Below are 230,686 nucleotides of genomic sequence, written 5' to 3'. Positions count from 1 at the left end.
ACGAAATCACCGGTGGTCGTGTTCACCTGGCCGCCCCCCATTTTTCGGACCAGCAACCCGTTGCCCGCCTCCCGCAGGATCTCGTCCGGCGCATCCTTCCCCGCGGCGATAAAGGTATTGGCCATCCGGGGTATCGGCCGGTGCTGGTACGACTCCCGCCGCCCGTGCCCGTTGGACTCCCGCCCGCTCTTTTTGGCCGACAGCCGGTCAAAGAGATAATCTTCGAGCACGCCTTCCCGGATCAGGGTCACCGACCGGGCCGGCACCCCCTCGTCGTCGAACGCATACGACCCGTACCGGTCCGGAAGCGTCGCGTCATCAACCACCGTAACCGCGGGCGCGGCCACCTCCCGGCCTTCTTGGCCCCCGTAAACCGAAAGCCCCTTCTGGACCAGGTCGGCCTCCAGCCCATGACCACAAGCTTCGTGCACCATGGTCCCACCCGCCGTCCCGGACAGGACCACCGGCATGCGGCCGGACGGGGCCGGTTCGGCGCTCAAAAGCGCTTTTGCTCGTTCAGCGGCCGTGGCCCCCATCCGCCGGGGGTCGTGACTGTCGAAAAACTCAAAACCCACAATCCCCGCCCCGGCCTCGGCACCCGTCTGGATGACGCCGTTGCCGGCGGCCACCGCCTGAACCACGAACCGGGTACGGACGCGCCGGCCCTCCACGTGGGTGCCGGTGGTGTTGGCGATCACCACCTCCTGAACCAGGTCCCCATACCCGGCCATTACTTGTTTGATGCGTTCGGTGTCGACCGCCCGGGCGCTCTGGTCCGCCGCCCGCACCATTTCCGCCTTCCGTTCGGCGGCGACGTCCCCGGGCTGCTCCCGCACCGGAAAGGTCAGCTCCGGCCTGACGCTGGTCAAGTCCACCGTCACGTCCTTCTGTCCGTTCCCGAGGGCTTGCGCCGCAATGCGCGCCGCCCGCAGCAGGCCCTCCCGGTCCAGTTCGTTCGTGTACGCGTAGACCGTGGCGTCCCCCGACCACACCCGCACCCCGGCGCCCGCCTCGGTGCCCGACTGCGTCCGTTCGACCTTGCCGTCTTCCAAGCCAACGGCGCTGACTTGCCTGGACTCCACGAAGATGTCCGCGAAATCACCCCCGCGAGACACGGCCACGGCCAGCGCTTCTTTCAATAAGTCCTTGTCGACCAAGAACAAAAAACCCCCCGACAATTGAGAATGATTGCCCACCAATAGTCTTTGCCGTTCCAAGCGCCAATATTATCGCTTTCCAGTTTACAGCATCCGGCCGGACACGTCCAACACCTGCCATGCGACACCAGGACTGACGCATGATCTTTATAACGAGAGCCATATCAAGGTTTCCAGGGACTGGTGCGCGAGATAGTTTCCCCCCGCTATTGCGGCTATTCTTCGTGCATCAGTCCTGCGCCGGAGCGGCCTGTTTTAGTTCTTACTTGACTCCCGTTTCAGGAAGCGCAAAAGGCGGCCGGTTCACGGCGAAGGGCTCCTGAGGGCCGTGGTCGGCATCGGCCGCCAAAACCGACGGTTCAAACGGATTGTGCCGCGGCACACTTTCCCCGGCACCAAAGTCACCGGCGCGAGCGGGGTTATTCTCTGAATACAGTACCTCACCGCTGAGGAGACCGTCCGGGCCTTTGGCGGCGCGAGCGGGGTTATTCTCTGAATACAGTACCAGCAGGAAGTCAGCCCACACCCGCCCGTGTTCCGGTTCTCGCTCCCCACGGATGGCGAACTCGCGGATTTCTGCCGGGTTCGAGAGACTCCGGAGCAGTTCCATAAAGGTCGCCACCTCCGAAAAGCGGCCCCGCACCCCGATCTCAACGGGAAATTGCCGCAGGTGTTCACTTTGGAGCACCTCCCGGGGCTGAAAGTTCACAACGTCCACCCCGGCGGCGGCCGCCTTGAACCCGATTTCAGCCATCATCTTTCCGTCGGTGACGTCGGCCGAAAACCGTCCCCGCAAGCGGCCGAGTTCCGCCTCGGTCTTCTCAAGCGCGGCCCGGTGGACCGCCTCCGCGGCCAGGACCTCCCCGGCCGCCGCCAACTCGCGTTCCAAGCCCCGGATGTCGCGCCGGGTTTCCAAAAACCGGGTCGACTGCGGTGTGAACACGTACACCACAAAAAACACGGCCGCCAAAGCCGCACCCCACCGGATCCCCCTTTTCCGGGCCCACTCACTCAAACGCAGCCACACGGCCGTTCCCCGCCAATCTCACATCGACTGCAAACACCAGCACACCGTCTTTGCCTTCTCTTACGCTCTGCAGTTCGGCCCCCGAAAAGCAGGGCCGCCGCTGCAGGCCGTGGAGAAACCGCCCCACCGAGGCCAGTGTGCCGGCCGCACCCTCAATCCGCACCACCACCGCCACCGGGGGTTCTTCACCCGCACCGCCACCGGCACCACCATCGGGGTTTCCTCCGGGGTTTCGTTCCTCTTCCCCGGGGACAAGGGGATGATGCACCGCCGGGGGTGGTGCTGCCAGTTCGGGGTTTGGTTCCTCTTCCCCGGGGACAAGGTGCAAGGAGGTCAGCCAAATATCCGCCGGCAGAACGCCGGTCACCTGGCCCAGCAAGTCCGCCCATTCTCCGCCGTGGTTTGCCGCTTCCCGCCAGGCCTGGAGCCTGGACTCCGCCCGCTCTCTCTCCGCGCGCAGCTCCAGGACCGCATGAACCTCGGGTTCGAGGAGCGCGAGGGCGGCACGATGCCGCTCCAGTTCCAGCCCGGACGCGTAAGCCGCCAGCAGGAACAGCGCGTAACCAGCCACGAGGAGCAGGGCGGCTGCCCGCCCAGCCGTGCTCCAAGCCCCGGCCGGCCGGCGTACATTGGCGGAGTCCCGGACTTCGGAGGTCAGCAGATTGACTCTGGGCATCAGCGCACCATCTCCCACAGCGCCAGCCCCGCCGCCACCGCGAACTTCGGGTCGAACGCCGCTTCCTGGGCACCGGGAAACGAAACCGGTGCCCGGCCGGTATCGACCGGGAGCGACAATTGCCCGGCGAGGTAGCCGGTCACGCCGTCTTTCCGGCTGCCGCCCCCGGAAACAATGAGCCGTTCCACGCGGCGTCCCCGGTTCCGGCTCTGATACCATTCCAGGGAGCGCCTGATATTGGGCAGGAGGTGGGCGCCAAAAGCCCCCGCGGCGTACTCCGGCCCGGTTTCCCGCCATGAGGCCCCGCCGCGGCGCTGGACCTCCCGGTTTTCGCCCGGTTCGCAGTCCGCCGCGGGGCCGGTCCCCGAAAGGGAATACAAAGCCCCGGACAAGTTGCCGGCGCCGCCCGGCAGGGAACGAGAACCACAATAAGAACCGTCTTGAACTATCACCAGTTCCGTGTGGTTGGCCCCAATATCCAGCAGCGCCACCGTTTCGGGCCCAATCTTCTCCGGTTGGAAGCCGAAAAACAACCGCCACAGGGCCAGGCACTGCAAATCCACGGCGCTCAACTCCCGCCCCGCCTCCCGGAAGAGGGCGGCGTAGTCCCGGACCAACTTCCGGGGTGCTCCCACCAGGAGGACGTGAAGCCGGGTCGTCCCCTCCGTCACCACTTCCCCCAGGTTTACGTGCCGAATGACCAACTGATCCAGGGGCACGGGGATGTGCCGCTCCGCTTCCCACTGTACGGCGGTCTCAAGCTCCCTTTCCGGCATTGCGGGCAGCAGAATGTTCCGGGTGATCACCCGCCCGCCGCCGATCGCGGTTACCAACCCGTCCGCGCCCTCAACCGCGCCGGCGGCTTGCAGGGCCTCCTCGAGGGCTGCGGCCGTCTCCGGCCGGTTCGGCCCGTCCGGTTCGGCGCCGGCCGGGCTGGGAACCGCCGCCCACCCCAGCACCGCCGGACGGCTGCCGTTGTGCGCCATCCGAACCACCTTGATCTCGTGGGTGCCCAGGTCCACGCCGGTGCATACTCGGTTTGCTCGGGCCCCAAACCGGAAAGCTTTCCAGAACCGCGCCATGTCCCGTGTTTACTGCTCCTTTCAAGACAACCATGCCGCTCTAGCGGCTCGGCTTTCTAAAGACGATCCCCGCGGGGTTTTCTTCTTTCAAGACAACCATGCCACTCTAGCGGCACCATCGGAAGGATGAAAACGGCCCTCCCGTTGAATACTTTTTCTGCGGCCGGCGATGAGGTCGTGCAACCTTGGCGCTTCGAGTCCGATTGCCAGACGTTTAACGGAGGTCAAGGCTTTTAGCCGCCGACCCAGGATTCAAGCCTTGGCCGCGTGCGCACCGCCTCCCTTGGCGGAACGTTCGCCGGGACCGGGGCGGTGTCGCAACTGATGCGGACCGCGGGCGCCGGCGGCGCGTCCCGGCCCGCTGCCGCCAAGCTGCGGGCCACGACCCCGCCCCGCAACGCCACGTTGCCGGCCGGGCTGAAGCTGCCCTGCGCCAGGATCAGTGCGTCCACCACGGCGTTTTCCGCCAGGACGGCCGCATCCCCGCCGGTGCCAGCCCGGCCGCCGAGCGCAATCAGCGTAAGCAGGCCGACATCGCCGCCGGCACGCACCAGGTCGCCGGTGATTCGAATGTCGCCGCCTGCCACCAGGGTGGCCCGGTGGTGATACACCCCGGCGATGGTGATCGTCCCTTCCACGAAGTAGATGCCGTGCCCGGCCAGGGTCGAAATGTGCCGATCGTCCTCCCCGGAATCGCCGATGGTGAGGTCGCCTGCAAATACCTCGGTGGCGTGCCTGCCCAGCCACTCCTCATCCACGGTGGGGAACCGGGGAATACCGGAAAAGCGTTCCTCCACCCGCCCCTGAATCCGGGCCTTGCCGCCGGGTTCCACCCGCCCCGAAACGCAAGCGTCGGCCGCAACGTAGCCGCCAACCTCCACGGCCAGGTCGCCGTCGATGAGCAGGTGCCCTTTTCCCGCAGGGCTCTCGATGTAGAGCTCTCCGGAAACCGCCACCCGCCGGATTTCAGCGTCCGGCAAAATGGAGAAGCCGCTGAACAGGTCGGTGTTGGAGGCAAGGACGACCGTGAGCGCAACCTGCTGTTCGGCCTCCCGCCAGGCGCCGGTGGCCGTGATCTGCACCCGGCGGCCGAAACCCGGTTGGGTGGGGGCGTCCGCAACCCGGACCCGCACAATCGTCCCCGCCGGCTCTCCGCCACTCGACAGGTAAGGCGCGGCCAGTTCGAGACCCGCGGGATCGCGCCATTCCGGCTCCCGCGCCAGCCTCAGCAACGCCCGTTCCGCTCCGGCTTCCGCCGCGAAATAGGCCCTGGTGCGCCACTCCTGCATCATGGATATCCGCTTCAGGCCCGAAGCCAAGGCGACGCCCGCCGTGCCGGCAACCAGCAGAACCGCCAGGATAAGCACCACAAACAGTAAGGCTTGTCCGCCGTCCCTCCGCAAAAAGACGCCCACCCCCGTCGCGCTCCGCCCTGCGGCAAAGCTCAGTCCACCACCCGCATTTGGAACCTGCCGGTCGCCTCCGCCTCTACCGGCCTCCCTCCGTAATCCCTTTCCGCCCGCAGGGTTACCAGCACCAATCCCCGGTCCCCCAGCCCGTTTCCGGTTTCCAGATCAATCTCGACGCCCACGATGTGGTGGGCAATGGGCTGGGGAACAGCCGAACCAACCTGGCGCCGCAGCACGTTTCTGGTATCGCCGGTACCCGTTGGCGCCCAAGAGTAACGAATGCTCTCTGTTTCCCAGGGTATTGCTCTCCGGGGCACGGCCAATTCGAAGAGGTCAGCCGCCGTATTGGGCTGGATCCGGGCCGGGGGCCCGGTCAGCCAGTTCAAAGTGCGGGCGTTCCGGAGGTCGGACCCCAGGGTGTTCAGGGAAACCCGCACGTGGTCCTCCAGGTCGGCGGCTGTTTGGGCGCGCTGGAGATAAACGACCGCCCGGCCGTACAGCCCCAGAACCGCAACCATCACCAGCGCCAGCAGCAGGGCCGCAACCAGCGCTTCCACGAGCGTCACGCCGCGGTCACAGGCCGGAAACCGCCTTCGGACCGTCGGCCGCCCCGCCCGGAAGCGCACCCTGCGATTGTTTTCGAGTAGACACCCTTGCCGCTCTAGCGGCACCATCGGCAGAATGAAAATACCCCTCACCCTAACCCTCTCCCAGAGGGAGAGGGGATTTTCAGAGTAGCAGGCGCGCGCAGGCCGGCAACGACACCCTCTCAAGTGGCAGCTCACCGGGGTCCGCGCTCCAGGGTCAGCGAGACGGACTTCACGCTTTCCCCCGCCGGATAGAAAACCGTCACCGTAACCACCTTGAGGCCGCCGCGTTCGCCCACTTCCACCACCACCCGGTCGTCAACCCTTTCTCCAGGCGGAACAATATCTTCATAAGGCCGGGCTTTGTACGCCTCCAACAGCGATTCCGCCGCCCGCAGGGCCTCCACATGATGGCGGGCCTCAGACTGGAGTTGGGCGCTGACCATCAGCAGGCTTGAAACCGCAACGCCCGCCAGACCCAGGATAAACGCCGCCAGCAGGACCTCCAGCAGGGTCAAGCCGGCCTGACGGCGGTGGAGCCCCCGTTCACTCCGCCGCCGATACATCACTGACCCGCACCCGGCCGCTTTTGCTCACAATCACGTACCGTCTCTCCCCGGTCACCCGGTTTTTGAGCGTTACCGTCCCGTTCCAATTGGGCTCCCCGTGGGCGTTAAACCGCAGGACGCTACCCGACGCTCCGAAACCGGCGTGTTCCAGGTCCACCGGCCCGGGCAGCGGTACCCTTTGCCTTGCAGTCAGGCTGTCGAACCGTTTGACGTGGTACCGGTCCGCGGCAGTGAAGAACTGGATCTCGTAGCTGGTGTTTTCCATCCGGGCCAGCTCCCGGGTCTCCCGCAGATCGGCGACCATGCGCCGCGCCGCGCTCTCGGACTGGTACCGGGCGATGACCTTGACGAAACCCGGCACCGTCAGCCCCAGCAGCACGACGGCGATAACCATCACCACCACCAGTTCCACCAGGGTGAAACCCGCTCGAGGTCTTACCCGCGGCCTCACCGCCACCCGCCTCACCGCCACCGGTTCCTAAGACCGGCTCGGCACGGGACCGGCCAAATCGTAGCTCGCGGGCTTAGGCCCCGTACCCGGCGGGTGGGCGTCCGTCACGAAGAAAAATACGCCGGGAGCACCGGAATTGTCTTGGGTGTAGACGATATAGCGCGTCCCGGAGGTGGCGTAGTGGTAAGGGTTGCCCCACGCATTCCCGAGCCCCGCCGGACCGCCCCAGTTGAGGCCGCCGTCATTCATCACCCTCCGCACGGTGCCGGGCTGGTCGCTGACACTCGCCGCCGGCAGGCGGCCCGCCTCCGCGAAATGGAGTTCCACCACCGTCTTCATAGACTGCAATTCGGCCAATACCACGCTCGTCCGCGCCCGGTCGGTGTGTCCGACAAACCGGGGCAGAGCGATGACGGTGATGATGCCGAGAATGATTATCACCAGCAGGACTTCCACGAGGGTGAAACCGCGCCGTCCGGACGCGGCGCTCCGGAGCAGGCTTGTTATCGCCATGACCAATCCTCTTTGCTGTTTTTTTACTGGATGCTGGAAATCACATCTAGAAGCGGCAGCAGGACCGCCATGATGACGAGACCGACTACTCCCCCCACCACCAGGATCAGGACCGGTTCCAGCGTGGAGGAGAGCCTGGAAACAGTCTGGTCGACTTCGTGCTCGTAGTAGACCGCCACCTTTTCCAACAGGGTGTCCCAGGCGCCGGTTTCCTCCCCCACGGCCATCATCTGCGTGACCATAACCGGGAACTGCCGGCTTTGCTCGAGCCGGCCCGCGATCCCGTCCCCACGGCCGATACCGGCCGCCGCCTCCTCAACCGCCCGGGCCACCCCGGCGTTGCCCACCGTTTTGGCCACCACGTCCATGGCCTGTAGAATCGGCACCCCGCTGCGGGTGAGGCCGGCGAACGTCCGGCAAAACCGCGCGGCAATGATGTTTCTGATCAGACGGCCAAAGATGGGCATCCGCAGGAGAAGGCGGTCCCGGAACTCCCGGCCCCGGGGTGTATCCACCACGCGCCTCAGGCCGGCCGCCAGGACCGCCAGGCTCCCGAAAACCAGGTACCAGTATTGGTTGGCCGCCCGGCTGACCGTCAGCACACTCTCGGTTACGGGCGGCAGCGGCATTCCGGTCTGCATCAAAAAGCCCGCCATTGTCGGAATCACAAAAGTCGTGAGCACCCCCACCGCTAAAGCGGCGATGCTCAATACAATCAGCGGATAGGTCAGAACCGAGCGCATCTTTTCACGGAACAGATGTTCCCTCTCGTAGTGTATGGACAGCCGCTCCAGCACGGCGTGAAGATGGCCTCCCAATTCCCCGGCCTCCACCAGACTGGTGAAAACGGGCGGGAAAACACCGGGGTGACGCCGGAACGCTCCCGTCAGGGAAGAACCGCGTTCGACGGCCGCGGCCACCTCTTCGAGCGCCTCGCGCAAAACACGGTTGCGGGAGGCGGAGCCCAAAAACCGGAGCGCCCTTAATACCGGCACACCGGCGTCGAGCAACGCGGCTGACTGCCGGGAAAACAGGGCCAGTTCCCGGGCCGGCACCTTCGCCCGCGTGAACCGAAACGCCCGGACCGCATCCCTTTTTTTTCCGGAAGCGACTTTCAAGTCGACCACAATGAACTCCCTGGCCCATAGGGAGGCCGCCGCGGCGGCTGTGTCCTCCGCTTCCACGTAACCGGTCAGGCGGCGTCCCTGGCGGTCACGCGCCCGGTAGGCGAATACCAGGAGAATAACCCCCTTTTTGAGGAAGTCGGAAACCACTTTGCCTTATTTGGCACAATATTCTATCCCAGGACCTGGTTTCCTGCCGAACAATCGGCAAATGTTGGGCATTGGGCAAAAAAAGGTTGGATCCGAGGTTTATGTGGCGTGGGATCTCTAGCGGTGGTATGGCGGTGTGCGCGAAAGGCCGCGCCTAATCGGCGTAAGCTACCCGCAGAATCTCAGGGCCTGGGTGTCGATGCTGTGCTGGTGCTCCCCCGCGCCTAATCGGCGTAGGCTACCCGCACAATTTCGCTTACGGTGGTGATTCCGCGGCGCACTTTTTCCAGGCCGTCATCCTTCATTAGAATTAACCCCTCCCGGACGGCCTGGCTTTCGAGGTCCTCCTCGCCGGCACGCTCACACACCATCTGCCGGAGGACGGCCGACATGGGCAACACCTCGCCGATGGCGGTTCGGCCGCGGTACCCCGTCCGGCTGCAATGGGTGCAGCCGCTCCCCCGTTGCAGGGTTACAAATTCTTCGGCAGTGTGTCCCTTAAAGCTCTCCAGTACGTCCGGGGCCGCGCGGTAGCTCTCGCGGCAGCGGGGGCAGATTACCCTTGCCAGGCGTTGCGCCACCACGCCCATCACGCTGGAGGCGACCAGAAAGGGCTCAATGCCGATGTCCACCAGCCGGGACAAAGAGCCGACGGCCGTCTTGGTATGCAGGGTGGAAAGCACGAGATGTCCGGTGGTGGCCGCGCGTACCGCGATTTGTGCCGTTTCCGCGTCTCTGATTTCGCCCACCATAACGATGTCGGGATCCTGGCGCAGAATGGACCGCAGCCCGCGCGCAAAAGTCAGCCCGGCCCGGGGGTTGATGGGGATCTGGTTGACCCCCGGCAGAATGTACTCCACCGGGTCCTCGATCGTGATTACGTTCAGCGATGGGGAGTTCATTTCATTCAGGATGGCGTACAACGTGGTGGTCTTCCCGCTCCCGGTGGGGCCGGTGATCAGCACCATCCCGTACGGGTGGCGGAGTATCCGGTCCAGGCGCAGGCGATTAACGGCGGAAAAGCCCAGCTCATCCACCGACGTGATCATCCCGGCCTTGTCCAAAACCCGGATGACCACCTTTTCGCCGAACACGGTCGGCATTGTGGACACCCGGAAGTCTATTTCCCGGCCGCGGTACCGGACTTGAAAGCGGCCGTCCTGCGGCACGCGTTTCTCGGCGATGTCGAGCCGCGCCATTATCTTCAGCCGTGAAACCAACGGGTGACGGAACTTCGGCGGCAAAACGGTAAGGTCGCGCAGCAGGCCGTCGACCCGGTACCGTACGCGGACCTGTTCTTCAAGGTGCTCCACGTGCAGGTCGCTGGCCGCATCACGTATCGCCTGCATAATGACCGAATTGACCACCCGGACGACCGGCGCTTCGTCATCCATCGGTTCCCCCGGATTGAGGCTCACCACTTCGGAGCGCACCACCTCGACGTCGACCTGCGCCCCGACGGATTCCTCCAGTTCGGGGAACCCCACATACTTTCTAATGACCAAATCCAACTCGGATTCCGGCGCCAGCACCGGATCAATCTCACACCCCGAAACCAAGCGCAGGTCGTCAACGGCGGTCACGTTCACGGGGTCCGACATCGCCACCCGCAGCCGATTGCCGTCCCGGTGCAGCGCCACCGCTTTGTGACGGCGGATGAGCTTTTCCGGCACACTCCGGACGAGCTCCGGGTCAATCGGCAGGCCGTCAAGATAAACGTGCGGTATGGCCAACTGACCGGCGAGCGCCTCGACCAGGGCATGCTCACTAACGTAGCCCAGGTGCACCAGCACCCGGCCCAGGCGCTCCCCGGTGGTCCTTTGAATATCCAGGGCTTCCTCCAGGGCTTGGGCAGTGATCACCCGCTTCTCAAGCAAGATTTCCCCGAGGAGTCTCCGGCCGGCCTCCGTCCTCACGGGCTATCCCCCTCACGGGACAACACGCGCCGCAGCAGGGTGTGCGGCAGGTCCGCATAAAACCCCACGCGGCCGATCGACTCGGGCAGCACGAACACTACCCGCCCGTCCCGCGTCTTCTTGTCACGCTGCATGGAGTCCCATACTGCTTCGAAAGACAGGCTCTCCGGAATGTCCGCCGGCAGCCCGGCCCGGCGGACGAGCCGTTCGATGCGCCCGTACGACGCCTGGTCCAACAGTCCAAGGAACACCGAGAGCTTTGCGGCGGCCACCATGCCCACGGCTACCGCCTCTCCGTGCACGTAGGCCCGGTAACCGCTTAAGGCCTCCAGGGCGTGCCCGAAAGTATGGCCGTAGTTCAAGGCCCGGCGCCGGCCCTGCTCGGTCTCGTCGGCCTCGACCACCCGGGCCTTGATCCGGCAGGACATCTCCACCGCATACGTCAGTGCTTGGGTCTCCCCTTCCAGGAGCCGTTCCAGGTTGTCCTCGAGCCAGCCGAAAAAACCGGCGTCACTGATCACCCCGTACTTGATCACTTCCGCGATCCCGGCCCGCAACTCCCGCGAGGGGAGAGTGCGCAGGGTGCCCACGTCGGCCAGCACCAGCACCGGCTGGTAGAAAGCCCCGATAATGTTCTTTCCGCGGGGGTGATTCACGGCCACCTTGCCGCCCACGCTGCTGTCCACCTGGGCCAGCAGCGTGGTCGGCACCTGGACGAAAGCCACCCCGCGCATGTAAGTCGCCGCCACGAAACCGCCGATATCTCCGACCACGCCGCCCCCCAGGGCGACCACGGCGGAGCTCCGGTCGAGCCCGGCCTCAAACGCCCGGTCGTACAAACGGGCCGCGGTCTCGAGCGTCTTGTGCTCCTCCCCGTCCGGAATCTCCGCCAGGTGCACCGCCAGTCCCGCCTCGGCGAGGCTAAAGCGGACCTCGCGCCCCCACAGGTTCCAGACCGTGGGATTGGTCACCACCAGCACCCGCCCGCCGGTGATCCGCTTTCGGATTTCGCCGCCCAGGCCGGGTAAAAGCCCTTCACCGAGGAATATCGGGTAACTCCGGGACTCCCCCAGATTGACCGTCACTTCCCGCCTCAAGGTACCCCCGCTCCTTCAAAAAGCCCATAATCAGGCCCACCGTTTTCGGCAGGCTGTGCTTGCCTGTGTCCACCGTGAATTCCGCCGCACCGTAAGCGTGCGCCCGTGCCTCCAGGAGTTCCCGGACGCGGGCCTGGACGTCGCCCCGCAGCAGCGGACGGCTTTGTTTGCGCCTGACCCGCTGGTAAATCACTTCGGGGTCGGCCGAAAGGCCGATGAGTACGCCGCCTTTCCGTAAATCGGCCACGTTCTCCGGGTTCAGCACGATGCCGCCTCCGGTGGCCACGACCAGCCCCCGGGGCACGGCCAGCTTCCGGCAAAGGAGCGCCTCTTCCGAACGAAACCTGGTTTCCCCGTCTTCGATGAAGATCCGGCGTACGGGCTTGCCGATCAGCCGTTCGATTTCGGCGTCGGTATCCAGAAAGGGCCGGTGCAGAATCCGGGCCAGGCGCCGGCCCACCGCGCTCTTGCCGGTGCCCATGAAACCGATCAGGACCACGTTGCGCAAGCGGCCAACCTCCCCCGATAAATGAATTTATAAGCGGGTTTTTTCGGGGACCGTCATCCCCCCGCCGGGGTTGGGCGGATACTTTCCAGGTAGCGGCGGTGGTTGTCCAGGAGTTCGGTCATACTGTCTCCCCCGAACTTCTCCAGGCAGGCGCGCGCCAGTTCGAAGGCCAGCACCGCCTCCCCGATGACACAGGCGGCGGGCACCGCACAGATGTCGGAACGTTCAAAGGCTGCCTCGGAAGGCGCCAGAGAAACCAGGTCCACGCTCTTCAGCGGCCGGCGCAGGGTGGGGATCGGCTTCATCGCCACCCGCACCACCACCGGCTCCCCGTTGGTGACCCCGCCCTCAATGCCGCCGGCCCGGTTGGTGGCGCGGTAAAACCCCTTCCCGCCGTCGTGGAAGATCTCGTCCTGCACCTCTGAACCCCGCCGGGCCGCGCCTTCAAACCCGGCGCCGATCTCCACGCCCTTCACGGCCTGGATGCTCATCAGCGCCCCGGCCAGCCGCCCGTCCAGGCGCCGGTCCCACTGGACGTACGACCCGAGACCCGGCGGCACCCCAAGAGCGTGCAGTTCGAACACGCCGCCCAGTGAGTCCCCGTCGTCCCGCGCCCGGTCGATCTCCTCCACCATACTTAAGCCCGCGTAGGGGTCCGGGCACATCACCCTGGACTCGGCGATCCGGGCCCGCAGGGCGTCCAGCGGCACGTCCGGAATATGGGCCTGCACCCGGCCGATCCGCACCACCAGGCCCAGGATTTCGACCCCCAACTCCTCCAGCAGGCGCCGGGCGAGGCCGCCGGCGGCCACCCGCGCCGCCGTTTCGCGCGCGCTGGCCCGCTCCAGCACGTTGCGCACGTCTTGGTGCCCGTATTTAAGCGCCCCCGCCAGGTCGGCGTGCCCCGGCCGGGGGCGGGTCACCACCCGGTCGCCGGTGTCCGCCTCCGGGCCGGGCGCCATGGTCTCGGCCCAGTTCGCCCAGTCGCGGTTTTCGATCTGCAGGCAGACCGGACTCCCCAGAGTGAGCCCGCCCCGGACGCCGGACAGAATCCGCACCCGGTCCTGTTCGATCGTCATCCGCTTACCCCGGCCGTAACCTCCTTGGCGGCGGACCAGTTGCCGGTCCAAATAGCCGGCCTCCACGGCGAGTCCGGCCGGCAGTCCCTCCACAATAGCGGTCAGAGCCGGCCCGTGCGACTCCCCGGCCGTAAGATAACGCAGCAAGGGAGAAACACCCCGCTTTCTATAATTACCCAAGACAGGCCTCCAGGGCCTGTTTCATTACCCCGATCGGCGCTTCCCGGCCGGTCCAGAGCTCGAAGGCCGCGGCACCCTGGTGAAGGAGCATTCCGGCCCCGCCGGCGGTCCGGGCCCCGGCTTGACGCGCCATCCTCAAAAAGGCGGTCTCGGACGGGTTGTACACCAGGTCGTACGCCAGATGATTGGCGGACATCCATTCCGGCGGGACGGGCGGACCGTCCTCCGGGCGCGGGGACATCCCCAGGGAGGTGGTCTGCACGACCAGCCCCGCCCGCGCAAAGGCCGACCGCGCTTCGCGGCTTTGCTTCTCCAGCGCCTCCCAGCTCAAGGCCTCCGCCCGCTCGCCACCCCGCTCCCGCACCAGCGCGGCAAGTTGTTGCGCACGGTCCGCACTCCGGTTGAAAACAACGACCTCTTTGGCGCCCTCCATGGCCAGGCTGAGCGCCACGGCGCGCGCCGCCCCTCCCGCGCCCAGGACCACGGCCGCCTCTCCCCGGGCGTCGTACCCGGCCTCCCGGAGCGCACGCAGAAAACCGGTCCCGTCGGTGTTGTGGCCGACCAGGCGGCCGTCGCGGTGCACGATGGTGTTCACGGCCCCGAGCAGGCGGGCCTCCGGGACGACCTCGTCCAGAAAGGAGGTCACCCGTTCCTTGTGCGGCACAGTCACGTTCGCCCCTGGCATGTCCAGGGCCGCCACCGCCGCCACCGCCGCCACCAGCCGCTCGGGCGGCACCGCGGCGGCCAAATAGACCAGGTTCAGGCCCGCCGCCCGGAAGGCGGCGTTCTGCATCGCGGGCGAATAGCTGTGGTGCACCGGATGACCCAGCAGGACCACCATCCGGGTGCCGGCGTCGACCATGGCGCGGCCTCCTGCTGAAACTTCCACCGCCCGGGCCTCTACCTCCATCGTATTGTCCATGCTAGCGTCGACCATGGCGCGGCCTTTTGCTGAAACCGTGGCGGTTCCAGATGCGGGGCAGCAACAGCTTCTCCAACTGGCGGCTGAAAAGGGTGGTGCCGACAAACTCTTTGCCCGGCAACGGATTGATCAGAATGGTGAAAAGCCCCAGGCGGTTACCGCCCACCACATCCGTGAATATCTGGTCGCCCACCACCGCCGTCTCCCGGCGGGTGAGCCCCATCAGACCGATCGCTTTCAAAAACGGCCGGCGCCGCGGCTTCACCGCCCGAAAGACGGCCGGAATCCCGTGGGACGCCGCCATCCCCTCGGCCTTGCGGGAGCGGCTGTTGGACACGATCGCAATCTTGAAGCCCTGCGCTTTGAGCACCTCAAACCAGTCCAGCACCTCCTGGGGCAGGGCTTTTCCCCCGCGCTCCAGGATGGTGTTGTCCAGGTCGAAAATCAGCCCCCGAATCCCCCGGCGGCGGAGGTATTCGGGGTCGACGTCAAAAATGGTCGGCACATAAAGGTCCGGAAACAAGAGACGGAGCAAGCTCACTTACCTCCAACCGGCGGCCGGACTAAACCCAAGCGGTTCAGCACCGCGCCAGCCAAGCCGCCGACATCCTCCGGATCGTAAACCGGCAGGTCGAATTCCGGCAGGCCCGGACCAACGAGCGCGAACAACCCCTGCGGGTTGCCCGGCCAATTCCGGTCGGACCGGACCAGCACCTTGGGATGGTCCAGATGCTTGTAACCTTCCACGATGAGCAGGTCCAGGCCCCGGAAGTGCGCCGCGACCTCCTCCAGGGACAACTCGGCCGGCAATTCCCGGAACAGGGCCAAGCGGCCGGGCGTGGTCACCATCGCCAGTTCGGCCCCGGCCCGCGAATGCTGCCACGAATCCTTCCCGGACACGTCCATGTCGGCGCCGTGCGGGCAGTGCTTCACCGTACCCACCCGGAAACCCCGCTCCCGGAACTCCCGCACCAGCCGGGTCACCAGCAGGGTCTTGCCGGAATTTGAGGTGCCGACCACACAAAAAAGAGGCGGCCGCCCCGAGACTCCGGTTTCCGGCCGGGAACCGCCCGGTTGGGCGAGTGAGCGCGCCTGACTCAGGTCCTGCGGGTTATTCACATTAAAGAAGATATCCCCCGGCCCCGTCAAGGCCACCAAGTCTTCTTCGACGTAATTTACCCGCAGCCGGGACAATAAATCCATCACCTTCAGGCGGTTTTGCGCCAGGCACTCGCCCACCGTCGGCAGGCAGCCCTTCGTGTAGGCCGCAAACAGTGGTTCCGGGTGCTTTCCGGCCTTGGGCACCGCACAATCCCAGCCCTCGGCCGCCTCGGCCACCACCAGGGCCAGACGGCCGTCGACAAACGGCATATCACATGCCACCACAAAAGTGCAGGGGTGGGCCGCATGGACGAGCGCCGCGTGAATGCCGCTCAGCGGACCCCGCCCCGGGATGAGGTCCGGGTACACGGGCACCCCCAGGCCGGCATAGCCGGCGTCCTCATTGGCGATGATCATTATCTCGCCGAAATGGGGCTTCAGTTCATCCAGCACCCGCTGGATGATCGGCTTGCCGCCCACGTCCAGAAAGGCTTTGGGCGCGCTTATCCGTGAGTTCTTGCCCCCGGCCAGCACGGCCGCGGAATATCGGCCGCGGTTCAAATCACCGTTCCTCCCCGGAGCCTCAGGTTTGTTCTTAATTCTTCGCCGTTTCCAACCGGTCCTCCTGCAAAAACCAGTACCCGGCGTGGCCACGGTGTAGGTTTTTGCCGACAAAACGGTCACGAACCGGCGCCCAACCGCATATCATTTACATGCATCTTTTTCTTGGAGGTGTCGCCATGCTGCCCGCCGTCCTCACCGTCGGCGTAGTGTCGTTGATCAACGGTGTCCTGCTGCTGCTCTCCTACATCACCAACAATTCCTTTCCCCAACCCCTTTCCCGCGAGGAAGAAAAGGAATACGTCCGGCGTATGCTGGCCGGTGACGACTACGCCCGGAACATCCTGACCGAGCGCAACCTGCGTCTGGTGGCCCATATTATGAAAAAATACGACCGCACCGGGGAGGACACGGAAGACCTCATTTCCATCGGCACCATCGGCCTCATCAAGGCCATCAACACCTTTGACCCGCACAAGGGCGCGCGCCTGGCCACCTACGCCGCCCGCTGCATCGAAAACGAAATCCTCATGCACCTGCGCACCGCGAAGAAAACCCGTTCCGAAGTCTCCCTGCAGGACCCCATCGGGGTCGACAAGGAAGGAAACGAAATCACCCTGATCGACATCCTGGGCACCAATCCAGAGGTGGTGGAAGATAAAGTGGAGACCCACTTCGAACAGCGCCGCCTGCTGGACAAGATGCAAAAACTGTCGCGGCGGGAGAAAAAGGTGCTGGCCCTGCGCTTCGGCTTCGTGGACGGCACCCGGCAGACCCAGCAGGAAATCGCCCGGGATTTGGGCATTTCCCGGAGTTACGTATCCCGCATTGAAAAACGGGCGCTCAACAAGCTGGTCAAGGAACTAACGCCCGATCCCGTGCGCTAAAAGACCGAGGTGGTCCTTCCGCAGCACCGCACCAAAGCTCAGCGGCAACACCACCGCCACTGGCAAGACCCCGAAACTCAACAGTCAGCGTATCAGGGTTGAACATATGTGCCCTTAATCAACAATGTGCCCCCGCTTACCAATTCCAGGTAATCGGACTGCCCGAAAAGCTTGTCCTCAGTGCGTCCACTTAGGAACCGAAAGGGTATTGGTCAAAACTCGTACCGGCCCGGCGGACAATATCTTCCTTCAACACAGGGATAATCTGGGCCGGCGTCAGCACCAAGCACATTACAGGTAGAAGCTGGGAATTGCAAAGCTGTGCGCCGCCCCGCCTTCAAGTACACCGGCAAAAAGGACACCGATCACGCGGCCGGCTTCGTTGAACACCGGCGAACCGCTGGCCCCGGGCTGAGCAGCCACCGTAATCTCAAACACTTGGAAGGAACTGCCGTCAAGCTTTGCCTGGTGTATGCCGCTGACCACGCCCGCACCCACTGCACCCGCGGTCCCGGCGGCGGGACCGAAAGCCGCGTAGACCCGTCCGCCGAGTTCGACCGGGTCCGAATGGTCAATGAGTATTCTGGGGATGCCGTGGATGGCGTCCGTGCCGGAATTGACCAGCAGTCGGGCCAAGTCGACTTTGTCCTGTTGTCGGGTGTAGTCCACCCTGAGTTCAGCTCCGTACACCCGCCCGTCCGCGGTGGTGACCGTGATGTCCCGGGCGTTCCACACCACGTGGGCGCACGTAATGACCTGGAATTGCCTGTGGACTCCTCCGGACACCACAAAACCGGTCGCCTCGGTGTTCCCCGCCTTCACGGTGACCACCGCGCCGAGCCACCGGTCAACCGCCTCCCGGCCGGTTTCCCGGCCGCGGCCGATCCCCGCCAGCGTAACCGTTCGGGACTCCGCCTCCCAGGACAGCTCCTGACCGAAAAGGCCCGCTACAAACCGCAGGGGCACGAACATGCACCCCTGGTTGATTATGGCGGGGGCCTCCAATTCAAACGCAAACTCCTGAATGTCCCCGGCCCACAGCCGGTCCTCAACAAAAGCGGCGCGCCGTTCCGGGTAAAGGTACACCGTCTGCCGGCCCTTCTCCACCCGGGCGCACCAACCCGGTTCATTTCCGCTGAAACACCTTTCCCAATGCACCTCCGCCCCCAACGCCTCGCCCAGCGCGCGCAAGGGCACCAGCACCCGGCCGTCTACCATCCGCGCCGGAGGGTCGGGCCGCAGTGCCGTCTGCCCCACCATCACGGTCACCGCCGGCGGGGCCGCCGCCTCGGCCGGCGCGGCCGGGCACAGTACCGCCAGGACCGCCAGCGCCGACACCAAGACCAACGCTCGCCATCTGTTCAGTGTCAAATCCGCCCTGTACCTTCCAGGACTGACGCACGAAAAATACTCACCAACTCTTGTGCTCTGCAATTTCTTGACAAAAACTGCACGATGAGTTTTCCGGCTCCGATCCTCGCAAGCATTGATATACTTACGTTTTTGAAGGCGTGCGCCAGTCCTTTGTAGCTCCCGCGGTGCCGCACAGGGGAATAAGCCCTGCCGCCGGACCGTCCGCCCCGATCTAAGCAGGCTTCATCAGGGCGTACACGGCCACCGGTTCGGCGATGCCGCGCACCGCCACCCGCCCGATTTCAGCAAACTGCCCGCGCAGACCCTCATCCCGCAGTTGTTCGTAGACCCGCACGCTGACAATCATCGGCGTGCCAAGTTCCTTGGTCAAGTTCTCCAATCGCGCCGCAAGGTTGACGTCTCCGCCGATCACCGTGTAGTCCATCCGTTCCGGGCTGCCCACGTTGCCGACGATCACTTCGCCCGCGCTGATGCCGATCCCGATCTTGAACCGCTCCTCCCCGCGGGCCTCCCAGACAGCGTTCAGCTTCTCGAGTTCCTCCATCATTTCGTGCGCCGCTTTCACCGCCCGGTCGGCGTGGTCCTCGTAGGGCACAGGCGCGCCAAACACGGCCATGATCCCGTCCCCGAGGTATTTGTCCAGGGTGCCGCCCTGCCGGAAGATGGCCGCCGTCATCCGGGTCAGGTACTCATTGAGCTTCGCGACGACCTCCTCCGCCGGGTGCGTGTCGCTGTAAGTGGTGAAACCCCGGATGTCGGAAAAAAGAATACTCACCGCGCGCCGCTTGCCGCCCAGTTCCATCAACTCCTGGTTTTGCAAGATCTCCTCCATGACCGCCGGGGAAACGTAGCGCCCGAAAACGGCCCGGGTGCGGCGTTTCTCCAACTCGGCCCGCAGGAAGTTCTCGGTGGTCACCCCGGTGAACATCAGCACCATCAGGATCGCGGGGCCGGCCAGGTTCAGCCAGTAATGCGCCTGAAGCCAGATATGGTAGACCGTGGCGGTGCTTCCGGCGACCAGCAGCAAAAGACAGGCCGTCCCGGCCACCGCGTTCAGGCGGCGGGTGGTGAACGCGACGGCCAGCCCCAGGATGACCAGCACGGAGAGGTTCACCGCCGGCCCGGCCCGGTGAAAGTACGACTCCGTCAGGTACGTCTCAATTGCTCCGGCGTGCAATTCCACCCCTGGTGCGGGCAGCGCGCCCCGTTGCACGATGTTGCTCCTGGTAAACGGCGTGTTGTAGATGTCCTGGGCCAGCGGGGTGGTGGGTCCGACCAACACGATTTTGCCGTCGAAGAACGCGGCCGGCACCCGGCCGTCCAGCACCCCGACGTAACTGATTGTCTCGAAAGTGCCCCCGGGGCCCCAGAAGTTGGTCAATACGTTCACGTGGCGGTCGATGGGGACGGCGATGTCCTCTCCCACCAGCACCCGCCGGTTGACGTTGTCCAGGCGCACATCGGCGGGGTTGAGTCCCCGGGCGGCCATCAGCGTGGCCAGGTGAAACCCGGGCAGGTACATACCGTCACCCAGCGGGTTGACCACCAACACCCGGCGCACCACGTTGTCAAAATCGGTGGGCATATTGATGAATCCGATCCCCGCCGCGCCCTCGATCAGTTCGGGGATCGGAAAGCGCAGGTCCTGGTAGTACTCGCCGTCCTCATCCCGGCGCACCCCCAAGCTGGCGCAGACCAGCACCACCCGCCCGTGTTCGGCGATGGCCCCGCCGAAGGCGGCGTCGACCTCCGCGCCGGTGGGGTAGTCGGACAGAAAGTCGAAGGACACGACCGCGGCGTGGCGCAGATTGGCCAGAAGACCGGCGTGCAGATCCCGAGGAATCGGGTAGCCCAACTCATAGATGGATTCGTCGTCGATGCCGACGATCACCACCTGACCGCTGGGCTCCTGCACCCCCCGCAGGTTGAACCAGCCGTCGTAAATCATGTGCTCAAACCGCTCCCAGGCCCCCGCCAGCGTGAGCGTCACGGCAAGCAGCAAAATCACCAGGGGAACGGCGAGGAACTTCAACCTGGACGCCACCGCATCACGCTCCCACCCGCACCCGGCAACTCGATGTTGAAGTTGAGTTAACCAACACAGCCCTATTCTCCTGCCCGGCCTGCACCCTTTTTGCCATGAATCCTGAAGAGGCACAAAAGAACTCCCCCGGCATCCCGGAGGAGTCCCTTACACCAGCCGCGTTAACAGGTAATGAATCACGATCTGGGTGCCCGGCGCCGTTCCTCAGCCGGTCCGGGATGAAGACGAAATCTTGCTAAGGGGATCAAAAATGCTCGTGGTAGCCGTTGCCTGGCGGTGTCGCGCCCCATCCGGCATCCCCTCCGGCGTCCCCTCTGGCATCCCCTCCGGCATCAGGCGGCGGAGAGGGTCTGCCGGCTTCCACCGTCGTCGCCGCCGTCTTGAGCACGTCGCGGATTTCATCCAGCAAGGTCTTTTCTTCGATTTCATCGATTTCATCCAGCAAGGTCTTTTCTTCGATTTCATCGATTTCATCCAGCAAGATCTTTTCTTCCGGAGACGGCGGCACGCCAGGCGCGGCGGCCCGGTTCTCTTCGGCCACCGTGGCCTGGCGCTCCAGAAACTCCCGGACTTCTAGTTCAATAAAAGCCGCCAACTGTTGCATGGTCATTTCTTCGGGCATTTCCACCACGCCGAGGGAGGCGATCGCCGTAGCGAAGTTCGGCGGGATGTCGACGACGAGGGCGCCGGACATCGCCACCACGTCGCCGGTCAGGTTGGTGATCTCCCCGCGGCCGTCGGGCAGGACGGCGAAGGCCACCGTGCTCCCGCGGACACCGGCCACGCCGAACGGCATGTTCACCTGAACCCGCACGCGTTTCTGCGTCGGCTCTTTCCACCAGGGTACGCCTGCAGGCCGGGTGGGCGTTTGGGAGAGCAGGACCGGCTGGACGGGTCTCTGGTCGCCGGTCTGGATGGTGACCGGGTTAGCCGGCGGAGCAACCCGGTAGCCGTAGCTTTCGGACAGGTAGCTGAAGATCTTCCCGCTCTCGAGGTCCACTTCCAGCCGGTCCACGGCCACGCCCGGCAAGCCGCTGCGCTGTACGTAGGTTAGACCCCGCGCCCCGCTAATCCCGAGGCGGACGCCATCCTGCAAAAGCAAGCCGCTGCCGTCGTCGAACAGGATTTCCGCTCGGCTGCCGGTTCCGGTCCGAATCCAGTCACCCTTGCCGACCGCCTCTTCCCTGTCAATCACCCGGTAATCAGTCTCTCCGGCCCTCTTCAGTTCGACGGTGCCTTTCTTGGGCACCAGCCGCCCGGTAAGGGGCACCTCGCGGGTGTCCGGGCTCAGGGTGACGCCCAGGGCCAGGGCGCGGGCCATCTCCAGGCGGGTAACGGGTTCGTTGGGCGCAAAGCGGTCGGTGTCAAGCCGGGTGACCAGGCCGGCGTCAAGCCCGGCAGCGATGGCATTGGCCCCCCAATGGCCGGGCGGAAGGTCGGCCGGCACGGGCAGGGGCGTTTCCGGCACGCCGACACCGGCCAGCCGCATCACCAGGGCGGCGGCTTGGGCCCGGGTCAGGGCTTCGTTGGGCCGGAAAGTGCCGTCGGGAAAGCCCCTCAGGTAGCCGGCCCGTTCGGCGGCGCCGATGACCTGAAAGGCCCAGTGGCCCGGCGCAACGTCACGGAAGGTAGTGGTGGCGATATCCCCGGCTTCCAGCCCGGCCGCCCGGACCATCAGCGCAGTGGCCTGGGCGCGGGTCAGGGGTTCCGCCGGCCGGAAAGCGCCGTCCGGGAAGCCGGCGACGATCTGCTTGCTTACCAGGTAGTTAACGAATGGCAGGTTGGGCTCGGCGGGATCCACGTCGGCAAAGGGTGAGACTTGTTGGGCCGGTACCGCAGCGTAAGCCGTAGCAAATGAAAACAGCAGCGCCATTAGTAGAACAAACAAAAATCCCAACAATCTTTTCAAGGAATGCACGACGATCACTCCTCCCGAAAGTCCGGACCTTATTAGCTTAGATTATATATAAACAAAATTGGTTGGTTAGGATATTATGCTAAGTGGTTGATTTAGTCCTAATGCTAAAGATTCCTGCAAGTTCTTCAAGTTTTTTTTGGGAAAGGTTTTCCGGCGCCCCACACAGCAGGACATGCTTGTTTTTCTATGGAAAAATATATAGACGCTTAGACGCTTCCCCGAAAAATACAAAGTCTCGTTGTCGGGCAATTTTCATCGTATGTGGTACCGCACGCGGTATGGTTGTTCAAGAGTAAAATAGGGAGAACATAGTGATGAACTTGTTTGGATGGCTACTGGTCGGGCACCTGGTGGGAGACTTTCTCCTGCAAACCCGCTGGATGGCCGAGAAAAAAGCCCGGGAGTGGCCCCCGCTGCTGGCCCACTGTTTCGTCTACACGGCCGTGGTCGCACTGTTGGCGCTCCCCGCGGGCGGGCTCTCTCCGGTCGCCGTCGGCCTGGTGTTTTTCAGCCACATCCTGCTGGATCGACGCAACCTGACGGATCTATGGGCAAAAAGCATTACCGGAACACCGGACAGCCAGTGGCTGAAAACCATGATCGATCAGTCCTGGCATATCGTCATCCTGGCCGTGGCGACCTTGCTTTAGCAGTCCGGTTTGGTTTTCGGCATCAACCCGGCCTGTTGTCCGCAGCGGCGGTCGCCGGGCCGCACTATTCCAGCCCATACTCCTTCTTGATCGCCCGGACAAACGCTTGCGCCACCTCCGGGTCAAACTGGGCGCCGGCACAGCGGTCGATCTCCTCCAGGGCCTTTGAAAAGCTCGCGCCCTTGCGGTAGGGGCGGTCGGTGGTAATGGCGTCGAAAGCGTCCGCGGCGGCGATGAGCCGGGCGAACAAAGGGATTTCCCCGCCCTTCAGTCCCCGGGGGTAACCGCCTCCGTCATGCCGCTCCTGGTGGCACAGCGCCCCCTCGTACATCTTCCCGGCCAGGTGCGCGGGCTTTACGCCGGCCAGGATGCGGGCCCCGATTTCGGTGTGGCTCTTCATAATCTGCCACTTCTCCTGGTCCAGGGGCCCCTCCTGCAGAAGTACGGCGTCCCGGATACCGATCTTCCCGACGTCGTGCAGGAGCGCCACCCGCTCCAGCATCTCCAGATCCGCCGCATTCAGTCCCATCTCCCGGGCGGCCAGCACTGAGTACCGGCTGACCCGCTCCGAATGGCCGCGGGTATACTGATCGCGGGCGTCCAAAGCGGACGCCAGAACTCTGATCAGACTGTTCAGCAACTGGTTCTGCCAAGTGTACAGGCGGCTGTTCTCGAGAGCAATGGCGGCCTGCCCGGCAAAGGCCATGGCAATCTCCTGGTCGTACGGACTAAACTGCCGTTGGCCCCGCTTGTTGACCAGTTGCAGACAACCGATCACTTCCCGGCGCGCGCGCAGGGGGATGCACAGCAGGGACACGGTGGCAAATCCGGTGGCCTGGTCGAACCTCTTGGCCCAGGCCGGATCCCGGCGCACGTCCTCCACCAGCCGCGGCTTGTTATCGGCCACCACCTGCCCGGCCATTCCCTCCCCGGGCTCCAGGCGGAGCCCCTTGAGGGCGTCGGCCTTGGGCCCCCGCGCCACCACCGGCACCAGAAAACCATCATCCTCCACCAGCCAGAGGGTGCCGGCCTCCGCCTCCACCACTTCAATGGCTTTCTCCAGCACCAGGTCCAGCAGCCTGTCCAGTTCCAGTTGGGAATTAAGCAAAAGGCTCGTTTCCAGGATTACCCGCCAGTGTTGTTCCGGGATTTGAACTCGCCTGTCCATTAACGCCCCAGCCTCTCCATTTGTTGCCTGCCGCCAGAACCCGGTGTTTGTTCTTGATTCTTCGCCGTTTTCGCCTTGTTTCCAGAGACGCCGCGGGCGCCGCAACCGGTTACTCTTCCATCATCTTCCGGAGGCTTTCCGGGTCGGCCGCCCGGTTGAGCGCCTCCTGCCGGCTGATCAAGTTGTTCTGATAGAGTGTGCGCAGGCTCATATCCAGCGTTTGCATGCCGTACTTCGCTCCGGTCTGAATCTGGTTGCTAATCTGGTGGGTCTTGCCCTCGCGGATCAGGTTGCGTATCGCGGGCGTGCCCACCATTATTTCCACCGCCGCCACCCGTCCCGGTTTATCGCTGCGGGGGATGAGCTGCTGCGCCACTACGCCCTGGATCGCACCGGCCAGTTGCACCCGGATCTGCCGCTGCTGATGCGGGGGGAAGACGTCGATGATCCGGTCTACGGTCTGGGCGGCGCCGGCGGTGTGCAGGGTGGCCAAAACCAGATGGCCGGTCTCGGCCGCCGTCAGGGCGATCCCAACCGTCTCCGGGTCGCGCATCTCGCCCACCAGGATGACGTCGGGGTCCTCGCGCAAGGCGGCGTGCAGAGCGTCGGCGAAGGAGCCGGTATCCAGCCCGATCTCCCTCTGGTTCACCCGGCATTGCTTGTGCCCGTGGATGAACTCGATCGGGTCTTCCAGGGTGATGATGTGCTCGTGCCGCTCACCATTGACCAGGTCGATCATCGAAGCCAGGGTCGTTGACTTGCCGCTCCCGGCCGGACCGGTCACCAGGACCAGCCCCCGGGGCCGGCGGGACAGATCGGCCAGAATCTCCGGCAGGCCGAGTTCGGTGAACGAAAGGATCCGGGAGTTGATCAGGCGGATGGCCAACGCCACGCTGCCCTTTTGCTTGTAGGCGTTCACCCGGAAGCGCCCCATGCCCTCGATGGTGTACGCAAAGTCCAAATCCCCGGCTCGGAGAAAATCATCGTACCGCTCCGGAGCGATGAGTTGCCGGGCCAGCCGGTCGGTATCGGCCGGAGTCAGGGCCCGCACGTACGAAGGGTCGATCTCCGGCCGCCCCTGCCATTCCGGAGCATCAAGCGGCAGGAGCGCGCCGTGCAGGCGGAAGGCCGGCGGGCTGTCCACCGTCAGGTGCACGTCCGAGGCCCCGAGCTTGCAGGCCTGCCTCAGGATTTCGTCGATCCGCATTCAGCGCCCTGCTTTCATTTCATTAATAAGGCGGCATTTACTTTTTCCGCCGTTTCCTTTCCGGCGGCCCTAACGCCACAAACCAAAATACCAGTTGATTATCTCCCTTCCCCACAGCACGGCCAGGATGCCTCCCAACGCCAGGTACGGCCCGAACGGTACCGGGTCCTTCCGGCCCTTCCGGCCGGTGGCCAGGAGCAACACCGCCGCCGCGCCCCCGGCCAAAAAGGCCAGAAACAGCGCCGCGGCCACGCTGGCGGGACCCAGGTAGAGCCCCATCAGCGCCGCGAGTTTGACGTCGCCGCCGCCCATGCCCCCCCGGGACACCACCGCGATGGCCAACATCAAAAGGCCCGCTCCGAAAAGAGCGGCCACGCCCCACAGCAGAGAGGTCCAGGACTGGAGCGCCACCAGCGGCAACCCCAAAACCAGACCGGCCAGAATCAGCCGGTTCGGAATGATCCGGTGGCGGAGGTCGATCACCGCGGCCACGATCAGCACCGAGATGAGCGCCCAGGCGGCCGGCGTCGCCCAACCGGCGCCGAACCGCAGCCAGGCCAGGACAAACAACAAACCGGCGGCGAACTCCACCAACGGGTACTGCCACGAAAAAGGCGCCCCGCACCGGCGGCAACGCCCCCGCAAGTACAGGAAGCTGAACACCGGCACCAGATCGATGAAGCCCAGTTTCGCCCCGCAGGAGACACACCGCGACGGCGGAAACACCACCGATTCCCCGGCCGGGAGGCGGTGGATGCAGACGTTCAAAAAGCTGCCCACAATGGTTCCCAGGACGAAGATCAGAAGGCTCTCCAGAATCACCCGCACCCCCACTTTTCGGTTTAAACCCAAGAGCGCCGAAACACAAAAGCAACATGTTCAGTATAGATATTCCAGAAATCATGTGCAATATTGTCGACCATACGGCAAGACATTTAGTTGCACCCCAAAATCCGGGAGGGAAATTCAAATATTGTGTCGAATGCCCTTTATATTCAAACGAGTGGGGCGGCGTACCAAGGTTTATACTCTCTTTAGTTTCGGCGTTCCACGGCCGATACAGGTAGGGAGAAGAAAGGGTTTGGCGTGGCCGAGAACAAACTTGAAGTCAACGTGGAACAGACCGGCAGCAGCAAGACCGGGTTTTTCAGACGCCGCCTGCGGGCGGTTGCGGCGGCGGGCAGCGCTTTTGTGAAACGGACCGCCGACAGGACCGGGTTCTTTAATCGCCGCCTGCGGATCGTCGCGGCGGCGGGTGTCGTGCTGGTGGTCATCGCCGCGGGCACGGTAGCGTACGCCATCCGGAAGCCCGATGCCGCCAACGTCCCCAACCCCCAGGCCCCACCCGCAACCGGCACGGACAAAGCCGGGCAGGCATACGAAGTATTGCCAGAGACCAAGAGGCCGCTGGACCCGCCACCGGAAGAGACTTCCGAGCGCAAACCGATCAAAGATCCGTTTGCGGCCCCCCTGGAACTGGTCGGCGTCATCCTGGGCGGCCGCGGGGGCGACCTGGCCATCATCGAGGCCGGCGGAGCCGCCTACGTGGTGTCCGAAGGCGATCTGGTGCAAAGCGTCTGGACCGTTGCCGAGATCGGCCCCGGCACCGTCCTGCTCACCAGCGGCGAGCAGGAGTTGATGCTTTCGTTGGCCGGAAGGCGCTAAAGGAGGCGAGGGGCCGCTTGAGAGGCGCAGTACCTGCAAGCCCGAAAGACCGTTTCTTTAAATCGCCGGCCCGCTTTATTAAATCGCTGGCCCGCTTCCTGGTCCTCGTGCTGTTGCTGGCCGGCGGGCCGCACCCGGCGGCGGGAAGCGGGAACCCGGACCAGGCGGACCCACTAACGCGGGTACCCCGGGATAAAACGATGGCCATCACCGACACCGGCTCCGTCGCCAACCCGGGCGGCGCACCCACCATCACCCTGGACGTGCGGCGGGCGGACCTCCGGGACGTCTTATCCGCACTGGCCATCAAGATGGGCGTCAGTATGGTCCTGGTGGAGGAGGCCGCGGAGCCGGTCACTTTCTCGGCTAAAGACACAACCCCAAGCCAGGCCTTCGAGCTTATTCTTCAGACCCGGGGACTGTCGTACCTGCGCGAGGGGAACATCATCGTCATTGCCAAGCCGGACGCTTTACAGAAGGACTTCTTTAATCAGATGATCCTGACCCGGTTCAATTTGCTTTTTATCACCACGGATCACGTGAAGCCCCTGATCCAGGAGCTGGGCATTCCCCTCTCCAGCATCTCCGTAGGCACCAACCCGCAGGTGCTCTGGGCTCAGGGTACCCCGCAGGCCCTGCACAAGCTGCGGGAACTGTTGCAGGCGGTCGACCGGCTGGAAAATGTATCCTCTCTGCAATACCGGACCCTCACGGCCACGCAGGTGTCGCCCACCAGGCTGCAGGAACTCCTGAGTGAGGCCGGGGTGGACATTCCCCAGTCCGTGGCGCTGGGCAACCGGCTATTGGTCTTTGACCGCGCCCTGCACAACCGTTGGGGCCAGGTGGAAGCTCTGGCCGGAGCGCTCGACACTCTGGACGCCCGGGAACGGACAGTGTTCGTGTACCAGCTCAAGAACATCTCGGCTGCGGACGCGGTTTCTCGCTTGGCGGCGTTCGGCTTTGAAGGCGTGGCCACCCAAACCTTCAACTACCCGGAGATCAGCCAGGAAATCCTGGTGATCTGCCCCCCCCACTTGCAGAACCAAGTGCGCAGCGCGCTGGCCGGCATGGACGGCACGCGCCTTAAGGTGCGGGTACCGGTGGCTTCGACTACAGGCGTCCACGCCCACGAGGCGGCGAACGCCAGGCGACACCTGCTCAGCGAGCTCACCGGCGTGCCGATCGGGAGTTTTCACATCTCCCGCAACCTTTCGGGAGACCCGGCTAACCCCCACTATGTGCTGTGGGTGGAGGAATCGCCGGAGAAAATCCGGCAGATCGAGGAGTTGGTCGGCAAGTTCTAGATCCGGCGATCAAGACCACCTCCCGGTACTTGATGATCCGACAGTGGTAAAGAAGATCGTATCCGTTTTCCCGGCCCGCCCGGTATCGGTTCGCATTGGAAGGGGGACAGTCTCCCGGGGACTCGAAGAGAACTCGACCCTCAGGAATATCGTAGCGGACATCGGGGCCGGATCGTGTTACAGGCGGGGCGTTTTGGCGTAGGTTGGCGTGCGTGGCCCGGACGATGAACACGGGCTTGGGCTCGGAGTTGTTACAGGCGGGGCGTTTTGGCGTAGGCCAGCGTGCAGCCGGGCGCGGCGGCCACGCTGGTATTTAGAAGCAACACCTGGGATTTAATTTCATAGGACTGCTCTCCATCGGTCCCCGCAATTCTAAAAAGCAGCAGGCGGTCCCTCCCTTCGAACTCCAGCGCTGTAATTACGCCCTCGGTCTTAAAAACAGTCTCTCCCGTGCTGTCGATGCGCTTGATCCGGTACCGGCCTGAAGCAACCGGCTCCAAAATCAAATAGTTATATCCCGCCGCAAGGAGATCGCTCCTGGGAACGGTATCGTTACTGATGATAACCGCATGTGCGGGGCGCAATTCTCTCGTAATTACGCCGGCGGCCGTCCGCACGTCCCGCTGCAGGTTGGACCGCAACTCCCCGACGACAAAAGATCTGTAGCCGTAGTCAAAGAATAAATACCCCACTCCCAGCACCGTGCCTAAGAGCGCAAGCGCAACCACGAGTTCCACCAGGGTCAGCCCGCGTCGGTCGCGCAACAGATTAATGACCGCCACCCCTTTCACCCGCGTGCTCCGCCTATTCCGTCGACACAAAGGTGACCAGCGAAACCGTTCGTTCCCCGTCATCGTACCGTACCGTAATGCCTGTTCCGGGAACGGTTATGGTATTCGTGATTTCTCCGGGAAAAACCAAGGAGAAATCGGCGGGCTCGGTGGTGATATCGACGTGTTCCTGGCTGTATTCGTGGCCACTAAGTACAGTTTCCATTCCCTCTTGGGCCGTATACTGAGCCTTCGAACGGTGCCCGCCGGCGAAGATTCCGGAGAAACCGGCACCGAACAGCAGCGTAAAAGAAGCAATGATTATGGACAGGATCGAGAGAGCCACCAACACTTCAATAAGGGTGAAACCTCCCGTCCGCCACAACGGTGGCCGCCTACCATTGCCGTTCATTGCCAATACCCCCTTTGGTAGCCGGTTACCAAGGGCCCGTCTTCGGTTATCGGCAGTCCTGTTTCGTCTATTTCCCCGTAGGTGAGCCTTGCCTTGTTCTTTAACTCAATGCTTTTTGCCACTACGGCGCCGTTGATTGAAGCGGTGTTTTTCATTTCCATGTCCACGCCTGGAGCATAAATCGCTCCGTAGAAGCAAGTGGCGTTTTTTAACTCTACGTCCCGGCTCACAAACATGATCAACCGGCTGGGGTCGCCTGCTTCGTTAATGGCCGAGTTGTTCAGGCCCTCAAACTCATCGACGTAGAGCAAAAGCCTGCTATTTCCCCGCACGGTGAGCCGACCTTGATTCTTAATTTCCAGCTCGCCGACCCGAACGCGCAGGTCGCCGCCACCGGTTCCGGTATCGAAGATCAGCTCTCCGTTCCCCTCCACTTTAATCTCATTGTAATGGCCGGGAGCGTTGATCACCACAGTCCTGTTCCTCACTTCTACATCGCCTTTTCCTGGCAAGTCGTCCGGAAACGGCGGCAAAGCGGGGGTGCGGTCTATTCTGAAAATTTGTCCTGTGATAGAACCTTGGTTTTTAATAACCACCGTGCCCTCGGGCCTGATCTCCACATCACCGTCTACCCTGGCCTCATTTTCCAAAGTGATGCTCGTGGCGACAAATACCGCACTGCCGAAGATGGGTCGCGCCCCGGTTATCTCCTGCAGTGTCAGTCCGGCAGTAACCTGCACCTCGTTTACGGTGGCCACCGACCGGATGATAATCTCGGAGCGGGCGTCCGGGTTACGGTAGACATCGACCACCAGCGTCCCGCCGCCGAATTCCTTGGGGGGGGCCGAAGTACTCCCGATCAGCCGACCTCCGTCATTAACCGGATTTACCATCCAGGCGGCCGTCGCGTCGGCACCCGAGCGGGCAAGGTAGTAAGCCCTCATCTCGTTCTCGGCCCGCGCCACTTGCACGGCGTCGGCGGTGCTGTACTGCCACAAGGCGGTACCCAGCAGAGACAGGACCAGCAGCACCATCAACGCCACCGGGAGAGCCGCTCCTTTTTCACTGCGCAACACGAGCACTGGCAGTCCCCCTCAAAAACATTTTACCGGGCCGCCGCACCTATAATAAGGCCAAGATAACACCCTTCTTGGGGAATCCGGTTTCGGACTATTAACATTATACCAACCACAACCAATATCCGCACCGGGCGGGAAGCGGCGAAGCGGCACTTAACTTGTCCACTTATTTTCCGGGCCCGCGAACCGGGTTTGCGTGGCCGGGTTCAAATCATCCTGTGGCCCGGACTTGTCCAAGCCATCCGGCCTGCCTGCGTCCGCGGGCGGCTCGGTTTATTCATCCGCATGCGTTCGGATAGCCATGTCCCTAATATAATCGGGTAAAAAGCGGCGGGGCTTTACAAGGAGAGCCGACCTCGGAAGGGTTCAAACGGCAAGAGGGTTTACAGGGTAGAGCCGGGGGGCGCACATAATGTCGCCCCCCACCCAAACCGCGCCCGGCCTTGCTGCTTTTCGGTACCGGCCCCGTTTAATCCCCGTGAAATCCATCGTGACGGCTGGTCGTCGCTTAAGCGCCGATGTACGATGCGCATGGAGGAGGGTCTCTGTCCCTATTCTCGGAGAAACAAGTTGAGGCCCGGCGCCAGAGCAACTGTACCGGCGCAATACTGAAGCCTTCGACTTGAACGTCATGCTTCTACACGATGTCACCAGGCAACGCCCCGGGAACTCCAAGACTCTACAGGGTATGACCTTCTTTAGGGCCGTGACGCCGCTACCAAGTAATCGGTAAGAAGCCGTTGGCGTCGGTTAATGCAGCGTGTGTTCCAAATGTGTTTAAAGGAATGTTGACCGCCGCCCGGTAGGGATCAGCAGCCGTGCCTGCTCCGATCACTTTGTACTCCGTGACCCCGGCCGGTCCGGTGGGCCACGACCGAAGATGGCGGTCTGCTACTAGGCTGGTGGGCGTTGGCGCAACGCGGGGGTTCATGAGCAAATGCACCGTAATGGCGCCGTCAATGATTCTCAAGTTAGCCTCTACCGCGTTCCGATTCGCCCTGTCCGTCGCATTGTTATACACCGGCACCGCGATCGCCACCAAAACGCCGATGATCGCCACGACCACCATCAGCTCCACCAGCGTGAAGCCCCGCTGGTCCTTCTTCAGCGACTTGGCGAATTTGTAGAACATCAAACTTTCACCTCCTTTCCCGCCGGTTGGAGGGGCGGCCCGGGTCGGGGCCCACCCCCTAAGACAAATTATATCGGTAATTCACCTTTTTTGAATACCCCGGGGAGAAATATTTTCCACGGCTACACGACGACGCGCAGCACCTCCTCCAGCGCGGTGATGCCGTCTTGCACCTTGCGGAGGCCGTCCCGGCGGAAGGTGACCATGCCTTGCGCTATGGCGGCCTCCTTGATTTCCTGCGCCGAACGGCGTTCGAGGGTGAGGTGGCGGATGGTGTCGCTCATGCGCAACAGCTCGTACACGCCGGCGCGGCCGCGGTAGCCGGTGTGGCTGCAGCGCAGGCAACCCACCGGCCGGTGAAGGACGGCGCTCTTTGCTCCTTCCGGCAGGGGGAAATCCGGCACGCTGGCCAACAGTTCGTCACGCCCCAGTTCGTAGGTTTGCGCGCAATGCTTACAAAGCAACCGCACCAGGCGCTGGGCCGCCACGGCCACCAGGGAGGAGGCGGTCAGGAAAGGTTCGATGCCCATGTCGCCCAGGCGGGTGATCGTCCCGGCGGCGTCATTGGTGTGCAGGGTGGACAACACCAGGTGGCCGGTGAGGGCCGACTCCACGGCGATGCGCGCCGTTTCCCGGTCGCGGATCTCGCCCACCATGACGATGTCGGGGTCGTTGCGCAGAATGGACCGCAGCCCCGCGGCAAAAGTAAGCCCCGCCCGGAGATTGATCTGGATCTGGTTGACGCCCTCCAGCCGGTATTCGACCGGGTCTTCCACCGTGACGATATGCTTTTCCGGGCTGTTCAGGGCGGCGAGCGTCGCGTACAGCGTGGTGCTCTTGCCGCTTCCCGTGGGCCCGGTGACCAGGATGAAACCGTAGGGGCGACCGATCGCCTCCCGGTATTCGGCCAGGACGGGCGGCGGGAAACCCAGTTGCGAAAGCGTTATCGGACCGGCGGTCCGCTGGAGCAGGCGCAGGGTCAGTTTCTCTCCGTGCACGGCCGGCAACGAGGCCACCCGAACGTCAACCGTTTTTCCTTCCGTTTTGAGGGTGATCCGGCCGTCCTGGGGAAGGCGGCGCTCGGCGATGTCCATGTTGGCCATGACCTTGATGCGGGAGACCAGCGACGGGTGCAGACGGCGGGGCGGGTGCATGACGTCGTGCAGCACTCCGTCGATGCGAAACCGGATCCGGAGGGTCTTCTCCTGGGCTTCGATGTGCACGTCGCTGGCGCCGGCCCGCACCGCCTGCGTGAAAATCAGGTTGGCCAATTGCACCGCCGGCTTTTCACTCGCTTCGTCCGGGGCCACAGCGACTTCTTCCACCGAGTCCTCTTGGGCGGCGGCGGCCGCCTCCACGCCGACCCCGGCCCGGTCGTAGTTCTGAAGCGCCGCTTCCAGCTCGTTGTCGGCCACGACGACCGGTTGAATTTCGTGCCCGGTCAGGAGGCGCAGATCATCGATGGCGATAATATCGGTGGGCCGCCTCATCGCCACCAGCAGGCGACCCTTGTCGAACCCAAGGGGGAGCGCGCCGTAACGGCGGGCGGTTTCGGCCGAGATCAGGCTCATGGCGGCACCGTCGATGACGTGCGCTTCCAGGGGAAGAAAAGGCACACCGGCCTGCCTGGCAACCATGCGGGCGATGTCCTCCTCGGTGCAATACCCAAGCTCCACCAGCGCCTCTCCCAAGAGCCCCTTGCCGCCCGGCTTCAAATTCTGGTGCCGCAAGGCCTCCTCCAGCTGGGCCGGAGTGATTACCCCGGCTTCCACCAAGTAATTTCCAAGGTTCTGCTTACCCAACTTAAGCATTTAAACACCTCCACCCTGCCCTGTGAATCGCCGGGGTACCCACGTTAGTGGGTCCCACCGACTATGTGGAGCACCCACGTTAGTGGGTCCGCCGGGGCACCCACGTTAGGCGTGGGTCGGCGGCGCTTGACGCCGACCGCCTAACGGCGATGAAAGGCACTGGCCTGAATTTCGACCCTGATCCGGGCCGCAGCCGCTTCCCCTGTCCGGACGCTGATTCCGTCCACCCGGACCGCGCGCTCGCCGGACCCGAGTTCATCCAAGAAGGATAAAAGCCCATGGTAGCTCCCCTCGAACGTAATCGTCAGCGGCATCTCGGTGTATTCCTCACCCGGCTTCCGGGACCCGAAACGAACCTGTAGGCCGTGCGCCCCGGAGCGGTACGCCGCGTTTTGAAGATGGCCCAAAAGCGCGCCCTCGCCCGGAGGCACCGGAACGGCCCGCTGGCCGGCCGCCAAGCGCGCTTCCCAGAGCGGGAGTTCGGCCAGGAGTTCCTGCTTAGTACGGAGTTCGGCCCGGAGGCGGGCGATGGCCGCCTGTTCGGCGGCAAGCGCCGCCCGTGCCTCGCGGATGGCACTCACTTGGAGGTAGACCAGTGAAACCATGACCGCACACGCTACCGCACCCAAAACGATGGCGAGCGCCGTGCGGCTAGACGGCACCGGCACGACCGATCACTCCCTCCGGCGGCCGGTAGGGCGCACCGGGCTGCAACATCGCCTTAATTTCAAAATAAATGATCTTATCTTCCGCCTCCCCCTCCGCACCGACGAACTGGCAGAATACGCCGGCCAAACCGGGCACCTGCCGGACGCCGTCCAACCACTCGGCCACCAGGGCGTGGCTTTTGGCCGCACCCCGCATGGTCAGCTCGGAGCCCGCACCCAAATTCACCCCCGACTCTTCGGTCTCCGGCCCGGGCGCGGGGGGCGCGGGGGGCGCGGGAGGGAGCTCAACGGGCAAGGGGCTGCCGGGCGAGGCTTGCGCCATTTCATCCCCTGGTTCGTATACCAAGGTTAGGTCGGTAAGCCAAACCCCCTCGGGGAGGTGCAAGCCGAAACCGCTCAGGATGGCGGCCCAGTCCGGAGGGGTGCCCATAGCCTTTTTTAATAGCTTATCGGTCTGCTCGACCTGTTGCTGGAGGCTGATATATTGTTGGTAGGCGGGCAGGGAGTGCTCCAGCGCCTCCCGCTCGGACAAGAGGAGGCGGAGTTGGACTTGCGCCTGCCAAGTGACGGCGAACAACACCAGGTAAACCACCAGGAATAACGCCGACACGACGGTACCGCCCAGAAATAGCGCCCTCGACTTCCGGCGCGCTTCCTGCCGGGCCCTGATCTCGGGAGGGAGCAGGCTGATGTTTTTCAAGCGCTTTTATCCCTCCAATCCACGCCGCGCTAGGCCGATGCCGACCGCGAAATCCACCGCCGGCTCGATCTTTACACCCGGCCCGCGGGGCTTGAGGCCCTTGAGCGGATCCAGGATCATCACCCCAACACCAAGGTTTTCCTCCAACATCCGGAGCAAACCCGGCACCCGGGCGCCCCGCCCGCTGAGAATGACCGTCTCCACCGCTTTCGCCCCGGGTTGCGCCTGGTAGTAACCTACCAGGGAGCGGATTTCGGCTTCCAGGCTCCCGACCCAACTCCGGAGCACCTCCGCCGGCCGGTGATCGGTGAACATGGGTACCCCGTGGCCGGTGGTTCCGCACAGCTCGCTGAGGCCGACCGAAACGATACGGGCCAGCCTGGGCACACCCCCGGCCACAATCAGCACGGTGCTTAAATAGTCGGCCAGATGCAACAGCATTACCGCTGATGCCTTTTCCCCGCGCGACGGGAGCAGCCGCAAGAGGGCCAGGGAAGCCACGTCGATGTCCCGAGGCGTCAGGCGGGCCGCGGCCAGCGCGGCGAGATAACCGTCCACCATTTCCCGCCGTGCGGCCACCAGCAATACCTCCAGGAACGACGGCCCCGTCCCCGGTTTCTCGCCGATTACGGCGAAGTCCCACACCACGGTGTCCAGGGCGACCGGCAGATACTCGGGCGCCTGGTAACGGATCACATTCGGCAGTTTATCCCGCGGCACCTTGGGAAGGGTGGCGAACCGCACCAGGACATCCTGATTGACCACGCCCAGGACCACCTCCCGGGCGCCTATACCGGCGCTCACCCACAAGTCGGCCAGCGCCCGGCCGACCGTTTCCGGCTGGGCAACGGCGCCGTCGACCACCGCGCCCGCAGGCAGGGCGACCCGGCCCCAGGCCGCCAGGGTGGGGGCGTTAGCCCGGCCCCGCAGTTCAACCGCCCGGGCCTCGCCCGCGTCCAATTCCAAACCCACCGCCCGGTCCGATACTCCAAGAAGGCCCATGCCGGTCAATCACAACCCTTCCTTAGGCCCGGCTCCCGCCCGCGCGAGCGGGATTTCCCGCGCGCTTAATTCCCCCCCGCGCCAAGAACGGCGATAAAAATGGGCAGGTACAGGGAGATCACCATGACGGCCACGATGATGCCGACGAAGATGAGCATCAGCGGCTCCAGCATGGCGGTCAATCCTTTCGTCATGGTCGCCACCTCCGCCTCGAAAAACTCCGCGACACGGCTCAGCAAGGCGGGCAGGGCGCCTGTTTCTTCACCCACGACCACCATGTCGATGACCATGGGCGGAAAAATCCCGCTCTCCTCCAGTGGGCCCGCCAGGCTCTTGCCCTCCTCGATCTTCAAACCGGCGGCGGCCACGGCCTCGGCCACCTGAGTGCTCCCGGCGGCCGGGCCGGCGGTCTCCAACGCCTGGAGCACCGGGATGCCTCCCGCCAGCAGGGTAGAAAAAGTGCGGGCGAACCGGGCCACCACCGCCCGGTGGAAAAGCGGACCGAATACCGGGATCCGGAACCGCACCCGTTCCCAGGCGCGGCCGCCCGCCGGGCTGCGCACGAAAAAGCGCAAGCCCAAGCCCAACCCCCCCGCCACGAAAAGCCACACGTACCATTGGTGACGCAGGGAATCCGACAGGGCCACGATCACCCTGGTGGGCGCCGGCAGGGTAACACCCGCCGGAAAGAAACCGACGAACACGGGGACGATGAAAAACAACATCGCCAGCATAACCAGGACGGCAAAGCTCATGACGGTGATCGGATAAAAGGTGGCGGAGCGTAAGTTGTCACGCAGGTTTTTGTCCCGCTCCAACTGGTCCGAAAGACGTGTAAGCACCTCGTTCAGAGAGCCGCCGATCTCACCCGCCCGGATCATGCTCACATAGAGATCGCCGAAGATCTTGGGGTAGGCGCTTAAGGCTTCAGAGAAGCTTACGCCCCCTTCCACGTTCCTGGCCACATCGTTCACCGCCGCCTGCAAGGCGGTGTTTCTAGTCTGCCGGCCCACCGAAAACAGGCTCCGGGTCAGAGGAATGCCGGCGTCCAGCATGGCCGCCAGTTGTCTGCTCAAAAGCGTTACTTCCCCCAGGCCGACCTTCGCGGAGCGTGGTTTGACGAGACTTTGGACGAGCGACGGGCGCTTCTCCTTGATCTCCACCACCACGTAGCCCAGTCGGCGCAATTGTTCGGCGGCCAGCGCCTCGTGTTCGGCCTCCACCTGCCCGCTGGTCATGCCTCCCGAGCCGTCGATTGCCTGGTATGCGTACTGTCCCACTTCCGACCGTCACATCCCGTTATCATCTTATCCGCCGGTTAATCAATTAAAGAAAAGAGCTACTCCCACCGCCCCCGGGGCGGCTGCTTCGCTCCCGGGGGAGCGCCGAAGGAACCAAAACTGCTTTTCTGAATCAGCCGCTCCACCTCGGCCCGGTCGACGCAGCGCTCCAAGGCCAGCTCGCGGGTGATTTTCCCGGCGGCATACAGTTCGGCCAGCGCTTGGTCCATGGTCTGCATGCCGACCTGCCGGCCGGTCTGGATCACGGTGTACAACTGGTGTTCCTTGCCTTCCCGGATCAGCGCGCGCACCGCCGAGGACGCCAGCATCACTTCGGCGGCGGCTACCCGGCCGCCGCCGTCCGCCGTGGGTACCAACTGCTGGGCGATCACCCCCTGCAGGGAGTCGGCCAACTGTTGGCGTATCTGCTCGCGCTGGTGTTCCTGGAACACGTCCACGATGCGGTGCACCGCCAGGATCGCCGTCTGGGTGTGCAGGGTGGAGAAAACCAGGTGGCCCGTTTCGGCCGCCGTCAGCGCAATGGCGATGCTCTCCAGGTCACGCATCTCCCCGATGAGGATGACGTCCGGGTCGGCCCGGAGCACGTGCCGCAAGGCGTTGGCGAAGGAAAGGGTGTCGGCGCCCACCTCCCGCTGCCGGATAATCGACCGGTTGTGCCGGTGCAGGAACTCGATCGGGTCCTCAACGGTGACGATGTTCACCTGCCGCTCCTTGTTGATCAGGTCGATCATGGCAGCCAGCGTGGTGGATTTGCCGCTCCCGGTCGGCCCGGTGACCAGGACCAGGCCCCGGGGCAGATAGCAGAGGTTTTTTACGGCCGGAGGCAGGTTCAATTGCTCAAGGGTAGGCGCCTTGTAGGGCACCACCCGCAGCACCGCGGAATAGCTCCCCCGCTGGCGCATGATGTTCCCGCGGAACCGGCTCACCCCGGCCACGGAATAGGAAAAGTCCAACTCCCATTTCTCCTCGAGTATGGCGCGGTAGAACGAATCCAGCCGGGACAGGACCACTTGCTCTATGTCGGACGGCTTCAGCGGGGGATAATCCAGGGGGACCAGCTCGCCGTGAATCCGGACCACCGGCGGTGAACCGACCGTCAGGTGTAAATCCGAACCCTGCCGCTCAACGGTGATTTTCAGGAGGGTGTCAAAATCAACAAGGTATTCCTTTTCCTCCTGACTGTCCATTGTCCTTCATACACTCCCGCTCGGCAGGTTTTCATGGGTCGCTCGGCCGGGTTCAACCAGAGGGTTTCTGGGCTGTCTTTTTTTCTACAGCATTCATGATAAATCTTCATTATATTACCACGCATTACGGCATATGGCAAGGCGTTCCCGGCGCCTACCATACCAAGCGCATCACAATCGGTTAAGATGTGTCCCGACTAATGCCTCCACCTTCAAGATTTTCCGGCTTCCCGTCGTGCCGGTTCACAAAAACGACTCGGGTTGCCCCGACGGGGGGAGACGCTCCAGCACCGTGGCCAGTTCGGCGGGCAGGGGCGCCTCGAACACCAGGGCCTCCCCGGTGCGCGGGTGGCGGAACCCGAGGGTGCCGGCGTGCAGGAACTGCCCCGCCAGGCCGAGTTCCGGGCGGGCGCGCCCATATTTTAAGTCCCCGACCAGCGGGTGCCCCAAGTGCGCCATGTGTACGCGGATCTGGTGGGTGCGCCCGGTGTCCAGGGTCAGTTCGAGGAGGGCGAACTTTTTGAAGTGCTTGAGCACCCGGTAGTGGGTGCGGGCGGCCCGGCCGTGGCGGGGGTTGACCGCCATCCGTTGGCGGTCTTGGGGGTGGCGCCCGATCGGGGCGTCCACCGTGCCCGCATCAAGCCTGGGCCGGCCGTGGACCAGGGCGGTGTACCGGCGGAGCACCGTGCGGTGCTTCAACTGGTCGGCCAGGGCCAGGTGGGCGTGGTCGTTCTTGGCCACCATCAGCAGCCCGGACGTGTCCCGGTCCAGGCGGTGCACGATTCCCGGGCGGAGCAGGCCGTTGATGCCGGAGAGGTCCCGGCAGTGGTGCAAGAGCGCGTTCACCAGCGTCCCGGAGTAATGACCCACAGCGGGGTGGACCACCAGACCCCGCCGCTTGTTCACCACCAGCACGTCCGAATCCTCAAAGCACACGTCCAGGGGAATGTCTTCCGGCGCGATGGCGGGCACTTCCGGGTCCGGCACCTCAAGTTCCACGCGGTCGCCCGCCCGAACCCGGTGACCGGCCCGCACCGGGCGGCCGTTCACGGTGACCATCCGGGCCGCGATGAGCTTTTGAATGCGGGCGCGGCTGAGTTCCGGGTTCTGTCCGGCCAGAAACACGTCCAGGCGGGCCTGCTCGTCCTCCGTCTCCACCGTGTAGCGGTTAAGGGTGGCCATTTCGCTCCCCCCGGGCGTTCCGTTCCCCCCGCAGCACCTGCACCCCCAACAACACCGCCCCGGCCGTGATCGCTATGTCGGCCGGGTTGAACACCGGCCAAAAGCCGAAGTCGATGAAGTCCAGCACCCGGCCGTACCGCAGGCGGTCGGCCAGGTTGCCCAGGGCCCCGCCGAACAGCAGGGCGACCGGCAAAGCGTACCCGGCCCGGATGATTTGCGGCAGGCAAGCCAGGACGGCCGTCACCGCCAAAAGGGTGACCGCGAGCACCAACAGCGGTTGGCCGCCGAAGATCCCGAACGCGCCCCCGGGGTTGTAGACGTGAGTCAGCCGCAGCCAGGCACCGACCAACTCCACGTCCCGCCCCGGCTCGATCGTCCTTTGCACCAGCGCCTTGGCGCCCTGATCCAGCGCGAACACCACCGCCGCCACGGCCCAGAATGTGCGCACCGCCATCCCCCTTGTAAATTAAGGTTGACCCTGCCCTGAAAATCCCCTCTCCCTCTGGGAGAGGGTCAGGGTGAGGGGTATTTTCAGGGGTTTGCCCGCCACCCCGACCCATGCTATAATGTTGCATGTTTACGGTCTTTGCACCGTACTGCGGGAGTGGATGGGTCCTGGTGGGCCTCCTGGTCTTCAAAACCAGTCGCGGGGTGAGAAACCCCGGGTGGGTTCGATTCCCACGCACTCCCGCCAAAGAAGCATCAAGACCCGTCGGTTCTAACGCCGGCGGGTTTATTGTTCCGCAAGTCCCGGCTCGTCCCTTAAGTTTCCATAATAATCGGCAGGATCATCGGGCGCCGCCCGGTGCGTTCGTACAGGAACTTGCCCAGGGCGTCGCGCACCTCCGACTTGATGGCCGACCACTCCCCGACGCCGCGCCCCGTGCAGCCGTCAAGCGTGCTGCGCACCCGCTCCCGGGCGTCTTCCATCAGTTCCTCGGACTCGCGCACATACACGAAGCCGCGCGACACGATGTCCGGCCCCGCGACCACCTGTTTCGTTTCCTGGTCGATGGTCACCACCACGATCAGGATCCCGTCCTGGCCGAGCTGCTTGCGGTCGCGCAGCACAATGTTCCCGACGTCGCCGATGCCCAGGCCGTCCACCAGTATCCGGCCCGAGGACACCTTCCCGGCGATCCGGCCTTTTTTGCGGGTGAACTCGAGGATGTTGCCGTTTTCCGCCACGAAGACGTTCTCCGGCCGCACGCCCATTTCCCGGGCCAGTTCGGCGTGTTTCACCAGCATCCGGTACTCCCCGTGCACCGGCACGAAGAACTTGGGCTGCACCAGTTTCAGCATCAGCTTCAGTTCCTCGGCGCTGGCGTGCCCGGAAACGTGAGTTCCGGAAACTCGTTCGTGAATCACGGTCGCCCCGCGCTTATACAGGTGGTTGATGATCCGGGACACCAGTTTCTCGTTCCCCGGGATCGGGGTGGCCGAGATGATGATGGTGTCCCCCGGCAGGATTTCCACCTGGCGGTGATCGCCCAGGGCCATCCGGGTCAGCGCCGACATCGGCTCACCCTGGCTCCCGGTGGTCAGGAGCACCACCTGGCTACGGGGCAGGCGGTTGGCCTCCTCCAGGTTGACGAGCGTCCCCGCGGGAATGTCCAGGTGGCCCAATTCATAGGCGATGTTGACCACGTTCACCATGCTTCTGCCGGCCACGGCCACCTTGCGCCGGTGCTTGTGCGCCGCGTAGACGGCCTGTTGCAGCCGGTGCACATTGGAGGCGAACGTGGCGACGATGATCCGCTCCTTGGAAACCCCGAAGACTTCGTCAAAGGTCGCCCCGACCACCCGTTCCGACAGGGTGTAGCCGGGGCGTTCCACGTTGGTGCTGTCCGAGAGCATGACCAGGACGCCTTGTTCGCCCAGACGCGCGAACCGGCGCAGGTCGATGACTTCCCCGTCCACCGGGGTGTAGTCGATCTTGAAGTCGCCCGTGTGGAGCACGGTTCCGATCGGGGTGTGCAAAGCGATGCCCACCGCGTCCGGCACGCTGTGCGAAACCCGGATGAACTCCGCGGAAAAACAGCCGATGTGCACGGTCTCCCGCGGATTGATCACCACCATTTTTATCTCTTCATTGAAAACGTGTTCCTTAAACTTTGCCTCCAGGAGACCCAGGGTGAGCTTGGTGCCAAACACAGGGACATTGATCTGCTTCAGTACGTACGGCAGCGCGCCGATATGGTCCTCGTGCCCGTGGGTGAGCAGAATCCCCCGTACCTGTTCCCTGTTGTCCAAAAGATACTGGATGTCGGGAATGACGATGTCGATTCCCAACATCTCCTCCTCCGGAAACATCAGGCCGCAGTCGATGACCAGGATGTCTTCGCCGTAGCGGACGGCCATGATGTTCTTGCCGATTTCCCCCAGGCCTCCGAGAGGTATGATTTGCAGCTTGGTCTCTTGCGGCAAACGTACACCTCCCTGTTACTGAGACCACTGGTGTGAGTTCACGTTCAACCTACAGTAGTTGCGCCTCCCTGAGCAGGTCGCACAGCTTCTCTTTTTCCTGCTCCGTCGCTTCGACCAGGGGCAGCCGCGGCGGGCCGACGTTCAGTCCCACCATCGCCAGCGCCGCCTTTACCGGCACCGGGTTGGTGGTCATGAAAAGCCCCTTGATCAACGGAAACAGGCTGCCGTGCAGTTTGGCGGCCAGCGTGATGTTCCCGGACGTAAAGGCGTTGATCATCTCCTGAATCTTCTTCCCCACCAGGTGCGCCGCCACGCTCACCACGCCCTTGCCCCCGACGGCCAGCAGCGGCAACGTCATGGAATCGTCCCCGCTGTAGAGGTGGAAATAGTCCGGCAGCACCCGGCGCAGTTCGGTGGCCTGGTCCATGTTGCCGCCGGCCTCCTTGACCGCCACCACGTTCTTGACCTCCGCCAGCCGGGCGCAGGTCTGGGGCAGCAGGTTGACCGCCGTCCGGCCGGGGATGTTGTAGACCATGACCGGCAGGTTGGTGCTTTCGGCCACCGCTTTGAAGTGCTGATAAAGCCCCTCCTGCGACGGTTTGTTGTAGTAGGGGCAAACCAGCATCACCCCGTCCACGCCCAGTTTCTCGGCCGCCTGGGTCAGCGCGATGCTGTCGGTCGTGGAATAGCTCCCGGTGCCGGCCACCACGGCGGCACGGCCCCCCACCTCGTCGACCACCGTCCGGAAGAGTTCCAGCTTTTCCGCTTTGGAGAGGGTCGGCGCTTCCCCGGTGGTGCCGGACACCACCAGCCCGTCCGAACCCGTGTCCACCAGGTGCCGGGCAAGTTTTTTGGCCATCGGCAGGTTCAGCTCCCGGTTCTTGTCAAACGGCGTAACCATCGCCGTGAGCACCCGCCCGAAGTCCGTCACGTTTTCACCTTCCTAAATTAGTTTTACAGCAGGCCGTATTCGACCAGCAGTTCGGCGATCTGGACCGCGTTCGTGGCCGCGCCCTTGCGCAACTGGTCGGCGGCGACAAACATGTTGATGCCGTTGTCCACGGTGGGGTCCTGCCGAATGCGGCCGACAAACACCTCGTCCTTTTCGGTCACGTCAAGAGGCATCGGGTACAGTTTCTGCTCCGGCTCGTCCACCACCACCACCCCGGGGGCGCGGGACAAGAGTTCCCTGACCTCCCGGGCGCTCACGAAACGCTCGGTCTCGACGTTGATCGACTCCGAGTGGCTACGGAACACCGGCACCCGGACGGTGGTCGCGGTGATCCGCATGTCCGGGGCGTGTAGGATTTTCCTGGTCTCCCGGACCAGCTTCCACTCTTCTTTGGTGTAGTCCAGGTCCTGAAAGACGTCGATGTGCGGGATCAGGTTGAACGCGATCCGGTGCGCGAAAACCCGGGGCGGGTAGGTTTGACCATCCAGCACCGCCCGGGTCTGGGCGGCCAGTTCGTCAACGGCGGCTGATCCGGCGCCGGATACCGCCTGGTAGGTGGAGACCACCACCCGCCGGATCCCGGCGGCGTCGTGCAGCGGCTTCAAAGGCACGACCATGATGATGGTCGAGCAGTTCGGATTGGCGATAATCCCGTTGTGCCAGCGGACATCCTCGGGGTTGACCTCCGGGACCACCAGGGGCACCGCGGGGTCCAGCCTGAAGGCGCTCGAATTGTCGATGACCACCGCGCCCGCCTTGCGGGCCGCCCCGGCGTATTCGGCGCCGGCCGCCCCTCCGGCAAAAAGCGCGATGTCCATCCCTTCAAAGGACGATTCCCGGGTCTCCTCGACCGTGAGTTCCTCACCGCCGAAAGCGACCTTTTTCCCCGCGGAGCGCGACGTGGCGCAAAGCCGCAGCTTATGCAACCCAAACCGCCGCAACGCCAGCACTTTCAGGATTTCCTGTCCCACCGCACCGGTGGCTCCAACCACACAAACGTTATACCCCGCCAAACAAACAAACCCCCTGTTCTTTTCCATCCGAAGGTGACGATGATCGGCTGCAACTTTGGCCTTAGAGTACCTGGAACGCGGCCTGTCAATCTTTTCTAGCCGAAGGTGACGATGATCGGCTGCAACTGACGCCCTTGAAGCGCCTCAATGATGGTCGCCCCAAGCAGGTCCATCTTCGCGATCAGCGAGTTCGGCTTGTGCTGCGGGCTGTCCTGCCCGAAGGGCACCATATATACATTCCGCGTGTTCAACAGCGTCCCGATGTTCCGCGCGTTCAAGCCCAGCCCGTCATTGGTGGAAATGGCGACGACCACCGGACGCATGTTCCGCAGCTGGGCTTTGGCCGCCATCAACACCGGCCCGTCCGTAATCCCGTTGGCGAGTTTCGCCACCGAGTTGCCCGTGCACGGAGCAAGCACGACCACGTCAAACAGCTTCTGGGGACCGATCGGTTCAACCTCGACGATGTTGGTGAACACCTTCTTCCCAGTGACCAGGCTCAGCCTGCCCATCCACTGTTTAGCGGCCCCGTACCGCGTATCAGTGGTGGCGGTTTCCCGGGACATGATCGGGTAGATCTCGGCCCCTTCCTTGACGAATTGTTCGATTTGCCGCACCACCGGTTCCAGGGTGCAAAACGACGCGGTAAGCGCGAAGCCGATCTTAACTCCCTTGAGCTGCATCAGCCAGCACCCCCCTATGTACAGAAGTCCCTTGGAGGATGGTGCCGTGCAGCAACCGCTGGATAGTCCGGGCGATAATCCGGCCGGCTGAGGCGGGCGCGACTTTGCCGGGCAGGTTCGGCGCCAGGCAGGCGTTCAAACCCAACGCGCGGGCCGCGGTGAAGTCGGTTCCGCCCGGCGCCGAAGCCAGGTCGATGATGCAGGCCTCCGGGTTGACGGCCTTTAAAAGCTTCTTGTCAAGGATCGGAGCCGGAACCGTATTGAAAATGAGGTCCGCCAGAGCGAGTTGGTCGGCCAGCCGTTCCGGGACCACCGTGGCCAAACCCATTTCGCAGGCCCTGGCCAAGGCCGCCGGATTGCGGGCCATCACCGTGGTCTTCGCGCCGAGGGCGTTCACCGTTCTGGCCAGCGTCATTCCCAGGTTGCCGAAGCCCAAAACCACCACCTGAGAACCGTGAATCGTAAACGGCGTCTTCTCCATGGCCAGTTGGACGGCTCCCTCGGCGGAGGGGATCGAGTTCAGGATGGCGAATTCCTGAAACTCAACCAACTCGATCATCCGGAGCCCCAACTCCGCCGCCAACCGGGTCAGGTACTCCTTGGCCAAAACCGCGAAGATCGGTACTTGGGCACCGACGTTCTCAAGCATCTCCCTGGTTATGACCGGCGCTTCCCCCGTTACGGTGTGCAGGCGACCATCCCGGTCCAGACCGGGCAAGGGCACGACAAGCACATCGATGTCCACCAGGATCTCATTCGGATCGTTGCAGGCCAAAACCTCCGGCGCGTTTTCCAAAACGGGGAGGCCATAAGCCCTCACCCGGGCGCCCATGGCCGCGAATTCCTGAACAATGTAGACTCCCCGCCCGTCGCCGCCCAGCACACCAATTCTCAAACCCACCAGCGGCTGCATCTTTGCACCTCCCCTTGGTTGCTAGCCAATATATGACCAGCAGCCGGGAGAGGTGCCTGTCACGGGCCGGGGTGGCGGCGGCCGGGGTGGCGGCGCTTACTCAAAGATCAGGTTTTCCAGTCCGACCACCAGTTCGCGGAGTCCGACCACCCGGCGCACCGCCAACAGCACCCCCGGCATGAACGACTCCCGGGAAATCGAATCATGCCTGATCGACAGGGTTTGACCCAGACCGCCGAAAATCACTTCCTGGTGCGCCACCAGCCCCGGCAGGCGGACACTGTGAATGCGGATGCCGCCGTCGTAGCTCCCGCCCCGGACACCGTCAAGCTTCAAGACCTTGGTTGCCGAAGGCTGCCGGTACCCGCCGCGGGCGCTGCTGATCATTTCGGCCGTCTTGATGGCGGTGCCGGACGGGGCGTCCGCCTTCTGGTCGTGGTGCAGTTCGATAATCTCCACCGCCGGCATGAACTTCGCCGTCATTTCCGCGAACTTCATCATCAGGACGGCCCCAACGGCGAAATTGGGGGCCACGAATCCGCCCACACCCGTTTCGGCGCAAAGCCGACGCAACTCCGCCAGGTCTTCGCTGCTCATTCCGGTGGTGCCGATCACCGGATGCACCCCGGCCCGGATCGCGGTCCGGGCGTTCGCGGCCACGGCCGTGGGCGCGGTGAAGTCGACCATTACCCGGGGTTTGGCCTCCTTGAGCATTTCCTCCAGGTCGCCGCTCACGGTGACCCCCAGCGGGTCCAGCCCGGCCAGGACCCCCGCGTCGGCACCAAGGCCGTGCGGGTCGGCGGCGCCGACCAGTTTCAACCCGTCTTCCCTCGCCAGGGCCCGCACAACTTCCCGTCCCATTCTTCCGGCGGCACCGCAAACGGCTACTCGAACGATGGTACCCACACCTTTCCGGAAATGTTTTCTGCATATTTGGAATTAAACAAGTATTATAACACGGCTTGTCCGGGTGTCAAGCCGCTCCAGGACGTAAAAACGGCCTCCGGGCCCGGCAGAGCGCGAAAAGTGCCCCCCAAAACGTGGCGGGAGCTGTTTTGCACCGCGCAGGTGCGGGTGCCGCAGCAGGGCTTTTATTCCCGGACTTCCCGCAGGACCACGATCCGCTCCCGTTCCCGGCTGAGGTTGGGCAGCCGGTAGTCGGCCGACGGGTAGCCGCTGGAGTCGGAGAGGTGATAGTAACGGCTTGGGCCGGGGTACTTGAAGCGTACCCGGTAGACCCGGACGTCCCGGGGGTCTCCCTCTTTCAATTCACACACCCTCTTTTGCGTGCCGCCAGCTTTGATCTCGTCCACGGTCATGATCTCGGTCTTGACTTTCAATCCACACACCCTCTTTTGCGTGCCGCCAGCCCTGGTGCAGGATGCTCACGTTGATGCGGCCGTCCGGACAGTCCTGCCGCTCGGCAACGCCGTGGAAAACGAAGGCGTCTTGTCCGGCCACGGACTCCACCAGTCCGCCCACCACCTCAAAATCGCTGCGCGTGCCCCGGATGATGTCCGCCGGATTGAACGGCTGATTCAGGAGCAGTTCCTGTTCGTAGTGTTCGTACAGAGACCAGAGCAGGTTTTCCAGGTCGGGGTCGGGGTACGTGATCGCCAGGCCGATTTCGGTGGACGCCTCCCGGCGGGGGATCATGTGGTTGTGGGCGTACAGCTTTTCGGTCAAGCTGTCGACGATGTGCCGGACCTGCTCCGCCGGCGGGGGGGCCCGGCGCAGAGCGAGCAGCTTTTGGGCCAGGGACCGGACCAGCAGATAGTTGCGGTGCACATTCCCGAGGGCCAAAGGGTGGATCTTTTCGGCCAGCAAAAGGAAAGTCCGGCGGCGGTCTTCGTCGTTGGACATCCCCGCCATTTCGCGGGCCAGGGCCAAGAAGGAATAGACATCCTCGACGTTGACCGGAATCCTGGCGTTGGGGTTGACCGGGTCCTTGGGGTTGAAGGCGCTGACCACGCTGGGGTCGATGGGTCCCAACTCACCCATGGTGCCCATGACCACTTCGTCCGCCCCCAGGCAGATCAAGGTGCCCGCACTGTAAGCCCGGTATGGGACCAGGACCGAGAAGTCCGGCGCCCACTCCCGGATCAGGTGCGCCAGGCGCCACGGGGTGAGCACGTCGCCGCCACGGCTGTACAAAAAGAGGTCCAGCCGTTTGCATGTTGGCAGCAGCCGCAGGTGACGGTGAAACACCGGCAAAACGTCCGGGGCGATCCGGGTGCTCACGTTTTCCCGGTCACCGGTGATATAGGCGATCACTTGCGACCCGCGCTTGCGGGCGATCTCCGCCATCAGGGAGCGCCTGGCGGCATAATTCATGCCTTAAAAACCTCGCCCGTCCTTGAAAATTGCCCCACAAAAGGTACCCCCCCTCCTCCCGAAAAAGGGGGACAGTCCCCCTTTTTTGAGTGACCCAAGGGGTCAGGAATGCTTTTTCCCTTAAACCCCTTTTCCCCGGTCCCCGGTCCTCTAAGTCTCTAGTATGGTCCGCGCAAGGGCGATTTAATATCGCCGCCAAAAGGAACCCCCGCGGAAGCGGTGGCGGGAGCGCTAGACGCTGGAACGGCCGAAACGGGACACGGACTGGTTGTTCGCCAGCTCGACGATCACCACCTCGGTCCCGATTTTGCGGACCGCCTCCCAAGGTATGGTCAATTGCTGCCGTTCCGACCACATACTGACGATATTGCTGCGCCGCGGCAGGATGATGGCGTGCACGTGCCCGGAATCGGCATCAATGGTTAGATCGGACTCCCCGATCACCCCCAGGCGGGCGCCGTTAAAGATATTCACCACCTCTTTGCCCATCAGTTCGGTCAGGCGCATGCCTAAACCTCCTTCCCCCGACTCCGGAACATTCTCAGAAACACCGCCCACAGCCGTACCGCAAACGGCTGCGCGATGGCCAGTCCAATGGCGAACGCGGCCAACGGTTCGACCTCAATCCCGCCCAGCTTGATCTTGTTCGGCAGGCTCACCTCGAGAAAAGTGAACAGCATGATCAGCGAGAGATATATCCCGCCGGCTATGCCCACGAGTTGAAAAACGGCTTCCGATAACGGGGTGGCCCGGGGTTCCAACTCCCAGGACTTGTGGCTCCGGAACCGGGAGGCCCGCAACCTGATTCGCTCCCGCACCGAAAAAAAAACCAGTGCCAACATCAGCAGGAATAACAGGGTCGCCGTGATCATCCGTCCCACCCCCTAACATTCTTATGGGACGGGTCCGGCCGATATGACCAGGCATGGTGGACAACGCATAGCTATTTCCCGGTTGAGCCGAAACCGCCGGCTCCCCTCACCGTCTCCGCCAATTCATAGACGTACTCCACCTCCGCCACGGCGATCGGAACGCACACCAATTGCGCGATCCGGTCCCCGGGGTTCAGCGTGAAGGGTTCGGTGCCGTGATTGACAATGGGGCAGATGATCTCTCCCGTGTAGTCGGCGTCGATGACCCCGACGCTGTTGGCCAGGGTGATGCCGTGCTTCGCCGCCAGGCCGCTGCGCCCGAACACCAGCCCGACCAGGTTGCGGGACGGAAGCTGGACCGCGATGCCCGTTGGAATCTGGGCCCGTTCTCCGGGGGCGATGGTCAGGGGGGCGTCGAGGGCGGCACAGAGGTCGAGTCCGGCCGAACCGGATGTGGCGTAGGCCGGTTGGGGCCAGGACCGTCCGATGAGAGGGTTCAGCTTCTTGACGCGCAGTACGATCCGGGCGTCTTCGTCCATGGTCGCCCTCAACCGAGCCGCGAGAGCGCCGACGGCCAGGCGCCGTCTTCCTGCCACGGGCCGATGGAAGCCAGGGAGAGTTTGTCCCGCCGGAAAATCTGGTCACACACGGCGGCGATTTGTTCGGTTTTTACCCGGGCCAGTTCGGCCACGATCTCCTCCGGTGTCTGCACGCGGCCGAGATACAGCTGCGACTTCCCGAGGCGGCTCATCCGGGCGTTGACGCTCTCCAGGCTCAAGAGAAAACTGCCCTTGAGCTGTTCCTTGGTTCTGGCCATCTCTTCCTCAGTCACCCCGCCGTTGCGGAGGTCGTTCACCTCATCCAGGATGATATCCAGCACGGTGCCGATGTTATCCCGGCTCAGTCCCGCGTAAATCCCAAAAAGCCCGGTGTCCCGGTAGGAACTGTGATAGGAATAAACATTATAGGCCAGGCCAAGCTGCTCGCGCACCTTCTGGAACAGGCGCGAACTCATCCCCCCGCCGAGCAAGGTGTTCAACACCTGCAGCACGTAGATGTGCTCGTCGTCCAGGCGCAGGCCCTGGGAGCCGATGCACAGGTGCACCTGTTCGGTGTCTTTGTCCCGGCATTCCACCCTCTGGCTGGGGTGCGGCGCGGTCAGCGCCCGCGGCGGACCCTCGGGGGGCAGGTCACGGAAAATGCGGGCCAAGAGTTCGGCCACTCGTTCGTGCTTTACGTTTCCGGCCACCGCGATGACATACCGCCCTTGGCGGTAGTGACGGTCATAATAGTCCAGCAGATCGGCCCGGGAAAGGTTTTGAATCACCGCGGCGCTGCCGATGACCGGTCGGCCGAGCGCATGCGTGTTCCAGAGCGCCTTGGCGAGGATGTCGTGGACCAGTTCGTCGGGGGTGTCCTCGTACATCTTGATCTCTTCCACTATGACGTTGCGTTCCCGCTCCACGTCTTCCGGCGCAAATCGCGCTTGAAAGAGCATGTCCGTCAGCACGTCGACCGCCAGGTCGAGGTGCTCGTCCAGCACCCGGGCGTAGTAGCAGGTGTACTCCTTTGTGGTGAAGGCGTTCAACTGGCCGCCGACGCGGTCCAGGGCTTCGGCGATGTCCTTCGCCGAGCGCTTCTCGGTGCCCTTGAACAGCATGTGCTCAATGAAGTGGCAAACTCCGGTCGCCGAATCCGTTTCGTCGCGGGACCCGGCGTCCACCCAGAACCCGACCGCCGCCGACCGGACGTGCGGGATCTCCTCGGTGAGGATGCACACGCCGTTGTCGAGCATCACCTTATTGATCATCTAATCTTTAAACCTCCAAAACTGACGCATTGTCTGCTTTATTCGCCCCGATGCTGGAAACTCCTTCCCGGTGGACATGTCTCCCGATGCTCCCGAAAAAGGGTAAAAAGGGGGACTGTCCCCCTTTTTGTCTTCGCCCAACAACCGGCCAACGGTTACGAGCCGGTAACCGTCCTTCTCCAATTCGGTGATGATCACCGGCAGCGCCTTCGTGGTGGATTCCAGCGGGTGCATCAGCACAATCGCCCCCGGGTGCACCCGGTTCACCACCCGGCCGATGATCGTATCAGCGTTGCGGAACTTCCAGTCCACGGTGTCCACGCTCCAAAGGACCGTTCGGTAGCCGGCCTGCTCGGCCGCCTGGAGCACCGCCGGGCCGTGTTCCCCATAGGGCGGCGCGAACAATGTGGTGCGCTGCGCGATGATTCCCCGGATCACGGCCTCGGCCTTCCGGATGTCCTGCAAGTTCTGTCCCAACGACAGCATGTCGGGATGGGGATGCCCGAACCCGTGGTTGCCGATCTCGTGGCCCTCCGCCGCCATCCGGCGCACCAGGTCCGGAAATTTGCCGGCCCACCGCCCGGTGACAAAAAAGGTGAGCTTTGTATCGTGCTGCCGGCAAATGTCCAAGATCGCGGGGAGGCACTCCTCTCCCCAATCCACGTTTACCGCCAGCGCCGCCACCTTGGAGTCATCCGGGCCATGCCTGAAAGGCTCCGGCCCGGCGACCGGAACGCCGGGCGTCCATCGCCACCAGAACCCGCCCACGGCCAGACAGAGAACTGACGTCAAGATTATCAGTTTGGCACGCAACATCCCCACCCCCATTCAAGAGTATGCGCGGGGGTAAGGATACTGACCCGGAAAACAAGCAGGCCCCTTTGGGCCCGTAGCGCAAACACCGGTAAAAGAAGATCCGGTTCGAGGATCGGCAGATTGAGGTATCATTCCGATCCCGGCTCCTGGTCCCTCATTCCGAATTCAAGACCCCGGCCTTCTCCGGGTTCAGGTTCCGGCTTCTGATCCTGGTTTCTTGCCCTTCATTCTGGATTCTGAATTCTGGATTCTGAATTCTGGTTCCCCCTGGCTTATCTCCGGGAAAACCGCGAACGCGGACGCCGGTCCGCCGCCCGGTCGTCACCCGCAAAGGCCGGCCGGTCGCCTTCCCCGACGCCACCGGCAGGGGGCTCCATGGCTTCTCTCTTTGACAGTTTCAGGCGGCCCTGGTTGTCGAAACCGATGGCCTTTACCAGAATTTGGTCCCCCTCCCGAACGACGTCTTCCACTTTGCGCACCCGGTTATGGGCCAACTGCGAGATGTGGACCAGTCCGTCTTTGCCGGGCAGCCCGAGCACCCCGGGGATAACCTCCACGAAGCACCCGAATTCCATTATTTTTACCACGCGGCCGAGGTACACCTCGCCCACCTTGACTTCGGCGGTGATCGTCTTGATGATGTCCAGGGCCTTTTTGCCGCCCTCCGGCTCCGGAGCGGTGATGTACACCCGCCCGTCGTCTTCCACGTCGATGTCCACCCCGGTGGTCTCCGAAATCTTCCTGATGATCTTGCCGCCCGGACCGATGATGTCCCGTATCTTCTCCGGATCAATGGCGGTGTGGATGATCCGCGGCGCCCGCGGGGAAATCTCCGGCCTGGGTCCGGGGAGCACCTCCTTGTACCGGTCCAGGATGTAAAGCCGCGCGTCCCGCGCCTGCGCCATAGCCTGGGCGAGTATTTGCGGGGTGATCCCGGCGATCTTGATGTCCATCTGGAGGGCGGTGATCCCGCCTTCGGTGCCGGCCACCTTGAAGTCCATGTCCCCCAAGTGGTCCTCCGTGCCCTGAATATCGGTCAGGACGGCAACCTCGTCGCCCTCCTTGACCAAGCCCATCGCGATGCCCGCCACCGGGGCCTTGATCGGCACCCCCGCGTCCATCAGGGCCAGGCAACTGCCGCAGACACTGGCCATGGACGTCGACCCGTTGGAACTAAGCACCTCGGACACGATGCGTATGGTGTACGGGAAGGCCTCCTCTCCCGGCAGAACCGCCTCCAGGGCCCGCCCCGCCAGGGCGCCGTGGCCGATCTCCCGGCGGCCCGCCGAGCGGATGGGGCGCGCCTCCCCGGTTGAGAAATGGGGGAAGTTGTAGTGATGCATAAACCGCCTGGTTTCCTGGGTGTCCAGCCCGTCGAGGATCTGCTCGTCCCGCACGGCACCAAGGGTAATCGCCGAAAGCACCTGGGTCTGACCGCGCTGGAAAAGGCCGGAACCATGGGCGCGCGGCAGGACGTCCACCTCCACGCTGATGTCCCTGATTTCGTCGAAGGCGCGGCCGTCGAGCCGTACCTTGTCTTTTAGCACCAACTCCCGCACGGCTTCTTTCTCCAGCTTGTCGACCAGGCTTTTCAGGCGTTGTTCCGCCTCCGGAAAGTCGGCCAGAGCGGCATTGACGATTTCGGCCTTGGCCGCTTCCAGGTGCCGGTCGGCGGATTTCTTGTCCAGCCGTTCATCCTTGCAGTGGTGCACGGCGGCCCGCATCTTTTCGTATCCAACGGTCCGCACTGCCGCGACCAGTTCCGGCTCCGGTTCGCCGGCCGGCACCTCAATCTTCGGGTGGGCCCAACCCAGGGGTTCAACCTGGGCCCGGACCTCGGCGACCCATTCCGCAATCCGCCTGATTTCGGCGTGCGCTTTGGTGAGCGCATCCACCATTACTTCCTCGGAAACCTCATTTGCGCCGGCCTCCACCATGTTGATCGCTTCCCGGGTTCCCGCGACGGTCAGGTGCAGATCGGACTTTTGGTCCTCCTCGAGCGTGGGGTTGACCACCAACTGCCCGTCAACCATCCCCATGATCACCGCCCCCACCGGGCCGGCGAACGGGATGTCCGAAAGAGTCAGCGCCACCGACGCGCCCAGGATCGCGGTGATCGCCGGCGAGCAATCCTGGTCCACCGACATCACCAGCGCCACCACGTGCACGTCCTGGGTGAAGTTCCCCGGGAAGAGCGGCCTGATGGACCGGTCGACCAGCCGCGCCGCAAGAATGGCTTTTTCACCGGGGCGTCCTTCACGCTTCATGAAGCTCCCGGGAATCCGCCCCACGGCATAGTGACGCTCTTCGTAGTCCACGGTCAGCGGGAAAAAGTCCAGACCTTCCCGGAGCGCCTCCCGGGTGGCCGCCACCAGTACGACCGTCTCCCCGTAGCGGGCCAGAACGGCGGCGGAAGCCTGCCCGGCCACACGCCCGATGTCCACGCTGAATGTCCGGCCGCCGATTTCAATTGCTTTGGTAATATAATCTTGCTCAGCCATGAATCTGCCTTATCCTCCTAACAATCATATTTATTGCAGCCGGTTGACACCCAGAAACGGCAAGAAGCAGGGGATGGTTCCCCTACTTCCGTAGTCCAAGTTCCTGGATGAGCTTCCGGTAGCGGTCCGGATCGCGATCCCGCAGGTAATTCAACAGCGCCCGGCGTTGTCCGACCATCTTCAGGAGCCCCCGCCGGGAATGGAAGTCTTTACGGTGCGTCTTCAGGTGTTCGGTGAGCAGATTGATCCGCTCGGTAAGAATCGCCACCTGTACTTCGGGGGAACCGGTGTCGTTCTCGTGCAGCTTGAACTTGTCGATTATGGGTTGCTTCCGGTCCACACTCAGGGTCATTGTAAAAACTACCTCCATATTGTAATTAAGTAATCGCCGTCGGCCAAGCCCGACGCCGGAGTCTCGCCGGGCCTAGCCGACAGTTCATCCTACTTGCCGATCACCGTAACCACCAAGCGCCTGCCGGGGAGGTCTTTGGCCACGATATCAAAGACGCGTCCCGATTTGGCAATGAAACCTCTGAAGCGCGTAGCCGCAGGAATGTAACCGGGAATTCCGGATGCCGCCTCAATGATGTCGTTGATGGAGATGTCCTCCTGGCGCCTCTGGTTCAGCCTTTTCCGGGCGTGTTCCGTAATTACTACCGGCATGCCTGCTTCCCTTAACCTTAGGTTTCCTTTTCCGCCAGGAACGCATACAGCGCATCCGAAAAAGCGCACATTTTGGCTTCCTCGGCACTCTCGCCGACTCCCGAGGCCCGGTAGAGAGCTTCGAGTTCGTCCTTAAGACGCTGAAAATCATCACTAAGACAGATAACGGCGATCTGGTCAAGCCATTTCTTTATTTCGTCTTCGGACACGTCGTACTTCGGAAACCCCACTCTTCCCCCCACCTTTTGCGCTCCGCCTTATTCTAGCATAACCACCGGCACGATGTAAACGTGCATAATTGTGGAGGCCAAAAGGGGGTGTTCGTGGTCACTCACCAGTCCGGGCCTCCCGGACGTCGGCCTCGATTTGGCGGATAAGTTCCGCGGGGGAACCGAACTTCTGTTCCCCCCGCAGATACCGTTCGAAAAAGACCCGCATCGACTTACCGTACAGATTGTCGGCAACGTCAAAAAGGTGGACCTCCAGGTTCCGGCGGGACTCGGCCCCGGTGAACGTCGGCCGGCAACCGATGTTCGCCACCCCGGAGTGCCTTTGCCCGCCTATTTGCGCCTTGACGGCGTAGACTCCGTTGGCCGGGATCAGGATGTCCGGGCTGGTCTCCAGGTTGGCCGTCGGAAATCCCAGCTTGCGGCCGCGACCGTCTCCGGAAACCACCGTGCCGTCGACGAAAGGAGCAAAGCCGAGAAACCGCCGGGCCTCCTCCACCCGCCCCCGGGATAACAGTTCGCGGATCTTGGTACTGCTCACCACTTCCCCGGCAACCTCAACCGGTTCGACCACGTTGGTTTCGAAGCCGTAGGCCGGCGACCGCTCCTTCAGCGTCTCCGGGGTGCCCCGCCCGCGGTGTCCGAACGTATAGTTGTAGCCGACAAACACACTGACGACTCCCAACTCGCTGTAGAGCACATCCCGGATGAACTCCTCCGGCGCCAACCGGGCGAATTCCAGGGTGAACGGAATTCGCAGGAGCAGCCGGACCCCAAGTCCGGCCATGATTTCTTCCTTGGATTCCTGGGTCAGCAGCAGGGGAGGAGCGTGCTCGGGGCGCAGCACCGACACCGGATGGGGATGAAAAGTGAAAATGCCGGGTACGCCGCCCAACCGGCGCCCCCTTTCCACCAGCCTCAAAATGAGTTCCTGGTGCCCGAGATGCACCCCGTCAAAGTTACCCAGGCCGATCACCAAACGAGGGTAATGGTAGCGCAGGTTCTTGAAATTAGTCCTTAAGTCCAACTCCCCGCTCCCCTTCCGCTCCCTAGTCCGCCCGTATTCCCTAGGCTGTGCCCCGCACCCAAACCGGCTGAAAGGCCGCCGGCTCCCGCGCGCCTCCCGCCGCGACCGGCTTGGCCACGGCCAGAAGCCCGGTTTCGTCCCGCAGGCGCACATACCCGTTCACCTCTTGCGGGCCGGGGCCTGCGGCGATTCCGGGAGGATAGACGGCTCTCCCGGAGAGAACGGCCCGTGACGCTCCGGCCTGAACGAGCACCGCCGGCAGATGGCTCAGGGCGGTTTCCACCCCGACCAACTCTCCGGAGGGCGATTCCCGGATTTCCTCCAGCGTCCGTGCCGCCACAATGGAAAACGGACCTACCGCCGACCGCACCAGGAAAGACATGTAGGCCCCGCACCCCAACCGGGCCCCGATGTCCGCGCACAGGGTGCGGATATAGGTACCCTTGCTGCAGGATACGTCAATGAGCACCCGCGGGTGCGCACTGCGCTCAAACCGGGTCTGCACCAGCCGGAGGCGGTGGATCACGACCGGGCGCGCTTCACGCGGCACTTCCACCCCGCGGCGCGCCAATTCATACAACTTCTGGCCCTTTATCTTGCGCGCCGAGGTCATCGGGGGCACCTGCAGCCCCGGGCCGGCAAACCCGGCGAGCACCTCTTCCAGGCGATTCGGGTCCAGACCGTCTGGAAGGGGCTCGACCCGTTGAACATCCCCTTGAGCATCCCCGGTCCCGGTGGTGATCCCCAGGACGAGTTCGGCGCGGTAGACTTTGTCGTCCGCAATATACTGCGCGATCCGGGTCGCCCGGCCCACGCAGACAACCAGCACCCCGGCAGCCAGCGGGTCCAGCGTGCCGGTATGGCCGACCTTCCCGAGCCCCAGTCTCTTCCTCAAGAAGGCGACCACGTCGTGGGAGGTCATCCCGGGAGGTTTGAGAACATTAAGGACTCCTTCCATCCAACGCCTCCGCGACCACCTTTTCCGTAGCGCCCAATACCAGCCGCTCGGCCTCCGCCAGTTCACCGGCCAACCGGCAGCCGGCGGCCCGGGGATGCCCGCCGCCGCCGAAGACCGCGGCCAGCGCCGCCACGTCCACGGCCCGCTTGGACCGGAAACCGACCTTGATCTGACCCTCGGGCAGTTCCCGGAACAAAATCCCGACTTCCACCCCGCTGATCCTGCGGGCGTAGTTGATCAGGTCCTCGACATCCGCCTCTTCTCCGGATTCCGCCTCCATGGCCCTGGTCAGCTTCAGCCAGGCGATCCGCCCGCCGGCGCTCAAAGCCAGCGTGCCCAGTACCCGGTGCAGCAGCCTGATGGCGGCCAGAGGTTTTTCGTCGAAAATGCGCGTGTTGACGGCCGCCGCATCCAGTCCCATCTCGATCAAGCGGGCGATACGCCGGTGCGTTCCCGCCGTAGTGTTCTCGTACCGGAAAGAACCGGTGTCCGTGGCGATCGCCACGTACAAGCAGACCGAAACCTCCGGGCTTATTTCCACCCCGAGGGGTTCGGCCAGATCGAACACGATTTCGCCGACGGCCGCCGCCGCCGGGTCGATATGGTTTAAGTCTCCATACCGGCCGGTCGATATGTGGTGGTCGATATTGACCACCCGGAGTCCGGGGCGGGACAGAAGGGGCTTGATATCCGTTCCGAGACGCTCGGGACTCGAACAATCCAGCGTCACCAGGCAGTCGTAGTCAGCGTCCGGGACGGTGCCGACGCGGATTTGCGCCACACCGGGCAAGAAGCGGTACATCGGTGGAATCGGGTCCTGACTGACCATCCGCACCTTTTTCCCCAGTTGTTCCAACATCAGCCCCAGCGCCAAGGTCGAACCGACGCTGTCGCCGTCCGGCAGGACGTGACCAGCCAGAACCGGCCTTACCGCCCGCTTGAGTTCCGCGGCGACGGCCGCCAGGCTTTTGTTACCCATCTTGCTGACCAGGCTGCCCCTTTCCGATGTCCTTGATCATTTGGAGGATCCGGGTCCCCTCCTGAATCGACGGGTCGTGAACGAAACTCACTTCGGGTGTGTACCTGAGCCGGATCCGCTTCCCAAGTTCGGTCCGGATGAACCCCTGGGCACGGCGGAGAACCTTCAGGGAAGCATCCCGGTCTTCGTTGCTCCCCAGCACGCTCACGAACACTTTGGCATAGCGCAGGTCCGAAGAGACTTCCACCACGGTGACGGTCACGAAACCGAGGCGCGGATCCTTCATCTCACGCAACAAGTCTGAAATTTCTTTCTTGATCTCCTCAGCCAGCCGTTCCGGCCTGAAAGCCATCAGTTCACCTCCCGCGCAGCGACAAGGCTACAGCTCACGCTGGATCTCTTCCGTCGTGTGGAACTCCAGTTGGTCACCTTCCTGGACGTCGTTGAACTTCTCCAGGGTCAGACCGCATTCGTAGCCCTGCACCACCTCGCGCACATCGTCTTTGAACCGTTTCAGGGAAGAAAGCCGTCCGTCGTGCACGACCTTGCCGTCGCGGATCACCCGAACGCCCGCGTCCCGCGTGATTTTGCCTTCCAGAACGTAGCAGCCGGCGATCGTCCCCACCCGGGAGACTTTAAAGATCTGGCGCACCTCCGCGTGCCCCAGAATCACTTCCCGGTAGGTCGGCTCAAGGAGCCCGCTCAAAGCGGCCTTCACATCGTCCAGTGCCTCGTAGATCACCTGGTACAGGCGGATGTCCACCTGTTCTTTCTCGGCCGCCTTCCGGGCGTTTACATCGGGCCGCACGTTGAAACCGATAATGATCGCGCCTGCCAGCGCGGCCAGGTTCACGTCGCTTTCGGTGACGGCGCCGACGCCCTGGTGAATCAATTGGACCTTGACTTCTTCGGTGCTCAATCGTTGCAGGGACCCGACCATGGCCTCCGCCGAGCCCTGCACGTCCGCCTTGACGATCAGCGGCAGTTCCTTTACGGTTCCTTCCTGAATACGCCTGAATACGTCCTCCAGGGAAATCCGTCCCGAGACCTTATGTTCCTGCTGCCGCTTCCGCTCCTGACGCTTCATGGCGATCTGCCGCGCGACCTTCTCCTCGGGCACCTCATAAAAACGCTCCCCGGCCTGCGGCACCTCGGAAAAGCCCAGGACTTCCACCGGCGCGGACGGACCCGCTTTTTTCACCCGCCGACCCTTGTGGTCAATCATGGCGCGCACACGGCAGAAAGCGTTGCCGGCCACCAGAGAATCGCCGACCTCCACCGTTCCGTTCTCTACCAGCACCGTGACCACCGGTCCACGCCCCTTGTCAAGCTGGGACTCGATCACCGTGCCCCTGGCGCTTCTGAACGGATTGGCTTTGAGTTCATTCACCTCGGCCACCAGGAGGATCATCTCCAGCAGTTCTTCAAGGCCGGTTTTCTGCAGTGCCGATACCGGAACGCAAATGGTGTCGCCGCCCCATTCCTCGGCGACCAGGCCGTATTCGGTAAGCTGCTGCTTGACTTTCTCCGGATTGGCGTCCGGCTTGTCGATCTTGTTGATCGCCACAATGATCGGCACCCCGGCCGCTTTGGCGTGATTTATGGCCTCCACCGTCTGGGGCTTCACCCCGTCGTCGGCCGCCACCACCAGAATAGCCACGTCCGTAATCCGGGCTCCGCGGGCCCGCATCGCCGTGAAGGCTTCGTGACCCGGGGTGTCCAGAAAGGTGATCCGCTTTTGCTGGTGCTTGACCTGGTAAGCTCCGATGTGCTGGGTGATGCCGCCGGCTTCGGTCGCCGTTACGTTGGCGTCCCGGATGGCGTCCAGAAGCGAGGTCTTGCCGTGGTCGACGTGACCCAGTATGGTGACCACCGGCGGCCGGGATTGCAGCTTCTCCGGCTCTTCCTCTTCCGGTTCCAGTTCCAGCAGTTCCTCCAGATCGAGTTGACGCTCCTTGACCTCCACCCGGAAGCCCATTTCTTCGGCCACCACCACCGCGGTCTCCACATCGATCTCCTGATTGATCGTGGCCATGCTCCCCAGAAACATAAGTTGCTTAATAATCTCCGCCGATTTGACGCCCATTCTCTCGGCCAGATCTTTCACCGTCAGGCCGCCGGTAAGCACGACCGGCTTCCGTTCCGACGGCGGAACCTGACGCGGCCCGCGCTGCCTTTCCTTTGGGCGGGCACGGAACCGGCTTTCTTTGTCGGCCACATTCTTGTCCCAGTGCGTCCGGCGGTCTTTCTCCTTCTTGTCGGCAAACCGCTGTTGCCCCACGCTCTTGTCGGGCTTCGCCGCTTCCAGTTCCGCGGGAGGCTTGGGGATCGCCTTGCTTGGAATCCCCCGGGCCAGGGGCCTTGCGGCGCCGGGACCGGGATGTGGTGTTCCCGCGCCGGCCTGCCCGGGACGACCCCGGTGCTGCGGCGGTCTTCCGGGAACGGGCGGCCTGGCACCCTGAGCCGGGCGGGGCGGTCCCGGATAACGTCCAGCCGCCGGCGCCTGCGGACGGGGCGCTCCGCCTCCCGCGTGCGGAGGCCGCGGGGCGCCGGGCTGAGGCCGTCCCGCGTACGACGGACGAGCACCGGACCCGGAAGGCGGCGGACGCCGCTCCGGCGCCGGACGCGGCGGCAGCGGCCGCGCCGGGCGGTGCCGTTCCGGTTGAGGCGCCGGTGCCGCCGGACGCGGCGCCGGACGCGCCTCCCGGGGCGGGGCTTCCACAACCGGTTTTTCCGGCGGCGCGGGGGGCGGTGCCTTGGCCTCTTCTCCGGAGGCGGGAGGCAGAATTGTCGGCACCCGGAACGGCCGTTCAATCAAACGCTTGTCCGGCGGGCGCTGTGGCACTTTGTCCACCAGCCCGGGGCCGTACTGGCTCAGTTTGACACCCCGGGAACGCGGTTGTCCGGCCGGCCCGGCCCGCTCCTCCGGTGCGGCCGTGCCGACCTTGGATTTGTCACCCTTCTTGCCCGGGTTCAGGTGCTCCCGCAGGCGCACAATGTCCTCCGGGTCCAGGGTGCTCATATGTGATTTGACCGCGACACCCAGGTCCGTTAAAACCTTGAGCAACTCCTTGCTCCCCATGTTAATCTCTTTGGCCACTTCGTGGACCCTTTTTTTCGTCAAGTAATCACCTCCACTGATCACGGCTCCTATACTGAACCGTCCTCCGTGCTTTCCAGTAAATCCAACACGCGCCGGGCCAGATTGTCTTCGAGGAGGGCCAGCACTGCTCTCGGAGACTTGCCCACGGCAATCCCGAGTTCGCCCTTGGTGCCGAACTCCACGCACGGGACCGCGTAGCGCGCGGATAGGGCGACAAAATCCCGCCGCGTCGCCGGTGCCGCGTCCCGGGCCACAATCACCAGCCGCGCCTGGTGTCTTTCCAACTTGGCCCGCACCCCCTCATCGCCGGAGACCACGTTGCGGGAGCGCTGACCGAGACCCAACAGTTTATACACCGCCTGCACGTCGCTCTATCTCCCTCCGGAGCTCCTGAATGGTTTCCGATGGAACCCCTGTTTTCAGGGCCTTTTCCAACCTCCTCGTCCCAACGGCCTGCTCGACACACAACTCTTTGCCGCACACGTAGGCGCCCCGTCCCGGGCGCTTTCCGGTCGGATCTATCTCAACGGTGCCCGCCGGGGTGCGCACCACCCTGATCAGCTCCCTTTTGGGACGCATCTCCCGGCAACCCAGGCACATGCGTAACGGCACCTTTTTGGGGGGCATTCCAAGACCTCCCGGAGTCGTAGAATCGGGCCACCCGCGTCAGCCAAAATCATACCTGTTCGTAGCCCTGTTGCTCCAAGTATTCACGGTAAATCTCAGCCATCTGCGCTTCGCTTTTGATGTCGATTTTCCAGCCGGTCAGCTTGGCGGCCAGCCGGGCGTTTTGCCCTTCCTTCCCAATGGCCAGCGACAATTGGTAGTCAGGCACGATCACCCGGGCGATTTTTTCCTCCTCCCACACCTCCACCGCGATCACCTTGGCCGGGCTCAACGAACTGGACACGAACTTCGAGGAGTCGGGGCTCCATTTCACCACGTCAATTTTCTCACCGTTCAACTCCTGGACGATCGCCTGTACCCGGGCACCCTTCGGGCCGACACAAGCCCCAACGGGATCGATACTCTCATCATTGGAATAGACGGCGATCTTGGACCGGATTCCGGCCTCCCGCGCCACCGCCTTCAGTTCCACCAGACCCTGGTGCAACTCCGGAACCTCAATCTCAAACAGCCGTTTCAGAAGGCCGGGATGAGTCCGGGAAACCAGGATCAACGGCCCCTTGGTGGTCTTTTTAACTTCCACAATATACGTCTTCAGGCGCTGACCAGGCCGGTAGTTCTCTCTCGGTATCTGTTCCGCCGGGGAGAGCACAGCTTCGGCTTTCCCCAGTTCGATGTACACGTTGCGTTGCTCGAGGCGCTGTACCACACCGGTGACGATGTCGCCCTCGCGACCGGCGAATTCCTCGAACACCAAGTTTCGCTCCGCTTCCCGGATGCGCTGCACTACCACTTGCTTTGCCGTTTGGGCGGCAATACGTCCAAAATTGCGGGGCGTGATTTCGGATTCGATCGTGTCATTCAGCTGGTAGCCCGGGTCAATAACCCTGGCCTCCTCAAGAGAAATCTGATCCTGGGGGTCTTGCGCCTCCTGAACGACGGTCCGCCTGGTATACACCTTGCAGTCTCCGGTGTAGCGGTCGATCTGCACCCGAGCGTTGTGTGAAGTCCCAAAATTGCGGCGGTAGGCGGACAAAAGCGCGGCCTCGATCGCCTCAAGGAGCACTTCCACACTGATGCTGCGCTCTTTTTCCAGATCGCGCAAAGCCGTCAGAAACTCGCTATTCATTTGTTAGTAACCTCCTAGATTCCAACCCTAAAATTCTACCGCCAACCTGGCTCTGGCAATCTGATTCCACGGAATGGTCGCCGTTTCGTGCTCGCCGATAAGGACTGTAACGCCGTTTTCCCCGCTGTCCATCAACCGGCCGGAGAACTTTTTCCGTCCGTTCAGGGGCGCATAGGTGTGGATCAGTACCAGGCGCCCATTGAACCGTGCGAAATCCTCGCGCCGTTTCAACGGGCGCTCGAGGCCGGGCGAAGAAACCTCCAGCACGTAAGAATGGGGAATGAAATCGGCATCGTCCAGGACCCGGTCCAATTCCCTTGATACGGCCTCACAATCGTCCAAACTGATCCCGCCGGGTTTGTCCAGAAAAACCCTCAGATACCGCCGGCCACCCTCGCCGGCGTATTGGACCTCGACCAGTTCCAGTCCTTTGCTTTCGGCTACCGGACGGGCCATTTCCTCAACCCGCCCGGCAATGTCATTTGCCGCCACGTTACTTGCACCTCCGGCGACCGAAGTTTTTACTAACGCGAAGGAGTGGGACGGAACCCACTCCTTCGAAAACACAGTGCGGGGGGAAAACAAAAACACCGGATCAAGTATAACACAAAGGCAAACGCCTCACAAGGATCTCCAGCGCATTTTTAGCGCATTTCGGCTTCAATGGGGTTCGGGCGCCTGTTCCGGCTTCTATTTCTTCAACAGGGCGTTGATCTTCTCCACCACGACGCCGCGAGGGGTGAAGCCGACCTCTTGGTCGACCACCTGGCCGTCCCTGAAGAACAGCAAGGTGGGAATTCCCTTGATTCCAAACCGCGCGGTCAAAGCCTGATTCTGGTCGACGTTCACCTTGCCGACCTTGACCTGGCCCACAAACTCCGCCGCCACCTGCTGAATCACCGGGGCCATGCTGCGGCAAGGTCCGCACCACTCGGCCCAAAAATCCACCACCACGGGCTGTTCGCTTCTGGTCACCTCGGTCTCGAACGTTTTCTCATTGATTTCCACTATCATTCCCGAACCTTCCCTTCAACATTGTTTTGGAGAACAACCTGTTCCCCAATTCATCAGATTCTTCACCCGCCGCCCATAATACCGCCGGAACCGCATTTGTCCCGGGATGGTTTCCGGCCAAACAAGCTGAAGGGGGAAACGATCTGCCCGACATTCTTGCTCCGGCAACGCGGGCAACCGACCCCGTCTTTCTCCGACAACTGGATCAGCACGGTAAACTGATGCCCGCAATTACGACACCTGAAGTCATAGATCGGCACGAAACGCTACACCTCCCCCTCAGTGCACGGCACCTCTCTGTCGGCTGCCTTATTATTGTATTATAAACGCCATTTCCAGGCAATATTTATCGTTCATCATTTTTGGGGAAATCGCCGTCATCAACCATTTTATTCACCCGGCCCGGCGAAAGCAAACCGCCGCCCGAAGGTGAATGCTCTGACGCCAGGATTTGCGCCGCGATCTCCCGGAACACCGGAGCGGCACTTTGACCACCGCTGCCGCCCCCGCGCACGAACACGGTGATTGCGTAGCGGGGCTTGTCCGCCGGCACATAGCCGGAAAACCAGGCGTTGCTGTTTCCCTCCCCGGTTTGTGCCGTTCCGGTCTTCCCGGCGCTTCCCCATCCGGGTACGCGGGCGGCCTCACCGAGTTCCCCGGCGGTCACCGACTTCAAAAGGGCCTCCATCGCCCGCGCGGTACCGGCCGTCATTATGCGCTCCGGCGCTCCCGGCTCAAACACCCGTACCACTTCATTCCGCCGCCGGACTTCGGACACCAGCCGCGGGGGACGGTACACACCGTCACCGCCCACCGCCGCCACCAAAGCGGTGATTTGCAGCGGGCTCACCAGAACCGGTCCCTGGCCGATCCCCGCGTTAACCAAGTTGTAGGGCCGGCTGATGAGGTCAAAATCCTGGCGCTGGTCAGGTGGGAAAGGAAATCCGATCACCGCCTGCCGGTCCAGCTTAAAGCGGCGGGCGTATTCCGCGACCTTGCCGCTGCCCAACTGCAGCGCCAAACGGGCAAACGCGGGGTTGCAGGAGACCGCGAAGGCCTCTGTTAAACCGACCGCGCCGTGGCCCTCGGCCGACCAGCACCGTACCAGCCGTTCCTCGTGCCCGCCGCACGCAAACGTCGTGTCCAGAGTCACCAACCCCTCCTCCAGGGCCGCGGCCGCCACGACTATCTTGAATATGGAGCCCGGCTGGTACAGGGCCAACGCCTGGTTGTTGAACACGTCGGCCACTCCGGAACCCAAGGACTCGCCCACCCGGTCCGGGTGGTACTGGGGCCGTGAAGCCAGGGCCAGAATATCCCCGGTGGCGGTATCCAGGACCACTACCGCCCCCGCCTGGATTCTCCGGTCCATGACCTCCTCTACGATTTCCTGCACGGCCAGATCCAGCGTCAACCTTACATCATGCCGCCCGTCATTCCCCTTGCGAGCCTCGACGACCAACCCCAGACCCGGCAAAGGCAGACCGCGGGCGTCAACAAAGCTGCGCACCACCGCTGCCGGGTGCCCGCCGGCCAGCTCGGACTCATAGTAGAGTTCGATTCCCGACTTGCCGAAGAGCCGGCCGGGTTCGGCCGCCACTTTGGACGTCGCGGGCGAAGATGGGCCCAAGTGACCCAGAATGTGCGTCGCCACCGGGCGTTCGCCGTACCTGAAGGCCACCGGCAGCACACCGACCCCCGGCCAACTCCGGGCCAGGACAGCCTCCTCCTGGACCCGGGACAGCGGATACGGCAACACGCCGGGGGAATCCAGGTGCATCCGCACCTCGCCGGCATCCGCACCCAGAATTGCCGCCAATTCGGCCGCCAACCCCTCCCGTTCCGGAAGAAGGTGCGGAATTACAATGATCCGGGCCGCGGCGTGCCGACCCGTCAAGTCAAGCAGATTCCGGTCCAGGATCGCCCCGCGGGCCATCGGCTCCAGTGAAACCTGGACCGCGGTCTGGCTGAGCTTGGCCGCCCTGAAAACGGCATGCTGAGTGATTTGCACCTCCCCGAGCTTCCAAACCAGCAGCACCAAAGCGGCGGTCAAAGCTACGAAAACCCAGCCCGCGCGCCTCCGGCGCACTTGCTCCAACGGTCTTCATTCCCCTTCCCAAATCTTGTTCCCGCAGGCAGGCCAAAAAGATGCCATCTCCTGAGTGGCCGGCGGGAACTCAGCGCGGTACTCAAGCTGTTCCCGCCAGGCAGGGTAAAAAGATGTCATATACCTTTTCACCCTGCACGAAAGCTCCAGGACGGCAACGCACAAGGTGGCCGGAAAAAAGGGGGACAATCCCCCTTTTCTACCGACTTCGGGTGCCACCGCCCAAAAAGGGGGACAGTCCCCCTTTTTTGCCCCGGGAACTAGCTAGTCTGGGAATAGCCTTGCCCGGAAACCGGGTTTTTATGCCGGAATGCCCACCGGGGGATTCCGGGTGTGAGCATCCGGCACGGAAGCTGACGACGCACAATTAGTGACGCAAAAAACCAGGTACGATCGACTTCGGCAGCCACCGTGATCCTGGTTCTTAGTTTTTCCTAATTCCAGCTTCTGGATTCTGAATCCCGACTCCTGAATTCTCAATCCTGACTCCCGGCTTCTGGATTCTGGATTCTGGATTCTGAATTCTCTATATTACGGCAGATACCGTCTCTTATTGGCGTTATGTTCGGCCAGGGTGCGGGAAAAGGCGTGGGTGCCGTCTGGTTTGGCCACGTAGTAGAGATAGCCGTGTTCCTCGGGGTCCACCGCGGCCGCCAGGGAGTCCCGGCCCGGGCTGGCGATGGGACCCGGGGGGAGGCCGTAAAACCGGTAGGTATTGTAGGGAGAGTCAACCTCCAGATCACGGTACAAAACGACCCGGCGGTCAAAGTCACCCAACGCGTAAATGACGGTGGCGTCAACCTGCAGGGGCATATTCAGCCTGAGCCGGTTATGAAGCACTCCGGAAATCACCCGGCGCTCTTCGGCCACGCGTGCCTCCCGCTCAATCAGGGAGGCCAGAGTCACCGCTTCGTGGAGATTAAGACCGCAGGCCGCGGCCCGTCGCTCCAGATCCAGGCTCACGATTTCCTGCTCGAAACGAGCGAGCAGCAAATCAAGAATCCGTTCTTCGCCGGTCCCGCTGGAAATGTGATAGGTGTCGGGAAACAGATAACCCTCCAGAGACCGTGCCGCCTCCGGCAGGCCGGATGAAAGCGGGTGAGCCGCCGCTTTCTCATCCAAGACCCGCACGAAGACGCCGGCGTCCACGAAACCGCGGTCCGCCAGCAAAATGGCCGTCTGCTCCAGGGTCAGCCCCTCCGGAACGGTGAACGCCACCAGCCTGGCCCGGCCCTGGGCCAGAATTTCAATGATCTCCGGGGTGGACTGAGACGGGGAAAGCTCATATTCGCCCGCCTTCAGGTTCGCATCCAATTGCTGGAACCGGGCATATAGGCGGAAAGCGGCGGCATTCCGAACCAGGCCCTGGTCGGCGAGGAGGGCGCCGATCTGACCGGTGCTTGCCCGGGCTGGGATCTCGACCACCACCGTACCCGCTTCCTGGTCGGAAACCGGCGCCAGCACCGACTGAACAGCAATCCAGGCGGCACCGATCAGAAGAGCGGCCCCCCCCAGGAGGCCCAGAATGATGTACGGAGCACGGTCGACGAGTGTCTGCCGGAACGTCAAGGCCGGTACCTCCCCGGGTTGCTTGCTTTATTGTTGGTTGATTATCGCAAAAGCCTGACCGGCACCTCTGGTGAGCGCGGCGGGTTGCTTACTTTATTGTTAGTTGATTATAGCAGTCCGAGCAACCAAAGGAAATACAGGCCCCTCCCTCCGACCCCCGTTCACCGGTCGAAATCCGGCACCCCCTTCTCCCGGCATCGCCAACCTGTTCGCCGCCGGAGACGGAGTAGGCGTTCACCGGCCGAAAATCCGGAGTACAACTGCCTGCTAAAATTGCATATAACGGTTGACAGGGCACCCCCCTTCTCCCGGCTAGTTCCGCCGCAGCGCCTCAGTGTCACCCAACAACAAGAGCGGTTCGGAGAAACGCTTGGTGATCTCGTCGGCCACCAGGTCGAGGTGGACACCATGAACGGCCACTACCGGGATGATCGGTTTATAGCGGTAGAACCGCTGCAAGAGCTTTATGGTCGTCGTCGCTTCACTGCGGGGGGTCACGTCAATCTTGGTTACCACCACGATGTCGGCCTCCTCAAGCAGCACGTTCCCGGGCTCCATCAGGATTTCGCTTTTCAGCCCGGCCGGGACGACGCTGACCAGGATGTCCGCCAGTTGACGGCTCTCCTGCGCCCGGTAGCCGTCGTTGATTCCCACCGACTCAACGAGGACCACGTCCGGTATGGCACAGACCGCCGGAATGTCACGCTGTGAGATGTTGCCCAGCTCCAGGACCGAGCGTACCTTGTTCAGCTCGTCCAGTGCTTTGCGGGCGTGCAGGATCAGTTGGTTCCGTTCCTTGATCAGCGCCACGCTGGACCTGATCGCCCGCTCGATGTCTTCGGCCACGTCGGAGCCCGGGTCCGGAACGGCTATGGTCACGTAGACGGGGTCGATGCCCTTGAAGAGGTACGGCTTTTCATCCTGAACCCCCGACCCCACGGCGAGCGGCTGGTATCCGCGCTGCTTGAGCTTGGTGTACACCTCTCCCAGAACCGTGGATTTGCCCGAGTCATTCCGGCCGCAGAACACGATTTTGTGCACCGCTTTTCCCTCCCTTGAGACTCCCGTAATCTCTGCTCATCTATATGCAGGGAGGGCCGCCGGTATAATTGGCAGTGGTTTGGCAATTGAAAAGCGGCGGTTTGCACCGCCGCCCTGACCGCGAAGCACGCCATTTAGCGATACAGGCAGGTATAGTTGAAAAGCGGCGGTTTGCACACCGCCGCCGTCCTGCTCACATCTCACCCGGCGATTCGGGCTTTTCCTGCGGGGGCATCACCGGCGGCGACAACGGATCGCCGGCGCCTGGAATCCCGTTCGGGGCCTCATCTTCCGGAGGGATAACCAAGGCCGGAACCGGCTCCCGGGTTCCCACCGCGATGATTTCGGGCACTGGATGATAGAAGCTTGCGGGCAGCAATTCCTTTTGGATTTCCCCGTCACGCCAAACCCAACGCTCGGCCTTGGCCCGGTACCCGCGCAAACCCGCCTGTTTGACGACCTGCTTACCCTTCTCCAAGTTCGCGTCATTTTCGAAGGTGACCCGTGGTTCCAGTGTTTCGGTAATCCAGCTTTTGATCTCCACCCGCGGATGATTTCGCTGATCGCCGAAGATCTTTACCGAAACCCGCCCGTTGGCCGCCGCCGTCTTAAGACAGAGGTAGCCGGCGGTGTTATTCCGGAACCTGAAGTCGATCGCCTCGTACACCACAGTAGCGTCCCTGCCGATCGGGACGTAGGTCACCGGCAGGGAGTGGTTTTTGCGTTCCAGCACTTCCAGGTTGGCCAGTACGACCGCGTTGTACAGGGTGGACGACACCTGGCAGACCCCTCCGCCGATACCCTCTTGGAACTGGTTTTCGATGATCACCGGCGCGGTCCGGTACCCCGCCTCACTGCTGCGGGGACCAACAATCCGGTTGAACGACACGATCTCTCCCGGGGGTATCAGCAGGTTGTTGAGGGCGCCGGCCGCCACGCTGATGTTGTAAGACCGGTTCGCGATTGCGGGATCGTATCCGGTCCCGAACTCGGCCAGCAGCCCGGTGAGGTTCATGGCTTCCACGTCGCTGGTGGTGTACCCCGGCGCCACGTGCACCAGAGGGACGCCAACCGGGGCGGGACGCCCGGTTTCCAGCTGCTGGATGATGCGTTCCTTCAACCGGCCGTGGTCCACCTGGTAGCCGTCCTGGTGCGGGATAATATGTACGGTGTCGTCGTCAGCGATATGGTATCCGGCGTCCACCGGCGGCCGGGTGATTTCGGCGGTGATTTCCCCGATCACCGTGGTGAACCGGGGTTCCTCGAGACTGACGGATAGGCTGAGCTTCAACCCGTTGCGGCTGATTTCACCGCGCTCCAGCCACTGGGACACAAAAAAACCGGAGCGTCCGGCTTCAAGCGCTTCGTCGGCAATCTTTTCTCCTTCAACGGCCAACCCCAGGTCGCCCAGCTCAACCCGCCAAGACCTGCTCCCGTGCACCAGGGTGAGCGGGGTTTGCCGGAGTTTCTTTTCAAGTCCGGCCACCGCCTCGAGGCACTCAGCCCGGTTAAGTCCCCCGAGGTCGAGCCCGTCTGCCGACACCCCCGGAAACACGGTCTGTGACCGGCCCTCCACGGCGACAATGCCCCAGAATGTCCCCGTGACGGTCAACAGGAGCGCGGCCAGGCCCGAAACGACCAACAACAATAGGCGGCGCCCGGTCACGGTCCTATCCCCCTAGTGCTCGGTACCAACTTTCTCCTGCCAGGCGTCGGCAACCTTTTCCCACTCGTCGTCTTCGATTTCAACCAGGATCTCGTTTCCTTCGTCGTCCTCCGTAAACTTGAAGATCACCACTTCGTCTTCCTGTTCCTCATCGTCAACGGGCACAAGGATGGCGTACTCCGTGCCGTCCACCTCCAGGATGTCCAGGACGGTGAATTCGTGTTCCTCACCCTCTTCGTCAATCAGGGTAATGACGTCTTCCGATGTCGTGGTCAAATTCTGTTCACTCCTTCACCAAATTATGAGTATTTTATTTGGCCGCGGCCAAGAACGTCAAGAGTCCCCGCCCGATTTCCGGGAGTGGAGATAAGAATTCAGGATCAGCGCCGCCGCAAGTTTGTCCACCACCCGGCGGCGCCGGCGGCGGCCCATGTCGGCGCTGATCAGTAGTCTCTCCACCTCCACGGTTGTTAACCGTTCGTCCCAGGTGACCACGGGCACCGCCGACCGCAGCCGGAGTTTGTCCAGAAAAGACAACACCTTCTCGCCCTGGGGTCCGACTTCCCCCGAGAGCGTTTTCGGCAGCCCCGCCACCACCCGCTCCACCCCGTACTGGTCGATGATCTCGACAATGCGGCCGAGATCCTTGTCCGGCGAGGTCCGCTCCAATACTTCCAGGGGGTAAGCCAGAACCGCGTCTTCATCGGTCAAGGCCACCCCGATCCTCCGGTCACCGATATCGAGTCCCATCAGGCGCACGGCTAAATCACCTTTATGGCAAATTGCGGACAGACCGAGGCACAATACCCGCAAAGATCGCATAGTTCCCGGCGGGCCGCAGCCCGGCCGTCATCCTTGACATATAGTGCCCCGGCCGAGCACCGCCGCACACATTCCCCGCAGGCGAGACACCAGTGCTCCACCAAAAGGCGGCGCGGCCGGCGCCCTACAATCCGCCGCAGCCCGTCCGGGACCACCTGGCCGGAAAAGAGGCGCACGTTGCACTCAACTTCCAGGGTGGTCTGCATGCCCACCGCCACGGAGTCCAAGTCCCGGATGCCGATGGCGAACTTTAAGGCGGCTTCGGCGTCTGCCAACAGGTGCCCGCCGCCCAGGACCTTCATGCCGTACAAGCCCTTGCCGTTTTGGGCCGCCGTCCGGATGGCCCGCAGCATCGCCCCGGTGTCCCCGTCGCGGATCCCGATACCGAGCCGGTTGATGACCGGGTGAATCACCTGGACGTTCGGGTCGGCGGTGGCGGCTTCCACCCCGGCCACGTGGTGGGTGGAAATGCCCACCGCGCGCACCAAGCCCTTCTGCCGGGCTTGGGCCAGGTATTCAAGCGCCTCGCGGTGTCCCCGCAGGGTGAGTGCCGATTCTTGCTCGTGCAGCAAAAAAACGTCGATGTGGTCCCGCTTCAGGGCACGCAGGGCCAGCACGAGGCTCTTTTCCATCTGGTCCCGCCGGTGGGCGTAGCTCTTGGTGGCGACCAGAACGCCGTCTCCCAGGCCCTCGATGGCGCTGCGGATCTGGTCGTAGTTCTGGTACAGTTCAGCCGTATCAATGAAGTTGACGCCGCGGTCAAAGGCCCGGCGCATCACCCTGGCGGCTTCCGGGACCGGGAGGCCGGCCTGCAACGGGCTCAGCGTGAGGGAACCGAAGCAAAGCCGTGAAACCTTGAGTCCGGTGCGCCCCAGTTGACGATACTCCATCGTCCCCGGTCCGGACCGCACAAGCTGAAGCCCCCCTCGAAAATAGAATCTTGATGATATTTTCGTTCCCGCATGAGCAACGATAGATCGTCGTGAAGGACTACTCCCCGACAGGGCTTTGACGCGCCAGGTAGCTTTTGACCAACTCCTCCAACAACTCGTCCCGTTCGAGACGCCGGATCAGGTTTCGAGCGTTCCGGTGACTGGTGATGTAGGAAGGATCGCCGGACAACAGATACCCGACAATCTGGTTGATGGGGTTGTAGCCCTTGTCTTTCAAGGCCTGATGCACGACCAAGAGGATTTCGTAGGCCGCATTGATCTCTTCCGCCTTCCGCTCAAACCGGACCGTCCGGTCCGGGAATTCGGGGTGCGTCACCTTTGAACCCTCCCGTTTACGAAACTTGTCGGTCATGTTCTCCACGCGGCAAGGATTTCCTCTTTGAACCCGTCCCTGCTCCGAAAACACCGAGCGGCGGTTTAGGTGATTTTCATCCTAAGTGGTGCCGCGTGCGGCATGGCTTGTCTAAAAGCAGCCTCGGGAGCGGTGTGCATTGCCGCGGCATTAGCTGGGGTCACTGGGGTCACCGTGGTCCGGGCCAAGGGATGCCGGATCAACCTGGGCCGAACCGTCGTCCACCCGGCGCAGAACCATTTGGCGCGCCTTTTCCAGGGCCTCCGCCAGCTTCTCGGGATGCTTGCCGCCGGCCTGGGCCATTTCGGGCCGGCCGCCGCCGCCGCCTCCGGCCACCGCCGCCGCCTCCTTTATGATCGCCCCGGCATGCAGTCCACGGGACACCAGGTCCCGCGACACGGACGCCACCAGGCTCACCTTGCCGTTCACCGCCGAGCCGAGTACGATCACCGCCGAGCCCAGCCGCTCGCGCAAGAGGTCCAGCATACTGCGCAACTCGGCCATATCGCGCGCCCGGACGCTGGTCGTCAGGATGCGCACTCCTTCGTGGGTGCCCGCCCGGTCCAGGAGTTCCTTGACCTCGTAAATTTGTAAACGGTCCTGCAACTGTTCGTTTTCGCGTTCCAGTTTTTTCTGCTCGTCAAGCAGCCGCTCGACGTGTGCCGCCACTTCGGACACCGGAGCCCGCACCGCCTGAGCGATCCGGTGCAACTGCCGGATTTGGGAATTCAGAAACGTCAACGCTTCGCTGCCGGTAACGGCTTCAAGCCGCCTTAATCCAGCCCCGACACTGCTTTCCGCGGTGATCTTCACCGGCCCGATCTCCGCCGTGGACCGCACGTGAGTGCCGCCGCAAAGTTCCAGCGATATCCGTTCGTCCGCGGCGCTACGGCCGACAACGAGCGATATCCGTTCGTCCGCGGCGCCGCGGCCGGCAACGGCGGTCTCATCGTCAAGGTCGAGGCCCGGGTCGGGGCCCGGGTCGGGGCCCGGCCTCGTTGATGGACTTGCGCCCCCGAGGTTCATCACTGTCCGCGCTGTCCGCAAAGGATCAGGAGCGATCTCCACCACGCGGACCAGGTCCCCGTACTTCTCTCCAAACAGGGCGACCGCCCCCAGTTCCCGGGCCCGGTCGAAGGACACCTGAAAACTCTCCACCTTCATGTTGGAAAGCACGATCTCGTTGATCCGGTGCTCCACTTCGGCGAGTTCCGCCTCTGAAAGCGGCTGCAGGTGGGTAAAGTCAAACCGGAGGCGCTCCGGGGCCACCATGGAGCCGGCCTGGTTGACGTGGGCGCCGAGGACCGCCTTCAGAGTGCGGTGCAAAAGGTGCGTGGCCGTGTGGTTCCGGCAGATTTTCCGGCGTCTGGTGCCGTCCACGAGAATTCGGACGCGCACACCTTCCTCCAGTATGCCTTGCTCCACCGCTACCTCGTGAACGTGGAGCCCTTCCACCGGGGCGAAGGTATCCGTGATCCGGCCCCGGACGTTTTCCCCCTCAATCAAGCCGTGGTCTCCGGCTTGGCCGCCGGACTCGGCGTAGCACGGGGTGGAGTCCACCACCAGGCTGACCAGTTCCCCGGAACCGGCCGCAGGCACGCGTTGCCCGTCGCGGACCAGGGCCGTTACGCCGGCGTCGGCCTCCAACTGCTCGTACCCCACGAACCGCGTCGCGCCGATCTGGTCACGCAGGTTCCGGAAGAAAGTCTCCCGTTCCTCCACGTACCTGGTTTCCTTGCGGCTGGAGCGGGCTTTTTGCTGCTGGGCCTTCAGCGCCGCCTCAAACCCGGCTTCGTCCACCGCCAGGCCCTGTTCGGCAGAGATCTCCCGCGTCAACTCAAGGGGAAAACCGTACGTGTCGTAGAGCTGGAAGGCTGCGGCTCCCTCGAGCGCGGGCCGGTTTTCGGCCCGGGCCTCGGCGATCAGGCGGCCGATGATTTCGTTCCCCTGGGTCAGGGTCTGGCGGAAACGTTCCTCCTCAAAACGAACGACTTTGCGCACACTGTCCCGCGCGGCCGCGAGGTCCGGATAGGCAGCAGCCATCTGTTCGATCACCTTGAGCGCCACCCCTTCCAGGAACGGCTCTTCCCGGCCCAAGAGCAGCGCCTTTCGGACGGCCCGGCGCAACAGGCGGCGAATGACGTAGCCACGGCCCTCGTTGGAGGGCAGCACCCCGTCGGCGACCGCGAAGGTAACGGCCCGGGCGTGGTCGGCAATGACCTTCAGGGCCTCGTCTCCGGCAGTACCGCTGCCGTACCGCACGCCCAGCACTCCGGCCGTGTAGTCGATCAGACCGCGGAACAGGTCGGTGTCAAAGTTGGTATCCACGCCCTGGAGTACGGACGCCACCCGTTCCAGTCCCATCCCGGTGTCAATGCCCGGGCTTTCCAGGGGGGAGTAGGCGTGCGCCTCATTGCGGAAATACTGGATGAACACGAGGTTCCAAATTTCCAGCCAGCGGTCGCAGTCGCAACCCGGACCGCAGGGGTCGTTTTCACATCCGTGCGCCGGTCCGCGGTCGTAGTAGATCTCCGAACAGGGGCCGCAGGGGCCGACACCGATCTCCCAGAAGTTCGTATCCCGGCCCAGGCGTACGATCCGTTCCGCGGGCAGGCCCAGGCCGCGCCAATGATTGAAGGCCTCGTCATCATCCAGGTAAATGGATATCCACAAGTGTTCCGGCTCCAGCCCGAGGTCCCGGGTGACGAATTCCCACGCCCAGGGAATGGCGTGCTCTTTGAAATAGTCGCCGAAGGAGAAGTTGCCGAGCATTTCGAAAAAGGTATGGTGGCGCGCCGTTTTGCCCACCATTTCAATGTCCGGGGTGCGCAGGCACTTTTGGCAGGTCACCGCCCGCCGAAACTCGGGGGTGGCCACACCGGTGAAATACGGCTTAAAAGGCACCATTCCGGCCGACGTCCACAAGAGCGTTGGGTCGTTGCCCGGAATCAGGGACGCGCTCGGAACCACCCGGTGTCCCCGGGCGGCGAAGAACTCCAAAAAGCGCCTGCGGATTTCATTGCTGTTCACTGAGGCAAACCCCCTCGTGGCGCTTCTAAATTATACAAAGAATTGCCAATACGGTCAAGAAAAGAAGCACGGGGGGCGCGGGGGGACGAAGGTGCGGCCGGGCGGGACGACCACCGGGGCGCTGTCGACGGCCGTGGTTTGCCCGTCGCCAAGACGCGGCGGGACGCTATGTTTTGACTTCGTTCAGCAAACGCTTTTGTTGTGCCAGGAAGTATTCCTTTACCGCCTGCCAGGAGATCTCCTTAAGCTTGCTTCCCGTTCGGCGTCATTTTAGAATACTTGAACCTCGATCCGGCAAGTAACCGCCGTTTTTTCTTTCGCCGCCCCACCGGTTCATTGAACATCCTGGAGCATTTTTCCCAGGGAAGCCACCCGCGCGCGCAGATCGGACACATCCTCGGCGATTCGCTTCTGCGCCGAAACAGTAAGGCGGTGTCAACGATTGCTTATCCCTGAGGTTTGCTTTTTTCTCTTGACGGCCTTTCGGCCGGCTGCTACACTGGGAATAAGAACTTCATAGCGTCTTAAGCTCTTATCGAGAGTGGTGGAGGGACTGGCCCGATGAAGCCCGGCAACCAGTCGGTGACTTCGGTCACCGGCCAGGTGCTAATTCCTGCGGGAGATCGATTCTTCTGGGAGATAAGAGGGCCGTCCTTCGTTTTCGGCCTCTTTTCCTCTGGAGAAGAGGTTTTTTCGATTCTCCGGGGAGCAACATTTTTTTGGAGGTGTGTGTCCGGTGAGCACTAAAACCTACGCCGAAATTGCCGCCCGGCTCCGTGAAGGAAAGGCGGTGGTCGTCACCGCGGAAGAGGTGGTGTCCATGGTCCGGGAACAGGGCCTTTCCGAAACGGCCCGCCGGGTGGACGTGGTGACCACGGGTACTTTCGCGCCGATGTGTTCCTCCGGAGTGTACCTGAATTTCGGCCACAGCGCCCCCCGCATCAAGGGGCACCGCGTGTTCCTGAACGACGTGCCGGCGTGCGGCGGCCTGGCCGCCGTGGACACCTTCCTGGGAGCGACCTCCGTTCCCGAGACCGACCCCTTGAACCGGAACCATCCGGGCGAATTCCGTTACGGGGGAGGACACGTCATCCACGACCTGGCCGCCGGAAAGCCGGTCCGGCTGAAAGTGGAGGGCTACGGCACCGACTGCTATCCCAGGCGGGAAATCGAAAGCTGGGTCACCCTGGACGACCTCAACGAGGTCGTACTGTTCAACCCGCGCAACGCCTACCAGAATTACAACGTGGCGGTAAACCTGGGCCCCAGGACGCTTTACACCTACATGGGCGTTTTAAAACCCGACCTGGGCAACGCGCACTATTCAACCAGCGGGCAGTTGAGCCCGCTCCTGAAAGACCCTTACTTCCGGACCATAGGCATCGGCACCCGCATCTTTCTCGGCGGGGGCACCGGCTACGTGGTCTGGAACGGCACCCAGCACTTCCCCGCCGTGCGGGAGGGCCCGGTGGAGGGTTCGCTGTTCGCGGCCGGCGGCACCCTTGCGGTGCTGGGCGACCTGAAACAGATGAGCCCCCGCTGGCTGGTCGGGGCCGGCTTCCTTGGTTACGGGGCCACGCTGGTGGTGGGCATCGGCATCCCGATCCCCATCCTGGATGAAGAGGTGCTGCGCTACGCCGCCCTGGCGGACGAAGAGCTGTACGCGCCGGTCGTGGACTACAACGAGGCCTACCCGCAGCGCCGGCCCGGAAACCTGGGGCTCGTCAGCTACGCCGCGCTCAAGTCCGGCGAGATCGAGGTGCAGGGCCGCAAAGTACCCACCGCGCCACTGTCAAGTTACAGCAAGGCGCTCGAAATCGCCGCTACGCTCAAATATTGGCTTTTGTCCGGGGAATTCCCATTGTCGGAGCCGGTCCGGCTGCTTCCGTCCCCGGAGGCGGGATTGACCGGCAAAGCGCTCGAAATCAAGGGCCCGAAGGAGTGATGACGGTGACTGCGAGAAAAGTGGTCCTGCGTTTCCCGGCTGAAGTAGCCGACAAACCCCTGATTTATTACCTGGTCAAGGACTTCGACCTGATGGTCAACATCCTGAAGGCGAACATAAACCCGCACAAGCAGGGGACGATGATTCTGGAGCTGACCGGAGAAGCCCTCGAAGCGGGGCTCGCCTTCCTGACCGCCCGCGGGGTGGCGGTCCAGCCGCTGAGTGAGGAGATCGTCCGCAGCGAGGAACGGTGCATCAGCTGCGGGGCCTGCACGGCGATTTGCCCGGCCGGAGCGCTGTACGTCGAACGACCTGAAATGACCGTCGCTTTTGACGGACAGAAATGCATTGTCTGCCAACTTTGTACGCGGGCCTGCCCCATACAGGCTATGGAGGTCAAGTTCTAGCTTTGGAGAGGGTTTACCGGCAACGCCTGCACCAGGAGGACCTGACTCACTTCCAGGTCGTGGTGCGCGAAACCGACCTTTTCATCGGGGTCCGGCGTGACCGTTTTGCCCCGGTCCTCGCCCGCGAGGTCGAACGGTACGTCCAGGAGCTGCGGCGCGGGCTCGAGTCCTACATCGCCGGCGATCCCGCCTTCCTGCATGCCATGGAACCCCATCCCGTCCGGAGCGGGGCGCCCCGGCTCGCCGCCGACATGGCGGCGGCGGCGGCGGCGGCCGGAGTCGGGCCCATGGCCGCGGTGGCCGGCGCCATCGCCGACCATGTCGGCCGGTTTCTCGCCCGGTATTCCCGGGATGTGTTCGTGGAAAACGGCGGGGACCTTTTCATCAAGTCCGCGCGCCGGCGTTTGGTCGGCATTTACGCCGGAAACTCCCCCTTGAGCAACCGGATCGGGGTCGAAGTCACCCCCGGAATGACGCCGCTCGGGCTGTGCACGTCCTCGGGCACCATCGGCCACTCCGTCAGTTTCGGCGCGGCGGACGCCGCGACCATCCTGGCCTCCTCGGCGGCGCTGGCCGATGCCGTCGCCACCGCCGCGGCGAACCGGGTCAAGACCCCCGCCGACCTAGCCGGGGCGGTTGAATTCGCCCTTTCGGTCGCGGGCGTCACCGGGGCGCTGGCCATAATGGGAGACAAGCTCGCGGTCAAGGGACAACTGAAGCTCGCGCCGCTTTAGACCGGTAGCGGCGGCAGCGGTTTTCCGGATGGATTCAAGCTTCGACTCGTCGCCTTATCCCAAGGCAAGATTCAGTAGACCAATTCGTTATTGGGATCGAAGTCGACCAGGCTGCCGTCCTCGTTGACGTCGAAAATCCGCACGCCTTCTTTGTCGATTCTGAACTCCACGCAACAATCCCAGCAGTAGTATTGTTCCACGGCCACCTTGCCGGTCGCTCTTCCGCTGCAGATCGGGCAGTGCAAGGCCATTACCCCCTGTGAACCGGTTGAGTCATCCATTTATAGTATGTCCCGGCGCCTGATAATTAGCCTTGGGCGGACTTTTGGCCCGCATTTCGCGACCGGATTTCGCCCACCAACCGTTCGAGAACATCCACGAACCGGTCCACCTCTTCGGTCGTGTTGCCCCGGCCCAGGGTCACCCTGACGGCGCCCAGCGCCAGTTCGTCGGGCACCCCCATCGCCTGCAGGACGTGCGAGGGCGCCCCCGAACCCGCGGCACAAGCTGATGCGGCCGACACCGCCACGCCCTCGGCGTCCAAACCCGCCAGCAGCTCGAAGCCGGCGACCCCGGCAATCAGGAAGTGGGCGTTGTGCGGCACCCTTTGTTCCCGGTGGCCGGTCAACCGCGCCCTGGGCAGCCGGGCCAGCACCTGTTCCACCAACCTCTCCCGCAAAGCCCCGACGCGCGCCGCCTCCGCTTCCAGTTCCCCGGCCGCCAGTTCGGCGGCCATTCCCAGGCCGACGATGCCGGCCACGTTTTCGGTGCCCGGCCGACGCCCCCGCTCCTGGCCCCCGCCGCGGTTCAACGGCCGCCAGTTGGTTCCCTCCCGGAGATACAGGGCGCCCGCGCCCTTGGGCCCGTGTATCTTGTGCGCTGAGATGGACAACAGGTCCACCCCCAGCTCCCGGACATCCACGGGCGTTTTCCCGAAGCCCTGCACGGCGTCGGTGTGGACGAGCGCCCCGGCTGAGCGCGCCAAAGCGGCGATCTCCCGGACCGGCTGAATGGTTCCGACTTCGTTGTTCGCCAGCATGACGCTGACCAGGATGGTGGCCGGCCTCAGGGCCGCCGCCACGTCCCCGGGGTTCACCAGGCCGGAGTCATCCACCGGAATCCAACTGACCTCAAAGCCCTCCCGTTCCAGATCGCGGCCGGTGTCCAGCACCGAGTGGTGTTCAATCCGGGAAGCGACGAGGTGGCGTCCCCGGTCGCGATTGGCGTAGGCCGCCCCCCGCAAAGCCAGGTAGTTGGCTTCCGAACCGCCGCTGGTAAACACGATTTCCCGCGGATCGGCACCCAACCCGCGGGCCACCCGGACCCGGGCCTTTTCCACTGCGTCCCGGGCCTCGCGGCCGAAGGTATGCCTGCTGGAAGGGTTTCCGAATATATTTTTTAGACAGGTGAGCATTTCGTCGACCACCCGCGGATCGGGTGGGGTGGTCGCTCCGTGATCCAGGTATATCCTGCGCAAACTCCGCGCCTCCTCTCCCCTCTTTTGCTAGTGTTTCTCAGGTGGTCACGCTTGATTGGCGCCAGTTTATTCCAGGAAGCAGAAAACCGTGTCCCAACGAACACGGTTATTTCGACGCGCTGACAAAACTCCGGCTTTGCCTAAAAATAAACCCCACGTTGCCGTGACTCCGCTCAAAGTTTCCTGAACCCAATCTCAGAACTGGTGGGTGCCCTCCTGGCTGTTTTTCGCTTCCTCGCGGCGGAGGCCTGCAAGCCGCAGCCAGAGGCCGGGCTCCCAATGCGTCGGTGTTGGCTCAGAACTTCGAGATTGCCACGCACAATGCAGGGTTTATGCTCATATTCTGCTTGCCCGGGTCTTAAACAATACTAGCACACTCGTTCACGTTTGACAAGTGGCGCGGCAGCCCAGACCGTGCCGGAAGCCGCCGGTCACTTGCCGCCGGCCGCCGGTCACTTGCCGCCGGCCGCCCCTTTCGGCTTGCCGATGACGCTTACCCCCAATTCCCGCAGTTGCGCCGGAGCCACGGCGTCAGGGGCGCCGGTCATTAAGTCGGCTCCGCTCTGAGTCTTCGGGAAGGCCATCACGTCGCGGATGGTTTGTTTACCGGCGGCAAGCATGATCAGCCGGTCGAAACCGACCGCGAAGCCACCGTGCGGCGGGGTCCCGTATTCGAAGGCTTCCAGCAGAAAACCGAACTTCTCTTTGGCCTCTCCCGGTTCAAGGCCGATCGCGCTGAAGACCCGCTCCTGGACGTCCCGGCGGTGGATCCGGATGCTGCCTCCGCCGATTTCCACCCCGTTCAACACCAGATCATAAGCACGCGCCCGGACCCGTGCCGGTTGCGAGGTCAACAGAGCGGCGTCCTCCTCAACGGGCGCGGTGAAGGGGTGGTGTACGGCCACAAACCGTTTTTCGTCCTCGTCGTACTCCAGAAGCGGGAAATCATGCACCCAGACAAACTCGTTCCGCGAACGGTCGATGAGTCCCAAACGCTCGGCCAGGTGACGGCGCAGGGCCGAGAGCGCCGCGGCCGCCACCGGTGGGCGGTCGGCTACAAACAGCAAGAGGTCGCCGGGCGCCGCCCCCGTTCGTCGGACCAGGGTCTCCAGTTCGGCGGCGGTGAAGAATTTGGCGATCGGCGACCTGATCCCGTCTTCGCCATACAGCAGATAGGCCAGACCGCGGGCACCGTGCTGCCCGGCGAATCCGGTCAGGTCGTCGAGTTCCTTCCGGCTGAAACCGGCACAACCCGGTACGGCAAACCCCTTCACCCGCCCTCCAGCGGCGGCGGCGGCCTGGAACACCTTGAAACCGCACTCGGCCGCCACGTCCGTGACGTCGCGCAGTTCCATTCCGTAGCGCAGGTCGGGCTTGTCGGTGCCGAACCGGTCCATGGCGTCGGCGCAAGTGATCCGCGGGAAGGGCAGATCCAGTTCAACCCCGGCGACTTCCCGGTAAACCGCCGCCACCATTTCCTCCACCAGGGCAAATACGTCCTCACTGTCCACAAAGGACATCTCCAGGTCGATCTGGGTGAACTCCGGCTGGCGGTCGGCCCGGAGGTCCTCGTCCCGGAAGCAGCGTACAATCTGGAAGTAGCGTTCGCACCCGGAAACCATCAGCAACTGTTTGAAAAGCTGCGGCGATTGGGGCAGTGCGTAGAACTTGCCGGGGTTCAGGCGGCTGGGCACCAGGTAGTCGCGTGCGCCCTCCGGCGTACTCCGGGTTAGAAAAGGTGTCTCAATCTCCCAGAAGCCCCGGGCATCCAAGAAGTCCCGGACCGTTTTCGCCGCCCGGTGCCGCAGTTCCAGGGCCCGCTGCATTTCCGGACGGCGCAGGTCCAAATAGCGGTAGCGCAGGCGCAGGTTTTCGTCCACGTCCACACCGTCTTCAATGTAAAACATGGGCGTACGGGCGCGGTTTAAAATCCGGGTCTCGTTCGCTTCGATCTCGACCTCCCCGGTGCCGAGTTTCGGGTTTTCGGTGCCCTCCGGGCGCCGGCGCACCGTGCCCGCCACGGCCAGCACGAACTCGCCGCGCAAGGTCTGGGCCCGGCGGAAGGATTCCGGGTCCTCGGGGCTGAACACGACCTGCACTATTCCCGAGCGGTCCCGCAAATCGACGAAGACGAGGCCCCCGTGATCCCGCCGGCTGTCCACCCAGCCCATGACGACCACACGCAAGCCTACCTCGTTGCGGGACAGGCTGCCGCAATTGTGAGTGCGTTTGAGTCCCCGCATAATGTCGATTTCCACTGTCCCCACCACCTTTCACTGTCCGCCCGCGTCATGAGCGCAGACGTTCCACGACTTCCCCCAGGGAAACCCGGACTTGCAGACCGGCCCCCATGTCCCTGAGGGTCACCTCACCGGCCTCCAGTTCGTCCTCGCCCACAATGACCACCCAACGTGCTCCCCGCTTGGCGGCATGCTTCATTTGCGCCTTGAGGCTCCGGCCGGTGTATTCGCGGTCGGCGGACACGCCGGCCGCACGCAGCCGGGCCAACAGCACGGTGGCCGTCTCCTCCGTTTCGCCGGCGGTGGCGATGAACACCACCGGGCCTTGAGGCGGTTCCTCGCCGCCGGCCTGTTTTGACACTAAAAGCAGCGTCCGCTCGAGCCCCAGGGCGAAGCCGACGCCGGGCACGGCCGGGCCGCCGATGGCGCCGACCAACCCGTCGTACCGGCCGCCGCCGCCGACGGCGTCCTGGGCGCCGCGCCCGGGCACCAAAATCTCAAACGCGGTCCTGGTGTAATAGTCCAGGCCGCGCACCAGACACGGGTTCAGCCGGAAACTCACTCCAAGGAGCTCCAGGTTTCGCCGCACCCGTTCGAAATGGCCGCCGCAATCCGGGCACAGGTAGTCCACCGGCACGGGGGCCTCCCGCCCGGCGGCACGGCACTGCTCCTCCTTGCAGTCCAGAAGCCGCAGGGGGTTCTTGCCCAGGCGGCTTTTGCAATTGGCACACAGTTCGCCGGCCCGGGGCCCAAAGTGGTCCGCGAGCTTTGCGCGCAGCACCGCCCGGCAACCGGGGCAGCCCACGCTGTTCAAGTGCAGTTCCAGGCCGGCTATGCCCAGCCGCTCGAAGAAGTGCATCGCCAGCGCGATCACCTCGGCGTCGGCGGCCGGATCCGCGGCCCCGAAGATCTCCACCCCAAACTGGTGGAACTGGCGGTATCTCCCGGCCTGGGGCCGGTCATGGCGGAACATCGGCCCGACGTAAAAAAGTTTAACCGGCTGCGGGACGGCGTGCAGGCCGTTTTCCAGGTAGGCCCGGGTCACCGGAGCGGTGCCTTCCGGCCTCAGGGTCAGGCTGCGGCCGCCCTTGTCGGTGAAGGTGTACATCTCTTTCTCCACGATGTCGGTGCCCTCTCCCACGCCGCGCTGGAAAAGCTCCGTGGATTCAAACAGGGGCGTACGGATTTCCCCGTACCCGTAAACCCGGCAAAGGTCCCGGATCACCGCTTCCACCCGCTGCCACCTGGCCGTGGCGTGCGGCAGAAGGTCGCTGGTGCCCCGCGGCCTGGAAATCAGCATTGGCGCTCTTCTCCAATCAAAAACTAAACTGCCGAGATTTTATGCCAGGTGCCGGAACCTGTCAAGACTCGGCCTCGTTTTTCGGGACTGATGCATGAAAAATAGCCGCAACTCGTTATTTTCATCTCGCACCAGTCCCGGAAACCTTAATATGGCTCTCGTTATAAAGGCCATGCGTCAGTCCTGCCGACTTTCGTGCTCGGCCCCGCTTTTCGAACCCTGAATCTGTTCCGGGGAACAGCCGGTCCGGTCGCAGACCAGGCCGATGAAATGGCGCGCCAACCGGCTCTCGTTCGGCAACACCAGTGTGTCCGGCGGGGAGCCGTACTTGCGGAACTTGATGTGGCGCCCTCTTTTGTTCACCCCGTGGTAACCGGCCGCTTTCAGGGCTTTGATCACTCCGGCCGGGAGCACGATCGGCTCCTCGTCCAGGAAAAGGGCGACCGCCTCGCGCAGGTTCTCCAGGCACCCCTCCCGGGTTCCCCCCTGTGCGGATACCCCTAGTTCCACGCAGGTACCCACCAGAAACTCTCCGTCGCCGGTCACCACAACAGTGTACCGCCCCTCGCCGCCCTCCGGCGGTTCGTCGAACATTCTCTCACCCCGCTAAGGGGGACAGTCCCCCTGGGGCCCAAAGGGGACTGTCCCCTTTCGTCCTCGCACAGCCGGCGGAGAACCCCGGCGAAGGCGACATTGCGGAGCGCCGCGAACGGCCGCCGGCGAAGAAGCGGAAAGCCCTGCCGCCGCCGAGGACACCACGAAACACTGACTGTGAACCGGCCGCCACAACTCCTGGAGCACCACCGCCCCGCCTGAACCGGCATCACCTGCGATGGTAATCCGCAGGCGGCGTGCCAGGGCTTCGCGACAAGCCGTGCTGCCGTCGGCGCGGAGCACCGGAGCCGAGACCGGGGTCTCACGCCCACCTCACCAGTCGGTCGTCAGGTACGGGTTTTCCTCTTTCTCGATGCCCATGGTGCTGGCCGACCCGTGACCCGGATAGACCACGGTGTCGTCGGGAAGCGGCATCAACCGGTTTTTCAAGGAAGCGACCAGCGTTTTGAAGTCGCCCCCGGGGAAGTCAGTCCGTCCCACCGCCCCGGCAAACAGTGTGTCACCGGTGAAAAGGAGGCCCTCACCATAGAGGCAGATACTGCCACGGGTGTGCCCCGGGGTGTGCAGGACAGTCAGTCCTACGGTGCCGCACTCTACCCGGTCCCCGTCGCCAAGCAGCCTTTCCGCCGCCGGCAGCGTGAGCGGGGAACCGATGTAAGCGGTAAGATTTCGGTGCGCATCGGAGAGCAGGGGTGCGTCTTCCCGGTGAACGGCCAGGGTGACCCCGGGCACGCGCCGCAGTTCCCCGCAGGCGCCGATGTGGTCGGCGTGCCCATGGGTGAGGACGACCGTTTTCAGCTTGAGCCCGTGTTTGTCCAGGGCCCTGACGATCAACTGGGCCTCCGCCCCGGGATCGATCACCACCGCCTCCCGGGTTTCGGGGCAGCCTAGTATATAGCAATTGGTCTGCAGCGCTCCAACCATAAGGGCGTCAAAAACCAGCCTTCCCACTTCCCGCGTTTCCCCCCTCTAAAAGAGATTCCCGCTGTCCAGACACAGGAGGAGTGTTGCGTGCGAAAAAAAGTCGTTGCTCCCCCTTATTAAAAGAGCTTCCTGCTGTCCAGAAGCAGGGTCACCGGACCGTCGTTAACGATCAGGACCTCCATGTGTTCCTGAAAACGCCCTTGGGCTGTGGGCACACCCAGAGCATCCATCCGCCGCACGAACTCGGCATACAGGAAGGCGGCGCGCTCCGGCGGCGCGGCCGCCGAAAAACCCGGCCGCCGCCCCTTACGGCAGTCCCCGAACAGGGTGAACTGGGACACGGCCAAAACGCCGCCGCCGTTTTCCAACAACGAACGGTTCAGCTTGCCGTTCTCGTCGGCGAAAACCCGCAGGTTGGCGATCCTCTCGGCCAAATAGGCGGCGTCGTCCGGGGTGTCTTCCCGGCCGACTCCCAGAAGGACCACGAAACCGCGGCCGATTTCCCCCACCGTCTCCCCCGCGACGGCCACCGCCCCCCGGGAGACGCGCTGGACCACCGCGCGCACTAGACCACCCGCCTCACTTCGTACACGTCCTTTATCTTGCCGATCTTTTGCCGGAGATAGTCAAATTGCTCCAGGTTCCGAATCTCAACGGTCAGGGCGATCGTCGCCATCTTGCTCTTGTCGCCCCGTGCCGTTACCCAACTGGCGCTGATTTTCATTTCGCTGAGCACATTCATCACGTCGCGCAAAAGCCCCGCCCGGTCCATTCCCGAAACCTCGAGCCGGATCTGGAACGGGATCTCGGTCTTTTCCCAGACCACTTCCACCAAGCGTTCCTGTTCCTTTTCCCGCCACATCCCGATGCTGCGGCAGTCCGCCCGGTGCACGGAAACTCCCCGTCCCCGCGTGATATAGCCCACGATGGCGTCCCCGGGCACCGGGTTGCAGCAGTGGGCCAGACGCACCAACAGGTTGTCGACTCCCAGAACCCGGACCCCCTGGGTGGCCGGAGAACGACGTTTTTCGACGACCACGTCCGGCAGCTCGACTTCCGCGGGCACCGGCCGGAACAGTTCCTTCAAACGCGCGACCAGGGCGTTGGCCGTCACCACGCCCAGCGATACCGCCGCTTGAACGTCCTCGACGGTGTGCAGGTTGTACTTTTTGCCCAGTTCCAACAGGCGGTCGCCGCGCAGGTGCTCCAACTCCAGGCCCTGCTTCCGCGCCTCGCGCTCCAGGGCTTCCCGCCCGCGCTGGACGTTCTCCTCGCGCTGTTCTTTCTTAAACCACTGCCGGATTTTGGTTTTCGCCTGCGGGGTCTTCACCAGGTTCAGCCAGTCGCGGCTGGGGCCCGCCTGTTTGGCCTTGATGATGTCGACGATGTCGCCGGTCTTCAACTGGTAGTTCAACGGCACCAGTCTGCCGTTCACCCGGGCCCCGATGCTCCGGTGACCGAGGTCGGTGTGGATGCGGTAGGCGAAATCCAGCGGAATCGAACCGGCCGGCAACTCCAGTACGTCGCCCACCGGTGTGAAGACGTAGACCGAATCGGCGAACAGGTCGATCTTCAGGGTTTCCATGAACTCGCGGGCGTCGCGCAACTCGTGCTGCCATTCCAGGAGCTGCCTCAGCCAGGCCAGCTTTTCGTCGAACGCGGGGTCGCCGCGGGCCCCGGTTTTGTAGCGCCAGTGCGCCGCGATGCCGTACTCGGCGGTACGGTGCATATCCCTGGTGCGCACCTGGATTTCCAGCACCTCGCCCTCGGGGCCGACCACGGAAGTATGCAGCGATTGGTACATGTTCGATTTGGGCATGGCGATATAGTCCTTGAACCGCCCGGGGACCGGCTTCCAAAGGGTGTGGACCACCCCGAGCGTGGCGTAGCAGTCTTTGACCGACTCCACCAGGATCCGGATGCCGAGGATGTCGAAGATCTCCTCCAGGTCCTTCTCCTGGGCCAACATCTTCTGGTAGATGCTGTACAGGTGTTTGGGCCGGCCCTGGATGTCCGAGTTGATGCCCATGCCGCCCAACTTTTCCTGCAGGATTCCGATTACACTCTCGATGTAACCCTCACGCACGCTGCGGGTCGCACTCAGGCGCCGGGTCAGTTCGCCGTGCCGTTGCGGCTCCCGGAAACGAAAAGCGATGTCCTCCAGCTCGGACTTGATCCGGTAGATGCCCAAGCGGTGGGCCAGAGGAGCGAAGATTTCCAGGGTTTCCTGGGCGATTTCCCGCTGTTTGGGCACCGTGTGGTACTGGAGCGTCCGCAGGTTGTGGAGGCGGTCGGCCAGCTTGATCAGGATCACCCGCACGTCCTTCGCCATCGCCAGGAGCATTTTCCGCAAGTTCTCGGCTTGCTGCTCCTCCTTGGAACGGTAAGCCAGGCGCCTCAGCTTGGTGACCCCGTCGACGAGCAGGGCGACCTCGTCGCCGAACTCCTCCCGGATGACGCACAGTTCGATCCCGGCGTCTTCCACGACGTCATGCAAAAGACCCCCGACCACGCTTTCCAGGTCGAGTTCCAGTTCGGCCAGGATCTGCGCCACTTCCAGCGGGTGAACGATGAAGTCCTCACCGGAAATCCGTTTCTGGTTGTGGTGCGCCTCCTGGGCGAACTCGTACGCCCGCTGAATAAAAGACATGTCCACGCGCGGGTTGTATTGCCGAATCCTCTCCACCAGCGGCTCAATCGGCATGCGGACCATCACCCAAAGAGATTATATCACACTTGAAAAACCGGGCCAGTTCACCGGGGGTCGCCTTTAGGAAGAACTGCTGGCACCCCCAGGCCTCGCGCTTTATCCGGTGCACGCGCCGGAACGTGGGCGCCTGGCTCAGGTGCTTTCGCCCGCCCGGTGCCTTCCGGACTTCCAGCCCCCCGTCAGCCAGGCGGGCGACCAAGCCGAGTTCCTCGAGGATGGTGAGGCCGACCTCCAGCGTGACGGGTGTAAACTCGGGGTGGCCTTGCGCGCGCATCGCGGAAAGGAGTGCGCGGCGGCCGGAGTCCACCCGGAGGTCCAAGGTGGGTAACAGCCGAAAGAGCGACAAAAGACACTTGCGGTTCGGGGCCAGACTGCGGAGATGACGTCGGTTACGGACGTGGTCGTGAACCGAAAAAGCCAGGATCAGTTCCTCCCCGCACCGGGCCAGGGTCTGCCACTCGGACCAATGGTACATCAGGCCGAGCGCCACAACCCGCGCGGGGAAAAGATCACAGCCGTCGGGAGGCACCGCGACCACGATGCCGGCCCCGCCGGACAAAAAACGTTCGCGGGTGCCGCCTTCCGCCGCAAGGGGCGCAGGGGGACAGTCCCCTTGGGGCCTTAGGGGGACTGTCCCCTGGTCCCCTTCCTTGGGGGTCAGCCATTCCACTCCTTCATGCCGCCCGGGAAGGGTCAGGCGCATTTTGGACACGATCTCCGAAACCATTTCGGGATTGGGTACGGCAACCAGCGTCGGGCGCTCCCCGTCCAAAAAACGCCGGGCTGCAGGTCCCCAGAACGGCAGATGCCGCAGGTCGTGTACCCGGCGGAGCCGCCAACCGCCGTCCGGGAGAAGGGAAAAAGGCGTCTGACACCTTTTTGGCATAAGTTCCCCGCCGGCCAGGGCCCGGGTGATGAAGGACGGCGCTACATACCCGCCGGCGACTCCCGCCGGCGACTCCCGGCCGGCCGCGGTTTCGGCGGTCAAGGCCGCAGCCGGTCCCGGCTTCCAGTCCACCATCTTGATTTCGGGCGTCTCTCTTCCGTTCCACCGGTTCATCACCGGCACAAAAGCCAGGTGCACCCGCCTGCACTCCTCCATTTGCACCTGTGCCGGGCCCAGTCCAAAGCCAATACCATACCTCACCGTCCGGCCCTGCTCAAGGACCAGTTTCAAATGTTCGCCCTCCCGCCCGACCTGGCTGCATTTCACGATCCGCATGTCCTCTGCGGCCAACACCGGAGGTTCGTTTTGCGCGCCCCAGGGTTCCAGGGCCTCAATTTCCCGCAAAACCTCCGGGGTAAGCTGATCCAAGGTTACCAGCGCCTCAATCTCTAACTCCGGCCGCGCCGGCTCCGGAAGGTGCCGGGCGTACCGGACCAGGGCTTCGGTGAAGCCGGGGATTGAGGCGGCGGGCAGACTGAAGCCGGCCGCGCCCCGGTGACCGCCAAAGCGGGTCAGCACCTCCCGGCAGGAATTCAGCGCCTCCATCAGGTTCCAGCCCTCTCCGGCCCGGATGGAACCCCGGCCCTCGCCGCCGTCCACCGCGATCAGGGCCACCGGTCTTCCCAGACGCCCGGCCAGGCGGGAAGCGACAATCCCCACCACCCCCGGGTGCCAGCCCTCGCCGCCGAGCACCACCGCCGGGGGCAGTTCCGCCAGTGCGCTCAATTCGGCCAGCGCCGCGGCCGACACTGTCTCCTCCAGGTACTTGCGCCGGTCGTTTAAGTCCGCCAGTTGGGCGGCCAGTACCGGCGCCTCACCGGGTTCGGCCAGGAGGATTTCCACTCCCAGTTCCGGGCGGCCGATGCGACCCGCGGCGTTCAGCAAGGGGGCGATACCGAACGCCACATCACGGACGGACGGTTTTTGGGCAAGTCCGGTGCCCAGGGCGGCGATCCCGGGATTTTCAATCAGTTGCGGCAAACCGTGACGGACCAGCAAGCGGTTTTCACCCCGCAGCGGCATCACGTCGGCCACCGTGCCCAGACAGGCCAGCCCCAGAAAAAATGTTGGCACCTCACCGCCCAGCAAGGCTTGGGCCAACTTGTAGGCCACCCCAACCCCGGCCAGATCCTTGAACGGGTAGTCGCAATCCGGCCGGCGCGGGTTTACCACCGGCACCGGCGGCAGAACACCCTGCGGCTCGTGGTGGTCGGTGACCACCACGCCCAGTCCCAGGGCCAAAGCCCGCTCTATTTCTCGACAAGCGGTGACCCCGCAGTCCACCGTAATGACCAGGCCGACTTCGTCGGCGGCGGCCCGCTCGAGCACCTCGAGATTCAGGCCGTAGCCGTCCGCCCGCCAAGGAATGTGATACTCAACCCGGCCGCCCAGAGTCCGCAGGGCAAACGTCATCAGGGCCACCGCCGTCATCCCGTCCGCGTCGTAGTCTCCGTAGACCAGGATCTTGTCGCCCGCGGCCAATGCCCTTCGAATCAGGTCCACGGCTCTCGTCATGTCGCGCAGCAAATACGGGGACCAAAGGCTACCCAGGTCCCCGTCCAAAAAAATTTGCGCTTCCCTGACGGTGATCATACCCCGGTTGACTAGCAACTGGCCCGTCAATTCCGAAATGCCGCACTCCCGCGCCAGCATCCGGGAAAGCACCGGTTCGGGCTTTTTCAACCGCCATTCCCGATGGTTGTTCATGTCTGCTCCAGGAAATTATTTCTGGACTTGATTATAATTGCCCGGAGGTCGGTTTACAAGCCCGGCCCGCTCCTGAGCCCCGACTATTGGAGCAGGTGCTCTTCCTTCAGATCGATGAATTCCCAGCCCAGCTTGGTCAGGCTGCAGATCTTGCTCTTCCCTTCCGCGGTAACATCCACCAGGCCGAGGGCGTAGAGCTGCATCACGATGTGATCCAGCACCGCCCGTTTCACGCGGGAGGTCAGCGAGAGCTCCTCTTTGTTCATGCGCCCCTGTTCGCCCAGCGCACGTAGCACCCTGGTCGCTTCCGGCGGCAGGCGGTGATCCACCTGCACAAAATACTCGGTCAGCGAAGCCGGCGTACTGATGACCATCCGTTTTTCCTCCTTCAGAATTGTTTTCACTAGTATGCACATTAAGTCCGTCATTAATAACAACTAAATGACTTATTCAGTATTGGCAAAATACTCTTTAAACCGTTAGAATATGGCAGGCGGCGGGACTGATAATCAACCGGACGATGGTTATACTACAAGTCAAGGGTCCGTAGTGGCCGAGCCTAAGATCACCGCCGGATCGAAAGGTTCGGCGGTGATCGAACCGAAGGCCGATGTCAGGTCAAGTGGCTTGGTATCGGCCGGAGGTAAGGGCGGATGGTTTCTCGAAGGGAAATCATTCGTCCGAGGCTAAGACCAAAGTGTTTGCCGACAACTCAGTTTATTCAGAGTATAGGGTTGTTGATGGTCGAGAGGCTGTCGGCAGCTCTTAAAGCAAACACTTTGGTCGAGCAAAGGTCATCACGGGTTCCGCAACGGTCCGTGGTCGCCAAAAGGTGGCCGCAGGCTGTGAAGGGATGCGTGGTGGCCGGAGCGCCGGCCATTACGGGCTCTTATAAATAGAAACCCTTCTCTTTTTTAAAGAGAAGGGTTTCTTGTTTCACACCAAAACGCTTCCCGGACAGACACTTTTAGATGATGATACAGATGAGGCCGCCGCTGCCGTCGTTCACTATTCTTTGCAGTGTCTCCTGCAGCTTTACCTGGGCGTTTTCAGGCATCCGGTGCAGTTTGTTCTGGATACCCTCCCGCACCAGATCGTGCAGGGACTTGCCGAAGATTTCCGAATCCCAGATTTTCTTCGGGTCGTCCTCGAATTCGTTCAGGATATACCGGACCAGTTCCTCGCACTGCTTCTCGGTGCCGATAATCGGGGTGATCTCGGTGGTGATGTCGGCCCGGATCACGTGCAACGACGGAGCACTGGCCTTCAAGCGCACCCCGAAACGGTTGCCCTGGCGGATCAGCTCCGGCTCTTCGAGATTCATCTCGTCCAGCCTCGGTGTGACCACGCCGTAACCGGTGTCCCGTACCTCGTGGAGGGCCGCGGCCACTTTGTCGTATTCCCGCTTGGCCACCGCCAGGTCCCTCGTCAAGCGGAACAGGTCCTGTTCCCCGGCGACCTGGAATCCGGTCTGCTCGGTGATGATTTCGTAGAACAGGTTCGGGCGGGCCTTCACTTCCACCAAGGCCCAACCGGTACCCATGTTCAGGTCCCGCAAGGTGGTTTCGTCTACGAAATCCTGCTGCGCCAGGAGGTCGGTCGCTTCTTGGATGTCCCGGACCCGGTTTACCCGCCGGACGGCCTCCCGGACGGCCGACTCAAACCGCTCGCGCAGCCAATGCAATGAATCCAGTTCTTCCACCCACAGCGGGATATCGACTCTGACTTCGGTCACCGGAAACTCGTACAGGATCTCCTCCAGGATGGTGACCGCGTCGCCCTGGCTCATTTCCAGGCAGTCGAGCGGCAGTACCGGCACGTCGTATTTGGCCTGCAACTCCCCGGCCAGGTGTTGCGTATCCAGGGCGTGCGGTTTGGTGGTGTTCAGGATCACCAAAAAGGGCTTTTTTAACTGCTTCAGCTCGTCAATGACCCGCTCCTCGGCTTCAACGTAGTTTTCCCGCCGGATGTCCGTAATGCTCCCGTCAGTGGTGATTACCAGGCCGATGGTGGAATGATCGGTGATCACCTTGCGCGTGCCGATTTCAGCCGCTTCCATGAACGGGATCGGTTCTTCAAACCACGGCGTCGTCACCATTCTGGGCTCTTCGTCTTCTTCAAAACCCAGGGCTCCCTCCACCCGGTAACCCACGTTGTCGACCAGGCGCACCCGCAATCTGACGTTTTGCCCGACCAGGATCTCCACCGCCTCGTTGGGAACAAACTTGGGTTCGGTGGTCATCACCGTGCGGCCGGCGCCGCTCTGCGGCAGCTCGTCGCGGGCCCGTTCTTTGTCGTAGATGTCCTTGATGTTCGGGATGACCAAAAGTTCCATAAACCTTTTGATGAACGTGGATTTGCCGGTACGCACGCCCCCGACCACCCCGATGTAGATGTCACCCCCGGTACGCTCGGCGATATCACGGAAAATGTCTATTCTTTCCATTCCTTGCTTCCCCCCTTTGAATTTCAAGGTATCCGGCCTTCGTTGTCCAGAGCTTTACTCAACCCTAACGCATCCCCCCCGGGGTGAATCCCATTGGGAAGAATATTTTTCCATAATCGGGCATTAACACTATATATATATGACCGGGGGTGTCCAATATACCGGGAGACCAAACAAAAAATCCCACCCGATTTCCAGGGTGGGATTGCCGCTCTTTTCCGGCCCAAAACCGAGGCTTACGCCTCCAGAAGTTCAATAATCCTCTGCCAGTCGCAGTACTGCTCAATGTTCTCCCGCGCCAGCGCAATCGCCTTTTCGTCACCGGGCCGGATACGCCGGGCCACCGCCGAAAGCCGCTCAATGGTCGTGACGGTGTCGTAGTGGACCAGGATCACCGGCACCCCTTTCTCCTTGGCCCTGGTGATCACATTGAGATGCGGATACAGGCCGCCGGTGAGGATCAGTACCGACGTGCTCGTCTCGAGGGCCGCGAGCGCGTAGTCCGCCCGGTCACCCCCGATGATCACCGCTTTGTTCAGGCCGCGCCGCAGGTGATCCAGAGCGCTGTCGATCGTCATCGCCCCGATGAGCACGTCCTCGACCAAAAGCTCCAGTCTGTCCCCGCCGACTAGAAGCTCGCCGCCCAGGACATCGTGGTATTCGGCCACGGTCGGCGCGTGAATTTCGCGCCGGTGGGGAATCGCCCCGAGCCAGCGGAAACCGGAAGACTCCAGCAAGTTGGCGTACTCCCCCTGGGTCTTCGCCAGCATCGGCCGCGGAATGTTGTTGAAAATGTTCCCCACCAGGTTCAGGCCCTTGCACTGGATGTAGCGGTTATAAAACACCGTCTGGTCGAAATCAAAGTCGTTTCTGATCCGCATGGTGCACAGGATGCCGGCGCCGACCGCGTCGGCGATGCTCACCGCGTCCAGGCCGAAAGTGGCCATCACCCACGGAAAACTGGTACCGTCGATAATCACCGGGTCGTACCGGCCGGCGATCAAGCGGTACGCCGCAAACACCCGGTCCCGGCATTCCTGGGGCTCGCCGTACCCGGACACATAGAAGTTGCCCGCCGTAAGCGGGACTATGGTCTCCAGGTCCTCGGCCATTTTCAGGACCGTTTTCATCAGTACGCCGTCCTCGTCACGCGGGTGCAACACCCCGGCCGTGCTGCCGACAGGCTTGAAATATCCGGGATTAAACCCCTCCTGGCGCAGTTTCAGCACCAGTCCCAGGGCCACCGCCGTTTTTCCGCTTCCGGGGGTACCGATCAAGTACAGGCTCTTCACTGTTCGCCACCTCACGAAATGGTAATTTTCACGTCCAGGGCCTGCGCTCCCGACACATATGCGAACACCGGATTGATGTCCATCTCCGTGATTTCCGGAAAATCAACGACCAACTGGGCCACCCGGGCGACAATACCGGCCAAAGCGCCGATGTCGGCCGGTTTCTGGCCGCGGTAACCGCGCAACAGCGTAAAGGCCTTGGTTTCCATGATCATCTTATCGATCTCCGCCCGGGTAAGCCCATGGGCCAGCCGGAAGGAGACATCCTCCAGCAGGTTCACGTAGATGCCGCCTAGGCCGAACGCGATCAAGGGGCCGAAGTGGACATCCCGGCTCATCCCGATGATGACCTCCGTGCCCTTGGGCGCCATGCGCTGGACCTCGATTCCGTGCGGGATGACATTGGGCAACGAGCGCTGCACGTTGCTCATCACCGCCCAGAAGCCGGCCATCACCTCGCCGGGCGTGTCCAGGCCCATCCGCACTCCCCCGATGTCGGTCTTGTGGATTATTTTCGGCGAAGCCACCTTCAGCACCACCGGGTAACCGATTTCCTCCGCCGCGGCGACCGCCTCCTCGGCCCTGGTCGCCAACCTGGTGGGAGCCACCGGTATGCCGTAGGCCTCAATCACCGCCGCTCCTTCACTGCCCAGGAGCACCAGCCGGTTGTCCTCTTTCACCGCCTGAAAAATCTCCGCCACCCGCTCCCGGTCCACACCCTCGAATTTCGGCAGCGCTTCGGCGGCCGGAGCGTTCCTTAACCGGGCGTACTGGGCCAGCCCCCTCATGGCGCCGATCGCCGTTTCCGGAAAGGTGTAGCACGGTATGTCGGCCGCGCCAAGAATATCGACACCCTCTTTCAGGCTTTCACCGCCCATGTATACTCCGAAGAGGGGCTTCCCGGGAAAACGCCGGGCGACTTCCACTATCGCCCTCGCGGTCTCCGCCGGTTCCGCAGTGGCGGTCGGGCAGACCAGGACGACGGCGGAATCGACGCTCTCGTCCGCCAGCACCTGCTCCAGCGCAAAGCGGTAGCGGTCGGCCCGGGCGTCTCCCAGGACGTCGACCGGATTGTAGATGTTCGCCTCCCGCGGCAATTCCGCCCGCAGCGCTTCCAGGGTCGACCGGTTGAACCGCGCGATGGTCAACCCCTGCCGCTCCGCGCTGTCCGTGGCCACAATCCCGGGGCCGCCGGAGTTCGTCACGATGGCCAACCGGTCCCCCTTCGGAACGGGCTGGTGGGCGAAGGCCGCCGCCAAGTCGAATAGTTCGGCCATTGTCGCCACCCGGATCACCCCGGCTTGGCGAAAGGCGACTTCGTAGGCCAGGTCGGTGCCGACCAGCGCCCCGGTGTGGGAGGAAGCCGCCTGAGCCCCGGCCTGACTGGTTCCGGATTTTAAGACCACAATCGGCTTCTTGCGGCTGACCCGGCTGCACACTTCCAGAAAACGCAGGCCGTCGGCCACGTCCTCGATGTAACCAAGGATAACCTTGGTCGTGGAGTCGTCGGCGACCGCGTTGACAAAATCGGCCTCGTTCAGGTCCGACTTGTTGCCCAGACTGATGAACTTGCTGAAGCCGAGGCCGGTGATCAGGCTCCAATCCAGGATCGCCACCAGCATCGCGCCGCTTTGGGAAATGAAGGTGATTTCCCCCCGGCCCGGAAAGCCGGCGGCAAACGAAGCATTCAGGGGGGTGTGCGTGTCCATTATGCCCACACAATTCGGTCCTACCACCCGCATGCCGTTCTTTTTGGCCGCCGCCGTCAGCTCTTTCTCCCGCTCCAGGCCAAGAGCGCCCGTTTCCTTGAAACCGGCGCTGATCACGACCAGGTGCTTCACCCCGGCACGCCCGCATTCTTCAACGACCGGCAGGACTCCGGCGGCAGGGACGGCGACCACCGCCACCTCGACGGCGCCGGGGACCTTGGTAATCGACGCGTAAGCGGGATAGCCCTCGATTTCCTGCTCCCTCGGGTTGATCGGGATGATCCGCCCGCCATAACCCGAGGCAATGACGTTTTTCAAAATGATATTGCCGATCTTGCCCGGCTTGCCGGAAGCGCCGATAATCGCTATGGAGGCCGGATTGAAAAGAGCGGATAAGTTCTCCAAACCGGTCACCTTCCCGCTTATACTACCAGTAGCCTACACCTGGATCCGACAGTTTATAGCCTTTTCGCTGCCGGCCGCGGCAGTCCTTTTTATGCCAAAAAAAAAGCGCCCGCGGGCGCTCCTAAATTTTTGTGGCAAAGACATGGTTCCCGATGGTCGTGATCACCGGCAGCGTCCTAATCCAGGCGTCATTGGCCAGCTTCGGATTGTAGAAGAACAACGCCCCCTGAGTGGGGTCGATTCCCCTAAGGGCTTGCCTCGCCGCCTGAAACGCCTGTTCGTCGGGTGTGAGGGCGATCGAACCGTCACCGACCGGTGAGAACTGAAAGACGTCGGCGTTTCGCTGGAAGATTACGCTCCGCAAATCTTTAGGAAAGTCGGGGCTGGCCAAGCGGTTCATGATCACCGCTCCGACGGCCACCTGACCGGCAAAACTCTCCCCCCGCGCCTCGGCGTGAATGATCCGCGCCAGGAGCGTCAGTTCCTCGTGGCAAATATTGCCGCGGGTATAGCGGAGAACGTGCTCGGGAATTACCAGCACCTGGTTGGGCACGATCAGGTCTCCCCGCAGGCGGTTGGCGGCGCTCAGCACACCGACCGAAATGCCGTATTGCCGGGAGATGTCGTAGAGTGTGTCCCCGTTTCGCACCGTGTAATAGACGTGCGCCGACGCCGGCGCCGACGCCGGCGAAAACGCGGCCCCCAGTGCCAGAACCAGGATCAGGATGCTTACATATATTGCTCTCATTGTCTCCTCCTTCCGCAAAACGTATTGTGCATTGTCCAATGCACCAGTATGCAGCCATTTAACGGCTGCACAGTTAATTATATCCATGTGGGCGTGCGAAATATAACCGGGGAGGCGTGCGCCGCAAGCCTATGCCGGAGTTTTCAAGGGGAGCTTCCGGGTGGTTTTTGCGGCTCACTTCTATCTGCCGGCGGCCTCTTCGGGATTCAGGCGGCGGGAAATGCGGATGTCGACGTCGGTCAGGAGACGGTAGGGGCGGCACAACTGGAAAAGGCGGGATGTTGTCCGCTCCCCCAGGTATTCCTCCAGGTCTTCCAGGCTCACGTTGGTGGTGACCACCACCGGGAGCTGATGGTTCAGGCGGTGGTTCACCAAAGAATAAAGCTTCTGGCGGCCCCACTCGGTGTAGTGGTGGGCGCCCAGGTCGTCAAGAACCAGGACCGGCACCCACTTCGCCGCCTCCGTCAGCTCCAGCTCGGTGTACCCGGGCCTTTCCAGGTCGTAGGTGGACCGGATCCGGTCCAGGTAGTCCGGAACCACCAGAAAGAGGACTTGAACGTGAGCGTCCAGCAAAGCGTTGGCGATGCAACAAGCAAGAAAGGTCTTCCCCGTACCCACCCGTCCGGTAAACAGAAGCCCATCGGCGGCCGGCCCGGCCTTGGCCTTTTCCACGAAGGTGCGCGCCGCCCTGAGAGCGATTTGAGCCGTCTCGCGGTACGTTCGCCCCCCGTCGGCCTGTTCGGAGGAGTAGTAGTGCAGCCCAAACCGGTCGAAAGTCTGCCGCCGCAAGCTCTGTGTGAGTTGGGCCGCCTTCAGCTGGTGCGAGAGGGCCAGCTCTTGCGCGCACCGGCACGTATGCGCCGCCCCGGCCGCTATGTAAATGCCCCGGTCGCCACAGATGTTGCAGGCCGGCATGTTAAAAGGCTCCTTAGCTCATGTACAGGCCCTTGATGAGTGCCTTTTCCTTCTCCCGGTTGCGGGTTTCGGCGCCCGCTTTCTTGGGTTTGCGCTCGCTCCGGCGCTGCTGGAACTCCTGTTCAAAAGCCGCCACCTGCTCGATGGTCCGCAGGTTGTTCTTGTACCAGGTCAACAGGATGCTGTCGATGTACTTGAAATTGTGCTTGCCGATCAGCACCGCCCGGCGCAGGGCTTCCCGGACCAGGGACGGACCAAGCCCTGAATACCAGCGCGCTACCTGCTCGGCTTCAATCGGGGACAGCGGTCTCCCGAACTCCCCCGCAAACTCGGTGTACAGCCGGCCCAGTTCGCGGTCCGCCAATCCGGCGCCGGTCTTTCCACTCTCCAACAGACTCTGGGTCAGTTCGATCTCGTGCACCTTGCTCCTGGCCCAAGCCTCCGAGAGTCTTTCAAACAAGGGTTCGAAATCGTACCCTTCGGTTACCCTCTGATCACCCTCGCGAAAGTACTGGGTAACGGCAATGACACCTTTCTCCAGCAGGCTCTCCAGGTCGCGCTCCGCCTGGACCTGACCCCCGGACAAAAACTCGCCGAGAACGGCCGCCGGCGGGCACAATTCCTTATCTTCAATCCGCAGGCGCAAAAGGTGCAAAAGGAGCATCATTTCCGACTCGCTCACGCCCATCTGGCGGTACGATCTCAGCAACAGGCTGGGCACGAAGGTTACCCCGTGGATGAAAAGGTCCGTACCGAAAGCCGCCGTAATGTTGCCCTCCCGGTACCGCCTGACCGCCTGGCCGTTACGCTTCGCCATGCCTGTCGCCTCCTGAATTCTATTCTATTCCCGCGTTTCTAGGTTTGTCCAACAGCACCACGTGCCGTCGGCGAAAAGTAGCTGTCTAAGAGCTTTGCGTTTATCTGGTTGCTCTTGCGCTCTGTCCGGTCCGGATGCCGGTTCGGGCCGACGGTACGCGTCGGACCCGACAAAAAAAGAGGTCCCGGAAATACGGTTCCAACCAGGCATGATCGCCTACGGAATGCGGCTTCCCGGGCCGCCTCACCAATCCGGCAACGCCTTTGCGGACGGGACCGGCCCCAACATGCGGCGCAAAGCGGATTTCCGCCAAACCCGAGTCAAGGGCCTGGCGGCAGAAGTCGTCGATGGCGGACAGTGGCGAGATTTTCGGGGGGCTATTCCCAGGTGCGAGTGTCCAGGATATTGCGGTCGGCCTCACTGAAGGTTCCGGTCGGCACTGTTTCCACCCCGCAGGTGAATCTCAGTATTTCCTTGGCCTGCCGGGCTACCGCCGCCGACGCCCCGGCGGCGTCCCGGTCCGGCTCCAGTTCGATCTTCAAGGTAAGAACATCGCGAAAATCCACCCGGCTGATTTGGGCCTGAAGAAACCGGACCCCGGCGCACCGGGACCGCAGTTCTTCGACCTGGTGCGGGTACAGGAAAAGACCCTTCACCTTGACCCCGTCCGCGGTGCGGCCCAAAATGCCGGTCAGCCGCTCGCCCGGCCGACCACAGGGGCAGGCCGCATTCGTCAACGCCCCCAGATCCCCGGTGCCGAAACGAAGCAGGGGGTAGGTGGGCTCCAGCAGTGTGACCACCACCTCGCCGGGCTGTTCGGGCGTGAGCGCCCGACCCGTCTCCGGATCAACCACCTGGACGATAACCCCTTGGGCCAGGTGAAAACCGCTCCGCGCCGGACACTCATAAGCCACACAGCCCAAATCAGCCGTGCCGTATCCCTGGAACACCTCAATGCCGAACTCCTGAGCCAAAATAGAGCGCAACCCCTCCAAAAGTTTTTCGGCGGCCACCCAGGCTTTGCGCAACCGGATATCGCCCCGGCACCCCAGTTCCTGCGCCTTCTTCACCAGTGTGTAGAGGAAAGAAGGCACCCCGATGTAACCGGTGACTCCGGTCTCCCGCATGATTTGGACCTGAAGCTCGGCATTGCCGACACCGGCCGGAATCACGGTGCATCCCAGCCGGCGCAGGGCATTGTCGAACATCATGCCCGCCGGAGTCAGGTGGTACGAAAACGTGTTTAAAACGATATCCCCCTGAGCAAAACCCGCAGCTCGGAGCGCTTGGCCCCAACGCCAGAAGTCGGGGCCGGACCCCTCGGGGTCGTAGATCGGACCCGGGGAAACAAAAATACGCTGCAGTTCGCCTTCCGGCACGGTCAGGAACCCGCCGAAAGGAGGGGCCGACCGTTGCCTTCCGGCCAACTCGCTTTTGCGCAGCAAGGGAACCCGGTCCAAGTCGGCGCGGGACCGGATGTCCTCGGGCCGAAGGCCCGCCGCCGCAAATATCTCCCGCACCGCGGGCGATTTGGCGTAGGCGGCATGCACGAACTTGGGAAGAGAATTCAAGACAACCACCTCTTGCGTCGTTTGTAGTGCTTGACGTCCCGGTAACTTTTGCGCTTGCCGACGTCCGACAGGCCCAGGTAGAACTCGCGGACGTCCTCGTTGTCCACCAGCCGGCCAACCTCGCCCTCCAGCACGATTTTGCCGCCTTCCATGATGTAGCCGTAGTCGGCGATCCCCAGAGCCACGTTCGCGTTTTGTTCGACCACCAGGATGGTGGTCCCTTGTTCCTGGTTGATCCGCTTGATGATCCGGAAAATCTCCTGCACCAAAAGCGGCGCCAACCCCAGAGACGGTTCATCCAGCAGCATCAGGCGGGGGCGCGCCAAGAGGCCACGGCCGATGGCCAGCATCTGCTGTTCGCCCCCCGAAAGATAACCGGCCGTACGGTGTCTTAAGTCGCGCAGCCGGGGGAAGTAATCGTATACCAGTTCGATGTCGGCGCGGATATGCTTGCGGTCGCGGCGGGTGTACGCCCCCGCGATCAGGTTTTCTTCCACGTTTAAGTGCTCGAAGACCCTCCGCCCCTCCATCACCTGAAAAATACCCCTGCGGACGATAATCTCCGGATCCAAGCCGCTGATCCGCGCACCGTCGAACTCGATGAACCCGTCGGTGACCTGACCCTTCTCCGACTTGAGCAGCCCGGAAATCGCCTTCAGGGTCGTGGTTTTGCCCGCCCCGTTACTCCCCAGGAGGGCGACGATTTTCCCCTCGGGGACGGTCAGGGACATCCCCTTCAAGACCAGGATGACGTGGTCGTAGATTACTTCCACGTTGTTCAGCACCAGCAAGGCCACCCCCACCCCTTCGTGAAAAACCCGCGGGACGGTGGGGCTTTCCGCCGTCCCGCGTGCCGTTCGTCTACTTGTAACTGATCCAGTCGGTCAGGTACACCATACCCCCGTCCTGCACTTGGGCCAGCCGGGCGTGGACACTGCCCCGGTGACTCTCGGACGTAAAGGTGACCGGCGCCCCCAAACCGGCGGGGTCGAAGCCGCTTAAGCTTTCCAAACCCTTGCGGATGCCGGGCCCGGTGAAGTCGCCGCCGGAGAGGCGCACGCCTTCGAGCATCACCATGGCGGACATCCAGCCCTGCACGAACTTCTGGTTGACGTCCCCGAAACCTTTGCCCTTGGATTCCAGGTAGGCCTTAATGTCGGCCATGCCGGCCACGTCCTCGCCCGGGAACGCAAACGGCACCACGCCGATGTAGCCGTTCGCCGCGACGCCCGCCAGTTGCACGATCTTTTCGTCGAACGCCCAGTTCAGGCCGATGAACTGCGTTGGGACCTCCAGCTTCCGGGCGTCCTTGAGGACCGTGGCCGCCAGGTTGGAGGTCCCCTGGATGATGGCGAAGTCGGCGCCGTTGTTTTTTAGATTAAGCATCTGCGTGGTGGCGTCGAGCGTGCGCAGGTCAAGCACTTCGTCCCCCACCAGTTCAAACCCCAACTCTTGGGCGAACGACTTGGCGTCTTCCAGGTGCGAGGTCCCGAACGGCGTGTTGTTGTACACGAACGAGAGCTTCGGCGCCCGGGCCTCCGGCCAGTTATCCTTGGCCCACTTCAGCGCAATGCGGGCTTGGTCGGAGTAGCTCGCCGCCAGCACGAAGTTGTACGGGCAGGCTTCGATATCCGTCAGGTACTCGGAATACGAACCGGACAGGTACGGGATCTCGTCTTTGGCCACAAAGCCCTTCAGGGCGTCGGTGTCACCCGTGCCCCAGCCGAGGATGGCGGGCACGCCGGTGCTCTTTACCAGTTTGTTGTATGCCTCCTGGGCCCGCTTGATCTCGTACGCATAGTCGATCGCCTCCAGACGTACCGGATGGCCGTCGAGGCCGCCCTTGCCGTTTAAGTACTTAAAATAGGCTTGGGCGCCGTCATGGAATGGACTGCCCACGTCCCCGGTGGGCCCGGTCAAGTCGATAATTCCCCCGATGACGATTTCCTTTTTGGTTTCCGCCGGAGGCGCACTGCCGCCGCCGCAGCCGCCGGCCAGCAGTGCCGCGGCCAGCAGCAAACAGATCACTGCCAATCCCCGCTTCTTCATTGCTTCCCCCTCCAAAAAAATAGATGACTTCTCTAAAGCCGGCCACCCGGTTTCTCTCGAGCATCCCTCCTCAGTAAGAGTACGGCCACAGCTTAAAATAATCTTTGACCTTCCGCCACATTTTGGCCAAGCCTTCCGGTTCAAAAATCAGGAACAGGATGATCAGCAGGCCGAAGACCGCTTCCTGCATGGCCAGCATGATGTGCGTCAACCCCCCGAGACCGCCGCCGAAGTAGTCCGCGGTCTCCCGGAGGAAAATGGGCAAAAGCGTCATGAAGCAGGCCCCGTAGATGGCGCCCATCACGCTGCCCAATCCGCCGATGATGATCATGGCCAGGAACAGGATCGACACCTTGATCGTGAAGTACTCGGGGCTGATCACCCCCAGGTAGTGTCCCCACAACGCCCCGGCGATCCCGGCGTAGAAGGAACTCACGGCAAACGCGGCGACCTTGTACTTGAACAGGTTGATGCCCATCACCGACGCCGCCAGGTCGCGGTCGCGCACCGCCATGAAAGCGCGCCCCGTTCTGGTACGGAATAGGTTTAGGGCGAACACGACGGCCCCGACGGTGATAGCCAGGATCAGGTAGTAGAAAGTGGTGTCGTCGTTCAGCACCAGGCCGCCGACGGTGGGTGCCGGAAGCACCATCCCCGCGGGCCCGCGGGTGAGAGCCGGCCAGTGAATGATGCCGAATTCGATGATCACCTGGGCGGCCAGCGTGGCAATGGCCAAATAAAGACCTTTCAGCCTCAGCGACGGGATGCCGAACAGGCCCCCGACCAAGGCGGCGGCCAGACCGCCGGCCGGCAGGGCGATCCAGAAGGACCAGCCCAAAGTGGCGGTCATCATGCCGGCTGCGTAGGCGCCCACACCCATGAACGCCCCGTGGCCGATGGAAATCTGGCCGGTGAAACCGACCAGGATGTTGAGCCCGACCGCGCCGATAATGGCGATGCCGATCAGATTGACCACGCTGACGTAGTAAGCGTTGACCATGAACGGCAAAGCCAGGAAGAAGACCAGTACCACCAGCACCTTGAGCTTGGCCCCGGGGTGGTGCAGGATGGCCATGTCCTCCCGGTAGTTCGAGGTAAAGACACCGCAGTCCATTACCAGGGGGTTTCTCATGCGCAAGGCGCGCTACACCCTTTCGATGATTTCCTTGCCGAATAAGCCGTACGGCCTGACCATCAGCACCACCAGGAGCACGACAAACGGCACGACTTCCTTGACGTCGCCCCCAAAGAGCGGGTCCAGGTAGCCTCCGGCGAGACTTTCCAACAGCCCGATGGTGAACCCGCCCACGATCGCTCCGGGCACACTGTCCAGCCCGCCCAGGATCACGACCGGCAGGACCATCAGCCCGATGTAGGCCAGGGACGGGTTCACCCCGTTGATGTTCCCCAACAGGACACCGCCGATGGCCGCCACCACCGCGGCGATCGCCCAGGTGACGGCGATGATCCGCTTGACGCTGATGCCCATGGACTGGGCCGCCGCCTGGTCGTCCGCCGCCGCCCGCATAACGATGCCGGTGCTGGAGTACTTGAAGAACACGGTAAACACGGCCAGCAACACCAGGGCCACGCCCAAGGACCAGAGGTAGACCTGGGAAACCGCCACTTCTCCCAGCCGCACCGGCGCGTCCGGAAAGATCGCCGGGAAGGTGCGGGTCTCGGTGCCCCAGATCATCTGGATGAGGCCGCGCATCAAGAGCGACAGCCCGAGGGTGGCCATAATCACGGAAATAACCCGTTCCCCGATGAACGGCCGCAGCACCAGCCGTTCGACCACCACGCCCAAGAGCACACACATGGTCAGGGTTAGGGCCACGGCCGCCAGGAAAGGCACCTGGTAGAACACCACCAGGCTCAAGGCCACATAGGCCCCCACCAGCAAGAACTCACCCTGGGCGAAGTTGATCACGTCACTCGACTTGTAGATCAGCACAAACCCGAAGGCGACCAGTGCGTAGACCGCACCCACCACCAGGCCGGTGATCAGAATCTGCAGAAAAAACGTCACGCCTTCACCCCCGATTCATTGGCGGTCATCACCTTGAGCGAGGTCTTGATCTTCACCTGCCGGCCGTCCCGGTACTTCACCTCGGTCTCGATCGGAATCTCCCCGGCCCCGCTGTACAGGCCTTCCACCAGCACCCCGTACTTCTCGGAAATGAAACCGCGCCGCACCTTGCGGGTGCGGGTCAACTCCTCGTCGTCGGCGTCCAGTTCCTTGTGCAGCACCACGAATTTCTTAACGCGGACCGCCGCCGGGACGTCCTCGTTTGCCTTGCGCACCTCTTGCGCGAGCAGCTCGAGCACTTGTGCTTTCTGGGTCAGGTCCACGTAAGTGGTGTAGGGAATTTGCCGCCGCTCGGCCCACATCCCGACGTTACCCATCTGGATGTTCAGAAGCGCGACCACGTACGCCCGATCCCGCCCCAGGACCACCGCTTCCTTGATGTACGGGCTGAACTTCATCTTGTTCTCCAGGAACTGCGGCGAGAAAATAGTGCCGTCCGCCAGGCGCATCACGTCCTTCACGCGGTCGATGACCACCAGGTGCCCGTCTTCGTCCAGGTAGCCCGCATCCCCGGAATGGAGCCAGCCGTCCCTGAGGGTCTCGGCGGTGGCCGCGTCGTTTTTATAGTAACCGGCGAATACGCTCGGGCTGCGCGAAACAATCTCGCCGTCCGGACTGATGCGGATCTCGGTCTCCGGGATCGGCCGCCCGACCGTGTTGAATTTGACCTCCCCGTCCCGGTGCGCCACCGATATTCCGGCGATTTCGGTCTGGCCGTAGATTTGCTTCAGGTTGACCCCCAGGGCGTGAAAGAACCGGAACACATCCGGCCCCAGCGCGGCGCCGCCGGTGTAGGCCCGCTTCAGGTTCACCAAACCCAGGTGATCCTTGATGGCGCTGAAAACCAACAACTCGCCCAGCAGGTAGGCGAGTTTGAGGCCGATGCCGGGGCGCACCCCGTGGAACCGGCAGTCGGCCATCCGGTAGCCCGCAAGCATGAACGCCCGCGAGACCAGCCGCTTGAACCGGTCGGCATCGTCCAGCCTCACCTGTACCTTGGACACCATGTCCTCCCAGATGCGGGGCGGGGAGAACATCACGTGCGGACCGATCTCCTTCAGGTTCGCCTGAACCGTTTCGGGTTCTTCGGGATAGTTTACCGTCATTCCCGACCAGAGCGCGGCGGAGATGGACATCATCTGTTCACCCACCCAGGCCAGGGGCAGGAAGGAGAGAAACTCGTCGTCCGACGTGAGCGGATCCACCGACAAAAGGCTCTGCGCCATCCGGAGCAGGTTCGCGTGGGTCAGCACGCTGCCCTTGGGCAGGCCGGTGGTGCCGGAAGTATAGGCGATTATGGCCGTGTCGCCCCCGGTGCCGGCCCGGACCTCCCGGTCGAAATAGCCCGGGTTTTCCCGGCCGAATCTCTCGCCCTCGGCCTCCACCGCCGTGAAGGAAAGCAACAGGGGATCGCGGTAGTTCTTCATACCCTTGGGGTCGTAGTGGATGACTCTTTCGACCTTGGGCATATCTTCTTTGATCTCTAAAAGCTTATCGACTTGTTCCTGGTCCTCGACCACGATTATCCGGGCGTCGCAGTGGTCGATTACGTAGGCGATCTCACGGGGCAGGCTGTCCTGATAGACCCCCACCGCCACCCCGCCCAGCGCCTGGGCACCGAGTTCGGCGTAGACCCATTCCGGACGGTTGTCGCCGATGATCGCCACCTTGTCGCCCCTGGAAAAGCCCAGCGCGGCTAGGCCGAGCGCAAACCGCTCCACGTGGCCCAGATACTCCGCCCAGGTGACCGGCTGCCAGACGCCGAACTCCTTCTCCCTAAGGGCCGCCTTGTGCCGGAACCGGGCCGCGTTGCGTATCAGAAGTTTGGGAAGGGTGTCTTCCAGCATCGAGAACTTCATCCTTTGTGGACTACTGCTTGCCAAGATACGCCCTGATTACCAGGGGATTTTGTTGGACTTCTTCCGGGGTGCCCTCCGCGATTTTACGCCCGAAGTCCAGTACGGCCACCCGGTCCGAAATATCCATGACCACGCCCATGTCGTGCTCGATCAGAATCAGGGTGGTGCCCCACTCCTCGGCGACGTCCAGGATGAAGCGGGCCATGTCTTCCTTTTCTTCCAGGTTCATTCCGGCCATGGGCTCATCCAGCAGCAAAAGCCGTGGTTCCAGAGCCAGGGCCCGGCCCAGCTCGACACGCTTCTGCAGCCCGTAGGCCAGCGTGCCCACCGCCTTGTGCCGGATGCTCTCGATCTCCAGGAAATCGATGATCTCCTCAACCCGTCTGCGGTGCAGTTCTTCTTCGCGCCGGGCCGGGCCCCAAAACAGTCCCCCGCTCAAAAGGCCCGATTTCATGTGGATGTGCCGGCCCAGCATCAGATTCTCGAGCACCGTCATATGTTTGAAAAGCTCTATGTTCTGAAAAGTGCGGCCGATGCCGAGTTCGGCGCGCCGGTGGGGAGCAGTGCCGGTGATGTCCTGTTCTTCGAACAACAGCCGGCCCTCGTGCGGACGGTAGAGGCCGCTGATGCAGTTCAAAAGGCTGGTCTTTCCAGCCCCGTTCGGCCCGATCACGGCCGCAATCTCGCCCGCGTTCACCTCCAGGCAAACCCCGGTAAGAGCCGTGACGCCGCCGAAATGGAGGGTCAAGTACTCAACAATTAGTTGGGACGACACCGGTGGCCTTCATCCCCTCTGCGCCAAACAGGAATAACCTTGTGTTTTTCTGCGGTGCTTCGGGAAAATCCTGCTGCGCAATGAAGATCTTCAACAGCGGCTTGTTTGGCGTCAGAGCAGTTCGGTCCGGTGATGGATGATTTCGAGGCTGGGCTGGGCGGCGATGAAGTTCAGCACTTCCTGAAGCGACTCGTCGACGTGCGCGGTCCGGTTGCCGACCACCGCCACCGCGAGCGCGGCCCGCTGCCAGTGGTCCTGGTGGTCCACCTCGGCCGCCGACACATTGTATCTGTTCCGCAAGCGGGTCAAAAGGCTTTTGAGATGCCTCCGCTTGTCTTTCAGGGAAAGGGCCTCCCCCAGAAACAGCTCCACGGTGAGAATGCCCACGCGCATTTGTTAATTCCTCCGGTGCCGAGTATTATCGCCGCCCAACCAGTCGCATACACTCATGTTATAATAACGCCGATACTGGCTGAAGCACGTGCGCAGGTTGACACCCGTATTCATACACTCATGTTATGATAACGCCGATACCCGAAAGGAGGTCCGGTGATGACGACCCTGGCGCTTCTGGTGGCCCTGCTTTTTTTCCTGGCCGGCCTGGCCGCCATCGTGTTCCCCGTGTTGCCCGGTCCGGTGCTGATCTGGGTGGGCATGCTGGTCTACGGCTTCATGACCGGATTCGAGGGGCTCTCCTGGGTGTTCTTCGCGGGCCAGGGCTTGGCCGTGGCGCTGACCTTCTTCGTGGACTACGCCGCCACCGTCTGGGGCGTGCACCGGTTCGGCGGCTCGCGGGCCGCCGTCTGGGGGGGCGTCGCCGGGGCTTTACTTGGCCTGGTCGTCCTGGGTCCGTTCGGAGTGATCGCCGGGCCCTTCCTCGGAGCATTCGCCGCCGAACTGCTGGCCAGGGGTTCAACCCGGCAGGCCCTGCGTGTCGGAGTCGGCACCCTGATCGGCTTTGTGGGCAGTACGCTCACCAAAATCCTGATTGCCGGGGCCATGCTCCTCTGGTTCTTCGTCACTATTTTCTAAGGGCATGGAAAAGCGCGCCCCCGCTTTCGCCCAGCGGGCCTGGGTGACCAGAGGTTCTTCGTCGCTATTTTCTAAGGGCCTTGGAAAACGCGATCAGGGCCGCACCCAGGGCGCCCACGATCTGCGGCTCCGGCGGAACCCGGATCGGCACTCCGAGGCGGGCCGACAAGGCGCCGACCACGCCCGCGTTTTTGGCCACCCCTCCGGTCATGGTCACCTCCGGCCGCACGCCCACCCGGGCGGCCAGTCCGGCCGTCCGGTCGGCCACCGATTCAAGAAGGCCCCGGGCGATTTCCGCCCGCGGCGCCCCTCGCCCGATCAGGGCCACCACCTCGGACTCCGCGAATACGGTGCACAGGCTGCTGATCTCGGCCGCCCGGCCGGCCTCCCCGGCAAGCGCCGCCAGGTCTTCAACCCGGACCTCCAGGGCCCGCGCCATGACTTCCAGGAAGCGCCCGGTGCCGGCCGCGCACTTGTCGTTCATGGCGAAGTCAATCACGGCCCCCCCGTCCTCGAGCCGGATCACCTTGCTGTCCTGACCGCCGATATCGATCACGGTCCGGGTGGCGGGATAAAGATGCGCGGCCCCCTTGGCGTGGCAGGTGATCTCGGTCACTTGCAGGTCGGCGAAAGGTACGTTCACCCGGCCATAGCCGGTCGCCACGGTGAAAACCACCTCCCGCGGCCCGCACCCCGCCCGTTCGAGCGCCAAGGCCAGGGCTTTTTCGGCCGCCAGGCGGCTGTCGGCGCCGGCGGGCAAAACACTGTGCCCCGCCATCTCCCCGCCGCGCAGCACCACGGCTTCGGCGGATACAGAACCAATGTCTATTCCGGCCACGAACATACGGCAAACCTCATCATCACAGGCTGACCGGCACTCCCGGCCGCCGGTCAACGTAAACGCGCCACCAAAACCTGCCGTTCCTCAAGGCTTTTGATCCGTGGTGGGCCAAACCCGGCCTGCTCCAACCAACCGGTGTACTCTGGGGCGGTCCACACTCCGCCGGACGCGGAGGCGATCAGCATGTTGATCCCCATGTATGCGGACCGGGCACTGATCCCCCGGACGTAGTCCAGGATGGCGATCCGTCCCCCTGGAGTGAGCACTCCCGCCACCCGGGAAAACAGGTCCCGGTTTTCTTCCGGACCGTAAATGTGCGTGATATTGCCCAGAAAGACCACCTCAAACGGTCCCGGCGCCACTCCCTCGTGGAAGTCCCTCGCCACCAGTTTGACGTCCAGACCGGGCGGCACCTTGGAAGCCATCAGTTCGACCACTTCCGGGATATCCTGCACAGTGACGGCAACGCCCCGCCGGGCGAAGGGGACGGCGTAGTTCAACGGCCCGCCGCCCAGGTCCAGGAGGCGCAGCGGCGGGGAGAGGCCCTCCAGGCAGAGGCCGGCCACGGCATCCGCGACCGGGCGGGCGTGCTCCCGCATAGCGTCCATAAAATAGCGGAGCTTTTCGGGACTGCGCTCCTTGCGGGGCGGCCGGCCCGTCCTGATCACTTCCGGCAGCGCCAGCCAGTTCCCCAGCCGGCTGTAGGCGTGCATGAAAGCGAAACCGGTGTAGTGCTCACTCTCCGGTTCGAAGAACATCCGCCGCGCTTCCGGAGTAAGCGCGGCGGCCCCGTTGACGACTTCCAGATACCCCAACTGTATCAGGGCCTCGATCAGACGTTCCACCGCACGGCCGTCTCCTTGGACGGCCTGCGCCACCTCCGCGAACGGAAGCGGGCCGGCGCGCAACGCCTCGATAAGGCCGCATTTGACGGCCGCCCCGGCCAGCAAGAGCTCCTCGGGCAAAACCAACCGGTCCTTGTTCGGCAAGACGCTCACCCCTTGAAGGATAAAGAATTCAGGAGTCAGAATCCAGAATGAAGATCCAAGAAAAGTTGAGGCCGGGTTCTCACCGGCAGCCGAATCACTCTTTTTCCCAGGCTCCACTTCTTACGCTTCCGAATTCCAGCTCCTGGCTTCCGGATTCTGACTCCCCGATTCTGGATTCTGGATTCTGGCTCCTGACTCCTGACTCCTGACTCCTGAATTCTGGATTCTGGATTCTGGATTCCAACTCCTAGCCTTCATCCACCGCCTGGACCGCCGCGTCCTGAAACCAGCCCATGTCCTGCATGAGCGCCAACACCTGTCTTTTCCCCTCCCGGCTGCGGATCGCCTCTCGCGGGCTCCGCCCGCTTAAAGCGGCCCGGGGGACGTCAGGCCAGCCCGGTTCCGAAAAAGCGTCCAGAAAGCCTTCCTCCAGTTCCTCCTGGATTTCATAAGGCAGGTCATCCCCCCCACCAACCAGGCGCTCCAGGAAAAACAGCACCAGTTCCACCTTTTCGGCCGGTTCCCGGGCGTGAGCCAAAACCACATACTCACTCAGGCTGTCGTAGGCCTCTTCGAGACTCCCGTCCTGAAGCAAGAGCATCCCGAGCCCGTACCAGGCCTCGGCATAGTGCTCGTCAACCCCCAAGAGGCGCCGTAGCAGCGATTCCATCAGGGAGAACTTGCGTGCCCGCCCGGCCGCCTGTATTTCCCCCAGCAGGCGCCGCCGTTCCTCTGAAACAACGCTCGGCTCGGGGTCCCGCCGGAGATCGGGTTGGCCCGGACCCCACTTTGAATTGCGTCCGATGAAGACCGTACGGTAGTGCTTCTGATCCACCTGTGCCGCCTCTTTTCGACTTGTGCTCAAAAAACCCTCCCGCTGGGACACTGGGGTGACTGGAACGCGGGAAAAGGACGCAAACTTTTCCAACTTGTGTTCTAAAGAACCCTCCCGCTAGGACGGGGATGGCCGTTTCGGGGGCTTCCTTCTCCGGAGCCGGCGGGTTCTCCTGCTGCGGGCCAAGTTCTTGAACTGGAAGGAGCCGTCCGGCTTTGCGATCCGGACCCTGGTTCTTTTGCTGCAGGTCAAGCCCTTGAACAGTGCCGTGTTCTTCCGTGCACGCAGCCCCGATCGGCCTCCACGCCACACCGCGCGCGGCGGGCTCTACCTGCCGCCCGTACCCGTCTCCGCCCGCACCCGCACCGACGGCGCGTTCGAGCTGCTCTACCTGTCGCCCTTATCCGCCTCCGGCTTGGGACGCCGTTGTTCCCAAAGGTTTTCCAGGTCCACGTTCTGCAAGCCGATCAAGAATCTCTCCCGGAACTTAGGATACCGGGACGCCAGTTCGGTCACCACGGCTTTCATCTCGTCCCGTTTCGTCCGCCCATTGTAGGGACAGGGATTTTTGATCACCGGAAACCCCTTGCCGGCCGCCAGGCCGGACAGGACCCGCTCCGGCAGGTACACCAGGGGCCGGATCAGAGTCAGGCCGGTATCGGTCAGATAGGTGCTCGGCCGGAAGGTCTTCATCTGTCCAGTGAAAACCAAGTTCAAAAGATAGGTTTCGATGACGTCGTCCAGGTGGTGCCCCAGGGCCACCCGGTTCGCCCCCACCGACAAGGCCGCCTGGTTCAATACGCCCGCCCGCAGCTTACCACAGAGCTTGCACGGGTTCATCCCCGCTTTTTCCCCGATGATCGCCGCCACCGGCCGGACGTGGATGTGCAGGGGCACCCCCAGGTGCCGGCAGAATTCCCGGTGCGGCTCAAAATCGACTTCGCCCCACCCGAGATCCAGCATTACGGCTTCCAGGCCGAAACGCAAATGGGAATAGTCCCGCAGGTAGGCCAGAATGTAGAGCAGGGCGGTACTGTCCTTGCCGCCGGAAACCCCCGCCACCACCCGGTCGCCGGACTCAATCATCCGGTAGTCGCCGACCGCTTTCTTCACCCGGGTCAAAAACCATTTTCCGTAATGCTTGGTCTTGTTCACATTCTGCCCTCCGCACCGGCTTCCCACACATTCAAAACCGGGCCGCCCGTTTCCGGCACCGGAAGATCCGGACCCGGCAACGTACACCCGCGAACCGCCGGCGGCCCGGGATGACGGCGTTCGGCGGCCCGCCGCCAAAACGGTATAATGCCCTTCGGCATGGGTATAATAGCCCGAAAATCAGCGCAAACGCAAGGAGGCAGGCCCGTAAGATGAGTGTTCGCGTGGGAATCAACGGGTTCGGACGAATCGGGCGGAACTTTCTACGCATTGTGCACGGACACCCCGACGTTGAGGTGACGGCCGTGAATGATCTGTCCAACCCGGCGACTTTGGCCCACCTTTTGAAATACGATTCCGTCCACGGCATCTTCGGCGTCGATGTCCGGACCACTGAAAGCGGTTTTTGGGTGGACGACCAGGAAATCGCCGTGTACGCTGAACCGGATCCAGCCAAGATTCCTTGGGGAAAACACGGAGTGGACATCGTGGTTGAAGCCACCGGGCGTTTCACGAAAGCGGACGGCGCCGCCAAACACCTGCAGGCCGGTGCCCGGCGGGTCCTGATTTCTGCGCCCGCCAACGGCGAGGACGTAATGATTATCATGGGCGTGAACGAGAAACGTTACGATCCCGCCCGCCATCGGATCATCTCGGCCGGTTCCTGCACCACCAACGGTCTGGCGCCGTTGGTCAAGGTACTCCACGACCGGTATAAGGTGAAACGCGGGTTTATGACCACCGCCCATTCCTACACGAATGACCAGCAGTTGCTTGATCTGGCCCACCGCGACCTGCGGCGGGCGCGGGCGGCCAACCTCTCCATCATTCCGACCACCACCGGCGCCGCCAAGAACGTCGGCGCCGCGATCCCCGAACTGGCGGGAAAACTGACCGGGCTGGCCCTGCGCGTACCCACCCCGGACGTTTCAATCATTGACTTCGTGGCCGAACTGGAGCGGCCCACCACCAAGGAAGAACTGAATGACACCCTGAGGGCGGCCTCCGGCGGGGAAATGGCGGGAATCATGGCGTACAACGAATTGCCGCTGGTGTCCATCGACTACACCGGCAACCCGCACTCCTCCATTGTGGACGGACTCTCGACGTTCGTGATCGAGGGCACCTTCGCCAAGGTCTTGGCCTGGTACGATAATGAATGGGGCTTCTCCAACCGCCTGCTCGACATCATCTTGTACATGCATTTCCTGGAAACGGTGGGCAAGGCCGCCCGGGACAAAGTACGCGAGGAGGCCCGCCGGCGCAGGCCCGTAGACGGCGCTAACCGGCCCGCCCGGGAACGCCCGTAGAGGCACCACGTATTTTGAAATTTGGTCTTGCCAAGCCGTCGGTTTGTCTAGCAACTGTCGAACCCCGGTGGCAGCCCCGTCCGGCGCGCCGCGGCACCGCGCAGAAACGCCAGGACGCTACCGCTGGTCCGCCGCGGGGCGGGGGTATAGACCCGACCGGCACACTATTTCGGGCACGATCTTCTCCCAAGCGACGGCCATGATGTGCACCCCGGCGACGCCTTCAATCTCCCGGAGTGCGGCGATCTGCTCGACGCACAGGGCAACCCCCTCGGCGGCTGGATCAGCCGCTGTCTCCATTCTGGCAACCACCGCGTCGGGAACGTAAACACCGGCCACCGCGTCGCGCATGAACCGGGCCATCCGGGCCGACTTCAACGGGGCGACCCCGGCCAGGATGTGGGCACGCTCGTGCAGGCCACGGGTCCGCACCAGGCCCATGAAGCGCCGGAACCGGTCCAGGTCGTAAACGCACTGGGTCTGGAGAAAGCGCGCCCCCGCCCGGACCTTCTTGTCCAGGCGCCGCACCCGCAACTCCACCGGCTCAGCACAGGGGTTTTCCACCGCACCCACGAAAAACACCGGCGGTTCGCCGTCCACCGGCTCACCGCACTGAAACAACCCCGGGTCGCCCAGGCGGCGCACAACATCCACCATCTGGACCGAATCCAAGTCAAACACCCCCTTGGCACCGGGATGGTTGCCGAACTTCTGGTGATCGCCGGTCAGGCACAGCACGTTCCTGACGCCCAGGCTGTAAGCACCCAGGAGATCACTCTGGACGGCGATCCGGTTGCGGTCGCGAGCGGTCATCTGGACCACCGGTTCCAGGCCCGCAGCCGCCAGATGCACACCGGCGGCGACGCTGGAAAGCCGGACCACCGCGGTCTGGCAGTCGGTGACGTTGGCCGCGTCCACGAAACCCTTCAGCATGGCGGCCTTGGCCGCCAGCCCCCGCACGTCCGCGCCCTTGGGCGGACCCACCTCGCAGGTCACCGCGAACCGCCCGGCTTCAAGCACCCGGGCCAGCCCACTCACGCCGGTCATTCCACCCCGCCCCCTTTCCCGGACCGCCGCGGGCCGGCCTGGGCGCCGGACCAGTCCGGCGGCGGGCCGATCTCGTCCAGGGTCCCGGTGCGCCCCAGCCGCTCCAGCCGTTCCCAGATCAACAGCCAGGCGCAGGGGGTGGCGTTGCCCACCTCGCAAAGCCCGCCGGCGGCGCCCCCGCAGGGGCCGTTCATGATGCCCTTGGCGCAGCGGGTGCGCGGGCAGACGCCCCCGGTCAGGTACAGCACACAGTCCCCGCACAGGCGGCAGCGTTCCTCCCACACCCCGGGCGCCGCCAAGCCCCCGGCGAACCGGGTGTTCACCCCGGGCAGCACCGGCACGCCCGGGTAGTGCTCCGCCAGAAACTGAGCGCCCACACCGCACCCCAGGGTGAGCACCGCTTCGGCGCGGGCCACCGCCGGGGCGAGTTCGGCGACGAATTCAGGCTCACACTGCCGGGTAACCCCGCGCACTTCGGTATCCAGCACTTCGCCCCGCAGGCGGGCGTGCAGGCGCAGGGCGTCCGCCAGCTCTCCCGCTTGGCGCTCCCCGCCCACCCCGCAAACGGCGGTGCACCCGGCACAGGCCGCCACCAGCACCCGCCGGAAGCCCGTGATCATAGCGGCCACCAGGACGAAGGACTTTGCCTCCGTGACGATCATCCGGGCACACCCCCCTTGACGGCGGCGCCTCTGCCCAACCTTGACGGGGGCAGAGCCTTGATCCGCCCCACAAACTCGGCGACGATTTCTCCGAAACGGGTGCCCATGGCGGCCGACAACTGGTACATTTCCAACCGCCCGGGCTCCAGACCCACCTCGGCCAGCCGCTTCTGCAGCCCGGCCACCCGCTCCCGAGCCCGCAGGTTGCCTTCCTTGTAGCGGCATTCGCCGTCCAGGCAGCCCGCGACAAACACCCCGTCGGCGCCCTCCTCGAAGGCACCGAGCACCACGGCGGCCTCGATCGCCCCGGTACAGGGCACTCCTACAACGGCCACCCCGGGATCGTAGGGCACCCGCATGGCCCCCGCCAGGTCGGCGGCGGCATACGCACAATTATAACAGCAGAAGGCGATTATCCTGCGATCAGGGTTCACGCGCCCACCTCCCCCGCACCGCCGGCCAAGCCGGCACGCACTTGCGTCAGCAGTTGCTCCTTACGGTAACCGATTAGGTGAATGGCGGCGTTCGGACACTCGGCCACGCAGATTCCGCAACCCTGGCACTGCACCGGCTCAATCCGGGAGACGTTCCCGGAGACCACCGGCACGTTGAAGGGGCATACGCGGACACAGCCAAGGCAGGCCGTGCATTTCTCGGGCGCCACCCGGGCGTGGACGCCGGGGGCCGTCACCAACCCCCGGCCCAAAACCGTGGCGCACCGCGCCGCCACGGCCCGGCCCTCGAGGAGGCTTTCCACCAAGCCCTTCGGGCCCGCCGCGCCGCCGCACATAAACACCCCGGCCGCGGAGAAGTCCACCGGCCTCAGGGTGGTGTGCGCCTGCAGGAAAAAACCGTCCCGGTCGGCCGGCACTTTGAACAGGTGCGCCAGCGCCCGGCTGTCCGGGGAGGCCTCGGCGGCAGCCGCCAGGACCACCCGGTCCGCGTCGATCCGGAAGTTACAGTCCAGTACCGGGTCGGCCGCCTCCACCGCCACCCTTTCGCCGACGGGACCGACCCGCGGCTCTTGGCCCGGGCGGTAGCGGATGAACACGATCCCCCGGGCCCGGGCCTCGGAGTACAGATCCTCGTCGGTCCCGGTGACGGTGAGGTCCCGGAACAAGATGTAGATCTCACGCTTGGGGTGCGCCGCCTTCATTTCCAGAGCCAGGGCCAGGCTCCGGCGGCAGCAGGACCGGCTGCACCAGGGGCGGCGCGCGTCACGGGAACCGACGCACTGGATGAACACCGTCGTGTCCGCATCCCCGTTCCAGGCTTTGGGCCCTTCCCGCTCCGCCTCCGACAGGGTGACCACCGCCGGGTGTTCTCCGCACAAGTATGAGTCCGGCCGCGATTCCCACGCCCCGGTGGCCAGCACTGCCACGCCGTGGCGGACCACCTGGCCGCCGCGCAGGCGGGTGGAAAAACAGCCGATGTGCCCGTCGGCCGCCACCGGCTCATTCTCGGGATAAAACCGCACCAGCGGGTGCCGGACAACCCGCTCGGCCAAGGGAGAAACCAAGCTGGTTCCGGGACGCCCTCCCCCGTCCACCGCGCGAAAAGCGCCGCCGGGGGTTTTTTGCTTATCCACCAGGTGGACCTCAAATCCCTGGTCCGCCAGTCCCAGCGCGGCCGACAAACCGGACGGACCCGCACCCACCACGAGGGCCGCAGGCATGACCGGCACCGTAACCGGGGGCACCGGTTCCAGCAGGCGCGATTTGGCTACCGCCATGGTCACCAACCGGCAGGCCTTGGCGGTTGCCGCAGGCGGGTCCGGATGCACCCAGGCGCATTGTTCGCGGATATTGGCCATCTCGCACAGCGCCCCGTTCACCCCGGCATCGCGGAGCACGTTTTGGAACAACGGTTTGTGGCTGCGCGGGCTGCAGGCCGCAACCACCAGCCGGTTCAGGCCGTGTTCGCGTACCGTTGCCGCCAGCCGGTCCAGGCTGTCCGGCGCGCAGGCGTGGATCATCTCCAGGGTCAGGGCCACGCCTTCCAGCCGCCCGGACGCCTCCGCCACCGCCGGGACATCGATCGACCCGGCGATGTTGGTGCCGCAACGGCACACTACCACCCCGACCCTGGGGCGTTCTTCACGCACGTCGCGCTCAGGAACCGGCTCATCGTCCCGGACCGCCGCGCCCCGCGCCCCCGCCAACAACGCGCTTGCTTCGGCCGCCGCCGCCCCGGCCTCAATCACGGCCGCCGCGATGTCCTTGGGGCCGGCAAACGCCCCGGCCACAAAGATGCCGGGCCGGGAACTCTCTGTAGTCCCCGGCGCCGCCGGCCGGCAAAAACCATGCCGGTCCAGAGCCACCCCGAGACGCCGGGCAAGAGCCGCCGCTCCGGGGGCGGGCGTGAAGCCGGCGGACAGGACCACCATGTCGAACGCCCGGCGCCCGAAGCCGTCAGGTCCGGCCCACCGCACCTCGAGGCCGCCGCTTTCGCGTTGCTGAACCGTGTCCACCCCGGCGCACCGCAACTCCACCCCTTCCCGCTCGGCCCGCTGCCGGTAACGGTCAAACCCCTTGCCCGGAGTGCGCATTTCTTGATAGAAAACCACTGTCTCCAGGGGGCCGTCCGCCTGCTCCCGCGCCGTGACCGCCCCTTTCAGCGCCGCCATGCAACACACCGTGGAACAGTACTCCCGGCCCAGGGTGCGGTTCCGCGAACCGACGCACTGGATCCAGGCGATGCTCCGCGGCGGCGTGCCGTCGGACGGACGGATCAAACGTCCCCCGAAGGGACCGGCGGCACTAAGGAGACGTTCCAGTTCCAGGTTGGTGACCACGTCCGGCAACACGCGAAAGCCCCAGTTCCTTAACGGTGACGGATCGAACGCCTCGTAGCCGGGGCACAGAATCACGGCTCCGGCCTCCACCTCGAGCGGCTCCTCGGGGGCCCCGAGCAAGATCGCCCCGGTTGGGCAGGTTTGGGCGCACAAGGCGCATTCGATGCAGTGCGCAGGATCGATGGCATAGGCCCGGGGATAGGCCTGGGCGTAGGGTTGGTAGACCGCCTTGCGGGTGCTGAATCCCGTGTTGAAAGCGTCCGGCACTTCCACCGGGCACACGGCGGCACATTCGCCGCAATCCCGGCACGCCTCCACCACCACGCCCCGGGGGAAACGGCGCAGAGAAACGTTGAACCGCCCCGGCGCGCCGCTCACCTTTTCCACCCGGGTGCCCGCGAGCACCGCGACTTTCGGATGCCGGGCGATTCTGGCCAGTTGCGGTGAAAACGAACACAGCGCACACTCGTTAGTTGGGAAGGTTCTGGACAACTGCGGCATCTTGCCGCCCAGGGCCGGCGCCTCGTCCACCAGATAGACCGCAAAACCCCCGTCGGCGAGATCAAGGGCGGCCTGAATTCCCGCAATGCCGCCCCCGATTACCACTACCGCTCCCACCTTGTGGACTGCCAAACGTCACTCACCCCTGGAGGGAAAGAATGCCCGATTCAGGAGTCAGAATTCAGGAGTCAGAATTCTGGATTCTATCTCCTTCTAAACACCTTCAGGAAGGAATCGCAGTAAACTTCCCGGTTCAACAAGATGCTCGCCGTTGCGGCGGCGTCCAGCAAAGCCTCGTCTTCCACGTCCAGAATCGCCGCGTCCAGGCCGGCGGCCATTGCCATCACGAGGAAGGTCCGGTTGATCAGTGGACGCTCACTCATTCGCTGGGAGATGTTGCTTAAGCCCACCACGGTCCTTGGGGGCGGCGTGGCCAGCAATTTCGCCTGGCGGATGGTTTCCAAGACCTCCACGGCGTGGTCCTGGGCTACGTTCACCGGCAACACCAGCGGGTCGATAAAGAGATCCTCCATCGGCAGACCGTGGGCGTCGGCTCCGGCCACCAGTTCCATGGCCAGGGCCAGCCGGTCGGAGGCGTCCTTGGGCACCCCCTGCTGGTTCATAGCCAGACCGATAACCGCGGCGCCGTAGCGCAAAGCCAACGGAAACAGGAGGTCCATACGTTCCTGGTCGGCGCTGGTCGAGTTGATGAGCGCCTTCCCCCGATGCACCCGGAGCCCGGCCTCGATCGCCTCCGGGTTCACCGAATCGAGGCAGCAGGGCAATCCGGTGGCTTCCTGCGCCACCCGGACCAGCCACTCCATGACCGCCGGCTGTTCCCCGGCGTCCACCGCCGGACCGGTACTGAGGTCCAGATAGTGCGCCCCGGCCCCGGCCTGCAGCCGGGCCCGCTCGGCCACCGGTCCGGGCCGCCGCTCCTGGACGGCTTCCCGGATGTCCCGGAACATGCCGTTGATCCGCTCACCGATTAGAATCAAGTTACTGCGCCTCCTTCAGCAACGCGCATCAGGGCGTCGACTTCCCGATTGAAGCGGGCCAGCGACTCGGGGTGCCGGAACACGAAGATGGAGCCGCCGGCCAGAGCCAGCGTCACCGCCGTCACGGTCTCCCACAGCACCGCCCGCCGCAGCTGCTCCCCCCACTCCGCCGCGTCCTCCACCTGGGCCTCCCTGGTCTTCCAGGTCTCCTCGCCCACCAGGCAGATTACCGGCGGGGCCAGCATCCGGTCTCCGGTCAGTGCACCGAGCCGTTTGCGTTCGATGATCGAGTAAGCGTACTCCAGTCCGTACCCCAGGGGACCGATGGACGGGTCCATGGCGATCCGCTCCGGCGGCAGGTTCATCTCGGTGATCAGGATGTTCAGCTGCTTCGCCAGGTTGATATCCAGGGGTGACGTGGCCGCCACGCAGTGCCCGTAGGCCACGCACGCGGCCACCACGGTCTTGTAGTTTTCCACGGTGGCCTGCCCCAGCAGGCAATTCCGCCCTTCCAGGGCCTCCGCCACCACGGGCAGGACCCGGGCGTCTTTCTCCTCCACGGTGGAACCCAGCACAACCAGCGGCACCTCCACCGCCTCGGCCACCCGCCGGGCGGTCTCTGCCGCCGCCTCCGGCCTGGTGTCCAGGTTCTCCGGGTGGGTTCCGGCCAGCCGGAGCAAGACCAGGTCCGCACCCAACTCCACGCACCGGCGCGCCCACGCCGCCGGGTCGCCCAGCACCCCGTCAAACTCCTGACGCAGCACCTCGGGCCAGTCGCCCGGGTCGATGTCCTGCACCTCCAACGCCGTCACCGGCCGGGCCGGCCGCCCCTCGAAATGAATGAACGGCAGGGAGGTGTCGCCGCCCGCCCGCACAATGCGGGGCTCGCGGCCCAGCACCATCTCGCACACCCGCCCTTTCCACCGCTCGCGCACAATCTCTACGGCCATCTGCTTGCTTCTCCTTCTCTTCGGAGCCGGAAGAGCCCCGATTACGCCCGTGCCGATCCCCGGTTCGCATCGTCCGGCCGCCCCAGCACCAAGCGGCGCACGATCTCCCGCACGGCCGCGACCGCCGGGGCGTCGTCCGGCAGCGTCATAAACGGCCGCCCTTCCAGGTCCCACGCCTCCACCGCCGGATCCTGGGGCACCCAGCCGGCCACCTCCAGCCCGGTCGCCGCGACCGGCCCTTCCAATGCCGCGCGCGCCCCGCCGCCGCCCACCCGGTTCACGACCAGGAAAATTCTCTTGATCCCGAGTTCGAGGCTCCCGGCCAGCCGGTGAATCCTCTGGGCCGACCGGAGGCCGCGCACCGTGGCGTCGCTGACCACGAACAGGAGGTCGACCTCCCGCGTGGTGCGGCGGCTCAAGTGCTCCAGGCCGGCCTCGTTGTCCAGCAACAGGAAGGGGTAGTCGCGCGCCTTGCGCTCCATTAAGCCCCGCAGGAGGTTGTTGGCGTAGCAGTAACACCCCGGCCCTTCCGGCCCGCCCATCACCATGAGGTCCACCGCCGGGGACTCAGCCATCACCTGGTGCAGGCGAAAGTCCATGTACTCCGCCTTAGTCATCCCCCCGGGCCGGGAACTCCGGTCGCCGCTCAGTTCCGCCAGCACGTCGGCCACCGTGCCCTCGACCGCGACGCCGAGCGCTTCGGCCAGGTTCGCGTTCGCGTCCGCGTCCACCGCCAGCACCGGGACGTTCCCCGTACTCACCAGCTCTCTGACCACCAACGCCGTGAAGGTGGTCTTGCCCACGCCGCCCTTGCCGGCCACCGCAATCTGCATGCTTCACTCACGCTCCCGTACTGATGGAAAAAGTCCCATATCGGTATGCGGCAAGAAGAGCGCCGCCATATATTCTTCCATAAAGCCAGTGCCCTCACCCAGTTCCAGGTAGGTGACCCGGCGCGCCGTCTCCCCGATTCCGGCCAGACGGCGGCCCGACAGCAGGGCGGCCCGCGCCCCCCGCAGGGAACTGTTCCCGACAAAGGTGTACCGCTCGGGGGCGATGTCGGGCAGCATCCCGACGGCTACGGCCTCAGGCAGATTTAAAAACCGCCCGAACCCGCCGGCGATGTATACCCGGCTGATCTCCCGCTGGTCGAGGTTCACGGCGGCCAGGAGCGTGCGCAGCCCGGCGAACACCGCCGCCTTGGCGCGCAACAGGTTTTGAACGTCCGCCCCGGTCAGCACGAGGTCCCGGCCGTGCGCCGTCTCGCGCGCCCAGGCCAGTACGAACTCAAGCCCCGCCCCGCCGGAAACGCCCCCGCCGGCTTCGCCGCCGCCCCGCCGGAAACGGGGTGTTTCCAAACCCGGTTCAAACTGCCCGGCCCGGTTGATCACCCCGGCCCGCCGCAAGCCCGCCAGGGCCGCGATCAGCCCCGAACCGCACACCCCGGCCGGCGGACCGTCCCCGATGGTCCGGCACACCACTTCAAATCCGCCGGGCGTGACCCCCACCCGTTCGACCGCCCCGGCGACGGCCCGCATCCCGCAGGCGATCCCGCCGCCCTCGAAGGCCGGTCCGGCCGAGCAGGAGCAGCCGACCAGCCAGTCCCCGTCTCCTAAAACCATTTCCCCGTTGGTCCCGATGTCCACGAAAAGCGCCGCCCGCCCGTCCGTGCCGAACCCGGAGGCCGTCAGCCCGCCCGTAATGTCCCCGCCGAGGTAGCTGGCCACGCCGGGCAATACATACACGGGCGCCCGGGGGTGAAGGTCAAGCCCCACGTCTGCCGCGCGGCACGGCGGCCAGAAATTCGCCGCCGGGGTGTACGGCTCCAGCCGGATGTGGGCCGGGTCCACCCCCAGAAAGAGGTGGGCCATCGCGGGGTTGCCCGCGCAAACGGCGGCCCGGACCGCGTCCCGGCCGATCCCGCACCCGCGCCGCAACTCGTCGACGAGGCCGTTCACCGTGTTTATGACCGCCTCCTGGAGCTGACGCCGTCCTCCGGGGTGCTCCCCGGCAAAAACAATCCGGGAGATCACGTCATCCCCATAGGCGGCCTGACGGTTGTAGGTGCCGAGCGTGCCCAGCACCCGGCCGCTCTCCAAGTCGACCAGTTCTGCCGCCACCGTGGTGGTCCCCAGGTCCACCGCCAACCCGTACGCCGGCCCCGCCGCCCGGCCCGCCTCCACCGCCACCACCTCGCGGCCCGGCCCCCCGGCCGTTCCCAAATCCGCCGTCACCGTCCAGTCCCGCGCCCGCAGCACGGCCGGCAGTTCCCGGAGCACGAAAAGGTCCGCCCGGACCTCCTCCCCGCCGGTCTCCCGCGCCAACGCCGAAGCCAGCCGCCCCCAGTCGTCCGTCCCCGCCCCCCGGCTGCCCCCGTCCCCGGGCTCCGGCGGCACAACGTCCGCGATCACCCGGCGCAAAAGAGGGTCGTCCGGCGGCCCGTCCGCTTGCCTGCCAATAGGTACGGCACTTTCCTTGGCCCAAAGCGGTCCGGCGTCCTCGTCCCCGCCGCCGGTCAGCACCAGGTGCTCGTGCAGCCGCGAGGCGTCCGGCACCTCGATCACCACCGGGCCGTCCACCGGGTGGAACCGGCAGGCCCGGAACACAGCCTCGGCCTCGGCGAGCGTCACTCCGTCGGCGTCGCGGACGGCGCCCTCCCGCAACACCGCCAGGCAGCGGCCGCAAGTGCCGTCGCCCCCGCAGGCGCCGCGCAGGGTGATGCCGGCCCGCGCCGCCAGTTCCAGGACCGACTCGCCTTCCCTTATTTCAACTTCCACTTCGTCCGGCAGAAACCGCACCCGTCTTGCACCCCCTCGGCGGGGTCACCATTCTGAGCAACCATCCAGCTCCATGATGGGCAGTGCTTGCCTTGACCACTTGCACCCCCCCCGGCGGGGTCACCCCTATTGGGACCAGTACTCCTTTAAAAAGGCCGGAATCGCCCCGGACTCCCGCGGTCCGACCAGCACTTCCCAACCGGTCGCTTCCCGCAGCTTGCCGCTTAAAACCGCGATCCCCCCGGGGATGATCAGCCGCCGGTGCCGTACGCGCCCGGCGATCCCCGAGGACTCCAGAAAAGTCCCGATCTTCTCGGGGGCCATCTTGCCGGCCGCCCAGGCGGTGAGCACCGAGGTGCCGTCGGTGTCGACCGGCAGGATGTAGGCCGGCACCCGGGCCGCCTCCACGTCGCCGCGCACGCAAAAATAGGTCAGCGAGAAATTGGTGGTCAAAAACACCGGGGCCTCGGGCCCGGGGTTCCCGACCTCGTACACTTTGGCCTCGATGGCGATCGGTTTCTGGGGGTCGGTGTACACGTTCAGCCGCCAGGTGATCAGCGGCAGGAGGTCGGCCGGGTCGGCGGTGTCGAGAAGCACCAGCGCCGCGTACTTCCCGATGTACACGGCGGCGTCCGGCACGGCGTCCGCACCGGCGGCCAGGCAGATGGTCGGAAAGCCGAAGGGGCGGAAACGCTTGTTCACCGCCAAACGCCGGATCTGCGTCTGGTCGGCGAGCACCCGGCCCACCTCCCGGGCGCCGGAGTCCAGCACCAACTGCTTGTGGCCCGCCTGAACCGCCCGCCCGGAGAGTTCGGCCAGCTCGTCCAGGTCCCGGCCCCGCACGGCCAGGGGCAGGTCGTAGCGGCGGGCCAGCGCCACCATCGGCTCCAGGTTCTCCGCGTCGGCGGCGTACAGGAGCGGCTTGCGCGCGTGCGCCGCCTCGAGTGAGCGCGCCGCCGTTTCCGGCCCCGCGCCGAAAAGCACCAAATTGAGCGGCGTGAGCGCGGCCGCCGCGCTCACCGCACGCGCGTAACGCTCCGGGTCGCCGGATTCGCAGCGCACCGCCAGGAGGTCGACCCCGTGAATCTGCCCCAGCCGGTCGAAAAAGAGCCGGTTCACCCGGCCGACCCGCTCCGCCAGGTCGCCGTCTTCCAGGGTGTCCGGGACGATGATCCCGATCCCGGTGGGGTGCACGAACCGCTTGTCGTGCCGGAACAGCACCGTTTCGTTGCCGATCTCCAGGGCGCTTTCACCGGAGCCGATCCGCACCAGAGCCACCGGCGGTTCCGAGGCGGCGCTCAGCGTCTCCCGCGCCTCGGCGCTCACGTGCGGGCAGGCGTCCAGTCCGGCCTTGCCCGAGGCGATCTGCATCGCGAACGCCAGGCAGGTGGCCTGCCCGCACTCCTTGCAGTTGGTCTTCGGCAAGAGCTTGTAGATCGCCAGTCCGGTCAACGCCATGTTCTTAGGATACCCCTTGTCGCGAAGTATTGCCGCCGGTGCCGGCCCGAAAAAGTGACCTGACCCCTTTTTTGCCCCCGTACGCTCCTAAAAGAGGGGGGGAAGGCTTAAGGCCGGGTGCTCCCTTTCTTCCAGGAAGGCCAGGATCGCCTCCACCTCCGTGCCGACGGTCTCGTCGGCGATCCGGTCCACGAAGTCCGCGCCCAGGCCCTCTTCCTCAGCCCGTTTTTCGAGCACCGGGCGCATCTGTTCCCTGAAGGCGGCGGGCATCCAGACAATCCGGGCGAGCCCCCCGTCGGCCTTCAAGAATTTCCGGGAGCCGAGGTAAGCCTTGCCCACGCCCATGAAGCCCGGGGTCTGCACCCCGCCCCCGATGCTCCCCGCCAGGGTGGAGAAGGGCATGCCCGCCGGAGTCATCCCAGCGTATTCCCGGTTCACGATCAAAAACCCGTTGCCCTCGGGCACGATGCACACGATCGCCTCGAAGCAGCCGCACGAAGTCAGCGGGGAGTCCATGATCGTGTAGAACTTGACCCGCTCGATGGTCCCCCGGGAGCTGGTCCGGATGAACTCGTTGCAGGACGCCCACTCCCCGCCCGCCGCGTCCAGAACGTCCTTCTTGGGTACGGGCCGGTTGCAGCCGTGCGGGTCGATCTCGTGCGCCGCCCGGGCGTCGAGCCAGCTGACCGAACCGCAGAGTCCCACCCGCTCCGGCAGCACCACGCAGACGTGCGTCGGCGCGAACGACTGGCAGAGAGTGCACGAGTAGAAAGTGTCGACGTTCTCGTCACTCAGCACGGCCAGGCGGGCGTCGCGCCGGGCGTAGTATTCCCGGGCCTCCCCGCGCCAGGCCTCCACCTCGCCCGCCTCCGTCGATAGCCGCACCTGCACCCGGTCCACGATGCTGGCAAACTCGGATTTCAGTTTAGCATACAGGATGTCCCCCAGGTGCCGCAACCGAAAACCCCGCCCGTACGCTTCTTTGCTGATCCGGACCCAGTTCGCGTCCCGCTGGCCGATGTGCCAGACCCCCTGCGCGTAGTTCAGGTAGTGGTGCAGGCGCCGCTCCAGCACCGGCTCGAAGTCCGGTTCCATTTTGCGCCCGTAGACGTCCACCACGATTCCCAGCGGCCGGGCACCGCCCTCCGCGACCGCGTCCACGTCCGGCCCCGACAGGGTGATGCTCCCGTCCTCGACCGCGTCCGGTCCGGCGGTCCGCACCAGTTCAAAACCCGGCGCTTTCTGCCCCCCGAACTCGACGTGCATGTCCCTGCGCCGGACGGTCTCCCCCTCGAACGCCGGGCCGAAGGCCACGGGCACCGGCACCCGGTTCACGGCGATCTTTAAGCCCCGCACCTCGCAGGCCCGCCCGACCAGGCTCTCAGGCGGCACGTTCGCCACCACGTGCTCATACGTACAGACGCCGCTCGGCAGGATTTCGGGAATGTCCGTGTCGGCCGCCACCGGAAACCCGAAGTTCAGCGCCCCGGCCGCGTGGGCGATTTTTTCGTCGTCGACCGCGCCCAGGGCGAGCACGAAGGCGAACACCCGGTTGGTCGTGTAGGACAGGAGCCGCGCGTAGTCCCCCGGCGCCACCCCGCCGAACGAAAGCGCCACCCGCACCGCAAACCCGAGGGCGAACACGGTCGCGGTCACATCGGCGCCAAAGGGCACCAGGCGGGTCTCCCAACCCATCCGCACCCCCCGAGCCGCCAGTTGTTCGGCCATGCTCCGCCCCCCGGACGACGCGCACATGAACACATAGAGGTTCTTCTCCTGGCACTCGCGGGCCAGGCGCACCGCCGCCTCGTCCGACGGCGCCGCCCCCACGCAAACGGCGAACCCGGGCGCCGAGCCGTCGACGAACTCCAGGCCGCGGCGCCGCAACACGGCGTCGTCCGCCGCCCCAAGCCAAAGGCCGCCCGGCGCGGGCGCCGTCTCACCGCTGCAGCCACCCGGCGCGGTCAGGTAGCGCAGCGCCTCGATGGTCTCGGCGGCAAAGAGCGCGGCCATCCCCGCGTCCAGGGCGCCGCCCAGGTAGGGCAGCCACACCCGCTCCGCCGGCTCGGCGGGCACCAGCCCCCGGGCCGTCTCCAGCACCGGTTCCAGGTCGCCCAGCCGTTCCACCCGCCGCCCGGTGATGCCGTAGATAACCGGCAAGTAGTACCCGGTATTCGGAAAGCCCACCCGCTGGTCGGGACCGTAGGCGGCGAGCGCCCCGGTCAGGTCCGCCCCGGCCCGGGCCACCAGCCCCGCCGCACCCCGGATGGCCGCCGCGGCAATAATCCTAGACATCGAGACGCCTCCTCATCTCCATGTCGTAGAGCACCCGCTCCCGCCGGTCCTCAATGCCCAGGGCGCGCCGTTTCCCGTCGATGTGGGCCAGGATCCTTCGGGCCAGCAACTCGGGGTCGGGCTCGAAAAACCAGGCCGCGCCGTAGTCTTCCGCCAGCCCCCCAAATACCTCGGCGGCGGACTCCTTGCTGTCCGCCCCCGGGAAGTACACGCCCAGGCCGACGGAAATCCCGCTGCCGACGAAGTGCTGCCCGATGGCCAGCGCCTTCTCTCTCATCCACTCGGGAGCGCAGCCGGCCACCGGCAGGTCGGAAAGGTCGTCCCCAAGGCCGCCCTCGCGGACCATCTCGGCCGCCATGAGAAGAATCCGGCTGTTGTCCACGCACGAGCCGCAGTGCAGCACCGGCGGAATCCCCAATGCCTCGCAGACCTCGCGCAAGCCCGGGCCGGCGCCGGCGGCCGCCTCCGGCACCAGCAACCCCTCCCGGGCGCAAGCCAGCGCCGCGCACCCGGTGACCAGCACCAGCACGTCGTTGGCCAGGAGTTCCCGCACCAGCACCCCGTGGCTCGCCCCGGACGCGGCCCGCGGGTTGGTGCAGCCCACCACCGCCGCCACCCCCCGCACCCGCCCGCTGATGATGTTCTCGTTCAACACCCGGTAGGAACCGCGGAAACGGCCCCCCAGGGCGTAGCGGACGCTCTCCGGCCCGAAGCCGGCCACCAGTTCTACGGCCTGCGGCGGGATGTCCACCCGCCGGCGGTGCGGGAAGTTGTCGATCGCCGCATAAAGCAGTTCCCGGGCGGCATCAAGCGCGGTCTGGGGCGTAAACGCCGCGTGGCGCACGCCCTTGATCCGGGCCTTCGCCGAAGTGGTCACCAGCCGGGTGTGGTGGCAGGCGGCCACCGCCGTCAGTCCCTGCATCACGCACTGCACGTCCACCAGCATCAGTTCCACGGCCCCGGTGAGGATCGCCAGCTCCCGCTGCAGAAAATGGCCGGCGACCGGCGCGCCGTGGCGCATCAGGAGTTCATTGGCCGTGCAGCACATCCCGGCGATGTTGACCCCGGCCGCCCCCACCGCGCGGGCGCGGGCGGTGATCTCCCCGTCCCCGGCCAATCGCACCAGCACTTCCGGCAAAAGCGGCTCGTGGCCGTGGACCACGACATTCACAAAGTCCGGCTTTAACACCCCCAGGTCCACCCGGGAGCGCACCGGCCGGGGAGTCCCGAGCGGGACGTCCTGGACGGCGCACGCGATCATCGAGCCGCCCCAGCCGTCCGCCAGGGCGGTGCGGGTCCCCTGGCGCAGCAGGTGTCCCGCCTCCTGGTCCACCCCCATGTGGGTCCGGTGCAGGGTCTCCACCACCTCCCGGTCGATGCCGCGCGGCACCACCCCGAGGCGGCGCCACCGCTCCAACCGCCGGGTCGGCGCGAGTGCGGCCGGCGCCAACTCCCCGTCCTGCCGGCCGAATTCCCCGAGAAGCAGTCGGCCCACCTCCCGCGCCAGCGCGTACGGGTCTCCCGCCTGGTCGCAGCCGAGTTGGGCCGCCAGGCGCGCGAGCTTCTCCCGGTCCCGGAGCTCAAAACCGGGAGCCGTCCCCCGGGCCGCCGCGCAGAACGTCTCGACCACCTCCCGCGCGTGGTCGGAGTGGGCCGCCGTGCCTGCGGCGATCATCCGGCAGAGGTTGCGGGCGGCGATGGTGTCCGGTGTCGCCCCGCACACCCCCACCCGGGCCCCCTTTCCTGTTTCCGTTACCCGGCAGGGCCCCATGGCGCAGACCCGACAGCAGGTCCCGCCAGCCCCGAGCGGACAGGGTTTGATTTCGCGGGCCCGGTCCAGGGCGGTGCTTATCTTGCCGGAGGCCAACGGTTCGTCCATCAATGGTTCAACTCCCCAGCCCGGTGTTTGTAACCAGGGTTATTCACGGGCGTGCGATATCGACGCAAAGATTGTAACTATTTCGTGCCCTGATGGCAAGTACCCTGCTCGCGCTGGAACTCTGGCTGTGGCACGGCCCCTCAGAGGCATGCGTCAGTGCCGCTCGCGCTAACGCTGCGGCGGGTCCGTTGGGGAACGGGGCAGGCTCAGTGGAGAGGGGCCCCCGTGCACCAGGGGCCCCCTCTGTCATTCCTATCGTTTCCGGCCAACCCGTCAGAACTTCACCCTCGTTGGAGGGTGCCTGCCGTCCAGTCGATCTGTCATTCCAATCGTGTCCGGCCAACCCGTTAGAACATGAGGAACCGTTTCTTTAGAATGCGGTATTCAACCAGGTAACCGACGCCGAAGAGCACCACCAGTAGGCCGATCAGGTACCGGTGGAGACTGACCGACGTCTCCAGGCGCGCGATTTCCCGGTCGCGTTCCCGGATCGCCTGGGTGATGCCCGCCTCTTTGGCCTCCAGCTCCTGCCGCTCTGCGCGTACCTTTTCGCCTTCGTCCCACAGCCGGTGAATGGCCCGCTGCGACTCGGCCTGTACCCTGCTCAGCTCCCTGATCCGCTGATCCAGCAAGTAGAACCCGTTTTGGAGCGAGCCGGGCTCAAAAGCGTTCCAGAGCACCAATCCGTCCGGAGCCGGGATTTTGAGGTTCAGGATATAGGCCAGAGTGGGCGCGATGTCCAGCAGGCCCGCCGGCGGCAGGACCACACCACCTTTGAACTGTACACCCTTCACAATCAGGGGCGGCTCCCCGTCGGTGCCGGTGATCACGATCAGAGTCTGCTCGTATGTTCCCTGCTGGTGCAGGAGGTGGAGCAAGCGTCCCACCACGTTATCGGCGTTTGTAACCGCGCGGTGGTATTCGTGGCTGCTCCGCCCCGACGTCTCCAGGGCCTGTCTAGCGTCGGCGAGCACCACCACGCTCAAGTACGGTTTTTTGGCCTCCATCTCCTTGACGGCAGCCGCGACCAGTTGGTCGTCGCCCTTGATGTTCAGGTGGTAGTTCGCGTTGGCGGCCAGACCGTCGAGCCGCCCGGAGGCGTCGAAAAACCCCCCGGCGAGATTGCTCGCCCGGATGAGTTCAAATAGCGTCGGTTGTTTCGGCTTGTCACCCGGCTGGAGAAACTGGTTGGCCTCCGAGGCGGTCCCGGTAAGGATCGAAGCGGCGGCGGCCTCCAGCCCCCCCGGCCAGACCGGGATGCCATCGTTGATGCGGACACCCGAGGCGGCCACCCCGTTGATGTTGGGCGCCTGCGCCTTCTGCAGCGCGTCGGCCTGCAGACCGTCGATCACGATCACCAGCATCTGGCGCGTGTACCGCGGCTTTTCCTGGGGCTCGGCCTCTTGGGCCGTGCCCACGGGCGGCAATAGTAGCGCCACGCAAAAGGCGATCAGGATCCCAAAGCCCCGCACAAACATGGAACCATCCTCCTGTGGGGTTGATACAATACTATACTCGGAGGATGGTCCCCAATATGCCGGTTCTTTAGGTAGGCCGGTTGCTTTCCGGCGGGGCTTGTTGCTCCGGCTCTTCCGTGACGGCCGCCGGCAGGTTCAAGTGTTCCTCGATGCGCTTCAGGCGCGCTTCCATCCTGGCGAAATCGCGCTTATTCAGGACGCCCATGTCCTCGCGCAGCTTCATCATCTCGCCCCGGACCACCTTCTTCATGGTCAGGCGTTCCCGTTCCCCCCGGCGCACGAGTTCACTCACGAAAGACTTGGCTTCCGCCTGGTTGACATCCCCCTTCTCGGTCAACTCCTTGACCAGCTGTTCCGTCCGCTCCTTGGTCAGCGACAGAGCCCCGATACCCATCAGCATCATCTTGCGCATGGTCGTGGTCAGCACTAACGCGCACCCCCTTTTACCAGGTTATTCTGTACTTCAAAGTATACCACACCGGCGGCAAACCAAGTCAGGGACATCCAGTATGAACCGCCGCAAAAACTTTTTGCCAAGATATTTCGGCAACTGGGCTGTCATTGAGGCGGGGCGGGCAATCCTGCGCACGGGCGTAAATTCTTGCCGGCCGCTATTCCCGCGTGCTATAATCAAGCATACTGTTCAGTAAGGTTTAGACGGTCGCGGGATGTGGCGCAGCTTGGTCAGCGCGCCTGCCTTGGGAGCAGGAGGCCGGGAGTTCAAATCTCCCCATCCCGACCACTAATACCATTTGCTTTCCTTAGTAGAGCTTATCCAGGCGTTCCGGATAGCTTGCGTGCGGCGTTAAACAACCACTCCCATTTTTGCTGTCGCATTCGGCTTTGAATACCGGCCACATGATTCGGCACCTGGACCGCTGGTTCCTTTTCTCCCCGGCCCGTTTGAGGAGGATGGGCCCAATCCGGAGATTTTAGCCAACAGACGAGCCCTGACCTCGGACCCCGGTCAGCGCGGCCAACCCCTGTTCCGCAACGCATTGATCTCCTTGAGTAGTTCCAGGACCCCGGGGTCCCGGCTGAACTCCTCGAAAGAGTAGCGCGCCTTGCGCCGCCAGTTGCCGCGCTCCGCGCCCGTGCCGGGCACGTTCTGGCACTCTGGCTCCAGCCAAAGGTCCTCCAGGTTGACCAGAAGAATCCGGGCGCGGCTCGCCGCCAGGGTGGCCAGGCAGGCGCGCACCACCGCCCCCGGCTCTTCCGGGGCCACCATCGGACAACCCTGGTGGTGCAACGAAAGGCTAAAGGCCACCTGCTCCGCGCTCTCCTTCCGGCACCAGTCACCGGCGAAAGGCGGCATGTCGTGCGTGTTCAGCACGGCCAGCGAGTCCGCCGGCACGGGGTTGAACCGGCGGCGGGACTCCGGGGTGTGCTCGAAAGGCAACACGTACATCCGCTGCACCCGGTGCCGCGCCATCGCTTGGCGCACGTAGCCGGGCACCACCCCCAGGTCTTCGCCGACGATGAGCGCCCGGTGCCGGTGCGATTCCAGAGACAGCACCGCGTAGAACTCCCGGGCCCGGTAGCGCACGTACACCCCGTTTTCGGCCCCCATCCCCCGGGGCACCCAGAAGAGCCGGTGCATCCCCATCACGTGGTCGATCCGCAACACACCCGCCGGCCGCAGATGGTGGCGCAGGCTCGCGATATAGTAACGGTAGCCCTGCTCCCGGATCCGCTCCGGATGCAGGGGCGGAAAACCCCAGTCCTGACCCGCGGTGAAAAACGCGTCCGGCGGCGCCCCGCCGCTCGCGTCCAGGGCGAACGCTTCCCGTTCGCGCCAGGTGTCGTACCCGCCGCCGTGCACCCCCAGCGGCAGGTCCAGGTACAACCCCGAGCCCGCCTTTCCGGTCCGGGCCGCAAGGCTCTCGACCTGTTCGTGGACCAGCCACTGCACATACAGGTGGTAGCGCTCCGCCTCCGGGTCGCAGTCCCCCTCCTGCAGGGCGCCCCCCCGCATCCGCTCGGGCCACGCCGGCCAGCCGGCGCGCCGCCGCTCGGCCACGGCCCGGAACCGGGCGTAGTCCCGCGCCGCGGGGCGCGCCCGCGCCCAGCGCCACAGGGCCTCGTGCCGGCCGGACTCGCCGTCAAAACAAGAGCGCGCCAGCAGCGCCAACACCCGGCGCCGCACCGCCATCCCACGGCGGTAGTCCACCAGCGGCGCGGCCCGCAGGTCTTCGATCTCTTCCCGGAACACGGGCGACGCGGCCAGTTCCTGAGCTTCGGGGCAGCGCTCCAACTCCGGCACCCGCCCGATATCCAGGTAGAACTCGTTCCAAAAGAGGCGGCTCACCGGGGCATAGGGGCTCGGGTCGAAGGGCTCGTCCAAAAAGGCGGGCAAAAGCGGCAAAGTGCCGACCAGCCCGCCCCCGGCCGCCCGCACCCAACTCAACAGCGCCTCCAGGACGCCCAGGTCGCCGGCGCCCCAGGTCCGCGCCGAATGGAGCGCGTACAGCGGGAGAAAAACCCCCCAGGCCCGGCCGGCCTCTTCATCCGGCGGCAGATAGGCCTCGCGCGGAGCGACGATAACCAGGGCCTCCCAGACTCCGGCCGGAAGAACCAGCGTCAGCCGGTGGTAGCCCCAGGGCAGCCCCGCAGGTAAGATCAGCTTCCTGATTACGTAGCTCATGCCTTCCACGGTCACGCTGCGCAGCACCCGCAGGCGGCCGAGGTCGCCCGACCAGTGCCGGGTTTCCCCGCCCTCCAGTTCCAGGCGGCAGTGGAAAGGGCCCTCCGCCCCCCGGGTGGGCAGGCGCAAGTGCATGGAGATTTGCTCCCCGGCCCAACCGGCCACCACCGGCTCGCACAAGCGGCGCCACACGGCCTGCCGGCGGCCCCGCACAGCGTCGTGCAGGTCGGCAAACCCGGTCACCGGCGCCCCCAGCGCCGCCAACACCGCCAGCAGCGCTTCCGGCCCCGCCGCCTCGTAGCGGCCGGTCATACCGTGGTAGCCGGTCTGGACGCCGTAGAGCCCCGCCAGGCGGCGCAGCAGGCGGGGTTCGTGGAAACGGTGTTCTCCGTCTGCCGTCAATTGCCGCAACTCCTATATCCCCGGCGCACCGTGGACCGGCCCGCATGCCCGCACCGGGCCCATAAGCGGAGTGAACCGGGGGTGGTCACAATCCGGAGAACCTTCGGGTGTTCTTCCTGGGTTGGTCGGACGGTCAGGAATGGTTGGTGCCGAAGGTTCCCCGGCGCTCTTAGTCTTTGAGCATCAACTGTTCATTATCCGGAAAAGCCGGAGCCGGCGGCCCTCAGCGGTTCCCGGCGGGATTTGACGCGATGGTTCAGAAGCGTTGTGCGTGGATACCGGTCGGCGTTTGTGTTTTCCGAAAGCCGCCTTCCCCATAGTACCACAGGTCTTTCGGACCAGGATTCCCTGTGTTTTCGGCGCTTTCGCGTTTATTGACACTCCGTGATCGGCGTGCTAAAATATGATTTGTCGACAGACACACATGGAGGGATACCCGAGTGGCCAAAGGGGGCGGACTGTAAATCCGCTGGCGACGCCTTCGGAGGTTCGAATCCTCCTCCCTCCACCATATATTGTGGGCCATTAGCTCAATTGGCTAGAGCAGGCGACTCTTAATCGTCAGGTTCGGGGTTCGAGTCCCTGATGGCCCACCAACTGCAATCCAGTACCCGCAAGGGTTTCCGCGATTCTGCCAATCATTCTTTGAGTCAGTGATCTTACGGCACCCGGAAGGCATGGGATTATCAGCCATGGCTTTGATGCGGGAAATGACACGGTGGAAATCCTCTGCCGAGAGCCGCCTGAGATTCCGTTCCGCCGCCCGCTCCAGATCTCATACACCTGGACGGCACTCCCGCAAGAAATCCTCCAGCGTCCTGAATTCAAGGAGCCTTTTTCTCGCCTTGGTAAATAACGAAAACTTGATATGGCTCTAGTTATAAAGGCCATGCGTCAGTCCTGCCATCCACCAGCCGGCCGCCGTTGGCCCCGTTCCCCTCTTTGGGCACCTGCTGCCCGACCGCCTCGAACATGGTCAAAAGCGAAATAAGCCAAGCCAGGGTGGATTCGGCGCCCTGGTTCGCGTTCACCCCCTGGGGGGTCAGGCCGTCGTAGCAACCGCCGGTGGTGAAGTCGTAGAGCGGCAGGTTCAGGTCGTTGAAGCCCAGGAACCAGTTCAGGCAACGGCGCGCCTCGACGATCCACCGGAAGTCGCCGGTGCCGCGAAAAGCCTCGATGCAGGCCTCCACCAGCGCCATGGCGTCCAACGGCTGCTGGTCGAAGTTGGACCGCCGGCCTTCACGGGTCAGCCAGCCGGCGTTGCCGATCAGGCAGAGGTGGCCGTTTTCCGCCGTCTGCTGTTCAAGGAGCCACTCCAAGGTTTGAAGCCCCGTCCAGAAAATACCGGAGTCGGGTATGCGGCGGCCGGCCACCAGGAGGGCGTGCGGCAGTTTGGCGTTGTCGTAGGTGACGACGTCCTCGCACCAGAGCCAGCCCGCGTCCGCATTCTCTCTGAACGCACGGTACAGCCTGTCCGTCAGGAGATCGCGCAGCCGGCGCGCCTCCGCGTCCCCGGCGTAGGCTTCCATATAGGAATGCAGACCCACCAGCGCGTAAGCCCACGCTCGGGGTGAAGTGAACGGTTCAATCGCTCCCAGACCCTCGTTGAACAGCCGGGCGGCCAGGAAATGGACCGCGTCGTTGGGCGCGTCCCGGACCACCACGCCCAGGCTCCACAGGGCGCGGCCGTGGGCGTCCTCGCTCCCCGCCGTCTCCAGCCAGTGCCGGTCGTAGGACATGAAGTTCCGAAAGCGGCCGTTTTCCCGGTTGAAGGCGTGAAACAAAAACGCCAGGTATTTCTGGATGAGCGGGATGACCATCTTGTTTTCAAACAGAGAATGGCACATGGTGGTGGCGATCAGGGCCCGGGCCTGGTCATCGGTGCAGTAGCCGTGTTCCCGGTTGGGAGTGGTATAAACGCAGTGCTGCAGGATCCCGGTGTCGTCGGTGATCAGCAGCAGGTGCTGCAGGTTCAACCTGGGGAGCTGTTCCACCATCCGCGTCGGGTAGTCGGCGTGGAAAGCCCTCGGTCTGCTCATGGGCCTTTCCAGCACGCGGGCGAAGAGGTCCACGTAGCCCCGCGCCACTTCCTTCCAGACCATCTGCCGGCCGAACTGGTAGGCGCGCTTGCGCATGGCGTTCCGCTCCGGCTCGTTGTCCAGGACGTCGATGATCGTACGGGCCATGGCGTCTACGTCCCCGAAAGGCACCAACCGGCCCCGCCCCTCGGCGAGCAACTCCTCGGCGTGCCAGTACGGCGTGGAAATCACCGCTTTGCCGGCCCCCACGGCGTAGGAGAGGGTGCCCGAGGTGATCTGGTCCGGCGACAGGTAGGGCGAGATAAAGAGGTCGGCGGCCCCGATATAGCGGCAAAGCTCATCGGTGCCGGTGTATTTGTTGTCGAAGCGCACGTGGGACTCAAGCCCCAGGCGGCCGACCAGCTGGTGCAGGCTGTGCCGGTAGGCGTCACCGGTATGCTTGATCACGTGCGGGTGGGTCGCCCCCAGGATGATGTAGATGAGGTTCGGATGGCGTTTGAGCACTTCCGGCAGGGCCTGGATCACCAGCTCGAAGCCCTTGCCGGGGTGGAGCAGCCCGAACGATAAAAGCACCGTGCGGTTTTCCACGCCGAAAGTGTCCTTGTAAAAGCTCGGGTCAACGAAGGCGAAGTCCGGGATACCGTGCGGGATGCGGGTGATCTTGGCGTCGGGGACGTCGTAGACGTCCCGCAGTATCTCGCGGCCCTTGTCGGTCATCACCACCAACTGTTCCGAATGCTCGGCCAGCTCCAACAGGATCGACCCCTGCTGTTCCGACGGTTCGGTCAGGAGGGTGTGCAAAACGGTCACGACCGGCATCCTTAAGTTCCGGACCAGGTGCAATACGTGGCCGCCGCTCCGGCCGCCGAAGATCCCGTACTCATGCTGCACCACCGCGAGGTCCGCCTGGTTCACGTTCAGGTATTCGGCGGCCCGCAGGTAGTCCGGCAGGCTCGACTGGCGGATCTGGAACTTGACCCTCTTGGGATAGGCGTACCCCTTGTCCGTGTCGTCCATGGCCACGACGGTCACCGGGCAGGTCACCAACTCCGCCTCCAGCGCGTCGGCCAAATCGTGCGTGAAGGTGGCGAGACCGCACTTCCGGGGAACGTAGGTTCCGACCATGGCCACCGACTTGAGCCTGTCCCTTTTCACTCTGTTCACCGACCCAAAACCTCCTCCTCTTTACCTGTTCCCGCCCAGGCGGGGCCTACGACAGGCTCTGCAGCAACATGTCCAGCGGGACCGTGGCGATCCCGGACGCCCAGTCGGACATGGCGTAGGCAATGACCAGTTCGTCGCGGTGCACCACCGCCCCGCAGGTGTAAACCACGTTCGGCACGTAACCCTCCCGTTCGTATTCGTTCGGGCTCAAGATCGGCTCGGACGCGCGCCCGATGAGCCTGGAGGGGTCGTCTAAATCCAGAAGGTCCACCCCCAGGCAGTACTTGCGCATCGGCCCCACCCCGTGGGTCAGCACCAACCACCCGGCCGGTGTTTCGATCGGCGAACCCCCGTTGCCGATCTGGACGAACTCCCAGGGACTGACCGGACCGCGGATGAGTTCGTCTGTGTCCCAAGCGTACAGCGAGTCCGAGAAAGCGACGTAGTTGCTTTCATTGTCGCGCCGGCAGAGCATCGCGTACTTGCCGTGGACGCGGCGCGGGAAAAGCGCCATCCCCTTGTTTTGCGCGGCCTTGCCCGTCAGCGTGACCGACTTGAAGCTCAGGAAATCCTTGGTCTCCAAAAGCTTCGCGGTGATGGCGAACCCGTTGTAGCCGGTGTAGGTGGCGTAGTAGGTCACTTCGCCGTCGTCGTCGACAAAGCGTACCAGGCGCGCGTCCTCAATCCCCCGGCATTCGTTCTCCACCAGCGGGAAGAGGACCCGGCCCGAAATGCGGGTGCCGTGCGGAAAACGCACCCGGTAGCAGGACTGCTGCAGCCACTGCAGGACGTCGTCCAGTTCGAAACGGAGGCGTTTCGGCAGGGTGCGCTCCGTTTCAAACCGCTCCTTCAAGGCCCCGACTTCCCCCAGGCTGAACTCCTCAGGCAGCTCATCAACGAACTTCTCCACCTCCTTGCTGAAGGCCCCCCTCTGGACGAGCCGCGCCCGCAAGAGGCTTTTGCTGAAGGTTTCGCACGGCAGCCATTCCGGGGTCTCCAGGAACGGGCTGATCGGGCGGGTCTTGATCTGGTAGTCGCTGGTGATCACGCAACTCCTGAATTCCAGCGAGGAGATGTGCCCCTCGCCCACGCAGCGGTAGGTCAGGAGGTAGCGGGCCTCGCCTTGCCGCAGGCCGCTCTGGTCGGGGTGCCAGACGATGGACGGGTTTAAGACCCCCGCGGACTGGATCGAGTACTCGCTGGTGAAGTACGCCCCCAGCAGCTGCCGCCGCGCTTCCGAAAGCGGCCCGCCCTCCGGGACCAAATGGGAAACGGCCCGGTAGTTATCCTCCAAAACCGCCTGAAAACGCCGGTGGCGGTGGGCGAACTCGTCGATCACCTGGCCCAGTAAAACAGAGACATCCTCCTCGGAGAGGGTCAACACGCGGCCGATGATCCGGCGCACCCGCTCCTCGTTACCCGGAATAAAAAGCTTGGTGATCACCCGCGAAGCATCGGCTTGCCTGATTTCGGCCCTCCGGGTGGCCACCACGCAAAGTGCGCCTCGCTGCACCATTTTTTTTACCGCCTTTTCGAAGATGATTGCTTCCTAACCTTGGCCGTCCATTTCCGCCAGGATCTCCGCGGTCTTTTGCCGCAAGAGCGCCTCATCGGCGCGTGTCTCCACGTTCAGCCGGACCACGGGCTCGGTGTTCGACATGCGCAGGTTGAAGCGCCACTTAAAAAACTCCAGGCTGATACCGTCGGTTTCGTCCACTTGCAGCGCTCCAGGCTCGTATTTGGCTCTTACCCGGGCGATCACCGCGGCCGGGTCGGCGACCGACCGGTTGATTTCCCCGCTGATCGGGAAAAGCCGCCTCCGCTCACCCACCAACTCCGAAAGCGGCTTTCCGGTCCGGCTCATGATCTCCAGCACCAAGAGCCAGGGGATCATCCCGCTGTCGCAGTAGGCGAAATCGCGGAAGTAGTGGTGAGCCGACATCTCGCCCCCGTACACGGCGTCTTCGGCGCGCATGCGCTCCTTGATGAACGCGTGCCCGGTCTTGTTCAGCACGGGCACGCCGCCCGCCTGGCGGACTATTTCTATGGTATTCCAGGTCAGCCGCGGGTCGTGAATAATCTTCGCTCCGGGGTGCAGCGCCAACTGGTGTGCGGCCAGGAGCCCGACGATGTAGTAACCCTCGACGAAGACCCCCTTTTCGTCAAAGAGGAAGCAGCGGTCAAAGTCGCCGTCCCAGGCGATGCCGATGTCCGCCCCCTCTTGCAATACTGCTTCGGCCGTGACCAGGCGGTTCTCCGGCAAAAGCGGGTTCGGCACGCCGTTGGGGAAGGTGCCGTCGGGTGCAAAGAAGCACTTCTTAAACCGGAAGGGCAGGTGCGGCTCAAGGGCGTCGATCACCAGCCCGGCCCCGCCGTTGCCGGCGTTGCACACCACCTTGAAGGGCTTCAGGGCAAAGCGGTCCACGTACCGCAAGAGGTGGGCGACGTAGCGGTCCATGCTCCCCACCCGGGTCACCGTCCCCGGGCGGGCGGGCGCTGGAAGACCGGCTGCCTGGCCGCCGGCGGCGAGCAGCGCCTCCATCTCCCGCAGCCCGGAATCGCCGCTCACCGGCCGGGCCTCCTTCCGGACCAGTTTCATGCCGTTATAGTCCACCGGGTTGTGGCTGGCGGTGACCATTATGCCGCCGTCGACCCCCAGGTCGAAGGTGGCGAAGTAGACCTGCTCGGTGCCGCAAAGGCCGATATCCAGCACGTCCACCCCACTGTCGGTCAGGCCCATGATGAGCGCCCGGCTTAAAGGCGGGCTGGAGAGGCGCACGTCGTGTCCCACCACCACCCGCTCCGGCCGGAACAGGGCCGTGAAAGCCTGCCCGACGGCGTAGGCGATGTCCTCGTTCAAGTCGTCCGGGACCCGGCCCCGGAGGTCGTACGCCTTAAAGCACGCCGTGCGTTTTCTTGGTTCCGCCAACTCCTTCAACTCCTCGGCCCGCTCCCGGGGCATGACCAGGGTTTCTTTCCCGGCCCGGACCACAATCAGGTCCCGCACGCCGATCAGGCTGACGGTCTCGGAGGGATCTTCGCAGAAGACGATGTTCGACCCCGCGTCCCGCGACCGTACCCGGCCCCGGCAGGCGTTGCCGGACGTGTCTTTATCCAAGAAAGGCTCCAGCGCGGTCCACCCGCCCACGTCACTCCAGGAAAACGCCGCCGCCACGGCCCGCACGTTTTCCGCTTTTTCCATCACCCCATAGTCGATGGAGACCGCGGGCAGCAGGGGGAACAGGCGCCGCAGCCCGTCGGTCCAGTCTTCGGCGCCGTCGAGCGCGGCCAAGGGCTCGAGCACCCCCAGGTGCCCGGGCAGGTGTTGTCGCAGCGCCTCCAGGATGGTGCCGGCCGTCCAGACGAAGATACCGCTGTTCCAAAGGAACCGGCCGCTTTCCAGGTAGGCCCGGGCCGTTTCGGCGTCCGGCTTCTCCTTGAACCGCAGCAGCCGGTAGTGCGCCACGCCGCCGTCGTCGAGGACCTTTTCCCCGCGCTCCAGGTAGCCGTAACCGGTCGCCGGGTGGGCCGGCGGGATGCCGAACGTGTACAGGGCCTTTTCCTTCCGGGCGGCGGCCATGGCCGAGGCCAGCACCCGCCGGAACTCGTCCACCGGGTGGATGACGTGGTCGGCGGGCAGCACCGCCATTACCGGGTCGCCGAAGCGCCGACGGCACAAAAGGGCGGCCAGCGCCACCGCGCCGGCCGTGTCCCGCCGCGCCGGTTCGCCGATGACGTTCGCTTCCGGAATCTCGGGCAGGTGGGTGCGTACCAGGGGTGCAAACCGCTCGTTGGTGAGCACCAGGGTGTGCTCCGGCGCCACGAAGGCCGCCAGGCGGTCGTAGGTCTGCTGCAGGAGTGAACGCTCCCCGAAAAGCTGCAGGAATTGCTTGGGTCGGTCTTCCCTGCTCAACGGCCAGAACCGGGCGCCCACCCCCCCGGCCATGATCACCGCCACGGGAAACTGCCTTTGCTCCAAAGCCGTCATCTCTTGTCTCTCCTTAAAAGTCTTTCTTTCCCGGCCCGCCCCGCTTCACACGGAACACGATCCGGAGCATGCCAATCAGTAGAAGTCCTTTTTTTCTCCGGCACGGCGCGCTTCACACGGCCTGGGGCTTGCCTCGCTTCACACGGCCCGCAGCCCGCCCCGCACCACCTGTCTGTATACCCGCAGGTAATCGTCCACCATGCGGCCCACGGAAAAGCGCCGCTCGACTTCGCGGCGGCAGCAAGCCCGGTCGATTGAACGCACCTTCTCCACCGCGGCGGCCGCCTCCTCTACGCCGGAGACCAAAAACCCGGTTTCCCCCTCGTTGATCAACTCGGGCATGCTGCCGCGGTCAAAGGCCACCACCGGGGTGCCGCAGGCCAGGGCTTCCACCACGGAAAGCCCGAACGGTTCGTCAAAACCGATGGGGTGCAGCAGGGCATACGCCCCGCCCAGCAGCCGGTCCCGCGCGAGCGGCCCGACGCTGCCGACGTATTCCACCCGGTCGCCGTCCAGGTGCGGCTCCACTTCTCTTTCGTAGTACTCCCGGTCCTGGATGATCCCGGCGAGCACCAGGCGCCGTCCCGTCCGCCGCGCGATTTGGACGGCGGCGTGCGTACCCTTGTCCGGGTGGATCCGCCCGAAGAAGAGCAGGTATTCCCCGGGCCGGTCACGGAAGGTGAACTCGCCGAGGTCAATCCCGTGGTGCACGGTGGCGATGTAATCCAACTCCGGGGAACGGTCCGCCCGGCTGATGGAAACGTAGTGAACCCGGCCGTTGTACTTTTTGTATACGGGCAGGATGGCCGGCGACGAGAAGCCGTGGATGGTGGCGACCACCGGGGTTTTCACCAGTCCGCTGTAGCTCAGGGGCAGGAAGTCGAAGTGGTTGTGAATCAGGTCGAACTCGGCGGCCGCCTCAAAGACGGCGGCGATGTGCAGGCACTCCCAGACCTTGGCGTTAACGGAAGGGTCCTCGGCGTAGCCCGCCTTGCAGACCGCCCGCAGCCGGCCGCGCGTGAGAGAGTCAGCGGTGGCGAAAAGCGTTACGTCCACGCCTCGGGCCGCCAGCCCCTCGGTCAAAAGCGAAACCACTCTCTCCCAGGGCCCGTAATGGCGCGGCGGCGTTCTCCAGGCAATCGGCGCCAGCATGGCGACACGCATGATCGGCCTCCCCAAAACCCACCGGAAGCCTAATGGCCGGTGACCGCACTTGATCCCGATATGTTACGATTGTATCATACGCGGCGGATGAAGCCAACTGCTCACCGCCGCAAGCATGATGGAAGCCGGGCATTGTTCCACCGGCGGCCGTTAACTTGGAAAGCCTGATTGGGGAAAGTGAGAAAAGGGTCGACACCTTTTTCTCCTTGAATTCTTCCCTAAGGCGTCTTGCCCGCCTTGATCTCCGGCCCCGGTTTACCGGCAAAGAACCGGTCGTTGACCCACCGGGCCCACTTCGGGGCCTTGCTGAACATATAGATCCCGGCAAAGGCGGTGAACAGGATGTAGACGCCGCTGAAGGCCCGCAACTGCGGCGGCGCCAGGGCGGCGATAATGGCGGAAAATTCTCCCCTCTGCCCCAGGGACAGGCCGGCGCGGACAGACGCCCGCGGGCTCAGGCCGTAAATCCTGCCGCCGTAAAAGCCCACCAGCACCTTGGCGACCAGGGACCAGACGGCCAGCACGGCCAACAGTTCGGCCATGGGAATGCTCTCGGCGAGGGAGATGGTGGTGCCGAACCAGAAAAAGAAGAACGGCAAGGTGACGTGGCGCACCGGCACAACCAGGTGCTCCAGCTCCTTGGACCGCCCCGTTTCCGACAGCATCACCCCGGCCAGGAAGGCGCCCAGCACTTCGGACAGGCCGAGCCACACGGCCAGTCCCGCGTAGGCGAAGGCGATGCCGATCGTGAACAGGGGCATGAAGTCCGCTTCCAGGTAGCGTTCCACGAAGGCGCTGAGTCTGCGGAAACCATACAGGGCGATCAGAATCGCCCCCCCGGTAGTGACCAGGATTTTCACCAGCAAGACTCCCATGTTCAGGAAGGAAATCTCCGCCCCCGAGTACACACCGGCGAGAAAGGACACCAGGACCGGCGCCACCAGGTCTTCAAAGATCAGCAGCGCCAGGATGAATTCGGCCTCGGGACTCGCCAGCCGCTTCTTTTCCTCCAGCATTTTGAGGGTGATGGATGAGCTGGTGGCGTAGGCCACCGCCCCGATCAGGAGGGCGGTGACCAGGTTTAAGCCAAAAAGGAGGGCGATCAACAGGCCGACCCCCAGGTTCAGGACGACGTCCAGCAACCCGGCCGGCCATACCCGGATGGAAACGTCCTTCATCCGCTGCAGCGGGAACTGCAGGCCGAGGATGAAGAACAGCAGCACGATGCCAATTTCGGCGAGGTAGTGCAGCGTTGCGCCGTTTTCCCCCAGCCATCCGGCGAGCGCGATACCCAGAAGAATGAACCCCAGGACCGAGGGCAACTTCAGCTTGCGGGAAGCGAAACCAAGAGCAAAAAAAAGGATCAGCGTTATGCCCCCGGCCAGCAAAAAGGGCCAACTTTCGGGCATAAGCTATCCCACCTGTCCTTTGCACAAAGACTCCAGCGCCTTGATCTGTTCCCTCTTGCCAACCGCCATAATGACGTCTCCGGGAAGCAACATCTCCTGGATGTCGGGGCTGCCGATCATCCGGTCCTGGCGCTGGATGGCGATGATGGTCGCCCCCGTGAGGGTCCTGACCCGGGCTTCCTTGATATTCTTGTTGGCGACCGCGCAGCCGGGCTTCACCTTGATCCATTCCACCAGCAAGGTCTTCATGAGCAGTTCCATCCGGTCTTCGCTGACCGGCTGGTAGTCGGCGCCCAGCAAAATCGCGCCCACTTTGCGGGCTTCCTCGTCGTTCAAATCCAAGGTCATTACCGGCTCATCGTCGTCGGGATCATTCATGAAATAAATTTCCCGGCGCCCCGTGAGGTGGATGATGATCACAAATACCTGCCCCTCGGCTGAACAGAACGTGTACTTTTTTCCGATGCCCGGCAAATCCACGCTTTGGATTTTCAACGGTTACTCCTCCGTTTGAGAATCTCTTCCGTATCAAAACCATACTTCTCTCGGAAGTGCTGCGGCTGCGATTCGCCTTGGCCGGGAGCATGCCTGCTTGTGGCTGCGTCTCGGCCACCACGCGCTGGTTCCACTCCCAGGGTATCATGATTCCACGGAAATTGCATTCTCCCGATTATGATTTCACACCGCAAGCCTGCCCTGGTCTTTGACGGCGGTCCAAAAAACCGGGCCGCGTTTGACGGGCAACATCGGAGTACGCGGCAGGATTTGCAGTGATGACCGCGTATTTTATAGAGAGAATAAAACCATATATATGAGCATCTAACTAATGTTTTTAGGGGGTTGTATTTATGAAGCTTGACGAGACGGTCATTTCCCGGGCGATTATCGAAAGCTATACAGAAAGGCTGCTTTCCTGCCTGGAAGTGGACGTGGAAATCGCCGGCGGAGGTCCGTCGGGGCTGGCCGCCGCCTGCTATTTGGCCCGGGCCGGGCTCAAGACCACGGTTTACGAGCGCAAGCTGAGCGTCGGCGGCGGGATGTGGGGCGGCGCCGCGATGATGAACGAGATCGTGTTTCAGGAATCCGCCCGTCCCGTGTTCGAAGAGTTCGGGATTGCGATCAGGAAGTACCGGGACAACTACTACACGGCCTCGTCGGTGGAATGCGTCGCCGCGCTCACCCTGGGGGCGTGCCGGGCCGGAGCGAACATCATGAATCTTATGACCGTGGAGGACGTGGTGCTGATAGACAACCGGGTGTCCGGCCTCGTGCTGAACTGGAGCGCGGTCGGGATCAGCAGGCTGCACGTGGACCCCCTCGCCACCCGGTCACGGTTCGTGGTGGACGCCACCGGCCACGACATGTCGGTGGTCGGAGTCCTGGCGCAGAAAGCCGGAGTTCAGCTCGACACCACGACCGGCCGGATCTTGGGCGAAAAACCGATGTGGGCCGACCTGGGCGAGGCGCAGATCATGGAGAACACCGGCGAGGTATTCCCCGGCCTGTACGTGGCCGGAATGGCCGCCAACGCCGTCCACGGCGGCTACCGGATGGGCGCCGTTTTCGGAGGCATGGTCCTTTCCGGAAAGCGGGTGGCGGAAATGATCATCGCACGATTGAGAGCCTAGTGCACCCGCCGGCCTCAAGAACAGGGGCATGCGTCAGCTCTGGTGCGCCTGCCAGGCGCATTGACAATGGCTGTCGTCCTGTGCTATCATAGGGTTTGTCGAAAGACACATCCGGGCGGCAGTGGCGGAATGGCAGACGCGCTAGACTCAGGATCTAGTGGGGGTTACCCCGTGGAGGTTCAACTCCTCTCTGCCGCACCAGAGAAATTAAGGCTTCCGAAAGCGGACGCCTTTTTTGTTTTATAGGGGGAAACATTGGCCCGTTCGTGTTGGGTTTGCCTAAGGGAGCAATTCGCGGTAGCGCTCCCTGACGAACGTGTAGGTTAGGCCGACCAGGAGGACGATGCCGACGATGCCCACGGCGGAATAGAGGTAGCGCACCAGGGATTGAAATCCCAGTTGGGACGCAAAAAGAGCCGCCGACCCGGCCAGGATGGCCGTGATGCGGAAACGGGTACTTTCCGCCGGTGCCAAACGGGCGGCAAACCCGTACAGCGCGCCCACGGCGGTGGTGTAGATGGCCGCCAGGAGCGCGAAGGAGTAAATGAAGCCGAAGAACGGAGAGATGATCGCCGCGACGAAGGCCATGGGGATGGGAAGGGCGCCGGCCTGGGGCACCGCCACGATGGCCAGGTTGATGGCCAGCATCCCGACACCGAGCCCGATCCCGCCCGCCAGTGCACCCTGGTTAAGGGCGCGCCCTCTTGCGGCGAGGGCCCCCAAAGGCGCCAGCACGGCCACGGCGATGACGATGTTGTAGGAAACGTAGGTCACCGCAGAAAGCGCCCAGTTCGGAACCGGGGCGTTCCAGGGCTGGTTCGCCGCCAGCAGCCCGGCGGCGGTGACCGGGTTGGCGGCGAGGGTCAACGCCACCACCCCGACGACCACAACCAGGAGGAGCGGAACCACAAAGCTCAGGGCCGACACCAGGGCCCTCAGGCCGAGGACAACGGTGGCGGCGCTGACCGCCACCATCGCCACGCTTCCCCAGACCGTCGGGAAACCGAACTGCTGGGCGAACACCGCGGCGGTACCGGCCGTCATCGCCGCAAAGGAGCCGAATAGAAAGAAGGTGGTCACGGCGTCGGCCAGGATGCTCAAGTGTTTCCCACCGCTGTGACGCAGCACCTCCAGGTGCGACTTGGCGTTGAGCCTTCTGCCCAGATCCAAGATCACCGCCCCGAAGAACACGAAAAGCATACTGGCCAGGATGATCGCCAAAATGGCGTTTGGGCCGAAGAACGTGAAGAACTGGAGCACTTCCTGGCCGGAGGCGAACCCCGCCCCGATCGTGACCCCGATGTAGGCGCTGGCGATCTGAAAGGCCCCCACTCTTTTTTTCATAACGTCAGTATTAGGTCCCCGCGCAAAGGATATTCGACGACTTCACCGAAGCGATTCCCAAGTCATACTGCATTTCCATTGCGATTCGGCAGGGCTGTTTTTGCCCGCCATAGATCTCTTGTCCACCCCGCGGGACTGCCCGTCCCCGGGCCGGAAAAGCCGTGACCGGCCCGGTGCCGCTTTATTTCACCGCCAAAAGCTGATAGGCTGTTTTAAGAGAAACTTGTCATCACGTTGTACTTTCCCGCAGTTTTTCGCCGCGTGGGGAAGGTGAAGGGGAGAGGTCCTGCAATGCTGCGCGACCGGGAGTCCATTAACCTGTCCCGTCAACCGCTGGTTGGACTGACCAGGCTCAACCGGATTATCTTCATTCTCGTTAAGTATGGGTTCCGCGACTTCGTGGACCGTTACAATCTGCCCGACCTCGGGCTCACCGGAAGAATCACCGGGATCAAGCGCGGCCTGACCGTTTACGAGCGCATCCGCCTCGTGCTGCAGGAACTGGGGGCCACGTTCATCAAGTTCGGCCAGGTGGCGAGTATGCGTCCCGACCTGGTTCCGGGTGAACTGATCGTGGAGTTGGAGAAACTGCAGGACTCGGTCCCGCCCGAGCCCCCGGGTGACGTGACCAATCGGCTCGTCGCCGACCTTGGGTCCCTGCAGGTGGTTTTCTCGGAGTTCGACGAGAAGCCGTTCGCCGCGGCCTCGCTGTCCCAGGTTCACCGCGCCGTGCTGCGTGAAACCGGGGAGAAAGTCGCCGTCAAGGTACGCCGCCCAAAGGCCTACAGCACCGTGCAAGCGGACCTGCGCATCCTGTCGTACCTGGCGAACATGCTGCACAACCGCTACCCCGACATGCGGCCCTACAACCTGCCGTCCCTGGTGGAGGAGTTGCGCCGCACCATCAACAACGAGTTGAACTTCTTGAAAGAGGCCGCCAACATCAAGATATTCCGCGCCACCATGGAGAAAAACGGACTGGTCACCGCACCTAAAGTCTACGATGCCTATACCACCCGCAAGGTGCTGACCACGGAGTTGATCGAAGGCGTGAAGGTGGGTGACTTCACCGGTGACCTGGTGCAGCGCCGGAGACTGGCGGAAGCCGGGTTTAACACCCAGGTGCGCCAGATCCTGCTGGACGGCTTTTTCCACGCCGATCCGCACGCCGGAAACGTGCTGATTACCCCGTCGGGGCAGTTGTGTCTGCTGGACTGGGGGATGGTGGGCCGGTTGACCTTTTCAATGCGGCAAAACATCGTGGATTTGCTGCAGGCCATCATCCAACGCGATGAGGAGCACCTGGCCGCCATCGCCCTGCACGCGTTCGGCGTCTACGGCGCCGCCAACACACCGCTTCTGCAGCGGGACATCAGGGAACTGCTGGACACCTTTTTCGCCGCCAACCTGCGCCACCGGAACGCCGGCCGCCTGCTTCTGGACTTCCTGGCCATTTTCCAGCAGCACCGCATTCCCATTCCGGCCCAGTACGCCTTCATGTCGAAGGCGTTCCTGACGATGGAGGGCTTGGGGCAGCAGATCTACCCGAACCTGGACACCGTGGCGCTCTTGAAGCCCTACCTTCGCGAATTGACTATCGAGCGGGGCAGCCCCTCGGAGGCGGCACGCAAGCTGAAAATTGAATGGTCCAACACCGTGCGGCTCTTTGAGAACTTCCCCCAGCGCCTGAACCGGATCATGGACCACATGGAGAAGGGCGAGGTCTTCGTCAAATTCGAGGGTACGGACCGGCTGGAGAAATCGCTGGCCAAATCCGCCAACCGTCTGACCATGGGCGTGGTGCTGGGCTCCATGATTCTGGGCTCCTCCGTCCTCATCAGCGCGGGCATCCCGCCGCTGATCCACGGCCATTCCGGCCTGGGGTTGACCGGCTTCGCCATCTCCGCCTTCGTAAGCCTATGCTTGTTGCTGGACATTTGGCGGGAGCGGAGACGCTGACGGCCCCCGCCCCAACCGGTTATCAAAACCAGCCAAAGCGCCCGCCCGCTTTTCGCCTATATCTTCAGCGCGGAGATGGCTTCCTGAAGTTCGTGAGCCGCGGAATCCAAGGTGGACGCCACTTCCCCGATATCGGCGATCAGGTCGCTCTGTTTCTCCACGCCCTCGCTGATGGCGTCCATATGCTGCATCACGTTCATGATGAAAATACTCACTTCCCGGAAGTGCTCCGACATCACCTGCACCGCCGAAACCACTTCGGGCAAGCTCTCGGCTACCTCCCGCGCCAGACCGTGGTTCTGGACGATAAATCCCCGCTCTTCCGCCAGCGCCCCGGCCACATCCTGGGCCGCGGCCCGCAGTTCGTCAACCAACCCCGATATCGCGGCCGCCGACGCCAGAGTCTGCTGGGAACGCTTTTCGGTTTCGGAAGCCAGGGCCAGGAAGGGTTCCGGCGGGCAAGGCGCGCAAGACTCCCCGGCCTCCGCGCCAGCCGGCCCGGCGCTCGTTCCGTCCGGTTTGTACATGTAGGCGGATTCTCTGGCCACCTCCCGGGCCAAGCTCCCGGCCTGGACGGCCAAATCCGTACTGAACCGCACCACCTTCCCGATGTCGTCGAGCCGCCCGATCATCTGCGTCACCGCCGAATTGGCCCGCTCGGCCACCATACTCGTGATGTCCATTTGCTTGCGCATTTTTCGGGCCGCCTCTTCCACCTCGACCGCCCGTGTCGACACCTTCCTGATCTTTTCCTCAACCGCCGAGGCGCTCCGGACGATGCCGGTGATCCGCACCGACAACTGTTCAACGGCTTCGATGGTTGCGGCCGCCGAAGCAGCGGCTTCCCCGGCGCCGGCCCTCAGTTCAACGGAGTGTTTGATCACGCTGTCGGTCGCCCGGCGCACCCGCTCAACGAGACGGCGGAAATGCCCGGTCATCCTGGCGAAGGACCTGGCCAGCCGACCGACCTCGTCGTGGGACAGGACCCCGGTGTCGCCGGCCCTGAGGTCACCGGTGCCAACCAACTCGGTTGCTTCCTCCAGCCGCCGCAACGGTTCGGCAATGGTCCGGGAGATGTACACCGCCGCTCCTATACCCAGGAACAGAGAGACACTCAGCATTATCGCCGTGAAGGCCGTGGTCAGGGACACCCACGCGGCGCTTTCGGCCACGGTGGCGTTCAAGAGCTTCTGTTGGAGGCTGATGAAATCCTGGCCCTGGGAGATCACCCGGCGGACGGTGCCCCGCTGCTGCACGGTCATTTCCTTGATTTGTGCCATTTTCTCCGCTTCCGTCAGGGTTGGGTCCTCACGAACCGCCAGTTGGGGATTGACGTACTGTTCATCAAAGCCCCGCACGGACTGCGACAAGGGCATGAACACGGCCCGCTCCGCATCCGTGGTGATTCGGCCCTCCAGCTCATCCAGGGCCTGTATCGTCCTGGCGCTCTGGTTCAGAAACTCGTCTTTCCATTCCGGGAGCCCGGTCAGGAAATAGGTGCGCATCATCAGCGCCTTGTACTCGAACGCCAGCAGGAGGTTTTGGGTCTCGTGCACGAGTTGCACACGGTTTTCAATCAGGTCGGTGTAGGTGGCGCTCATCTTGTGCATGTTGTACAGTGCGAAACCGCCGGTAAATACGCAGGCCACAAAGACGATGAGGTACCCGGTCAGGATTTTCTGTCTGATGTTCACACCCGGCACTTCCCTTCCGGCAGTATTGGCATTCGGATGGTGTGGAGACTAGAAAACGAGCTGCTTGACCATTTCCTTTGATTATATCATTGCCCGGCGATTTGAAAAGGGCTGCCGCTTGGCCAATAAACTGCGGGAGAGTGAGTACTTGCCCGCCGGCCGATGTCCGGAATATAATGTCTGTCAGAAGGCCCTTTCGGGAAACAGGAGTGAAGCAGTATGGAAGTTCTGGTTGCAGGACTGATTCTGGCCGCCGCCGTCCACCAGTTTTGGATGGGCCACAAGAAGGACAAAGCTGGTCAAGTCAAGGCCGGCCGGTTGCATATGCTCCTCTCGATCGCCCTCATCCTTGCCGGAATCTGGTATATTTCCCGGGTTCAATAAGGGGTTTTCACTTCCGGCGGCCGGATACCGGGCCGGCTTTTCAAATAAGGAGTACCTAAAAGTGACCGCGCGGGTGCGCAATGGCTACCTGGATGTCGGTGCAGGGCGCGATGATCGGTGCGCAATGGCTAAGTGAGCGGGGCCGGCCGGCCCTAACGCGCCGCCGGACCTAGCGCACCGCCGGCTCATTCAGGTGCAGAGTGTGACGGTCGGCGTCCATCGTGGCCGTCACTCCCAGGGGCAGCGTCGCCCGGTGGGTTCCGTGACCGATCGCCAGTCCGTAAAAGCAGGGGAGGCCAAGGTCCCCCAGCCGGTCCTTGAGGACGTGCGCCACACTGGAACCCTGCCCGCCCGGGCCGCTCCCGCAGTCCTCACATTCGCCGAAGATCACCCCGGCTGCCGCCGTCAACTTGCCGGCCAGACGGAGTTGGCTAAGCATCCGGTCCAACCGGTACGGGTTTTCTCCCACCTCTTCGAGAAAGAGAATCCGGCCGCGGGTTTCGATTTCAAACGGAGTCCCCAAAAGCGCAGTCACCAGGGTCAAATTGCCGCCGACCAACTCCCCCCTGGCTTGGCCGGGAGTGACGGTCACCGGCCGCGGCCCGTCCGGAGGGTTTGTGATCGGTCTGGGACCGGCGCCGGCCGTCAAAACTCTTAGAAACTGCTCCCGCGTAAAGGTGGACAACTGCTTCCCGAAGTCGGTCGACACCATCGGTCCGTGAAAGGTGACCAATCCGCAGCGCTTACGGATGGCCAGGTGCAACCCGGTAATGTCACTGAACCCCACCAGGATTTTGGGGTTTTTCCGGATCAAATCGTAGTCGATATCGTCCAGAAGCCGCATGGTGCCGTAACCGCCGCGGAGGCAGACTATCGCCCGCACCTCGGGCCGGGAAAACATCTCCATTAAATCGGCGGCCCGCTGGGCGTCCGAACCGGCCAGGTAGCCGGAGGCGGCAAGGGCATGCCGACCCACCGTGGTCCGGAAGCCCAGAGTGTGCAACGTTTGAAGCCCTTTGTCCAGCACGCCGTTGTCAAGCAACGGTCCGGCCGGGGCGACGATGCCGATCAGGTCATGCGGCTTGAGTCCGGGAGCCAATACTCTCACCCGCACACCACCCGCCTTGTTGTACTGCTACATTTCTACGCAGCCGGCCGCCAGGTAAACACCCCGGGTCTCCCGGCGGATGTGGGAGGTGCTGTGTTTGGCGTACATGCTGTGTTCGCCTTCCTTGTCGGAACCCAGGTCCGCGTGCCGGTTGTGCCGGTTGTGCCGACGTATAAGGAGTTATCCGCTTGGGGGTGGAAACATTAAACCTATCGTGCAAACATCCACACCAAACCGAAAAAGAAGAGGTTAGTGCCGGAGGATAATGGCAAGAGGAATTCCGGCTTCTGGATTCTCGCGGCCGCCGCAAACTATGTTGGCTGGGAAGGAGGTGGTCCTGCTGGCGCCGGTGCTGCTGGGCTTGGCTTTTCTGATCCTCGGGATACTTCAGATGCGCTTCCCGGCCCGGATTATTGAATCCAGGCGAGGGCACCGGGGGCGCGACCGGGTGTTCAGCCGGCCGGAACGGCTCGGTTGCCTGAACCTGACGGTCAGCTTTCTGATGCTCGGCACCGGGCTGGCCCTGATCTGGTGGGGCCTGACGGGGGGAACCCCGGCCCCGGTCTAGTGCGACAAGGCGGCCAGTCCCCGGCGCGTGTGCTCCAGGGTCTCGTCGAACGGCAGCTTGAAATGGCGGTTGACTTCATTCAGGATCAGCCGGAAACACTCGACGGCCAGAATCACCGACTGGGTGGCGTAGTCAAGGCTGGTCCCGCTTTGCACTCCGATGGTCCGGTTGTCTTTGGTGACCAGGAAGTGGTACACCCCGGCGACATTGCCGTGGGCGAGGTCGCTGGTGATTTTGTACAGGGTCTCGTGCAGCCCGTCCAGATTCAGGGTCCGCGCGAGTTGGCCGATGGAATGACCGCTCCAACTGTCGCCCCGCGGGTAGTTCTGTTTGACCCGCTCATATTCATGGATCAAGGTGTGCAGCGTATCGGAACCCTCGAGCTTGAGTGAGTCCGGGTAGTGCTCCTGCAGATACTGAAGGTACTTGAAGTTCCTGAAGTGCGCGTACTCCAGGAAGAGCTTGGCCAAACGGTCCGGATTGGTACTGATGTACAGGAGATTCACGGTATCCTCGTACAGCGTCCGCACCAGAATCAGTGATTGTTCTCCATACCCGTGTTCGGCCAGGAGCTTGACGGCGCGGAAGGTGCGGCGCGACCGGTTGAAAAAGAGTTGCAGCACCCGGTCGTAGTCCGAGGCCTCCTCGATGGGGATCTGCCCGATGTTCTCCGCCGCTTGGTCCAAGTCGTCGTACAATGTTGTCATCCGGTCCGTGATTTCCATGTCGATTTCGATGCCTCCCCCGTTGCTCTTGTTATTCTTACCCACTGCGGCCAAGCCGAATCAAACAATTACCTCCACCCTCGCCTTCGGGAGCCGGCAGGAATCCGTGCCTTGCGCAACGAACACAATAGAGTCCAGACCGATGTGTCTGGCCGATTTCTGTCATTAACTATTTCTTTTGGAAAGTGAGTGATAAGGCTTTTGGCGCTGGAAAAACCGAAGGCCGGCCCGGTGCGCGACCAAAACCCGCTCTGGTACAAGGACGCCATCCTGTACGCGCTTCACGTGCGGGCCTTTTTCGACAGCTCCGGCGACGGCACTGGTGACTTCCGGGGGCTGGCGGAGAAGCTTGACTACATCCAGGACCTGGGGGTGACCGCGGTCTGGCTGTTGCCCTTCTACCCTTCCCCCTTGAAGGACGACGGCTACGACATCGTCGGCTACACGGCCGTCCACCCGTCGTACGGAACGCTCGCGGACTTCAAGTTCTTCGTCCGGGAGGCCCACCGCCGTGGTTTGCGCGTCGTCACCGAACTGGTGTGCAATCACACCTCGGACCAGCACCCCTGGTTCCAGCGCGCCCGTCGGGCGAAGGCGGGCAGTGCGTGGCGCGATTTCTACGTCTGGAGCGACACTCCGGAGAAATACCGGGAAGCGCGGATCATCTTCAAGGACTTCGAGACTTCGAACTGGTCTTGGGACCCGGTGGCCGGCGCCTATTACTGGCACCGGTTCTACGCGCACCAGCCGGACCTGAACTACAACAACCCCAAGGTCCGGAAAGCCATTTTCAAGGTGCTCGACTTCTGGCTGGGAATCGGGGTGGACGGGCTGCGCCTGGACGCCGTGCCCTACCTGTACGAGGAGGACGGCACAACTTGCGAGAACCTGCCGGAAACCCACGCCTTCTTGAAGGAGTTGCGCCGCCACGTCGACGGGCGCTTTGGAAACCGCATGCTCCTGGCCGAGGCCAACCAGTGGCCCGAGCAAATCGTCGCCTACCTGGGGGACGAGTGCCACATGGCCTTTCATTTTCCCCTGATGCCGCGCCTCTTCATGGCGCTTGGCATGGAGGACCGTTTTCCGGTCGTGGACATCCTGGCGCAAACGCCCCCGATCGCGGAGACCTGCCAGTGGGCGCTCTTCCTGCGCAACCACGACGAGCTGACCCTGGAGATGGTCACCGATGAGGAACGGGACTACATGTACCGCGTCTACGCGCCCGACCCCCGGATGCGGATCAACCTCGGCATCCGCCGGCGCCTGGCCCCGCTGCTCGGAAACCACCGCCGGCGCATCGAGCTGATAAACAGCCTGCTCTTTTCCCTGCCGGGAACCCCGGTCATCTACTACGGCGACGAGATCGGCATGGGCGACAACATCTACCTGGGCGACCGCAACGGGGTGCGCACGCCGATGCAGTGGAGTCCCGACCGCAACGCGGGATTTTCCAAAGCCAAGAGCCAGCAGTTGTACCTGCCGGTCATCGCCGATGCGGAGTATCACTACAAAGCGGTCAACGTCGAGACGCTTCAGAACAACCCGCATTCCCTGCTGTCGTGGATGAAGCGCCTGATCTCGCTGCGCAAGCGCCACAAGGCTTTCGGGCGGGGCAGCCTGGAGTTCCTTGATCCCGAAAACCGCAAGGTGCTGGCTTATTTGCGCCGTTACGAGGACGAACTGATCCTGGTGATCGCCAACCTCTCCCGCCTCGTGCAGGGTGTGGAGCTTGACCTCGCCGCCCACCGGGGCATGATCCCGGTCGAAATGTTCGGCCGCACGGAGTTTCCCCCGGTTGATGAGCAGCCGTACTTTTTCACCCTGGGCCCGCACACCTTTTACTGGTTCTCTCTGGAGCCCCGGAGTCCTCAGGCGAGGATTTCGTGATCATCGGCTTCGCGGGCACGGACGACGGGACGCACCACGATTTTTGCCTCTTGAACGGGCATAATAGGGCCTATACCGGCCTCCCCGATTCCGAATTTTTGGTTCATCCAGTTTGGGTGTGTGACGATGAAGGCGAAACGGTACATTTGCATCCACGGACACTTCTACCAGCCGCCGCGGGAAAACCCGTGGCTGGAGGCCATCGACATCCAGGAATCGGCCCAGCCCTACCACGACTGGAACGAACGGATCACGCACGAGTGCTACGCCCCCAATGCCGCCTCCCGCATTTTGGACCAGGACGGCCGGATCAGGGAGATCGTAAACAACTACTCCCGGATCAGCTTCAACTTCGGGCCCACCCTGCTGGCCTGGCTGGAAACCGGGGCGCCCGACGTTTACCGGGCGGTGCTCGAGGCCGACCGGGACAGCCGGCGGTTCTTTTCCGGCCACGGCTCGGCGCTCGCCCAGCCTTACAGCCACCCCATTCTGCCCCTGGCCGGCCGCCGGGACAAAGAGACCCAGGTGGTCTGGGGAATCCGTGATTTCGAGCACCGTTTCGGCCGGAAGCCGGCCGGGATGTGGCTGCCTGAGACCGCCGTGGACCTGGAGACCCTTGACGTGCTGGCGGAGCACGGGATCAAGTTCACCATTTTGGCCCCGCACCAGGCCCGGCAGGTTAGGCCGATCGGCGCCGGGCACTGGGAAACGGTCGGACCGGACACTGTTGACCCTTCAAGGCCCTACCGGCTGAACCTGGACACGGGCCGCTCCATAGACCTGTTTTTCTACGATGCCGTCATCGCCCGCAGCGTAGCCTTTGAGGGGCTGCTTTCCAACGGGGAGCAATTCGCCGACCGGCTGCAGCACGGTTTCGACCGCTCCCGCGACCGCCCCCAACTGGTGCACATCGCCACCGACGGTGAAAGCTACGGCCACCACCACCGGCACGGAGATATGGCTTTGGCTTTCGCGCTGCGGCGGATTGAGGCCACCGGCACGGCCCGGCTCACCAACTACTCCGAATACCTGGCCCTGCACCCCCCGGCCTACGAGGTGGAAATCGCCGAGAACACCTCCTGGAGCTGTGCTCACGGCATCGAGCGCTGGCGGGACGACTGCGGCTGCCACAGCGGGGCGAGGCCCGCCTGGAACCAGGCCTGGCGCCGACCCCTGCGGGAGGCGCTGGACTGGCTTGCGGACACATTGGCCCCCCGTTACGAAGAAGAAGCGCAAACCTTCTTCAAGCATCCCTGGCACGCGCGGAACGGATACATCGGGGTGATTCTGGACCGTTCACCGGAGAACATCGGGCGGTTCCTGGCGGAACATGGTGTGCGCTTGTTTGACGAGACAGAGTCGGTAACCGCGCTGAAGCTCCTGGAGATGCAACGGCACATCTTGCTGATGGGCACAAGCTGCGGCTGGTTTTTTGACGACCTCGCGGAACTCCAGACGGTACAGTCGTTGCGGTATGCCGGCCGCGTGATTCAGCTTGCCCGGGAACTCTTTGACGAAGACTTCGAATCCCCCTTCCTGGAGATCATCGGCCGGGCCCAGAGCAACGTGTCCGAATACCGTAACGGGGCCCACCTGTACGAGCAACACGTCCGGCCGGCAATGGTGAACCTGCCGCAAGTGGGGGCGCACTACGCCATCAGCTCGCTGTTCGAAGACTATGCGCCGCACTCCCGCATTTACTGCTACCGTGTGGAACGCCTGGACCACAATAGCCTCTCGTCCGGGAGAATCAGGCTGACCGTGGGGCAGGCCCGGGTGACCTCCGAGGTTACCCGGGAAAGCACCGCCTTGAGCTATGGAGTGCTGCATTTCGGCGACCACAACCTGAACGCCGGCGTCCGGGCCTACCGGGACGAGGACGCCTACCGGACGATGGTGCAGGCAGTTACGACGGCGTTCGAGGGAGGATCCATTCCCGAAGTGATCCGCCGGCTTGACCGGTACTTTGAGGGGATACCCTACTCGCTGAAGCTTTTGTTCCCGGACGAGCAAAGAAAGATCCTCGAACAGATCTTGGCGCCCACGCTGGCGGACCTGGAAGCGAACTACCGCCATATTTACGAGCACCACGCCTCGCTGATGCGGTTCCTGGGGGCGCTGGGCATCCCGCAACCCAAGGCCTTGCGCACCGCGGCCGAGTTCGTGCTGAACACCGACCTGCGCCGCGCCTTCGCCGACGAAGAGTTCAGCCTGAAGCGGATTGCCGTCCTCCTGGACCAGGCCGCGGACTGCGCCGTCCCGCTCGACTCCGCCGGGCTTGACTACGTGCTGGAGCAAACGGTGGAGCGGATGGCCGGGCGGCTTCAAGCGGAGCCCCACGACCTCGACACCCTCACCGGCCTGAACGCCGCCGTGGGCCTGGCCCGCTCCCTGCCTTTCACGGTCGACCTCTGGAAAGTGCAGAACATCTACTACGAACTTTTGCAGCGCGTCTACGGCGAGTTTGAGAGGCGGGCCGCGGCCGGAGACGACCGGGCCCGGGTTTGGAACGAGCACTTCTCCGCCCTTGGCGACAAACTCCGGATGCGCCGGGGCGCCTGATCGGCTATAATGGACCGAACGAACAAAAAGGGGGGCAGTCCCCCTTTTTCAGCGATGTCTAGCAGGCTATAATCTATATATTGCAGAAGGGGCTCGGCTCCTTTTTCGGAATGGAGCAACGAATCATTTGATTGGAACAATTGTCAATGCCGCCGCCATCTGTACCGGCGCCCTGCTTGGCGTGGCCCTGAAACGGGGGATTCCCGACCGGATCAAGGACACGGTGGTTCAGGGTCTGGGACTCGCAGTCATCCTCATCGGTCTGAACATGGCTTTGGAAACCCAAAACCCGCTCATCGTCATCGCCAGCCTGGTGCTCGGCGGGCTCGTCGGCGGAATCCTGGACATCGACGGTTGGATCAACCGCCTGGGCCGGCGCCTGGAAAAGCTGGTAGGGGGCCAAAACGGCGGCGAAATCGGCCGTGCCTTTGTGACCTCCACCATCCTATTCTGCGTGGGCGCCATGGCGATAATGGGCGCGATCGAAGACGGCCTGACCGGCCGGCCGACCACGCTGTACGCCAAAGCGATGCTGGACGGGATCGCCTCCGTGATCATGGCCTCGACCCTGGGTATCGGAGTCATTTTTTCGGCCGTGCCGGTCCTGATCTACCAGGGGGGCATCACCCTGGGGGCCGTCTGGGCCGCCGGCTTCATGAGCCCCTGGGTGGTGGCCGAACTCACCGCCTCCGGAGGACTCGTGATCCTGGGCATCGGATTGAACATCCTGGGAGTGACCAACATCCGCGTCGCCAACCTCCTCCCGGCGGTTTTCGTAGCCACGGGTATTGTGGTGCTCCTCGAACGGCTGGCTTGAGCAATTTCCTGCTGGTTCAACTGCCGGAAAACAAAGAGAAACCATTTAGGAAGGCCTGGAAGGCACCCCTTTAGCGGGGTGCCTTCCGGTTCGGGAGAGTCCTACAGCCGCGCCTTCTCCGCCCTCAAGAGCGCCAACTTCACAAAGTTGCCGCACTCCCTGGACGTGAGTTCTCCATAGTCGCGGCCTTGAATCTTGTGGGCCACGCCCATCTCCGCGGCCAGTTCGTACTTGAGAGCGTCGCTGAGTAGTCTGGCCATTGGCAACCCTCCTCAACATTTAGTTTGCGGAGAGCGCCTGATCATCATACTGGTGTTATCCTGGCTGCAATGCGATTTATTTTCCTGAGAATCCGGCCGGCCGTCGTGAATTCAACGGCCGATGGGATTCGTCATTTCAAGGCTCCACCGGTTATGGTTTGCAGATCCGGCACGGTTCATAGTCCGAGTTGAACGCATCCGCCCTGGTTTCGAAACGGATTTGGTTCTGGGGTGCGATCCGCCCGGCGCTGGCGCAATCCGGACGGTGGAAACGCCTGGTGCTGCTGTTTCCTATGTAAGAATCCTCTTCGTCCACCGCCGTCCCCCAGAGTCCCCGCCCGTTCTCCCGGGCCTCCCGTTGGAACTCCCGGAAGTGATCGGCGTACTTCACATTGGGCGGCACGGTCATCAACTGCGCATACCCGTCGAGCAGCAAGCGCGCGTTGAAGAGCTTTTCCCGCACATGGTCCTCTCCGGAAAGCCCGGACGGACTATCAAGCCATAAGTACCCCAGAAGCCTGCCGTAACGGTCTCGCGGCGCCACATCGGTCTCCAGAAACACCCTCCGGCCGTCCAAGTGTTCCGCGGCGTAAGCGGCCGCTTCCAGTCCAAATGGCTCAGGGGGTTCTGAAATCTCCGGGGTGTCCACCCCGATCAGCCGCAAGCGCTCCTCGGCGCCGTCGGGCAAGGCCACCACCAGCGTGTCGCCATCGACCACCCGCACCACCCGGACGGCAACCAGCCCGTCCTCTTCCCGCGCCCGGTTCTCCGGAGCCAACGGCTCACACCCGGCACCCAGAATCAAGGCCAGGAGAAGAGCCAGGCCAAACAGGTGCCGGTACCTGTTATTCGATTTCCTTCTCATCCCCGGTGGCGGCCATCCCCAGTTTGGTGCCCGGACTGCCGAGCATTTCCTTCACCTGCTGCGAAATCTTGTCCACCAACTCGGGATGCTCCTTCAAGAACTCGCGGGCGTTCTCCCGGCCCTGGCCCAAGCGCTCCTGGCCGTACGAGTACCAGGCGCCGCTTTTCGCCACCACCCGCAGGTCGGTGGCCACGTCAAGGAGGCTGCCCAACAGGGAAATACCCTCTCCGTACAGAAGATCGAACTCGGCCTGTTTGAAGGGCGGCGCCACCTTGTTCTTGACCACCTTGACACGCACCCGGGCCCCCACGGTCTCCGCACCCTGTTTCAGCGCCTCCAGCCGGCGCACTTCCAGCCGGATCGAGGAGTAGAATTTCAGGGCCCGGCCGCCCGGGGTGGTCTCCGGACTGCCGAACATTACGCCCACCTTCTCCCGGATCTGGTTGATGAAAATGGCCACCGTGCGCGATTTGCCGATGACGGCCGTCAGTTTGCGCAGGGCCTGGGACATCAGCCGCGCCTGGAGACCGACGTGGATGTCGCCCATTTCACCTTCCAACTCCGCCCGCGGCACCAGGGCGGCCACACTGTCGATCACCACCACGTCCAGCGCGCCGCTCCGGACCAGGGCCTCCGTAATCTCCAGGGCCTGTTCGCCGGTATCCGGTTGGGAAATCAAGAGGTTGTCGATGTCCACACCCATTTTCCGGGCGTAAGTGGGGTCCAGCGCGTGCTCCGCGTCAATGAAGGCGGCGGTGCCCCCCATTCTCTGGGCTTCGGCGATCACGTGCAAGGCCACGGTGGTTTTGCCCGAAGCCTCGGGACCGAAGATTTCAATCACCCGCCCCCGGGGCATTCCGCCCACCCCCAGGGCCAAATCCAGCGCCAGGGCACCGGTAGGGATCACTTCCACACTCAGTTTCCCGGCGGCCTCACCCAGCTTCATCACCGAACCCTTGCCGAACTGCCGCTCAATCTGGGCCAGGGCCAGTTCCAGGGCCTTCTGCCGGTCCATCATTGTTTTGTACCCCTCCCTTTTTTTCTCTAAAACCCATTGTAAGCGAAAGGCGAATATTTGGAAAGATATACTTGGAATGTCAGGAAAACGCGGTAGACTTTTCACCTTCGTGAAAAAAAACAAGGCCCTTAGTGAAAGAGCACTTGACTGCGGGCTGTTTCCGAAAGCGGATCCAACACCGCAAAACAGCACGAGAACGCTCGGCCCCACGGCCGGAAAGAGTGCTCTAAGTAAACGGCTTCTGTTCCGGGCTCCAGATTATTGTACCTATTCTGTCTTCCAAATGCTGGATTCTGACTGCTGGATTCTGGATTCCTGCTTCACTCGGCTTGCTGGTTCAAGAAATTCTTTACAATTCGCAGGGAAGAATTGACCGTGCCGATACGGACCGCCTTACGCACCCCGGGCAGCAACAACCGCCGGCATAATGTCTCGCGCGCACTGGCCAGCGCGACGTAGACCAGCCCCACCGGCTTGGCCGTAGTGCCCCCATGCGGACCGGCGATTCCGGTGATGGCCAACCCCAGGTCGGAACACGTCAACCGCCTGATGCCCTCGGCCATCGCGACCGCCGTTTGTTCGCTTACCGCGCCGTAACGCTCCAGAATCTCGGCCGGAACCCCCAGCACTTCCTGCTTGAGGTGGTTGTCGTAGGCCACCACCCCGCCGACAAAGTACCGGGAACTGCCCGGCACGTCGGTGAATCGGGCCGCGGCCATCCCGGCCGTACAGGATTCGGCGACGGAGATTGTAAGTCCCTTGCGGAACAGAAGGTCGCCCACCGTCTTTTCCGGGATCTCGTCGTCCACGGCGAAAATGTACTCGCCTACCAGGGCGGTTACCTTCTCCGTCAGTTCCCCGACCATCCGCTCCGCCTCCGCCGGGTCCACGGCGTGGGCATTCACCCGCAGGTGCACCTCCCCCGGCATGGCAAGATATCCCAGGCCGGGGTTTGTCAGCTCACCGAGTTCCTTGAGGATTTCCTGGACGACATACTCGGCGATGCTGGTCAACTTCAGCACCCTGGTCCGCAACACTTCGCCCCGGCCGGGGACTTGCAGGAGGTACGGCTTCACCGAAGTCTCAAACATCGCCCGCAGTTCCCGCGGCGGACCCGGGAAAATGACGATCACCTTGCCGTCCCTCTCGATCAGGGCTCCCGGCGCCGTGCCTTTGTGGTTGGGAATGATCTTCGATCCGTGAGGGAAGCTCGCCTGGCGGATGAAGATGTCCGGCATCTCGATGCCGCGCCGGGCAAAGTATTCGCGCATCCGGACCAGGGATTCGTCGTCGGTGACCATCGGCACGCCGAGTACCGCGGCGATTACGTCCTTGGTGATGTCGTCGGTGGTCGGCCCAAGGCCTCCGGTGGTAATTACCAGGTCCGCCCGTTCCAGGGCCTCGCGGACGGTTTGTTCCATTAGTTTCCAATCATCACCGACCGTGATCTGAAGAACAACCTCAATACCCAGGGTCGCCAGTTCGTGTCCCAGGTAGTCGGCGTTTGTGTTCTGAACATAGCCTAGCAGGAGTTCACTCCCGGTGCAGATTATTTCCGCCTGCATTGAAAAAACACACCCAAACGAAGAATATTAGCCTATGCATAGCATAAATGATGTTTGTGAATTTGGCAACTAGCTAGGCGAAATAAGCAACCGCTTCTCAAGCGGCTGCACCGTTTAAAAGCCCCCTCAGATCCTCGCCGGTCACTTTTTCATTCTCCAACAAGTGCTCCACGATCACCCGCAGGGCGTCCTCCCGTTGCGTCAGGTTCTCCCGGACCCGGCTCTCCTGGTTCTTCAAAATCTCACTCGTCGCTTTTTGCTTGGTATCGAGGGTGAGCGCCTCCAGGCTCACAAAGCCGAGTTCGGACATCCCCCCACGGATCAGATGCTCCGAGATCGTCACCGCCTGTTCGATGTCGCTGGCCGCGCCCGTGCTGCGCGAACCCAGCATGATTTCCTCCGCGACCGCGCCGGCCAGCAGCACCGCGATCTGGTTTTCCAGGTACTCTCTGGTGTGCAGGTAGCGGTCGTCCTCGGCGGTTTGCCGCATATACCCCAAAGCACTGCCTCGCGGCGTAATGGTCAGGGTGGAGACCGACCCGGCCCGCATCAGTTCGCTGATCATGGCGTGACCGGTTTCATGCACGGCCACGCGCTTCATTTCTTCAACCGAAGGCCGCCGATCCAGCTTTCCGCCCATTATCACCTTGTCGATGGACTCCTGGAAGTGACTCCGGGTGATTTCTTTCGCCGTCTCGCGCATCGCCAGGATGGCCGCCTCGTTCGCCAGGCTCTCCAGGTGGGCCCCGGAAAACCCAAAGGTGTCTTGAGCCAACTCGGGCAGGCTGACGTCTTCGGCCAGCGGTTTGTTGCGCGTGTGCAGGCGCAAGATCTCCAGGCGCCCTTCCTTGTCGGGCAGATCCACGCGCACCTGGCGGTCGAACCGCCCGGGACGCAACAGGGCGGGATCCAGCATGTCCGACCGGTTGGTGGCCGCAACCACCAGCAGTTGGACTTCGTCGTCCACGTCGATGCCGTCCATCTCCACCAGCAACTGGTTCAGCGTCTGGTCATACTCCAGGTGGCTCGAAGTTCGGCCCCGCTTACCCCCCAACACGTCGATCTCATCGATGAAGACCAGGGCGTAGTTCTTTTTGTGTTTCTGGGCGGCCTCCCGGGCCGTCTTGAACAACTTGCGCACCCGTTGCGCGCCGACCCCGGCGTACATCTCGATAAACTCACTGCCGCTCGCCGCGATGAACACGGCGTCGGTGTAGTTGGCCGCCGCCCGGGCTAAAAGCGTCTTGCCCGTTCCGGGCGGCCCGGTCAACAGAATGCCTTTCAGGGGCCGAATACCGAGGCGCCGGATTTCCTGCCGGTCCTTGATGAAATCCAGAGCCTCCCGCAACTCCCCGATGGCCGCCGCCTGCCCGCCCACATCGCAAAAAGACACCTGCACCTGGCTTTCGGACGGCACTTTGTTAAAAGTCCGCACCAACCCCCGGGAGCGCATCATGTAGTACAGCATCCCGCCGAGCGCACCCAGGAAAACGAGGGGGCCGATATTATAGCCGATCACCACCAGAAAAATGAGCAGCGCGATGCCAAAACCAATGCTAGCCTCTCTGTACATAGAGCCCACCCCCGGTTCTCACTGAGACATCGTCGGCCGCCCGGCCGCGGTGGATCACCACCGCCAGGTGGTGATCCACCGCGTCCATTTGGACGTACACATTGTCACTGTCGATGAAAACCCGGGCTTCGGCCCCCGCCTCTCGCGCGTTCTCCTCCACCACCGCCAGCATTTCCCGGAAATTCCCCCGCATAACGGCCTCGTGGACGGCAAACTGGCTGCGGTAGTAAGCCTGAGCGAGCCGGGCGTTCCGGTTGTCTTTGATAACTAGCTCGTACGGACGGTTGGAAACCGACTGCTTGACGCGGCGGTCCAACCGCTGGTAGGTCTCCATCAGGTTCCCGGTCCGGTTGACCTGCACCGTGACCCGCAGCACCGGGGGCTTGTCCTCGATTTCAAAGGACTCCACGGCACTGTCTTCCCCAAGTGCCTGAACCAACGGCTGGTTGTACCCGTAGCTCTTGTACGCCCAGTGTCCGCCCAGAAGAACCACCAGTCCGGCCGCCAGGGCCAGAGCAATGATTTTCAGCTTGAAACCGTGCCACTCCCACCGCATCCAACCGCTCCTTCCCCGCCTATTACCCGATGCATTATAACACAACGTTCTATCGTCATCAAACCCAGCACTGATTGTTGAAAGGGTTTGTTGCTTCATGAAAACCCTGCCGGAGCGGGGGCTTACAAGGGGAGGGTGGAAATAACCCGGGCCCGCAGGTCATAGGGCCCGGCGCCGGTGACGCGGGCGCGCACGAAAGTGCCGGGTTCCAGGTCGACCGCCGCGTTCAGGAAAACCCGGCCGTCAATGTCCGGGGCGTCCCCCTCGGATCGCCCGTAGTGCTGTCCGCCCTTTTTGCCCTCCACCAGTACGGTGACCTCGGAACCCACCCGGGCCCGGTTCACGGCGTGGGACACTGCCCGCTGCACCGCCGCGGCTCGCTCCAAGCGTTCCCGTTTCACCTCCGGCGGTATCTGGTCCGGGAGCAGAGCCGCGGGAGTTCCTTCTTCCCGGGAATAGGCAAAGAACCCGGCGTGGTCGAGTTTCATCGCCTGAAGAAAATCGAGCAACTCCTCGAAGTCGTCTTCCGTTTCCCCCGGGAAACCGACCATGAACGTCGAGCGGATGGTCAGGCCGGGGACGGCGCTGCGCAAAAAAAGGATCAGCTTGCGCAAGTCGTAACCCATCATGTTCCGGCCCATCCGCCGCAGCACGTGGTCGCCGGCGTGCTGCAGCGGGATGTCCAGATACCGGCAAAGGCGCGGCTCCCGGGCCATCAACTCCACCAGGTCGAAGGTGATCCCGCTTGGGTAGCAGTAGAGCAGCCGGACCCAGGCCACCCCGTCCAGGACCGCCAGTTGGGACACCAGGCTGGCGAGACTCGTCTCTTCCGGCAAGTCCGAACCGTACCGGGTCGTGTCCTGGGCCACGAGCACGATTTCCCGGGCGCCTCCGGCCGCCAGGGACCGCGCTTCCCGGACCAGAACGGATGGTCGCCGGCTGCGGTGAGCACCGCGCAATTGGGGAATGACGCAGTACAGGCAACGGTTGTCGCAACCCTCGCTGATTTTGAGATAGGCGGTAAAGGGTGACCCGCCGGGCACGCGCGGCAGCACGTCACGGCCCAAAAAACCGGGCGGGCCGACTTCCCGGACCCTCTCTCCGGCCGCCGCCCGCCGCACAATATCCACCACCCGGCCGATCTCGCCGGTGCCCACCACCCCGTCCAGTTCGGGAAGGTCGCGCAAGAGCTCACCGGGATACCGCTGGGCCAGACATCCGGTGGCGAGGAGCACCCGGCAGCGGCCCTCCTCCCGGTACCGGGCCGCCTCGAGAATGGCGTCGATGGACTCCTGCTTGGCCTCTTGGATGAAGGCGCACGTATTCACCAGGATAACGTCGGCCTCCGGCTCGGCCGCGATCCGGCAGCCGGCCCGCTCCAGCAATCCCAGCATCACTTCGCCGTCCACCCGGTTCTTGTCGCAACCGAGGCTCACCAGGGCAATACGGGGAGCCTCAACTTTCCACGGGAAATTCACGACTTACAACCTCGCCCCGCTGACCCAAGCGCCCCAGATCCTCACCGTTCAATTGAACCAGCACGGCTCCGGCGTTGCCGAGCCGGAGGCCGATGATCTCCTCGGCCTTGAAACTCATTGTCTGTCCGGCGGGCACCATCCCCTCGAAGGCCTGCTGGCCGTCGACGCTGACCCGCATCCAGCATGAACCGTCCACCACCTGAAGCACGAGGTCCAGCCCCTCGATAACCGCCGGCGGTTCCGGTTTTTCCTCGGGAACCGGCTCCGGCTCGACCGCGGGCGGGTTTTGCACGCCGACACCCGGACCGGAAGGCGGCGCTTCGGAAACCGACCAACCGCCGCGTATCGCTCCGTAGAGCGAATTGAAGACCACCAGCAGAACGATCACCCCGGCCGACAGCAAAAACCTTCTAAACACCGACTTCTTCCTTCCTTCCGCTGGGACAGCGGCCCGGTCCTCGGCCGCCGCCTCCCTGGTTTCCAGGGGATTTCGCGCCCGAAATTCGGCCAGCACCGAGTCCGCGTCCAACCCCAGAAAGCGGGCGTAGGTGCGCAGGAAAGCCTTGGTGTAGACCCTTCCCGGCAGCACATGGTACTGCTCCTCCTCCAGGGCGGCCAGGTACTTCTTGCGGATTTTAGTTTCCTCTTCGGCGTGGTCAAGGGAATGGCCGCGGGCCTCCCTTGCCTCCTTCAGTACCTGTCCCAAGGACAAAGCAACCCACCTCCAGGTCGGGAGCCTTTTGGGGATACCGCCACTGCAACGATCACACCGCACAGCCCTATTGTTTGCGCCGCCTCACAAATCGACTCAGCTGACTATAACATATTCGCTATTTTCGGTCAATTTGGCATTTTGGAACGGAAATACTGCTGGTACTGTTCGGGACTCATCAGCACTGCCCGCGGTTTGCTTCCTTCAAACCCTCCCACGATCCCCTTCTTCTCCATGGCGTCAATCAGCCGGGCCGCCCGCGCGTAACCGATATGCATGCGGCGCTGCAGCAGGGAAATGGACGCGTGCCCGGTCCGCACAATGATCTCCACCGCCCGGGGGAACAACTCGTCCTCGGAACCGGATTCCTCCTCCTCTTCCGCCCCGTCGAACAATTCCTCGTCAAACTCCGGTATTGCCTGCTTCCTCAGGAAATCAACCAATGCTTCCACATCCTTATCCGAGAGAAAGGCGCCCTGGAGCCGGATCGGCTTGGAGCTGCCGGCGGCCAGGAAGAGCATGTCCCCGCGCCCCAACAGCTTCTCGGCACCCCCGATGTCCAGGATGGTGCGTGAGTCAATCTGGGATGAAACGGCGAAAGAGATCCGGGAAAGGATGTTCGCCTTGATCAACCCGGTGATCACGTCCACCGAAGGGCGCTGGGTGGCGATCACCAGGTGGATTCCGGCGGCCCGCGCCATCTGGGCCAGACGGACAATGGAATCCTCAACGTCGCTGGGCGCTACCATCATTAAGTCCGCCAGCTCGTCGATCACCACGACGATCAGCGGCAGGTGGACGCGTTCCTCTCCCGGAGCGCCCGCCCGCAATACACTGTTGTACCGCCCGATGTCGCGCACTCCCGCCGCCGCGAACAGCTCGTAACGGCGCTCCATCTCCCGGACCAACCACTTCAAGGAGATCGCCGCCTTCTTGGGATTGGTCACCACCGGGGACAGAAGGTGCGGGATACCATTGTAGTTGGTCAGTTCCACCATCTTGGGGTCGACCAGCAGAAGCTTCACTTCTTCGGGGCTGCTCTTGAACAGGAGACTGCAAATAAGCGTGTTAAGGCAGACACTCTTCCCCGCACCGGTGGCGCCCGCAATCAGGAGGTGCGGCATCATCGCCAGGTCGGCGACCACCGGGCTGCCGGCGATATCCTTGCCGAGAGCCAGGGTCAGGCGGGAGACGGATTGCTTGAACTCCTTGGTCTCCAGAAGGTCCCGGAGCGGGACCAGGGTAATCTCCTTGTTCGGCACCTCAATCCCCACCGCCGCCTTGCCGGGGATGGGCGCCTCGATCCTGACCGCCGGGGCGGTCAGCGCCAGGGCGATGTCGTCAGAAAGGCTGACGATCCGGCTCACCTTGACGCCCGCGGCCGGCTGAACTTCGTACCGGGTGATCGCGGGCCCGCGCGAGACTTGCACCACTTTGGCCTTGACCCCGAAACTCTCCAGTGTTTCCTCCAAAACGCGCACGTTCGCGGTGATGTCTTCGGCCTTCTTCACCGCGCCCTTCACCCGGGGGCGCGAGAGGATGTCCACCGGCGGAAGACGGTAGGTGGTGATTTCATTCAGGGAAACCTGTCGTTCCACCGGTTCCACCCGGGGGGAACCGGTGCGTTGCTCCTTTAACCGTTCGGGTGTTTCGTTTGGCACGACCGGCGCTTCCGGTTCCGTTTTGGGTGCCGTGTGGTCCAGAATCAACGGTTGCGGACCGGGGACCGGCCGCTCATCGGTATAAACGAAGTTCTGAACCCGGCCCCACCCGCCGCGGGCACCGCCCGCCAAACGCCGCCCCACGCTTTTCCCCAGCGCCGACACCGGCAGTTCCGTGAACATGGTGAGCGCCGCCAGGCCGGCGGCCACCAGGATGATCGCACTGCCCGCGTAGCCGAACCAGTTGTACGCCAGCCAGCCCAGTACGGCGCCCAACACCCCGCCCCCATCCCCGTTGACGCCCGCGCCGACCACGGTCCGGAAGCTGCCCTCGGGTCCGACCGATACCAGGTGCAACGCCGTCACCAACACCAAAAAGCCCACCAGGCTGCCGTAGAGCTTGCCGGGGTATTTGGCCGGGTTGCGGTCCCGGAGCAGCTTCAACCCCCAGTATCCGGCGAGCAAAGGAAACACGAAAGCCCCCTCCCCGGCCAGGGTCCGGCACCCGCGCCCTACCAGGCTGCCGAACACGCCCACCGAGGAACTGTACAGGCTCAAGAGGGTTAACACGCCCACCGCGGCCAGGATCAAACCCAGTACTTCGTACCGGACCTCCCGTTTAAGCTGACGGTAAAGTCCCACGCCTCAACACCTCGCCTTTGAGACTTCGGCGAACACCGGGAAAATCCTTTCCAGTTGTCTGGAATAGGCTCCACTGGTATAATACTAGCGAGCTTGGAATATCAAAAACCACAAAAGTGGAACCGCTGACCGCACACGGTACCGGCACAAAGGCCGTTCCGGGTCTTCCAAAGTCCAAGGGAGGTGAGGTTGTGATCCCGGTCAAAGTAAAGGAAATCGCCTTCGACCTCTCCATGAACCCGGTGCTCCTGCTGGTTGATGACGACGAACTGAAGGTGTTGCCGATCTGGATCGGCCACTTCGAGGCCCACGCGATCGCGGTAGCCCTGGAGGGTGGCTCGGCTCCCCGCCCGCTCACCCACGACCTGCTAAAGACTCTGTGCGACGAGTTCGGTGGAACCGTGACCAAAGTGGTGATCAATGATGTCCGCGAGGGCACCTACTACGCCCAGCTCCACATTTTGAAAAAGGATTTCCATTCGGTCGTGGACGCGCGCCCCAGCGACGCTGTGGCGCTGGCTTTGAGAAGCGTGGCCCCCATATTCATCAGTGAGAAGGTGGCGGACTACACCCTGGCGGTGGAAGAAGTGTTCAGCGAGGAACGCCAGGAGGAGCTTAAAAAGATCCTGGAGCAGTCGCAGGATGCGGCCAAGAAATCACTGCACTGACAAAACCACAACCGGCTGCCCGCCCGCGAGGGGACGGAGGAACAGTCGCAGGATGCGGCCAAGAAATCACTGCACCAGTCAGCTTCTGCCGGCGGCCCGGATGACGGGCCGCCTTTGTTTTCAACCGCGCACCAGGGCGACGGCGATCACGGTCGAACCGAGCAGCACCCGGTAGATGACAAAAATGTTGAAGTTGTGCCGCGAGACCCAGGCGATCAAAAACCAGATCGCCAGAAATCCGACCACTGCGGAGGTAAACACCCCGAGGGCGAAAGACAGGTTCAGAAGGTCGGGGTCCATCTTGATCATTTGCGTCACGCCGGCGCCAAAAATGATCGGGGTGGACAGCAGGAAGGAAAAGCGCGCGGCCGCGGCCCGCTCCACGCCCCGCAGGCGGGCGGCGGCCATGGTGATTCCCGACCGCGACACCCCGGGGATGATCGCCAGCGCCTGCGAAAACCCGACGGCCATGGCGTCCCCGAACCGGATGTCCATCAGCCGCTTGACCTGCCCGCCGTAGCGGTCGGCCAGGTACAGGACCCCGCCCATCACGATCAACAGTATCCCGATCAGGACCGGCGCCCTCAGGGTGGTCGCCACGATGTCCTCCAGGAAGTACCCGGCCACGGCTCCGGGAATGGTGGCCAACGCCAGGAACCAGAACAACCGGCCGTCGGCCGTGCTGAAGCCGCGGCGGCCCGCACGGAACAGGCGGAGCCAGTCCCGCCAGAAGTAGACCAAAACGGCGGCCAGGGTGCCGAGGTGCAGGGCGACGTCGAAGACGAGGCCGGGGGTTTCGAATCCAAAAAGCCAGGGCACCAGCACCAGGTGCGCGGAACTGGAAACCGGCAGGAACTCGGTGAGCCCCTGGACGATGCCCATGACAATGCCCTCAAATGGATTCAAAGACCGCCGTCCCCCCTGTCCGAATAAACTCCGAACATTATACCATGCTTATTCGGCTCGTAAAGGGTCAAGCGGCGAAAACAGTCAAAACAGGACGACCCGGTTCCTGGATCCAGGGCGACCGCTCACCGTCCTCGGGGGTCTGGGCCGCCGCCCGTTTAAACTTGTCGATCTCGGCGTCCAGCAGGTCCAGGTGGTGCAGGATAGCCGTTAGTCCACCCGCGAAAGACCCTCGGCCAATACCCCCGCATTTGAACGCATGAGGCCGGTGTAGCTGTCGTAGCCGGGGATGTTCTCCCCGCCCAGCGGATCCAGGATCAACACCCGGGCGCCGTACTCGGCGGCGATCACCTCGGCGGCCTTGGTGCTGAACTGGGGTTCGGCGAAAATCGCCCCGGCCCGGTGGACCCTGGCGGTCTCCACCACCGCCATAATCCAGCCCGGCGAAGGCTCCTTGCCCGGCGCTTCCTCGACCGTGGCGGCTTCCACCAACCCATACCGGTCGGCAAAGTAACCCCAGGCCGAATGGTAAGCGATGAAACTGCGGCTTTCAAGCCCGGCGGTCAACGCGGCGATGTCTTCGTGCAGCCGGGTCAGTTCAGCCTGGTAGGATTGCAGGTTGGCGGCAAAGTAGTCCGTATGTTCCGGCGCGGCCCGGCGGAGGGCAAAGAAGATTCGGGGGGCGATCTCGTCCCGGACCAGCACCGGGTCAAGCCAGACGTGCGGGTCGGCGAACTCGGGCGCCGAATCCGCCGCGGCGGCCTCCGGCGCCGGACAGGCGTCGTGGTCGTGCCCGTCGGCGTGACCCGGGCCTTCCGTATCGTGGTCGTGGTCGGGCCCTTGGGCGTGACCCGCGCAGTCCGTATGCCGCTCACCTTCGTGTCCGTGGTCGTGCCCCACGCATTCCGCGTGCTGGGGCCCGCCGGCGCGCAGAGGCAGCCCTTCGGTGACGGCTACCCGGAGGTGGTCCTTGCCGGCCGCCCCGGCGAGTTTTCCGGCCCAGTCGTCGAGCCCGGCCCCCACCTGGATGATCAGCCGCGCGCCGGTCATCTGCTCCATCTGGCGCGGTGTAGGCTCAAAAGTGTGGGGACTCGCCCCCCGGGGCAAAAGGGTGGACACCTCCACCCGGTCACCCCCAATATGCTTAGTCACATCGGCCAACGGGAAAATGGTGGCGATCACCACTATCTTGCCGGTTCCCGGTGCTTGGGGTTTCCCGGCAAAACCCCCGCAACCGGCGTTGAAAACCAGCAGCAGCAGGCAGACCAACGCGGCCGACAGCCTGTGGACCCCGCTGGACATATTTCTGCGATCCCTCCAAAAAACTAGATACTTGATCGGTTATGCGCCCGGGACCGGATTTATTACCCGCCCCTCGCTACCCTCGCGATTAGCTTCAACGCTCCGGGCCCGGTCGGCCTTCCCGGAACCGGGCCAACGCCTCCATTTCCTCGCGGGTGAGATCGTCCACCCCCGCCAGGGACTCCAGGTGGTGGCGCAATTCATGCCAGATTGTTTCCCGCAGCTCTCCCGCCCAAGACTCTTGGGGTTCATCCCCCAAGACGGCCGCAAAGGAACCGTAGTAGAGGACTACAAAGCTGCCGAGCAAGCCGTCTTCAATGTACTCCCCCATGATGAAAAACTCCTGGTCCCGCTTTTGTTCAGGCAACACCGAAAATCCGCCGTTCAAGTCCCGGCAGAGGCGCGGCGGAACCTCATCGACCAATTGTCCGGCCAGCAGGGTGAACTCATCCAGAGAAAGCAGGGCCAAAACCGGTACACCTCCCCTTGAATTGCCTGCCACCCGGAATCCAGGCGCCCATCACTCGACGATCACCCGTTTGCGCCGGCGCCCGTCGAACTCGGTAATAGCAGTCATGGTTTTCGAGACAAACATCCGGATTCCCCCTCACAGGTGAAAAAAACCGTTCACAAAAGGAAGGATTGAGTGATCTTTCGGCGAATTGTTTTTTATTTTAGGTAATAAACCGCAAGGGGCCCAGCGTATGCGTTTCGAGACCGTTCTCCCGTACAAATGTGAAACGGCAAGGAGGTGAAGACTGAATGTGGCGGGCGCTTTTTGGTTTGTTGGGTGACGAAAGGGGACAGGTGATCGAATACGGACTGCTTATTGTCTTGTTTGTCTTCATAGGTGCGCAGTTTATTCTGGCCTACTTCGTAACCCAGACGGGAGTCATGGGTGAGGTTCCGGGTTATTTCTATCAGCTCTATGAAAAGGCCGGCAAGTAATGACGGCTGGGGTCGACGAAATGAAGTGATTTTTTGTCCGCAGTCAGCCGAAAACCCGGCGCGCGGGCCGCAGTAAGGCGCGCCCGGCCGCGGCGGGGTATTGTTTGGTTGTCTGCGGATGTGTATTTTCCTATAAATGCAGTGTACGGCCGGGGGCGAGTTCAGGCCTCAGGAATTGGTAGGGGTCGGTACTCAACACCCGGTCGATGGTCCGTACGCCCTCCGGGGTGCGCCTGACCAGCACCGGCACACCGTCCACCACCGCGTTCTCCAACGGCGGCTCCGCTTCGGCCGTGGCTTGGCTCATCACGGTGTCCAGATCCGCGATCGTCCAGAGGATCACTGCAGCGGGCCTCCCCTCGGACCGCCCGGCGTGCCGCTGCGGCGCTCCTCGATCAAGCGGTTCAGTTTGCGCATCGCCGCCCCGATCCCCCCCACTTCGTCGATCAGGCCACAGTCCACCGCCTCTTTGCCGATGAGCACCGTCCCGATGTCCCGGGCCAGCTCCCCCGTCCGGAACATGAGTTCGCGGAACCGCGCTTCGGTGATCCGGGAGTGCTTGACCACGAACCGCACCACGCGGTCCTGCATTTTCTCCAGATACTCAAAAGTCTGGGGCACGGTCAGGATCTGTCCGGTGATGCGGATGGGATGGATGGTCATGCTGGCCGTTTCGGCAATGTAGGAATACGAGGTGCATACCGAGATCGGGACGCCGATGCTGTGTCCCCCGCCCAGCACCAGCGAGACGGTGGGCTTGGAAATGGAACTCAGCATTTCGGCGATGGCCAGTCCGGCCTCGACATCCCCGCCGACCGTGTTCAAGACCACCAGGATGCCCTCGATGTCCGGGTGCTGCTCCAGCGCCACCAACTGCGGGAGCAGGTGTTCGTACTTGGTGGTTTTGTTCTGGTTGGGCAACACCATGTGACCTTCGATCTGGCCGACGATGATCATGGTGTGGATGTTGCTCTTCACGGCCGGGATCGTGGTCGTGCCAAATTCGCGGAGCGCCCGCGCCCGGCGCCGGTTCTCACGTTCAGTGGTAACGTCGCCGGGGGCTTCGACCGTTTCCGGGTCGTCGAGGGGGTGGTCCATGTCAGAGCTTGACGGAAGATAGAAAGTGCCTTCGTCCAATGAAAGATGCCTCCTACCGACTAATTTTTTCCTCACGCCGGGCAGGTATTCGGCCCTTCCCTGAATAATGTAACCTCCAAAGCCCCCGGCGGAACTAAAGAGGTGTGCAAGAAATGACCCGCTTTCATCTTGGAACCGGATTCCTCGCAGCGCTGCTGGTCTTTGCGGCCGGCACGGCCGCCGGCTGGGCCTATTCTCAGGTATTCGCCCCTCTGCTGGTGCCGTCGCTCGAAAACCTGCTCGCGGCGGCTGAGAAGACCATGGACCTGAACCCCCAGGCAGAGCACCTGGCGCTGTCCGCTTTCATTTTTCTGAAGAACCTGTCCGTCGCCGCCTTGCTGGTGGTCTTCGGCCACGCAGTTTTCGCTTTGCCGGCCGTGTTTATCCTGGCCGTGAACGGTGTTCTGGTCGGGTTCCTGGCCCGGCACTTGGTTGAAGCCGGATTGCCGCCTGCGGCTTTCGTGGCCGGAATCGCCCCCCATGGGGTCATCGAACTCCCCGCCATTTTTCTGGCTGCCGGTTTGGCGCTGGCCATCGCCGCTTTGCGGCTCAAAAAGCGGGCGACCCCTGGAGTTGTTGAGCGCCTGGGATTCCTGTTGCGGGTGGTCACGCCGCTCTTGGTCGCCGCCGCGGTGGTGGAAGTGTACATCACGCCGCAGGTCATCAGCCGCTTTGCACCATAGCCTGTACCTCAGTTTAAGGCGTTGCCGAGATAGATCCCCCGGGCCAAAACTCCGTTAATCTCCTGCAGCTCGGCCGTGAACTTCTCACTGTCTTCCCGCTCGGACTGCATGGTCACCGTGATGATGCCCCGGGAACGGGTGGGGTCGGGAATCCCGTTACGGCTCAAGATCTTGGATCCGAACCGGGTCAGGACGTTTTGCACCTCCGGCCCGCGGTTCGCCCGGTCTTCGACGAGGATGCCGACGACGAAAATGCCTTCGCCCACGGCTCCTTCACCCCCTCCAGATTCTGTGACCTCATTATGCACACCCGGAGTCCGTTCTATGTAACCCGGGATTGAAGCGCCTCCCGCACCTCCGCCGGATCGGTGGTCGGCCGCCGACCGACGAATGCACTTCCCAACGTCTTCCTTGATATTCCGGCCCGCCGGGGGCATGCTCATATAAAACCCGAAAAGCCGGCAAGGAGGTATGTTCTGTATGACTGAACCCACCCGCATCGTGGTCATCGGGGGTGTCGCCGCCGGCCCGAAAGCGGCCGCCCGCGCGCGGCGCCGCGATCCGCGCGCCCGCATCACCATCGTCGAGCAGGGGGAGCTGGTATCCTACGCGAGTTGCGGGATTCCGTACTACATCGGCGGCCAGTGTCCGGAACTCCAGTACTTGGTCGGAAGCCCGATCGGGGTGAACCGGGACCCCGAATTCTTCAAGGCGGTGAAAGACATCGAAGTGCGGGTGCGCACCCGCGCCGAGCATATCGACCGCCCGCGCAAACGGGTACAGGTGAAGGACCTGGAAAACGGGACGGTGGATGAACTGCCGTACGACAAGCTGGTCCTGGCCACCGGCAGCGTCCCGCTGCGCCTGCCCGTTCCCGGTTCCGACCTGGAAGGGGTGCACCCGGTCTGGACGCTCCCCGACGCGGTCGCCATCCGCAAGCAGTTGGTGGAAGAACGGGCGGCCCAGGTGGTGATCGTTGGCGGGGGGCTGATCGGCCTGGAACTGGCCGAATCCCTTTTGGAGCCGGGCCGGGACGATAAACGGGACAAACCTCAGGTCCGGGTGATCGAAGCCCGGGACCAGCTCGTGCCGGGCCTCCTCGACCCCGAGGTCGCCGCGCTGGTGGCCAAACACCTGCGCCGCCGGGGTCTTGAAGTCAGCACCGGAGAAACGGTCCGGTCTTTTGAAGGGGACCGGGGACGGGTGCGCCGGGTGGTCACCGACCAGGGCGTCTACTCCGCCGACGTGGTGGCGGTCGCCATCGGGGCCCGTCCAAACGTTACCCTGGCACGGGACGCCGGGCTGGAACTCGGCCCCAGCGGGGCCGTCAACGTGAATAAGTACCTGGAAACCAGCGACCCGGACATCTATGCCGGTGGGGACTGCGCCCAGAAACGGCACCTCATCACCGAGGAAGTGCTTTTTGCCGCGATGGGCTCGGTGGCGAACCGGCAGGGCCGGGTGATCGGCACGAACCTCACAGGCGGACGCGAGACCTTTCCAGGGGTGCTGGGAACCGCGATCTTCAAGGTATTCGACTTCTCCGTGGGGCGCACCGGACTGACCGAAAGACAAGCCCGGGAAGCCGGTTACCCGGTGGATACGGTTATAGTCTCCGGCGCCGACCACGCCCACTTCTTCCCGGGATCCCAGCCGCAGGTGGTCAAGCTGATTGCCGACCGGGATACGGGTCGGCTTCTGGGCGGACAGCTGGTAGGCGGCGGGAACGTGAACAAGCGCCTGGACGTGCTGGCGGCCGCACTGAGCTTGAAAGGCACCGCCGAAGACCTGGCCGGTTTTGACTTGGCCTACGCCCCGCCGTACAACACGGCCATGGACGTCCTGCACCACGCCGCCAACACCCTGCGCAACAAGCTCGCCGGCGAGGCGCGCACCCTGACCCCGGAAAGCATCCTCGAACACCTGGAGAACGGAGACTGCGTGCTGCTTGACGTCCGCACCCCGGGGGAAGTCAGGAAGAACCCTCCCCCTTTCCCCAACGTGATCCACGTACCACTGGCAAACTTGCGGGACCGGGCCGGGGAACTGCCCCGGGACAAGGCGCTGGTCCCGTACTGCACGTTGAGCGTGCGCGCCTGGGAGGCCCAGCGCATCCTCGACGCCCGAGGTTTTGAGAACGCACGTTTCCTGGAAGGAGGACTGGTGGGCTGGCCGTACTGACCGCTTCATTAAGCAGGCCGGCCAATAATCCCTCGGCCCTGTCCGCAACCAAATCGCGACCGGTTCCCTTCACGGTGACTCCGTCGCGCCACCGGCCTCACCCGGCGGTGACCTTTACGTGCAGCCGCCGAGTGCGCGGCCCGTCGAACTCGCAGAAGAAGACCCCCTGCCAGGTGCCCAAGACCAGTTGTCCGGCCTGTACCGGAATCGTCTCCCCCGCGCCCACCAGAACCGACTTGATGTGGGCGTCCGAATTGCCCTCCAGGTGGCGGTAGTCGCCCCGTTCGGGCACCGCCTGCCGGAGATGGTTCAGGATGTCCCTGACTACTGAGGGGTCGGCGGCCTCATTCACGCAAACGGCGGCCGTGGTGTGCGGAACCCAGAGGTGACAAAGTCCCTCGCTCACCCCGCTCCGGCTCACGGCGGCACGCACTTCTCCGGTGACATTGATGAGTTCCTCGCGCTGGCTGCTGCGCACCTCAAGGGTAAAAAGGCGCATGCGCTTACGCCCCTTCCCGAAGAACATCGGACTGACCTTGAAGGAAACGAAACCTGGAATCCGAATGCGGCGCAGGGCCGAATCATTTTCCAGTCTCCCGGATTCCTGACTCCCTGTATCTCCGTCGGTTCCGGCAGCATCTACTTCTGATGGATGGGTTCCAGATTCTTGGGATTTCAGGCCTTTGCCTGGAATCCCCGGTTCACCGGCCCGCGCGGGGTGAACAGGGGCAGCAACGCCCGCAGGTCGTCGTCCTCCACCGCATAATCGGCCTTGGCCGCCACTGCGGGACCGGCGTTGAAAGCGACGCTCAAGCCCACTTCCGGGAACAAAAAGGCGTCACCGGCACTGTCGCCGATGGCCGCCGTCTCCGAGGGCCGCACCCCGAACAGGCGGCAGATTCCGGGGAGATGCCGCGGTTTGCCGTCCCACGTCACGTGAATCGACACCCGCCCGTCCAGTGCGCCGTCGGTGAACCCGAGACGGTTGCTAATGCAGATTTCAAATCCCAGCCGCTCCGCCACCCGGTGGGCCAGCACGTCCAACCCGGACGACAAGAGTGCCAGACGGTACCCTTCCCGCCTCAAGGCTTCGACAGTTTCCCGGGCCCCCCGGCGCAGGGGGATCTCACCGACGATCTCTTCGAGCCGCTCCCGTGGGACACCCTTCCACAGAGCCGCATCTCGCACGGCGAACTCCAGGTAGTTGATCCGGCCGGCTAAGAAAGCGTTCAGGGAGGCGAGGCCGCCCTCGTCCCAGGTGCCGAGGCGCTCGTGGATGTGCTGCCACACACTGCCCACCGGGGTAAGCGTGCCGTCGAGATCGAATATCACGGCCTTTAACGGTCCTCCGGGCAAAAAACCTCATCTCCTTCATCAACGCGCATCAGGGCGTCGACTCCCCATCACTAAATAATTCTGCCATCCCGTTTGATGTCCTTCCCGGTTAAAAATCGGCGCGGGAATTCCCATCTTCTTTTTTTATCAAAAATATTCCCCAACCTGCAGGATTTACCGGGGAAAAAGCGAATAGTAACCCGTTTTATTCATAGCCACGTTCACGCCTTATAAGCTCCAAGAGCCCCGTGTTATGAAAAAACGCAGCCGGGCGCCGTTCAAGCCCCGCTCCGGCCTTGGACGGCCGTTTTCGCGTGCGATAAACAGCAGCCTGTGAGAGAGGTTCAACATTATGAAGATCGGCACAGGATACAGTCGTGTTTTTTCGAAATGACTGAACTGCACCACACGCAGGCAGAGGTCCAGAGAGCCCACGAGTGCTTCAAGCTGGTGATCGAAAACAGCCCGCTGGTCGCCGTGTTCGGGTTTGACCGTCAGGGACGCCTCACGCAATGGAACCGGGAAGCGGAGCGGGTTTTCGGTATCGCCCGCCATACCGACGCCCCTCCGGCGGGAGTTCTCTTGCAGGCCGCACAGCCGGCCGACCAGGTGGACAGCGCTTTGACCGCCGTCTGGAAGACCGGCGAACCGACCCCGCCCCTGGAGCTGGTTTTATGGCGCGGGGACAACGAATGCTGGTTATTGACGACCTTGATCCCCGTGGCCGGCCCCCATGGGGTGGCCGAGGTCTTCTGCATGGCCGTGGACATCACGAACCGCAAGCGCAGCGAAAGCCTTTTGCTTCAGAAAAGCGCGGAGCTGGAAGCGGTTTTCAAAGCCCTACCCGATTTGTACTTTCGATTTGACGCGGAAGGCACCCTTTTAGACTATCAGACCGGGACGCAGTCGAGCCTTTTCGTACCCGGGGCGTCCACCGAAGGCGGGTCGGATTCCCTCCTGGGACAGAATGTCCAGGATGTCTTGCCTCCCGCCATCGGCCGTCGATCACGTGCTGCGATCAGGCACGTACTCCGGACGAAATCTGTGGTCAGCGTTGAGTATTCATTCCTATCCAACGGCCGACAACAGTTTTTCGAAGGAAGGTACCTTCCCCTGTCGGAGGACCAAGTGATCGCCGTGATCCGCGACATCACCGAACGCAAGCAGGCCGAAGAACGCTTGCGCCACCTAAGTATCCACGACTCTCTTACCGGGCTTTACAACCGGTCTTATTTCAATGAGGAACTGCACCGTATCGCCCGCTCCCGCTATAAGTCGGTGGGATTGATTCTGTGCGACGTCGACGGCCTTAAGCTGGTCAACGATACGCTCGGTCACGCCGCCGGCGACCGTCTGCTTAGGGCGGCAGCCGAGGTGCTCAGAGGCTCGTTTCGCGGCAACGACGTATTGTCGCGCATCGGTGGCGATGAGTTTGCGGTGTTGCTGCCGAACGTGACCGAAACGATCGTTCAGAAGGCCTGCCGCAAAATCGCCTCCGCCATAGACTTGCGCAATGAGTCTCATTCCGAAGTGCCGCTGAGCCTGTCGGTGGGATTTGCGGTGAGCAACGCTCCGCCCTTCGACATGAACGACCTGTTTCGGAGAGCCGACAACGAAATGTACCGCGAAAAGCTGCACCGCGGCCAGAGCGCCCGCAGCGCCATCATGCAAACGCTGAAGAAGGCGCTTGAGGCGCGGGGATGTGTGGCGGAGGGACACTACGACCGCCTGCAGCAGCTGGTGACGATGCTGGTCAAGTCCTTGGGCTTGCCGGAGCGCACCCGGACCGATCTACGGCTGCTGGTGCAGTTCCACGACATCGGTAAGGTGGGTCTCTCGGACCGCATTCTCCATAAGGAGGGGCCCCTGGACGCGGAGGAGTTCGCCGAAATGCGCCGGCACTCGGAGATCGGCCACCGCATTGCGATGTCCGCACCCGACCTCGCCCCTATTGCCGACTGGATCCTCAAACACCACGAGTGGTGGAACGGACAGGGTTACCCGCTCGGCCTGAGCGGGGAAGAGATCCCTCTGGCCTGCCGGATCCTGGCTATTGCCGACGCCTACGACACCATGACCAACGGCCGTCCGTACCGCAAGACCATGTCCCGGAAGGAAGCCGTCAAAGAACTCAAGCGGTGCGCCGGCACCCAATTTGACCCGGCATTGGTGAAGAAATTTTTAAGTGTGCTGCGCAGGATTGATGTCCGGGACAAGGCTTAAAGCATTTCGGGCTTCATTAAGATAACCCCGAAATTCCCTGACTGCTTTTCTCCAACGTAACACTGCGCTGTCCAAGATAGGTGGCCAGAGCTTCCTCATTGGCCCGCACGATTCTTTGTCCGGGTTCTGGTTTTGCAGCGGTCGCCTAGCGCCAGTACTTGCGATCCAGAGAACGGTACTGCACGGCCTCGCCGATGTGCCGGCTGTCGATGGTCTGGGCGCCGTCCAGGTCGGCGATGGTGCGGGCCATTCTGAGAATGCGGTCGTGGGCCCGGGCGCTGAGTTCCAGCATGCCAAACGCCTGCCCGAACAATTCCCTGGCCTCGCGCGTGAGGCGGCAGTGCCGGCGGAGCTCCTTGGCCGTCATCTGGGCGTTGCTGCGGGTTGGACCGGAAAAGCGGGCGCGCTGAATCTCCCGGGCCGCCTCCACCCTTTCCTTGATCCGGGGCGATTCCACGACTCCGGCCTCCGCGCTGAGGTCTTGGAATTCGGGGCGGGGGATCTCCAGTTGAATGTCCATGCGGTCCAAAAGCGGCCCCGAGACGCGGCCGATGTACCGCTGGATCTGATGGGGCGTGCAGGCGCACTCCTTTCGCGAATCGCCGAAAAAGCCGCAAGGACACGGATTCATCGCCGCCACCAGCATGATGCGGGCCGGGAAACAACAGGAACCGGCGACGCGTGACACCGTGATCACGCCGTCCTCCAAGGGTTGGCGCAACGCCTCCAGTGCTTCGCGCTTGAACTCCGGAAACTCATCCAGGAATAGCACCCCCCGGTGGGCGAGGCTGATTTCCCCGGGCCGCGGCGTCCGGCCGCCGCCGACCATCGCCGCCGAGGAGGTGGTGTGGTGCGGCGCCCGGAACGGCCGGCGGGTGACGAGTACTTCCCCCGATTCCAGCAAGCCGGACAGGCTGTAAAGCATTGTTACTTCCAATGCTTCGGCGAAATCCATGTCCGGCATGATTCCGGGCAGGCAGCGCGCCAGCATCGTCTTCCCCGCGCCGGGACTGCCCAACAGCAGCACATTGTGCCCGCCGGCGGCCGCCACCTCCAGGGCCCGCTTGGCGGTGGGCTGGCCCTTAACGTCGGCGAAATCCGGATGCCCGCCGCCTTGTTGTTTCAACAAAGCATCCAGATCCACTTGGTATGGGTCGATTTCTTCATCCCCGGCCAAAAAGCGCAATACCTGCGCGATGTCCCGCACCGGGAAGATCTCGGCCTGGTCCACCAGCGCGGCTTCGCCCGCGTTGGCCTCGGGCACGATCAGCCGCCGGAAACCGGCGTCAACCGCCGCCACCACCGCGGGGAGGACGCCGTGCACTCCACGGACGCTCCCGTCCAGGGAAAGTTCCCCTAAAAACACAAAGCCGGCGTCCAGTCCGGCCGGTACCTGTTTGCTTCCGACAAGCACACCAAGAGCGATCGGCAGGTCGTACGCCGGCCCTTCTTTTTTGAAATCGGCGGGAGCCAGGTTCACGGTTATTTTACGCGGGGGAAACTCGTAGCCGGCATTGCGAATCGCCGCCCGGACCCGGTCCTTGCTCTCACGGACCGCACCCCCGGGAAGCCCGACGATCTCCCAGCCCGGCAGTCCGGTGGCCACGTCGACCTCGACCTTGACGATATGTCCCTCGATTCCGGAAAGCGCCACGGAATGGACGGTGGCCAGCATAGCTTATCTCCCATTTTGCTACAAATAATTACCTGATTCTTCATTTCTGCGTCCAGGAAGACAATCCCTTCCAAAGGCTTTATTTATCCATTTCTTTTTGAACTCCAGCAAGCCGGCTACGGCTGTTTGTGGCGCTTTGTGTTTGCTGGACCCACTTAACCCTGCTCCGTGTGAGCAGGCTTATTAGCTTTACAAAGGTCTCCTAATTAGGGTAAGCTTGGCTAAAAACAAGGGGGAGAACTGATGGCTAACCGTGCGCCGGACTGGTTCAAGCAGGCATTGCGGGACCTGGAGCAGGCTGAGGATTCCCGACAGATGCGTCGCCACGAGTGGGCTTGTTTCGCCGCTCACCAGGCGGCCGAAAAGGCCGTCAAGGCTTTGCACCTGCATCTGGGCCAGGAGGCCCGGGGCCACGTGGTTGCCCGGCTGCTGCGCGATCTCCCCAGAGCGGTAGTGGTGGACGCCGCTCTGGTAGACAAAGCCCGCGTCCTGGACGGGTACTACATCCCCACGCGCTACCCGAACGGACACCCGGAAGGCGCACCGTTCGAACATTACGGCGCACTGCAGAGCAAGGAGGCGCTGGCCTATGCCCGTGAGATTATTGAGTTCGTCCATATTGAAATGGCCTGATGCGTCCCGGGTAGACGTAGCGGTACGGCGGTGGGCTAAAGCGGTGGCCGCGGACCGCCGCGACGTGGTGCGCGTGGGTTATTTCGGCTCATACGCGCGCGGCGCATGGGGCGTGGGCAGTGATCTCGATCTGGTGGTGATCGTGGCCGACACCGACCGGCCGTTTGAAAAACGGGGGCTGGAATTCGACACCACCGTCCTTCCGGTTCCGGCCGATTTGTTGGTGTACAAGCAGTCCGAATGGGAGGCCATGCTCAAGAAGGCCGGCGGGTTTCCCGATTCGGTGCAAAAGGAAGCGGTCTGGATTTACCCCTGACTGGCGGACCGCAGCCGACCGCAACCGCTCGTGCACTTTCGGGCACTGTACTTGAAAATCTCTCCTGAGGATTCTCCAGTTTCCAATATCCATACCCTATTCACCTTTGCCGCGCCGCAAAACGATTGATTTAAGTCGTTGCCCCCGGTCGCCGATAATAAGTTCTGGGGAGACTTTCCTTGCACGGGTGGGACCGGCGGATTCTAGAAACGAGGGAGGGGTGTACGAAAGGGTCGCCCCGCCAGGGCAGATACCCCGTGACTGCCGCGTCGCGGCCGATCCAAGGACTTTTGTCGGCGGCGTCCGTGCGGGCGACAGAAGTGAGTGTTTCCGTGCAAAAAAACAACAAGACAAAGGCGGGTGCCCTTTTGTGAGAAAGCTTAGAATGCGGCTTCGGGTGAAACTTACCTTGGTAATAATGCTGCTCCTGGCCCTGGCGGTGGCTTGTGCCGGATGGCTGTCCTACCGTCAGGCCGGTACCGGAATCTACGGACTTTTGCATCAGGATCTCGTAACAAGTGCCAAGGCGCACGGCGAACTGGTCGACTTACTCCTGGACCAGCGCCGCGCGGACGTGGAAATGATGGCCAGACACCCCGCGCTGCGGAACCCGGGAGTACCCGCGGCCGAAAAGACGGCGGCACTGCGCACGTATCTTGAAGCCTACGACGGCTACCACACCATTTCCGTCACCGACGCCGCGGGCCTCCAGATCGCCGACACCGGCGGCATCACCGGCGACGACAAGAGCGACCTGGGCTGGTTCCAGGAAGCCCGCGACGGGAAGGTGCACATCTCGAGCATCCGTATGTCGCGGGACCTGGGCGTGCCCATCGTCAACTTCGCCGCCCCCATGTACGACGACGCCGGTGCGTTCAGCGGCGCCGTCGTGGCCCGGCTGAACCTCGACAATACGATCTGGAGAATCATTGACGGCTACGCCGAAAAATCGGAAGCTGTCGGCAGACCCTCGGCCTACGCCTACATGATCGACTCCCAGGGGATCATCATCGCCCACCCGGACAAAGAGATGATTCTCAAGGACGACGTCCGGCAGCTGGGCGTGCCCGAACTGGCGGAGGCCGGTGAACGAATGATCCGCGGCGAGGCCGGCACGGCCGCCTACACCTTCCGCGGAGTGCCGAGGCAGGCGGGTTTCGCCCCGCTGGACGGATTCGGGAACTACCAGGGCCAGGGTTGGGCAATAGCCGCCGTGGTCGACGAGCGTGAACTCCTGGCGCCGCTCGCGGCCATCCGCAACGGCACCCTGATCGTGGGCGGAGCGGTGCTCCTGGTCGGCCTGGTCGTCGCCGGATGGTTCGCCGTGCGGCTCACCGCCCCGTTGCGCCGGATGATCGAGGAGGCCAACAAGGTGGGCGAGGGCGACCTGACCCGCCGCATGGAGACCAAAAGCACCGACGAAATCGGCGAGCTGGCCGCGGCCTTCAACCGGATGGTCGATGCCCTCCGGGGACTCGTGACCCGCGTGGGCGAGAGCAGTACGAACCTCGCGGCCCAGAGCCAGGAGATCTCGGCCTCCAGCGAGGAGGTTTCCTCGGTGATGGACCAGGTGGCCAATAGCACCACCCAGGTGGCCGCCACCGCCGAACAGGACTTGGCCGGGACGCAGGCTCTGGTGCAATTGGCTGAAAAAATGAAGCACGCCGCCCTCGGCGGAAACAAACACGTCTTTCAGTCGGTGAAAACCATTGAATCCACCCAGGAGGCCACGAAACGGATCACCGCGAGCACCAAGGAACTGGAGCAGAGGACGGGCAAGGTTTCTCAGATCACCAGGGTGATCACCGACATCGCCGACCAAACCAACTTGCTGGCCTTAAACGCCGCCATCGAGGCCGCCCGGGCCGGGGAACAGGGCCGCGGCTTCGCGGTCGTGGCCGAGGAGGTGCGCAAGCTGGCCGAGCAGTCGGCCGGAGCCGCCAAGGAGATTTCGCAAATCGTCGCCGAGATCGGACGCGGAATGCAGGCGGTGAGCAGCAGCACGGACGCCACCGCCACCGCCGTTGCTCAGGGGGTGGAAACCGCCCGGCAGGCCGGCGACGCCTTCAAGGAGATCGTCAAGGCGGTCAGGGAAAACATCGAAATGATCGAGAAGATCGCCCAGGGCAGCAAGCAGACCAGCAGCGCCACCCAGAACCTGGCCGCCTCCGTGGAAGAAGTCTCTTCCGCGATGGAAGAACTCACCAGCGCGTCCCAGGAGCTGGCGCGCCAGGCGGACGAACTGGGCGCCCTGGTGAGCCGCTTCCGCCTGGACCGGAAAACCTAGAGGGAGTATTCCTTGATTGCGCTGCGATTGCGTGCCGATTTCCCGCACCGGCGGCCGCGGCCGCCGGACTGATACGGACCAGCCGGAGAGAGAGCAGGGGGCCACGCCGCCCCCTGCTCGCGCTCAAATCAATTTCTTTCCTACTAGATGATGCGCCTGGACGGAAGGTCTATCTTCAGCGCTATTTTGACCAGTTGGGGGTCGAACTGGGTACCTGAGCAAAGGCGCAGTTGCTCTTGCACCTTGGCCACCGATTTTGCCGGGGCATAGGGCCGTTCGGAGAGCATCGCGTCCACTGCGTCCGCAACCGCCAGAATCCTGGCGCCCACGGGAATCACCAGCCCCTTGAGCCCGTCAGGGTAACCGTTCCCGTCAAACCGCTCGTGATGATGCAGCACGATCGGTACCACTTCGCTCAGGAACTGCACTGGAGAAATAATCTCCGCCCCGATCACCGGATGCTGCTTAATGATGTCATACTCCTCTATAGTCAGAAACTCTTTCTTCAGGAGAATCTGCTCGGGTACTCCGATTTTGCCGATGTCGTGCAACACCGCGGCCTGTTGGATCAGTCCGATTTCTCTGGCCGAAAGACCCAATTCGGCCCCCAGGAGCATGGCGAACATGACCACTCTTTCCTGGTGGGACTTGGTGTACGAGTCCTTGGCATCGATGGCCGCCACCAGGGAGCGTACCGTTTCCAGGTAGTGCCGCTGGATGTTGATGGAAGCCCGCTCAATCTCGTGCCTCAGAGCCTGGTTCGCCAGTTGCAGTTCTTCCAGCCGGCCCTTGATCTTGCGGGATTCGGCGCGGCGCGAAAGTCCCTTTTGCACCACTTCCATAACCGACTTGCGGTCAAAAGGCTTGATGAGATAGTCCAGGGCGCCGTGCCTCAAGGCGCTGGCAGCCGTTTCCACCGAGGCATAGGCGGTGATCATCACCACCTCCGTGTCCGGGGCCTTCTTCTTGGCCTCCGCGAGCAGGTCGATACCGTTGATGCCAGGCATCCTGATATCCATGATCACCAGGTCAAATTCCCGATCTGAAAGGTGATCCAGTGCCTGATGGCCGTTTTGCGCCGTGGCGATTTCGTAGTGATCCTGCAGGATCAGCCTCAGTGCTTCCCTGGGGCCCAATTCATCATCCACCACCAGTATCTTAGATGGCTTTGCCAACCCCTCCACCACCTTCATTGGGCAATTGTGGGCATTGAGACGGAGAACTCAAGTCCTTTGCTTTTTGTCAATGACGCCTTAATCCGGCCCCCGTGATCCTCGATAATTTTCCGGCTTACCGGCAATTCAAGAGAAATGTGGCTATTCCTGATGACGCGAAGTGGATTAAACATATTCTCCGGTTCTTCACCAGCCACGCTGATTCCTAAGCTTCGAAAGGCAATGACAACACCACCATGACTGAAAAGACTTTGGTCGCCAACGGTCTTAATGTGTATACTCCCCCCTTGTTCATTGGGTAGAAATGAATTCAGCAGGTAGGAAAACGCTCTCGCCAGCAGAATTCGGTCGGCCCTGACGTACAACAGTTCTTCACAGTATGCCGCCTCTACAGTCATATCGGTTCCCTTGCCCTGCTCCCTTAATAGTGAGACTCCCAGCCGAAGGACCTCGTGGATCTCGCAAACAACAAACTTATATGATAAGGGTGACGAAAAGGCGATTAGTTGTTCCACCAACTCGTTCAACCGCTTGACCTCTTGGCGCACCGTCCGTGTGAAAAAGTCCCTGAAGTCACCATCTTCGTACTTCTCAGGCAGGAGTTCCGAAAAGGTCTGAATGGCCACCATCGGGTTCTTTATCTCGTGCGCCAGTTGGCCGACGAATTTGTTCAGCACATCAAGTTGATCGGCTTGGCGCCGTTCCATTTCGAGCTGTTTGCGCTCGGAGATGTCATCAAGGATCATGACGCTTCCCAGGACAGCGGTGCCGTTAACCAGCTGGTAAATGCTGACCTCCAGGGGAACGCGCCCGCGCGCCAGCTGAACTTCCTCCCTATCGTAAGTCCGGGCCGTGGACATGGTGTCGTAGAGCAAATCGCCCAAGGGGCTCGGCAGGGAACGCAAGTCCCGGCCCAGCACCTGTTCCGGATCCAACTTCAGTATTTCCTGAGCACGGCTGTTGAAGGTAATAACCCGTTCTTCACAATTGATAGCCACGACCCCACTGTTCATACGCCGGAGGATGCTCTCGATGTACGATTTTTGGTGCTGGAGCCGATGATGCAAATCGATATCCTGCAGAGCCACGGCTACATTTCCGGAAAGGATATAGAGAGTCTCCAATTCTTCGTCGCCGTACTCGGCGCCGGTTACCTTGGGCCCCAGGTTCAGGGCGCCGATCAACCGCCCGTGAGCCGACAGCGGTACGCTCACCACGGCCTGCAGAAGTTGCATCTCTTGTAAGGCTTCGGTGGTGAAAAGCAGGTTTTCGCCGTTGGTTTCTCCAACGCGGAGGAGGCGCCCCTCGGCGGCCAACCAGGCAATAAGTCCCCGAGAGGAGTCGAACCGCAGTTTGGAGCAGAACTCCGGGGCCAGACCCCTTTGTTTGCGGACCCGATATTCTCCGCCGCTCTCGTCCGCCAGCAGTACGGACATCTTCCCCACGGGAGCCAGTCCCGCAACGGCGTCCAGGAAAAGCTCCAGGAGACGGTCTTGGTTCAGGCTGTTGTTCAGCACCTTGGATAGTTCACACACGCGCCCTCGCTGCCTGTTTGGGACCGCGGGCCTGATATGAGCGGGGTGTTCCCTGCGGTCGGCCGGTTTTTTCAGGCTTCGCGCCACGAAAGCAAGTTCCGTTCTTTCCCAGGCCCGGGCCAGAGCGCGGTCCAGCCGGACCGACGTGAAGGGAGGCTGAAGAAGATCATAGAAGCGCTGCGACAGGGTCCGGTCCGGATTGGGGCTGTCGGTAACCCCGATGTAGGTGAGATCCGGCCTCAACCGCTCTGCTTCCTCAATCCAGGGCAAAACGCCGGGGGCGGCGGCGTCCACCAGCACCACCCCCGTAATGATGCTGCGCAGCAAATGCATCCCCTCGGACCCCATGTCGGCATCCATCAGGGTATACCGCTCCGGAATAAGGCCCCTGATTGCCCCGAGGCTGCCGTTGTTTTTGGAAACGACGAGCACCATCTTCAAGTCGATTCCCTCTCCCCCGTCTCGGCAGACTGTTGCGCTGGTTTTATCCGCTGAGAAAACCGCCTAACCGGCAACCGGAAGGCAAATTTCAAAGGTTGCGCCCTCCCCCTGCCTGCTTCTGATCTGGATGGTCCCCCCATGGTCGACCACGATTTTGTGACTGATGCTCAACCCGATGCCCACACCTTCGGGCTTGGTGGTGAAAAACGGGTCGAAAACTCGGTCTTTTTCCTTGGCAGAAATACCCACTCCTGTATCTTCGACAACGATCTTCACCTTTCCTCCCGGGGCAATATCTTTACCTGTGTGATCCCTGCCGGATTCGGCAAGGATGGATATCCTAAGTTCGCCCCCGCCGGTCATAGCCTGGATGCCATTCAGGCAAACGTTAAGAAACGCTTGCTTCAACTGGTTCTTATCCGCCCAGAGAGGGCGCACTCCGGGGTCATATTGTCTTTTCACACGAACATTCTGCCTGTCCATCTGGGGCGACAACAAAAGCAGCACCTCGTCCATAAGGGCTTCGGCGTCGACCTCTTCACACTGCAGCCGGGAACTGCGGGTGAAACTCAGAAGCTCCGTCACCAGGTTATTGATCCGTTCAATTTCCTGACTGACGATGCGGGAGAAATCAAGGCGAAACTCCGGGTTTTCATACTTCTCCGGCAAAAGCTCCGCAAATGTTTTGATCGAAACCAGCGGGTTTTTGATCTCGTGCGCTATGCCGGCCGCCACCTGACCCAGGGACGCCAGCCGCTCGATCTGGCTTTTCTCACGTTCCAGTTCCTTGACCTGCGTAACGTCGCTCATCACTAGAATCGCGCCGCGCCGCCCACTCTCCGGCGCCTCCACCACCGCCGTGCTGCAGGAAACGAAGCGGACGGCCTCCCCGGCCTGAAGCTCCAATTCCACTTTACTCTTCGCTTCGGCGGTCTCCATCGCCTGGACTATCAGCCCGCTTATCGCCGGGTCAAGGACCTCGTCCGCCTTTTTCCCCAGTGCCTCTCCGGCGGATATTCCGGTCAACCTCTCGGCGGCGCTGTTAAAGGTGGTGATAGTGCCCGACCAATCAACCGCAATTAAGCCGTTGCCTATGTTTTCCAGCACGTTCTCCAAGTACCGTTTCATTACCAGTACTTCCTGGTAGAGCTGCGCGTTTTTCAAAGAAATGGCGACTTGCGACACCAGCGTGGCCAGCAGCTTCACGTCTTCCTGCGAATAGGGTTCGCCCGAGATCTTGGATCCCAGAAAGAATATCCCTTCCAGCCGCCCATCTATGATCACCGGAACCGCGGCCTCGGCTCGGAGTGCGGCCATTTGCCGGGCAAGCAACTGCCCCTTCTCCCGTGGGGCAAGACCTCTTAAGTCGGTAAAAAGAAGCACGTCCCCGTGCTCCTCCAGATGAGATATGAGCGCCCGGCCCGGCGTGCGGGCCTCACTATCGTCTTCAAGGGCGTGACCCTCTTTGACCGCGTGCTCCACTTCCGCCTGCGTGCGGGCCTTGCCATTGTCTTCAGGGGCGTGCGCCGGCGGGCGCCTTTCGGCCACCGGAATGAAGCGGCCGTCGAGCCCCCTGAGGAAAAAGACGACGCCGACGATGCCGATGGTGCTTACCCACTTGTCAATCAGGAATTTCAAGAGCCTATCCCGGTCAAGAATGGTAACGGTCGTCTTGTTGGCAGCGAGTAAGGCGTTGAAGTAGTCGTATGCTCTACGGTGGTAAAAGCGGTGGACCAAAGACTCCAGCCCGTTTCTCAACGGCCGGAAAAGGATAACGACCGTGCCCGCCACAAATATTATGTAATAGTAAAACAAGGCCTCCATCCGGACATTGAAAACGGTTTCCATTACATAGGCCGGCAAGGCGGTCACGACGAACAGGATGACAACAGCAAATCCGTAAGTGAGACCGGTGCCGAAAGCCAAACGAATGTCCATCAGGCGGTAGCGCAGAATCGCATAGGTAATCATGGATATGGCAACCATAATGGATAGTGGCCCCAGATTTCGAATAGCCACGCTTGTCAGGCCGATCCAAGGGAGAAAAAGGTTTGCCAAGCTGCCTATAATGAAAGAAGCCAGGAGACCTCCAAAAAAGTATCGCAGTTGCAGCCGAGCTATTCCACGTGTTTTTCGTAATAAACGCAATAGTTTGTACAGAGCGAAGGCTATGACCCCACTAAAGAACAGCGGATACAGGACGAACCAGTTGCCGTAGACCAGATTCTTTTCTTCAAGGGGGTATGCTACATCGCTGATGATTGCCGGGGTCATGCTTAAGACCCCCAGAATCAGCCCCAAGACAAAAATACCAAACACCTTTGCCTTCGGGTATTTTCTGTCAGTTTCAAAGGTGTACACTAAGGCGATGACAAAACACGGAACAATTGACGCAACGGCGTGTGCAAACCTCATCCAAAACACGAGGGTCTGGTATTCTTCAACTAAGGAAATCATTAGAACGGCAAAAACCCAAAGAGAAGCGTTCAAAGACAACGCCAAAAAAATGCGGTGCAAAAGGGACTGAGGATTTCTCCTGAAGACGGTAACACCTAGATACAAAAAGGTCACCGCTGTCAAGCCCAGCGCTGCCGATGTCAGACCGACAAATGTCGGTATTAGGGTAAGACTATCCATAACGTTATCTCGACCCAGGATTGACTTTGGTCACTATCAGGGATGCTATACAACCCCCAATACCGGAAGAGTTGACCATTACCTTGCGGATTCGGGCCACTCTTCCTAGGTTGGGTACAAAATCCAGATCACAGTGCGGATCGGGATGTTGGTAATTGGTGGTGGGTGGTAGGTATCCGTGTTCTATACTTTGGGCTGCTGCAATGACTTGAAGGGGGCCCGAGGCCGCCATCGGATTACCGATCATGGACTTGATTGAGCCAACCGCCAAATTGTAAGCTTGCACTCCAAATACGTCCTTGATCGCTTGCACTTCCAGCCTGTCCGACAGTTGAATTCCGGGAGCATGGGCGGAAACATAATCGATCATACCTGGACTAAGTCCTGCCCTAGCCAAGGACTGCTCCATTGCGGACGCAAACGCCTCCCTTAGTAACTTGGGTGATGTCGCATTGGCAATACCCCAACCCGTTACTCGAGCATAGATGTGTGCTCCGCGCTGACGAGCATGTTCAAGACTCTCCACCAAGACCACTCCGGCGCCTTCAGTAAGTACACCACCTTCACGCTGAGCATCAAACGGTTTGCTGGCCATCGCCGAACCGTTCCCTGAGTTGGACGGATGAACACCTGTAGCACACAATGAGTTGACGAAAAACGGAGTCACAGAGGCGTCCCCCCCTCCCGCCAGTACCAAGTCCGATTCGCCCCTCAGGATTGACTCCACTGCAGCAATAATACTCACTAACCCGGACGAACAGGCGACAGTGAAGGTGAGGACCGTCCCAGAACAGTTCAATTCCCGGGCAATTTCACTAGCCGCTGCATGAGGTGAAGCCGAGGCAATGCCCGTAGGACACGCGGCACCCGATTCCATATAAACGGCGAGTTCTCTCTCAGTGACCTCCATATCAATGTTGCTCGCGCCCATGATGACGCTGGCACGGCAGGAGGAATACTCCGTTTGAGTAAGCCCTGCGTCCTGAAGAGCCAGGCGTGCAGCAGCCACAATCAACTTAGTGCGCCAGGAAGCACCGTTGAAATGGGAGTACGAGTCTCTCTCCAAGATCCAGCTTCGTGGAATCCGGCCAGCGATTTCCCTTGAGTGTCTATCCCCTTGGGAATGGACTACTGGACAAATCCCTGCCTTTCCATTCCTAAGGGCTTCCCAGAACCGATCTTTACCGAGACCGTTTAGCGCTACGGGACCCAGCCCGGTGATTACCGCTTCGGTCATTCACATCAGCTCCCATTGGTGTTCAACGGTTTATGATCCTCTATCCGGTTTCCTTTCGCCCAGCGAGGAGCCATACTTGTCCCCCGTAGGCTTTCTCAAGGGAATCGATTCGAAAACCACATTCTTCAGCAAGCAGCCGTAGTTCCTCTTCCTGAAAAAAGTGAAACGCTTGTTCTTCTTGAATGAATTTGTTGATCAACAAAAAAGGAATTGCCGAAGGCGCCACACGGGCGATTTGCATAGTCAGTACCAGCGGCCATAACCGAGCATATGATCTCCTCAGACCGGCAACGTGCTCACTGAAAATAAGACTCATCTTTGTTTTGAATATCGGGGTGGCCAATACAATTATTCCACTTGTTCGAAGCACCCTGTTCATCTCATTCAGCAAAAATGACGGCCTCTTGACAGCGTACAGTACATTTACGCACGTGATCCCGTCAAACTCTCCGTCACCAAACGGCAGCCATTCGTTCAGATCCGCCTCCAGAAGAGTGACCGTCCGCAGTTGTTTGCTTTTCTTCCCGGCACGGCGCAACATCGCTTCGGAAAAGTCGATACCAACCGCTTCTACATCCGACCGCGTCTTAACAAGATGCACTATCAAGTTGCCGGTACCGCAGCCGGCATCAAGAATACGTGCGCCGGGTGTGGGTTTTAGTCTGTCGACCACCTTATGTGTCAAGTCTCTATATGGCAGAAACAACAATATAACGGAGTCATAAACCCGAGCATACAGTTGCCATAAGTTGGCGTGGCTTCTGGTCATCCTGCGCCTCCAAACAGCAGTTTTTGATGCACCGCAATAGTACAATCTGCCAAATTTTTTACCCAGCATCCATATATATCCACATAGCCCCCAAATGCTTGATTCTTCGCGGCAGTGACAATTCCTTCTGTTTGCTGTTTCTGTTTTGGAAGCAAAGAGATGGACTGGAGCAGGAGTCAAATTCGGGAGAATTCATGAAAAGAGTGGACTTGAAGCTGGTCAGTCTCAACGTGGGCTTTTTGTCGACTTACTGGCGGTGGCCCAGATATGCGGCTTGGATGCGGGCGTCCTGGCGGAGGTTTTCGGCGGTGTCGGACAGGGCGATGCGGCCGCGCTCCAGGACCCAGGCCCGGTCGGCGATCTTGAGGGCGGCGTGGGCGTTCTGCTCCACCAGGATGATGGTCTGGCCCTTGGCGCGCAGGTCGGACAGAGTGGTCATTATTTCGCGCACCACCAGCGGGGCTAGGCCCATGGACGGTTCGTCCAACAGCAGGAGGCGCGGGTCGGCCATCAGCCCCCGCCCGATGGCCAGCATCTGCTGCAGGCCGCCGCTTAAGGTCTGGGCGGGCTTGTTCTGTTTTTCGCGCAGGGCTGGAAACAGGCGGTACACGTCCTCCAGCAGCTGCGGCAGTTCCTTCTTGGCGTCGCGGTAGCGGTGGTAGGCTCCCAGAATCAGGTTGTCCCGGACGGTCAAGCCCGCGAAGAGCTGGCGGTGTTCCGGCACCAGGCTGATACCGGCGTGCACCACGGCTTCCGGCGGCCGGCCGGTGAGGTTCCGGTTCTGAAAGACGATCTCCCCGGCCGCGGGCGGGTAAAGCCCGGCCAGGACCCCGACCAGCGTGCTCTTGCCGGCGCCGTTCGCCCCCAGCACGGCCACGATTTCACCGGCGGACACCGAAAAGGTCAGGCCGTTTAATACCCGGATGTGGCCCCGGAACACCGTGAGATCCTTTACCGTCAGCATTACGTTTCATCCTCCCCCAGGTAGGCCCGGATGACTTCGGGGTTGGACCTGATTTCCGCCGGTGTGCCCTCCGCGATGACGGAGCCGAAATTTAAGACCACAATCCGGTCGGCCACGTCCATCACCGTCGCCATGTCGTGTTCCACCAGCACAAAGGTCAGGTTCTGCTCTCGCAGGCGGCGCAGGAAGGCGACCAGCGCCTGCGATTCACCGGCGTTTAATCCCGCTGCCGGCTCGTCCAGGAGTACCAACTGCGGCCCGGCGGCCAAGGCGCGGGCGATCTCCAGGAGCCGCTGCAGACCGAAGGGCAGGCTCTGGGCGGGCTCGTCGGCGTATTCGGCCAGGTTGACGGCGCCCAGTAGTTCAAGGGCCTCGCCGTAGCGCTTCCGGTCCCCGGCGGTCATTCCCGGGCGGCGCAAGATGGCCCGGACAAAACCGGTCTTCCCTTTGGTGTACGCCCCGACCATCACGTTTTCAGCTACGGTCATGGTCCGGAAAAGCTCCAGGTTTTGAAAAGTGCGGGAAATCCCCAGCCTGGCGATCTGGTGGGGCTTCAGTCCGGCAAGCGGGCGGCCCTGGAACCGAATCTCGCCTTCGTCCGGGGTGAGCATGCCCGTGATCAGGTTGAAAATGGTGGTCTTGCCGGCGCCGTTGGGGCCGATGACGGCCAGGATCTCTCCAGGATTGACTGAAAAACTCGCCCGGTTGACGGCCACCAGGCCCCCGAAACTCTTGGTCAGGTCTCTTACGTCGAGCACGTTCCGGCCGCCTCCTTACCCGCCTCCGGCTGTGAACGCTGTTTGCGGCGTTTGTGGCTCATGATCCCCTCGGGGCGGAAAAGGAGGACCAACACCAGGATGATACCGAAGAAAATGATCTCGAACTCCCCGCCGGCCTTCGGAAGCACTACCGGTACCGCCCAGCGCAGGAATTCAATCAGGCCGACGATGACAAACGCGCCCACCACCGGTCCCCAGACGGTGGCCGCCCCGCCCACGACGGCCATCAGCACGAACTGGATGGAGGCGTGGAAGCCGAAAGGCGACGGGCTGACGAAAGTGATGTAGAAGGCATAAAGGCCACCGGCCAAGCCGGCGAGGAAAGCGCTCAGGATGAACACATATAGCTTCAGGCGGGCGGTGTCGATCCCGGCGGCCTCGGCGGCCTGTTCGCTGCCGTGAATCGCCCGCAACGCCCGGCCCATCCGGCTGTTCACCAGGTTCCAGGCGCCCACCAGGGTCAGAAAGGCCAGAAACCAGACCAGGTAGAAGAACTGTTTGTCGGTAGTGAGCACGAGGCCCCCGATGCTCAAGTACGGAATCCCGGTGTAGCCGGACGGCCCGCCCGTTAGGTCCACGAACTCCTTCATCAGGATGTAGACCAGGATGCCGAAGCCAAGGGTGGCCAGCACCAGGAAATGCTCCTTAAGCTTTAGAATCGGCTGCCCGATCACCGCCGCCACCACCGCAGGCAGGAAGGGCGCCGCGGCAAGCGCCAAAAGCGGCGGCCAGCCGTAGGTCCCGGACAGAATGGCGGCGGTGTAGGCCCCCAAACCATAGAAGGCCGCCTGGCCGAAGGACACCTGGCCGGCGTAACCCAAAAGCAGTCCCAAGCCGATCGCCACAATGGAGTAGAGTCCCACGATCACCAGAATCCCGAGATAATACCCGCTCGTGACCATCAGGGGGAAGACGGCGAACAGGGCGGCGATCAAGACGATCAGGATGACGTTTTTGTTTTTTTTCACTAATTCCACTTCATCACCCGGGAAATCATTATGCTTCGCGCCGGAAGGCCCCAAGAATGCCCGTAGGGCGAATCAACATGACCAGGATCATCACGATCATCGCCACTGCGTCTTTGAGTCCCGAACCGACCAGTCCCACCCCGAAAGCTTCCAGAATGCCCAGCAAAAACCCGCCGACAATGGCCCCGGGGACGTTGGTCACCCCGCCGAGGATGGCGGCCACAAAGGCTTTCAAGCCCAGCATGAAGCCCATGTCGTAGGTGGCAAAGGTGATCGGCGCGATGAAAATACCCGCGAGCGCCCCCAGGGCGCCGGTGGCGGTAAAGGCGGCCAGCGACAGCCGTTGCGGGTTGATACCCACCAGGCGGGCGGCCGTCCGGTTCATCACGCAGGCCCGGACGGCTTTGCCGAGATAGGTGAACTCAAAAAACGCAAAGAGAGCCGCCACGCAAACCACGGCCAACCCCAGGATCCAGAGGCTCTGGGGGATGACGACGGCCCCCCCGACCGTGAAAGGGGCGTGTTCGGAAAAAGAGGGCAGGATATAGGGGTGCGTCCCCCAGATAAGCAGGGACGCACCCCGGATGGCGATACCCACACCGATGGTGATGATCACCAGCGTTAGGATGGTCGCGTTGGCTTTCCGCGCCGGGTGAATCGCCGTCCGCTCCATGACCGCGCCCAGCGCCGCCGCGATGAGCACGGCCAGCGCGAAGGCCGCGATGAGCGGCAAGCCGGCGGCATACAGGGCGATGGATACCAAGGCCCCCAGGGTCACGAACTCGCCCAGCGCCAGGTTGAAGATCCCGGTGATGTTGAAGGTCACCACCAGCCCGATGGCGATCAGGGCGTAGATGCTCCCCAGGGTCAGGCCGGAAATCAGGTACTGGAGCAGTTGGCTTTCAAGGCTCACGTCGGCAAATCCTCTCCGGCATCAGTAGTTACGGATTAAAGAGCGTCCATTTCCCGTCTATTACTTCGACCAGCACCATTGAATCCGCTCCCAGGCCGTTGTGGTCTTCCGCCGACATGTTGTAAACGCCGCTGACCCCTACAAAGCCGGTGATGTTCTCCAGTGCGTCACGAATGGCGGCCCGGTCGTCGCCGGCCGTTTCGATGGCCTTGACGGCCAGCTGGAAGGCGTCCCAACCGTGCCCGCCGAAGGTGCTCGGCCGCTCCCCGTATTTCGCCTGGTAAGCCTGGAGGTACCCAAGCAACACCGCCTTCTGGGGATCGGTGTCGGGAAGCTGTTCAGCCACCAGGAGTTTGCCCATCGGGGCGATGATCCCGTCCGCGGCTCCCTCGGCCAGGTCTAGAAAGGTCTGGTTGCCCACCCCGTGCGTGTGGATCAGGGGGATGGTCATCCCCAGATCACGAAAGTTCTTGGTCACAATCGACGCGGAAGGGGGGATGGCCCACACGACCAGCGCTTGGGCGGCTGAACCCTTGACCTTGGTGAGCTGCGTGGTCATGTCCTTGTCGTCGACTTCGAACCTCTCGTCCGCGACCACTTCCAGGCCGTGGTCGGCCGCCGCGGTCATGAAGTTCCCCCGGCCGCTGTCGCCGAAGGCGTTGTTCATGGACATGAAGGCCACGTCGGTGATCCCTTTGCTCTTGAGGTGCGCGGCGATCTTGTCGGCGACCAGGATGTCGCTCTGCGCGGTCTTGAACACCCAGTGGCGTTCCGCCACCGGCTCCACGATCTTGGCGGAGGCGGCGTGAGAAATCATCGGCACCCCGGCCTTCTGGACCGTATCGATCATGGCCAGCGACGTGCCGCTGGTGCTGCAGCCCAGAATGACCAGCACCTTGTCCTGGTCGATCAGGCGCTTGGCCGCCAGGACGGCCTCGGTCTCGTTGGTTTTGTTGTCCAGGATGATCAGTTCCACGGGTCGGCCGTTGATCCCGCCCTTGGCGTTCAGGTCGGCGGCCAGCATTTCCAGGGTGTTTTTCTGGGGCATCCCGAGCGAGGCGGCAGGGCCGCTGACGTCAATGACGGCTCCGATCTTGTACGGCTCCGTTTCCTTCTCGGGTGTCCCGGTCTGACCCCCACAACCGGCGACAAAAAAGGCAAGGGTCACGGAAATTAGGCAAACCAGAGCTATTCTACTCCAGCTCCTCATTTTCTCAGCTCTCCTTAACTGAATAATTAGAATGTTCTCATATTTTGAGCCACTAAAACTAGTCCCAAAATCCGGGACAATCGGTTCCGCTGTACGCCAGCCGTGCTATCACCCACTTTGTCGCAAAATTCTAAAGAAGGCAGGAACATCCATTTGGCACCTGCTTTGAAAAAATTTAGCACGTTCAGCTCAAAAAAACAAGTATTTTGGCGATTATTTCTCGATTATTTACGCCGATTGCCCCTTTTCGAACAATAAGTGCTAGAAATGGGTTTTCCGGCAAAGAATAAAATGATTCGCATATTTCGTGTCTGCCGGAACCTCAGAAGGCGTGCGCAATATGCTCGATCCGTTCCGGGTTGCCCTGCCGGTCAAAGCTCACGGACACCACGTCAAAGCGGACGGCGGCCTCACCCCGCCCTTGAAGGTAAACCTGCGCGATCCGGCGCAAGCGCTGTTGTTTGCGATGGCCGACGCTCTCCTGGGGAAAGCCGAACTGGACCGTGGTCCGGGACCGTACCTCCACGAAAACCAGGGTGGCCCCGTCACGGGCCACCAGGTCGATTTCCCCCAGGCGGCAGCGGAAGTTGCGCTCCTCAATGCGCAACCCTTGCTTCCGCAAGTGTTCAACCGCCAAAGCTTCCGCCTTTTGCCCCAGCAACCGCCGGTCCAACGCTTATCCTCTCCCGCAACGGCCGATACCCGGCCAAACCTTTCACTCAAGGTTAACCCAAAAAAGAACCTGGCGCAAAGGTCGTGAAGGCGCGAAACAAGCAGGAATTACCCCGGCATTGTGGAAAAATAATGTAATCCGGGTGCTATCCGCCGGCAGACAAAAGAACGTGGTGATGATTCTTGCGCCGTGTGTCTATTTGGTGGCTCTTAGCCTTTTTTTGTCTTTGCTTGGCAGGTGGTTGCACCGGCAATAACGGCGAAGGCCCGCAGTCCGGACAGACCCCGGCGGCACCGGAGCCGCAGGAGGTCCGGATCACCATCACCGCGGTGGGAGACTTCCTCATGCACCTGCCGGTGATCTATTCGGTGCATAACGCGGAAACAGGCCGTTTCGAGTTCGCCGAGATCTTCGGCCCAGTCAGGCACCTGTTTGCGGACGCCGACTACTCCATCGCCAACCTGGAAACCCGTCTGGCCGGCGCGCACCGGGGTTATTCGGGCTACCCCCTGTTCAACTGCCCGGCCGACCTCGCCGCAGAGATGCGGGACGTCGGGCTGAACATGTTCCTGACCGCCAACAACCACAGCCTGGACCAAGGGGTGGAAGGCGTGCTGGCCACCATCCGTCACCTGGAGGCGGCCGGCCTGGACCACATTGGCACCCACGCCGGCCCCGAGGACCGGGAACGTCCCTTCATCACGGAACTCCGGGGAATTCGCGTGGGGATCATGAACTACACCGAATCCACCAACGGCCTGCCGCTCCCCGACGGCATGCCGTACCTGGTGAACATGATCGACCGCGGGACCTTGCAGGAAGAGATCTCCCGCCTCAAGGAAGCCAGGGCCGACATCATCATCGCCTGTCTCCACTTCGGTGTCGAGTACGAGCGCTATCCTACGGAAAATCAGAGGGAACTGGTGGAGTTCTTGTTCAATTCGGGGGTCGACGTCGTGCTGGGCAGCCACCCGCACGTGGTGCAGCCCACCCTTACCAGGACGGTCCTCAAGGAGGGGGTGCCCAGGAAGAAGTTCGCGGCCTATTCCCTGGGGAACTTCATCTCCAACCAGCGTCGGCGTTACAATGACAGCGGTTTGCTGGTCCGGCTGACCGTCAGGAAGGACCCCGCGGGCGGCGTGACGGTTCTGGAGGAGGTGGAACTGGTTCCCGTATGGGTCCACACCTATGTATCGGCCGGCAGGGTGCGTTACCGGGTGCTTCCGGTGCACGAGGCCATTCCCGCCTTCGCCGGTGAAGAGGACCCTCTGCTTACCGCCGCCGACTACGAGCGGCTGCTGCAGGTGGCCGAGGAACTGGGGCCCGATTTCCTGATTGAACCGCCGTGACCACAGGTGTCCGCGTTCTCACCCTAAGCCTCACGTTGCGGAAAATACCGGTCATAGACGGTTTCCCAAGACAATGGCCTCCAAACGGAGGCGGCCGACCTCAGGGTGTCGGCTTCAAGCCGGGGAATTACGGAATTACGTTAGGAATTACGGGGATTAGGAATTACGGGGACATTTTACTCAATTATGAGATCGCCTCAATAATTAAGTAAGTCTCATGCCGCCTGCGGCGGCACCACCTGAGAACGAAAACAGTGGAACATTTTCAGGGCAGGCGCCCCCGTAATTCCCAATAATTGAGTATGGTGTCCCTGTAATTACGCGGTGGAAAAATAATGTAATCCGGGTGCTATCCGCCGGCAGACAAAAGAACGTGGTGATGATTGTTGGCCTCCAAACGGAGGCGGCCGACCTCAGGCGGTCGGCTTCAGGGTGTCGGCTTCAAGCCGGCTTGGCGGGAGAGCGGGCGCAGGAAGGAAACCCGGTGCAACGCACAGGGGCCGTAGCGTTCCAGCGCCCGGTAGTGTTCGGGCGTGGGGTAGCCCTTGTGTCGGTCGAAACCATACTCGGGGTACAGGTGGTGCATCCGCAACATTAACTCGTCCCGGTAAACCTTGGCCAGAATCGACGCCGCCGCCACGGAGGCGCTGACCTGCTCTCCCTTTACCAGGGCGGTCTGGGAGGCGGGAAAGTGGGACACAGTAAAAGTCCCGTCGACCAGGACCCACCCAGGAACGAGGCTCAAGCCCTCCAGCGCCCGCCGCATGGCCAGCAATCCGGCGCACAGGATGTTCATCCGGTCAATTTCACCGGCGTCGGCGATTCCAATCCCCCAGGAGTGAGCTCGGGCCCGGATTTCGTCCACCAGCCGGCTCCGGGCCGCGCTGGTCAGTTGTTTGGAGTCCTTGAGTTCCGGGAGCACCGCACCGCGGCCCAAGACCACGGCGGCGGCCACCACCGGACCGGCCAAGGGTCCCCTCCCGGCCTCGTCGGTTCCGGCCACCGGCCCACACCCGGCGGCTTCCAATGCCCGCTCGTAGCCGTAGAGCATTTGCAAGCGCTCGGCTTCCGCCCGGTCCCTGGCGATTCGGCGCAGTGCTTGGCGCCGCAGCTCCCGGGCGCCGGCGCGTGCGTCCCGGCCGAGCATCTCCAGCAGTCCGGCATCGGGGACAACCGTCGCAAACAGGCGTTCCCGGATCTTTTGCAGGGTCAAACTTTTCGGTCCTTCCCTATTCGTCATCCCCCCGTCCCTCCCCCGGGATGTCCAGCGTGAAACGGCCGAGGGCGCCCTCCCGATAGTCTTTGAGCACCACGGCGGCGGTTTTGTCGTGGTCGGTTTTCCCGCCCGGCAGCAACAAGCCCCGCTTGCGGCCGATCACCTCCAGCGCGTCGGCGGTGGCGGCCGGGACCGCCGGGAGGCCGTAGCGCTGCCGGAGGGCCCGGGGGGAATTGTGCCGCAACCAGGAAATCAACCATCCAGCCACTTCCTCACGGCTGAATACTTCTTCCGGGACCGCGCCGGTGGCCGCCAACTTGAACCCCAGCTCCGGACCGCCGAGTTTCGGCCAGAGCGTGCCTGGCGTATCCAGAAGCTCCAGCCGACGGTTCACGCGAATCCACTGCTTGCCCCGGGTGATGCCAGGCACTTTGCCCGTCTGGGCCGCGCGTTGTCCGGTCAAACGGTTTATGAAAGAGGATTTGCCCACGTTCGGTATCCCAACTGTTACCGCTCTGTACACCGGCTTTTGTTTTCCGGCCGGGCTTTCCAGCAGGCTCCGGACGGCGCGTGTCACGGCCGAAACGTCCGACTCGCCCCCGCGGACGGCGTTGAACTTCAGCGCCGGGACACCCTGCGCGTTGAATACCTGAAGCCATTTGGCGGTGCGGGCCGGATCGGCCAGGTCGGGTTTGGTCAGGATGAGCATCCGCGGTTTGTGGGCGGTTATTTCAAGCAGCAGCGGGTTCCGGCTGCTTTCCGGGATGCGGGCGTCGGCCAGCTCGAACACCAGGTCACACAGACGCAACTGTTCACGGATCAGACGTTTGGTTTTGGCCATGTGGCCCGGATACCAGTGTACAGACATGTCCCGCCACCTATCAGTGCACCGCGCTGAGGCGGGTGACCGGCCAGTAGATGGCCACCGCCTTGCCGATCACCAGGTCCTCGTCGAGATCTCCCCAGACCCGGCTGTCGTCGCTGTTGGCACGGTTGTCGCCCAGCATAAAGAGACTCCCCTCCGGCACCCTCAAGGGGCCGAAATCGCGGTAGGACACACCCGGAGACAGGTATTCCTCCACCACCGGTACGCCGTCGACGTACAGCCGGCCGTCCCGGACCGCCACCGTCTCCCCGCCCAGGGCCGCCACCCGCTTCACAAAGGCCCGCTTCGGATCAAGGGGGTATTTGAACACGATCACGTCTCCCCGCTCCGGTTCGCGGAAGTAGTAGCTGAACTTGGACACGATTATCCGGTCCCCCGTCAGCAACGTGGGCTCCATGGAACCCGAAGGGATATAAAACGGCTGAAAGATGAAGAACCGTATCACTAGCGCCAGGATCACCGCAATCAGAAGTGACTCGACAAAATCTCCAAATAGGCGGCGGCGCCGACCCGTCCCCAATACTCAACCCCTCCGTGGCACAAAAAGTTAAAGAGGGAACTGTCTTGCAGCCCCTCTCCACGTTATCTGACCTTTCTCTCCCGGATGCGGGCCGCCTTACCGCGCAGTTTCCTCAAGTAGTACAACCGGGCCCGCCGTACGCGGCCCAGCCGGATCACCTCAATCCGGTCCACCCGCGGCGAATGGAGCGGAAAAGTACGTTCTACGCCCACGCCGTACGATACCCGGCGCACCGTGAAGGTCTCGCTCACGCCGCCGCCGCGTCTTCTGATCACGACGCCCTCAAAAACCTGGATGCGCTGCCGTTCGCCTTCGACCACCTTTACGTGAACCCGGACGGTGTCACCCGGGCGGAATACCGGGATGTCCGGCTTTAACTGCTCCTCGGCAAAAGTCCGGATATGGTCCATCAACACTTGCCTCCTCATCGTTCGTGGCCTCAAGCCAACCGTAATTTTACCACATGGTTCTCACATACTGCAAGGGTTCACGGCCCCGGACAGGGCTGACGCATGAAAAATGCTCACAAACCCTTGAGCCTAGCAATTTCTTGATAAAAATAGCACGAAAAGTTTTCCTGCTGCGATCCTTGCAAGCATTGATATACTTGCGTTTTTAAAGGCGTGCGTCAGCTCACGCCCCGGAGCCGGCCTTACCAAGAGCGGCGCCGGGGCGTGAGCCCCGGAGTTAGGCCAGGCCCAACTCCCTCAGCCGATGGGCCAATTCGGCCAGCCACTCCCGGTCGCCCGCCGCCAGCCGGGCCCCGGCAATCAAATCCGGCCGGCGCACCAGGGTCCGGAGCAGGGCTTCCCGCCGGCGCCAGCGTTCCACTTCGCCATGATGCCCGCTTAAAAGGACATCCGGCACCTCTCGTCCCAAATACTCCCGGGGCCGCGTGTATTGAGGGTACTCCAGCAGCCCGCCGGCGAAGGAGTCGTCCGCGGCGCCGCCCGGCTCGCCCAGCACACCGGGAATCAACCGGCAGACCGCGTCCACCACCAGCATCGCCGGGATTTCGCCCCCGGTGACCACGAAATCGCCCACCGAGATTTCCAGATCTGCGTCTTCGCGGACCCTTTCGTCCACCCCTTCGTAGTGACCGCAGATCAACACCAGCTTCCCGGCCGCCGACAGAGCGCGCGCCGCATCCTGGTCAAACCGCCGGCCCTGAGGACACAGGAGCACCACCGTACCCCCGCCCCGTCCCCGCTCCTCGAGGTGGCCGAGCGCCCGGCGGATGGGTTCGGCCTGCATCACCATTCCGCCCCCGCCCCCGTAGGGTGTGTCGTCAACCGTCCGGTGCCGGCTCGGTGAGAAGTCCCGGATGTCGAACAGCTCGATGTCCACCAGGCCTCGTTCCCGCGCCCGCTTAATGATGCTGCTTTCGAAGGGCCCCGCGAACATCTCGGGGAACAAAGTCAAGATACTGATGATCATTCCCGCAATCCCTCGGGCAGGGCCACGGTGATGCGCCGCCGCTTCAAGTCGATTTCCCGCACCACGGTTTTGAGCGCCGGGAGCAAAAAGTCCTCTCCGTCGCCGCTTTTTACCACGTAGACGTCGTTCGCCCCCGTGCGCAGCACGTCAGCGACGACACCGAGGTAATCCCCTTTTGCACTGAAGACGGACGCGCCGACGATTTCGAAGACGTAGTGGTGACCGTCGGGCAAAGGCGCCAACTCCGAGCGGGGTATCTTGAGCTGTGCCCCTTTCAGCTTCTCGGCGGCGTTCATGTCCGGGATCTCCCGGAATTCAAGGATCACAAACCGCTTATGGTAGGATACCCGCCCGATGTGTACCAGCCGGCGCACCGGCCCCTGCTCCAGGTAGACGGCCTTCAGCCGGCGGAAACGGTCGGGAAAGTCCGTCAGGGGGAGCACCCGGACGGCACCCCGGTGCCCCTGGGTATTGACGATCTCGCCGATCAAAATCAATTCCTCATTCATTGCCGGGACCTCCGGCCGGCGTCCTGATGTCCACCACGCGGCCGTCCTCCAGAAGCACTTCAACCTCCATCACGCTCTGCCAGTCGTCGCCGACCGCCAGCCTGACCAGGCTTTCGACCCGCCCGTGCCACACCTCGTCACCCGGCTGCAGCCGGCGCACACCCTGCGCCTGTTCAACCAATTTCTGCCGCGCCTCGAGCCTTTTGCGCCGCTCCTCCTCGGACGGTGGGGTTTGCAGGCGCTCCAGGCGCTCAAGTTCCAGGTCCAGCCGGCGCACGGAGTACTCGATCTGATGGAGCAGGGCCGTCTTGTAGCGCTCGGTAACCCTGATTTTGACCGCCACCGGGCGGGTGACGATGATGCTTTTCGGCAAGCGCCGCACCTCCCGGCCTTCAAAAAGGGGCCAGGCCCCTTTTCCGGCAGGCCCATTCTAACGCCTATATGATTTCCATGGTCACCCGTTTGCGCTGCTTGTTGGCCGCCGCTTTCACCAGCGTGCGCATCGCCTTCGCAATCCGCCCCTGCTTCCCGATCACCTTGCCCATATCCTCAGGCGCGACCCGGAGTTCGATGAGCACCGCCTGGTCGTTCTCCACAACCCGCACCTCAACCTGCCCAGGCTGGTCCACCAACGACCGGGCCAAAACCTCCACCAGCTCTTTCATGGTTAACCCCTTTCACTGACGACACTACAAGACTGAAACGTTCGTCAGGCCACCAGTTCTTCCATGGTTAACCCCTTTCCTCGGCTCGTTCCGCACCCAGGCGCTCCAGTACTCCGGATTTCTTGAAAAGGGATCGCACCGTCTCGGTCATCTGGGCCCCTTGCTGCAACCAAACGCGGGCTTTGGCCTCATCCACCGAGATCCGCGCCGGTTCCTCCAGGGGATCGTAGTAGCCGATCTGCTCGATGAACCGCCCGTCTCTCGGCGAACGGGCGTCGGAAACCACAATCCGGTAAAAGGGGTCCCTCTTGGCCCCCATCCGCTTTAGTCTGATCTTAACCGCCACCGCTTCACCTCCTCTCAGGTGCCAGGCACCAACTTATTTACTTATTCGCTGCGCCCAGGGCTGCCATAGGGTGTTTGCCTTCATCTCTCAGGTGCCAGGCACCCAACTTATTTACTTATTCAGATCGCTATACCGCACTCGGCACCACTTAATCAAAAGCACCAAGCCGCCGCTCTGTATTTTCGGAGCAATCGCTCACGACGATTTATCGTCGCTCATGCGGGAATGAAAATAAACTCTCAGCCTAAAAGCGACGGCCACGACATGAGTTAAATGCCTGGCATTTTAAAGGGAAACTTGCGCTTGCCGCCCTTTTTGGCGCCCTTTTCCCAGTCGCCGAACTGTTTGACCAGCTTCCTGGTATGGTCGAATTGTTTTAAGAGCCGGTTCACGTCCTGAACGCTTGTGCCGCTGCCCCGGGCGATTCGCCGCCGTCGGCCGCCGTCGATCCGCTCCGGGTTGCGCCGCTCCCACGGGGTCATGGAATTGATGACCGCCTCGGCCACCACCAGTTCCTTTTCGTCGAACTGCATGGCTCCTTTCATCTTCTTCGTCATCCGGTCCATCCCCGGGATCATCCCCATAATTTGGTCGAGCGGGCCTATCTTCTTAAACTGGCGCAGTTGTTCCCCAAAATCCTCCAGATTGAAGTCGGCGCTTTTAAGTTTCTTGCGCATCTCGGCCGCTTGTTCGGCGTCAAAAGCGGCCTGCGCCTTTTCGATCAGGGTAAGGACGTCACCCATGCCCAGGATCCGGTCCGCCATCCGGTTCGGGTGGAATGGTTCCAGTGCGTCCAACTTCTCGCCGAGGCCGGCGAATTTGACCGGGCAGCCCGTAACCGCCCGCACCGAAAGCGCGGCGCCGCCCCTGGTGTCGCCGTCCAGCTTGGTCAGGATCACTCCGTCCAGCACCAGGCGCTGGTGGAAAGATTCGGCCACCGTCACCGCGTCCTGACCGGTCATGGCGTCGACCACCAGCAGGATTTCGTGCGGCTGAACGCCGGCCTTGATCCGCTCCAGCTCGACCATGAGTTCCTCGTTGACGTGCAGACGGCCGGCGGTGTCAATAATCACCACGTCCTGACCGCCCTTTTTGGTGCTCTCCAGGGCCGCCCCGGCGATACCGACGGGATCCTGTTCACCCATGCTGAACACCGGCACGTCGATCTGCCCGCCGAGCACCTGAAGCTGTTTGATGGCGGCCGGCCGGTAGATGTCCGCCGCCACCAGCAGGGGCCGGCGGCCCTGCTTCCTGAGGAGGTTGGCCAACTTGGCCGCGGTGGTGGTCTTGCCCGAACCCTGCAGGCCGACCAGCATCACCACGGTGGGGGGTTTCGGGGCCGGCTCCAGCCGGGCGTTTTGCCCCCCCATCAGCGCGGTCAGCTCCTCGTGCACGATTTTGACCACTTGCTGTGCCGGGGTCAGGCTGGCCATCACGTCCTGGCCGGTGGCCCGCTGGCGCACGACATTGACGAAATTGCGCACCACCTTGAAGTTCACGTCGGCCTCCAGGAGGGCCAACCGCACCTCCCGCAGCGCCTGGTTTACGTCCTCCTCGGTGAGCTTGCCTTTGCCCCTCAGTTTTTTGAAGGTCTCCTGCAGCCTGTCGGAAAGACTGGCGAAGGCCATCAGATCACCCCGTTCTCCGAAATTGGTCCGCCGGATCGCTGCATCTCCTGCAGGCGGCGATGCGCATTACCATATTCAGCCGAGTGTTCCCGAAATTGGCCTGCCGGATCGCTGCATCTCCTGCAGGAGTTGTCTCAACCGCGTCACGGCCTCTTCCCGGCCGGCGCCCAGATCGTCCAGGGCCGCCAAGGCCTCACCGATCCGGTTTCGGTCGCTTAAGTACCGGGCCGCCAGGTTCAGTTTCTGTTCGAAATGCTCGAGTGACTCCTCAGCGCGCTTGAGCGTATAATGCACGGCTTGTCTGGTTACGGAAAGCTCCCCGGCGATCTCGCCGAGAGAGAAATCCTGCTCGTAGTAAAGCTCCAACACTTGCCGCCGGCGATCCGTCAGCAACGGCCCATAGAAGTCGTAGAGCAAGTTGATCCAGGCGAATCTATCCAACCGTGCGCCCCTATCAAGTATTTTTACTTTACAGCGAGATTTTATATAACCACCGGGCCGATGTCAAGAAAAAACATCCCGCATGGAAGGGTTTTCAGGCCCGGCCTGGAAAATTAGGAGTCGGGACGGTTAGAATATCCTTAAATGCCAACGAAAGCTGGGATCGAAAATGTCCCTGATCTCACTGGAAGAAGCGCTCCGGATGCGGACCGCCGAAGTGCGGGACAAGCATAAAACCTACCTCAGCACCCCCCATGCTTCCATCCAGATTCTGACGAACGCCGACCGGCAGTACGTGCGGGCCCAGGGCACCCGGCTGTGGGATTTGGACGGGCACGAATACCTTGATTTTGTGAGCGGCTACGGCTCCATCAACGTGGGCCACAACCACCCCCGTCTTCTCGAAGCCGTGCGCCGGGTCGAGGAGATGCCCAAGCTGGTCCAGGTCTCGCTGCAGCAGCTGCCTGCGGCGCTGGCGCACAACCTGGCCCAGGTCGCCCCCGGAAACCTGAAGCGCTCCTTCTTCTGCAATTCGGGCGCGGAGGCTGTCGAGGGCGCGCTGAAGATCGCCCGGGCCGCCACGGGACGCCCGGGGTTCATCTCCTGTGAAGGGGGTTTTCATGGCAAGACCTTCGGCGCCCTGTCGGTATCCGGGCGGCCAAAGTACCGGACCCCGTACGAGCCGCTGCTTTCCGGCTGCACGCTGGTGCCCTTCGGGAACCTGGACGCTCTGGAAACCGCCCTGAAAGCCGGCCAAGCGGCCGCTTTCATCGTCGAGCCGATCCAGGGAGAGGGAGGGGTGGTCACACCTCCCCCGGGCTATCTGGCCCAGGCTCGCCGGCTGTGTGCCCAGCACGGCACCCTGTTCATCGCCGACGAGGTCCAAACGGGGTTCGGACGCACCGGCGCCCTATTTGCCTGCGCCGACGAGGGGGTTGAGCCCGACATCCTCTGCCTCTCCAAGGCGCTGGGCGGAGGCATGGTCCCAGCCGGCGCTTATCTCACCACGGAAGAAATCTGGAAGAAGGCCTACGGCACTTATGACACCTCCCTCCTGCACACTTCCACCTTCGGCGGCTACTGGGGCAACACCTTGGCCTGCGCTGTGGCGATCACCGCCCTGCAGGTCACCCTGGAAGAGGACCTGCCGGCCCGGGCCCGGGAAAACGGCGCCTATTTCCTCGACGGGCTGAGACGGCTGAAGGGCGTCTATCCCCTGTTGAAGGACGTGCGCGGACGCGGGCTGATGGTGGGCATCGAACTCGCCGACGAGGGCAAGGGGCTGCTGGCCAAGCTCTCCACCAGCATCTCCGAGAAGGTGGTTGGCGACGTCGGGCAGGTGAGCAGCCTGGTATCGGTCGAACTCCTGAACAACCACCGGGTGCTCTCCGTGTACACCCTGAACAACCCATCGGTCATCCGGCTTTATCCCCCGCTGAACGTCGGCCGGGAGGACCTGGACTACGTCCTGGAGTCGCTGGAACAGATACTGTCCCGGCGCAAGAGCTTTTTGGGCGCCGCCACGTCCAGGCTGGGCGGGCTGGTGCAGACCTACAGCCGCAACCGGCAGTAGCCGAAGACACCAAACACGTTTCGGGGCCCGGACGCGTCACCGGGCCCTTATTGCTGCCGGGCCGCGGAATACGCCCGTTTTTCCCTCAGAGACTACACGGATTCGATCAGCCGCCGCGCGGCCCGTCCGGCATGACGGAGCACCGCTTCCTCGTCAACGGTCAGCACCCGCCGGTTGCGCATCAGCGTGCGGCCGTCAACAATGACGGTGTCCGCGTCGGCCCGGCCGGCGCTGTAAACCAGGTGGGCCTGGTAGCTGTGCGCCGGGCAAAGGTGCGGCTGGTTCACGTTCCAAAGCACGATGTCCGCCCGCTTGCCCACCTCCAGGGTGCCGATCCGGTCCTCCAAACCCAGCACCCGCGCGCCTCCGGCGGTGGCCATCTCCAACACCAGGCCGGCCGGCAGCACCGTGGGGTCTCCCTGGGCCACTTTCTGCAGCAGGGCGACCGTCCGCATCTCGTCCACCATGTTCAAATCGTTGTTGCTGGCCGCACCGTCAGTGCCGATGCCCACCCGGATCCCGGCCGCCAGCATCCGGACCACCGGGGCGATGCCGCTGGCCAGCTTCATGTTGCTTTGCGGGTTGTGCGCCACTCCCACGCCCCGCCGGGCCAGGATCTCAATGTCCGCCTCGCTCAGGTGCACGCAGTGCGCCGCCAGCACGGGCCGGTGAAAAAGGCCGGTCTCTTCCATCAGGGCGATGGGCGAACAGCCGTACTCCGCTTTGATCTGTTCAATCTCCGTCCGGGTTTCGCACAGGTGGATGTGCAGCCCAACATCGAGTTCTTCTGACACAGCCACCACTTTCTTGAGGTACGCCGGGGGACAAGTGTAGGGGGCGTGCGGCCCGAGCATGGCCGAAATGCGCCCCGATGCCGCCCCGTGCCAGCGGCGCGCAAATTCACACCCCTCGGCCAACGCCGCATCAGCGTGCCCGGATACGCCGATGAGGCCCCGGCACAATGAGGCGCGCAGCCCGATTTCCGCCACGGCCTGCGCCACCCGGTCCATCTCGAAGTACTGGTCGGCAAAGGTGGTGGTGCCTGACTTCAGCATTTCCAGCCCCGCCAGCAGACTGCCCCAGTAAATGTCCTCTCCGGTCAGCAAATTCTCCACGGGCCAAATCTTTCGGGTCAGCCACTCCATCAGAGGCATGTCGTCCGCGTATCCCCGAAACAGGGTCATCGCCGCGTGGGTATGGCAGTTAACCAAACCGGGAGTCGCCACCATCCCGGTGGCGTCAATGGTCTCGTCCGCCGCGAACGTCCCCGGCACCGATCCTTCGGGCCCGGCAAAAACGATCCGGCCCGCTTCCACCGCAATGTTCCCGGCAAAATCCGGCCCGGCCACGGGAATCACGTAGGCGTTTTGAACCAGTATCCTCATCCCTCGCCACGCTCCCTCTGGCCGTATTCTTTGGCGTAGTGTTCCAGCAGGACCGCCGTTTCCTCGTCGGTAAGGACCACCGGAGTACCGATGGCCCGCGCCAGGATGTACACCTGAGCCGCTCTCTCCACCTGCTGGCACACCTGAAACGCCTCGTCCGGAGTCCGGCCCACGCCGACCACCCCGTGGTTGGCCAGCAAAACCGCGTTGACCCGGCCGAGCGCGGCGGCCGCCAGTTCCGCCAGCCGCCGGCTGCCGGAAACGGCATACTGGGTAACCGGCACCGGGCCCCCGATCATCGCCACCGCGTCCTCCAGAATGGCCGGGATGGGCATCCGGTTTACCGCCATTACTCCGGCGTATGGTGAATGGGTATGGATGACGCACTGCACGTCCGGACGGGAGCGGTAGACCGCCAGGTGCAGGGTGAGTTCGGTGGAGGGTTTGCGCTCACCTTCGACCACCCGCCCGTCCATGCCGATGATCACCATATCCCGGGTGGTCATCCGACGATAGTCCAGACCGCTGGGGGTGATCACCACCACGTTGTCCCGGGCCACCCGGCAGGAGAGGTTGCCCCAGGTGCCGATCACCAGCCCCGATTCGGCCACCTTCTGTCCCAGGCGGACCAGTATCTCCTTGGCCTTGTCGGCCGCCAAACTCATCCCGCGTCCCTCCTAACGGATCAAGAAAAGGGGGACAGTCCCCGGGGGAAAAAAGGGGACAGTCCTCCTTTTCTCGACCCGCCCCCCAACATGCTTTCACACCTCTAACTTCCCACTTCTCACTTCCATTATGCCAGCCCCCATCCGCACACAGCCGGCTGAGAGCCCCGGCGAAGGCGACATTGCGGAGCGCCGCGAACGGCTGCCGGCGAAGAAGCGGAAAGCCCTGCCGCCGCCGAGGACGCCACGAAACATTGACTGTGAACCGGCCGCCACAACTCCTGGAGCACTACCGTACCGTCTGAACCGGTATCACCAACGATGGTAATCCGCAGGCGGCGTGCAGGGCTCCGCGACGAGCCGCGCTGCCGTCGGCGCGGAGCACCGGAGCCGAGACCGGGGTCTCACGCCGGCTCCCATCCGGTGAGATACTCCTCCTGCTCGGGACTCAGCCGGTCAAGCTCAATGCCCAGCGATTCAAGTTTCAACCCGGCCACCCGGCGGTCGATTTCCGGGGGTACCGGGTAGAGTTTCTTTTCCAGTCCCCCCGCGTGCTCCAGAACATACCGAGCCGTCAGCGCCTGCACAGCGAACGACATGTCCATGATCTCGGCCGGGTGCCCGTCCCCCGCCGCCAAATTCACCAGGCGGCCACGGGCCAGCAGGTACAACCGCCGGCCGTCCGCCAGCCGAAACTCCTCGATGTTGGGACGTACCGCCCGCCGGGAGACGGCCAGCCGTTCCAGGTCCGGTCCGGAAATCTCCACGTTGAAATGCCCGGCGTTGGCCAGGAGCGCCTGGTCGGACATTACCCGGAAATGTTCGGCGCGGAGTACGTCCCGGCAGCCGGTGGCGGAAATGAATACGTTCCCCAATCGGGCGGCCGCAAGGCTGGGCATGACCCGGTAGCCGTCCATGTGCGCTTCGATCGCCCGGACCGGGTCGACTTCGCAAACGACCACGTTCGCCCCCAGCCCCCGGGCCCGCATGGCGATGCCCCGCCCGCACCAGCCGTACCCGAAGACCACCACCGCCTTGCCGGCCACGAGCAGATTGGTGGTCCGCATGATCCCGGACCAGACCGACTCCCCGGTGCCGTAGCGGTTGTCGAACAGGTACTTGGTGTGGGCGTCGTTGACCGCAAACATGGGAAAGGCCAACCGGCCCTCACGCGCCAGGGCCCGCAGCCTGATCACCCCCGTGGTCGTCTCCTCGCAGCCCCCAATCACCCCTGGAGCCAGGTGGACCAAGTCGGTGTGCAAAAGATGCACCAGGTCGCCCCCGTCGTCGATTACAATTCCGGGACCGTTCTCCAGGGTCTGGATCAAATGCGTCCGGTATTCCTCCGGTGTCGGGTCATGCCAGGCGAACACGGCGATTCCGGCCTCTACCAGCGCCGCCGCCACGTCGTCCTGGGTGGACAGGGGATTGCAGCCGGTCACCGCGACCACCGCGCCGCCGGCTTTCAAGACCTCGGCCAGGTAAGCGGTCTTGGCCTCCAGGTGCACGCTCACCGCGATCTTGACGCCGGCAAACGGCCGGGACCGCTCAAACTCAGCCCGAATCGCTCCCAGGACCGGCATGTGGGCCCGGACCCAGTCGATCTTCACTCGGCCCTGTGGCGCCAGGGCCGGATTTCGGATGGCGCAGTTCATCATTTTCCACATCCCCCACCCACTGCCCGGCGGAGAGCTCCCCCAAAGGGAGGCCTAAGCACCCCGGCATCGGTAATCAGGGCGGTGATCAGTTCGTTGGGGGTGATATCGAAGGCCGGATTCCAAACCGCCACTTCCGGCGGAGCGACCCGGCAGTCACGGAAATGAGTTAATTCCGCGGGGTCGCGTTCTTCAATGGGAATGTCGGGGCCGGCAGCCGTCCGCAGGTCGATCGTGGAGAGCGGGGCCGCCACGTAGAACGGAAGGCCGTGCGTCCGCGCCAGCACCGCCAGGCTGTAGGTGCCGATCTTGTTGGCCACATCCCCGTTGGCCGCCACCCGGTCGGCCCCCACAATCACCAGGTCCAGCCCCTCCCGGGCCATCAGGTAACCGGCCATATTGTCCGCGATCAGTACCACCTCGATTCCCTCGCGCATCAACTCCCAGGCCGTCAGCCGTGCGCCCTGCAGGAACGGCCGCGTCTCCCCGGCAAAAACCTTGACCTGTTTCCCCGCCTCCCGGGCCGCCCGGATCACCCCCAGGGCCGTACCGTAGCCGGCTGTAGCCAGCGCCCCCGCATTGCAGTGGGTTAGAATCCGGGCCGGGTCCGGGATCAAGTCCCGGCCGAAGAGCCCCATCCGGCGGTTGGCCTCGATGTCTTCCCGCACGATGGCCTCCGCCTCAGCCAGCAGGGCGCCTCGCAACACCCCGGGTTCGCCCGGGGTGCCTGCCGCCCGCGCCAGCATGCGTTCCAGGGCCCAACCCAGGTTCACCGCCGTAGGCCGGGTGTCCCGGAGTTCACCGGCGATCTCGTGCAAGCGGGCCAGAAAGGACTCCCGGTCCCCGCCGGTTTCCAGCGCACCCAGCACCAGACCAAAGGCCCCCACGGCTCCGATGGCGGGTGCCCCCCGGACCCGCATCGCCTTGATGGCCTCGGCGGCGTTCCGGTAGGAACTACAGGCGACGTAGGCCGTTTCCTCCGGCAGCCTGGTCTGGTCGAGCACGTACAGCCGGCCGTCCTTCCAGTACAGGGTCTCGACGGACATCACTGTTCCTCTTGCGGTACGGCACCGCTTTGATTCCGAGAGCCGGACCGACCACCGACCACCGGCGACCGACCACCGACCACCGGCGACCGACCACCGACCACCGGCGACTGACCACCATTATCGTCCGGCCCCGCCACCGGGCCCCGCACCGCCTCGTGGCACAGGCATTTGCGTTCCGGGTCGATCAGGAGCACGGTGTCCGCAATCAGGGAACGGATCTTGGCGGCGTTCACTTGCATAGCTTCCAGTACCTCTTCGTGGGTCAGCCGGCCGGGCGAAATGCCCGCCGCGAAGTTGGTGACCATGCAGATGGTGGCGTAGCAAATTTCGGCTTCCCGGGCGAGTACCACTTCCGGGACTCCGGTCATCCCGGCCAAGTCGGCGCCGAGTTGTCTCAGCATTCTGATCTCGGCCGGACTCTCGAAACGGGGGCCTTCCGTGGCGGCATAGGTACCGACCGGATGCACCGCCGCCTTCAGAGCCGCCGCGGCCTTTCCCAACAGCGCCCGGAGTTCGGGACAGTACGGCTCGGTCATATCCACGTGCACCACGCCCTCCGGGCCGCCCTCAAAGAAAGTCTGAGCCCGGGACTTGGTAAAGTCCAGGAACTGGTCACAGAACACAAAGTGTCCGGGCTCCATATCCAGGTTCAATGAACCGACGGCGGCGGTGGCCAGAATGCTCCGCACACCCAGTTGCTTCAGGGCCATGATGTTGGCCCGGTAGTTGACCAGGTGCGGCGGCACCGAATGCCCCTGGCCGTGGCGGGCCATAAACGCGACCTCCCGTCCCTCGAGACGGCCGACTTTTAAGCCGACGTCCCCGTAAGGGGTGGTCACATGCTCCTCACGTAAGTCACTCAACATGGCCGGGTCGTACACCCCGGTTCCGCCAATCAGGGCGATCCTCACCGTCATTTCAATTCCCCCATGCATGGTTTTAGCTTCTGACGACCCAAACCCGCCTATACGCCGAAGTTTACGGCCTGCATAAAAGAAGGGGCCGCCGCTGCCCCCCATAAAACAGAATTCAGAATCCAGAATTCAGAATATGGGACATAAACCGGAATCAGCGTTCACTCTGAGGCTCACCCGGACCATTTCAGTGCAACTGCGAGCTCCCAGCTTCCGACCCCTGCCCTTCCGTGGACCAGGCGAAACGTTCGGCAAGCCTATTCCTCTCGTTCTGCATTCTGGCTCCTGAATTCTGGATTCTGAATTCTGAATTCTGGCTCCCTTTCCCGTCCTACCCCAGCAGCCCGTCCACGAACTCGCCGGCATTGAAATACGATAGGTCTTCGATTTTCTCGCCGGTGCCCACCAGCTTGACCGGTATCTGCTGCGAGTTCCGGATCGCCACTACGATCCCGCCTTTGGCGGTACCGTCCAGTTTGGTCAGCACGATCCCGGTCACGCCGACGGCCTCGCCGAACATTTTGGCCTGGCTGACCGCGTTGTGCCCGGTGGTCGCATCCAAAACCAGCAAGACTTCGTGAGGCGCACCCGGCAGTTCCCGGGCCACCACCCGGAATACTTTCTTCAGCTCTTCCATCAGGTTAACCCTGGTGTGCAGCCGGCCGGCCGTGTCGATGATCAACACGTCGGCCTCCCGCGCCCGGGCGGCCTGGATGGCGTCGTAAACCACGGCCGCCGGATCGGCCCCCTCACCGTGCCGGATCAATTCCGCCCCGGCTCTTTTCGACCAGATTTCCAGTTGGTCAATCGCCGCCGCTCTGAAAGTGTCGGCCGCCGCCAGCAGCACTTTCTTTCCCTCTTGGCGGAACAGGTAGGCCAGCTTGCCGATCGAGGTCGTCTTCCCCGTGCCGTTGACTCCCACCACCAGAACCACCGCCGGTTTCCCGTCCAGACTTAAGTTTGCGGTGTCATCCCCGCCCGCAAAGATCTGCCGCAATTCGTCCTTGAGAATCGGTTTGAGCTTGGTTGGGTCATCGAGTCTTTGCGCCTTCATCCGCTCGCGTACCCGGGCCACAAGTCCCAGGGACGTCTCCACGCCGACGTCGGCTTGAATCAACACCTCTTCCAGTTCCTCGTAGAGGGACTCGTCTACGGTCGTCCTCCCGTACACCAGGCCCTCCACCTTCTCGGCCAGTACCTCCCGGGTCTTGGTCAGGCTCTGTTTCAGGCGGCTGAATAAGCCCATAAGAACCTCCTAGTGATGCTGTTCTGAGCGCTCAAAACTGACCAGCGCCTCCCTGGCCGCGTGCTGTTCGGCCTCTTTCTTCGTCCGTCCGGTACCGCGGCCCAGGACCTTGCCCCGGTACATCACACCGGCGGTGAACAACTTATCGTGGTCCGGGCCCTCTTCCTTAATGATCACGTAGCGCAACGGCTCGGCCGACCTTTTCTGCAAAAGCTCCTGCAGCCTGGTCTTGTAGTCGGCCTCCCCCTTGCCGGCCAGCGTGGCGCGGATTATGGGTTCCAGACGTTGCAGCGCAAACCACCGGGCGGTCTCCAGGCCCTGGTCGAGATACAGCGCACCCAGCAACGCCTCCAGCGCGTCGGCGAGTACCGAGGGGCGCTCTCTGCCGCCTGACAGTTCTTCCCCTCGGCCCATGCGCAGGTACATGCCCAAGTTCATCTCCCGGGCCACATGGGCCAATGCCGGTTCGCACACCACGGCGGCCCGGATTTTGGTAAGGTCGCCCTCGGGAGCGTCGGGCAACCGCCGGTACAGATGATCACTGACCGCGATTTCCAGCACCGCGTCGCCGAGAAATTCCAACCGCTGGTTGTGCCGGTGACCCGGGTGCTCGTAGCTGTATGAGCTGTGCGTCAGCGCTTCAAGCAAAAGACCCGGATCCCGCCAGAAGAGCCCGATTCCCTCCTGGAATTCCACCAGGTCTGTGAACGGCACCACTACCGGTCACCGTCCTCGTACCTTCGAAAAGCCAGGGTGGCGTTGTGACCGCCAAAGCCGAAGGCGTTGGACAGGCAAACCCGCACCCGGGCCTCCCGGGCCGAGTTCGGCACGTAGTCCAGGTCGCATTCCGGGTCCGGATATTCATAGTTGATTGTCGGGGGGATTACCTGCCGCTGGAGCACCAGGGCGCAGATCACCGCCTCCAGGCCTCCCGCGGCGCCCAGAAGGTGTCCGGTCATGGACTTGGTTGAACTGACCGCCAGTCTGGAGGCAGCGGGGCCGAAAACGCTCTTGATGGCGATGGTCTCCACCCGGTCATTCAAGGACGTTGAAGTACCGTGGGCGTTGATGTAGTCCACCCCGTCCGGTTCGACGGCCGCGTCGCGCAGAGCGGCCTGCATCGAACGTGCCGCGCCCAATCCTTCCGGATCGGGGGCGGTGATGTGGTAGGCGTCGCAACTGGTGCCGTACCCGACGACCTCGGCGTAAATCCGCGGAGCCCCTCGTTGCCGGGCGTGTTCCAGACTTTCCAGTACCAGAATGCCGCAGCCCTCGGACATAACGAACCCGTCCCGCTCGGCGTCAAAGGGCCGCGAGGCCTGCTCGGGGGCGTCGTTACGCGCCGACGTCGCCTTCATCGCGCAAAAACCGGCCAAGCCCAGCGGGGTGATCGAGGCCTCCGTGCCGCCGGAGATGATGATGTCGGCATCTTGGCGCTGGATTACCTTGAAGGCGTCCCCGATCGCGTGGTTGCCGGACGCGCAGGCGGTAACCACGGTCACGTTGGGCCCGCACAGCCTGTAGGTCAACCCGATCTGGCCGGCCGCCATATTCCCGATCATCATCGGGACAAAAAAGGGGCTCACGCGGTCGGGCCCACGTTCGAACAGAACCCGGGCCTGTTCCTCGAAGGTGTGCATGCCGCCGATTCCGGAACCAATGACCACTCCCACCCGCTCCCGGCGCAAGCCTTCCAGTTCAAGACCGGCGTCTTTAATGGCCATCCCCGCGCCGGCCACCGCAAACTGCGCGTAACGGTCCATACGCCGGGCTTCTTTCTTCTCGATGTAGTCCGTCGGTTCGAAATCGGGCACTTCACCGGCGATCCGTGTTCTGAAAGCGCCGGCGTCAAACGACTGGATGCTTCTGATTCCGGAACGCCCCGCGACCAGGGCGGACCAGAACGGCTCCAGACCGGTGCCCAGGGGCGTGATCACCCCCATACCGGTAATTACCACTCGCGGCCGCAATAAAAGCACCTCCCCCAGGCGGGGCCGGGAACGCTAACTCCGTTCGTCAATGTAGGTTACGGCGTCGCCGACGGTACGGATCTTTTCGGCATCCTCATCGGGAATGCGTATCTCAAAAGCCTCCTCAAAGGCCATCACCAGTTCCACCAGGTCCAGGGAATCAGCGCCAAGATCATCTACAAATGAGGCCTCTATAGTAACCTCTTCTTCGTCCACCCCCAGTTGTTCCACAATCAGTGATTGTATTTTTTGAAACTTTTCAGACATTCGCCTGTCACCCCCTTTCCAGCGCTTGTGCCTTTGATTTATTCCGGCGCGCCATCCAAGCTCGCACGCTCCTATAAGGCCATACCGCCGTCGACGGCGATCACCTGCCCGGTGATATATCCCGCCGCATCACCGGCCAAAAAGACGACCAACGCCGCCACGTCCTCAGGGGTGCCTAAACGCCCCAGCGGAATCTCGGAAACCATGCGCTCACGCACCGCCGGGGACAGTCCCTGGGTCATTTCGGTCTGGATGAAGCCCGGCGCAATCGCATTCACCGTGATGTGGCGCGAACCGACTTCCCTGGCCACCGACTTGGTGAATCCGATCAGGCCCGCCTTTGCAGCGGCATAGTTCGCCTGACCAGCGTTACCCCGCAGTCCGATCACGGACGAAATATTGATGATCCGGCCCCGGCGGGCTTTGATCATGGGCCGGAGTGCCGCCCGGGTGGTGTTGAAAGCCCCTTTCAGATTTACGTTCAATACCTCGTCCCAATCTTGATCAGTCATCCGCAGTAGCAGGTTATCCCGGGTAATCCCGGCGTTATTCACCAGGATGTCCAGACCTCCGAATCCGTTAAGTCCGGCCTGGACCAACTCTGCCGCTTCCTGCGGCCGGGAGATATCAGCCCGGAACAACAGCACTCTGGAGCCTGAACGTTCGGCTTCGGCCGCCACCTGCTCGGCCGCCGTGGTGTTGCTGGCGTAGTTCAGGACCAAGTCGGCCCCGGCGGCGGCCAGAGCCAAAGCCACGGCCCGCCCGATACCACGCGAGGCCCCGGTCACCAAGGCCGTTCTTCCGTCAAGTCTCATTCTAGCCAACCTCCTCCAGGCGAGCAAGGACTTTTTGCAGGGAATCTCCGTCCTCCACGTTCAGGATGACGGCCTCCCGGGAGGCGATCTTTTTGACCAGCCCGGACAGTACTTTGCCGGGGCCTACTTCCACAAAAGTGCGCACTCCAGCCCCAATAAGCGCCTGTATCCCTTCCTCCCAGCGGACCGGACTGTAAATCTGCCGGACCAGTGCCGCCCTTACGTCCGCCGCCGCCGTCAGGAACCGGCCGTCAACGTTGGCCACCACCGGCGTTTGGGGATCTCTGATCTCGATGCCGTCAAGCGCTTGAGCCAGACGTTCCCCGGCGCTGCGCATCAGGGAGGAGTGAAACGGCCCGCTGACCGAAAGCGGCACGCACTTCTTTGCTCCGGCCTGTTTCGCCAGGTCCACGGCCCGCTCCAGAGCAGGCATTTCTCCCGCCAGCACCACCTGTCCGGGGCAGTTGAAATTGGCCGGGCTGATCACGCCCGCCCGCCCGGCCTCGGCCACGATTTCCTTGAGGGCTTCCCGCTCCAGTCCCAGGACGGCCACCATACCGCCGGTCCCAAGGGGAACGGCTTCCTGCATGAGCTGTCCCCGCCGGCGCACCAGGCGCAAACCATCCTCGAACAAAAAGGCGCCGGCCACGGCCAGGGCGGTATACTCACCCAGGCTGTGTCCGGCGACTACGTCCGGTGTGATTCCTTTTTCGCGGAGCACTTCGAAACAGGCAATACTGACCGCAAACACCGCCGGCTGAGTGTTGGCCGTTTTCTGGAGTTCCTCCCGGGGCCCTTCAAAACAAAGCCGGGTCAGGGAAAAGCCGAGGATTTCATCGGCACGGGTGAAGACCCGCCTCACCACCGGGTAGTTGCGGTGCAACTCTTCACCCATGCCCACGTACTGGGAACCCTGGCCGGGAAACAAAAAGGCCGTTTTCATTTGGTTTCTCCCGCTCGGGCCAACCGTTCCACGACCTGTTCCGTCTCCGACACCAGTTGCCGGATGATTTCCGCGGCCGGCTTGATTTCGTTGACCAGGGCCGCAATCTGGCCCGCCATCACCGAACCGTATTCCACATCCCCTTCCACCATGGCCGCCCGCAGTTTGCCCACTCCCAACTTCTCCAGCTCTTCCGGGGAGGCCTGCCTGGCCTCCAATTCCTCGAACTGCCGCGTCAGCTTATTCTTAAGGCACCTTACCGGATGACCGGTGCTCCGCCCGCTGACTACGGTGTCCCGGTCCTTGGCTTTGAGGACCTTCTCCTTCACCAACGGATGTACCGTGCACTCCTCGGCGCAGATGAAGCGAGTACCCAACTGTACCCCCTTCGCACCCAGCGCGAACGCCGCCGCTACCCCCCGGCCGTCACCGATGCCTCCGGCGGCGATCACCGGGAGGCTGACGGCATCCACAATCTGGGGTACCAGCACCATGGTCGTCAATTCCCCGATGTGGCCGCCGGACTCCATGCCCTCCGCGATCAGGGCGTCCACTCCGGTCTGCTCCAGACGCCGGGCCAAGGCGACCGAAGGTACGACCGGTATCACCCGGCAGCCCACCTCCCGCAGCGCATTGATGTACTTGCCCGGGTTGCCGGCTCCGGTGGTGACCACGGCCACGCGTTCCTCGAAAACCACCCGCATAACCTCGTCCGCAAACGGCGAGAGCAGCATGACGTTTACGCCGAACGGCTTGTCTGTAAGCGATTTTGCGGCGCGTATCTGCGTTTGGACCCAGTCCGGCGGTGCCTGACCGGTGCCGATAATCCCCAGGCCGCCGCCTTCGGAAACAGCCGCCGCCAGCTTGGCCTCCGAAACCCAGGCCATCCCGCCCTGCAGAATCGGGTACTCGATACCCAGCAATTCACAAATCTCGGTCTTAAGCACTCTTTGGAACCTCCTCAAACAAACGGTTTCTCTAACCCGGTCCGCCGGTGCCGACCCAATCCATGACGACCGCGGCCCAGGTCAGTCCGGCGCCGAAGCCGACCATCACCACCCGGTCACCGTCCGCCAGCCGGCCGGAAAGCACCGCCTCTTCCAGGGCCAACGGAATGGACGCGGAGGAAGTGTTGCCGTAGCGGTCCACGTTGACCACGACCCGGTCCATGGGTAGGTCCAGCCGCTTGGCCGCCGCCTCAATAATCCGAATATTCGCCTGGTGGGGAATAAACAGATCGATCTGGTCCTGCCTGAGACCGGCCTCCCGGATCACCGCGGCGGCTGCCTCACCCATAATGCGGACGGCAAACCGGAACACTTCACGCCCGTTCATGTGCACGTAGTGCAGCTTCTGTTCCACGGTGAGCGCTGAGGCCGGCAGTCTGGAACCCCCCGCCGGCAATTTCAACAGGTCACCTCCGGACCCGTCCGACCCCAGATTGGCCGCCAGCATACCCCGTCCGGGTGGAACTGGTCGCAGCACCACCGCCCCGGCTCCGTCCCCGAAAAGCACACAAGTGGTCCGGTCTTCCCAGTTCAGAATCCTGGAAATAGTCTCCGCACCGATCACCAGCACCGTCCGGTAGGTACCGGCGGCGATAAACTGCGCGCCGACCACCAAGCCGTACATGAAACCGGTGCATCCGGCGGAGAGATCAAAAGCCGCCACCGGCCCGCAACCCAGTTGTTCCTGCACCAGGCTGGCCGTGGACGGAAAAGTCATGTCCGGAGTGGCCGTGGCCACAACAATCAAGTCCAGCTCCCCGGGTCCGATGCCGCCGTCGGCCAGGGCCCGGCGGGCGGCGACAACGGCTAGGTCCGATGTAGACTGGCCCGGATCAACGATCCGGCGCTCCCGGATCCCGGTGCGGTCGCGGATCCACTGGTCGGAAGTGTCCACCAGCGCTTCCAGGTCCTGATTGGTAAGGACCTTCTCCGGCACACAGGTCCCAATGCCGACGATTCCGGCCGAAATCCGCTCAGCCATCAGCGGTCCCGGCTCCATTCTCCCGTACCTTGGCGATGCCGCCGGCGATGGTCCCGACCAGGTTTGTCCGCACCGCTTCACCGGCCACACGGATGGCGTTCTTTACGGCCTTGGCGTTAGACCGGCCATGACTCACCACCACCACCCCGTTGACCCCCAGCAACGGGGCACCGCCGTACTCGGTGTAGTCGAAGCGCTTGCGCACGTTCCGGAGCATATAGACGGTGGGCAACGCACAGACTTTTGAAACCCAATTGGTGGCCGCTTCCTGCTTTACCGCCTTTTCCAACGTCCGAACCACGCCTTCTCCTGTTTTCAACGCAATGTTGCCGACAAACCCGTCGCAGACCACCACATCCACGCGGCTGCTGAACAGGTCCCCACCCTCCACGTTGCCCACAAAATCAAACGGGGCCCGCTTAAACAGCGGGAACACCGTCAGGGTTTGCTCGTTTCCCTTGGAAGATTCCTCACCGATACTCAAAAGACCCACCCGGGGATTGGAAACGCCCAGCACCTTCCCGGCATACAGGCTGCCCATTATGCCGAACTTCAGCAAGTGCTCCGGTTTGCAGTCCACGTTGGCGCCGATGTCCAAGAGCACGGTTTGACCCTTTTCGTTCGGGATAACACTGACCAGTGCCGGACGCTCGACACCACGGATTCTCCCCAACCGGAGCAAACTGGCGGCGAAAGTGGCACCGGTATGGCCGGCGGACACGGCCGCATCGGCCCGGCCGTTCTTGACCAACTCGACGGCCTTGACCACTGAGGAATCGGGTTTGCGCTTCACGGCCGTCACGGGGGACTCGTCCATTTGCACAACCTGCGGGGCATGTACCACGGGAAGGCGTAAGGCTGAATCGGCGTGCTTAGCGATGGCCTCTTCGTCTCCGACCAGGACAACCTCAAAACCCCACTCACGGGCCGCCGCTTCCGCACCCCTGATGATCTCCCGGGGAGCGAAATCGCCTCCCATGGCGTCTACCGCAATGCGCAACTGCCGGCCCCCCCGGATCATTCTATAAGTGAGAGTATATCCAACTTGCCAGTTAAAAGCAACAACGGTAAAAAATAAGCTTTTGGTGAACCAAAAGCTTATTTATCGACGTTTACGACCTTTTTCGCTTTGTAGTACCCGCATTCCGGGCAGACCCGGTGCGGAACCATCCGCGCCCGGCACTGCGGGCAATTCACCAGGGTGGGCGCTTCGGTCTTCCACCCCGCGCGCCGCGTGCGCTGGCGCTGCTTGGAATGCTTCCGCTTGGGAACTCCCATTATTCCACCCCTTTCATTCCGGTTTTGAAAAGCTTGCCCAATCCGGCCAGACGGGGATCAACACCTTCGGGCCGGCAATCGCAGGCGGCCTTGTTGAGCGCCTGACCGCATTCGGCACACAGTCCCAGACAATCGGGGCCGCACAACGGCTTCATCGGCAGCGCCAGGAGCACGCTCTCGACAATTCTCTCCGTCAAGTCGATGAAATCACCGTCAACCGGTATGCCAACGGCATCATCCCGCCGTCCGAGGGTATACTTCTCCACCAGCTTGATGCCAAACGGAGACCGGACCGGCTCCAGACACCGGGCGCATTCCGTCCCGAACCGGCCCTCCACGGTGCCCTCCAGCCAGAAAATCCCTTCCAGGTACGTGACCGTAACCGTAACATCCACCGGTCCCACGGTGGAACCGGCCCCTTCGAAACGGTCCAGTTCCGGCAGTTCTTCCCGGAAACCGAAGGTTACCGGTTGGCCTTGCCGGTCCCTGACGGCGCTTAAGTCGAGCCCAAACATCGGTTTCCCCCAATCGCTTAACAGGCCCATTATAATGGCGGCCCTTGGGCTTGTCAATAAAAACCTGGTCTCACGCGGCTTTGCCGGCCATAGGCTCTGTTAGTCGGGAATCGCCCGGCTCATGTTTCATTACTCGGGGAAATGGGGAAAAACACATGCGTTCGGGTTTCGGAAGGCTGCCAGCGGCCATACTCGCCCTGGCTCTGTTAGTCGTCCTGGCCGCCCGTCCCCATACCGCGTTCGAGGGAGCCCTCCTCGGAGTGGATACCTGGTGGAATATCGTGTTTCCGGCCCTTTTGCCTTTTTTTGTCATGTCCGAACTGGTGCTTGGTCTTGGCTTGGTAGGTTTCGCCGGGGTACTGTTGGAACCGGTCATGCGCCCGGTCTTCGCCCTACCGGGCAGCGCCTCGTTCGCCGTCGCCGTGGGTTACACATCCGGGTATCCGGTCGGGGCCAACTTCTCCGCTCGTCTCCGCTCCGCCGGGCAATGCACGCGGGTGGAGGCCGAACACCTGCTTTCCTTTACCAGCAATGCCAGCCCGCTTTTCGTTCTGGTCGCCGTTTCGGTAGGGCTTTTTAACAATCCCGCGCTGGGGCCTTTTCTCCTGGGCATCCACTACGCGGCCAACCTCACCCTGGGGCTACTGTTCCGGCACTACCGCCCCCACGAGCGGAGACGGCACGCCGGGGAGTACCGCCACCTATGGAGGCGGGCCGTCCACGAGTTCATGGCTGCTGACGGGCGCCATCCGGGACTGATTCTGGGTGAGGCGGTGAAAACCGCCGTGGGCAAACTGCTGGTGATTGGTGGGTTCATCGTTTTATTCGCCGTCGTCATCCGTCTTTTGGACAGCTTCGGACTGCTCAGTATCCTGGCCGCATTGTTCGGTCTTTTTCTTGGGCCCCTTGGCTTGCACCCGTCTTTGAACCCGGCGTTGGCCACCGGCTTTTTGGAGATGACTCTCGGGATCAGGGCGGTGAGTGAAACCGCCGCACCGCTGGTTCAACAATTGGTGGCCGTACAGTTGATTCTGGCCTGGAGCGGCCTTTCCATCCAGGCCCAAGTCGCCAGTTTTGTATCCCAGACGGACATCCGGCTCCGGCTGTACTTAGTGGGGCGCGTCGCACATGCCTTCTTGGCGGCTGTGTTGACCTTGCTGCTGTTCCCGGTCGTTGAGCCGCTGCTGGTGACCCAGGCCGTGACCCGCCCGGAACTGGTCATGACTTGGACAGAAGTCCTTCAGACTTCTATCTTGTTAGCCTTGAGCCTGCCTCCGGCCCTTTTCAGCTTTGCCATGTTCGTCCATCTGGTGCGGCGTCTACTTCATGTTCTTTAGTTCCAAGCGGCCCCCTTCGATCTCCTTCATCATCTTTTCAACGCGGGCTTCCAGCTTGGACAACACCTCGTCCGCATAGTCCCGCGCCCCCAACCTCATCTCGCGGGAGGCCTTTTCGGCCTTCATTATAATTTCGTCCGCTATTTCCTTAGCCCGGCGGACCACCTCGCTCTGGTCGGCCCTCTTTTCAACTTCCCTTTGGGCCTCTTCCAACAGACGGGCCGCTTCTTGGCGGGACTCGCTGATTACCTTCTCCCGCTCCTGCACGAGCCACTTCGCCTTGCGCACTTCTTCCGGAAGAATGGTACGGGCCCGGTCCAGAAAGTCCAACAACTTCTCCTCATCCAACAGCACCTTCTTGGTCATCGGCACCCGGGAGGAATTCTGAACAAATTCTTCCAGGTCATTGAGTATGGACAGCAATTCCAATTACCCCTCACCCCTCATCCGAAATTTATCCCTCAATATCCGCTCCACCTGAACCGGCACCATATCCTCCACGCAGCCGCCGTACCGCGCCACCTCCTTGACGGAACCCGAACTGATGAATGAGTACTTGGCCTCGGTCATCAAAAAGACGGTTTCGATTTCCGGCGCCAGCTTCTTGTTGGTAAGGGCCATGGTAAATTCGTATTCAAAATCGGAGACCGCCCGCAGGCCCCTGATCAGCGCACGCGCACCCTGCTCCCGGGCATAACGGACCGTCAAGCCCTGATAGGCGTCCACGCGCACGTTTGGCACTTCCCGCAAAACAATCCGGAGCATCTCGAGCCGCTCCGCGATGGAAAACAAGGGTTGCTTGGCGGAACTTTTGGCTACGGCCACAATGACTTGGTCAAAAACCTGCGCCGCCCGCCGGATCACATCCAGATGCCCGTTGGTGATGGGGTCGAAGCTGCCGGGATACACTGCAATCTTCATCCCGACTTCTCCTCCGCCCGGTAGAACGACAGCAAAGACTCGCCGTACCGTTCGCGGCGCCAAACATAAAGGCCGCCCGCCCTGTCGGATGGAGGCCGCCGGAAGGAAGACTCGGCGATCACCCAACCGGCCGGGTCGACAACGCCGGACTCAGAAAGACGGAACAGGGTCTTGGTCATAAGCTCACCTGAGTAGGGAGGATCCATGAACACCAGGTCAAATACCCGGCCCTCCACCCCCAGGGCGCCGACCACCGCCGTCGCTTTGCCCAAACGCACCCGGCCCTTTGCGGCCAGCCCGGTTTCGTCCAAGCGTCTTTTTAATTCCGCCGCCACTCGCCGGTCGTTTTCCACGAATACAGCCAGAGACGCACCCCTGCTCAATGCCTCCAGGCCCACGGCTCCGGTTCCGGCATAAAGGTCCAAAAACCGGCTTTCCAAAACGCGCTCCGCGATAATATTGAACAGCGCCTCCCGCACCCGGCCGGTGGTGGGCCGGACCGCCAACCCGGACCCGGCCTGCAAACGCCTGCCCTTTAAACTTCCGGCGATAATACGCAAATTTCATTCACCCGGTTCTGGGATAAATTCGCAATCATTATAACACATCCTGCCGGCACATAGAGCTTTTTCTCCTTTCCTTATCCCCGTATTCTGCCTCCGCAGCCCAGACATAAACCTTGAGCACCTCCGGTATATTCGGCGCCGGCGCGGGCCACGATACTCTTGGAAAACAGTTAGGGGCAAAAGGAGGCCGATTATGAGAGTCTGTGGTGTTTCGACCGATTTGGCGCTTGAAGCGCACGATGCCCTGCGAGCCCAGACCGGTCAAGAAATCTCCGGGGTCGCGGTGGAGCGCCGTGAATTCCAGCACGGCAAGATCACCACGGTCAGAATCACCGATGAATACGGCGCGCAAGCCATGGGCAAGCCTCCGGGCACTTACATTACCATTGAAGCACCGGCTATACGAGTCACAGATCCGGACGCCCATTCCGCCGTAGTCCGGGAACTCGCCGGAGCCCTCAAGGGAATGATCCAAGTAAGCGACCAGGGAAATATCCTGGTGGTGGGATTGGGCAACTGGAACGCCACTCCTGATGCCCTGGGTCCGCGAGCCGCCAACCATACGTTCGTAACCCGGCACGTCTATCATTTCGCGCCGGAGCATATCCCGGAGGGAACCCGGGTGGTCAGCGCGCTGGCACCGGGCGTGTTAGGAATCACCGGCATCGAAACCGCCGAAATCGTCAAAGGCGTCGTCGAGCACGTGCGCCCCGAACTGGTGATTTGCATCGACGCCCTCGCGGCCGGCTCGGTCGAGAGAATCGCCTCCTCCATTCAACTCTCCGACCGGGGAATCAATCCCGGGTCTGGAATCGGAGGCCGGCGCCAGGGGCTCACCGAAGAAACTCTTGGTGTAAAAGTAATCTCCATCGGCGTTCCGACCGTTGTTCACGCCGCGTTTATCGCTCGTGACGCCATCGTGAAGCTCTACGAGATACACGGACGGACACCGCCGCAAGTTGCCGAAATGGAGGGAATCATCCAGCAACTGCTGGAGCCCTTTGGCGGACAGCTCATGGTCACTCCCAAGGAAATAGACGACCTGATCAAAAACTGTGCCCGCATAATTGCCGGCGGCTTGTCCGTGGCCTTGCATCCGGGTATCGCCCCCGAACGTTTCGCCGATTACCTGCAGTAAAAAAAGAGCAGAATCGGCTTTTGCCGTCTGCTCTGGAACGGGGTTTCATCTGTCATTGTCCGGCCGGGTCGAAGACTATTGACCCTGAGTGCCGAAAGGCTCGGGCGGGGCAGCCGCCCGGACCTGATTCACGTTGCCTTGGGCCATAGCCTGCTCCGCAAAGGCCACCATCTTGCGGACCATATTGCCGCCAACCTTGCCGTTGACCCGGGAGGGCAGGTCACCCTTGTCAAGCGCCTGGTAGTTGGCGAGGCCGATTTCGCCGGCCACCTCATACTTCATCTGATTCAGCGCGTTTCTGGCTTGCGGAACAATCGCGGGATTCGTGCGACCCATTGTTTTTGCCTCCTCTACTGTTTTGTGTTTATTTTATTTTTTTCTGTTTGAAATTATTATGGACTTCTGACCGGCCGCTTATGTTAGAACATAATGACTCTTTTTCCTAAAATCAATACCGACTTCGCGACCGAGTTCAAGATTCTGTACACTATCTTCCTGACGCACCGTGCTTTTCTTTCGGTTCTTTTTTTTACCGCTTTTCAAATATGCCCGCCTCCGAACATGCTTTGTGCTTATTTTGGCGCCGTGTGTCCGGCTCAATAACCAGGATATAATGGATTCTGTCCCGCAAGGACCGGCCAAATTTTGGCTGAATTGGTCGAAACGGCTGTTGGCGGCTGTTGGCAGCCAAAATTGACTAGCGGCCCATATTCTGCTAAACTAGCGGTGATACCAGTGGGCGATTTTTTTTTGGTATTCGGCAACCGGAAGCGGGCATACTGAGAGACCGGGCCCAGACCTCTTTGGATGTGAGTCTAATGGCAACCGTAGGTTTGCCCCGAGCGATGGCTTACTATTATATGTACCCTTTCTACGCCGAGTTCTGCCGCGAAATCGGCGTGCAACTGGTGGTATCCCCGCCCACCACCAAACGGGTGCTGGAGAAAATGGATTTTTGCCCCACCGATGAGCCTTGTGTGGCGGTGAAACTGCTGTTCGCACACGCCCGCGAACTGCTTGACCGCGGAATCGACCGCCTTTTCATTCCATGCCTGGTCAGTCTGGAGCCCAAGAACTACTGCTGTCCGAAGTTCATGGGCATCCCGTACATGGTGAAAAACGCGCTTGAAAGCGGCACTCAAGTGTTGAGTCCGGTGATTGACCTGTCTCAGGGGAAACGTGACTGGGAAAGGACCTGGGTGGAAACCGGCCTGCTTTTGGGCGCCACGCCGGATCGCGCCCGCCGCGCCCTCCAGGCCGCCTGGAAGGCTCAGCACCGCTTTGAAACGCTTTGCGTCCAGAAACTTCTGTCGACGGTCGAAGCGTTCCACGTCCTGGAGTCAAAGGTGCTCAAACGCGGGAATGACCAGGCGGCCGCCGGCTCCGCCGATGAAACGGTGGCCGTCATCGGTCACCCTTATATCCTGTTTGACGCCTTCAGCATGGATCTGTTGCCCAAGTTCAAGCAGTACGGCCGGGTGCTGACCGCCGAGATGGTTTCCCCAAAAGAGATCCGCCGCCAAATGGAAACGGTGTCGGACGGCGAACGATTGTGGAGTTTTGAAGCCCAGCTTCTCGGCGCCGCCCTTCACTATCTCCGGAACAACCTGGTGGATAAACTGGTCCTGGTGGGCTCCTTTGAGTGCGGCCCGGAATCGATTATCGAGAATTTTGTGGAGGAGGAGGCCGCCCGTTACGGAGTACCTTTCCTTCTCCTGACCCTGGACGAGCATACCGCCGACGCCGGGCTGGCAACCCGGATCGAAGCGTTCATGGATGTCCAGCCGCTCCCGGCCGAGGTTTCACGGACCGTCCCGGAAGTGCCCGTTCCCGGGCTGCGCCCGGAACGGTTTGTGATCGGCATGCCGACCATGGGACATCTCGATCTGGCGATTCGTTCCGCCTTGGCGGACTGCGGCGTGGATTCGGTCAAGACCCCTCACGCCAACCAGGAGGTCCTGGAGCTGGGCAAGCACCTGTCACCCGAGTTCGTCTGCCTTCCGTTCACCATCACTCTGGGCCAAATGCGCTGGCTTCTGGAAAACGGGGCCACCCACCTGCTCATGGTCGGCGGCAAGGGCAAGTGCCGGTTGGGGTGGTATGCCCAGGTACAAGAACAGTTGCTGCGCCGCCTGGGCTACGAGTTCGAACTCATCGTCATCGACTCACCGCTTCCGCTGCGGGAGCGATGGTCGGACTTCCGCCGGACCTTGAAACGGACCACCAATCAGGCCTCCTGGCTGCAAATTCTGCGGGCCCTGTACGCCGGCTACCACCGCATGGCCGCCATTGACCAAGCCGAGAGCATCTGTCATCAGGTGCGTGCTTTCGAAAGCAGGCCGGGAACGGTGGACCGGCTGTTCGCCGGGTTCGTGCGCCGTGTGGAGCGCGCTGCTTCCACCGAGTCGGTTTGGATGTTGTTGAATGAGTTCCGAGACCAGGCGGAGGCTATCGAAACCGAAGACACCAACCCGGTTCGGGTCCGAATCCTGGGCGAAATCTGGGTGGTGCTCGAAGCCCACATCAACCTGCACCTGGAATCTCTGCTGGGCAAATCCAAGGACCCCCGGGTGTGGGTGGACCGTGAAATTTCGGTAACCCAGTGGTTTCACAAAAACCTCTTTCCGACCCGGGAGGCCACCGCCAGAAAGAACCAGATCAAGCAGGCCGCGTTTCCCTACCTGGAAACAGACGTGGGCGGGCACGGGAACTTCAGCGTGGGGCTCACGGCCTTGGCGGCGCAGGAAGGCATCGACGGCATTATTCACCTGATGCCGTTTACCTGTATGCCCGAAATCGTAGCCCAGAACATTATGGTGAAACTGAGTGAGGAATTGGATCTTCCGGTGCTGACCTTCATCATCACCGACCAGACCGGTGAGGCCGGCTTTGAGACCCGCGTGGAAGCTTTCCTGGACATCTTGAAGGACCGCCGGACCGGTCGTCTCAAGCTGGAGGAGGGAGCATAAGTTTGCGTTACTATCTTGGCATTGACGTAGGCAGTGTCACTACAAAACTGACCGTGATCGATGAGCACGCCGGACTTTTGTTCCGGTCCTACTTGCGGACTGAGGGCGGTCCGATCCAGGCCATCCAGAATTCCTTTCGGAAATTGCACGAGACCGTCGGGGAGCCGCCCATCGCCGGGGTGGGCACCACGGGCAGCGGGCGCCGTTTGGCGGGGATAATGGTGGGTGCTGACGTCATCAAGAACGAGATCACCGCTCACGCGGTCGCGGCGCGCCACTTCCGGAACGACGTGCGCACGGTGATCGACATCGGCGGGCAGGACTCAAAGATCATTTTCTTTCGGGACGGAGTTCCGGTGGGCTTCAACATGAATACCGTCTGCGCGGCTGGAACCGGTTCCTTTCTTGATCATCAAGCGGTTCGTCTCGGCATCCCGATTGAAGAGTTCGGCGACTACGCTCTCCGTTCGGAAAGCCCGATCAAGATCGCGGGACGGTGCGGGGTTTTCGCCGAGTCCGACCTCATTCACAAGCAGCAAATGGGTTACAGGAAGGAAGACCTTATCGCCGGGCTTTGTATCGCTCTGGTCGGAAACTACCTCGCCAACGTGGCGCGCAGCCGCAAGATTGAACCGGTGGTCCTCTTCCAGGGTGGCGTGGCCGCCAACGCCGGCATCCGGGCCGCATTCCAGAAGCGGCTCGGTTTGGACATCGTGGTTCCCGAAACCTTCCAGGTGATGGGTGCTTTTGGCGCCGCCATCCTGGCCAAGCGTAACGCCGAGCGGCGGCGCACGGCCACCAACTTCCGCGGCGCGGCCCAAATCGCCGGATTCACTTGCCGGCCCCGCACCTTTTCCTGCGCGGACTGCCCGAACAACTGTGAGGTGAACGAATTCTACATCGGCGACAACCTGATCAGCAGGTGGGGTTCCCGGTGCGGCAAATGGTACAACCTGAATGTGTCCTCATCCGAAAGGAGCGAAGAAAGGGAAGCGCCGCTTCAGGCCCAATAGGGTCCGGCGGTGACCTTCGACAATACCTCGGCACGGCGGAATTGCCACGACCGGCCCATAATCAGCCTGAAATAAGCCTGAAATAAGCACTGCCTGAAATAAGCACTGTCAACGGCCAGTGAAAATGTCACCTTAGAACACGCTAATTTGGCCTGAGAAAATGTCACCCCTTAAGATCGTTAAAGTGGCCTGAGAAAATGTCACCCCCTGAAACCGTGCTCCAAGTATACA

At 62.9% G+C, this 230,686-nt stretch carries 213 protein-coding genes, 5 tRNA genes, 1 other RNA gene, 3 pseudogenes and 1 riboswitch (1 of these 223 cut by a window edge); of the genes and pseudogenes, 35 read left to right on the top strand and 187 right to left on the bottom strand.

Annotated features, from left to right (window positions below):
• From AB1402_01110 to mobAB, 17 genes are all read right to left on the bottom strand, one after another.
• Positions 1-1,157, bottom strand: partial view of a TldD/PmbA family protein gene (locus AB1402_01110; protein MEW6540199.1) — the 5' portion only. It extends 340 nt beyond the left edge of the window; only the first 1,157 of its 1,497 coding nucleotides appear in the window; the start codon lies at positions 1,155-1,157; the stop codon falls past the left edge of the window.
• A 262-nt stretch (positions 1,158-1,419) separates the two neighbouring features.
• Positions 1,420-2,118 (bottom strand): type 4a pilus biogenesis protein PilO, encoded by a 699-nt coding sequence (gene pilO / locus AB1402_01105; protein MEW6540198.1) that lies wholly within the window; start codon positions 2,116-2,118, stop codon positions 1,420-1,422.
• A 46-nt stretch (positions 2,119-2,164) separates the two neighbouring features.
• Positions 2,165-2,860: a hypothetical protein gene (locus AB1402_01100; protein MEW6540197.1), complete on the bottom strand. Its 696-nt coding sequence runs from the start codon at positions 2,858-2,860 to the stop codon at positions 2,165-2,167.
• Positions 2,860-3,942, bottom strand: a complete 1,083-nt coding sequence (gene pilM / locus AB1402_01095) for a type IV pilus assembly protein PilM (GenBank protein MEW6540196.1) — start codon at positions 3,940-3,942, stop codon at positions 2,860-2,862. Before pilM (AB1402_01095) ends, AB1402_01100 begins: the two co-directional genes overlap by 1 nt.
• A gap of 233 nt (positions 3,943-4,175) precedes the next feature.
• Complete coding sequence (locus AB1402_01090) at positions 4,176-5,345, bottom strand: hypothetical protein (GenBank protein ID MEW6540195.1); 1,170 nt, start codon at positions 5,343-5,345, stop codon at positions 4,176-4,178.
• Positions 5,346-5,386: 41 nt separating this feature from the next.
• Positions 5,387-6,049 (bottom strand): prepilin-type N-terminal cleavage/methylation domain-containing protein, encoded by a 663-nt coding sequence (locus AB1402_01085; GenBank protein MEW6540194.1) that lies wholly within the window; start codon positions 6,047-6,049, stop codon positions 5,387-5,389.
• An 83-nt stretch (positions 6,050-6,132) separates the two neighbouring features.
• Positions 6,133-6,504: a prepilin-type N-terminal cleavage/methylation domain-containing protein gene (locus AB1402_01080; protein ID MEW6540193.1), complete on the bottom strand. Its 372-nt coding sequence runs from the start codon at positions 6,502-6,504 to the stop codon at positions 6,133-6,135.
• A complete protein-coding gene (locus tag AB1402_01075) occupies positions 6,485-6,964 on the bottom strand; it encodes a GspH/FimT family pseudopilin (protein MEW6540192.1) in 480 nt (159 codons plus the stop codon). The genes AB1402_01080 and AB1402_01075 overlap by 20 nt, the downstream gene beginning before the upstream one ends.
• 21 nt (positions 6,965-6,985) lie before the next feature.
• Complete coding sequence (locus AB1402_01070) at positions 6,986-7,471, bottom strand: prepilin-type N-terminal cleavage/methylation domain-containing protein (GenBank protein ID MEW6540191.1); 486 nt, start codon at positions 7,469-7,471, stop codon at positions 6,986-6,988.
• A gap of 23 nt (positions 7,472-7,494) precedes the next feature.
• Complete coding sequence (locus tag AB1402_01065) at positions 7,495-8,745, bottom strand: type II secretion system F family protein (protein MEW6540190.1); 1,251 nt, start codon at positions 8,743-8,745, stop codon at positions 7,495-7,497.
• Positions 8,746-8,969: 224 nt separating this feature from the next.
• On the bottom strand, positions 8,970-10,661 hold the full coding sequence (locus tag AB1402_01060; protein ID MEW6540189.1) for an ATPase, T2SS/T4P/T4SS family: 1,692 nt from the start codon (positions 10,659-10,661) through the stop codon (positions 8,970-8,972).
• On the bottom strand, positions 10,658-11,758 hold the full coding sequence (gene aroB / locus AB1402_01055; GenBank protein MEW6540188.1) for a 3-dehydroquinate synthase: 1,101 nt from the start codon (positions 11,756-11,758) through the stop codon (positions 10,658-10,660). The genes AB1402_01060 and aroB overlap by 4 nt, the downstream gene beginning before the upstream one ends.
• Positions 11,697-12,266 (bottom strand): shikimate kinase, encoded by a 570-nt coding sequence (locus AB1402_01050; GenBank protein ID MEW6540187.1) that lies wholly within the window; start codon positions 12,264-12,266, stop codon positions 11,697-11,699. The genes aroB and AB1402_01050 overlap by 62 nt, the downstream gene beginning before the upstream one ends.
• Before the next feature lie 53 nt (positions 12,267-12,319).
• Positions 12,320-13,492, bottom strand: a complete 1,173-nt coding sequence (gene aroC / locus AB1402_01045; GenBank protein ID MEW6540186.1) for a chorismate synthase — start codon at positions 13,490-13,492, stop codon at positions 12,320-12,322.
• A gap of 25 nt (positions 13,493-13,517) precedes the next feature.
• Positions 13,518-14,462: a shikimate dehydrogenase gene (aroE, locus tag AB1402_01040; GenBank protein MEW6540185.1), complete on the bottom strand. Its 945-nt coding sequence runs from the start codon at positions 14,460-14,462 to the stop codon at positions 13,518-13,520.
• A complete protein-coding gene (locus AB1402_01035) occupies positions 14,449-14,988 on the bottom strand; it encodes a YqeG family HAD IIIA-type phosphatase (protein MEW6540184.1) in 540 nt (179 codons plus the stop codon). The genes aroE and AB1402_01035 overlap by 14 nt, the downstream gene beginning before the upstream one ends.
• On the bottom strand, positions 14,985-16,109 hold the full coding sequence (gene mobAB, locus AB1402_01030) for a bifunctional molybdenum cofactor guanylyltransferase MobA/molybdopterin-guanine dinucleotide biosynthesis adaptor protein MobB (GenBank protein MEW6540183.1): 1,125 nt from the start codon (positions 16,107-16,109) through the stop codon (positions 14,985-14,987). The genes AB1402_01035 and mobAB overlap by 4 nt, the downstream gene beginning before the upstream one ends.
• Before the next feature lie 179 nt (positions 16,110-16,288).
• On the opposite strand from mobAB, the gene sigK reads away from it, so the two are divergent.
• Complete coding sequence (sigK, locus tag AB1402_01025) at positions 16,289-16,996, top strand: RNA polymerase sporulation sigma factor SigK (protein MEW6540182.1); 708 nt, start codon at positions 16,289-16,291, stop codon at positions 16,994-16,996.
• A 291-nt stretch (positions 16,997-17,287) separates the two neighbouring features.
• Here sigK and AB1402_01020 read toward each other — a convergent pair whose 3' ends face one another.
• From AB1402_01020 to AB1402_01010, 3 genes are all read right to left on the bottom strand, one after another.
• Positions 17,288-18,334, bottom strand: coding sequence for a stalk domain-containing protein (locus AB1402_01020; GenBank protein ID MEW6540181.1), 1,047 nt, complete (start codon positions 18,332-18,334; stop codon positions 17,288-17,290).
• Positions 18,335-18,581: 247 nt separating this feature from the next.
• Positions 18,582-20,414: an adenylate/guanylate cyclase domain-containing protein gene (locus tag AB1402_01015; protein MEW6540180.1), complete on the bottom strand. Its 1,833-nt coding sequence runs from the start codon at positions 20,412-20,414 to the stop codon at positions 18,582-18,584.
• A 244-nt stretch (positions 20,415-20,658) separates the two neighbouring features.
• Entirely contained in the window at positions 20,659-22,341 is a 1,683-nt protein-coding gene (locus tag AB1402_01010; GenBank protein ID MEW6540179.1) for an S-layer homology domain-containing protein, read from the bottom strand.
• A 305-nt stretch (positions 22,342-22,646) separates the two neighbouring features.
• Here AB1402_01010 and AB1402_01005 point away from each other — a divergent pair, with 305 nt between their 5' ends.
• On the top strand, positions 22,647-22,982 hold the full coding sequence (locus AB1402_01005) for a DUF3307 domain-containing protein (protein ID MEW6540178.1): 336 nt from the start codon (positions 22,647-22,649) through the stop codon (positions 22,980-22,982).
• A gap of 64 nt (positions 22,983-23,046) precedes the next feature.
• Here the strand turns inward: AB1402_01005 and AB1402_01000 are convergent, their stop codons facing one another.
• From AB1402_01000 to AB1402_00990, 3 genes are all read right to left on the bottom strand, one after another.
• Positions 23,047-24,150: an HD domain-containing phosphohydrolase gene (locus tag AB1402_01000; protein MEW6540177.1), complete on the bottom strand. Its 1,104-nt coding sequence runs from the start codon at positions 24,148-24,150 to the stop codon at positions 23,047-23,049.
• A gap of 109 nt (positions 24,151-24,259) precedes the next feature.
• Complete coding sequence (locus AB1402_00995; protein ID MEW6540176.1) at positions 24,260-25,357, bottom strand: type IV pilus twitching motility protein PilT; 1,098 nt, start codon at positions 25,355-25,357, stop codon at positions 24,260-24,262.
• Positions 25,358-25,426: 69 nt separating this feature from the next.
• Positions 25,427-26,179: a prepilin peptidase gene (locus tag AB1402_00990; protein ID MEW6540175.1), complete on the bottom strand. Its 753-nt coding sequence runs from the start codon at positions 26,177-26,179 to the stop codon at positions 25,427-25,429.
• A 264-nt stretch (positions 26,180-26,443) separates the two neighbouring features.
• Between AB1402_00990 and AB1402_00985 the strand changes: the two genes are divergently transcribed.
• On the top strand, positions 26,444-27,022 hold the full coding sequence (locus tag AB1402_00985) for a hypothetical protein (protein MEW6540174.1): 579 nt from the start codon (positions 26,444-26,446) through the stop codon (positions 27,020-27,022).
• Positions 27,023-27,039: 17 nt separating this feature from the next.
• Positions 27,040-28,326, top strand: coding sequence for an energy transducer TonB (locus AB1402_00980; protein ID MEW6540173.1), 1,287 nt, complete (start codon positions 27,040-27,042; stop codon positions 28,324-28,326).
• Positions 28,327-28,577: 251 nt separating this feature from the next.
• Here AB1402_00980 and AB1402_00975 read toward each other — a convergent pair whose 3' ends face one another.
• The 12 genes from AB1402_00975 to lspA all read right to left on the bottom strand — a co-directional run bounded on the left by AB1402_00975 (position 28,578) and on the right by lspA (position 40,018).
• On the bottom strand, positions 28,578-29,117 hold the full coding sequence (locus AB1402_00975; GenBank protein ID MEW6540172.1) for a prepilin-type N-terminal cleavage/methylation domain-containing protein: 540 nt from the start codon (positions 29,115-29,117) through the stop codon (positions 28,578-28,580).
• Positions 29,118-29,130: 13 nt separating this feature from the next.
• Positions 29,131-29,508, bottom strand: a complete 378-nt coding sequence (locus AB1402_00970) for a prepilin-type N-terminal cleavage/methylation domain-containing protein (protein ID MEW6540171.1) — start codon at positions 29,506-29,508, stop codon at positions 29,131-29,133.
• Positions 29,505-30,590: a collagen-binding domain-containing protein gene (locus AB1402_00965; protein ID MEW6540170.1), complete on the bottom strand. Its 1,086-nt coding sequence runs from the start codon at positions 30,588-30,590 to the stop codon at positions 29,505-29,507. Before AB1402_00965 ends, AB1402_00970 begins: the two co-directional genes overlap by 4 nt.
• Before the next feature lie 712 nt (positions 30,591-31,302).
• A complete protein-coding gene (locus AB1402_00960; GenBank protein MEW6540169.1) occupies positions 31,303-31,719 on the bottom strand; it encodes a prepilin-type N-terminal cleavage/methylation domain-containing protein in 417 nt (138 codons plus the stop codon).
• A 122-nt stretch (positions 31,720-31,841) separates the two neighbouring features.
• Positions 31,842-33,530, bottom strand: a complete 1,689-nt coding sequence (locus AB1402_00955) for an ATPase, T2SS/T4P/T4SS family (GenBank protein MEW6540168.1) — start codon at positions 33,528-33,530, stop codon at positions 31,842-31,844.
• Positions 33,531-33,670: 140 nt separating this feature from the next.
• On the bottom strand, positions 33,671-34,198 hold the full coding sequence (gene pilO, locus AB1402_00950) for a type 4a pilus biogenesis protein PilO (GenBank protein MEW6540167.1): 528 nt from the start codon (positions 34,196-34,198) through the stop codon (positions 33,671-33,673).
• On the bottom strand, positions 34,182-34,898 hold the full coding sequence (locus AB1402_00945) for a hypothetical protein (GenBank protein MEW6540166.1): 717 nt from the start codon (positions 34,896-34,898) through the stop codon (positions 34,182-34,184). Before AB1402_00945 ends, pilO (AB1402_00950) begins: the two co-directional genes overlap by 17 nt.
• A 6-nt stretch (positions 34,899-34,904) precedes the next feature.
• Positions 34,905-35,900: a type IV pilus assembly protein PilM gene (gene pilM, locus AB1402_00940; GenBank protein ID MEW6540165.1), complete on the bottom strand. Its 996-nt coding sequence runs from the start codon at positions 35,898-35,900 to the stop codon at positions 34,905-34,907.
• Between the two features lie 65 nt (positions 35,901-35,965).
• Positions 35,966-37,138, bottom strand: coding sequence for a type II secretion system F family protein (locus tag AB1402_00935; GenBank protein MEW6540164.1), 1,173 nt, complete (start codon positions 37,136-37,138; stop codon positions 35,966-35,968).
• A gap of 101 nt (positions 37,139-37,239) precedes the next feature.
• Positions 37,240-38,388 carry a type IV pilus twitching motility protein PilT gene (locus tag AB1402_00930; protein ID MEW6540163.1) on the bottom strand — a complete coding sequence of 383 codons (1,149 nt, stop codon included), beginning with the start codon at positions 38,386-38,388 and terminating at the stop codon, positions 37,240-37,242.
• A 243-nt stretch (positions 38,389-38,631) separates the two neighbouring features.
• Positions 38,632-39,570 (bottom strand): RluA family pseudouridine synthase, encoded by a 939-nt coding sequence (locus AB1402_00925; GenBank protein ID MEW6540162.1) that lies wholly within the window; start codon positions 39,568-39,570, stop codon positions 38,632-38,634.
• On the bottom strand, positions 39,557-40,018 hold the full coding sequence (gene lspA / locus AB1402_00920) for a signal peptidase II (protein MEW6540161.1): 462 nt from the start codon (positions 40,016-40,018) through the stop codon (positions 39,557-39,559). The genes AB1402_00925 and lspA overlap by 14 nt, the downstream gene beginning before the upstream one ends.
• 152 nt (positions 40,019-40,170) lie before the next feature.
• On the opposite strand from lspA, the gene AB1402_00915 reads away from it, so the two are divergent.
• Positions 40,171-40,264 (top strand) — tRNA-Sec (locus AB1402_00915).
• A 68-nt stretch (positions 40,265-40,332) separates the two neighbouring features.
• Here AB1402_00915 and AB1402_00910 read toward each other — a convergent pair.
• The 37 genes from AB1402_00910 to alaS form a co-directional block, all read right to left on the bottom strand.
• A complete protein-coding gene (locus AB1402_00910; GenBank protein MEW6540160.1) occupies positions 40,333-41,997 on the bottom strand; it encodes a ribonuclease J in 1,665 nt (554 codons plus the stop codon).
• Between the two features lie 49 nt (positions 41,998-42,046).
• Complete coding sequence (gene dapA / locus AB1402_00905) at positions 42,047-42,928, bottom strand: 4-hydroxy-tetrahydrodipicolinate synthase (GenBank protein MEW6540159.1); 882 nt, start codon at positions 42,926-42,928, stop codon at positions 42,047-42,049.
• 23 nt (positions 42,929-42,951) lie between these two features.
• Positions 42,952-43,962, bottom strand: a complete 1,011-nt coding sequence (locus AB1402_00900; GenBank protein ID MEW6540158.1) for an aspartate-semialdehyde dehydrogenase — start codon at positions 43,960-43,962, stop codon at positions 42,952-42,954.
• A 95-nt stretch (positions 43,963-44,057) separates the two neighbouring features.
• Complete coding sequence (locus AB1402_00895) at positions 44,058-44,645, bottom strand: dipicolinate synthase subunit B (GenBank protein ID MEW6540157.1); 588 nt, start codon at positions 44,643-44,645, stop codon at positions 44,058-44,060.
• A complete protein-coding gene (gene dpsA, locus AB1402_00890; GenBank protein ID MEW6540156.1) occupies positions 44,626-45,558 on the bottom strand; it encodes a dipicolinate synthase subunit DpsA in 933 nt (310 codons plus the stop codon). Before dpsA ends, AB1402_00895 begins: the two co-directional genes overlap by 20 nt.
• Before the next feature lie 96 nt (positions 45,559-45,654).
• Positions 45,655-46,455, bottom strand: a complete 801-nt coding sequence (gene dapB / locus AB1402_00885; GenBank protein MEW6540155.1) for a 4-hydroxy-tetrahydrodipicolinate reductase — start codon at positions 46,453-46,455, stop codon at positions 45,655-45,657.
• Between the two features lie 194 nt (positions 46,456-46,649).
• Positions 46,650-46,826, bottom strand: coding sequence for a hypothetical protein (locus AB1402_00880; GenBank protein MEW6540154.1), 177 nt, complete (start codon positions 46,824-46,826; stop codon positions 46,650-46,652).
• A 1-nt stretch (position 46,827) separates the two neighbouring features.
• Positions 46,828-47,892: a hypothetical protein gene (locus tag AB1402_00875; protein MEW6540153.1), complete on the bottom strand. Its 1,065-nt coding sequence runs from the start codon at positions 47,890-47,892 to the stop codon at positions 46,828-46,830.
• A 231-nt stretch (positions 47,893-48,123) separates the two neighbouring features.
• Positions 48,124-48,399 carry a YlmC/YmxH family sporulation protein gene (locus tag AB1402_00870; GenBank protein ID MEW6540152.1) on the bottom strand — a complete coding sequence of 92 codons (276 nt, stop codon included), beginning with the start codon at positions 48,397-48,399 and terminating at the stop codon, positions 48,124-48,126.
• Between the two features lie 2 nt (positions 48,400-48,401).
• Positions 48,402-48,764 carry a hypothetical protein gene (locus AB1402_00865; protein ID MEW6540151.1) on the bottom strand — a complete coding sequence of 121 codons (363 nt, stop codon included), beginning with the start codon at positions 48,762-48,764 and terminating at the stop codon, positions 48,402-48,404.
• Between the two features lie 71 nt (positions 48,765-48,835).
• On the bottom strand, positions 48,836-49,303 hold the full coding sequence (gene dut, locus AB1402_00860) for a dUTP diphosphatase (protein ID MEW6540150.1): 468 nt from the start codon (positions 49,301-49,303) through the stop codon (positions 48,836-48,838).
• An 8-nt stretch (positions 49,304-49,311) separates the two neighbouring features.
• Entirely contained in the window at positions 49,312-50,574 is a 1,263-nt protein-coding gene (locus tag AB1402_00855) for a pitrilysin family protein (GenBank protein MEW6540149.1), read from the bottom strand.
• On the bottom strand, positions 50,575-51,390 hold the full coding sequence (locus tag AB1402_00850; GenBank protein MEW6540148.1) for a polysaccharide deacetylase family protein: 816 nt from the start codon (positions 51,388-51,390) through the stop codon (positions 50,575-50,577).
• Positions 51,391-51,662: 272 nt separating this feature from the next.
• Positions 51,663-53,891 carry a polyribonucleotide nucleotidyltransferase gene (locus AB1402_00845; GenBank protein MEW6540147.1) on the bottom strand — a complete coding sequence of 743 codons (2,229 nt, stop codon included), beginning with the start codon at positions 53,889-53,891 and terminating at the stop codon, positions 51,663-51,665.
• Positions 53,892-53,973: 82 nt separating this feature from the next.
• The gene (gene rpsO, locus AB1402_00840) at positions 53,974-54,243 is read right to left on the bottom strand and encodes a 30S ribosomal protein S15 (protein ID MEW6540146.1); all 270 of its coding nucleotides are present in this window, start codon (positions 54,241-54,243) and stop codon (positions 53,974-53,976) included.
• An 89-nt stretch (positions 54,244-54,332) separates the two neighbouring features.
• On the bottom strand, positions 54,333-54,554 hold the full coding sequence (locus AB1402_00835) for a hypothetical protein (protein ID MEW6540145.1): 222 nt from the start codon (positions 54,552-54,554) through the stop codon (positions 54,333-54,335).
• A gap of 17 nt (positions 54,555-54,571) precedes the next feature.
• Positions 54,572-54,784 carry a hypothetical protein gene (locus AB1402_00830; GenBank protein ID MEW6540144.1) on the bottom strand — a complete coding sequence of 71 codons (213 nt, stop codon included), beginning with the start codon at positions 54,782-54,784 and terminating at the stop codon, positions 54,572-54,574.
• A 97-nt stretch (positions 54,785-54,881) separates the two neighbouring features.
• Complete coding sequence (locus tag AB1402_00825; GenBank protein MEW6540143.1) at positions 54,882-55,808, bottom strand: bifunctional riboflavin kinase/FAD synthetase; 927 nt, start codon at positions 55,806-55,808, stop codon at positions 54,882-54,884.
• Between the two features lie 40 nt (positions 55,809-55,848).
• Positions 55,849-56,766 carry a tRNA pseudouridine(55) synthase TruB gene (truB, locus tag AB1402_00820; GenBank protein ID MEW6540142.1) on the bottom strand — a complete coding sequence of 306 codons (918 nt, stop codon included), beginning with the start codon at positions 56,764-56,766 and terminating at the stop codon, positions 55,849-55,851.
• Positions 56,750-57,745, bottom strand: coding sequence for a bifunctional oligoribonuclease/PAP phosphatase NrnA (locus AB1402_00815; GenBank protein ID MEW6540141.1), 996 nt, complete (start codon positions 57,743-57,745; stop codon positions 56,750-56,752). The genes truB and AB1402_00815 overlap by 17 nt, the downstream gene beginning before the upstream one ends.
• A complete protein-coding gene (rbfA, locus tag AB1402_00810; GenBank protein ID MEW6540140.1) occupies positions 57,738-58,097 on the bottom strand; it encodes a 30S ribosome-binding factor RbfA in 360 nt (119 codons plus the stop codon). Before rbfA ends, AB1402_00815 begins: the two co-directional genes overlap by 8 nt.
• 27 nt (positions 58,098-58,124) lie before the next feature.
• The gene (infB, locus tag AB1402_00805) at positions 58,125-60,869 is read right to left on the bottom strand and encodes a translation initiation factor IF-2 (protein ID MEW6540139.1); all 2,745 of its coding nucleotides are present in this window, start codon (positions 60,867-60,869) and stop codon (positions 58,125-58,127) included.
• A gap of 26 nt (positions 60,870-60,895) precedes the next feature.
• A complete protein-coding gene (locus AB1402_00800) occupies positions 60,896-61,213 on the bottom strand; it encodes a L7Ae/L30e/S12e/Gadd45 family ribosomal protein (protein MEW6540138.1) in 318 nt (105 codons plus the stop codon).
• A complete protein-coding gene (locus AB1402_00795) occupies positions 61,197-61,475 on the bottom strand; it encodes a YlxR family protein (protein MEW6540137.1) in 279 nt (92 codons plus the stop codon). Before AB1402_00795 ends, AB1402_00800 begins: the two co-directional genes overlap by 17 nt.
• Before the next feature lie 49 nt (positions 61,476-61,524).
• Positions 61,525-62,604, bottom strand: coding sequence for a transcription termination factor NusA (gene nusA / locus AB1402_00790; protein ID MEW6540136.1), 1,080 nt, complete (start codon positions 62,602-62,604; stop codon positions 61,525-61,527).
• A 27-nt stretch (positions 62,605-62,631) separates the two neighbouring features.
• On the bottom strand, positions 62,632-63,096 hold the full coding sequence (rimP, locus tag AB1402_00785; protein ID MEW6540135.1) for a ribosome maturation factor RimP: 465 nt from the start codon (positions 63,094-63,096) through the stop codon (positions 62,632-62,634).
• A 198-nt stretch (positions 63,097-63,294) separates the two neighbouring features.
• Positions 63,295-63,618 (bottom strand): thioredoxin, encoded by a 324-nt coding sequence (gene trxA / locus AB1402_00780; GenBank protein ID MEW6540134.1) that lies wholly within the window; start codon positions 63,616-63,618, stop codon positions 63,295-63,297.
• Between the two features lie 62 nt (positions 63,619-63,680).
• On the bottom strand, positions 63,681-63,878 hold the full coding sequence (locus AB1402_00775; protein MEW6540133.1) for a zinc ribbon domain-containing protein: 198 nt from the start codon (positions 63,876-63,878) through the stop codon (positions 63,681-63,683).
• A gap of 86 nt (positions 63,879-63,964) precedes the next feature.
• Positions 63,965-65,707 (bottom strand): penicillin-binding protein 2, encoded by a 1,743-nt coding sequence (locus tag AB1402_00770; protein MEW6540132.1) that lies wholly within the window; start codon positions 65,705-65,707, stop codon positions 63,965-63,967.
• Between the two features lie 549 nt (positions 65,708-66,256).
• Positions 66,257-67,294 (bottom strand): endolytic transglycosylase MltG, encoded by a 1,038-nt coding sequence (gene mltG, locus AB1402_00765; GenBank protein ID MEW6540131.1) that lies wholly within the window; start codon positions 67,292-67,294, stop codon positions 66,257-66,259.
• Between the two features lie 312 nt (positions 67,295-67,606).
• Positions 67,607-68,335, bottom strand: coding sequence for a hypothetical protein (locus AB1402_00760; GenBank protein ID MEW6540130.1), 729 nt, complete (start codon positions 68,333-68,335; stop codon positions 67,607-67,609).
• 193 nt (positions 68,336-68,528) lie between these two features.
• Positions 68,529-70,001 carry a VanW family protein gene (locus tag AB1402_00755; GenBank protein ID MEW6540129.1) on the bottom strand — a complete coding sequence of 491 codons (1,473 nt, stop codon included), beginning with the start codon at positions 69,999-70,001 and terminating at the stop codon, positions 68,529-68,531.
• A gap of 12 nt (positions 70,002-70,013) precedes the next feature.
• Entirely contained in the window at positions 70,014-70,277 is a 264-nt protein-coding gene (locus AB1402_00750; protein ID MEW6540128.1) for a DUF1292 domain-containing protein, read from the bottom strand.
• Positions 70,278-70,334: 57 nt separating this feature from the next.
• Positions 70,335-70,760, bottom strand: a complete 426-nt coding sequence (gene ruvX / locus AB1402_00745; protein ID MEW6540127.1) for a Holliday junction resolvase RuvX — start codon at positions 70,758-70,760, stop codon at positions 70,335-70,337.
• A gap of 2 nt (positions 70,761-70,762) precedes the next feature.
• The gene (locus tag AB1402_00740) at positions 70,763-71,713 is read right to left on the bottom strand and encodes an aldo/keto reductase (GenBank protein ID MEW6540126.1); all 951 of its coding nucleotides are present in this window, start codon (positions 71,711-71,713) and stop codon (positions 70,763-70,765) included.
• A gap of 100 nt (positions 71,714-71,813) precedes the next feature.
• On the bottom strand, positions 71,814-72,092 hold the full coding sequence (locus AB1402_00735) for an IreB family regulatory phosphoprotein (protein MEW6540125.1): 279 nt from the start codon (positions 72,090-72,092) through the stop codon (positions 71,814-71,816).
• Between the two features lie 186 nt (positions 72,093-72,278).
• The gene (gene alaS / locus AB1402_00730) at positions 72,279-75,158 is read right to left on the bottom strand and encodes an alanine--tRNA ligase (GenBank protein MEW6540124.1); all 2,880 of its coding nucleotides are present in this window, start codon (positions 75,156-75,158) and stop codon (positions 72,279-72,281) included.
• A gap of 529 nt (positions 75,159-75,687) precedes the next feature.
• Positions 75,688-75,804, top strand: a riboswitch (SAM riboswitch).
• 90 nt (positions 75,805-75,894) lie between these two features.
• Between alaS and AB1402_00725 the strand changes: the two genes are divergently transcribed.
• The 3 genes from AB1402_00725 to AB1402_00715 are packed head-to-tail and all read left to right on the top strand — an operon-like array spanning position 75,895 to position 78,244.
• Positions 75,895-77,103: a homocysteine biosynthesis protein gene (locus AB1402_00725; GenBank protein ID MEW6540123.1), complete on the top strand. Its 1,209-nt coding sequence runs from the start codon at positions 75,895-75,897 to the stop codon at positions 77,101-77,103.
• Between the two features lie 5 nt (positions 77,104-77,108).
• The gene (locus AB1402_00720; GenBank protein MEW6540122.1) at positions 77,109-77,510 is read left to right on the top strand and encodes an NIL domain-containing protein; all 402 of its coding nucleotides are present in this window, start codon (positions 77,109-77,111) and stop codon (positions 77,508-77,510) included.
• A gap of 2 nt (positions 77,511-77,512) precedes the next feature.
• Entirely contained in the window at positions 77,513-78,244 is a 732-nt protein-coding gene (locus tag AB1402_00715) for a UPF0280 family protein (GenBank protein ID MEW6540121.1), read from the top strand.
• Positions 78,245-78,315: 71 nt separating this feature from the next.
• On the opposite strand, the gene AB1402_00710 is transcribed toward AB1402_00715, so the two are convergent.
• The 25 genes from AB1402_00710 to AB1402_00590 form a co-directional block, all read right to left on the bottom strand.
• Positions 78,316-78,489 (bottom strand): hypothetical protein, encoded by a 174-nt coding sequence (locus tag AB1402_00710; GenBank protein ID MEW6540120.1) that lies wholly within the window; start codon positions 78,487-78,489, stop codon positions 78,316-78,318.
• Positions 78,490-78,551: 62 nt separating this feature from the next.
• Positions 78,552-79,721, bottom strand: a complete 1,170-nt coding sequence (locus tag AB1402_00705; protein ID MEW6540119.1) for a cysteine desulfurase family protein — start codon at positions 79,719-79,721, stop codon at positions 78,552-78,554.
• Positions 79,722-79,867: 146 nt separating this feature from the next.
• Positions 79,868-80,054: non-coding RNA, 6S RNA (gene ssrS / locus AB1402_00700), on the bottom strand.
• 119 nt (positions 80,055-80,173) lie between these two features.
• The gene (gene aspS / locus AB1402_00695) at positions 80,174-81,964 is read right to left on the bottom strand and encodes an aspartate--tRNA ligase (GenBank protein ID MEW6540118.1); all 1,791 of its coding nucleotides are present in this window, start codon (positions 81,962-81,964) and stop codon (positions 80,174-80,176) included.
• A gap of 46 nt (positions 81,965-82,010) precedes the next feature.
• Entirely contained in the window at positions 82,011-83,261 is a 1,251-nt protein-coding gene (hisS, locus tag AB1402_00690; protein ID MEW6540117.1) for a histidine--tRNA ligase, read from the bottom strand.
• A 177-nt stretch (positions 83,262-83,438) separates the two neighbouring features.
• A complete protein-coding gene (locus AB1402_00685) occupies positions 83,439-83,855 on the bottom strand; it encodes a hypothetical protein (protein ID MEW6540116.1) in 417 nt (138 codons plus the stop codon).
• Between the two features lie 333 nt (positions 83,856-84,188).
• A complete protein-coding gene (locus tag AB1402_00680) occupies positions 84,189-84,827 on the bottom strand; it encodes an MBL fold metallo-hydrolase (GenBank protein MEW6540115.1) in 639 nt (212 codons plus the stop codon).
• Positions 84,828-84,916: 89 nt separating this feature from the next.
• A complete protein-coding gene (gene dtd, locus AB1402_00675) occupies positions 84,917-85,366 on the bottom strand; it encodes a D-aminoacyl-tRNA deacylase (protein MEW6540114.1) in 450 nt (149 codons plus the stop codon).
• A complete protein-coding gene (locus tag AB1402_00670) occupies positions 85,366-87,504 on the bottom strand; it encodes a bifunctional (p)ppGpp synthetase/guanosine-3',5'-bis(diphosphate) 3'-pyrophosphohydrolase (GenBank protein ID MEW6540113.1) in 2,139 nt (712 codons plus the stop codon). Before AB1402_00670 ends, dtd begins: the two co-directional genes overlap by 1 nt.
• Complete coding sequence (gene recJ / locus AB1402_00665) at positions 87,494-90,163, bottom strand: single-stranded-DNA-specific exonuclease RecJ (protein ID MEW6540112.1); 2,670 nt, start codon at positions 90,161-90,163, stop codon at positions 87,494-87,496. Before recJ ends, AB1402_00670 begins: the two co-directional genes overlap by 11 nt.
• Before the next feature lie 83 nt (positions 90,164-90,246).
• Positions 90,247-90,537 (bottom strand): transcriptional regulator, encoded by a 291-nt coding sequence (locus AB1402_00660; GenBank protein ID MEW6540111.1) that lies wholly within the window; start codon positions 90,535-90,537, stop codon positions 90,247-90,249.
• Positions 90,538-91,130: 593 nt separating this feature from the next.
• Positions 91,131-92,609, bottom strand: coding sequence for a stage IV sporulation protein A (spoIVA, locus tag AB1402_00655; GenBank protein ID MEW6540110.1), 1,479 nt, complete (start codon positions 92,607-92,609; stop codon positions 91,131-91,133).
• Positions 92,610-92,845: 236 nt separating this feature from the next.
• Entirely contained in the window at positions 92,846-93,901 is a 1,056-nt protein-coding gene (locus AB1402_00650; GenBank protein ID MEW6540109.1) for a DRTGG domain-containing protein, read from the bottom strand.
• Between the two features lie 11 nt (positions 93,902-93,912).
• Entirely contained in the window at positions 93,913-96,015 is a 2,103-nt protein-coding gene (acs, locus tag AB1402_00645; protein MEW6540108.1) for an acetate--CoA ligase alpha subunit, read from the bottom strand.
• Between the two features lie 121 nt (positions 96,016-96,136).
• Positions 96,137-96,763: a cell wall hydrolase gene (locus AB1402_00640; GenBank protein MEW6540107.1), complete on the bottom strand. Its 627-nt coding sequence runs from the start codon at positions 96,761-96,763 to the stop codon at positions 96,137-96,139.
• 180 nt (positions 96,764-96,943) lie between these two features.
• A complete protein-coding gene (locus AB1402_00635) occupies positions 96,944-97,678 on the bottom strand; it encodes an ATP-binding protein (protein ID MEW6540106.1) in 735 nt (244 codons plus the stop codon).
• Positions 97,679-97,691: 13 nt separating this feature from the next.
• The gene (locus AB1402_00630) at positions 97,692-98,495 is read right to left on the bottom strand and encodes a DnaD domain protein (protein MEW6540105.1); all 804 of its coding nucleotides are present in this window, start codon (positions 98,493-98,495) and stop codon (positions 97,692-97,694) included.
• Positions 98,496-98,872: 377 nt separating this feature from the next.
• Entirely contained in the window at positions 98,873-100,066 is a 1,194-nt protein-coding gene (locus AB1402_00625; GenBank protein ID MEW6540104.1) for an AMP-binding protein, read from the bottom strand.
• A complete protein-coding gene (locus tag AB1402_00620; GenBank protein ID MEW6540103.1) occupies positions 100,063-100,857 on the bottom strand; it encodes an ABC transporter ATP-binding protein in 795 nt (264 codons plus the stop codon). Before AB1402_00620 ends, AB1402_00625 begins: the two co-directional genes overlap by 4 nt.
• A gap of 70 nt (positions 100,858-100,927) precedes the next feature.
• Complete coding sequence (locus tag AB1402_00615; GenBank protein MEW6540102.1) at positions 100,928-102,115, bottom strand: ABC transporter substrate-binding protein; 1,188 nt, start codon at positions 102,113-102,115, stop codon at positions 100,928-100,930.
• 70 nt (positions 102,116-102,185) lie between these two features.
• Positions 102,186-103,247 (bottom strand): branched-chain amino acid ABC transporter permease, encoded by a 1,062-nt coding sequence (locus AB1402_00610; protein MEW6540101.1) that lies wholly within the window; start codon positions 103,245-103,247, stop codon positions 102,186-102,188.
• A gap of 12 nt (positions 103,248-103,259) precedes the next feature.
• Positions 103,260-104,144, bottom strand: a complete 885-nt coding sequence (locus AB1402_00605; protein ID MEW6540100.1) for a branched-chain amino acid ABC transporter permease — start codon at positions 104,142-104,144, stop codon at positions 103,260-103,262.
• The gene (locus tag AB1402_00600; GenBank protein MEW6540099.1) at positions 104,141-106,051 is read right to left on the bottom strand and encodes an AMP-binding protein; all 1,911 of its coding nucleotides are present in this window, start codon (positions 106,049-106,051) and stop codon (positions 104,141-104,143) included. The genes AB1402_00605 and AB1402_00600 overlap by 4 nt, the downstream gene beginning before the upstream one ends.
• Positions 106,052-106,073: 22 nt before the next feature.
• Positions 106,074-106,838: an ABC transporter ATP-binding protein gene (locus AB1402_00595; GenBank protein MEW6540098.1), complete on the bottom strand. Its 765-nt coding sequence runs from the start codon at positions 106,836-106,838 to the stop codon at positions 106,074-106,076.
• A 111-nt stretch (positions 106,839-106,949) separates the two neighbouring features.
• A complete protein-coding gene (locus tag AB1402_00590) occupies positions 106,950-107,231 on the bottom strand; it encodes a DUF503 domain-containing protein (protein ID MEW6540097.1) in 282 nt (93 codons plus the stop codon).
• 159 nt (positions 107,232-107,390) lie between these two features.
• Between AB1402_00590 and AB1402_00585 the strand changes: the two genes are divergently transcribed.
• Positions 107,391-107,870, top strand: coding sequence for a DUF456 domain-containing protein (locus AB1402_00585; protein ID MEW6540096.1), 480 nt, complete (start codon positions 107,391-107,393; stop codon positions 107,868-107,870).
• 64 nt (positions 107,871-107,934) lie between these two features.
• On the opposite strand, the gene AB1402_00580 is transcribed toward AB1402_00585, so the two are convergent.
• The 4 genes from AB1402_00580 to AB1402_00565 form a co-directional block, all read right to left on the bottom strand.
• The gene (locus AB1402_00580; protein ID MEW6540095.1) at positions 107,935-108,714 is read right to left on the bottom strand and encodes an acyl-CoA dehydratase activase; all 780 of its coding nucleotides are present in this window, start codon (positions 108,712-108,714) and stop codon (positions 107,935-107,937) included.
• A 47-nt stretch (positions 108,715-108,761) separates the two neighbouring features.
• The gene (locus tag AB1402_00575) at positions 108,762-109,700 is read right to left on the bottom strand and encodes a methyltransferase (GenBank protein MEW6540094.1); all 939 of its coding nucleotides are present in this window, start codon (positions 109,698-109,700) and stop codon (positions 108,762-108,764) included.
• A 247-nt stretch (positions 109,701-109,947) separates the two neighbouring features.
• Positions 109,948-110,535, bottom strand: a complete 588-nt coding sequence (locus tag AB1402_00570; GenBank protein MEW6540093.1) for a hypothetical protein — start codon at positions 110,533-110,535, stop codon at positions 109,948-109,950.
• Between the two features lie 387 nt (positions 110,536-110,922).
• Positions 110,923-111,690: an ATP-binding protein gene (locus AB1402_00565; GenBank protein MEW6540092.1), complete on the bottom strand. Its 768-nt coding sequence runs from the start codon at positions 111,688-111,690 to the stop codon at positions 110,923-110,925.
• 212 nt (positions 111,691-111,902) lie between these two features.
• On the opposite strand from AB1402_00565, the gene gap reads away from it, so the two are divergent.
• Positions 111,903-113,000, top strand: coding sequence for a type I glyceraldehyde-3-phosphate dehydrogenase (gene gap / locus AB1402_00560; GenBank protein ID MEW6540091.1), 1,098 nt, complete (start codon positions 111,903-111,905; stop codon positions 112,998-113,000).
• A 117-nt stretch (positions 113,001-113,117) separates the two neighbouring features.
• Here gap and AB1402_00555 read toward each other — a convergent pair whose 3' ends face one another.
• From AB1402_00555 to AB1402_00495, 13 genes are all read right to left on the bottom strand, one after another.
• Positions 113,118-114,047: a methylenetetrahydrofolate reductase gene (locus AB1402_00555; GenBank protein MEW6540090.1), complete on the bottom strand. Its 930-nt coding sequence runs from the start codon at positions 114,045-114,047 to the stop codon at positions 113,118-113,120.
• Positions 114,044-114,709 carry a methylenetetrahydrofolate reductase C-terminal domain-containing protein gene (locus tag AB1402_00550; GenBank protein ID MEW6540089.1) on the bottom strand — a complete coding sequence of 222 codons (666 nt, stop codon included), beginning with the start codon at positions 114,707-114,709 and terminating at the stop codon, positions 114,044-114,046. The genes AB1402_00555 and AB1402_00550 overlap by 4 nt, the downstream gene beginning before the upstream one ends.
• Positions 114,706-115,143 (bottom strand): hydrogenase iron-sulfur subunit, encoded by a 438-nt coding sequence (locus AB1402_00545; protein MEW6540088.1) that lies wholly within the window; start codon positions 115,141-115,143, stop codon positions 114,706-114,708. The genes AB1402_00550 and AB1402_00545 overlap by 4 nt, the downstream gene beginning before the upstream one ends.
• Positions 115,140-118,136, bottom strand: coding sequence for a 4Fe-4S binding protein (locus AB1402_00540; GenBank protein MEW6540087.1), 2,997 nt, complete (start codon positions 118,134-118,136; stop codon positions 115,140-115,142). Before AB1402_00540 ends, AB1402_00545 begins: the two co-directional genes overlap by 4 nt.
• Before the next feature lie 71 nt (positions 118,137-118,207).
• Positions 118,208-119,002 carry a methyltetrahydrofolate cobalamin methyltransferase gene (locus AB1402_00535; GenBank protein MEW6540086.1) on the bottom strand — a complete coding sequence of 265 codons (795 nt, stop codon included), beginning with the start codon at positions 119,000-119,002 and terminating at the stop codon, positions 118,208-118,210.
• A complete protein-coding gene (locus AB1402_00530) occupies positions 118,999-119,952 on the bottom strand; it encodes an acetyl-CoA decarbonylase/synthase complex subunit delta (GenBank protein MEW6540085.1) in 954 nt (317 codons plus the stop codon). The genes AB1402_00535 and AB1402_00530 overlap by 4 nt, the downstream gene beginning before the upstream one ends.
• Before the next feature lie 41 nt (positions 119,953-119,993).
• Positions 119,994-120,785 carry an AAA family ATPase gene (locus tag AB1402_00525; GenBank protein MEW6540084.1) on the bottom strand — a complete coding sequence of 264 codons (792 nt, stop codon included), beginning with the start codon at positions 120,783-120,785 and terminating at the stop codon, positions 119,994-119,996.
• Positions 120,786-120,788: 3 nt separating this feature from the next.
• A complete protein-coding gene (locus AB1402_00520) occupies positions 120,789-122,750 on the bottom strand; it encodes an ASKHA domain-containing protein (GenBank protein ID MEW6540083.1) in 1,962 nt (653 codons plus the stop codon).
• Positions 122,751-122,855: 105 nt separating this feature from the next.
• Positions 122,856-124,187: an acetyl-CoA decarbonylase/synthase complex subunit gamma gene (acsC, locus tag AB1402_00515; protein ID MEW6540082.1), complete on the bottom strand. Its 1,332-nt coding sequence runs from the start codon at positions 124,185-124,187 to the stop codon at positions 122,856-122,858.
• 87 nt (positions 124,188-124,274) lie between these two features.
• Positions 124,275-126,482 carry an acetyl-CoA decarbonylase/synthase complex subunit alpha/beta gene (acsB, locus tag AB1402_00510; protein MEW6540081.1) on the bottom strand — a complete coding sequence of 736 codons (2,208 nt, stop codon included), beginning with the start codon at positions 126,480-126,482 and terminating at the stop codon, positions 124,275-124,277.
• Positions 126,475-128,361, bottom strand: a complete 1,887-nt coding sequence (cooS, locus tag AB1402_00505) for an anaerobic carbon-monoxide dehydrogenase catalytic subunit (GenBank protein ID MEW6540080.1) — start codon at positions 128,359-128,361, stop codon at positions 126,475-126,477. Before cooS ends, acsB begins: the two co-directional genes overlap by 8 nt.
• Before the next feature lie 347 nt (positions 128,362-128,708).
• On the bottom strand, positions 128,709-129,839 hold the full coding sequence (locus AB1402_00500) for an alkaline phosphatase family protein (GenBank protein ID MEW6540079.1): 1,131 nt from the start codon (positions 129,837-129,839) through the stop codon (positions 128,709-128,711).
• Between the two features lie 67 nt (positions 129,840-129,906).
• On the bottom strand, positions 129,907-130,266 hold the full coding sequence (locus tag AB1402_00495) for a hypothetical protein (protein MEW6540078.1): 360 nt from the start codon (positions 130,264-130,266) through the stop codon (positions 129,907-129,909).
• Positions 130,267-130,503: 237 nt separating this feature from the next.
• Here AB1402_00495 and AB1402_00490 point away from each other — a divergent pair.
• Positions 130,504-130,581, top strand: a tRNA-Pro gene (locus AB1402_00490).
• 225 nt (positions 130,582-130,806) lie between these two features.
• Here the strand turns inward: AB1402_00490 and malQ are convergent.
• A complete protein-coding gene (malQ, locus tag AB1402_00485; protein MEW6540077.1) occupies positions 130,807-132,885 on the bottom strand; it encodes a 4-alpha-glucanotransferase in 2,079 nt (692 codons plus the stop codon).
• A gap of 426 nt (positions 132,886-133,311) precedes the next feature.
• Between malQ and AB1402_00480 the strand changes: the two genes are divergently transcribed.
• Positions 133,312-133,396, top strand: a tRNA-Tyr gene (locus AB1402_00480).
• Between the two features lie 8 nt (positions 133,397-133,404).
• A tRNA-Lys gene (locus AB1402_00475) sits at positions 133,405-133,481 on the top strand.
• A 282-nt stretch (positions 133,482-133,763) separates the two neighbouring features.
• Here AB1402_00475 and AB1402_00470 read toward each other — a convergent pair.
• The 7 genes and pseudogenes from AB1402_00470 to AB1402_00440 all read right to left on the bottom strand — a co-directional run bounded on the left by AB1402_00470 (position 133,764) and on the right by AB1402_00440 (position 143,144).
• Positions 133,764-136,088 carry a glycosyltransferase family 4 protein gene (locus tag AB1402_00470; GenBank protein MEW6540076.1) on the bottom strand — a complete coding sequence of 775 codons (2,325 nt, stop codon included), beginning with the start codon at positions 136,086-136,088 and terminating at the stop codon, positions 133,764-133,766.
• Between the two features lie 46 nt (positions 136,089-136,134).
• Positions 136,135-137,604 (bottom strand): glycoside hydrolase family 130 protein, encoded by a 1,470-nt coding sequence (locus AB1402_00465; protein MEW6540075.1) that lies wholly within the window; start codon positions 137,602-137,604, stop codon positions 136,135-136,137.
• A gap of 33 nt (positions 137,605-137,637) precedes the next feature.
• Positions 137,638-139,050 (bottom strand): phosphomannomutase, encoded by a 1,413-nt coding sequence (locus AB1402_00460; GenBank protein ID MEW6540074.1) that lies wholly within the window; start codon positions 139,048-139,050, stop codon positions 137,638-137,640.
• Positions 139,051-139,221: 171 nt separating this feature from the next.
• A pseudogene (locus AB1402_00455) lies at positions 139,222-140,034 on the bottom strand (mannose-1-phosphate guanylyltransferase).
• Between the two features lie 180 nt (positions 140,035-140,214).
• Complete coding sequence (locus AB1402_00450; protein MEW6540073.1) at positions 140,215-141,240, bottom strand: glycosyltransferase family 4 protein; 1,026 nt, start codon at positions 141,238-141,240, stop codon at positions 140,215-140,217.
• Between the two features lie 218 nt (positions 141,241-141,458).
• On the bottom strand, positions 141,459-142,649 hold the full coding sequence (locus tag AB1402_00445; protein MEW6540072.1) for a cation:proton antiporter: 1,191 nt from the start codon (positions 142,647-142,649) through the stop codon (positions 141,459-141,461).
• A 3-nt stretch (positions 142,650-142,652) separates the two neighbouring features.
• Positions 142,653-143,144, bottom strand: coding sequence for a TrkA C-terminal domain-containing protein (locus AB1402_00440; protein MEW6540071.1), 492 nt, complete (start codon positions 143,142-143,144; stop codon positions 142,653-142,655).
• Between the two features lie 353 nt (positions 143,145-143,497).
• On the opposite strand from AB1402_00440, the gene AB1402_00435 reads away from it, so the two are divergent.
• Entirely contained in the window at positions 143,498-144,277 is a 780-nt protein-coding gene (locus AB1402_00435; protein ID MEW6540070.1) for a sulfide-dependent adenosine diphosphate thiazole synthase, read from the top strand.
• 115 nt (positions 144,278-144,392) lie between these two features.
• Positions 144,393-144,478: transfer RNA gene (locus tag AB1402_00430), tRNA-Leu, on the top strand.
• A gap of 78 nt (positions 144,479-144,556) precedes the next feature.
• Here AB1402_00430 and AB1402_00425 read toward each other — a convergent pair.
• A complete protein-coding gene (locus AB1402_00425) occupies positions 144,557-145,621 on the bottom strand; it encodes a hypothetical protein (protein ID MEW6540069.1) in 1,065 nt (354 codons plus the stop codon).
• Between the two features lie 291 nt (positions 145,622-145,912).
• Between AB1402_00425 and AB1402_00420 the strand changes: the two genes are divergently transcribed.
• On the top strand, positions 145,913-147,580 hold the full coding sequence (locus tag AB1402_00420; GenBank protein MEW6540068.1) for an AarF/UbiB family protein: 1,668 nt from the start codon (positions 145,913-145,915) through the stop codon (positions 147,578-147,580).
• Between the two features lie 56 nt (positions 147,581-147,636).
• Here AB1402_00420 and AB1402_00415 read toward each other — a convergent pair whose 3' ends face one another.
• Positions 147,637-149,274, bottom strand: coding sequence for a methyl-accepting chemotaxis protein (locus AB1402_00415; protein MEW6540067.1), 1,638 nt, complete (start codon positions 149,272-149,274; stop codon positions 147,637-147,639).
• Positions 149,275-149,493: 219 nt separating this feature from the next.
• Between AB1402_00415 and AB1402_00410 the strand changes: the two genes are divergently transcribed.
• On the top strand, positions 149,494-149,658 hold the full coding sequence (locus AB1402_00410) for a hypothetical protein (protein ID MEW6540066.1): 165 nt from the start codon (positions 149,494-149,496) through the stop codon (positions 149,656-149,658).
• A gap of 169 nt (positions 149,659-149,827) precedes the next feature.
• On the opposite strand, the gene AB1402_00405 is transcribed toward AB1402_00410, so the two are convergent.
• Positions 149,828-150,766, bottom strand: coding sequence for an LD-carboxypeptidase (locus AB1402_00405; GenBank protein MEW6540065.1), 939 nt, complete (start codon positions 150,764-150,766; stop codon positions 149,828-149,830).
• A 313-nt stretch (positions 150,767-151,079) separates the two neighbouring features.
• Between AB1402_00405 and AB1402_00400 the strand changes: the two genes are divergently transcribed.
• A complete protein-coding gene (locus tag AB1402_00400; GenBank protein ID MEW6540064.1) occupies positions 151,080-151,334 on the top strand; it encodes a hypothetical protein in 255 nt (84 codons plus the stop codon).
• Here AB1402_00400 and AB1402_00395 read toward each other — a convergent pair.
• The gene (locus tag AB1402_00395) at positions 151,331-152,059 is read right to left on the bottom strand and encodes a DUF5677 domain-containing protein (protein ID MEW6540063.1); all 729 of its coding nucleotides are present in this window, start codon (positions 152,057-152,059) and stop codon (positions 151,331-151,333) included. The genes AB1402_00400 and AB1402_00395 overlap by 4 nt on opposite strands.
• Before the next feature lie 231 nt (positions 152,060-152,290).
• Between AB1402_00395 and treS the strand changes: the two are divergent.
• The 3 genes and pseudogenes from treS (at position 152,291) to AB1402_00380 (ending at position 157,325) form a co-directional block, all read left to right on the top strand.
• A pseudogene (gene treS, locus AB1402_00390) lies at positions 152,291-153,922 on the top strand (maltose alpha-D-glucosyltransferase).
• A 150-nt stretch (positions 153,923-154,072) separates the two neighbouring features.
• Positions 154,073-156,508 (top strand): DUF3536 domain-containing protein, encoded by a 2,436-nt coding sequence (locus AB1402_00385; protein MEW6540062.1) that lies wholly within the window; start codon positions 154,073-154,075, stop codon positions 156,506-156,508.
• A gap of 127 nt (positions 156,509-156,635) precedes the next feature.
• The gene (locus AB1402_00380) at positions 156,636-157,325 is read left to right on the top strand and encodes a DUF554 domain-containing protein (GenBank protein ID MEW6540061.1); all 690 of its coding nucleotides are present in this window, start codon (positions 156,636-156,638) and stop codon (positions 157,323-157,325) included.
• A gap of 101 nt (positions 157,326-157,426) precedes the next feature.
• Here AB1402_00380 and AB1402_00375 read toward each other — a convergent pair whose 3' ends face one another.
• The 9 genes from AB1402_00375 to AB1402_00335 form a co-directional block, all read right to left on the bottom strand.
• Complete coding sequence (locus AB1402_00375) at positions 157,427-157,585, bottom strand: small, acid-soluble spore protein, alpha/beta type (protein MEW6540060.1); 159 nt, start codon at positions 157,583-157,585, stop codon at positions 157,427-157,429.
• 151 nt (positions 157,586-157,736) lie between these two features.
• Positions 157,737-158,450: a thermonuclease family protein gene (locus tag AB1402_00370; GenBank protein ID MEW6540059.1), complete on the bottom strand. Its 714-nt coding sequence runs from the start codon at positions 158,448-158,450 to the stop codon at positions 157,737-157,739.
• Positions 158,431-159,468, bottom strand: coding sequence for a recombinase RecA (gene recA / locus AB1402_00365; GenBank protein ID MEW6540058.1), 1,038 nt, complete (start codon positions 159,466-159,468; stop codon positions 158,431-158,433). Before recA ends, AB1402_00370 begins: the two co-directional genes overlap by 20 nt.
• A 320-nt stretch (positions 159,469-159,788) precedes the next feature.
• Positions 159,789-161,033 (bottom strand): competence/damage-inducible protein A, encoded by a 1,245-nt coding sequence (locus AB1402_00360; protein ID MEW6540057.1) that lies wholly within the window; start codon positions 161,031-161,033, stop codon positions 159,789-159,791.
• A 97-nt stretch (positions 161,034-161,130) separates the two neighbouring features.
• On the bottom strand, positions 161,131-162,606 hold the full coding sequence (locus AB1402_00355) for an AAA family ATPase (protein ID MEW6540056.1): 1,476 nt from the start codon (positions 162,604-162,606) through the stop codon (positions 161,131-161,133).
• Complete coding sequence (locus AB1402_00350; protein ID MEW6540055.1) at positions 162,590-163,162, bottom strand: hypothetical protein; 573 nt, start codon at positions 163,160-163,162, stop codon at positions 162,590-162,592. Before AB1402_00350 ends, AB1402_00355 begins: the two co-directional genes overlap by 17 nt.
• 122 nt (positions 163,163-163,284) lie before the next feature.
• The gene (gene rimO, locus AB1402_00345) at positions 163,285-164,640 is read right to left on the bottom strand and encodes a 30S ribosomal protein S12 methylthiotransferase RimO (protein MEW6540054.1); all 1,356 of its coding nucleotides are present in this window, start codon (positions 164,638-164,640) and stop codon (positions 163,285-163,287) included.
• Positions 164,618-165,352: a RodZ domain-containing protein gene (locus tag AB1402_00340; protein MEW6540053.1), complete on the bottom strand. Its 735-nt coding sequence runs from the start codon at positions 165,350-165,352 to the stop codon at positions 164,618-164,620. Before AB1402_00340 ends, rimO begins: the two co-directional genes overlap by 23 nt.
• A gap of 128 nt (positions 165,353-165,480) precedes the next feature.
• Positions 165,481-167,655, bottom strand: coding sequence for a DNA translocase FtsK 4TM domain-containing protein (locus AB1402_00335; protein MEW6540052.1), 2,175 nt, complete (start codon positions 167,653-167,655; stop codon positions 165,481-165,483).
• Between the two features lie 191 nt (positions 167,656-167,846).
• Between AB1402_00335 and AB1402_00330 the strand changes: the two genes are divergently transcribed.
• On the top strand, positions 167,847-168,323 hold the full coding sequence (locus AB1402_00330; GenBank protein ID MEW6540051.1) for a bifunctional nuclease family protein: 477 nt from the start codon (positions 167,847-167,849) through the stop codon (positions 168,321-168,323).
• 120 nt (positions 168,324-168,443) lie between these two features.
• Here AB1402_00330 and AB1402_00325 read toward each other — a convergent pair whose 3' ends face one another.
• From AB1402_00325 to AB1402_00315, 3 genes are all read right to left on the bottom strand, one after another.
• The gene (locus tag AB1402_00325) at positions 168,444-169,229 is read right to left on the bottom strand and encodes an undecaprenyl-diphosphate phosphatase (GenBank protein ID MEW6540050.1); all 786 of its coding nucleotides are present in this window, start codon (positions 169,227-169,229) and stop codon (positions 168,444-168,446) included.
• Positions 169,230-169,439: 210 nt separating this feature from the next.
• Positions 169,440-170,531, bottom strand: a complete 1,092-nt coding sequence (locus AB1402_00320; GenBank protein MEW6540049.1) for a metal ABC transporter substrate-binding protein — start codon at positions 170,529-170,531, stop codon at positions 169,440-169,442.
• A 94-nt stretch (positions 170,532-170,625) separates the two neighbouring features.
• On the bottom strand, positions 170,626-171,000 hold the full coding sequence (locus AB1402_00315; protein ID MEW6540048.1) for a metallopeptidase family protein: 375 nt from the start codon (positions 170,998-171,000) through the stop codon (positions 170,626-170,628).
• A gap of 293 nt (positions 171,001-171,293) precedes the next feature.
• On the opposite strand from AB1402_00315, the gene AB1402_00310 reads away from it, so the two are divergent.
• Positions 171,294-171,479: a hypothetical protein gene (locus AB1402_00310; GenBank protein MEW6540047.1), complete on the top strand. Its 186-nt coding sequence runs from the start codon at positions 171,294-171,296 to the stop codon at positions 171,477-171,479.
• Between the two features lie 130 nt (positions 171,480-171,609).
• Here the strand turns inward: AB1402_00310 and AB1402_00305 are convergent, their stop codons facing one another.
• Both AB1402_00305 and AB1402_00300 read right to left on the bottom strand, forming a co-directional pair.
• Entirely contained in the window at positions 171,610-171,822 is a 213-nt protein-coding gene (locus AB1402_00305; protein ID MEW6540046.1) for a YlzJ-like family protein, read from the bottom strand.
• Positions 171,819-172,616 (bottom strand): ATP-dependent Clp protease proteolytic subunit, encoded by a 798-nt coding sequence (locus AB1402_00300; GenBank protein ID MEW6540045.1) that lies wholly within the window; start codon positions 172,614-172,616, stop codon positions 171,819-171,821. The genes AB1402_00305 and AB1402_00300 overlap by 4 nt, the downstream gene beginning before the upstream one ends.
• 113 nt (positions 172,617-172,729) lie before the next feature.
• Between AB1402_00300 and AB1402_00295 the strand changes: the two genes are divergently transcribed.
• Entirely contained in the window at positions 172,730-173,299 is a 570-nt protein-coding gene (locus tag AB1402_00295) for a stage II sporulation protein M (GenBank protein ID MEW6540044.1), read from the top strand.
• An 8-nt stretch (positions 173,300-173,307) separates the two neighbouring features.
• On the opposite strand, the gene AB1402_00290 is transcribed toward AB1402_00295, so the two are convergent.
• Positions 173,308-173,565 carry a hypothetical protein gene (locus tag AB1402_00290; GenBank protein MEW6540043.1) on the bottom strand — a complete coding sequence of 86 codons (258 nt, stop codon included), beginning with the start codon at positions 173,563-173,565 and terminating at the stop codon, positions 173,308-173,310.
• Between the two features lie 214 nt (positions 173,566-173,779).
• On the opposite strand from AB1402_00290, the gene AB1402_00285 reads away from it, so the two are divergent.
• Positions 173,780-175,480, top strand: coding sequence for an FAD-dependent oxidoreductase (locus AB1402_00285; protein MEW6540042.1), 1,701 nt, complete (start codon positions 173,780-173,782; stop codon positions 175,478-175,480).
• Positions 175,481-175,577: 97 nt separating this feature from the next.
• Here the strand turns inward: AB1402_00285 and AB1402_00280 are convergent, their stop codons facing one another.
• The gene (locus tag AB1402_00280; GenBank protein MEW6540041.1) at positions 175,578-175,979 is read right to left on the bottom strand and encodes a secondary thiamine-phosphate synthase enzyme YjbQ; all 402 of its coding nucleotides are present in this window, start codon (positions 175,977-175,979) and stop codon (positions 175,578-175,580) included.
• Between the two features lie 176 nt (positions 175,980-176,155).
• The gene (locus AB1402_00275; protein ID MEW6540040.1) at positions 176,156-176,836 is read right to left on the bottom strand and encodes an HAD family phosphatase; all 681 of its coding nucleotides are present in this window, start codon (positions 176,834-176,836) and stop codon (positions 176,156-176,158) included.
• A gap of 369 nt (positions 176,837-177,205) precedes the next feature.
• On the opposite strand from AB1402_00275, the gene AB1402_00270 reads away from it, so the two are divergent.
• Positions 177,206-179,038 (top strand): diguanylate cyclase, encoded by a 1,833-nt coding sequence (locus AB1402_00270; protein ID MEW6540039.1) that lies wholly within the window; start codon positions 177,206-177,208, stop codon positions 179,036-179,038.
• Between the two features lie 145 nt (positions 179,039-179,183).
• Here AB1402_00270 and AB1402_00265 read toward each other — a convergent pair whose 3' ends face one another.
• The gene (locus AB1402_00265; protein ID MEW6540038.1) at positions 179,184-180,713 is read right to left on the bottom strand and encodes a YifB family Mg chelatase-like AAA ATPase; all 1,530 of its coding nucleotides are present in this window, start codon (positions 180,711-180,713) and stop codon (positions 179,184-179,186) included.
• A gap of 243 nt (positions 180,714-180,956) precedes the next feature.
• On the opposite strand from AB1402_00265, the gene AB1402_00260 reads away from it, so the two are divergent.
• From AB1402_00260 to AB1402_00250, 3 genes are all read left to right on the top strand, one after another.
• Positions 180,957-181,346, top strand: coding sequence for a HEPN domain-containing protein (locus tag AB1402_00260; protein MEW6540037.1), 390 nt, complete (start codon positions 180,957-180,959; stop codon positions 181,344-181,346).
• Positions 181,303-181,662, top strand: coding sequence for a nucleotidyltransferase domain-containing protein (locus AB1402_00255; protein MEW6540036.1), 360 nt, complete (start codon positions 181,303-181,305; stop codon positions 181,660-181,662). Before AB1402_00260 ends, AB1402_00255 begins: the two co-directional genes overlap by 44 nt.
• A gap of 370 nt (positions 181,663-182,032) precedes the next feature.
• Complete coding sequence (locus AB1402_00250) at positions 182,033-183,949, top strand: methyl-accepting chemotaxis protein (protein ID MEW6540035.1); 1,917 nt, start codon at positions 182,033-182,035, stop codon at positions 183,947-183,949.
• Positions 183,950-184,092: 143 nt separating this feature from the next.
• Here AB1402_00250 and AB1402_00245 read toward each other — a convergent pair whose 3' ends face one another.
• The 12 genes and pseudogenes from AB1402_00245 to AB1402_00190 form a co-directional block, all read right to left on the bottom strand.
• Positions 184,093-185,124, bottom strand: a complete 1,032-nt coding sequence (locus AB1402_00245) for an HD domain-containing phosphohydrolase (protein MEW6540034.1) — start codon at positions 185,122-185,124, stop codon at positions 184,093-184,095.
• A gap of 14 nt (positions 185,125-185,138) precedes the next feature.
• Positions 185,139-187,094, bottom strand: a complete 1,956-nt coding sequence (locus AB1402_00240) for a histidine kinase dimerization/phospho-acceptor domain-containing protein (protein MEW6540033.1) — start codon at positions 187,092-187,094, stop codon at positions 185,139-185,141.
• Between the two features lie 69 nt (positions 187,095-187,163).
• Positions 187,164-189,071, bottom strand: a complete 1,908-nt coding sequence (locus AB1402_00235) for an ATP-binding protein (protein ID MEW6540032.1) — start codon at positions 189,069-189,071, stop codon at positions 187,164-187,166.
• 18 nt (positions 189,072-189,089) lie between these two features.
• Positions 189,090-189,737 (bottom strand): annotated as a pseudogene (locus tag AB1402_00230) (histidine kinase N-terminal 7TM domain-containing protein).
• Between the two features lie 4 nt (positions 189,738-189,741).
• Complete coding sequence (locus AB1402_00225) at positions 189,742-190,974, bottom strand: beta-ketoacyl-[acyl-carrier-protein] synthase family protein (protein ID MEW6540031.1); 1,233 nt, start codon at positions 190,972-190,974, stop codon at positions 189,742-189,744.
• A gap of 40 nt (positions 190,975-191,014) precedes the next feature.
• Positions 191,015-191,743, bottom strand: a complete 729-nt coding sequence (locus tag AB1402_00220; protein ID MEW6540030.1) for a class I SAM-dependent methyltransferase — start codon at positions 191,741-191,743, stop codon at positions 191,015-191,017.
• Positions 191,744-191,990: 247 nt separating this feature from the next.
• Complete coding sequence (locus AB1402_00215) at positions 191,991-192,707, bottom strand: ABC transporter ATP-binding protein (protein ID MEW6540029.1); 717 nt, start codon at positions 192,705-192,707, stop codon at positions 191,991-191,993.
• Positions 192,707-193,465, bottom strand: a complete 759-nt coding sequence (locus tag AB1402_00210) for an ABC transporter ATP-binding protein (protein MEW6540028.1) — start codon at positions 193,463-193,465, stop codon at positions 192,707-192,709. Before AB1402_00210 ends, AB1402_00215 begins: the two co-directional genes overlap by 1 nt.
• Positions 193,453-194,454, bottom strand: a complete 1,002-nt coding sequence (locus AB1402_00205; protein MEW6540027.1) for a branched-chain amino acid ABC transporter permease — start codon at positions 194,452-194,454, stop codon at positions 193,453-193,455. The genes AB1402_00210 and AB1402_00205 overlap by 13 nt, the downstream gene beginning before the upstream one ends.
• A 28-nt stretch (positions 194,455-194,482) precedes the next feature.
• A complete protein-coding gene (locus tag AB1402_00200; GenBank protein ID MEW6540026.1) occupies positions 194,483-195,367 on the bottom strand; it encodes a branched-chain amino acid ABC transporter permease in 885 nt (294 codons plus the stop codon).
• A 28-nt stretch (positions 195,368-195,395) separates the two neighbouring features.
• Complete coding sequence (locus tag AB1402_00195; protein ID MEW6540025.1) at positions 195,396-196,577, bottom strand: ABC transporter substrate-binding protein; 1,182 nt, start codon at positions 196,575-196,577, stop codon at positions 195,396-195,398.
• A 322-nt stretch (positions 196,578-196,899) separates the two neighbouring features.
• Positions 196,900-197,250, bottom strand: a complete 351-nt coding sequence (locus tag AB1402_00190) for a YraN family protein (protein ID MEW6540024.1) — start codon at positions 197,248-197,250, stop codon at positions 196,900-196,902.
• 191 nt (positions 197,251-197,441) lie between these two features.
• On the opposite strand from AB1402_00190, the gene AB1402_00185 reads away from it, so the two are divergent.
• On the top strand, positions 197,442-198,599 hold the full coding sequence (locus tag AB1402_00185) for a CapA family protein (GenBank protein MEW6540023.1): 1,158 nt from the start codon (positions 197,442-197,444) through the stop codon (positions 198,597-198,599).
• A gap of 427 nt (positions 198,600-199,026) precedes the next feature.
• On the opposite strand, the gene AB1402_00180 is transcribed toward AB1402_00185, so the two are convergent.
• From AB1402_00180 to ylxM, 11 genes are all read right to left on the bottom strand, one after another.
• Positions 199,027-199,839, bottom strand: coding sequence for a ribonuclease HII (locus tag AB1402_00180; protein MEW6540022.1), 813 nt, complete (start codon positions 199,837-199,839; stop codon positions 199,027-199,029).
• Positions 199,829-200,683, bottom strand: coding sequence for a ribosome biogenesis GTPase YlqF (gene ylqF / locus AB1402_00175; GenBank protein MEW6540021.1), 855 nt, complete (start codon positions 200,681-200,683; stop codon positions 199,829-199,831). The genes AB1402_00180 and ylqF overlap by 11 nt, the downstream gene beginning before the upstream one ends.
• A 13-nt stretch (positions 200,684-200,696) precedes the next feature.
• Positions 200,697-201,221 (bottom strand): signal peptidase I, encoded by a 525-nt coding sequence (lepB, locus tag AB1402_00170; protein ID MEW6540020.1) that lies wholly within the window; start codon positions 201,219-201,221, stop codon positions 200,697-200,699.
• Between the two features lie 62 nt (positions 201,222-201,283).
• Complete coding sequence (gene rplS, locus AB1402_00165) at positions 201,284-201,631, bottom strand: 50S ribosomal protein L19 (protein ID MEW6540019.1); 348 nt, start codon at positions 201,629-201,631, stop codon at positions 201,284-201,286.
• A 277-nt stretch (positions 201,632-201,908) separates the two neighbouring features.
• Positions 201,909-202,658: a tRNA (guanosine(37)-N1)-methyltransferase TrmD gene (trmD, locus tag AB1402_00160; protein ID MEW6540018.1), complete on the bottom strand. Its 750-nt coding sequence runs from the start codon at positions 202,656-202,658 to the stop codon at positions 201,909-201,911.
• Complete coding sequence (rimM, locus tag AB1402_00155) at positions 202,655-203,167, bottom strand: ribosome maturation factor RimM (protein ID MEW6540017.1); 513 nt, start codon at positions 203,165-203,167, stop codon at positions 202,655-202,657. The genes trmD and rimM overlap by 4 nt, the downstream gene beginning before the upstream one ends.
• Positions 203,160-203,540, bottom strand: coding sequence for a YlqD family protein (locus AB1402_00150; GenBank protein MEW6540016.1), 381 nt, complete (start codon positions 203,538-203,540; stop codon positions 203,160-203,162). Before AB1402_00150 ends, rimM begins: the two co-directional genes overlap by 8 nt.
• Positions 203,541-203,604: 64 nt before the next feature.
• Positions 203,605-203,832: a KH domain-containing protein gene (locus tag AB1402_00145; GenBank protein ID MEW6540015.1), complete on the bottom strand. Its 228-nt coding sequence runs from the start codon at positions 203,830-203,832 to the stop codon at positions 203,605-203,607.
• A 67-nt stretch (positions 203,833-203,899) separates the two neighbouring features.
• Positions 203,900-204,178: a 30S ribosomal protein S16 gene (gene rpsP / locus AB1402_00140; GenBank protein MEW6540014.1), complete on the bottom strand. Its 279-nt coding sequence runs from the start codon at positions 204,176-204,178 to the stop codon at positions 203,900-203,902.
• A gap of 269 nt (positions 204,179-204,447) precedes the next feature.
• Positions 204,448-205,806, bottom strand: a complete 1,359-nt coding sequence (gene ffh / locus AB1402_00135) for a signal recognition particle protein (protein MEW6540013.1) — start codon at positions 205,804-205,806, stop codon at positions 204,448-204,450.
• A 75-nt stretch (positions 205,807-205,881) separates the two neighbouring features.
• Positions 205,882-206,247, bottom strand: coding sequence for a YlxM family DNA-binding protein (gene ylxM / locus AB1402_00130; GenBank protein MEW6540012.1), 366 nt, complete (start codon positions 206,245-206,247; stop codon positions 205,882-205,884).
• 169 nt (positions 206,248-206,416) lie between these two features.
• On the opposite strand from ylxM, the gene AB1402_00125 reads away from it, so the two are divergent.
• The gene (locus tag AB1402_00125) at positions 206,417-207,820 is read left to right on the top strand and encodes an aspartate aminotransferase family protein (GenBank protein ID MEW6540011.1); all 1,404 of its coding nucleotides are present in this window, start codon (positions 206,417-206,419) and stop codon (positions 207,818-207,820) included.
• A 92-nt stretch (positions 207,821-207,912) separates the two neighbouring features.
• On the opposite strand, the gene AB1402_00120 is transcribed toward AB1402_00125, so the two are convergent.
• The 16 genes from AB1402_00120 to AB1402_00045 form a co-directional block, all read right to left on the bottom strand.
• Positions 207,913-209,205: an amidohydrolase gene (locus AB1402_00120; protein MEW6540010.1), complete on the bottom strand. Its 1,293-nt coding sequence runs from the start codon at positions 209,203-209,205 to the stop codon at positions 207,913-207,915.
• Positions 209,202-209,870: a class II aldolase/adducin family protein gene (locus tag AB1402_00115; GenBank protein MEW6540009.1), complete on the bottom strand. Its 669-nt coding sequence runs from the start codon at positions 209,868-209,870 to the stop codon at positions 209,202-209,204. The genes AB1402_00120 and AB1402_00115 overlap by 4 nt, the downstream gene beginning before the upstream one ends.
• A gap of 404 nt (positions 209,871-210,274) precedes the next feature.
• On the bottom strand, positions 210,275-211,528 hold the full coding sequence (locus AB1402_00110; protein ID MEW6540008.1) for an adenosylhomocysteinase: 1,254 nt from the start codon (positions 211,526-211,528) through the stop codon (positions 210,275-210,277).
• The gene (gene mtnA / locus AB1402_00105; protein ID MEW6540007.1) at positions 211,525-212,571 is read right to left on the bottom strand and encodes an S-methyl-5-thioribose-1-phosphate isomerase; all 1,047 of its coding nucleotides are present in this window, start codon (positions 212,569-212,571) and stop codon (positions 211,525-211,527) included. The genes AB1402_00110 and mtnA overlap by 4 nt, the downstream gene beginning before the upstream one ends.
• On the bottom strand, positions 212,571-213,491 hold the full coding sequence (gene mtnP, locus AB1402_00100; protein ID MEW6540006.1) for an S-methyl-5'-thioadenosine phosphorylase: 921 nt from the start codon (positions 213,489-213,491) through the stop codon (positions 212,571-212,573). Before mtnP ends, mtnA begins: the two co-directional genes overlap by 1 nt.
• A gap of 328 nt (positions 213,492-213,819) precedes the next feature.
• Positions 213,820-214,734, bottom strand: coding sequence for a signal recognition particle-docking protein FtsY (gene ftsY, locus AB1402_00095; protein MEW6540005.1), 915 nt, complete (start codon positions 214,732-214,734; stop codon positions 213,820-213,822).
• A gap of 9 nt (positions 214,735-214,743) precedes the next feature.
• Positions 214,744-215,451: a ribonuclease III gene (rnc, locus tag AB1402_00090; protein ID MEW6540004.1), complete on the bottom strand. Its 708-nt coding sequence runs from the start codon at positions 215,449-215,451 to the stop codon at positions 214,744-214,746.
• Positions 215,451-216,704: a beta-ketoacyl-ACP synthase II gene (gene fabF, locus AB1402_00085; protein MEW6540003.1), complete on the bottom strand. Its 1,254-nt coding sequence runs from the start codon at positions 216,702-216,704 to the stop codon at positions 215,451-215,453. The genes rnc and fabF overlap by 1 nt, the downstream gene beginning before the upstream one ends.
• Positions 216,705-216,737: 33 nt before the next feature.
• Positions 216,738-216,971: an acyl carrier protein gene (locus tag AB1402_00080; protein ID MEW6540002.1), complete on the bottom strand. Its 234-nt coding sequence runs from the start codon at positions 216,969-216,971 to the stop codon at positions 216,738-216,740.
• 71 nt (positions 216,972-217,042) lie between these two features.
• Positions 217,043-217,786: a 3-oxoacyl-[acyl-carrier-protein] reductase gene (gene fabG, locus AB1402_00075; protein ID MEW6540001.1), complete on the bottom strand. Its 744-nt coding sequence runs from the start codon at positions 217,784-217,786 to the stop codon at positions 217,043-217,045.
• Between the two features lies 1 nt (position 217,787).
• On the bottom strand, positions 217,788-218,729 hold the full coding sequence (fabD, locus tag AB1402_00070) for an ACP S-malonyltransferase (protein ID MEW6540000.1): 942 nt from the start codon (positions 218,727-218,729) through the stop codon (positions 217,788-217,790).
• Positions 218,726-219,676, bottom strand: coding sequence for an enoyl-[acyl-carrier-protein] reductase FabK (fabK, locus tag AB1402_00065; GenBank protein ID MEW6539999.1), 951 nt, complete (start codon positions 219,674-219,676; stop codon positions 218,726-218,728). The genes fabD and fabK overlap by 4 nt, the downstream gene beginning before the upstream one ends.
• 31 nt (positions 219,677-219,707) lie before the next feature.
• Positions 219,708-220,718 carry a beta-ketoacyl-ACP synthase III gene (locus AB1402_00060; GenBank protein MEW6539998.1) on the bottom strand — a complete coding sequence of 337 codons (1,011 nt, stop codon included), beginning with the start codon at positions 220,716-220,718 and terminating at the stop codon, positions 219,708-219,710.
• Complete coding sequence (plsX, locus tag AB1402_00055) at positions 220,711-221,718, bottom strand: phosphate acyltransferase PlsX (protein ID MEW6539997.1); 1,008 nt, start codon at positions 221,716-221,718, stop codon at positions 220,711-220,713. Before plsX ends, AB1402_00060 begins: the two co-directional genes overlap by 8 nt.
• 98 nt (positions 221,719-221,816) lie before the next feature.
• Positions 221,817-221,996: a 50S ribosomal protein L32 gene (gene rpmF, locus AB1402_00050; protein MEW6539996.1), complete on the bottom strand. Its 180-nt coding sequence runs from the start codon at positions 221,994-221,996 to the stop codon at positions 221,817-221,819.
• Positions 221,996-222,511 carry a DUF177 domain-containing protein gene (locus tag AB1402_00045; protein MEW6539995.1) on the bottom strand — a complete coding sequence of 172 codons (516 nt, stop codon included), beginning with the start codon at positions 222,509-222,511 and terminating at the stop codon, positions 221,996-221,998. Before AB1402_00045 ends, rpmF begins: the two co-directional genes overlap by 1 nt.
• A gap of 155 nt (positions 222,512-222,666) precedes the next feature.
• On the opposite strand from AB1402_00045, the gene ylbJ reads away from it, so the two are divergent.
• Positions 222,667-223,848 (top strand): sporulation integral membrane protein YlbJ, encoded by a 1,182-nt coding sequence (ylbJ, locus tag AB1402_00040; GenBank protein ID MEW6539994.1) that lies wholly within the window; start codon positions 222,667-222,669, stop codon positions 223,846-223,848.
• Here ylbJ and AB1402_00035 read toward each other — a convergent pair.
• Genes AB1402_00035 through rsmD form a run of 3 tightly spaced genes read right to left on the bottom strand, consistent with a single transcriptional unit; the run spans position 223,831 to position 225,329 of the window.
• Positions 223,831-224,277, bottom strand: a complete 447-nt coding sequence (locus AB1402_00035) for an ATPase (protein ID MEW6539993.1) — start codon at positions 224,275-224,277, stop codon at positions 223,831-223,833. The genes ylbJ and AB1402_00035 overlap by 18 nt on opposite strands.
• Positions 224,278-224,769 carry a pantetheine-phosphate adenylyltransferase gene (gene coaD / locus AB1402_00030; GenBank protein MEW6539992.1) on the bottom strand — a complete coding sequence of 164 codons (492 nt, stop codon included), beginning with the start codon at positions 224,767-224,769 and terminating at the stop codon, positions 224,278-224,280. It abuts the gene before it with no gap.
• Entirely contained in the window at positions 224,766-225,329 is a 564-nt protein-coding gene (gene rsmD, locus AB1402_00025; GenBank protein MEW6539991.1) for a 16S rRNA (guanine(966)-N(2))-methyltransferase RsmD, read from the bottom strand. The genes coaD and rsmD overlap by 4 nt, the downstream gene beginning before the upstream one ends.
• A 199-nt stretch (positions 225,330-225,528) precedes the next feature.
• On the opposite strand from rsmD, the gene gpr reads away from it, so the two are divergent.
• Entirely contained in the window at positions 225,529-226,473 is a 945-nt protein-coding gene (gpr, locus tag AB1402_00020) for a GPR endopeptidase (GenBank protein MEW6539990.1), read from the top strand.
• 75 nt (positions 226,474-226,548) lie between these two features.
• Here gpr and AB1402_00015 read toward each other — a convergent pair whose 3' ends face one another.
• Positions 226,549-226,809 carry an alpha/beta-type small acid-soluble spore protein gene (locus AB1402_00015; GenBank protein MEW6539989.1) on the bottom strand — a complete coding sequence of 87 codons (261 nt, stop codon included), beginning with the start codon at positions 226,807-226,809 and terminating at the stop codon, positions 226,549-226,551.
• Positions 226,810-227,291: 482 nt separating this feature from the next.
• Between AB1402_00015 and AB1402_00010 the strand changes: the two genes are divergently transcribed.
• Positions 227,292-229,442 (top strand): acyl-CoA dehydratase activase-related protein, encoded by a 2,151-nt coding sequence (locus AB1402_00010; GenBank protein ID MEW6539988.1) that lies wholly within the window; start codon positions 227,292-227,294, stop codon positions 229,440-229,442.
• Positions 229,443-229,444: 2 nt separating this feature from the next.
• Entirely contained in the window at positions 229,445-230,455 is a 1,011-nt protein-coding gene (locus AB1402_00005) for an acyl-CoA dehydratase activase (protein MEW6539987.1), read from the top strand.
• Positions 230,456-230,686 lie beyond the last annotated feature (231 nt).

This window comes from Bacillota bacterium (assembly GCA_040757205.1).
In the GTDB taxonomy this organism is placed as follows: Bacteria; Bacillota; Desulfotomaculia; order Desulfotomaculales; family Desulforudaceae; genus Desulforudis.
Note: the sequence above shows the minus strand (reverse complement) of the source record. Positions and strands in the feature narration are given on the sequence as shown.

Coding starts and splice junctions, on each gene's coding strand:
- AB1402_01100 (MEW6540197.1), bottom strand. CDS start 2,860: ATGCCCAGAGTCAATCTGCTGACCTCCGAAGTCCGGGACTCCGCCAAT.
- pilM (MEW6540196.1), bottom strand. CDS start 3,942: ATGGCGCGGTTCTGGAAAGCTTTCCGGTTTGGGGCCCGAGCAAACCGA.
- AB1402_01080 (MEW6540193.1), bottom strand. CDS start 6,504: ATGTATCGGCGGCGGAGTGAACGGGGGCTCCACCGCCGTCAGGCCGGC.
- AB1402_01070 (MEW6540191.1), bottom strand. CDS start 7,471: ATGGCGATAACAAGCCTGCTCCGGAGCGCCGCGTCCGGACGGCGCGGT.
- aroE (MEW6540185.1), bottom strand. CDS start 14,462: ATGGTCGACGCTAGCATGGACAATACGATGGAGGTAGAGGCCCGGGCG.
- sigK (MEW6540182.1), top strand. CDS start 16,289: ATGCTGCCCGCCGTCCTCACCGTCGGCGTAGTGTCGTTGATCAACGGT.
- AB1402_01005 (MEW6540178.1), top strand. CDS start 22,647: ATGAACTTGTTTGGATGGCTACTGGTCGGGCACCTGGTGGGAGACTTT.
- AB1402_01000 (MEW6540177.1), bottom strand. CDS start 24,150: ATGGACAGGCGAGTTCAAATCCCGGAACAACACTGGCGGGTAATCCTG.
- AB1402_00995 (MEW6540176.1), bottom strand. CDS start 25,357: ATGCGGATCGACGAAATCCTGAGGCAGGCCTGCAAGCTCGGGGCCTCG.
- AB1402_00970 (MEW6540171.1), bottom strand. CDS start 29,508: ATGAACGGCAATGGTAGGCGGCCACCGTTGTGGCGGACGGGAGGTTTC.
- AB1402_00960 (MEW6540169.1), bottom strand. CDS start 31,719: ATGTTCTACAAATTCGCCAAGTCGCTGAAGAAGGACCAGCGGGGCTTC.
- AB1402_00955 (MEW6540168.1), bottom strand. CDS start 33,530: ATGCTTAAGTTGGGTAAGCAGAACCTTGGAAATTACTTGGTGGAAGCC.
- pilM (MEW6540165.1), bottom strand. CDS start 35,900: ATGGGCCTTCTTGGAGTATCGGACCGGGCGGTGGGTTTGGAATTGGAC.
- AB1402_00935 (MEW6540164.1), bottom strand. CDS start 37,138: ATGACCAGCGGGCAGGTGGAGGCCGAACACGAGGCGCTGGCCGCCGAA.
- AB1402_00930 (MEW6540163.1), bottom strand. CDS start 38,388: ATGGACAGTCAGGAGGAAAAGGAATACCTTGTTGATTTTGACACCCTC.
- AB1402_00925 (MEW6540162.1), bottom strand. CDS start 39,570: ATGGCCACCCTTAACCGCTACACGGTGGAGACGGAGGACGAGCAGGCC.
- AB1402_00895 (MEW6540157.1), bottom strand. CDS start 44,645: ATGCAGCTCAAGGGAGTTAAGATCGGCTTCGCGCTTACCGCGTCGTTT.
- dpsA (MEW6540156.1), bottom strand. CDS start 45,558: ATGCAGCCGCTGGTGGGTTTGAGAATTGGTGTGCTGGGCGGCGACGGG.
- AB1402_00875 (MEW6540153.1), bottom strand. CDS start 47,892: ATGAATTATGCCGCCAGGCGCTCCCTGATGGCGGAGATCGCCCGCAAG.
- AB1402_00870 (MEW6540152.1), bottom strand. CDS start 48,399: ATGCGCCTGACCGAACTGATGGGCAAAGAGGTGGTGAATATCTTTAAC.
- AB1402_00865 (MEW6540151.1), bottom strand. CDS start 48,764: ATGATCACGGCGACCCTGTTATTCCTGCTGATGTTGGCACTGGTTTTT.
- dut (MEW6540150.1), bottom strand. CDS start 49,303: ATGGACGAAGACGCCCGGATCGTACTGCGCGTCAAGAAGCTGAACCCT.
- AB1402_00855 (MEW6540149.1), bottom strand. CDS start 50,574: ATGATCAATAAGGTGATGCTCGACAACGGCGTGTGCATCCTCACCGAG.
- AB1402_00850 (MEW6540148.1), bottom strand. CDS start 51,390: ATGTTGCGTGCCAAACTGATAATCTTGACGTCAGTTCTCTGTCTGGCC.
- AB1402_00845 (MEW6540147.1), bottom strand. CDS start 53,891: ATGGCTGAGCAAGATTATATTACCAAAGCAATTGAAATCGGCGGCCGG.
- rpsO (MEW6540146.1), bottom strand. CDS start 54,243: ATGACCCTGAGTGTGGACCGGAAGCAACCCATAATCGACAAGTTCAAG.
- AB1402_00835 (MEW6540145.1), bottom strand. CDS start 54,554: ATGCCGGTAGTAATTACGGAACACGCCCGGAAAAGGCTGAACCAGAGG.
- truB (MEW6540142.1), bottom strand. CDS start 56,766: ATGGAAGGAGTCCTTAATGTTCTCAAACCTCCCGGGATGACCTCCCAC.
- AB1402_00815 (MEW6540141.1), bottom strand. CDS start 57,745: ATGGGTAACAAAAGCCTGGCGGCCGTCGCCGCGGAACTCAAGCGGGCG.
- rbfA (MEW6540140.1), bottom strand. CDS start 58,097: ATGGCTTTCAGGCCGGAACGGCTGGCTGAGGAGATCAAGAAAGAAATT.
- AB1402_00795 (MEW6540137.1), bottom strand. CDS start 61,475: ATGCCCCCCAAAAAGGTGCCGTTACGCATGTGCCTGGGTTGCCGGGAG.
- nusA (MEW6540136.1), bottom strand. CDS start 62,604: ATGAATAGCGAGTTTCTGACGGCTTTGCGCGATCTGGAAAAAGAGCGC.
- trxA (MEW6540134.1), bottom strand. CDS start 63,618: ATGATAGTGGAAATCAATGAGAAAACGTTCGAGACCGAGGTGACCAGA.
- AB1402_00740 (MEW6540126.1), bottom strand. CDS start 71,713: ATGGAGTATCGTCAACTGGGGCGCACCGGACTCAAGGTTTCACGGCTT.
- aspS (MEW6540118.1), bottom strand. CDS start 81,964: ATGCGGGGACTCAAACGCACTCACAATTGCGGCAGCCTGTCCCGCAAC.
- hisS (MEW6540117.1), bottom strand. CDS start 83,261: ATGCTGATTTCCAGGCCGCGGGGCACCAGCGACCTTCTGCCGCACGCC.
- AB1402_00685 (MEW6540116.1), bottom strand. CDS start 83,855: ATGTTCGACGAACCGCCGGAGGGCGGCGAGGGGCGGTACACTGTTGTG.
- AB1402_00670 (MEW6540113.1), bottom strand. CDS start 87,504: ATGCCGATTGAGCCGCTGGTGGAGAGGATTCGGCAATACAACCCGCGC.
- recJ (MEW6540112.1), bottom strand. CDS start 90,163: ATGAACAACCATCGGGAATGGCGGTTGAAAAAGCCCGAACCGGTGCTT.
- AB1402_00660 (MEW6540111.1), bottom strand. CDS start 90,537: ATGGTCATCAGTACGCCGGCTTCGCTGACCGAGTATTTTGTGCAGGTG.
- spoIVA (MEW6540110.1), bottom strand. CDS start 92,609: ATGGAAAGAATAGACATTTTCCGTGATATCGCCGAGCGTACCGGGGGT.
- AB1402_00640 (MEW6540107.1), bottom strand. CDS start 96,763: ATGAGAGCAATATATGTAAGCATCCTGATCCTGGTTCTGGCACTGGGG.
- AB1402_00635 (MEW6540106.1), bottom strand. CDS start 97,678: ATGCCGGCCTGCAACATCTGTGGCGACCGGGGCATTTACATAGCGGCC.
- AB1402_00630 (MEW6540105.1), bottom strand. CDS start 98,495: ATGGCGAAGCGTAACGGCCAGGCGGTCAGGCGGTACCGGGAGGGCAAC.
- AB1402_00615 (MEW6540102.1), bottom strand. CDS start 102,115: ATGAAGAAGCGGGGATTGGCAGTGATCTGTTTGCTGCTGGCCGCGGCA.
- AB1402_00610 (MEW6540101.1), bottom strand. CDS start 103,247: ATGAGAAACCCCCTGGTAATGGACTGCGGTGTCTTTACCTCGAACTAC.
- AB1402_00600 (MEW6540099.1), bottom strand. CDS start 106,051: ATGCTGGAAGACACCCTTCCCAAACTTCTGATACGCAACGCGGCCCGG.
- AB1402_00590 (MEW6540097.1), bottom strand. CDS start 107,231: ATGCGCGTGGGCATTCTCACCGTGGAGCTGTTTCTGGGGGAGGCCCTT.
- AB1402_00585 (MEW6540096.1), top strand. CDS start 107,391: ATGACGACCCTGGCGCTTCTGGTGGCCCTGCTTTTTTTCCTGGCCGGC.
- AB1402_00580 (MEW6540095.1), bottom strand. CDS start 108,714: ATGTTCGTGGCCGGAATAGACATTGGTTCTGTATCCGCCGAAGCCGTG.
- gap (MEW6540091.1), top strand. CDS start 111,903: ATGAGTGTTCGCGTGGGAATCAACGGGTTCGGACGAATCGGGCGGAAC.
- AB1402_00555 (MEW6540090.1), bottom strand. CDS start 114,047: ATGACCGGCGTGAGTGGGCTGGCCCGGGTGCTTGAAGCCGGGCGGTTC.
- AB1402_00550 (MEW6540089.1), bottom strand. CDS start 114,709: ATGATCGTCACGGAGGCAAAGTCCTTCGTCCTGGTGGCCGCTATGATC.
- AB1402_00530 (MEW6540085.1), bottom strand. CDS start 119,952: ATGGCCGTAGAGATTGTGCGCGAGCGGTGGAAAGGGCGGGTGTGCGAG.
- AB1402_00525 (MEW6540084.1), bottom strand. CDS start 120,785: ATGCAGATTGCGGTGGCCGGCAAGGGCGGCGTGGGCAAGACCACCTTC.
- acsC (MEW6540082.1), bottom strand. CDS start 124,187: ATGGCGTTGACCGGACTGGCGATCTACAAGCTCTTGCCGAAGACCAAC.
- acsB (MEW6540081.1), bottom strand. CDS start 126,482: ATGTCTAGGATTATTGCCGCGGCGGCCATCCGGGGTGCGGCGGGGCTG.
- cooS (MEW6540080.1), bottom strand. CDS start 128,361: ATGGACGAACCGTTGGCCTCCGGCAAGATAAGCACCGCCCTGGACCGG.
- AB1402_00500 (MEW6540079.1), bottom strand. CDS start 129,839: ATGTTTGTGCGGGGCTTTGGGATCCTGATCGCCTTTTGCGTGGCGCTA.
- AB1402_00465 (MEW6540075.1), bottom strand. CDS start 137,604: ATGGTGCAGCGAGGCGCACTTTGCGTGGTGGCCACCCGGAGGGCCGAA.
- AB1402_00460 (MEW6540074.1), bottom strand. CDS start 139,050: ATGCCCCGGGAGCGGGCCGAGGAGTTGAAGGAGTTGGCGGAACCAAGA.
- AB1402_00450 (MEW6540073.1), bottom strand. CDS start 141,240: ATGCGTGTCGCCATGCTGGCGCCGATTGCCTGGAGAACGCCGCCGCGC.
- AB1402_00445 (MEW6540072.1), bottom strand. CDS start 142,649: ATGCCCGAAAGTTGGCCCTTTTTGCTGGCCGGGGGCATAACGCTGATC.
- AB1402_00435 (MEW6540070.1), top strand. CDS start 143,498: ATGAAGCTTGACGAGACGGTCATTTCCCGGGCGATTATCGAAAGCTAT.
- AB1402_00425 (MEW6540069.1), bottom strand. CDS start 145,621: ATGAAAAAAAGAGTGGGGGCCTTTCAGATCGCCAGCGCCTACATCGGG.
- AB1402_00420 (MEW6540068.1), top strand. CDS start 145,913: ATGCTGCGCGACCGGGAGTCCATTAACCTGTCCCGTCAACCGCTGGTT.
- AB1402_00410 (MEW6540066.1), top strand. CDS start 149,494: ATGGAAGTTCTGGTTGCAGGACTGATTCTGGCCGCCGCCGTCCACCAG.
- AB1402_00400 (MEW6540064.1), top strand. CDS start 151,080: ATGTTGGCTGGGAAGGAGGTGGTCCTGCTGGCGCCGGTGCTGCTGGGC.
- AB1402_00395 (MEW6540063.1), bottom strand. CDS start 152,059: ATGGAAATCACGGACCGGATGACAACATTGTACGACGACTTGGACCAA.
- AB1402_00385 (MEW6540062.1), top strand. CDS start 154,073: ATGAAGGCGAAACGGTACATTTGCATCCACGGACACTTCTACCAGCCG.
- AB1402_00375 (MEW6540060.1), bottom strand. CDS start 157,585: ATGGCCAGACTACTCAGCGACGCTCTCAAGTACGAACTGGCCGCGGAG.
- AB1402_00370 (MEW6540059.1), bottom strand. CDS start 158,450: ATGAGAAGGAAATCGAATAACAGGTACCGGCACCTGTTTGGCCTGGCT.
- recA (MEW6540058.1), bottom strand. CDS start 159,468: ATGATGGACCGGCAGAAGGCCCTGGAACTGGCCCTGGCCCAGATTGAG.
- AB1402_00360 (MEW6540057.1), bottom strand. CDS start 161,033: ATGCAGGCGGAAATAATCTGCACCGGGAGTGAACTCCTGCTAGGCTAT.
- AB1402_00355 (MEW6540056.1), bottom strand. CDS start 162,606: ATGTACAGAGAGGCTAGCATTGGTTTTGGCATCGCGCTGCTCATTTTT.
- AB1402_00350 (MEW6540055.1), bottom strand. CDS start 163,162: ATGCGGTGGGAGTGGCACGGTTTCAAGCTGAAAATCATTGCTCTGGCC.
- AB1402_00320 (MEW6540049.1), bottom strand. CDS start 170,531: ATGTCCAGCGGGGTCCACAGGCTGTCGGCCGCGTTGGTCTGCCTGCTG.
- AB1402_00310 (MEW6540047.1), top strand. CDS start 171,294: ATGTGGCGGGCGCTTTTTGGTTTGTTGGGTGACGAAAGGGGACAGGTG.
- AB1402_00295 (MEW6540044.1), top strand. CDS start 172,730: ATGACCCGCTTTCATCTTGGAACCGGATTCCTCGCAGCGCTGCTGGTC.
- AB1402_00285 (MEW6540042.1), top strand. CDS start 173,780: ATGACTGAACCCACCCGCATCGTGGTCATCGGGGGTGTCGCCGCCGGC.
- AB1402_00280 (MEW6540041.1), bottom strand. CDS start 175,979: ATGCGCCTTTTTACCCTTGAGGTGCGCAGCAGCCAGCGCGAGGAACTC.
- AB1402_00270 (MEW6540039.1), top strand. CDS start 177,206: ATGACTGAACTGCACCACACGCAGGCAGAGGTCCAGAGAGCCCACGAG.
- AB1402_00265 (MEW6540038.1), bottom strand. CDS start 180,713: ATGCTGGCCACCGTCCATTCCGTGGCGCTTTCCGGAATCGAGGGACAT.
- AB1402_00260 (MEW6540037.1), top strand. CDS start 180,957: ATGGCTAACCGTGCGCCGGACTGGTTCAAGCAGGCATTGCGGGACCTG.
- AB1402_00255 (MEW6540036.1), top strand. CDS start 181,303: ATGCCCGTGAGATTATTGAGTTCGTCCATATTGAAATGGCCTGATGCG.
- AB1402_00240 (MEW6540033.1), bottom strand. CDS start 187,094: ATGGTGCTCGTCGTTTCCAAAAACAACGGCAGCCTCGGGGCAATCAGG.
- AB1402_00235 (MEW6540032.1), bottom strand. CDS start 189,071: ATGATTACCTATGCGATTCTGCGCTACCGCCTGATGGACATTCGTTTG.
- AB1402_00225 (MEW6540031.1), bottom strand. CDS start 190,974: ATGACCGAAGCGGTAATCACCGGGCTGGGTCCCGTAGCGCTAAACGGT.
- AB1402_00220 (MEW6540030.1), bottom strand. CDS start 191,743: ATGACCAGAAGCCACGCCAACTTATGGCAACTGTATGCTCGGGTTTAT.
- AB1402_00215 (MEW6540029.1), bottom strand. CDS start 192,707: ATGCTGACGGTAAAGGATCTCACGGTGTTCCGGGGCCACATCCGGGTA.
- AB1402_00195 (MEW6540025.1), bottom strand. CDS start 196,577: ATGAGGAGCTGGAGTAGAATAGCTCTGGTTTGCCTAATTTCCGTGACC.
- AB1402_00180 (MEW6540022.1), bottom strand. CDS start 199,839: ATGACGAATAGGGAAGGACCGAAAAGTTTGACCCTGCAAAAGATCCGG.
- ylqF (MEW6540021.1), bottom strand. CDS start 200,683: ATGTCTGTACACTGGTATCCGGGCCACATGGCCAAAACCAAACGTCTG.
- rplS (MEW6540019.1), bottom strand. CDS start 201,631: ATGGACCATATCCGGACTTTTGCCGAGGAGCAGTTAAAGCCGGACATC.
- trmD (MEW6540018.1), bottom strand. CDS start 202,658: ATGATCATCAGTATCTTGACTTTGTTCCCCGAGATGTTCGCGGGGCCC.
- rimM (MEW6540017.1), bottom strand. CDS start 203,167: ATGAATGAGGAATTGATTTTGATCGGCGAGATCGTCAATACCCAGGGG.
- AB1402_00145 (MEW6540015.1), bottom strand. CDS start 203,832: ATGAAAGAGCTGGTGGAGGTTTTGGCCCGGTCGTTGGTGGACCAGCCT.
- ffh (MEW6540013.1), bottom strand. CDS start 205,806: ATGGCCTTCGCCAGTCTTTCCGACAGGCTGCAGGAGACCTTCAAAAAA.
- AB1402_00125 (MEW6540011.1), top strand. CDS start 206,417: ATGTCCCTGATCTCACTGGAAGAAGCGCTCCGGATGCGGACCGCCGAA.
- AB1402_00120 (MEW6540010.1), bottom strand. CDS start 209,205: ATGAGGATACTGGTTCAAAACGCCTACGTGATTCCCGTGGCCGGGCCG.
- AB1402_00115 (MEW6540009.1), bottom strand. CDS start 209,870: ATGAGTTTGGCGGCCGACAAGGCCAAGGAGATACTGGTCCGCCTGGGA.
- AB1402_00110 (MEW6540008.1), bottom strand. CDS start 211,528: ATGATGAACTGCGCCATCCGAAATCCGGCCCTGGCGCCACAGGGCCGA.
- mtnA (MEW6540007.1), bottom strand. CDS start 212,571: ATGTCCGTCGAGACCCTGTACTGGAAGGACGGCCGGCTGTACGTGCTC.
- mtnP (MEW6540006.1), bottom strand. CDS start 213,491: ATGACGGTGAGGATCGCCCTGATTGGCGGAACCGGGGTGTACGACCCG.
- ftsY (MEW6540005.1), bottom strand. CDS start 214,734: ATGGGCTTATTCAGCCGCCTGAAACAGAGCCTGACCAAGACCCGGGAG.
- AB1402_00080 (MEW6540002.1), bottom strand. CDS start 216,971: ATGTCTGAAAAGTTTCAAAAAATACAATCACTGATTGTGGAACAACTG.
- fabG (MEW6540001.1), bottom strand. CDS start 217,786: ATGAGACTTGACGGAAGAACGGCCTTGGTGACCGGGGCCTCGCGTGGT.
- fabD (MEW6540000.1), bottom strand. CDS start 218,729: ATGAAAACGGCCTTTTTGTTTCCCGGCCAGGGTTCCCAGTACGTGGGC.
- AB1402_00060 (MEW6539998.1), bottom strand. CDS start 220,718: ATGGCTGAGCGGATTTCGGCCGGAATCGTCGGCATTGGGACCTGTGTG.
- rpmF (MEW6539996.1), bottom strand. CDS start 221,996: ATGGGAGTTCCCAAGCGGAAGCATTCCAAGCAGCGCCAGCGCACGCGG.
- AB1402_00045 (MEW6539995.1), bottom strand. CDS start 222,511: ATGTTTGGGCTCGACTTAAGCGCCGTCAGGGACCGGCAAGGCCAACCG.
- ylbJ (MEW6539994.1), top strand. CDS start 222,667: ATGCGTTCGGGTTTCGGAAGGCTGCCAGCGGCCATACTCGCCCTGGCT.
- coaD (MEW6539992.1), bottom strand. CDS start 224,769: ATGAAGATTGCAGTGTATCCCGGCAGCTTCGACCCCATCACCAACGGG.
- gpr (MEW6539990.1), top strand. CDS start 225,529: ATGAGAGTCTGTGGTGTTTCGACCGATTTGGCGCTTGAAGCGCACGAT.
- AB1402_00015 (MEW6539989.1), bottom strand. CDS start 226,809: ATGGGTCGCACGAATCCCGCGATTGTTCCGCAAGCCAGAAACGCGCTG.
- AB1402_00010 (MEW6539988.1), top strand. CDS start 227,292: ATGGCAACCGTAGGTTTGCCCCGAGCGATGGCTTACTATTATATGTAC.